Here is a 213,359-nt window from a genome sequence, read left to right as displayed (position 1 = left end):
GTGTGGATTCCCTGACCGACGGCCTGAGTGGCGCGATTGGCTCACTGACCGGCGGCGCCGGCAGCCTGACCAGCGGCTTGGGCTCCATCGTTGATGGCGTGGCCTCGATTGTGGACGGCGCAAGCAGCCTGACCGACGGCGTAGCCTCGGTGGTTGATGGCTTGGGCAGCGTGGTTGCAGGCGTAGGTTCCGTGTCCGATGTACTGGGCTCCTTGACCAGCGGTGGCGACAGCCTGACCGACGGCATTGGTTCTCTGGGCGATGGCCTGGACAGCCTGATTGCTGCGGGCACAGGCATCCTCGGCTCGCTGGGCGCAGGCCTGGTGGGCGGTGCAGACAGCCTGACCGATGGATTGGGTTCACTGACTTCCGGCCTGACATCAGTCACCGGCGCGGTCAGCGACGTGGTCGGTTCCCTGGCCGGTGGTGCAGGCAGCCTGACTGGCGGTGTTGATTCGCTGGTGGATGGCTTGTCCGGTGGCCTGGCCTCCTTGGGCGATGGTTTGAATTCGATTGGCTCGGGTGTGGTTGGCGGCGCAAGCAGCCTGACCGATGGCCTGGGCAGCGTAGTGGGTGGTGTTGGTTCCCTGACTGACCTGCTGGGCTCCTTGACCAGCGGTGGCGACAGCCTGACCGACGGCGTAGGCTCACTGGGCGATGGCTTGGACAGCCTGATTGCTGCGGGCACAGGCATTCTCGGTTCGCTGGGCGCAGGCTTGGTGGGCGGTGCAGACAGCCTGACCGACGGACTGGGTTCACTGCTCAGCGGCGCAGGTTCACTGACTGGCGCAATCGGCTCGATCGCCGGTGGTGTGGATTCCCTGACCGACGGCCTGAGTGGCGCGATTGGCTCACTGACCGGCGGCGCCGGCAGCCTGACCAGCGGCTTGGGCTCCATCGTTGATGGCGTGGCCTCGATTGTGGACGGCGCCAGCAGCCTGACCGACGGCGTAGCCTCGGTGGTTGATGGCTTGGGCAGCGTGGTTGCAGGCGTAGGTTCCGTGACTGATGTACTGGGCTCCTTGACCAGCGGTGGCGACAGCCTGACCGACGGCATTGGTTCTCTGGGCGATGGCCTGGACAGCCTGATTGCTGCAGGCACAGGCATCCTCGGCTCGCTGGGCGCAGGCCTGGTGGGTGGTGCAGACAGCCTGACCGATGGTTTGAGTTCGCTCATCAGCGGCGCCGGTTCGATTGGCGGTGTTGTCAGCTCCCTCACGGGTGGCGCTGGCAGCCTCACCGACGGCCTGGGCTCCTTGGCTGGCGGTGTCACCTCCATCACCGACGCAGTGGCGTCCTTGGTGGGCGGCGCAGGCAGCCTGAGCAACGGCTTTGATTCTCTGGTGGATGGTGTAGCGTCCGTTGTTGATGGCGCAAGCAGCCTGACCGACGGCGTGGCCTCCGTTGTTGACGGACTGGGCAGCGTAGTTGCAGGTGTAGGTTCTGTGACCGACGTTCTCGGATCGCTGACCAACGGTGGCGACGGCCTGACCGATGGCATTGGTTCTCTGGGCGATGGCCTTGAAGACCTGCTGGCCGCAGGCACAGGCATCCTGAATTCGATCGGCTCCGGTCTCGTGGGTGGCGCAGACAGCCTCACCGACGGACTGACCTCTCTGGTGGGTGGCGTGGGCTCGGTGACCGATGCCCTTGGCTCCCTGACTGGTGGTGCTGGCAGCTTGACCGACGGCTTGGGCTCCCTGGTGGGCGGCGTAGGCTCGATCACCGACGCAGTGACTTCGCTGGCTTCCGGTTCCGGCAGCCTGACCGACGCGCTGGGCTCTGTGGTTGACGGCGTGGCTTCCGTGGTGGATGGCGCCAGCAGCTTGACCGATGGCGTGGCCTCAGTGGTTGACGGCCTCGGTTCGGTAGTCGCTGGTGTTGGTTCAGTGGGTGATGTTCTGGGCTCCTTGACGGGTGGCGCAGACAGCCTGACCGATGGTTTGAATTCTCTGGGCGATGGTCTGGACGACCTGATTGCCGCAGGTACAGGCATCCTGAACTCGATTGGTGCCGGCCTTGTGGGTGGCGCAGAAAGCCTGACCGATGGCTTGGGTTCACTGCTGTCCGGTGGCGATTCCATCGGCAGCGGCCTTGCCTCTCTGGGCGCAGGCCTTGACAGCCTGACTGGCGGTCTGGGCTCCTTGCTCGGCGGCGCTGGCAGCCTCAGTGGCATCCCAGGTTCCATCGTGGCAGGCGCAGGTAGCCTGGCCGATGGCGTAGGCTCCCTGACCGACGGTGTTGGCAGCGTGGCGGACGGCATTGGTTCCCTGCTGGCTGGCGCTGGCAGCCTGAGCGATGGCTTGAGCAGCCTGTTTGACGGTGCTGGCAGCTTGCCAGGTGCGGTGGACAGCCTTGCCGACGCAATCGCCTCTGGCACTGGCATCCTGAACTCGATTGGCGCAGGCTTGGTGGGCGGTGTTGACAGCCTGACCGACGGCTTGAGCTCACTGATCAACGGCGGCGGTTCGCTGACCGATGCGCTGGCTTCCCTGACTTCCGGCTCCGGCTCACTGATCAATGGTTTGAATTCTGTGGGCGACGGCCTGGCCTCCATCACGGGTGGCTTGGGCAGCCTGACCGCAGTACCCGCATCCCTGGCCGATGGCTTGGGCAGCGTACTGGGTGGCACAGGTTCCCTGACCGACGCAGTAGGCTCCATTGCAGACGGCTTGGGCAGCGTGCTGGGTGGTACTGGCAGCTTGACCGACGGCTTGAACTCGCTGGTTGACGGCGCAGGCAGCCTGACCGACGGTCTGACCTCGGTCACCGATGGTCTGGACGACCTGATTGCCGCGGGCACGGGTATTCTCAATTCGATTGGCGCTGGCCTGATTGGCGGCGCAGACAGCCTCACCGACGGCCTGTCCTCGCTGGTTGACGGCGCTGGCAGCTTGACGGGTGGCTTGGCCTCTCTGGCCGATGGTGTGCAGTCCCTGACTTCCGGCCTCGGCTCAGTCGTGGATGGCGCAGCCTCCATCGTCGATGGCGCTGGCAGCTTGGCTGCGGGTGTCTCCTCCATCGTGGCCGGTGTGTCCGACGGCATTGGTTCCTTGGCCGATGGCCTGGATTCCTTGGCTGGCGGCCTCAACGGCGCAGCATCCAGCCTCACCAACGGCATTGGCTCCATCGCCGACGGCGCTGGCAGCCTGACCGATGGCTTGGGCAGCGTCACCGACGCACTCGGCTCACTGCTGGGCGGTGCCGACAGCCTGAACGACGGTCTGGGTTCTGTCACTGACGGTCTGGATGACCTGTTGGCTGCCGGAACCGGTGTACTGAACTCGATTGGTGCTGGCCTGATTGGCGGTGCCGACAGCCTGACTGATGGCCTGACATCTCTGCTGGACGGTGCAGGCAGCCTCGGTGGCGGTCTGGCCTCCCTGCAAGACGGCGTAGGCTCGATTGTTGGTGGCTTGGCTTCCCTGCCTGATGCCTTGGATTCCGTGTCCGCAGGCTTGGGTTCTCTGGTGGCTGGCGTGGTCGATGGCACAAGTTCACTGACCGCAGGCGTCGCCTCGGTGGTGGATGGTCTGGGCTCCTTGGCAGCGGGTGTGGATTCACTGGACGGTGGCCTGCAATCCCTCACTGATGGCTTGAGCGGCGTAGTCTCCTCACTGGTCGATGGCGCACCTTCACTGACTGACGGCATTGCGTCCCTGTCCGACGGCCTTGGTTCCGTCACCGACGGTCTGGACGACCTGCTGGCGGCTGGCACCGGTGTACTGAGTTCGATTGGTGCCGGGCTGGTTGGCGGCGCCGACAGCCTCACCGACGGCCTGGCCTCCTTGGTGGATGGCGTTGGCTCTGTGGTGGCGGGCGTGTCCACGCTGACCGATGCAATTTCTTCCCTGCCCGGCGCATTGACTGGCGGTGTCGATTCCCTGACCGATGGCTTGAACAGCCTGGTGAACGGCCTGCAAGGCGGTGCCGATTCCCTGTCCGGTGGACTGGATTCGCTGACAGGTGGCCTGGGCTCCATCACCGATGCACTGGGTTCCATCCCGGCAGGCGCCCAATCGCTGGTTGACGGCATTGGCTCTGTCACCGATGGATTGGGTTCCCTGTTCGACGGCGTGAACTCCATCACCGATGGCATCGGCAGCGTCAGCGACGCAGTGGGCTCCTTGGTCGGTGGTGCAGACAGTCTGAGTGACGGTCTGGGCTCCCTGATCGATGGCCTGAGCTCCGTGTCCGACGGCATTACCGGTGGCGCAGACAGCCTGACCGACGGTCTGAACGACTTCTTCGCGATTGGTACCGGCATCCTGAGCAGCATCACCGATGGACTGGCTGGCGGCAGCGATTCGCTGACCGATGGTCTGGCCTCTTTGCTTGACGGTGTGTCCTCCATCCCCGCAGCCACTGGCTCGCTGACCGACGGTGTCAGCTCTGTGGTTGACGGCTTGGCCGGTGCCCTGTCCAGCCTCGAAAGCGGCTTGGGTTCACTGGTGGGTGCAACCGACAGCCTCGGCGGCGGTTTGACTTCCTTGACCGACGCGCTTGGCGGTGCCACCGGCTCCCTGACAGATGGCCTGGGCTCGCTGGTTAACGGCGGCAGCTCACTGGCCGATGGTCTGGCATCCCTGACCGACGGCTTGGGCTCTGTGGTCGCTGGTGTGGATTCCCTCACCGATGGTCTGCAGGACGGCGCAGGTTCACTGGCCGGCGGCATCAACAGCATCGCCGATGCAATTGATGACTTCTTCGCCATGGGTACCGGTGTAGGCGCAGGCCTGACCGACGCACTGAGCAACGCATTCGACTCCCTGGTGGGTGGCAACACCTCGCTGACAGAGGGCTTGGTGTCAGGCTTGAACAGCCTGGCTGACGGCCTGAACAGCTTGCCAGTGACCGCGATCGATGTTGAGAACCTGTTCAACTACCTGACCAACCTGCCCACACTGGGTGTGACGCCTGTTGGCACAATCGCTGAACTGGACCCACGTCTGCCTGACCCAGCCGCCACTGGCGAAGCCTTGATGAACATCGGCACAGGCCTTGTTGATTACCTGAGCAGCGGTGCAGTCACCGAAGCGCAGGTGTCCGACCTGTTCGACATCATCTCCAACAGCGGTCTGGGTTCAGACACTGGTCCGATCGGACTGGGCCTGAACCTCGGCGGCGGTGTTCTGGTTGCCCCGACAGGGCCTCTGAGTGGTTCGCCCATCTCCGAGTCCAACCTGACACAACTGTTCGACGCGATCGGCGGCCAGCTCAACGGCAGCGGCCTGATTGCAGGTGGCTTGTTGGGTGCAGACCTGCTGGTCGACGGTACCGGCTACGCTCACCAGAGCCTTGAAATCAGCACAGGCGCAATCCTGGGCATTCAAGACTTGGTGTCGGGCGATGTACAAGGCCTCATCCCGGGCTTGAACATCAAGGTCGAGAACCAACTCGAAACCCTGTTCACACCGACTGCGATTCAGGAAGGTGTATCGGGTCTGCTGGGCGCAATCACCGGTGGTGGTGGCGGTCTGCCCGACCCGATGGACAACCCGATTGCCGACGCAGTCGCTAACCTGATTGATGTGCCAGGCCTGGGCCAAGCCATCTCCGACGCGGTTGTGCCACAGGTTGATGCTGTCTTGGGTCTCTTGGGTCAAGAACCTCCAAGCGGCGGTCTGGTCGACTTGGCCGGTGTGATTGGCGACATCACCAATGTCGATGTCACACCGATTCAGGAGCAGTTGCAGCAGGTTGATGTGGCCGGTGCGCTGCAAGACGTACTCGTCCTGCAAACAGGCGGCTTGGCTGACGCCATCCGCAACACCGACTTCACACGTCCTGCTGACGAATACAACGAAAACATCGTTCCATTGCCTGCCAATGTGATCGATGCCCTGTCCGACGCGGTCTCGACCGACGGTGCCCTGGGCGGTGCCTTGGTGGGCAGCGGTGTGCTGGACTTGGGCCTCTTGACTGGCAACGACGGCTTGATCCAAAACCTGGCCGATCTGGACTTCATCCCGATCACCCAGAAGCTGGACCAACTCGACGTACCGGGCGCTTTGGGCGACGTACCACAACTGGTCAGCACCTTGCTCGACCTGGGCGTGGATCCAAGCAACCTGCCAAGCGCCGAAGTGCTGCAGAACATCGGCACGGCTCTGGGTGGTTCCCTGCAGGATGCGCTGTCTGGCATCACGCCTGAAGACCTGGCCCAAGCCAATCCGTTTGACCTGCAGCCCGAAGCCCTGACAGGCCTGATCAGCCTCGACCCGGCCAACCTGCAAAGCGCGGCCGACAAGCTGAACCTCGACGGTGTCGTGGGCTCGGTGGTCGATACCCTGACCGGTCTGCAGCCTCCAAGCCTGCCAGAACCTCCATCCGGTGGTGCACCAGGCTTGCCGTTGGACATCGACGCTCTGGCTGGTGGTTTGCAAGGCATTGTCAATGCCCTGCCAACCAACCCAGAAGCCTTCACCAACCTGGCGCAAGCCATTCAGGACACCCTGCTGGGCGGCCTGGGCAACGGCGGAACACCCACACCGCCGAACACCGATCCTGCCTTGTTCGCCAGCGAACTGCAGTCGATGTTGCCCGTCACCGACCTCAGCATTGCTCTGGGTGACTCCGGCGTGATTGGCCAAGGCTTTGAGTTGAACCTGACGGACATCTTCTCCGGCGGTGCGCTGGCTGGTGCAGCACCTCAAAATGCTGCAGCATCCCGCTCGGCCGAGGGCGATGCGCCTCTGGATATGGTGGATGCGGGCGTACCTGCTGCCATCGTATTCGACGACATCTCCAGCGCGCTGAGCGCGGTGGAATCCGGTGTTGGTTCGGCCTTGGGTTCACTGACAGGCGGTGCGCTGGATCTGGATCACCTCAGCGTCGTGGATCTGGGCAATGTCGGTACGAATATTGCTGACACGGTTGGTGCAGTCCTTGAATCCGAAGCTCTGGTCAACTTGGTACAAGACACTGAAAGCGCAAGCGCCAACAACGTCTTGGACTTGAAGGCTGAGAAGCTTCTGAAGGTCGTGGGGTTCTTGACTGGTAAGTAATTTACTGGTGGGCTCTGATGAAAAGGGAGCTTCGGCTCCCTTTTTACGTTTTATTTTCGAGTTATGACATCTGAACCAAACAGCGCTGAACAGCCTTCTGAGCCCGTCACCTTGCGTGAGCCGGTCGGAAGCATCAAGGACCTCATCAAGCAGTGTAAGGGGGCGTTTTGGTACGTGTTCGCGATCACGGTAGTCACCAAAGTGTTGGCGTTGACCCCGCTGCTGTTCATGATGAACATGTACGACCGGGTGTTGGCTTCGCGCAGTGGCATCACCTTGGTGTCGATTCTGGTCATCGTGCTCGGGATTCTGATGTTCTGGACCCTGCTGGAATGGCTCCAGATGGAAATGCTGCGGCGCGTGGCCTTGCGCTTGGATTGGGAACTCGCTCCTGATGCCTTCGACGCCTCATTTCGCAAATACCTCGGCAGGAAAAAAGTGCAGGTCAATGAGGTGTTGCGCGATTTGTCGGCCGTGCGAGACTTTTTAACCAGTCCATCACTGATTGCGCTGATGTCGGCCCCGTTTGCGATTGTATTCATCGCGATTGGTGGTCTCTTTCACCCCTACCTTGCTGTGTTCTCGGTTGTTGCCGTTGCGCTGATGGTGATCACCGCCATCATCAACAAACAAATCACCACGCCTATTCTGAAGTTGGAGCAAGAGACTCGGGCCGAAGCTGAAAAGTCCGCGACTCAGTTGCTTCGACATGCTGAGGCAGTTTATGCCTTGGGTATGCAGCGTACGGTGCGCAAGCGTTGGTACAACAAACACAAGCAGTATTTGCAGTACCAGGTCAGTGGCAGGGACGCTGCAGCCTTTATTGAGAACTTCGCCGAGTTTTTAGCCCGTGCCATTCCGATTACCAAAATGGGGTTGGCTGCATTCCTGGCCATCGAGGGCCTGATCACGCCAGGGATGATGATTGCCGCAACCTTGTTGATTGGTATGGCGATGGGCCCTTTACAGGCACTGATCTCCGCCTGGCCCAGGTTCGTCGCGGTCAACGGTGCCTACGAGCGTCTGGAAGAATTGCTGCAAGAAGAAGAGTTGTACCGCAGCCAAATGTCCTTGCCTGCGCCTGAGGGGCGTTTGGATGTGCGCGAAATGTTCGCAGTTCCACCGGGTAGCATGCAGCCCGTGCTGTCCAACATTAACTTTGCATTGCAGCCTGGGCAAGTTATGGCGATCGTAGGGCCATCGGGTGCAGGTAAAACCAGTTTGGTGCGCTTGCTGATTGGCGTTTGGGCACCTGCCCGTGGCCATGTGCGGCTGGATGGGGTTGACGTTGCTCAGTGGAACCACGATGAGTTGGGCCCCAACATGGGCTATGTTCCTCAGGAGGTCGGCTTTTTTGAGGGCACCGTGGCCGAGAACATTGCACGCCTTGGTGATGTGGATTCCGAGAAGGTCGTAGAAGCCTGCAAACTGGTGGATGTGCACGATGCCATTCTGGCGTTTCCGAAAGGCTATGACACTGAAATCGGTGAAACCGGACATGCCCTGTCCGGAGGTATGAAGCAGCGCTTGGCCATTGCTCGCGCGTTTTACCGCAAGCCCAAATTTCTTGTGCTGGACGAACCCAACGCCAACCTCGACGACCCCAGCGAACAATCATTGATGAAAGCCATTCGCACTTTGAAATCCGAAGGGTGCACCATCGTGTTCGTGTCACACCGCCCCAAATTGCTCAGTGTTGCCGACACCATGCTGGTGATCCGTGAAGGTCGTCAGATCGGTTACGGCGATACACGTGAAATGCTCTCCGGTGCAACTCAGCGAGTAGCCAACAATGCCAACCCTGCGCTGGGCGCAGCGTAACTTTGAGGGCTTATCGAAATGATTGACAAACTGATTCGCCAAGTGCAGAAAATGGATGAGTGGGTTGAGCGAAACTTCCAACCCATCAATCCCTACAACGTGAACAAGCTTAAGCGTATTGATCTCGAGCCACTGCCATTGCAAGAGTCCAGGGTTCGTCGCATCACCGTCAAAGCAGTCGTCATCAGTTTTGCAGTTTTTGTGGTCTGGGCTGCAATTGCTCCTCTCGATAACGGTGTGGGGCTAGACGGCACCTTGATGGTGCAGGGCGCCCGTAAGGCCGTACAGCACCCCAGTGGTGGCGTGGTCACCGCCATTTCTGTCAAGGAAGGTGAAGAAGTTAAAGCTGGGCAGGTGCTGATCAAGGTCAACCCGTTGACCAGCGAAGCCAGTTTGAACAGCCAGGAGCTGGATTACTACGTAGCCCTGGCCACTGAATCCCGCTTGATTGCAGAGCGCACGGACAAATCACGCATTGACTGGATTCCTGAATTGCAACAGGTGCAGTCTGCCGATTCCCGCGTGCAGGAGGTCAAGCGTGTTCAAGAGCAACTGTTCGCCTCTCGCCGTGAAGAGTTCCGCAGCAAGCTGAATATTCTGAATGAGCAGATCAGTGCCAACAACGCCACCTTGCGTGAAATGAAAGACATCATGCAGGTGCGCAAATCACAGTTGGAAACCATCACCCGCGAGTATCAGAGCAATCAGAACCTGGCCAAGGAAGGGTTTGTTACCCGTGCCAAGGTCAGTGAGATGGAAGTTCAGCGCAACAACGCCATTGCATCGGTGTCGCAATTGAACTCCGACATTGCCAAAACAGCGTCTCAAATTTCTTCGGCACGCATTCAACTGATTGAAGCGCAGGCTGGGTATCGCAAAGAAGTGGAAGCGGAGCTTTCCGAAGTGCAGAAGCGCCGCAAAGCCTTGAAATCTGTGGTTGATAGCCTTCGTTTTGACCGTGAATTGGCCGAAGTGAAAGCCCCTGTGAGTGGCACCGTCGTGGGCCTGAAAGTACACACCGAAGGCGGGGTGATCAAGTCTGGCGACATCCTGATGGAAATCGTGCCCGAAGGCGGGAAGTTGATCGTGCAGGCCAAGGTACCACCCAAAGCCATTGACAAAGTGTTCAAGGGCCTGCAGGCCGACATGCGTTTCTCCGCTTTTAACCGGGCCACCACGCCAATTGTGCAAGGCACTGTCACCTTGGTTGGCGCCGACTTGGTCACCGCCAACTTCAACGACCCCAACGCAGCAAACGCAGGTTTTTATCTGGCGCAGGTAGAAACCAATGCTACTGGTTTGCAAAAACTCGCTGACTTGCAATTGCAGCCGGGCATGCCGGTTGAAGTGATTGTGAAAACCGGCGAACGCACCTTCTTCAGCCTGATGGCCAAACCCCTTACTGACCGTTTTGCGAGAGCCTTCAATGAAGTCAATTAAACCCCTGGTATTAGGCATTGTTGTCGCATTGAATGCAGGCCCTTTGCGGGCTCAAAACGCGCAGATTTCCACCGACAACGTGCGGGCTCCGTCCATTCTGGAATCGACCCGTGCTGCCCGCAAAAAGCCGAAGGAAGAAACCCCTGCCGAGCAGAATGCCAAGGCCGTGCAGGCCATTTCTCCCGACTTGATCGAGCCCAAACCCATCAAGTCCGGTGAGGTTGAGCCTTCGTCGCCGACACCTGCGCCAGTTTTGCCGGTGGCTCAAATTCCGGCGGCGGGTATTTTGCAGACTCGCACGCCGGAATCGATTGCAGCCAGCCGCGAGCGCCTTGAAAAGCCGCGGTACGTGCAGTCGGGCGGGCAGGGCAGCGACAACGCCCAGCAGGCGCCACGCCAGTTCACCATTCCCAATATTCTGGGTAGTCGCCGCGCGGCCCCTCGGGCTGACCAAGGCGCGGCCGTGCAGCCAGTCCCGGTGGCTCCTGCAGCCCCGTCTGCCCCAGCGGCAGTTGTAGCACCCGTAGTGGTGCCTCCTGCGGCTTCCCAATCCGCTCCGCAGCCCGCAGCGCCTGTCGCGGCAGTCCCTGTTCAACCTGCAACCCCCGCTGAAACGGTGCCTGCTGTGGCCGTTCAAGAGGCTGCACCGGTTCAAACCGTTCAGGCGCCTGTTGCGCCCACAGTGCCGACGCCATCCATCCTGGAAGGCCAATCAGGCCGGGTGGTGCGCAAGGCAGCCCCTGTTGCACGTGCCGAAGAGCCGACAGTGCCGCTTCGTGAAGCGCAGGCGCTCAGCGTGCCAGACGTCAACATTCCCCTGATCGGTTTTCGTGAAAAGTATTCCGTCGTTGAAGAACAAGCGCCGGTGACTGAAACTCCAGCGGCACCCATCGCTGAACCGGGTGTGGCTCAACCGGCCCCGTTGGTTGAGCCAGTCATCGCGGCTCAGCCCGAGGCAGCCCCAGTGGTTGAAGCCCCGGTGGAGGCTGCCCCTCTACAGCCTGCACCCATACAGCCGCCACCCGTGACTTTTGTACCCGCCGGTAATTTGGTTGAAGTGTTCGCCCGGGCCAAAGGCAACAGCCCCACTTACCGTTCGGCTGAAGCGACTCGGGATGCCAACCTGACTGAATCGACCATTGCCAAGTTGGCTTTTTTGCCCACTGCTACCTTGGCCCTGACTCAGTCTGAATTGGAAAACAGCACTCGTAAAGTGGCCAGGGTTGGGGTGCCCTTGTTTAGCCTCGCAGCGCTCGCTTCTTACAAGGGAGCAGACCCTCTGGAGATTCAGGCGTATGCCAACTTCAGGGTGCAAGAAAACCTCTTGGCCACGGAAGTGTTTCGCGTGACGTCCAATTTGGTGCGTGCCAATGAGCAAGAGCGCCTGAACCAAGCCAATATTGACACCCTGCAACAGCAGGTTCGCTTTGCCGACCAAGCCTACAAGGAAGGGCAGGGCACCATCACCGACCTTCGCGACACCCAAGTGCGTTTGAATCAGGCTTTGGCGGCGCGCATTGCAGCGGTTAGCCAGCGTGTGAATGCCGAGCAGGAGTACCGCAACCTGGTTGGCGAGCCGCCCTCACGCAAAACCTTGCAGATGACTACCGGATTCAAAGACATTCAGGTGGACAGCTACGACAGTTATTTGCAGCGTGCCTTGGCCGGTAACCCCAATTACATTGCCAGTACCCAAGCCTTGAGATTGTCCGAGCTCAGTGTGTTGCGTTCAAGAGGGGCTATTTCTCCCACCGTTGGCCTGTCCTATGTGGCCTCCGAACGAAATGGGGTTCGCATTGACAACGCAGGTGTTGCCGTCACCATCCCTTTCGGCGTGCAAGACTATTTGGGTGTTTCAGTGGCCAAAGACAAACACCGTGCCCAAGTAGAAACCTACCGGGGCATTGAACAAAACCTGCGTCTGATGGTGCAACAATTGCAATCGCTGTCTGCATCCGGTCGTATTGAAGTGGCGGTGCGCACCGATGCGATCAATGCGGCCGAGTTGAGTGTTCAGGCCAACCAAAAAAGCTATTTGGGCGGCGTTCGCACTCAAATTGAAGTGTTGAACAGCATTCAAACCCTGTTCGATACCCAGTTGCAGCAGATCACTGCTCGCCTCACTTTGGCACAGAACGTGCTAAAACTTGAACTCGAGTCCGGGTCCGAGCCCGCCGACGCACTGATGAAGGTGCAGAATCTCCTCTTTTAAAGCTGGCCCCGCCTGAATGTCTGCCGCAACGCCTGTCACCGACACCAAAACCCTGGCCCAGGAAGCCCACAAGCACTTTGTGGCGCGTAACTGGGCTCAGGCGTTGAGCCTGTACCAGTTGTTGGGCAGGGTGCACAGCCACGCCTTGGTGGATCACGCTCAAGCCTTGTGCCTGATCGGCCTGGGCAAAATGGATGAGGCCCTTGGGTATCTGGACGAAGCGCTGAAGAAAGACCCAGCCCACTGGTCCTCCAGCCTCATGAAGGCCCGCTTGTTGACCCATCAAGGCAACTCCCAAGAAGCCCGTAACCTGTTCCTTGCACACATCGACCATGAACAGGCCGGCCTTGAGGCTCGGCTCGACTTGGGCTTGCTTGAGCTGAGCGACCTCGGCAACCCGCTGGCCGCACGCGACTACCTTGAGCCCTTGTTGAAGGAGCCCGCTGTGGCCGAGAAAGCGCAGGCGGCGTGGTGGGTCACCAACCTGTACGACCGCGACTGCACGGCCTTGCAACTGACGCAGCACCTGCACCGCTTTGCCACCGAGCACCTCATGCCGTTTGAGAAAGACTTGCAGGCCTTCATGGCCTTGAAGTCCCGGCTTCCTGCACGCACGTTCAACAAGCGCCGCCGCATTGGCCTTGTCAGCCCCTTGTTCACCGCTTCCCCGGTCTATTTCCTCACCATCTCCACCTTGCGTGTATTGGCCCAACAGGCCGAGTTGGTGTTTTACGACCGCAACGAAAAGAAAAGCGATTGGGCCACCGCGCAATTCAAGGGGCTGGCCACCGCATGGCGGCCCTGCCATCAGCATTCACCTGTTCAACTGGCCATGTTGATGGCGCAGGATCAATTGGACGCGGTTATCGACCTGGGCGGGTGGATGGACTGGGGCGGCCTGAAAGCACTGGCTTTTCGCCCAGCCCCGCGCCAGTTGAAGTGGGTGGGTGGGCAAAGTTCGTCCACGGGCATGAAATGTTTCGACGGCTTCGTGTGCGATGAGTGGCACGTACCGGCCAATCTGGAACATCTGTATTCCGAGCCGCTTATCCGCATTCCCGGCGGGTACGCGGATTACACGCCGCCGGTGTACATGCCCGCACCTCTGCCTTTGTCCAAACGCAATGGGGGGTATGGCGTCATTTCCAACCCCAATAAATTGTCCCGGGTGTTTTTTGAGCACTTGGCGCAGCAGGTGTTGCCCAAGGTGGCCGTTGGTTTTACACCCTTGGTGTTCATCGAACGGCGGTTCAGCAGACCGGAGCTTCGTGAGCGTGTTCTGAGCGCTTTGGAGCAGGCAGGTTACACTGAAGCAAGGCGCCTGAATGACAAAGGCCTGATCCGCTTTCTGGCCCCCAAGAATCACCCTGAGTTTCTGACCAGCCTGTCGCACTTGACGGCGCTGATCGACACGTTTCCCTATTCCAGCGGCCTCACTGCCGCAGAGGCGGACGCACTGGAAGTGCCCATCGCGGTGCGTGCTGGTGAATTGTTTTGTGAAAGGCACAGCCATGCCTTGCAGCAGAAAAAACTGTTTTGGGGCAAGGTGCACCGGGTTCGTGGCCCTGCAATTGCCCAACACTTGATGGATTACCTATGACCAAGAAAAAAACAACCCGAACCAAAAAGGCCGACCCCGCTGTTGCAGCAACAACAGCGGCGGCACCTGTGGCTGCCACCGCGGCAGCGGCCCCCGTGGCTGCGCTGGCGGAAACCAGCGCATTTGCCAACCACCCCGGTTTCAGCAAGGCTGTTCGGGTATTCCAGATTTACTTCCGGCCCGACCAGTTGCACCAACTCGAGCCCGAGTTCATTCCCTACGACAATGCACTGGGCGATTTCTCCATGCTGGAATACGCCGTATTCCGCAAACTGTACAACTCCGACCTCACCCGTGATTGTGATTACTGGGGTGCCGTGTCGTGGCGGTTCCGCGAAAAGGCGATGATCAATGCGGGCGATCTGTACGGCGTCATTGCGGCCAATCCAGGCTACGACCTGTACTTCATGAACCCCGAGCCCCAAATTGAAGGCTTGTACGAAAACCTGTGGGTGCAGGGCAGCACAGCCCACCCCAACTTTCTGCCCTTGGTTGAGCAACTGTTTGACGCCGTGGGCATGGACAAGCGCATTGTGTCGGCCTACCGGCACACCCGCATCATGGCTGCCGCCAACTACTTCGTCGGCAGCCGCAAGTTCTGGGACAGCTACATCACCTTCATTGAAGACTTCCTGGCCAAGGCAGAAAAGAACGCACCGCCCGCCTTGCTTGCTGCACTGAAGAACACCAACGCCGACCCCCGCAACTTGCATGCCGGTGCCAACTACTTCCCGTTCATCATCGAGCGTTTGCTGACTGAATTCATCATTCAACAGGCTGGAAAACTGTCCTGCTTTAAAATTGAGTTGACGAACAAAAAGGCCCGGTTGCCCGCCTACGCGCACGACTTGGAGTGGTTGAAAAACCAAGCCCTCGAGCGGAAAGACGAAAAACTGCTGCGCATCTGGGCAAACTACCGCAACCTGTATTTCAAAACCTTGTACGGCAACCAAGCCAAGGGTTGATGACGCATGGAAGCGATTGATTGGGACGTCTATGCCAAGTCTTACGAAGACACCCAACACCTGGTTGGGCGGCCCGACCTTGCCCAAAAGCATTACGACCTGATCGGCCGGGATCAAGGTCGCGACCACGGGTTTAATCCCCTGCTGGTGTTCTGCCTGTACGACGATGTTCAAACCCTGGACGACGCCCGAAAAGCCGTTCTGCGCGACCCTGCCCGCTACCCCATCCGTTCAAGGCTGGCGTTGAAGCAGGCTGTGGCCAGCTTTCCAACTTTGGTGGGCCTGCTGCCCAAATCCGCAGACTATCTGCTGGAACCCGCAGTTGATGCATTCCTGTTCCAAATTCAGTTGGAACAACGAAAAATCGGTGTCAATTCCGCGTTGGACGGCTTGGTTCAAGAGGTCACCAATGAATTGCTGGCCGACCTGTCCGTTGAACGGGAGCAAGTGCTCAAGGCCCTGCCCAAGGCAGAGTCACCCCTCGTCGCCGGTGCGGTGGTCAGCCGCAGAGACAGTGTGGTCAAGGTGGCCCAAAAAGCGCCTTATGTGGTGCGTGTCGAAGCCTTGATTCCTGTTCTACAAGGCGCGGCCTATTTGGTGTTGGGCTATGTGTTCGACCCGGAACAGCAATGGTCCGGGTTCGAGCTTCAAACCGACCAAAAAACCTACAATATTTTTCCCCTGCTCAAGCGGTTCGTCTGGCACAGCAAGGCCCAAGTGCTGCTGGACGGTGGCATCCCCGGCGATTATCTGGAACCCGATGTGGGTTTTGCTGCGCTCATCCATGCCGAGAAAGTTGAAGGTACGCCCATGCGGGTCACCTGCACCTTCAAGGACGCTGAGGTGCTGGCTGTACAGCCCCCCATGCCACTGTTGAACGAGATTGATCAGGCCATCATCCCGGTGTTGTGGACGCTGTTTCACGGCGATCTCTTTGAATGCTCTGAAGGGCGTCTTGAACTGCTGGACTCTGTTTTTCTCGACAAACGGGTCCCCCAACAGGCCCGAAAATCGCCATTCCGCCTTGGCTTGGACCATGTGTTCAAGCTACAGCGGAACCTGCTGATCAGCGGGCATTTGCTGGACACCCAACAGGCTCTAAAGGCCCTTTACCTGCGCCTTTCTTCGGGCCGATGCATGCGCCTGGATGAAACACTGGTGCGTACACCTCGCCCCGACCTCAGTGATGAAGCACAGGCCTTTGGTGTACCCGAGGAAACCACCGGCTTCTGTGCATTCACCAAAGACGTGTTTGTCGATGATCAAGGTGAAGTGGAGTTGATTGCGCTCCTGGACAGTGGCGAATGGATTTGCGACAACACCTCCGCCGAAGTGGCCAACCCAGCTACCACACGCAGCTTGTTGCTGGATCAATGGAACCTGCAGATGAGCGAGCATTCTCGCGGCATGTTGGTCCGTGTCATCGAGCCGGTATTTCCCTTGTTGGCCGAAGCCCGGCGCGCGCAGATCAAACGCGTCGCCCCCACGGTCAGCCAGTTTGGGTCCAAGGTGGCGCGCCCCGAAGTCAGCATCGTTGTATATTGTTCCGGCAATGGCGACGAGTTGAAGTACCTGCTCAGCAGTGTGAAACTTGAGGCCAGCAAGCTGGCACTTGAGGTTGTGGTGGTGGCGGATGTACACGCCACCCAAAAACTCGAACGCCTGTTGAAAGTTCAGGCCGACATGCTGGGTTTGAGTATTCAGCTCATCGGCCACCAAGGGCACCTGGAGTACGGCAGCGCCATCAATTTCGCTGCAGAACATTGCGCCGGGCGTTTCTTGTGTTTGCTGGATTCGTCCGTCATGCCCACCCAAGGTGCCTGGCTCAGTACCTTGTTGCAAGTGTTCAAGTCCAAACCCAACATCGGTCTGTTGGCGCCGCGCCTGCTTAACCTCGATGGCATGGTTCAGTCGGCCGGTGTCCGTTTTGTACCGGAAACCCACCCGGTTGCCTTGTGGGCCGGCGACTCACCGTGTCGTGGTCTGCCCGTCAATTCGGTGAGCCTGCCCGACACTTATGAGATGCCCGCCGTCACCCTGGAATGTGCCTTGCTGGAACGCAAGTTGTTCCTCGGCTTGTCCGGGTTTGACATCACTTTCTCCGAGGGGCGCCTTGAAGCCGCGGACTTGTGCCTGCGCATCTGGCAGGCTGATCGAACGGTGGTGGTGAGCAGCAACATCGACATGACACAGATCGGTTTCAATCACCTTTCAGACATCGACAACCCGGACTACGTGCACAAAGAAATGCTCGCCAACCGACGCCTTCAGCACAACCGCTGGGCCACGTTCATCGACCAACGTTTCCAGAACTGGCAGGCCGGCACCAGCAGCAGTGCCACGTTCCGCGAGTTGGACGACACCATGAAAAACGTGTTGGGGGGCTTTGTCTGACATGACTCAACGCACCCTGATCATTGACCATGTGGGTCACCCCTCTGAGTTGAACAGCAGCCGAAGCACTTCGGGCCTGCGTCGCTTTGATGCACTCAACAACGCCGCCGGTGAGGTCTGGTTTCTGGGCGGAATGGACAGCCTGGCCTCCAGCAGCGACCCCAGTGCTGGCCTGTTGGCCGGTACCCGGGACCGTGAACTCCTGTTTGCTTCCCAGGTGAAGAATGCCAGCGCCAGCCAGTCCAACTTCGATTTTCTGGTGCAGGCCCTGCCACGTTTCCTGCAGCAGCTTCAGCCTTCAGTCATTGAGCTCTATTCCCTGAACCTCCTGGGTGTTGAATTGCTGCGCGTGTTGCGCACGCAATGTCCTTCGGCAACCATCAGTGTGCAGTTCGACGACGCACAACTGGCCTGCCCACTGAACGGCGTGTTCATCAACATCGATGGGGTGCGCTGCCACGCGCCCAGCCCCAAGGCCTGTGCGTATTGCATGCCCGCTTTAAGTCCAGCCGATGTGTTTTACCGGGGCCAGTACATTCGGAACCACTTGGGGCTGATCGACACTGTACAACTGGACGAGTCGGCTCAATCGGAACAACTGATCACTTGGCTTAAACCTGATTTCGCAGGGCGCATTAACCGGCGATCAGCCCCAAAAACAGGGGCTCCAGCACGCATGCAAGGGCAGGGTATCGCTTGCTTCAGCGCGTCGAATGACAGCGCAGGCCTTCGGGTACTGAAGCGTGCTGTTCAAATGGCCCGCGAACACCATGGAGTCCGCTTCAGCAGCGTGGATGTGTTTCCCACCGATGCGTCCTCCAACTGGAGTGACGAGCTGGTTGACGGGCTTGAAGCCCACGGCATTCAGGTTCAACTGAAGTGGGCCCCCCATTATTTCGACAGCTATATGGGAAATTATGGTTGGTCGCTGATTGCAGGCACTCCCACCGCAGACTCAGCGCGTTGGCTGGAGCAAGCCCGGCAGCTGGGTTTGCAAGTCATCGCCGATGAAAGTTACCCCGGGGCTGATGTGCGTTACGCACCGCATTCGGCGGCTTCTTTGGCCAAAGCCCTGGCTGGCGTGGGCCAGCCAGAAGCCATTAACGCCGGGAAGGCTTGACCATGCCGCTTTCTCATGGTGTGAAAGTGTCTCTGGCCGGTGCTTTGCCATTCGGTGCACAGGCTGCACTGTATGGTGAAGTCAACTGCATGGCCATTGATCTGCAAACTTTGGGGCATGTCAAAAATGCGCTGATGCCGGAGTTTGTGAGCCTTGCCCAGTGCGCCAACACCCGGCAGTTTGTGGTTGAGCCCAGCGAGGGCGGAACAACCCTGCGCTGGGTTGCCTTGGTTAACGCGCGTGCGTTCCAGAAGGGGCGGATGCAGGCGGGTTTTCAGTTCACGGACCGAAGCAAGGTGATGTTCCCGGTTGAACTTGCTGCAACTGATTCAGCACCACAATCCCCACTGTTCACTGATCCTGTGTTGCGCAGCTTGCTCGCCCGGCTGGCTGAAAACGCCGACAACGCTGAGTTGCAGGCCGCAATCAACCCCGCAGCCCCTGTGGCCCCAGTAACGTCTACACCCGCCCTGGCAGTGGCACCCGCAGCGCCGGTTGTACCCGCAGCTGCTGCACTGGCTGCTGCACCGGCTGTTGCGCCTGTGCCTGTGCCTCCAAAGCCCGTGGTTCGGGAGTTGTTCGAAGGGCGTTTTGACACGGTCATCGAAGGCCGCGCGGAAGGTTGGTTGTACAACCACCGACGCCCTGACACACGCTATGACATCGATCTCCTCGTCAATGATCGCCTCGTGGCCTGGGGCACTGCCGACCTGTACCGCGAAGACCTGCAACAAGCCAAAAAAGGCGACGGGCGGGTCAAGTTTTCAATTCCCTTGCCGCGCCGAGTGCTGGGTGGTCAGCCCAAGCGCATCGTGGCCCGGGTTCATGGTACTCAAGTGCTGCTTGGCTTTCATGACCTGGTACCCACCGGTTTTGAAGTGCCCTCTGTCGAAGGCCTGCTGATCACACCCGACAACTACGCCCTCGCCGCAGAGCGATTAGGCCTTAATGACACGGCTGATCGCACTCTGCTGGACCGTCTGTACCTCTGCTTTGAAAACGGGGACACCGTTCAGGCCACCCGCATGCACACGCAGGCAGCCGATCGGCTGCGCGAAGTCGCCCCTGAATTTGAGGTGTTGTTCCGCGCCCAACTGGCGTTGATGCAGCAACGCACTGCCGAGGCCATCGATCTGGTTGCCCAAGCGGTGGATGCCAATCCCAATTCATGGTTGTTGTGGGAAGCCAAGTCGGCCATGGATTTGCATGTTCATCAGGCCGCCTCAAAAGGCCTTATTGACGAAGCCGCGCGTCAGCGTTTTCTGGTCATGAATGCGGCATCGGACACCTTCCGGGACATCCTGCAATTGTTCCGGTCGGTGCAAGAAGACCTCACACTCTTGGCAGGTAAGCGTCATGGCTGATTACTCCGAAGATTCTTCAGCGCCACAGACTGTGTACGACCTCTCCGCTGGTGCCATTGATCATGCTGCGGTTCTGCAGGAAATGACCGAGCGCTATCACGCTTTGCTCGCCCAACTTGAAATCATCGCCACCTCCGGGGTGGCTGATCGGCCGAACTCCGCTGGCGCAACAACCTCTACAGACCATTCCGCCAAAAGCCGCCCAAACCAAATCAAAGGGGCTTTGGCCGAGCTGGATGCACTGCATGTCGAGAACCAGCGTTTGAAACTTGAATTGGTGCGCACCAAGTCCCTGCTGACCGACGTGGTGCAGCGCGTTGCAGACCTGGCTCACCCCGCCAAAGGCCAAGCCCATGGATCGCATTGAACAATCAAACGCCCTGTTTGCACAGGGCGCTCACGCCGAAGCCTTGAACGGATACCTCAGTCATCTGGACCGCGAAGGCCCTCTGTCTGCCCACGCCTGTTTCAATGCACGCCTGTCGCTGATGGCCCTGCGTGAAAAAGCCTTGCGCCAAGCCCAAAGCCCTCATGCGTTTCCCAGGCCCCATTTTTTTTCCGTCACCGCCTTGGCCGATGTTCCCTTGCAACTGCAAAAGCCTGCAGGCAATGAGGCCAATGACGGTGGCACCTGGGTTCGTATCGACTTCATCATTCTTCCGGCGGTGGGCATTGCACTCGACAAAACCCGTTTCAGCCTGAATCTGCTCAGATCACCAAAAATTGGTTACAGCATTCAAACCCGCGTCAAAGCAGGTGAGCACTCCACGCTGCTGGTGTTTGTGCCCTGGGGCGTTGAATTGTCCGAGGCAGGCGAGCCTTTTGCCGACGCGTATGACGATTACTGTGTGTCCGGCCATGTCAACAAGGTCGGCAACGTCAGCGCACAACTGGTTTTTGAGGCCAGCGCCCATCTGGAGTATCGGCATCAACTTCTGGTGCAGGAATTGAGCAGTGGTCACGCCATGGGCATGGGGCTAACGTCCGCGGCGCAAGCCATGGTGGCCGATTACTTTGGCCGCCTGTTCGTGGAACCTGCTGTCCAATCCAAATCGGCCAAAGCGTATTTGAAGGCAGCAACCCAGTCGGCCAACAATGTGCTTCAGGCCCGTTATGCGCAGGACGAGGTGCTTGAATGGAAAGGCCGAGAGGAATGCGAGTTCCTGCCCATCGAGCGGCGCACGGAACTTGCGCCCGGCTTTGATTTCAACCTAGAAACCCTGGTTCACCTTGACCACACGCTGGTGTTGTCCGGTTGGGTGCGTGACCCTGGGCAGCACCTGAAAGCCGTGCGTTTGGCACTGCCCGGCGATGACAGCGCACTGGACATCACCGGTCGACTCTACCGCTTTGCCCGCAGCGACCTGAAAGCGGCTTTTGGTTCAGCGGAAGGTCACTTTGGCTTTGTAGCCTGCGTGCCCGCAGATGGCCTGGTCAAGCCGGGTTCCGCGGTAGAGGTCCAGTTCCTTGGGCCAGAGAACAAGGCCGTGCAACTGTTGCGTGAACCGGTTGTGGACTCGGCCGATTACGAGAAACTCGCGCAATGGTCTGGTTTGGTGCCCGGTGGCGATGTGGACGATGAATCCTGCGACAAATTTTTTGTGCCCTTGTTCTCTACAGTGCTCAAGCGCCAACTGGCCCAGCCCGAGGCCGATGTCAGCCACTTTGGCCCCCAGCAGGCTGGGCGTCCCAGTGTGTCCGTCATCATTCCGCTCTACGGCCCTGTAAGGTTCGAGATCAACCAAATTCCCGTGCTGGCTGCTTTGCGTTTTCCCGGCATGGAAGTCATCTTCGCGATTGATGACCCCCAAATCGTCGAGTCTGCCAGTGCCAACATTCAACGCCTGTCTGCGCTCTACGGTTTGAATACCGTGTTGGTGGTGGCCCGTCGCAACTATGGCTTTGCCACCATCAACAACCTGGCTGCCAAATACGCCCAATCTGAAAACCTCTTGTTCCTGAACAGCGATTGTTTCCTCACTCGTCCGCAAAGCCTGTTCAGGGCGCTCAGCCGCCTGGAAGGCAAAAAGACCGGTGCCGTGGGCTTTCGTTTGCTGTACCCCGACAACACCATTCAACACAATGGCATGTCCTCTGGCTTGTGGCGCAATCAGGAAGCCTTCAACATCAACCTTCATCCGGGCATGGGCGATTCCCTCAATCAATCCGGCGACCAAAAACCCGATGCCTCGGCCACCATGCTCACCGCAGCATGTCTGTTGATGAAAAGCCAACTGTTCCATGAAATCGGCGGTTTCAACCCCAGCTACCTGCGGGGCGATTTTGAAGACTCTGACCTCTGCCTTCAATTGCTGATCCGTGGCTACCGACTGGCGATTGTCCAGTCCTCCGACATCTATCACCTTGAGCGTCAGTCCATTGGCTCTCAGGAAGCCAGCCTGCGCCAGAAGATCACCCTGGTCAACAGCTACCTGTACACCCGCAAATGGCGGCGTGTGCTCGCTGGTGGCCTTCCGTCGCTGGAGGTACTGGCATGAAAGTGATGCTGATTGCGCACGGCCACCCCAGCCTTCACAAAGGCGGTGGAGAGGTGGCGGCTTGGGCGCTGCACCAAATGAACAAAGAGGCTGGCCACGACAGCGTATTCGTGGGGTGGGGTGGTTATGCGCGTGACCACACCGAGCCCGTCAAAGCACTGGGTGATGATGACTACCTGCTCTACACCGACGGTGAGTTCTACAACTTCACCTCAGCGTCGGCCAACCTGGAAGCCGGTTTGGTGCCCCTGCTGCTCAAGCATCGGCCTGAGGTGGTGCACCTGCACCACTATGTGCACATCGGTATCGACATTGCAGCGCTGATCAAACAGCACCTGCCCCGCACCAAGGTAGTGCTCACCTTGCATGAATACTTGGCCTTGTGCATGAACAACGGCCAATTGCTGACCAAAGACGGGCAACTGTGCCCAGGCCCCCAGCCCAAGCGCTGCGCCACCTGCTTTCCACACCTCAGTGAAGAGCAGCACTTCATGCGCACGCTGTCCATCAAAGCCAGCTTCAGTTGGGTGGATGCCTTTATTTCCCCCTCCGACTTTTTGCGGCAAAAGTATGCAGAGTGGGGGCTGCCGATGTCGGCGGTCAAGGTCGTCGAGAACCCGCTGCCCCACATCCGGTCAGCCCAGCTTGGGCCAAAACCAGCCCCCAAAGCCGGCGAGCCTTGGGTGTTGGGCTATTTCGGGCAAATCAATTACTACAAAGGCTTGGACATCATTCTCGACGGGCTGGCGCTCGCCAGGAAAGCGGGCGTGCCGGTCAAACTGCACGTACACGGCAAGCTGTCCGATGTCACCCACGACAACTACATGGGCCGTCTTGAGGCCAAGCTGGCCGAGTTTGGAGAATTTGTTCAGTTTTTTGGGCCCTACCAGCAAGCAAACATTCAGGAATTAATGGAACAATGTCACTTCTTGGTGATGGGGTCCCGCTGGTACGAGAATTCGCCGGTCGTGATTCAGGAAGCCATCGCAGCAGACCGCCCGGTGATTGCGCCGGGCATCGGTGGCATGCGCGAAAAGGTTGAGGGCCTTGGCCTGCTTTTTGCTCATCAATCCCCGGAATCCTTGGCCAACGCCTTGCAGGGGCTCACCGAATCGCAGTATGAAGCCTTGTGTGCCCCGGTTGTGGAACGCTCCCGCGCCATGGCCGATCAGGTCCACGAGAATTACAAGGCAGTGCTGAACGTCTACACGTCGCTGCGTTCCGAGGGAACTGCGCCACGAACGACGATTTATTGAGTGAACCAATAACATGATTTTTCACGAAGACTGTGCATTGAACATTGAACACGTGCTGTTCAAAGGCAGTGACGCAATCGTCATCGGATGGGTCAAAGGCGATGCCGGCCTGTCCCTGGTTTCTGGTAACACCACCTTCTCCGGTCAACTGATTCGGTCCGAGCGTCCGGATGTGGCCGAGTACTTTGGCATCAAAAACACCGAATGTTTCGGCTTTGCCCTGTACAGCAGCGATGTCAAGGCCGCCTCTCGCGCCAGCCTTTCAATTCGGCTGCTGGACAAGCGTTCCTCCACCTGGACCGATGTGCTGCTTACCGAGAGCGCCGACTATGCCGATGGCCTGAATGTCGTCAGCAGCCTGAAAACGAAAGGGCTGCCCGAAGACTTTTTTCAGGAAGGCATCTTTCTGGATGGTGTGAAATTCAAGTTGGGCGGGCAAGCTGACAGGCGCACCGCTGTTGGGTATGTGGAAGTGGCCAAGGCCGCCAAGGAAGGCAAGGGCCTGTTGTTGATCGGTTGGGCTGTCAGCAAGTCGCCCAACAACTTTGTCATCAAGGTCGGAGATGCCTTCTACCCCTATGACACCTTTTTTGCCTATCCACGTCCGGACATTGAAGAAGCCTTCTCAAAAACCTTTGGCCAGAACGCGCGTAAAAGTGGTTTCATCACTTTCGTTCCTGAGCCTGATCTTAAGTCTGGCCAAATACAGCTCTACTACTGCAAACGGAGCACCCGCACGTTGCTGTTGGTGGCCAGTACCGACAAAATCGAAAAAGACATTGCATTCGAAGACTTGCAGGGGTACCTGCAAGGCATCCACACGCCCGAGCTGAGCCTGACCGACCGTGTCCGACAGGTGGACGGGCCTTTGGCCGTCACCGCTTTGCGGCACACCGAGGAAAGTGCTTACTACATTCGCCCTGAAATCCTCATTCGTCCGCTCAACACCGATCCCGAGTTGGTGCTCAACATCGTCGTACCCAAGGGGCTTTCCGGCGATGTGCTTCAAGGCGTCATGGCATTGGTCACCCTTCGCATTCCCGGTCAATCCATGGCGGTGAATTACTATTTCAGCGATGTGGTCACCGATGGTGGACTGTTGCTGGAAATTGCCAAGCGCACGCACTCCCTCTTTGGCTGTCAGGTGGCCGTTCACCATGGTTGTACCAACCTTGTGCTGGGCCACCTGGGCTATGGCATGGGCAAACACCCCGCCGCACGCTGCATCATTGTGGATGCACGCTCCGGTTTTGAGTTTGCAAAGATTTCCGGTACCCAGCCATTCGAGGCTTTTGATGCCAAAGAAGTGCGCGTGTTTTACGCGCGTGATGTCAATGGTGTCTCCGGTGCCACCTTTTCGGTCGATGAGCTCAGTCGCTTCATTCCCGATGACGACGGCAAAGCCCCCATTGAGCGCATGCCTTATTCACGCAACAAGGTGTTTGGCATGGCCTTATTGGGCAAAACGTTGAGCGCCATGTGCACCGACATGGGTTTCGTTCCCTTGCGGGAATTGACTGATCTGGAGTTTCTCATTTGGCGCACCGAGAACCTTTCTGAGCGTTTCCGGGTGGTACGTGAACAGAATGGATTGCCTTTCGCCCGCACCCAGGCGCCCAATCAACAGTTTCAGGCCTCTTTGGGCCGACAGATCGAGCTGTACACCATGGCTCAGGTAGGAGCATAACGCCATGGCCAAACGCATACTGGTTATTTCCCATGCCCACCCCGACTTTTCCAAAGGCGGTGGCGAAGTAGCGGCCTACAACGCCTACCTGGGGTTCAAACGCCTGTTTCCCGAATCAGATGTTCGGTTCCTCGCCGCCGTCAATTACGGGGTGTTGCCGGGCAAAGTGGTGAAGTACAAGGAATCGGAATACCTGCTGGGTGCTTGCGTCGAAGACAACCGTTTCTTCCGCAACCTCAGCAGCAAGCTGCTGTTGCAATCCCTGACTGAGTTGGTTGACGAGTTTCAGCCCGATTACGTCAACTTCCACCATTACTACAACATCGGTCTGGATGCGATCGTCATGCTGCGCAGGCTGTTGCCCAACGCCCGCTTTGTCATGACGCTGCACGAGTTCCTGGCCATTTGCCTGAACGACGGTCAGATGATCAAGCGCAACAGCCGCTCCCTGTGCGCTGATTCCAATGAATTCCTGTGTGGCAAGTGTTTTCCGGAATACGACTTGAGCTTTTTCGCCAAACGCAAAAATGCCCTGTTGTCTGTGTTCTCGATGTTCGACAAATTCATCAGCCCATCGAAGTTTCTGCTTGACCGTTACGTACAGTGGGGCATTCCTGCCGACAAGATTGTGGTGATTGAAAACGGCCAATACGACGAAACCGAGGCCCAGCACATCACCGGCGAAACCGCCCCCCAGCAAGACATCTTCAAGAAGTTCGAAACCCGTGCCAAGCCACCCAAGGCGGACAGGCAGCCCAATGTGTTTGGTTATTTCGGACAGATCAACCCGTACAAAGGCCTGGATGTCATCCTGATGGCGCTGCGTCAATTGATCCGCAAGGATGAAATTCCTGACTTGGTGGTGGAAATCAACGGTGCCAACCTTGAAACCCAACGGGGCGAGTTCAAGGACAAAATCCAGTCTTTGGCAGACCCTTTGCTGGAAGCTGGCGTGTTGCGCTGGAACGGCCCGTATGAGCGCTCCGAACTGGCCACCCGCATGCAGCGCATCGACTGGGTGCTTATGCCCTCCGTGTGGTGGGAAAATTCACCCATGATTATTCAGGAATCGTATCTGCACAAAAAGCCGGTGATCTGCTCCAACATTGGTGGCATGCAGGAAAAGGTAGTTCACGGCCAGTCCGGTATCCACGTCAGTGCAGGTTCAGTCACCGAATGGGCTGAAGTGTTGCTCAAAGCCTCTCAGGCACGCCAACTGCGCGATCACCTGGTGGCCAGTCTTCCGCTGCCGCCGAGTTGCCTCGACATGGCCAAAGCCTATTACGAAAACAGTTAACCGACATGAAAACGACGATTGAAGTATTGACGAAATGGGTGGCAGGCGGCGTGCCGATGCTGCACTTCCGGGTTCCGGAGGGGCTTGAGCATTTGCGCGGTCTGACCATCGAAGTCAATGGTCATTCGCCACTGGAATTCAAGGCCGACCATTTGCACGACACCAGTGTCAATGTGCCTCAACTGCTGGATTTGCAGATTCGTCGAATCCAGATCACCCCCATCTTGGCTGAAGGGGCAGAATGCCAACTCAAAGGCGACCTTGTTCGCGCTCTGGGTGTGAATGATCCAGGTACCTTTGCGCGGGTGCTGCAAGTGCCCACCTCCCGGATCAAGGAAAGACTGGCACTGTTTCTGGGTGCCTTGGTGAACCTTGATCGCAGCCCGGGCGAGGAAATGGAGTTCGCTTGCCGCACCATCATCATTCACCGACTGCTTGAGGAGCCCGCACTGGTAGATCAGTTCATGGCCAAAGGCCAGCTCGACGGCTTTTTGGCGGGTGGCAAACAACTTCTGTCAGGTTTTCCTGCGAATGTCCTCGAAAAGGCGGTGTGGTCCACTGTCCGTTGGTGTTGTTCCCTGTCCATGGTCATCGCCTATGTGCAACTGGCCCAGCAGGACTACGAGGGCGCCTTTGACAGTTTTGTGTACTCCGCCGCATGTTTGCCCTGGGTGAATCGCTCCAAAGTAAGTGCGCTCAATGTGATTCAGGCCAGCTTTTTCGCAGGCCTGATCGGGGCCTACATTGGCCGTCGTGACGAAGCCGACCGCCTGCTCAAACAGGCTGTCATGGGTCTGCAGCCGGTGGTGGCTTGTCAAAGCCTCATGGACAATGTATGGGTCGTGGGCGACCTCATCAACGTGGCCCAAGTGTCACGACAGGCCTACATCGCGTTGGGCCTGCTCGGCTTGGTGCAAAATACGCCCGAAGTCACCCGCATCGACATTCGTGCGAAGGTGGCAGTCGGCATTGTTGAAGGGCCAATGGCCAGCTTGATTCGTGCTGGGCGTATGCCGGCCTTCGCAAACTACATCAAAGAACTCAATGGGGAACTCCCGAATGCAAATCGCTAAGTACGCCACCATCGTGTTTGATTGTGACGGCGTGTTGATTGACGCCAACCAGCCCAAGGTGGATGCGTTTGTAAAAGCCATGCCTGAAGGGGTTAGCGACGAACAGCGTACCCTGTTTGCACAAACCATGGCCCGTAATTTCGGCAAGTCCCGCCAATGGCTGCTGGACACATTTGCAGAAATTTGCCCTGCCCACGCCAGCGAAGACAACATTGCAGGTTTGCTCAGCCGCTACTCCGCCTTGGTGTCCTCTGGCTACTTGCAGTGGGCGGCTACTGAGGGGTCCGAGGCGTTCATTGCCAATGCTGCGTCCACCAAAACCCTGTATGTGGCGTCTGGCTCGAATCAGGAAGAGCTGCGTCAGGTGTTCGACAAGCGGGGCCTGCGCCAATACTTTGCCGATGTACTGGGCGGGCCTGTGTCCAAACATGAAAACCTGCGCAGTATCATCGACAAGGCCGAGCAACCCGCCTTGTTCGTTGGCGACTCCATCATCGACTATGAATCTGCCCAGAAGTGCGGTGGCTACGACTTCGCCTTCTACACCCCTTATTCCATCGACCGTGAGAATGTGATCCGTTTTGCGCAACAGAACAACATTCCCATGGTTCATTCGTTCAGCGAGTTCCAGTCATGATCACAGCCTTTCTGCCCTGCCGCGCCGGTAGCAAACGCGTGCCCAACAAGAACACCAAGCCCTTCGGCGCCTATGAGGGCGGCCTGCTCGAACTGAAACTGCGACACTTGGTGGACACCCCTTCCATCGATCGAATTTTCGTCTCCAGCAACGACCAAAAAGTGCTCGACTACGCCACCGCATTTTCTGCGACTGTGGCCAAACCCTTCGAGATTGTTCGTCGCCCGGAAGAGCTTTCGGTGGATGATTGTCTCGATGCACTCATAGGCTACGTGGGGCAGCAAATTCCCGAGGGTGAAGTGCTGTGGACGCACGTCACCTCCCCACTGTTCGACGCGGCGTGTTATCAGGAATTCATCGAAAGCTACCTCGCCGCCAAGAAGAACGATCAATGCGACAGCGCACTGACTGTTGATGAGCATCAAACCTTTGTGTACCGGCGGGGCCAGGTTGATTCGCACGATCCAAGCGTCAAAAAGTGGCCACGCACCCAAGACTTGGAACCCTACTTTCTGGTCAACAGTGCAGCCTTCATCATTCCCGGTGAACTGATGCGCAGCATGAATGACCGTGTTGGCCATAAACCCTACCTGTACGTCACGCCCCAATTGAAAGGCTACGACGTAGATATCCAGGCCCAGTTTGATGTGGCTCAAACCCTTGTTGCGGCTGGGTTCTAACCATGAATATTCAGCACGATTACGACAAGTACTGCCTCTTCGTACAGCTTGACCAAGAGGCTGGTGCACCTACACGCCTTCAGTTGGAAGTCGGCATCAAAACCTTCGAGTTCGATGTGCCTCACATCAACACGGCTGGGCCGTTCTCTTTGCCCCTGGACCGTCTGCTCGAGGTGAACGACTTCACCGGTGCCCGCCTGGTCGGCTTGCTTGAAAGTGGTGACGAGTGGTCTGTATTGGCTTCCGACGCCGGTATTGAACTCGATGAACTGCTGATCAAAGGCCTGGACGACTTTTGGAAACGCGTCAACAGCCCAGCCCGAATCATCAAGAACCAGTTTGTACTGCGCCATTGTTGCAAACGCGCGGTGGCTCAGTTTCCAACCGATTTCAACGTTTTGGGTTCCACACTGTGCGCCTTGGGCTACCGCATTCTGGACTTGGAAGACCCGAACGACCCCGACATTCCCTGGTTCGATGAAAACACTGTGAAGCTCTTTCAGTGGATGGATCCGATCGATGCAGGCGATGAAGCCCGCTGGGTCACCTCGGTGGGCATTCTGAATGCCTATAAAGAACTGAATGCAGGTCGTCGGGAAGGCGCCCGCGTGTTTCTGGAGAAATGCCTGCACTACCGTAACATGGTCAAGTACCGGCCCATGATCCAGATCAATATTGCCCGCTCATTCTTCCTGCTGGTCGACCTCAAAGTCAAGGCGGGCCAGTTTGCGGCCGCCATCGAACTGTTCAAGCAGGTTGACCGGGTGGCCATTGAAGGCGTGGTCTTTTCCGACCTCAGTTCGCCCGTGGCTGGCCGACACAAATTCAGCGAATTCATCGCCTGCATGCGCGCAGTGAAAGAATCCCGCATTGCCATCCGCGAGCTTCAAAAGCTCATCAAAACCAACGAAACGGCGTCCAGCCTCTACAACACGGGTGCCCTTTCGGGTTATGTGAACACCCTTTACAAACGGGGACGAATCTGATGGCTCAGGCGACAGTCACCTCGCTGGTTTTTGATGGCCAGCACTATCACCTCACAGGCTGGTGTTTTGACAAGAAGAAGCAGCAGTTGGCGTCCGGCTTTGCCCTCAGCTATGGGGAAAAGGCCGATCCGCTGAACTTCGAGCGCACCGAGCGTCATGATTTGACCGAAAAACTGGGCGAAGAGGCACGAATGTCGGGCTTCCGCATCAAGCTTTCAACGGTTCAGGCGGCCTCAGTATTGCTTGGGCAGTCGGTCAAACTCATCAACTTCATTGGTGGTGAAACTCACCCGGCCCGTTACGCCATCCCAGGCTTGAAGCTGGAAGACCCCAAAGCCGAGCTGGCCGCCATTGTTCGGGACGCTGAAGGCTTGTTGAACAAACCGACACTAAGGGATATCCTGTACTCATTGTGCAATCTCATGTTGGTGAATTACAACCCGGAACTGAAAAAGACAGCCGTCGACCTCATGGTTGCCGCCGCACTTCTTCAGGGGCTCGCCTACGAAGGCCTTACCGAGGAAACACCGCTGTACGGCTTCTTCATTGAAAACCTGCCCGCATTCATCCGTGAAAAGCCCACCGTCATTGGTCGTCGTGAGCACACCCTGCTACTCAATTCGGCATTGGCCTTGGGCCTTGAAGGTGCGCCGGAGGCCTACAAGAAAACCGTTAACGGTTTGAAGCAGGTGAGTACGGTTGCCGACTATTGGGTGTTGGCCTCGCTGTTTTTGCAGGCCAATGTGCTGGTTTTCACTGGCAAGTTGTCTCAGGATGTGTCTGCCCAGTTCCAGACATTTCTGACACGTCTTAAAACAGTGGTGCATGGGCTGTACGATTTCACCGACGACGAGGTGGACGTGTACAGCGATTGTTGCCAAATGGCTTACGCCACCTACTTGATTTTTCACGTCAATTCTGGCGAACTCGAGTTGAGCGTATTGCAGAATGACTTTACCGGCCTGGAAAGACGGATTTACTTTGCATCCAAAGGGTGCGTGAATCTGGGTCTCGTCAGGTCACGATTTTGATATTTCCAGTTGGGAGTTAGAAAATGGCTTTGGTTCTTGATTGTACGTTTCGCGATGGTGGTTACTACACCAACTGGGATTTTGAAGAATCTCTCGTAACCCAGTATTTTCAGGCAATTTCCCGCGCGGCGGTGGATACCCTGGAGATTGGCTATGTGGGCAACGCCACAGGTGAATACCTCGGTAAGTTCTACTACCTCACCCCTGAGGATTGCACCTTCTACAAATCGCAGGTGCGCGCAGATCAAAAAATCTGCGTCATGATCAACCTGAAAGAGTTCAAACCTTCGGAAATTGCCGAGCGTTTCACGCCCTACGTGGGCAAAGTGGACATCGTTCGCATGGCCGTACCCCCTTCCCAAGTGAAGGAAGCCAACGAGATTGCCACTGAATTGCGCAAATTCGGTTTCCTGGTTGGTCTGAACCTGATGTACCTGTCCACTTACTTCGACAAGGCTGCCTCCGTGCTGGGCGATGTTGATCAGTCCCTGTACTATTGCGTCAGCCTCGTGGACAGCTATGGCGGTTGTTTCCCCAACCAGGTCAAAACAGCCGTGGCCCAAGCCAAGTCGCTGTTGTCCATCCCTGTGGGTTTCCACGGCCACAACAACGTTGAGCTGGCCTTCGCCAACGCACTGGCGTCCATTGAAGCTGGCGTTGACTACCTGGACAGCACCATCACCGGCATGGGCCGTGGTGCGGGTAACCTCAAGACAGAAATGATCGTCAGCTACCTGGAAGCCGCTGGCAAAGGTCAGTCTTCTGACCTGTCGTCTCTGGGGGCCTTGGTTGAGCGTTTTGAAGCCATGCAGAAAGTGTTTGGCTGGGGTTCCAACCTGCCTTACATCATCTCCGGCCTGAACAGCCTGCCTCAGAAAGATGTGATGGACTGGCTGGGCAAGGCCCGTTATTCCACGTCGGCCATTGTTGCAGCACTCCGCAGCGCCTCGTCTGAACAGTTCATTGACCAGACTGAGTACCCCTCGTTGCCGTCGGACCGTGCTGACAAGCCCGTGCTCATCGTCGGCGGTGGCCAAAGCGTGCAAGCCCACGCCCAAGCCATCCAGCGCATGGCTGCCAAAACGGGGGCCACTGTGGTGCATTCCAGCTTGAAAAACCTGGCTGCTCTGGGCCAAGTACAAGGCATGTGCCTGGCCTGCCTGCCCGGCCATGAAGTGGAGAAGGCGCCTGAAGTGGTGGGTGACAACACCGCTTTCATTGTGCAGGCTGCGCCTCGTTTCAAAGGCACACTGCCCAGCGAACTGAGTGGCCGCGTGTACCAAACCACCCTGTTCAATCAAGGCCAAGACAAGAAGTTGGGCCCAGTGTCGGACGCTGGCCCCTTGGCTTTGGCCTTGTCGGCCGCGCGCGATTTGGGTTCCAAGTCCATCTACTTGGTGGGCTTTGACGGTTACGCCAACGCCACCCGTTCACAACAGGAACTGGCCAACGAAACCCAGCGTCTGCTGGACGAGTATGTCGGCAAGTTGGGCACCACCAAGTTGGTGTCTCTCACACCGACAGCGTATAACCTGCCGACCGACTCCGTGTACCGCTACATTTAATACACAGTCTTTCAGGTTGTATGAATGATCCGAAGGCGGCCGTGATTAAGCGGCTGCCTTTTTTGCTGAAAGTGATCGAGTCATGAATTTGCCCGTTTCCGACTTTTTGAATTTTGTCCCTTACGAGGGCAGCGATGAGTTATTGATCATTTGTTCTCAGGTTGCTGTGCCGCGAGGTAAGTTTGGTCTTAGCAAGTTTTTTGGCGAGTGGCCAATCAATAAGCTGTACATCAACACCCTGAAGGACGATTGGTATATCAATGGTCTCGCTGATGTTGGAAATGTCGAAAGGACGATGGCCCGCGTCCGTAAGTGGCTGGATACAATGAGCTTCAAGAAGGTTTCAACCTTCGGGGTTAGTATGGGCGGGTTTGGTGCGATTTTCTTTGGTGCGCACCTGAAGGTTGATCAGGTTTATGCCTTTGGCGCTGAACATGAATTGTTCATTCCGTTTAGTAAGTCCAAAGGACATAACAAGCATCAGAGTCCCACTGCAAAGAGTGATTTCAGGGCGTTGATTTCGAACTCTGCAAGAAACACCCGATTTACAATGTTTGCCGGTTCTTTGGACTTGGTCGATATGTATTCGATGGCCAGATTGGCTGACATTCCCGGGGTTGATTTGTTTTACGCCGAGAATGTTAATCACTCTGTGACTACGTGGTTGAATGAGCAGGGCAAGCTAGTTGACTTCCTCCAAGTATTGTTTGCTCATCAAGTTTCTGATGAGCAACTTGCAGATTTCCAATTTGTCAGAATGTCGCCAGACAATGTGGCTTTGTATTCCAATGTTTATGCATTATTGGTTGCCCAAGAATTTTTGTCTCGAAGGCGTTTGAATGCAGAGGCGGAGGCAATTGGAAACAGCTTGATTGCACTGTTGCCGGGCCACCCACTGGTCATACGATTGAAGGCAAAACAATTGTCCAAGGTGCGCGATTATCAGGGCGCATTGTCTACGATGGAGATGGCGCTGGCACTGACCCCGGATGAAGCAAAGCTCTACAAAGAAGCGGCCGTTTATGCGTCTAAAGGTGGGAAAACTGAACGCGCTTTGGAGTTGATCGAAAAATGTTTGTCCCTCAATGCAAACAAGCTGGGGTTTATTCAGACCAAGCTGGAAATTCTCCTGGATGCTGGCATGACAGAGCAGGCTTTAGCCTTTTCAACTCGTGTAGAACACCTGTTTGCGACCAAAGAAGCCAAGATAACCTTTGAGCGGCTTACTTCACGCTTGGGTTCACTTCCCAACTCAGCCTAAGTTGTTGGGTGGCTCAAAGGTTTAGAAGGCTTGACATCAAATCTGTGGCAACCTTCCACCGCCGCGTCACCTGATCCCGCTTGTCCTCCGGGTCAAACTCCCCAAACACCTCCACATAGCTGTGCCCGCATGAGGAATACACCTTCCCGTGCTGGCGTATGCAATGGGTGAAGCTCTCCAGTTCAATGATTTGCGCGCCCGTCTCCGCAAATATGGTGTTCAGCAGGCCGCTGCCCGAAGGGCCAGCAATCACTCGTGCGCCCTTCATCACCGAAATCTGGTCAATCAGGCTGAGGTTTTCCATTTCCACCTCAACAAAGCCGTGGGCTTTGGCCAGTTCAACCAGCTCGGCTTCGTTGGTCAGCGGCCTGTAATTCGGGGCCTGTTTGGCCCTGAACCGCCGCGACACCCACACCTTCTTGTGTGGCCCTGCGGGCACATCAGCAATCAGCGTACGCAGGTCGGCCAGAGTGGCCCTGGCCAAAAAACCTTCGTTGTAGCTCGAAGTCACCAGCAGGCCACGGTCCATCGTGATCTTCACCGCTTTTCGGGGCAGGTTCACCACTTTGGCACGAATGCCCAAGAGGCTCATGAACTGGCCCACCCAAGGGTATTCGGTGCTCAGCACCAGGTTGTCTTCGGGTTTGATGAGGTGCCGAATGTGCAGCAACTTGGGCAGGGTGCGCAGCAGGAACGACCCATAGTTGGAGGGTTCCAAACTGCCCACAAAATAACTGTTGCCCGTCAGGTGCAGGGTTTCCTTCGCGTCCAGCACGTACAGTGCATGGCCTTGAATGGGGTTGCCGTAGGGCTCCAGCATAAACCCTTCGAAATAGCCGCTGGTGCCTTCTTGCACCACCCGTTTCATGGCCTCACTGCCGCTGAATTCGTCGTTGTACACCATGGTGTCGGTGGCCAAGGTGCGCCAACCCACCACACGGCAAGGGCCAATATCCACCACTTGGTGTATGAAGTCGTTCTGGGCTGTTCGGGGTGGGTAACGAAACCGCGTGGCATCGCCCAGCACTTGCACCGGCTGTTCAAAGTAATGGCCAGATGGCTCGGTGGCTCGCCGGAAGGCGGGTTCGGTACCCAGCGCAACGGTGATGCGCACATAGCCTGCGTCACCCGTCCTTTGCCCGAATTGTTCAATGTCTTTCCAGTCAAACACTAAAGCCAACCTTGTCGTAAAAGCCGATCACTAAAAGCCAATAAAGTGCCGCAAGGGCCTTATTTGAATTTGATACCCCGTTCCTGAAGCAATCGCCGAACAAGCTGGCGGCCAGGGTCACCAATAAAAGTAGTGTCAATAATCATGTCATGGTCGCTGACCCATTCACGTTTGAGCCGTGCGGGCTCCAGCATGATGGCCAACTTGAATACTTCATGATAATTCGCAATCAGGTTTTTGCGGTCCAGTGACTGAAAAAAGTTGACTGGGGTCTTCCACAACGCATCCTGGCGCAGCATCACATTCATGGCGTCCAACAGCAGCGTCACTTGGCCGGGTTCGTTTTTCAACAGGGCAAAAGTACCCAGCACAAGCCCCATTTTGAAAAAATTCGGCACCGATTCCATGGAAAACGCTTCGGAAATCTGTTTGTGTTGCTCCAGCATGAATGCTTCGGCAGCGTCGGGGCCTTGGTGGGCCAGCAGCCAGTAGAAATAGGCAATCCGAAGCGAATAGCCCCAACGGCTGTCCACATTGCAATGGGGGCCCGTGCTGTTGGCCAAATGCCAGTTGATTTCCGTTTCCAGCCAGGTGTTCTGTTCGGGGGTTTGCAGTTCGGGTTGGTCCAGCAGGCGGTACACCATCACAATGAGGGCCGACATGCGGTCACCCCGATCGTTGGGCAACCAGCCATAGGCTTCTTCGGCGAGAAACAAGGTGGTGGGAACATCGAATTTCCGTGAACCCGGGCTGCGCACTTGGTGCACAAAAAAGTTCAGGTCGCGGCGGTTGGTTCGCAACAGGCTGTTCGAAGGAATGGCCACCGACAACCATTGGCCGTTCGCCAACAAGGAAAGGTTTGAATCCGCTTTTGACAATGCTTGCGTGGCCGACCAAGGCAAGGCCACCATCCATTCGGCCGCGCTATTGGCGCGCATCCGCACAGTCAGGTCGGGCAGGGGCCCCGCTTCGCCTGCAATGCGGGCTTGCGTGTCGAAATCCTGCCCAACGGGTAGGCTGATAGCTACCTGTGGTGCTAGTTTGAAGACAAGTAATTGTCTGCTGAAAGTAGTGGATGAAAGCAGAATGTCCACTAGTACTCCTGGGGCGGTGTTATTCTGTAATTATTGGAATCGTCTCCCACATGGTCATTATTACTGCGGTTTCCGCTTTTCGATCTACATGAGTGCAAATATTAAATTTTGTTTCGCTTTCGCTCGAATCTGGTGCAGTTGATCGTGAATAAACTCACTCGAATCTGGTTCAATACACTGTGATTCCTCTGCTCAGCATCGTGATTCCGCTGCACGGAAAATTGCAGGAAACGCGTGAAATGCACGACAGCCTGCTGGCCACCTTGCCCGACAACCTGGCGGTGGAAATTGTGTACGTCGATGACGCATCACCCGACGACACAGCCCATTGGCTGCGCTCTCTTCACGATCCTCGCATTCGCTGCGTTTTTCTCAGTCACAACTCGGGGTTTGCCCACGCCTCCAACACCGGCGCTCACGCTGCGCAAGGGGCTTTGCTGCTGATGGCCAACAATGATTTGGTGTATCGGCCGGGGTGGCTCGAGCCCATGCTGGATGCCTTCAACCTTCATGGCCAGTCGTTGGGCGTGTTGGGCAATGTTCAATACAGGGTGGCCGATGGCACGGTTGACCATGCGGGTATCCGCTTAAAAGCGGACGGTGCACTTGAACACATCCATCAGATTGAAGCGGGGGGCAGCCGTTTGCCGAACAGGTGGGCGGTTACCGGTGCGTGCATGATGATTCGGCGCAAGCTATTTCTGCGGCTGGATGGTTTTGATGAAACCTACCTGAATGGCTGTGAAGATGTGGACCTGTGTTTGAAGGCTCGCGCCATGGGTTTTGATGTGCGTGTTGCCCTTGACAGTGTGGTGCTGCACCACGTCAGCCTGACTCGCAAAGCCGCATCGGCCCAAAGCGAAGCCAACAGTCGTTTGCTGCAAACCCGCTGGCACGACGAGTTTCGCCAAGAATTGACCGAACTTTGGGCTGCCAAAATTCGCACCGGTGCGCCCGGTTTGCTCAATGGTGACCTGGAAGGGGAGTTGACCCCCTATGCCCGTGAACTGCCTGTGTTGACCGCCATGCGGATTGCCGATATTCAATTGACTATCAAGCGGGACCATTGGCGACATGTGCTGGATGAAGGGCAAGTCGGGTCCATGCAGGGCATTTCACACAAGGTGCATGGCAGCCGCAGCGACCCTTCGACGGGCACTCAGATATTGGACCAACCCAATTTCGATATTGAAATCTCCGGGGCCCGTTTCATACGCCGCCTCTACCTGCTTGGGCAAAGCCGGGGCTTGCCACCAGCCTCGCAATTAACCATGCACGTCAACGGCATGCAGGTCAAAACGTTTGACTTGCCAGAGCAAGGCAATTTCCGCCTGTCGCTGCGTGGGCTGATTACCGTACCGACCACCGCCAACCACATTGCCTGCCGCTTGAATGTTCCGCCTTCTGAGCTGCACAAATTGCGCATGACAGGTGTGGCTTTCAAGGCGATTTCCTCCAGCATCGAACTTTGAATTCGGGAGGTCCATATGACCCCATACCTAGCAATTAGGGGGTATTTGTCATTTTTTAAGCATAGATTTCCAGGAGGTTTAGCTGGACTGTCTCTAGATTTTCTAATATGAAAACTATATAGAATCCTGTTGCAGTGCGCAAAGTCTTCCATTAACGTAGCGAAGTGTAAATTGTCACGCCTACAGTTGCTCAACAATCCATGCCTCAGAACAAATTGAACGTACTCGTGGTCGGCGGTGCTGGCTATATCGGCTCTCACATGGTTAAGCTGTTGGGGCAGCAGGGTGTGAATGTGTTCACACTGGATAACCTCAGTGCAGGTCACCGTGATGCCGTGTTGTGCGGTGAGTTCATCGAGGGCGACTTGGGCGATGCAGCTTTGCTGGACGAGTTGTTTGCTCGCGTGAAGTTTGATGCCGTCATGCACTTCGCGTCCTGGATTCAGGTGGGCGAATCAGTGCGCGAACCAGCAAAGTATTACCACAACAATGTGGCCAATACCCTGGTACTTCTGGACGCCATGCGCCGGGCCGGTATTCAGCGTTTCGTGTTCTCCTCCACGGCAGCCACCTTTGGCGAGCCGCAATACACCCCGATAGACGAACGTCACCCCCAATCACCCATCAACCCCTATGGGCGCACCAAGCTCATGGTGGAACAGGTGTTGGCCGATTATGAACATGCCTATGGCCTCAAAAGTGTGGTGTTTCGCTACTTCAACGCGGCAGGCGCTGACCCTGACGGAGAATTGGGTGAACGCCACGAACCCGAGACCCACCTGGTTCCCCTGGTGATTCAGGCCGCCAGTGGCCGCAGGCCCAACATCAGCGTATTTGGGCGGGACTACGACACCCCTGATGGCACCTGCATTCGCGACTACGTCCACGTGAACGACCTGTGCGATGCGCATTGGTTGGCGGTGAAACACTTGGTGCAAGGTGGGGCCAGCCAGTCCTTCAACCTGGGCAACGGCAACGGGTTCTCCGTGCAGGAAGTGATTGACGCTGTGGCCGCAGTCACAGGCCGCACTATCACTGTGGTGGACGGGCCCCGGCGGGCTGGCGACCCTGCGCGTTTGGTGGCCGACTCAAGCGCAGCCCGCGAAGTGCTGGGTTGGGCCCCGCGCTATGCCGATCTGAAAGTTATTATTGAGCATGTCTGGAATTGGGAGCAAAAAGCAGTCGCTCACACCGAAGTGGTCTGAGTTACTGGCCCCAGTCCAGCTCGGGTGTAAAAGCTTTGATGGTGCCGATCAGGCCCTCTAGTTCGATGCTGTAATTGATGCAGTCAAACCGAGGTGCTTTGTCCGCGTCCACTTCTGTAACTAGGCTCGCCGGCAGCAACAAGGCATGCGGGTTGGCCTGGTGTTCAACAGCGATGTCTCGTAGCGGGTTGCTGATGTGCAAAATGCCTTTCTTTTGAAAGGCTCGTGACACCCACACCGAGCCTGTCAGTGCAGAGGTGAAGTAAAAGTTGGCGTATTGGGCCACCGCAATTTTTTTCGACATGGTTTGGCCAATCAGGTCCACGTGCGCAGGCCGCACGGGCAGGCGGTTCAGCACCTCAATCATCACCAACCTGTCTCGTTGAATTTCTGCAAGGTCAGTCTGCAGAGGACGCGCAGGCGCCGTCCATCCGTCGAAGGCCACCAGCAAATTTGGAAATTGCCGCTGAAACAGGGCGATCACTTTGGCCAGCCCTTCCGACTGGTTCAACCACACCCGTTTTTGTGCGCTGATGCCCAACCACAGGACAAAATAAGCCTGCGATTGAATCTGCTGGCGCACCGTCCAGTCCGCTTCTTTTCGTTCAGCCATGCCGACCAATCGACTGAACAGCGCCTGATAGAAGCTTGGCGGCAATTGGCCCGGCGGGTTGTAGGTCATGGGCGCACCCATCAAGCTGAGGTAAGCCCCAGGCTCTAGAGGAAGGCTCACTGTTTTTGATGGGGCCAAGGCCGGAAAGCACTGCGAGGGCTCGAGGTAATCGCCACCCGCCAACAGGCTGATCGGGATATTGCTGTTCAGGCGCTGCTGTTCATCCAGCACAGCCAAGCCCGGCAGCACATCCTGCAGCAGGTGGGCTGGGCGCGGGTGGCTCACATTGAAGCCCACGAAGTGGCTGCCGTAACCCTTGCGCACCTGCAGGTCCAATTCATTCAGGATGTTTGCAATTAGAAGGCTGGCGTCCAGCGAATCCAAATGCTGAAACTTCAGAAGCAGGTTTTGTGAGGGGATGAATACACCATCTATCGCAGACACTTTCTGAATGATGTAAAAACTTTCTTCCCCGTCGCTGAACCGCAGCCAAAAGGTGTGCCAGTGAAAATACCCCCCGTGGGTGGCGGTCGCTGGTTTGTCACTCACCGGGTGTTTCAGTGTGGGTGCTGCTGGTGTGCTCACCATATCAACCAGATTTTGGTGCGTTCGTACATACAGCCGGTACTTGTTCACCAGTGCTGCCAACCTCTCGGGCAGGCTGACTGCCTTCGTTAACCATTCATGCTCGGTCAGTATGTTCAACCGGCTGGCATAGGCTGCAATGTGGCTGCCCAGTGTGCGCCCGTCAGTGGGGGCCAACAGTGGGCTGACCCGCGTGCAACCGTCGCTTAATTGGTCCTGAAGGTGCTGGGCGTAAACGCTCTTGCAGCCTTCCGGGCTGAGTGCGATCAGGAACAGTTGAATCAGTTGATCGTTCAAACGCACCGCAATCCGTATTGTGTGCTGGGCTGTTAGCGCTTGTTTGAAGCTCCAGGCTTTTGGTTGATCTGCGATAAGGCCTTGCTGACTGTCCAGGGGTTGCCAGGTTTGCCCATCAATACGGCTCAACAATTCGGGTTTTATGTCAGGAGGGGCCAATAAAGCCACCCAGCCGGCGACGGTCAAAGCGTCATTCCCTTGCGGGGTGGGGCCGCCCAAGGTGGGTGTTTGTAGTTCACAGCGCAGGCGTTTTGCGCTCACGGTCGCATCTCTGTGCCTTAAGGTCAGCAATGTGTTCACGGCGTCGGGCGGTCAGGTGAGGTCCACATAAGGCCCGAAGTCGGCTTTGTGACCAATCACGCTGAAATGGTCCTGGCAGAGCCAATAGCGGGGTGGGTTATACAGGGCCTGCACATCGCCCGCGTCAGGGAACAGGTCAGCCACCAAATCCTCACGCACGAAAAATGCGTTGATGCCGACTACATTGCTGCCCACCAAGGTGTAGCCATTGCCACGTGCCGTGTTGCTCAACGCCAGCAGGCTGCTACCCATGTAATCGGTGCCCCGCCAGCCCCCTGTGGGGTTGTACACCGGTTGTTTGCTCACATGCGCAGGAAACTTGCTGTTGAATTCAATACAAATGACTTTCGGGCGGTGGGTGAGTGCCTGCAACAGGTAGATGTCCATGCCATCGATGTCGATCGACAAAAAGTCCAACTCGGCGTCACTGGGTTTAAGGTTGCTTAAAAGTTCATTGATGTTTTCGGCGGTGACAAAACCGGTGTGCAGTTTCAAACGCCCATTGCGCAGAATGTCACCAAAGCGGCTTTCAATCACTGCCTTTTGCTGCGGGTTGCCATCAATCCAGGCGCCACGCCAACCTTTGTGTATCAAAAACAGCGAATTGCACTCCAGCCCGTTTTCAACACCAATTTCGATGAAGCGGCCTTGTTCTATGCCCAGCCTGCGGAAAATTTCTTCCAGAACACCATCCTCATCATTCTGACTGTAAACCTTGTAGCCAAAGTGCTCCAGCCGTTGCGGTTTGTCCGCCAGCGACGCCCTGATTGCGTCTATCTCCCGCCGCGCCTCGTAGCTGGCCAAGCGCCGGGTTTGCGCAATATTCATATACAGAAGCTGTTCAAGTTTTCGCGTATCCATAGGGCGTACAAGGTTCGCTGAGAGAGTTTGTTTAGGCACAAATTGCGACAAGCGTAGCATGTTGTTAAATTCGAGGTGGGGCTCCTAAAAATTTAGCCGCTGACGCTTGTTTCAATATTGTTGCTGATTTAACCTTGGTGTGTACAAGATGTTGAACCAACGCACCACAGGAATCCGATTGTTGTGACGCCAGCACTACACGCCGGTCCGGGGCCAGCACTCAAGTTTGCGGTCATTCTGGTGCGAACCCACGCATCCCAGACACTGCTTCCCACCTTGAAAGACTTGCTGAACCACTCAGGTTCCATGGGTGATTTGTTCGTGCTGCATGTGCCGCAGGCAGGCCCCAGCGATGAAGAATCGGTGGTGATGGCCAGGTTGGGAGTCCGCACCCACGTGCGTGAAATTGAACTGGCCCGTATCACCGAGGCCATCAATATTGTGTCCATGGCCGCGCCTCAAGACCTCTTGCTGTTCTTGCGTGCGGGCGATACGCTGGGCCCAGCCTACATGGCCCGCATGGCCAATGCCTTTGACCTTTACCCCAAAGGTGCCGTGTTTTACGCGCCTGCCCACGAGAACCGCGACGGCACCCCCACAGGCAATGTTGTTGGTCAGTTGGCCCCTCAGGACGTCAAGCCCGATTGGAACCTGGCCGACCCCTGTGCATTCACGGGTTTGGTGGTGCGCAAATCCCATTTTCAATTGATGGGCGGTTTCCACACGGGTTGCCAGATGGTGGTTCATGTCGACTTTTGGTTGCGCACCCACATCACCATGACCCACGCTTTGGTGCATTTGCCGGGTTTGTCGGTCCAGGTGCAAGCCCATGACATGCAATGGGTCGTGAAGTTTGGTGCCCGCGAGTTATTGGAGTGGTACACGCTGAACAAGCGCTATTCCCAATGGTGTGGCGCAGGGCGTTTGTTGGCCTACATCGATGAGGTCAAACGGATTGGTGAATTGCGGCCTGACCTGAAAGCAGGCCTGCACGAACACCTGTGCGACATGTCCAACCGATTGCTGTTCATGATTGCACCCGCTGAGCGCCACGTGTTGCAGCCTTGGCTACAAAACTCGGTGGCTGTCCGCAGCGTTCGGCCTGAGTTTGCCGCCATTGACCGCTGTTTGAAACTGGAGTTTGATCCGAATCCTGAAGAGCTGCCCAACTTGTACGACGGGGGCTACAGCATCCACTCCATCGGCAGTTTTTGCCACGCAGCCCACATGTTCAGGGACAGGTTCCGCACGTTTTTGGACCCTCGTTATTTCCGCGAGGTGCCCGAGTCGGAAAAGCAGGACAAGTTCTCGAACACCTGCGATCACCTGTATTATCGCGATCACTTTGGCATACGGTATGTGTTCAACCACCACAAGCCGTATGAAAAAAAGGATGCCGAGTTTTTTCGGGATGCGGTGCATGCGCTTCAAACCGACTTGGACAGCCGCCAGCCCTGCATACTGCTGCACGTGGCCAAGCAGGATGAACCCGCTGAGGACATGCAGCCTTTGTGGGACAGCATGATTCCCTACGCTGCGCCCAAAAGCATCATGGTGGTTCGCTTTGAGGTGGTGGATGAGGCGCGTTACCTGACCGAGCCTGTCGAAGTGGTGCGCCATACGGAGCCCGGCATTGTTGAATTCCATTTGCCGGTGCTGTCGCAATCGAACGGTGTTCATTTCACCGATGAACGGGACAACCGCCGTCTGCGCCGCTTGGTGTACAGCTACACACAAATCGCGCTGTCCCGCATGAAGCTCATCACCGCCTGACTTGCCGGTACAATCAGGGCATTCGACGATTCAACGAGTGACCCCTGTCATGAGCAGACAATATTTCGGCACCGACGGCATACGCGGCACTGTGGGGCAAAGCCCCATGACCCCCGATTTCATCCTTCGCCTCGGCCAGGCTGCTGGTACTGTGCTGGCCCGCCACGAGGCCAGTGGCCGCCGCCCCAGCGTGCTGATCGGCAAGGACACCCGCGTCAGCGGCTACCTGCTGGAATCCTGCCTTGAGGCAGGTTTTACCTCGGTGGGGGTGGATGTTGTGCTGGTGGGGCCGATGCCCACCGCAGCCATTGCCTACCTCACCCGCACCTTGAACATGTCTGCGGGCGTGGTCATCAGCGCCTCCCACAACCCTTACCCTGACAACGGCATCAAGTTCTTTTCAGCCCAGGGCACCAAATTGCCCGATGAATGGGAAGAGGAGATTGAAGCCCAGTTGGCGCAGGATGCGCCCTGCAAGTCGTCCATGGAGTTGGGCAAGGCCCGCCGCCTGTCCGACGCGGCTGGCCGTTACATTGAATTCTGCAAAAGCACCTTCCCACGCCACCTCAAACTGCGTGGTTTGAAGCTGGTGGTGGATTGCGCCAATGGCGCGGCGTACCACATTGCCCCTTCGGTGTTTCGCGAGCTTGGCGCACAGGTGGTGGTGTTGGCCGACAAGCCTGATGGCCTGAACATCAACGAGGGTGTGGGCGCTACTCACCCCGAGACCGTTGCCAAAGCGGTGGTGGAACACAACGCCGACTATGGTTTTGCCTTGGATGGTGATGCGGACCGGTTGATCTGCGTCGACCGTTCAGGCCGAATCTACAACGGCGATGAATTGCTGTTTGCGTTGGTGCAGGCCCGCCTGAATGCTGGCCTGACCGTGCCCGGCGTTGTGGGCACCCTGATGACCAACATGGGGCTGGAACTGGCACTGGGCAAATTGGATATTGCCTTTGAGCGCGCCAAGGTGGGCGACCGCTATGTGTTCGAAAAGCTCAACGAACGCGGCTGGCAGTTGGGTGGCGAAAGTTCTGGCCATCTGTTGGTGCTGGACTGCCACTCCACCGGCGACGGCATTGTCAGCGCCCTGCAGGTGCTCAGCGCCATTCAGGGGTGTGGGCAAACCCTCGCAGATATCCTCAAGCCCGTGGGCATGATGCCCCAGGTTCTGAAAAATGCCCGCTTGCCCGCGGGTTACGATTGGTCCTCTGACAATGCCGTGCAGGCCATGTGCGAGGAGGTTCAAGCAAGCTTGAAGGGTCGCGGGCGCCTTCTGGTACGCCCCTCGGGCACCGAGCCTGTGTTGCGGGTGATGGTGGAGGCGGTGGACGCCGACCTGGCCAATGCCATGGTGGACCGCATACTGGCCAAGCTGCCAGTGCCACAGTGAAGCGCAAGGCCTTCCGAACCGGGGGGCAATTGACAAAACCCGGTTTTTTCCGGTATAGTCCCGCTTCTTCGCCTGTCGGGGCATAGCGCAGTCTGGTAGCGCATCTGGTTTGGGACCAGAGGGTCGTGGGTTCGAATCCTACTGCCCCGACCATCTCCTCCCCCTGCACAACTAGCCAAACACATCAGTGTTTAGTGGCGCTAATTCTATCCAAAAACCTCATTTGCGCAGGCAGGCACTGCTTCTTCAGGTCGTACTGGTCCACCACTGTTTTTCGGGCATTGGCCCTTAAACCAAGTTGTGCCTTGGGGTTGGCCAGCACGCCGGCCACTTGGCTGGCCAGGGCGTCTGGGTCGAAGAAATCCACCAAGTGCCCGTTGTAGCCATGCTGGATGAACTCCCGAACGGGTTGTGTATCGCTGGCCACCATGGCACAACCGGCTGCCATGGCTTCAACACAGCTCCACGACAGCACAAACGGGTAGGTCAGGTACACATGGCAGCTTGAGATTTGGTACAGGCGCAGCAAGTCAGTGTGGCTGACGCGCCCCACGTAGTGCAGGCGTGTGTGGTCGATGGCGTCTTTCACTTCATCCAGAAAAATCTGCTTCCATGTTTGGCCATCAGGCGGTGCTGCACCGTAGGACACTTCATCGCCACCCACAATCACGACTTGTGCCTTGGGGCGTTCACGCATCAGCTTGGGCAGCGCGCGCATGAATTGGTGGTAGCCCCGATACGGTTCCATGTTGCGGTTGATGAAAGTCACCACCTCGCAGGATTTGTCCAGCTTCAGGCCCAATGCGGCGTTCTCGTACACGGCCCCGTCGTCGGGTTTAATCCAGTCCGTGTCCACGCCATCGAAGATCACCTTGATGCGGGGCTTGTACAAATCGGGTACTGTGCTTTTCTGCCACTCCGTGGGCGACAGGCCCCAGTCCATGTTGTCCAGCGCCAGCAGGTTATTGGCATTCTTGGCGCGCACTTTGGCACTGGCGCCCAAGTCTGGGTTTTGAAACTCCGGATCGAAATTCGAATCGGCCCCGTAAGCGTTGTAGTAGAACTCGATGAAATTCAGCAGTGGGGTGTCGGGAAACACATCCTTGCAGAACATGGATTCGCCCCAGCCCGGGTGGGAGACAATCAGGTCGGGTTTCAGGCCTTTCTCCTTGAGGGCTTTCATGGCATGCATGCACGCTTCACCGCGAATCACCTTGGTTTCCATGTCCATGACCCAAGGGTGAATCTTCGGCGTGTTGCCCCGCTTGGGTTTGTACTGAAACATTTTCACGCCCGGCACCTGTGCGCCAGTGATTGCCAAGGCAGCCACCAAATGCCCCTGTTCGGCCAGCGCTTGGCTGACATGTTTGAATTGGCCCGGAAAATTCTGATGGATGAACAGGATGGAGCGTTTGGACATATTGTTCTGTGAATAGGGTAAGGTGTATTGCTGAGAGATTAGCATGCGCATCGACACTGGAAGAGTGGTGATATGAACCCGACAGAACCCAAGGCAATACAAGCCCTGTGCGAGATTGCCCGACAAGCCGGCGACGCCATCATGCAGGTTTATGAACACAGCAGCGCCGTGCAATACAAAGACGACAATTCCCCCCTCACCGAGGCGGATTTGCAGTCGGATGCGCTGATTCGTCAGGGCTTGGAATCCCTGTTTCCCGGTGTGTTTGTGTGGTCTGAAGAGTCCCGTTCGGCGCAGGCGGACGCAGCCTGTTTTTTTCTGGTTGACCCCTTGGATGGCACCCGTGAGTTTGTGAATCGCAATGGCGAGTTCACGGTGAACATTGCGTGGGTTGAGCAGGGCAGGGCTGTGCTTGGGCTGATTCATGTGCCGGTCACCGGTGAAATGTTCTGGGCCGTAAAGGGTTCAGGCACTTGGTATCAGCCCAACGCTCAGGCTCACCCCTTGCGCCTGAATTCTGCAGAAGGTGTGCCTTTGAGCCCCCTGCGTGTGCTGTCCAGCCGATCACACGCCACTACTGGCCGAACGCTGGATTGGTTCAGAGCTGTCAAAGTGCCTTACACCACGGTTGAAGCAGGCAGTGCCTTGAAGTTTTGCCGACTGGCACAAGGGCAGGCTGATGTGTACCCGCGCTTGGGGCCTACATGCCAATGGGACACCGCAGCCGGACAGGTGATTGTCGAGGAAGCGGGCGGGCTGCTGCTGGGGCCAGATGGGTTGCCCTTGCGTTATGGGCTGGACCGACCAGTGCTGAACCCTGATTTTTTGGTGTTGGCCCAACCGGGCTTGCTTAAGCAGTTGCCGTGGCCGGTGTAAGGCTGTCGGTGTACCGCGCTACCTTTCTGACATGCGGGTTCGAGTCCCAGTCTTTGCGAGTCAACCCGAGAACCCAGACATCATGAAACTGCCCCGGGGGCAGGTAATAGTGATCACGAAGCAGCCCTTCCTCAATGAAGCCCAAGCGTTGCAGCAGTCCCCGGGGTAGGGGGTTGTCGGTGTAAACCTGCGCATACAGCTTGTTCAGATTCACCGCCTCAAAGGCAAACCGCAAGGCGTGTGTAAAGGCACTGAGGGTGACACGCCCACTCACGCCTTTGACCATGCCGATTGAAATTTCCGCCTTGCGGTTGCCCCAGTCCAGGCTGGACAGCGACAGCAGCCCGAGGCGTTGACCCAACGGCGTTTCGACAATCCATTGAATATCGCCTGTTTCCAGTGGCGGCTTTTTGCCCGCATTGTCCAGCGCACGAGCGAGATTGCCACTCCAGGGTTGTTGGCGGTTAAAGCGCCGTGCCCAATCATCATCAGCGTACAACTGGGCGAAAAAGGCGGCGTCCTCAGCCTTGGTTCGCCGCAGGCGAACCCGGTGGTCACCCAACTCATTCCACCACACCGGGTGAATGGTGTTGGTCAAACGCCGCAGTGCACGCATCGGGTCGCTGAGGTGGCTGGTGTCCTGCCCTTGCAGGGCCAGCAGGGTATTGCGCAACAGCGCAAAAGCCTGTTCACGTTGGCCGTCGTTAATTAGCTGACGGGCTTGTTGAAGGCGATTTTGAAGGTCCAAAGGGGTCAATTCGACGGGTTGTTCGTGCATGGTCTCTCTGGTGGGCTGCCAGTCATGGCTTTATTGTGAGGCAAACCACAGGCCATCAACACGGCATCACCTTCCCTTGCGGGTTTGGGCTGCTGGATAATCCGGGTAAAATCACTGCGAACGGCGCAAGCCGACCTTTTACCCCATTGCGGAGATGCGCCCTTGAGTCAGGTCATTCCAGTCATTCTTTGCGGCGGCTCGGGCTCGCGCCTGTGGCCCCTGAGCCGGGATCAACACCCCAAGCAGTTTTTGCGGCTGGTTGACCAGTATTCCCTGCTGCAGTCCACCATACGCCGGGCGCAGGTGGCCATGGGGGGTGATCCCATTTTTGTGGCCAACGATGCCCACCGCTTCTTGGTGGCCGAACAGGTGCGGCAACTGGAGTCCCCCTTGGGCGACATCATTCTCGAGCCTGTGGCCCGCAACACAGCACCAGCCATTGCCGCAGCGGCCTTTCGTGCCTTGGACCGCGATGCGCAGTCCACCCTGCTGGTGATGCCCTCCGACCAACTGATTCCCGATGCCCAAGCCTTTTCCAAAGCCGTAGCGGTGGCGGTGGCCGCCGCCGAACAGGGCGCCCTGGTCACCTTCGGAGTCAAGCCCACCTTCCCATCCACAGGTTATGGCTACATCAAAGCCGCTGCCCAACCCGCAGCCGCACAGGCCACCCCAGTTGAATGCTTCGTCGAAAAGCCCAATGAAACCCGGGCCCAGGAATTCATCGACAGCGGAGCCTACCTGTGGAACAGCGGCATGTTCGTGTTCAAGGCGGCCACCTACCTGGCCGAGCTTCAGGCACTGGCCCCAGCCATGTACAGCACGGTCAAGGCCTCGGTCGACAACGGTAAAGCCGACCTCGACTTCTTCCGCCTGGACAAAACCGAATTTGAACAAAGCCCCTCGGACAGCATTGACTACGCCGTGATGGAAAAAACCGCCAAGGCTGCAGTGGTACCGCTGGATTTGTCCTGGAGCGACGTGGGCGCTTGGGACGCCGTGTGGGAAGTGTCCCCCAAAGACAGCGACGGCAACGTGCTGATGGGCGACGTGTTGGCCACCTCCACCCACAACACATTGGTTAAAACCACAGGCCGCATGGTGGCCACCGTGGGCGTGGACAACATCGTGGTGGTGGAAACTGCCGACGCCGTGTTGGTGGCCAGCAAGGACAAGGCCCAGGATGTGAAGAAAGTGGTGGAGCAGCTTAAGAGCCTCAAACGCTCGGAATACCTGCACCACCGCGAAGTGGCGCGCCCCTGGGGCAGCTACGACTCCATCGGCATGGGCACACGTTTTCAGGTGAAGCGAATTACCGTCAAACCCGGTGCAAAGCTGTCGCTACAAATGCACCACCACCGTGCTGAACACTGGATTGTGGTGTCCGGCACGGCCCGGGTTCGGATTGATGAGAAAGAGTTCCTGATGACCGAGAACGAGTCCTGCTACATTCCGGTGGGGCAAAAGCACTTCCTCGAAAACCCAGGCGTGATTCCGCTGGAGTTGATTGAGGTGCAGTCGGGTTCATACCTGGGTGAGGATGACATTGTGCGGTTTGAAGACCGTTACGGGCGGGTTTAACGCGCATGAAGCCTGAAGCAGGCCGCATGCAAAGCACTGGCCCCATGGCATGGTCGCCTTTGGGTGCGCAGGTGTTGACCTTGCCCTGTGGTGGACATGAGTTGTTTTATCTGTCGCCACTGAGCCGCACTACCTTGAATACCGCGCCCGCACGCGGTGGTGTGCCCGTGCTGTTTCCGCAGTTTGCAGACCGTGGGCCGCTGAAGAAACACGGCTGGGCGCGTGACATGGTTTGGACGGTGGTGCAGGAGCGGTCTACAGATTCGTCGGCAGGCCGTTGGGTTCAGCAGTTGAACCTGAGCCAAACGGAGCGGCCCGAATGGCCACATGCGGCGCGGTTGACGCTCAGTGCCCATGTACAGCCACATTGTTTTGAGATGAGCCTGACTGTTGAAAACACGGGTGGTTCTGCGTTTGCCTGGACAGGTGGCTTACACCCCTATTGGGCCACCGATGATTTGCTGGCCACCGAGTTACATGGCTTGAGTGGCGCCAAGGTGCAAGACCGGTACCAGCCTGAAAGGGCTGTCGAAGGCAACCGCCCGGTGCGATGGACTGGGGCCGAGTGTGAACGCCTGTACGACACCGCCGCCCCCGTGCTGCTGAAAACGCCCAGCCATACCATTGAACTGAGCATGACAGGGTTTGACCAGTGGATGGTTTGGAACCCGGGTCAACAGGGCGCTGTGGCCCTGGCCGACTTGCCAGACGGGGATTGGCAGCGGTTTGTGTGCATTGAACCTGTTCTGGTGTGCAGGCCCAGCAGGCTTGAGCCCGGCCAAACCTTCGAGGGCAGCTTTCGGGTTCAGGTGACGGCTTGACTAAACCCGTTTTATACGGTTAGAATCTTGGTCTTTGCTGGAACGCGCATTGGGCTTGCACCAAGCGCTGGCCGCAAACAGATGTTCTAGCCGCAAGCAGGCTGCGTCAACCGGCTTAGCCCCTTGATGTTGCGAGTTACACCGCATTCTGCCCGTAGCTCAGTTGGATAGAGCATCGGCCTTCTAAGCCGAGGGTCGGGGGTTCGAACCCCTCCGGGCAGGCCAAAGAATTTAGACAAGTTTCCCCAGTGGCGGGGTTAGCTCAGTTGGTAGAGCAACGGATTGTGATTCCGTGGGTCGTGGGTTCGAGCCCCATACCTCGCCCCAAAAATACAAGGACTTAGCGCTGTGAAGCGCTAGGTCCTTTTTGTTTTTTTAGAATTCTCTTAACTTAATCCAATTTTATCCAAACCTTAGGTAAGCAATCTAGTTCAACAAATCTTGCTCAGGTTGATCGTGGTTCTGTGCCCAGTCTGTGCCCATCTTGTGCCCAAAATTGTGGGCACGGCAGGCACAAGAGTATTGGTTGTAAACTGGGCACACGTGTGCCCAAGGATTTATCTACCTCATGGGTAGCTAATCAACCGAAGCGGTCTTGCGATCTGTGTGCTTATAAAGCTTTACAGCGCGGCAATAGGTCGATATAGGGTTGTACCGATTTTTCGGGCGGGTTTAAGTTGTAGTTTATGCACTGCTTTTGCGAAGCAAATTTCTAAACTGCGGCTTAAAAACTATCCGGCAAATGAGGCGTGCCGTGCTGAGTCGACTTAATGGCACATTTACGTATAAACACTCGCGAAGGTTTTTGATGCGAACAACACAAGGACTCATCAGTACGTCGTCAGTTTTTCGCAAAATGAGGCGCTCCTGAGATTTTTTGATTTTTGATTTAGATGAGAGGATAATGAAATAGAGCCTGTTTTGGCAGATGGGTAGTGTGTGTGGTTCGATTCCGCAAATATCAATGTCAGTAGACGTTGCTGTGACTTCTGAGATTTATCTTTCTGGTTCATCTGTATTTCAACAATCTGCAAAGGAGAGAAAAATGAAGCCACATCCGTCAATAAAAACTGTAAAGACAAAAGATTTTAAACAATCCGTTTTAAAGCAATTTTTTATCAAAATTGTTGCGGCAATGTCTTTTGCATTGTGTATTGGTCAAGGTGACCCCTCTGCCAAAACAGGCTTTTCCTTCTGAGCAAAAAAAATTTAAGATCCTAGTGAACGACTTTTTAGTACCTAAATTTTTCGAAGGCAAAGTTTACTGGGTAACCACAGACTATTGGCACTTTTTGAATCGATGAACGCCTCAAATGCCCAAGTTGTTTGGATTTGGCTCAACAATTTCAATTATCCGAAGTAGGATTGAAGATTGGGTGCAAAGAGTTTTTCAGATCGCATAGCCGAAATGAATGCGATGTATCGGTTGCCATCTCACAACAAACCAGCACTGCCTAACGATATCGCCGATCAACTCAAAAAATTCAAAGAAATATTGTTCGAAGAAGTCAGTGAAATTGACGAGATTGTCACCGCAGCGGAGTCTGGCGCTACAACTCTAGATATAGCAGTGGCCATCGCTGATTTATTAGGAGATATTATAGTTTATTGTCGTTCTGAGGCTCTTAAATACGGTCTCCCCCTCGAGGAAGTGCTCGGTATCATTATGGATAGCAACGAGAGTAAGCTTAGTGCCGACGGTACCCCCATGTATGATGCGAACGGAAAATTTCTCAAAGGTCCCAACTACTGGAAACCCGAGTCGCGTATCAAAGAGCTTCTCGAGTCTCTAAGCAAATAGTTCCATTAGCTGGTCATATCGACAGTAAGCCCCCAGCCAACCCGTCTTGACCTGGATTTGGAAATTCCGTCTCGCATTGCTTAAACTGCCGGCATGTTTGTTCTGGCTCAGGCCCACCATCCGATGCTTTATTTGAAATGCACCGCCGAGATTCAGAAGGTTTTGAAACTGTCCAAGGGATCGCTGGCCCAGGCTCAACCTTCAACCGCGCCGCTGGGCAATTGGTACATCAATCGATTCAAGGTTGGGCGGCACAACTGTTTTGTGTTCATGAGTGAGAATACGTACCTCTCTTTCATCATGTATCAGGGTAAGAAGCCAGTGACAGCCAAGACTTTGCCCAACATGATGCTGGCCGGCATCGCCCAACTGTTGGAGATGAGGGGCTATTCTGATGCGGCCATCGACACGGTACTGACTCCTTATCATTCGGGCTTATTTGCCAAGACGGACAGTCGAAGTGTGCTGGGCGTACTCAATGATTTGGTTGTTTGTTACCGAGCAATAATCGAGGTGGGTGGCGGCCTGCACTCCTGCAACCTGACCGACATCATCTTGAAGATGAATTCGATGCCTCAACGAACTTTGCAGTGGGCTCATGCTTGGGATGCGGTGCAGGCCAAGCTGGGCAATCCAGAGACCAAACACTAACTCTCGGTTGATGCCGGTGCTGATTTCCAGTTGTGCGGCAGTAGTTCGTTGATCCTGCTGTACGGCTGTGTAGGCAGTCGATCCATCACATCCTTCAGATACTCCAGAGGATTCAGCCCATTGAGTTTGGCCGATTGCACCAAGCTCATAATGGCTGCATTGCGCTGGCCCGAGCGCAGGCTTCCGGCAAACAGCCAATTCTTGCGCCCCACCGCGACAGGACGGATCTGGTTCTCCACCCAGTTGTTGTCGATCGGCGTGTGTGGATCATTTAGGAATATGCACAGAGCATCCCAGCGTTTCAAGCTGTAATCAATGGTCTTCATCGTGCCCGACCCGTCGGGCACCTTGATCTTGTGGTCGAGCAACCATTGTCGAAGTTTGTCCATCAACGATTTTATTTCGGTTTGCCGTTGATGGTGTCGTTCATCGGGTGGCATGTCTTGCAACTGCGCCTCAATGGCGTAAATGGCATTGAACTGTTTCAGGGCCGCTTGGGCAATGTGGCTCTTGTTGGCAGCAAACAGCTCAAAGAACTTGCGCCGTGCATGGGCCATACAGGCAGCTTCGGTAATCTGGTTGTCTTTAATCAAGGCTTTGTAGCCTTGGTAATCATCACAGATCAGCGTAGCGTTCCAGCCATCCAGAAAGGCCTTGGCATGTTGCCCACTTCGGCCTTCAGCGAAGTCAAACACCACGGCTTTGATGTCGGCGTGTTGCGTGGTGGAGTAGGCCCACAGGTAAGCTTTCTTGCTGGCCGAGCCGGTCTTAAGCGCCTGTTTGGCACACAACATGGTGATCGGCGTTTCGTCCGCATGCAGCACGCCTTGCTGCAGGATTTGTGTGCGAAGCGCATCGATCAAAGGCTGCAAGGCTGCGCCACACTGACCCACCCACGAGCCCATGGTGCTGGCCGATAGTTTGTAGCCCGTGCGGTCAAACATCTGCTCTTGCCGGTACAGCGGCAGGTGATCAGCAAATTTATTCACCAGCACTTGAGCCAACAAATTGGTGGTGGCCATGCCTTTGTCGATCACATGTGCAGGCACTGGAGCTTGAATCAAGATCTCACAGGTGTCACACACCCACTTGCCACGAATGTGGCGCTCTACGCTGAAGGTGCCAGGCTGGTAGTCCAGTTTCTCGGCCACATCTTCTCCAATGCGCTTTAATTGACAGCCACATTTGCACAGGGTTGAATCGGGTTCATGACGAATCTCGGTGCGGGGCAGTTCAGGCGGCAGAGGTTTGCGTTTGGGCTTGAGGTTTCTAACAACGACTTCTCTGTCCTGCTCGGGCAGCTTGTCCAGTTCTTCCTGCTCGATCTGGGCTGTGTGGCCATCCAGTGTTTCATCAAACAGGTGGCATTGTTCAACTGTCAGCGCTTCGGCTTTTTTGCTGAACCGGAACCGCTTGTGAAGGGCTAGTTCGAGCGTGATCTTGGAGATGACCGCATCCTTGTACTTCACCACCACCTGGAGTTCAGCGTTCACAGTCTGCAATGCTGAATTCACTTCGATTTGATTCAATAGCATGGCGCGCAGTTGGTCCGCGTCCATCGTTGTAATCTGTTCTGGTGTAGGCGCTGTCATCATGAGCAACATGTTGCCACAAGCCGCCAATGCTCACTATTGGCAATCTTGCCAATTGAAATTCACATGCATTTGATGCTGGAATATTCGCCGAGACGCTGCCAGGGTAGCCCCACGATCAGGGCGTTGAATTGCTCAGTGGACAGTGTGACCGACGCATCTGATTCGATCGATTTGCCCCAATTGAAACTGCCTTTGTGAAGCCTACGGCTGCACAACCACACACCAAAGCCGTCATGAACAATTACCTTCATTCGGTTGGCGCCGCGGTTTGCAAACAAATAGGCATTGTTGGCTTGGGCTGCACCAAACACGGCAATGATCTGGTTCATCAAAGTGTCCATGCCGCTTCTCATGTCGCATGGTGCGGTGCTCATCCAAATGGCATCCACACGAATCAACGCAACACCTCGCGCAGTACTTGGCCAAGCTCAACCATTTGCGATGGATCGACTTTGAATGCGATACGCACATCACCGCGATCGATGTTGACTTCGATCCGATCGGAAGCTGACGCTGCAATTTGCGGTGAAGAGCGAGGCAAACTCTCAAGCACCACTGGCACAAACTGGGCGGGCACGGATAACGACCCTGATTCACGAAGCCATCGTCGCAGTAAATTCGGATTCACTCCATGTGCGACAGCAACGCCAGCCATAGAGGCGCCTGGTGCACAGGCTAGTTTGACTAGCCGAGATTTGAATTCGGCCGTACGGTGCACTCGTACCCGTCTGGGTTTAGATTGATCCAGGTCCATAAAGTGTCCACTAAGTTCTTGGTGGACACTATGATCTATCGACGCATTATCCGCATTCAAGATGGGTTTGCTGGGGGCTTACTATCGACAAACGAATTCGCAGAATAAAAGAATTTCCCTTTATCTATGGTCTGAAGTGGAAAAAAGCGCTTACTTTATAAATGTGGGTGCACTTCTTAATATTATTTCCGACTCATCTTGTAATTCTGATTTTATATCGATGCCAAACTAGCGCACCATCGCTCCGCTTAGGACTTCTTCTTGGATGGTCAAAGAGTATTCCTACCTGCGTTGGATATGCGCTGGCAAATATTGCTGCCGCAATTCCACAAGGCTTAGGACCGATCGGTGCGACAAACATTCTCTTGCCCACACTAAGCGAGGCGCGAGTGCGCTCCAGACTGTCAAAAGCGGCTTCCGGATCATTTGCAGAACAGTAATCAACCTCCAGCTCTCCCTGTTGTAAGCGCGGAAGATGAGGGATTATGGAATCGAGCTCCCAGCCGGGATGATATGCAGGAATCCCGAAGACAACTTTGATCTCTTTTCCCGCAATCATCTGATGTTCCTCCAAAGCACGATCTAATCTCTCAGGTTCAAATCCAAGAAAAAAAACACCAGCTTCCAAATCATCACTACTCAGATCAACTACTGACCTTGGTATGGGCTTGTAGCCCTGAGTAGTCTCCGATAAGGCAAATTGGTCGCCACCAGGACGCGTACGTGTATAGTTCTCTGGCTCAACATATACGATATCAATCTGATCTGCATTGATTTCTATCAAACCACTAACCAGAGCAAAAAGTTCAGCAAATCCAAGAGTTGTAGCTTCCAGCACTATTTTCGACGGTTCATAATCAGCTATCAACCTAATGATGTCATCCACATCAGAAACCGCGCCGCCAATAGAGATAGACATCTCGTCAACGTAATACTCAGCAAGTACTCTGGTGCAATTTTGCCCCCACGCTTCAATAGCGAGCTGCCCTCGCTCATCCACAGCAGACCCATGCAAAAGCGTTATTTGCTCACCAATACCAAGTGCCTCAGCAGTAGCGCCAGTAAATGTCTGAAATTGGATTAACATGGGTCAGAGTAATTCAAGTTGTGATGATCCAGAATCCAATTGACCTCCTGATAGAGCTTCGTAGCGTGCAAATTCTCGTGCGAGTTCTCTATATTCCCCTTCTGTGCCCATTGCCAAGACATGAAACTGCTCTATCGAGAGCTCAATTTTTCGTTTCCTTCGATAGCTAATTTGAAAATATGGAGCGTAAATGGGATTAAGTTGATAATCTACAATGTCCTTCCCAACGCTTCCTTTAGTTTTTGTTTCAAACTGTTCGATAAGAATCGCGTATTTGAGTAGCTCACTAATGAACAGGCGTTCGTTATCCACCAACGAACGATTACCCGAATTAATTGTAATTTGATTCTGCTCAGGCTCGCTCATGGCAGGACTTGCTTGAAGCATCCTGAAGATACTTCCAAGGCGCAGTGTGAATACACGCAGCTGCTCACCAAAAGGACCGAATGTTTTGATCTCCCTAATCAACTGGTCAGCGGCGTCATACGCAGCCCTGCATTGAACCTCGATAGGATGCGGAATAGTTAAAAGATCACGTAACTCCGCAACTTCGAGAGTTTTATAGCAAAGAATGAGAAAGTTGCGCAAATTATTATTCGCCATGGTGCACAACGTATCAAATCCGCTATACAAAGGGCATTCTCTTCCGTACGGTCGATATAGCTCTAGCAACGAGCCAAATAAGTTGTTGTGAATCCAGCTCGTTTCAAATGAGCCTGTCCGATCGTTATTGTATTTCATTAACTCTTCAAGGACTTGCTCTGGAGTAACTGTTTTCCTATTTAACAGCGCTGGAATTACAACAACAGCTTCGGGCACTGCGCTCACGTTAAGGAAATCATTGAGAGTTAGCGAAGTAGTTCGTTGATGAAGAGCTCTCTCGATACGTTCATTCAATTTTGATTTGATCCGATCATCATAAACAGCCTCGGCTGCAAATTCTTTTTCCGTCTTTGTAGGGAAACGAGTTCTCATGTCCTGAAGAACTTTTTCCTGATAGCTCTTTTCCATACGTTCTTTCAACCTGAGCGGAGATCGTACGGTTTCGAGCAAATCACTCTCAAAATTCATCTCCGCAATATTTAGATTACCTAAATATACTTCTGCAAAAAATACGGGGCGTGCGGCTGTTCCTAACAACTTATCGAGATCAATCAAGCGGTAATCGTGAGTGGCATTGATAGATTCTGGGCCTGAGGTCTGATTTTCTGTTGGATGTTCTTTAGAAGTGAAATTCACTATAACTGGATTTTGGCTATGTTTAAGTAGCGAATTTAGAACCCGTCGCTGATATGAAACTAAGTTCTCCACTTCATCTACATAGACGTATAAGCAAAATTTTTCTAATCCAGATGTTGCTCGTAGGTCTTGAACTAACGCAGCAATGAAATCTCTTCCAGGAGGTAAGACAGGGCGAGTGATGGATTGAACGTTGGAAACCCATGTGCTGTAACTGCGCCGAACTTTCTCCAGATGTCCCATAAGAGCTTTTGCATTAATCGGAAAATCTGAAATGAAATCAGCAGCACTTGGTAGAACCAATTGATTAAATTTAGCAATATCAAAATTGGGAAAAGCGCTAATCGCGATCGCGTGAACAGCTCGGATTAGCTCAACTGCAATAACTAGCCCGAAGTAACCTTCAAAGGCGACACCCCACTCAGCTTCATCAAATCCTCGGTTTCTCATAGAACTACAAAACTGAGTGTCAACCCTCCAATAAATTCCTACGTGTTTGATTTCTTCAGCAGGGATCTCTGTTCTTTTCGGAGAGAATGCAGTGTGATAATCAAAGTACTTCAAAAGCATAGTTTTTCCACAACCACGCTTTCCAGTTATGTATGTTGATTTGGTCGATTCCTTAAGTTGCAGTTGATCAAAATAAGGAGGTATAAAAAATTCCCCCCACACATCGGCATCGTGTTCTTCGGCACGGGTTTTTGCAAGCTTAGCAGTGTCCTTGATACTCATCGTTTCACTCATCTCTCAAGAAGGGGGGTCCAGCTAGCTGACTTATCCCATAAGAGTTGTAGGGAGTCGTCGGGAATACCGTGCTCAAAGGCAACCATCAGTCCAAGGGAGCCAAAACCGTCCGGCGCATAGGTGGTAAACGCCCCTTTCCTCGAGTAAATAGAATGATAAACACTCAGAGGGGTAGATTCACTGTACGGCCACTGCTTGTCCTGTATCCACCGGTCACTGATGTGGCTTAATCCATTTTTCTCTGTTAGGATTTCTCCTGCGAATAAAGGCACTTCTGGATATCGATGCTTTAAAGCTTCAACTGCTTTTTGATGCGCAAGTCCCACGACAATCGCTACCTTGCCATCTAGATAGCTATCCCTCCAGCCCTCAAGAAATCGGATCAATTGCTCTCCAGTGTATGCACCGTCATCTACAATTAAATACCGTTCATCATCTTGTAGAGTTCGAGCATCCTGTGGGTACCACTTGTTAACACCGTAGGCTCTATTAACAGCTCTCGTAATTACCTCTCCGCTCTTGCCTGGCGGTGTGTATTCACCCACTGGAGGGCCACAAAAGACTTTGAGCGCAGAAATTTTCCCAGCTAACAAATCTTTCCAGTTTGCCTCAGAAAAATTTGGTGACGTCATTAAGAAATGTGTAGCAGCATTTTTCAGTGCCTGTCGAAGACTAGACTCTAGTTGAGGCCCTGTTCTGTAGACAAGGTGGCGAAGAATTAGCCAAGCAAGAGATTTTTCCTCTTCAAGCTCAAATTGATTGACCCACGCCCTTACCCTCTCAAGTGTAAGGGGCGAACGGCGCACTCCGGTTTTATTGAGTGAACGCACCGCTTTCTCTAATGCAAGCTGATCGAACTGGCTATCATTAGGAAGTTCAAAGCTCATGCGGATACCCCGATATCCGAAAGATAATTGCTAGATAAATATCTCGCACCAGCTTCATGAGATGATGCTGCTAGCGACCGGCAGCCAGTAGCGTTCAATAAAGACCTAAGCAGCCTTGGTCCTTCCTCTAAAGGGATACATAAAATAAATATGGGTTGATGGAGTAAATTATGTGTTCTTAGTTTGATCCTTTCTCTTCCTAGATTGGTTCGCAGATCTAAAGCGTTCGTACAACTCTTTTGCTGGAGGAGATATATTCGCATCTTTAGAAGTTTGGAATAATTTATATAACTTATCGAAGTTAGATCGATCATTTTTATAAGTCCATTTCCAATCAATCTTATACTCATTCTTTTCGGAGACACTTCGTTCGAGCAAAGTACGAAACATAAAGTTATTTATAGTTTTTGCAAAAGACATCAGCCATGAGGCGATATCACTTAACTTTTTTTTGTCCAGTGAAAGTGGTTTTTCTAATGCAGCACTGTGCTTCTCAAGGCCTAAAACAATACCATTTTGACTCCCAAGTTTGCCGAAGCGATGAACGCAGCAATGCCGGAGTTGGCATATCTTTTCATACTCCGCTAGTATTCCTTTGATGTCGTCAGGTAGATTAGAAACGTCTAGAAATTTATTTAATGCATTTTTAATTTCTTTCTCGCTGGCGAAAGATATGCCTTCAAGTAGCGCGTCTGCGACAATACTTTTAGTGTGGTATAGAACAGCTCCATACGGTACAACATAACTGTGAGCATCTGATTGCGCTTTTGCATCCGTATTGATAATGGATCGAATCACTGTTCTGAAGAAGCTCTCTACTGCTGAAACGTATCCGAGCAGAAGTAATCTTCCAAACTCTGGAGAGATGGAAGCTGAATTACCCCAAATCAAATTAATTGCCTTGCAATTTGCAATGAAAACGTCGATGGCAGAGACAGAGTCCTCGACATAAGAGCAATTAAAAAGATCAACCGTGTTTGAGCACGGGATGCTATGAGCACCAATAGTTGTAATGGCGGAGTAGTCTGCGGAAACTGTGTTGTACGTCATAGTTTAAGACAAGAAGTCATCGACAAATCCATGTAGAACATCGGCGATACGGGCGCTGCGTCTGAGCCCGATTCCATAGACAGTACGTAATTCTGCGGCAGGGTCCTGCATGGCCAAATAGTCCCGGATCGTCCGCAACTTAGGCAATTCTTTTTTGATAGTAGAAATCTGCCAAGGTGTCAGTCCTGGAACTTCCTCAATCGGCACGCTTAGACAATTATCGAAGGTCGAAACCGCAACAAGTTGCGAGCCGCAGTTTGTACAAAACCTTTGTTCGTCGCTTACACGAGGTGCTGCGCAGGAAGTGCAGGGAGGTAACGCGAAGTCAAGCTTCTGAATGAGACTCGGGTCATCAACGTATTTTTCAAGTTTCCGTCTAACTGGATGTTTGGCTCTCTTCCGATGCAATGCCTCGCATGTATTTTTTAACGTACCACCCGCGTCTTTGTTTGTCATCGCACGACTCTGAAGAAGCGCTGCACCGTGGGGAATGTAACGCTGATAAATTCGCTCAGGCGTCCCATGTTTTACTTCATTAGCATCAAAGACAAGACCAGCTTCAATTAGCAATTGAAACATGCGCTTAACAATGGCTGTTAAATCTTCCTTTGGAACCCCGACCAATAGTTGCACCACGGTCGAGTCACCATTAGACGACTTAATTGCTCGTACCATACCGTTCAGTACGCTTTCTCCGACCGAGATGAGCTCTTGAAGCTTTGGAACCTTCTTTGCAATAGAGCGGAACTCGGCAAGACGTGCGTTAAGATGAGCCTCAACAACTTGGTTTAGAGTCTGTTGAGAGGTTTTGCCTGGACGTTCTTTATATTCGTGTAACATCGTTAGATATGCGCGAGGGATACCGAACGCCGCAAAACGAATAAGCTCAACCACATCCTGGGAGATTTGATCAAAATCGGCGAATCTACAGCGAGCAATTTGATCCATATCTGACTGATACTCATCCGCCTCTACAGATAGCCAAACAAATACCGCGGTGCTGTCTTGACCTGCATGGAACCGGGGACTGTACTCAGTTGTTCCTGGATACACAGAGGCTTTCGGCGCAATAGTTGTTGACTTAAGCGCCCTGACAATATCTAAAAACTCGATAAGGTACGTGGGCGTTAGTGTGAGTGCCGCGTCATCAAGTAAGAGAACGGTTCTTTTCCTTTCTGTTAACTTGCAGGCTAAATCAAGCAACTGCTGTACTCGGCTCACTGAAATTTCGCGCGATAACTTCGCCTGTTCTTCCGAAAGAGGTTGATTTTTCTCAAGAGCTGATACTAGCGTTTCGAGACTTGCTCTCGGTAATCCTAGTTTCAGTTCTAAGTCTAAAACCTTGGCTGCATGCTCTGGCTTGTATGAAATACTTCCATACGTCGCTAATACTATCAATCCCAAGGCCCATGCATGGAATTCGTCTGGTGGAGATGCACGCGATACTAGAAGAGGCTCAAGACGATAATACTTGTTGAACGATGCATAGACGGCAAATGGTTTAGACGTATCGTTTTGACAAGTAAGCCAAGCGTATCGCATCATGTGGGTTTTGCCGCAACCACGAGGACCGACAAGGGTTTTTAGCCCAGAGTTAAGTAGTGCTTTATGAACGTTCTCAAATAGCGAGCTATGTGTGGCGGTTTCCTGCATTAGCTTATCAGGCGGAATGTAGTCAGCACGTGGCTCGAGTGCCGACTCTAGCTCATCCTCGTATTGAATTGATTTCTGCGTCAATTTCACCTCTATCATTTTTAACTAGGCAGCGTAAGCCCTAGCACGTCGGATTGTGATAGATATTGTGCACCTACTCCATGTGATGCTGCTTTGAGCGCTTCTTTGCCGTCATTACTAAGTAGGTACGCCAGTACTGCATCACGGTGTTGCGTTGGAGTGCGAATCGCAAAGATGCAATCACTGATGACACATGATCCACGCGTTAATAAACAAACTTTTTCATGAAGATTTCGACCAATCCGGGCTATTAATATGTCACCTGCTTTCGCGATTCTGTATCTTCCCCCCAGCGTTATGGTCTTGCTAGCTGATTGAATAAACTTGGTTGGTACTTTTGGAACGGGCGAGGATCCTGGTCTTTTTGGAAAATCACCTAGATGAAAAACTGGGAGAGGACATGCCTCGATCTGACTAGAACTTGTAGATCCACGAAATATGTCACTAACGAAGTCGTAGAGCTTCTTCTCAACAAGTATCGTTTTGCCTGGGGCAGTTTTCGCAGTGTTTAAAATATGGTATGAAAAGTCCAGCCTAAGTTTCGCCACATCGGCCTTAACTGATATGGGAATTGACATTTCACCACTATCGGTCATGTGACTAAGCAGAACCTGCTGGGTTTCACCAGCACGTTTCGACAATATCATTAAGTATGTTTGGGCTTCAGTATTCGCAAAAACACGCCTCGGGAGCTGAACTACAAGTTCAACTCGATGTTCGCGCAAAAGCACTTCTCTAACACCTTTATATTTCTGTCCGGTGATCAATCCATCGGGGATGATGAGGCCCAGTTTCCCTTGATGTCGAAGGAGACGCAAATTTTGTGCAATAAAGAGAAGATCTGCACCAGCATCATGAACCGATTGTAAGGCTCCTGATAAACCCGCATCTTCTAAAATGTGACCAAAACTCGACTTCCAGCGGGGGCGTATATAAGGAGGGTTGCAAAGTCCTACATCCACGCTACCGAGCGGAATGCCAATTCGGTCGGCTAATTCATCATCTAGTGCATCGTGAGAATGATGAATGTGTGATGGTCTAGAAGTAATCCCGCCCAGAACAGTTTTTACTGCCGAGTCCATGTCAACCGTTACGAAATTTGCATTTTTCCATTTCCGGTAAGCTGCGCTAGCAAGCGAGCCCTGACCAGCGCCTAACTCAAGTACAAGTTTTGGGCGCAACCCCATCATTGCATCAATAAGCGTCTGGCTAACCTCTGGCGGCGTGTAGTAACGTCCCAAAACGTCGGCGCTTCCGCTCGGCCTTTTTAAATCCATTGGGCTAGTTAGTAGCATTGTCTCTTTAAAGCAGTCTTTTTTATAGCTATGGCGGCGCATCTAATACCCTGAATGATTACATCGTAGTCTAGCCGTAGATAGCCAAACTGACCAGCTTCAGAATCTCACAGTTTGTAGAATGTCCTACAGAAATTACGATCACCACCGATTCGTAAGAGTAGATGCAGCGTTAGACCAAAGAAAAAGTCGGTGCAAATATTGTGAACTTGTCCCCTGAATGACAGTGCCGGAGGTGTTCCTTAAACTTGAAACTAGGAATACATCTATGTTTACGACTATGAGTTCAGAACACAACCAGCTCGCGCTCTCTATCACTGGTACTCGTGTTGTTGGCACAATGTTGTAGCTATTCTTGAATAGGCTAGCGTACATCCAAATATGTCGTTAACCGGGAAACTGGTCCTTCAAGAACATACCGACCGCACATAGCGCTAGTCCTGCTCGTCTACCAATTCAAACAAGTCGCCAACCTGGCAATCGAACAGCTTGCATAGGGCCTCTATCGCTGCCAAATCAACCCTCGTTGCGGTCTCATTGTAGAGCAACGTAATCATATTTCTGTGCAGTCCCGTGGCTCTAGCCACATCTATAACCTTCAGTTTTTGCTCACCCATGAGCCTTGATAAATGGCATTTAATCATTGTGGATGTCCAAATGTCATTCAAGATGACAAAAATGCTTGACAGATGTACTTTTGGATGGCAATATGTCATCTAGGATGAATAAAAATCATCTTGAGTGAATAAAGTTTAACGTACTGAGGGCAATATGTCACAAACTTTTTTAACCACCGAAGAGCTATCGACACGAATCAAATATGACGTGCGCACCATCCGAGACCGTCTTAAAGATTCTGTTTTGCTGGAAGGTCGCCATTATTTTCGTCCTTTTGGCGGTCGCAAGATTTTGTATGTTTGGGAAGCGATTGAAGCTGATATGCAGAAGGCAGCATCCACCAAATTGATGGCCTCGGGCTTCTAAGGGGACATCATGGGAAGCGTACGCGCAAGAAAAGACAATGGTCAGCTTTTCCTGGATTTTAGGTATCTTGGAGAGCGATGTAGAGAACGATCCGTTTTGCCAGATTCCAAACATAATCGCTACAAGCTCGAACATCTGATGAACCAGATTGAGTCTGAGATCAAAGCAGGGCAGTTTCGCTACAGAAATTACTTTCCAGGTAGTAGTTTGCTGAAAAAAATTGAAGCTCTTGAAACCTTGCAATATCAACCAACTTCGCCAATGGTTCCCGTTCCAATGACCAACCAGTCGGTGCGGCAATCAGTGGAAAATATTTCCACTGCAGGTCATCCCACCTTCACTGAATTCGCTCAGAAATTCATTGAAGAAAATGAGTCGCTTTGGAAGCGCTCGAACATTCGCACCAAGCAGGACATCTTGGAAAAGTGGTTGATCCCAAAGTTTGGAAAGAGGGTGATCAGCAGTATCACCAAACAGGACCTCTTGGAATTTCGCTCAGTTCTCGCCAAAGCCCCGGGCAAAAAACCAGGAACAACAATGTCAGCTTCACGGATCAATCATGTGATGACGTCTGTGAAACAGGTCTTAGATGAAGCCGCTGATCGATTCAACTTTACCACTCCGTACCAGAATATCAAACGGATGCGGATCAAAAAGACTGATGTCACACCCTTCACCATTGAAGAGGTGGAGATGATCATCAAGTACTGCCGCCAGGATTTTCGAAACTACTTCACAGTGAAGTTTTTCACGGGCATGCGCCCAGGCGAAATTCATGGGCTGAAGTGGAAGTACATCGATTTCGAAAAGCGACTGATCACCATTCGCGAGACCATTGTGGACGACTACGAGGAAACGCCAAAAACGGCCGATTCCAACCGAGATATCCAGATGGCACCACAGGTGTATGACGCCTTCAAAACCCAATGGGAAGTCACTGGCAAAAAGTCGCCCTATGTATTTGCTAACGGCAACGGTGGGCCACTGACCAACCGCAACATGAGTAACCGAGTGTGGTATCCCATGCTGCGATCACTGGGATTAAAACTTCGTACGCCGTACCAAACCCGGCACACCTTCGCCACGTTGATGCTAGCAGCAGGTGAGTCACCTGAGTGGATTGCGTTTCAGATGGGGCATTCATCCACAGAAATGCTGTTTAAGGTGTACTCGCGCTATGTCCCCAATTTGACCCGTCGTGATGGTTCAGCCTTTGAGCGCATGTTGGCTGCCAACTTGGGGCCAAGTGCAGCAATGGCGGTAGTTGAACCTGTCGCCCATTCGCCAACGGCGGTAGCGCCGAAGAAACCCGTGTCAGCGCAATCGAAGAAGGACAAGGCTTCAAAAGTGCTGTCCCCAGTTGTTACACATTTGATCGATGTCAATCCAGCGTCCAAATCTGCCATTCAAAGCCCATGGCTGCAAATGTTTGAAAGCTACCAAAGCAATAACCCACAAGGAGAATAACAATGAAAATCCATAAACTTGTACCCAGTTTTGATAGCCGCAGCACTCAGGCACGAATCTACAAGGCACATGCAAGCCTTGGCTCTCAGATGCATGATGTGGCCATGCCCGAAACCACCTTCGTCGTTCGCAACCAGAGTTTGCGATTCAAAGGGGCATTGGAAGGGTTGAATCAGCTACAGTTTGCCAGGGGTGGGGCCGACATCAGCGTGTCCAAGCGCGGTCTTGTCACCGAGAAAACATATGAAGATGGGGTGACCTACGCCAAGGTGGTCTGGCCTGTGTATTGCGCTTTGCGCAAAAGCTACAAAGGCATGTTGTTTGTCAATTTGGCGCATCGGGGCTTAGATGCGCTCAGCAAATACAGCTGGCTGGATACAGACAAACATGTGTTGGAGTGCTCAATCAAAGTCGGTGATTACTATTGGGTCAGCACAATCAACCCATCTCATGGCGACTTGGATTCCAATCCATTTGACTACGCCCAGGCAATTCTTCCATCTTCGTTGCAGCAAGCTGGTGGTGATGAGGTAATCGACACTGCAAGCCTTTGTGGATTTCTCAGTGAGGTCTTCCGATTCCTTAACCCCGAAGACCGCGCTCTGTATCTGGAAATCATGGGGCAGGGCAAGCGCTTTGACAAATTTCTGAATTATGCAGCGTCCACCCGCAGCCACCACAACAAAGAGCACGGGCTGTTGTTGCACACGGCAGAGACAGTGGCGTATGTCTTGCTTGAGGCTTTGGCCACAACGCCAGAGGAGCGCGCATCTGATAAGCCACCATTCGATTTGAGCCTTACCCTTCTGGCCGCACTCTTACATGATGCAGCCAAAGTCGAGGAGTACCACCGCCTGGCACCAGATGTGTATGTAACGAACCTGAATTGCGAACTGATGGGTCACGAACAAACCGTGTTGAAGTGGATTGCAGTGGCCTGTGCAGCTTCAGGGGCCTATTGTGCAGACCGCGAGCTTCAACTGGAACACTCGATATGCGCCGTAAAAAAGCAGCACTACCAATCAGGGGTAAGAAAACGTAAAACACCTGAAAGCTTTGCGCTTCATCAAGCCGATTGCGCCAGCGCTCGAGCATTCGACAAAAACGAGATCAGCGTCCTACTGACACACCAATTTGTTCAAGGAGACTCTAAATGAGCAGAAGGCGCTTTAGTGATGATTCAGATAAGGGCGGTCGCTTCTTCAGCGATGCGATTAGTTCACGTGGGTTCAGTGATACTGATCAAGATTCAATCAGCAGCGAGTATGGATATTTGGGGGCTGCGAATATTCTTGTCCCTCGCAAACGGAAGGATGAAACATTAAAAAAGCTGCGTGGGTTGGAACGTGATCGGTTTGTAAAGCAACTTACAAGCCCTGATTTTCAGCAGGATCTTTGGGACTTCGTAGCTTCTGAAGAATTTGAGTATCTAAAAAAGAAATGGCGCAAGAATTCAGAGGGCAACGCCTGTAGTGCTTATCCAGACCAAAACGACAATGCAGAAGAGGATCAAGTTCTGAAGGATCTGCACAATGCTGAGGAACTGACAGCTCCAAAGGATTCCGAGACCTTTGTTTCACACGTCAAAGCCTGCATGAGCGACTTGGAGCAACACTGTGTGCGATACGAAGGAATGATTCGATCGTTTACTGCGCAATCAGCGCTGACTTTTGCGGAAGAAATCGGCGAGGACAGCGATCGAATAGCACGGGCATGGCGCACGTTCGTACCCATGACCAGGTTCAACGGGTTTAGAAAAATCCTTAGGCAAAGTACAGCGCTTGAACAAAGACTGAAACGACTTCGTATGCATTATCCAAATTTCTCGGAGGTGGTGGATCATATCATTGAACAGTTACGCGTTTGGCCCTTGAAACATAAGGATGAACAGCGGCTCAAGCCAATTAATCTGAATGGTCCCAAGGGCACTGGTAAAAGTGCTTTTGCCAAGGCGTTGGCTGAGGCACTAGAAACCCGCTATGAGTATGTGAACATTGCCGCCACGTCGATGGCAGGGGTGTTAACAGGCCTAAGTAACAAATGGGGCAACGGCCAGGCAGGCTTGATCTTCTCATCAATGGCCAGAAGTGACACAGCTTCGCCTGTCATCTTGTTGGATGAAATCGAAAAGGCAGAGAGGGGCTCTCAATACCCTGTTGAGGGTGCATTGCTAGCCTTGCTTGAGCCGCAGACATCAAGAGAGTTTCGCGATGAATTTGGCAACCTTCAGTTTGATGCATCTCGGATCATTTATGTGGCCACCAGCAATGACGCAAACCTGATTTCCGATCCGCTGAAATCTCGGTTTGACAGTTTCGAGATTAGCTATCCCAATCGCAGTCAGAGGGAAGTGATTATCTGCAACATGCTGAGGAAGTCATATCTGAATACTAGATTCACTCAAGCGGCGATCAGTTTGATGGCCAGCCAGGATGTTGATCTTCGCAACTTGCAGAGTCTATTGGACAAAGTGGTACGACGTCATGTGAGCAATGTCTTGAATCAAATGGGATCAGTTAGTGGCAATGCGTCAGACGACACAAAGGAGGATCATGCAGCTAAGAATGTCAATGAGGGTGGGTCATCTTCATTGTTAGGTGAGCAGGTCATCGATGAAGCGACTGTACGGCTCTGTTTGCACGACATGGGTCGCAAGGCAAAAGCCCATTTTGGATTTGTGGGGGTGTAGGCCATGACACTTTCAACGGACCGTGACGATGGTATTCGATATGTCGACCACTGGTCGGTGCTTAAGGTTAGCAAAGATCATGTGGTAACTTATCGCCTGTTATCGTCCACCGATGACGACTTCTTTGATCGGTGGCGGTTGAATTCCGGGATTGTGAGCTTCACCCAGGAGCAGGAGGTGGTGGATTTTCATGGGTACTCAGGATCAGTGTACCGTTGCAGTCTTGCGGATCAGGTGCTAAATCCAATCATGGCCAGTATCTTGGCCCAGTGGCAAGACAGGTTTGAGAACCCAAACTATTCAATTAGAGCCATCGGGTTTGATCAGTTTATCAGCGAATGGGAAACCAAAAAATCAAATTGGAATTGAAGGGATGGATACACAAGAAGAGGTCACAGCGATCCCCAAAGCCAATGTTCTAGTCATCGATCTCGAAGCCACCTGTTCAAATGACGAAAGTATCAGAGGCTCGACTATGGAAATCATTTAGATTGGTGCGTGTTGGGTCAACTCCGAAGGGGAAATTCTCGACACGTTTCAAAGTTTCGTACGGCCAGTGGTCAATAGGATTCTTACTCCTTTTTGTACGGAGCTCACCACCATCACGCAGGACAAAGTAGATGGGGCGCCAACGTTTGATCAGGTTTCTCCTTTACTTCAAGAATTTGCAATCAAGTATCTAGAGGAACAATCAATTTGGGCCAGCTGGGGCAATTATGATCGTAGCCAGTTTGAGCACGATTCGGCTCGCCACAGAGTGGAAAACCCCGCGGCTCATCTTCCGCATGCGAACCTAAAAAAGATCTTTGCCAAGAGACGGACGACCAAACGGATGGGAATGATGGGAGCTCTTCAAATCGCTGGGATTGAGCACATAGGTCTGCATCATAGGGCACTGGATGATGCAATCAACATTGCGCAGCTACTCCATGTAATGAGGTGAGAAGCAACGGGTCTTTCTCCAGAAGTGCAGCGTGTTAGTGAGAGATTTGATCTTACACAATACTGAAAGTGAACTGATTCAGACATTTGTTCAGCGCGTCAACGTCTCCCCACAGTCACTTTGCATGAATTAGTGGGCAGACAAATCGGGCCACAAGAGCGAAAACCCCCGCTTGGGCGCCTGAGTGAGCAACCGCATAGTCGTAAATCGTCAACTGGTTCAAAAGAACAAGCCGAATTCCGCAAAAAGACTAATATAATGTGCGACCATTATATTGTTCAATTTTATTTGCTCAGCTCCCGGTTTCTCACGTTCAAGGCCGGTATCTATTGGCAAAACAGGGGTTTTTCGATGCATAAATGTCGGCTTTGCTCAAGAGAGAGCTCGTTTTCATGGAATGTCAGGGATGCAAAAAGTGCTGAAACGCTGACCATGCTGATGTGTGGTACATGTGCGTTGGTTCAACAGGTAGACCTTCCGGCGGACGAAGAGCTGCGAATCTACTATTCACACAACTACCGGGAAGACTATAAGGCCACGCACAAACCAAAGCCCAAGTACGTACATAGGGCAGGATTGGCGGCGGCTGATAGATTGGCTCGCATGAAGAAAGCTGGGCTTGAATCGGGGCGTACTCTGTTGGATATCGGAGCAGGCGGGGGGGAGTTTGTTTACATGGCCCAGCAAGCTGGCTTTCTTTCTCAAGGGGTAGAGCCACATCAGGGGTATTCAGAGTTTGCCCGCGATGAGTATGGAATAAGGATTGACACCTGCCAAATCTCGGACCTGGGCAACCAGAAATTTGAGGTGGTGACTCTCTTTCACGTGCTGGAACATCTCGCCAACCCGCTGCAGGTTATGGCGAAAATCCATGCATTGTTGGAGCATGGTGGGTATCTGGTTGTCGAGGTTCCCAACATCACCCAGAACGATGCCAGTCCGCACAACATTTACTTCAAGGCGCATCTCTTTTACTACAGCGGGCCAAGTTTGATCGCCGCCGCCAGTCAATACTTCGACCCAATTCATGTGGAAGATGTGGGAAATCTCTTCATGGTATTCAAGCGAAAAGACAATGCTGCGGTAGTTTTGTCCATGCCCTCGGATGCAGATGTGCAACAGGTTGCACGGCGCCTTGATGAAAAGGGTTGGGGAGAATATCTGCTGGAAGGTGGGGGGTTGATGAAAGTCTTCAAGCGTATACCAAAGGCTTTGAGAGAGCGAACGGTCAAGGCAATGGAACCGAGGGCGATCTTGGACCAGATACATGCTCAGTGCAAAAACTAAAGTTCAAGCTTGCTTCTGCGGGGCTGGGTCCTTCGTGAGCCGGTCAACGCGGTTTGCAGGGCGTTGAACAACTCCTCTGCTTCATTGAAGAGATCGGTGGCCTTGATCCCCAGCGCGTCACAGATGCTGTAGATAGATTCGACGGACGCGCTGACCTTACCGCGCTCGACCAGACCGATCAGGTTACGGTGCAAGCCAGCCAATTCCGCCAGCTTTTCTTGAGAAAGTGAGTTGGCCTGCCGGAATTTCCTCACAGCCTGTCCAAAGCAATGTACCCGGTCCATCGATGTTCCACTGAAAACCGAAGTGTCGGGTCCATGAATGTATTTATCTACACAATATAGTGGTCAATCATTATCGGAATCCCTGGATTGAGGGGCTAGGGCGCGGGCATTAGGGTGTTGTAGGATTTGCTAGGTGGTCGCTTACAAAAATTCATTACTTTGACTTGATTGGTGTTTTGGGAGGGGTAGTGGCATATGAAAAGCGGAAAACGATCTGTCACCAGTACTACACGTGTACAACTTTGGGATAAGTGGGGGTTTTCCAAAGAGGAGCGGGATCGTTTGCATTCTGTTTTCCAGAACCAAAACATGACTATTAGGGGCTTGGACGAGATTTTTGAGTCAGTGGACCGTCTGCTCATTAGCCTTTCCGCTAAAAACGAAGCAACTGAAAACTGGATGACATCAACTTGTGTAGCTTTTCAGAACAAGACGCCATATCAGATTTTGGACTGTCACGCAGAAAACGGGCTGTTGATGATAGAAGCTTACCTTTTACATCGCTCGTTACCTCGAGCCCGTAGGGGTGAACTGTCTTCAAATACCCCAGCACTTAGAGTTTAACTTTCTGCTCTCGGTTGAAAAATCGTTTCGCAAAACTGCCACGAATTCATTCGAGGTCAGGTAATTCAAAACTGGAGTGTGGCCGGGCCGCATTGTAATGCTGCCCTCAGTCATCAAGATTATTCGTGCTTCAAGCCCGTTTCAAAACCACTCGATCGACAGCCATTCATCCCTAAGCTTATCGTTGAAACTCTCGCTAGTGCCGTTTTGCGATTGCGTTGACCTAGCATCTTTTCCTCGGTATAGCGCTGGCAATGGCTCTGCGCCTGTTTTGGCAGGTGCCTGCAAGCCCGCATGGTCCCACAGCCTTGAAAAGCCTTCCTTATGCAAGTGCAGACCTTCCCGGGCCAGTACTATTCGAATCCGTCTGCATCCAAATCTCGGATATTGACTTGACAAAAACTTCATCACGCCAATCACCGGCAGCTCATGGTTGTATTTTCTCGTTTTATTGGTTTTAAGGCACTTATCTCCCAAGGGCATGATGAAACCTCGATTTGGTTGATCAAGGAGGGTAGACAAATTGGAATGGCAAGATATAGACTCAGTTGATAGCTAAATAGAATCAGATTGCTGTTCTGCACGGGAAATTTCAATGCCGATCGTTTTTGTTCATGGCGTAAACAACCGCGACGGCGAGGCCTACCGCGAGAACGAACAGGCCCGCAGTGGTTTTCTTAAAGAGATCGTAGCACCCGCGCTAGGCATGAAGCCCAACAAGCTGCAGGTTTTAAACCCCTACTGGGGCAAGTACGGCGCTCAGTTCGCGTGGGGGATGGCCGTCCTGCCCAACCCATCGGCCGAGTTTGAAGCCTTTGGCAAGGACGCCGAGACCGAGGCTCGAGGCCGAGTTGCTGGCCTGCTCGCGGAATCTCACACGAGTGGCAATATTGTCGACATGGCAAAGAATGATTTGCTTGCGGCGATCGATCTCCTCTACGCGTCTGCGATGGCTGGCGCCGAGACCGAGGAACAGGCGCGCGACCTGGCGAAGTCGTACGAATTGGCCTTCGCCTATGCCGAGGCGAATCCGCAGCCGGCATGGCTCGAAGACGCCGAGTCCACCAACTTTGCCGACCGGCTGAATCACGTAGCCCGAGCAAGCGACGTTGAGAGCTTCGGCGCGGGCGGCATCCTCGATTCGCTCAAGGAGGGCGTCTCTCGGCTGTTCAATGCGGTGCCCGACGCGACTACGGAGGCTGCCGGTCGGTTGCTGAGGAAAAAGCTCAATACGACCATCACGCGGTTCGCCGGAGACGCATTCGTCTACCTGAGCGACCGCGGTACCGTCGACAGCCCGAGTTTGATGGTAAGCGCGGTTCTCGCAGACCTCAGAAAGGCCAGCTCGATCAGCACCGCCGAAGGTGAGCCGCTGGTCGTGATCGCCCACAGCTTCGGTGGCGAGATCATGTACGACATCCTCACGTACTTCGATCCCAGTATTGCGATTGACTGCTTGATCACCGTCGGATCGCAGGTCGGCCTCTTCGAGGAGATGAAGCTCTACAAGGCCAGCAGCCACACGCTGCCCACTAACCCGCCTGTGGGCCGCGTGGTACGACCTGCGAGCCTGAAGCGTTGGCTCAACGTGTTCGATACCAACGATGTCCTCAGCTATCAGGTGGAGCCCGTGGTCGACGGTGTGTCCGACTTCCACTACGACACTGGATACAGTTCGTTCGGCGCACACGGCGGCTACTTCATGCGCCCCAGCTTCTACAAGCGCTTGGCCTGGCGCCTGACACAAGGCTGATCGCTGCATGACCCTCCTTCTCAACACAGCCGTCACTGGCCAGTCAGGCACGCATGTGCTGGCAATCGGCGTTGGCAAATACCCGCACCTCCTGGACGGAGGCAAGAAGCTGGCCACAGATCCGATTGGCCTTGGCCAGTTGGACTCGCCACCGGTCTCGCTGAAGGCCTTTCTTGACTGGACTCTCGCGCCTTTTGGGAATGGAATTGGCTTCTCGAATCACGCTGCGCCGCTGGCATCGGTGGAAGCTGTGTGTTCGTCTAAGTCCCCGGTCACCATCGACACCCCGACGCTCGGTCAGCTTGAATTGGAGCCAGCGACTCGAGACAACATTCAGCTCGCGTTTGAGGCATGGCTGGATCGGATGAAGTCCCACCCCGACAACATTGGAGTGTTCTATTTCTGTGGTCATGGTGTGATGGTGGCCGACCAGTATCTGCTGGCTGAAGACTTCGGGCGGACCGCGCAGCCATGGGCGCATGCCTTCAACGTTTCTCTGACGATCCGTGCTATTGAACGCGAAGTGTTCGGTGCGGTGTTCTTCTTCATCGACTCGTGCCGGAATGTGCCCCGTGGCTTAGCAGTGACCCTGGGGGCTGTTCCCCAAGCCCTGATCGTCGCCGACCTCGGGAAGAAAGTGTCCTGCAAGCATGTGACGGTGGTGTATGCCACCGGCGAGGGACAATTGGCATTTGCCCCGCTTGGCGGGCAGGTTTCCCGATTCACCTCGGCCCTCCTTTCCGCACTATCCGGCTATTGCGGCATCAAGAGCCCTGGTGAACAGACTTGGAACGTCGATGGCGACAACGTGGCGGCGGCAATCCGCATACTTCTTCAGCACGACGAGACTGGCAAGTACAGGCAAGTCTGCGACCAGTCTATCCAAGGCCCCTTGGTCCCGCTGTTGCGCATCGGTGCGCCTCCGAAGGTCATGGTCCGACTTGACCTCTCACCGAAGGAGCGCCGCTCCCTTTATGAGCTTTACTTGGCCAAGGGCGATAACCGGGTTGCTCAGACGCTAGTCGACCAGGTGTTCAAGGTGGACCTACCACGCGGTGTGTATGAAGTCGGGGCGCTGGATCCTCAGGGGGCACTTCCTCTGATCCGTCACGAGGACGAAGATCTCGTGCCGCCGATGTACATGCTGACCTTGAAGTCCCATCCATGAAACGTCTGCGCGTCGGCCTCTTCTATCGTTCTTCGGATTTGATTGGATCCAACGATCCAGACGCGAACGTGACCCTTCCGGTCAAGGTGCTGGACGCCGACGGCACGGTGCTTGACGAAGAATCAGCAAGTTCCTCGCAACCCGCCGAGATGTATGTACCGGACGATACCGTTACAGTGTACGTGCGCCTCACTTGGCCATCCGGCCGCACGGAAACGAAGCGTGCAGATCTGAGCGACACGAACGACGCCTGGCTCGCCTTCTCGGACGCCGCCATCGCGCGTAACGAGTGGGCCGCCTGGGCTGTGCCCAAGCTGAACCCGCAGACGCCCCTCTCTCGCCCGGAAGCGCCCGCCGATCTCGGCATGGATGAATTCAACAACGTCTGGCTGCGCCTGTGGCGGTTCCAAGGCGGCGTTTGGCAGCGAGAGAAGTTGCACCCCAACGATGAGCGCCGCAGCAACTTGGCGACGCAGATGGATCTGGAACTTGGGAAATCTCCTTGGCTCTTGCAAGTGGGCGGATCCAATGTCACTTGGCGCTTTGTCGCCTTGCCGGGCGGTGGGCGCGCCCGAGTCCTGATCACCCCGCGGGACTCCAAGGATCCGAGAGCCGACAAGCTAAAGGTGGTCGTCACCAGTTTTCGGGAACGTGCAGAAACCCTGCTGGAGTTCCTGTCCCGCGATGACATGCGCTCGGTCAAAGCGCTAACAGAGTCAGCATCGTTCGCAAAGCATCTGCTATCCGAGAAATTCGAAGATCCCGTTGCTGCAGTCGCAGGGGCCTATTATCTGCTGAGATTCAACCGATGGGATTCCGTGCCGCTCCGGTGGTTCGAGAATCTGTCGGCGAATTTTAATTGGATCCCTGACACTGCCATCGTTCACTGCGCGCGGCTGCTGCGGAGTGGAAGCGAAACCCATTCGAAGCGTTTCAGTCCGGATGCACTTTTTAAGCAGGTACTATCCCGTGGCTGGCCTGTCTACGCTGAAGGTATTTCGCTGTTGCAGGAAGCAGCCTCGCTTCTGAAGCCATATTCCAATGCTGAACAGCATTCCTTCATTGGCCAAATCGAGGCGCTTGGGGCCGCCAGAGCTTGGGCAGGGGCTGCAACCAGCTTCTATGGTCGAGTCCCCCATACACCGGAGGCGTTACAGTGGGTTGGAAAGCCAAGGGCACCGCGTCGGCACAAAATCATCCCTCAACTCATCAAATCAAGATCAGTCGACCAAGCCGGTTTAAGCCTCGTTGAGAATATACGAGTTTCCCGTTCCTTCAGCACTGACAGTCAAACTTTGATAGATGGCCTCAGCCAGCCCTATCACGCAGAAGATTTCAGACCCTTCAAGAGGATTGTCAGAGACGATGAGGAGTTCTTGATTGGCAACATTGCACGCCCAAATTCATTTTGAGCGAGGTCGGCAGAAAATTAACTACAGGGATAGTTAGCGTCAGTCTGTCGCAGTGCTACCGGACGGTGTACACAAAAGTTTTCTTTTGACCCCGGGGGGTCACCACTTCTATACCTTGGATTCCTCCTGAAGGAGAATAAATAACTACCCAATCTGGCTGATTTGAATAGGGGTTGGGATAAATTTTTCGAAGGTGTCTTTTTACGAAAAGAAATCTGGAATCTAGTGTTAGTTCGTCGAGGCTAGGTGGGAACGATTTAACTGATCCTGGGCTACTTTGATAGTAGCTTGCAATTGCGTTAATGAAAGCTTGTCCTATGAATTCAAGTTCTCGGTCTTTAGCTTTACGTGCTTCAGTGCTCCATATCACGCCAGTCACAGATAGACCAAATCCGAGTATTGCTAAGGCGAAAAGTAGGGAAAGGTAAGTATAGCCATTTCCGTTTTGGTTGATACTTCTACCAATTGCCATATGGATCTCCTTTCGTGGATGTCCCAGTAGCTCCACTTTTTATGTCATAAATTTCTTTTGAATCGGTGTCGGCTCCTGCTGGTCTGATGAGAATCCAGCTGTCTGTCGTGCGAGTGAAAGGGTCTTCGGGTATAAAGCGTATGTATCTTTTATCGACCAATACAGCGAGCTCCTCTGGGTATTCACCATTGTCACTGTGAAACTTGTCGATGGCATCTCTCAGAACAAACAAGTTCTGTCTTAGTGCAGATTCTTTTGCCCGGTCAACGCTTGAAAAGTATCGGGGTGCTGCAATTGTTAGTAGAGTCGCCAGGATCGCTAGAACAATCAACAGTTCAATCATGGTAAAGCCGGCGACTTTTTTCATCATGGTTCCTACCAACGGGCGTATGGAATTCCGTTCAGTCCAATCTCTTCAGATTTCGAAAAAATATCATAGACATCTTTTCCAGCTCTTGGTGCATCTGGCGGGCTTTCATAGCTGCGTATCCCCCAGGATTCTGATGCAGACAGGTTGTTTGGGGCGAATGGGTCTCTGGGTATCCTACGAAGAAAATATATAGGAGGGCGATTCGGTAGGTTGATAGCAGGAACGCCTATCACCAGATCATCCAATTTTTTCGGATAACCAGATGCATCCGCTTCTTTCTCTATTCGATTCTGTTCAGCGGCTTTTCTGTATTCGTCTAAAGCGGTTCTAACCTGACGCAGAGCGTTTCGGAGCTCCTCCTCTTTAGCGCGTCTTGATGCCAGCTCGGTCAATGGGACTGCGACGGATGCCAAAACTCCCACTATTGCCACCACTACAAGCATCTCAATTAGTGTGAAACCCATGGAACGCTTCAAGGCGACACTCCTGGCATAGGGGGTATGAAGACGTTTGGCATATTGGGCAATGTTGTTTGAGGAATGGGTTGGCTTGGAGTACTCAGCAAATTGCCGTTTGGTGAGTTTGCTCCGGGTGTAGTGATAACTGAGCCTGTCGAAGGGGCCGGTTCGCCTGCGATGGTGTTCTTTGGTGCTTTATTCTGTCCAGTCAAGCTGCGAAGCTGAATTGGGTCTGCGCCTACTGACGTCTGCGTTCCAGAAAAGATTTCACTGCGACCATTTGCTGGAAGGGGAATATTTCTTATGATTCTTGGGGTAATTAACAGCACGATTTCTGTCTTAACACCGTTTTCTGAAGTGCTCGCAAATAGTCGTCCGAGGATCGGGAAGTCGCCTAAGAATGGAACCCGTTGCGCTGAATTCCTTTCATCCTGCTGAATCAAGCCAGCCAGGATTTGAGTTTCGCCATCTTTGACCCGTAGCATTGTTGAAGCGTTGCGAGTTCCCAATCGGTAAGTCTGCAATCCCGAGGTTCTCGTGATTGTTTCCAGAATGTTGGATACCTCAAGACTAATGCCCATGGATACTTGTTGATCTAGCGATATCGCTGGTTCAACATTCAGCTTCAGGCCTACATCCAAGTAATTCACTGACTCACTGGTTCCCACGTTTGGGGTGATTGTGGTTGTAACTACTGGTACTCGTTCACCGATAAGAATATTGGCCTTTGAGCGGTTCTTGATACGGATTCTTGGGTTGGCAAGGAGGCTAGCTTCCCCGTCTAATTGTCGTAATCTAGCGGTGATCAGTGGGTTGTTGACTTGGATTGTCACCAAGCCTTTTGTCGGATTTCTGAATTCGTCATAGCTTAATTCCCCACGCGTTCCCGCTGCCCCTGTGACGGACCCTGATATCTGATCTGGCCAACGGATTCCAAGATCTCGCATTTTATTTGTTGCAATCTCAAGTACTTCCAATTCCAGCATCACCTCCGGTTCAGGAAGATCCTGAGACGCGATGAGCTTCTCTGCCAAGTTGATAGTTTCCCGAGTGTCTTTCATGACGATCAGGTTCAAACGTTCGTCGACAAAGATGTCTTTGGCTTTCAGCATTGATTTAAGCAGGCCGGCCGTTTGTTGTACATTGGAATGACTTAAGTAAAAGTTGCGAATAATGAGTTCTTGGTACTCATCAATTTTGCCAGCGGTGTTCGGGTAAATCAGAATAGTAGAATCATCCAACACTCTGCTATTGAGTTGATTCATAGAAAGAATCACCCTTAAGACATCATTCACAGGTTTGTTTTTGATGCTCATTGATGTACGTGTATCTGTACGCACATCTTTATCAAAGATGAAATTGATGCCTGTTGCATGAACCAATGCATCAAATACGGCACCCAGAGATGCGTCTCTGAAACTAAAGGAAACAGCCTTCTTGAACTGAGTTCCAAGCTCCGTTACCGGATTAGTCGGTTTGGTACCCATGGCTGAATCGAGTTCGTCCTTTAGGGTCTTCAAGCTCTCATTGCTTGGCTGAAGAGCGAGCGCCTGGCGAATGGACGTTTCACTTTCAGCCAGTCGGCCCTCTCGCATGAGTTCGAGCGCCTCAGCTGTTAGGCCGTTAACCTTTGATAAAACATCCAGCTGCTCAATCCCTCGCTGTGCACGCGCGTTGCCAGCATCTAGCGTAAGGACCCGCCTGAAATCTGTTCGAGCTTCATCAAGAGCTCCATCGGCTAACTTGCCCTCTGCGAGGGTTAGCGTCTTGTTGATCAAACGCTCTTTCTGCCGAAAATAGACAGCCCTATACTCGGTGTTGCGAGGGTCTTTGATCATCGCCTCTTCGAGCTTGCTGAGACCGCTGTATGAGTCTCCTGTTTCCAGCAATCTATTTCCCTCCCGATACGCGCGTGAGGCAGCGCATCCAGTCAAGAAAAATGCGATCAATATCAATGACAGGTACTTGCTAGTATTCACTCTAGATCACTCATGTTGAGTTCGTACAAATGGTTGGTAGGTAGATGCTTAATTGATACCTTTGATTCACTGATCAGCTCTACCTTGTAGGCTCCCTGACCCAAAGCAGTACCTTGAGATATCGGTATAGATCGTCCTCCCTCTTGCAAATACAGAAGGTTGCCGCTTTCACCTTTGAATAATCCAAGTACTGAAAATGGCAGAGGTGGAGGAATAACCTCTGCAGTTAGTAAAGGGGGAGGGGGCGGTTTGCTTTTGGTTGTCATTCGCTCAGGTGGCACTTCGGTTTTTGGAATCGGTACGTTGAACAAATCCAGTCCACTTGGCTCCCATTTGGATCTACCTAGAGTTGCCCCCAATGGTAGGGAACTCGTGGAAACCTGATGTCCACTAGCCTCTACTTTCTCGGCACCCTTGTCCGGCCAAACTGATTCAAGTATCTGATGGACGTTCAGGATGACTAGTGTCATGCCGATGCAGCCTAAAAGCATAAGCCTTAGATGAGTTGGCTTGTTGGTTTTGTTCATTCGTAATAAAAATTCATTTCAAGTGAAACACTGGGGCTACTGATCATTGGATCCTGTCGGCGAAACGTCAAACTCTTAACAGTTAGCGCTGGGTTTTCATTCAATGCCTGTGCAACGAATTGAAGCACTTGGGGATAGCTTCCTTGAACTGAATACTGGATGGTTGAATGAGCGAGCTTGGTTTTTGTGGCTGGCTGATAAATCTGATTCCCATCGTTCAGCGTCACGCCTTGCAAACCTGCTGTTTTTTCCAAGAACAGTAGCAAGCCGTTCAGTCTATCTCTCGTAGCAAGTTGAGATCGAATGGCCTGTTCTAGCTCTACGCCATCCAATTTGATCAACTTTAATCTGTTCTCATTTTGTATTCGTTCTTCTAGTTTGGCTGCCAGTTTGACATTGACATCAGCCAGCTCTTTGCTGCTGGTGATCCATATCGTACCGACAGCCAACTCCACCAGAAGAAATAATCCTAGGGTGATCAGACGAGTCCTGGAGTGCTCAAGTGCTGAGAGCCACTGAGCAGTCGTGTTTCCTGTAAAACTACGCTCATTCACTTTCCCATACCCCAGTTGCATGAAACTCCAATCCATTGGGGCTAATAGTTGTACGGCGATAGCGTTGTAATTCAACCTGACCGATAACTGTAGATGATTCCAGTTTCCCGAGATATCGATCTACGGTTTCATGGTCCCTCGCTAGGCCTGATATGGTTACCTTGCGATCACTGAATTTGGGTTCAATTTGAAGTAGTGTGATGTCGTTGCTACCAGCTTGTTCTAATGCGGAAAACAGTGCTGACCAATTCGCTTTTTGTTCTGACCAAAAGTCTAACAATCTACGATCTGTTGTCTGATGAGATTGAGTAAGCGTCGATGGTGCTTCGATGTGTGAATTCGTTAGTTGGGCTCTGGCTTGAATCAGCTGATCCCGCGTGACCAGCATTCCGACAAGCGTCGCACAGCATGTCGCGATCAAAAAGCACAATACGATGCCGTTGCGTTTGTATCTCCGCTGATTTGTCGAAAAATTAACTACTTTAAGACTCATGGCGTTGAATATCCCCGCAAGAAGATTCAATAATTAACATGGCAGCGTTGCTATCCATTTCAGGTTCTAGCTTCTTGTGAATGGAAACTATCTGTGATCTTTCACAAGCATACTCAGCAGGCCAAGACCTTATGGATTTGATAACACCATTAGTCACCACAGCACTTTGAACAATGTACTGATCTCTACTGATTAAAAAGCCGGAATCTTTGCGTTTTAGACTAGTGAACAAATACATGAGCTCTGGGGCCACGTTTTCAAATACTCTAGTTTCGGAGAAATCTACATTGCAAGCACAAATTACAACAGGGGCTTGCGGATTTTGTTGAAATGCCTTCCATATCCATGGGCTGCTCTGGTCGAGACCGAGTGTATTGCCCCAATGTTTTGCGAGTCCATCTAGCTCGAATGCGCTAAGCTTGCGGCTTGCAGAGGGACCAAGAATACATTTTGAGACGCTTGGTGCCAGGCGCAAGGTGGATCGATATGCGGTCCAAGGTTTCGGAATTTTATGCTCTGTCTTGATTGTGTTCATTAAATCGTTGACAGCGCTTGTAGATATCTCCGGTTGCCCTGAAGTTGGAGACAATTGAGGAACGTACCAACCGCGGTGTCGTTCACCGTCAGAGTAAATGCTGAGCCTATTGCTCCGTTGAGAAAGCCACACGACTTACCTCCTCGGCTGAGGTGATGCCTTGATTAAAAAGACAAGTGGCTTTTTGTGCGATAGGAATAAACCCATGGCTTGCCGCGTACAGTTTGATTGACTGTATGGATTCTTTACTAACAATTTTGTCTCGAAGTGTATCGTTCATCACGAGAACCTCTGCAATCGCTCGACGCCCTTTGTAACCAGTTCCCCTACAGTGCGGGCAGCCGACTGCTTTGAAATGACTTGATGCCTCAGACCCTTGATCATGCATGCTTCTGAATTCTTGATCGCTGTTGGTAGCGGTGGATCGGGTTGGTACCTTGCAGTTGTTACACAGCACTCTAATCAAGCGTTGAGCAACGACGCCATTGATCGCAGAAACAAATGTATATGGGTCTAGGCCCATGTGAAGAAATCGCCCCAACACGTCAAAAACGTTATTGGCATGAACTGATGTAAAAACTAGATGTCCAGTTAATGCCGATTGCACAGCCACTTGGGCAGTATCAGGATCTCTAATTTCGCCCACCATTATTTTGTCTGGATCATGGCGCAGTATTGATCTTAGACCCTTAGAGAAGGTCAATCCTTTTCTTTCATTAACTGGGATCTGCAGAACGCCTTCTAATTTGTATTCGACAGGGTCCTCAATTGTGATCACTTTTTCTTCTGGTGATCGAGATTCACTCAGTGCAGCATACAGCGTGGTGGTCTTCCCCGAACCTGTTGGACCAGTGACCAATACCATGCCATATGGGGCGCTGATAAGTTTTCTGAGTTCATTTAGGGTTTTCGCATCAAACCCAAGGGTGTCAAGCTTAAGTTGTTGTGACGAGTCTGCCAATGTGCTTCTGTCCAGCAGTCGAAGTACCGAATCCTCACCATGGATCGAAGGCATTATCGACACTCGTACATCGATTGACCTGCCCAAGCAATTTACTTTAAATCGACCATCCTGAGGGACTCGTCTTTCGCCAATATCAAGCTCCGCCAGAACCTTAACTCGAGAAATCATTTGCTCAGCAATTAGCTTGGATTCGACCTCCAGCACAGTGCAAAGGGCACCGTCTATGCGATATTTGATCGCCAGTCCACTGGTTCCTGTTTCTAGGTGAACGTCCGAAGCGCTTGCTTGAAGGGCATCGAATAGGGTCGAATCCACTAAGCGAACAACTGAATTTTCAGTTTGTGAGATCTCAGCAATCGATAGGTTCAACCCGGTCTGTTGGTTCAAATGCAGTTCCAGATTCTCCTGCGAAGTGGGCAAGGCAGAAAGACTTGCCTCATGATCGTTCAACCAGGAGTCAAAGTGTTCCTGTATTGCGAGAACAGGCCTGAGCATTACTTCACGGGGGATCTGTATGATTGCCCAATCGTAGAGAAGAGGTTTTCGTGGCGCTGACACTACCCAGAAGGCCTCGTTTCCTCCCTCTGGAAACGCAACGGCGCAGCTCCACTGGCGTGTTTGATGCAGTGATATCCTAGAAAAATCAGGTGTGTATCCTTTGAGATCTTCCGCTGTGATCACTTTCCAATCGAAGGGGTTGTTAGGCATCGGATTCATAGTGCTATTGCAGGCTATTGGCCAACTCAAAAATTGGTAGGTACATTAGTACCACCACCATGCCTATGATGATGCCAATCAAGGCCATGAGAAGGGGTTCAAAGATTCTTGAGAAGGCCTCTACAGCTTTGCCTGTATCGGCCTCCAAAAGCAGCGCAGATTTGTTGAACATCTCACCTATCGACCCTGTTCGTTCCCCAACATTAAGCAATCTTGAAGTTACTTCTGTCGTGAGTTTTGCCTGCGTCAGGGCCGCTGTTACCGACTTGCCCTGTGTCAGCATCTCACCTGCAAGGCGCAGTTTTTTTGTGTCTTCGTGACCGGCTAAATCTTCGACCTGGACAAAAGCTGTGTTGACTGGGATTCCGCCTGTAATGAGCAACCCCAGGGCTCGATAAAGACGACTCAAACGATAACCAATCCAAAGTCGATTAACAGTGTGATGTTGTAGAAGGAGCGAAAGGGCTGCATCTTTGAATGCAGGATGCACCGCAATTTTGTATGCTAATCCTAAACCGAATGCGAAAATCACAAAGACGTAGATCCCATTATCCCTGAGATTCCTACCCCACCAGAGCAGCATTTCCGAAAGCCACGGCAAATCTCCTTCTAGTCCTTCGTAAATTCCCGCGAATCGTGGGATAACATAAGTCAGCAGAAACAATAAAACGCCACCCCCGACAACAAGTAGAAGCGATGGATAGAGAGCCGCATTCTTCATCTTTCTTTTGACTACGTCGACTTGGTCAGCATAGTCAATATATCGTTCTAAGGCTTCAGGCAGGTTGGAGGTTTGTTCCGCCGTCTTGATCATTGCGACAAGGAGCTTTGGAAAGGATTCTGGATACAAAGACATCGCATCAGCGAGACTCTTTCCTTCTTCGATGCTAGCTAAAAGTCCTTGCAGGGTCTGCGCGTGTGCGTTTGTCGCTTTACTGAGTAAGGCACTCAAGCTCTCCGGTACTGACAGGCCTGCTCGATGCAACACCATCAGTTCTTGAACCAATGGTATTGGATCAAAAGGGCGTTCAGTGTATGTGAACAAGGCTGGTCGCCAAGATTCCCTGACTGTCACCACAGTGTATCCAAGCCGTTGCCAGATAAGCTCTGCTGCACTAGCTGAGGGTGCGCTTTGTACCTTGGTGTCTATCTGTCCAGACTGGTTAATGCAGGTAACTAAGTAGCGACGCATGTTGAACTCACTTCATTGATTGAGACGTCACCCAGCTAGTGATATCGGCGTTTTCTGCAGAGCCGCCTGGAATCCCATCTTTTCCCAAACTAAACAAGTCGTAATCTCCATGCTGCCCTGGTGATCGATACTCATACGCTTTTCCCCAAGGATCGAGCGGAGGTGGCTTATCCAAGTATGGGCCAAACCACGATGAAAGCTGCTCTGGTTTTTGGTACAGCGCGAGCAGGCCTTCAGATGAAGATGGGTAACGACCCACATCTAAGCGAAAAGCATCAAGGGCCTTGCCAAATGCGACAACCTGGGTTTGTGCTGTCTTGGATTCTGCCTTCCCAAGTTGCCCAAAGTAACGAGGTCCAACGTAGGCGGCCAATAGGCCAAGAATCACCAGCACCACGAGTAATTCAAGCAGAGTAAAGCCTGTAGGGCGAATGCGTGCATCGTGCATGGTGCGTTGGGGGTGTACCCGAAAACATTTGTTGATTGGAATACAAACTACTCTCGATAGTAAACCATATAATTCAGTCAGTCTGCGGTTGATATTGATTGGCTACTGTCGATTTTACGAGTTGATTTTTATGAACCCCAATTTTATGAAAGATCAAAGTTAAAAGAGAGATCGAAGTGCAGCGCATCTATCGATTGTCATGATAGAAATTCTGTAGGTACTTTCTGACTTGTGGTATATGAAAACCAATCCCACAATAGATAAGAAGCTAAGGATTGTTAAGAGTATGTGTGAGATTTGTTACTGAGTTATCTGTCCAGCTAGGCGCCCAAGGTGAGTCGCACTGGTGCAATCGTCTCTAGGTCTATTACGTAACCATGAAAAAAATAAGTCACGCAGTACCTATGATCCTTTTCGGGATGCTGGTTTCTATTGCTCAGCCCTTTGCAATGATGAACACGCCTACCAAGTGGGACGTGGGTGCGACAGGTGAACTTAATTATGACGTGGCTGTGCGAGTTCCACCAGGCGTTGCGGGTGTGCAACCCAGTGTTAAATTGAGTTACAACAGTCAATTCGGTAACGGCATTCTTGGCGTTGGCTGGTCTTTAGACGGCCTCAGCGCAATCACGCGGTGCCCTAGTATTCCTGCGGCAGACGGTGTTCGCGGAGCGATAACCATGAGCTCCAGCGATCGTCTTTGCATGGATGGTCAGCGGTTAATTCTACAAACAGGCACCTATGGTGCCGACGGTGCAACATATGCAACTGAGGTGTATAACGGTGCTCGCATCGTTGGGACTTCATGGACAGGCAGCCTGCAAACCAGGACTTTCAAGGTGTATACAAAGGCTGGCGAGTTGATGGAGTTTGTGCCTTTCAGTACACCTGCTGGCGATATTGCGATTCAGTTCGTACTGAGCCGTGTGACTGACGCCAAAGGCAATTATTGGCAGGCTTACTACCATACAAATACTGCTAAAGGTGAAATTTACCCTAAGGCAATTTGCTACACGGGTAATTCAAATCTAAACCAACTGCCAAAAAACTGCGTTGAATTTGGCTATGGTTCAGAGTCGAATCGCTTCGGACCTGCGGTTGAGCGCACGGATTTAATGACTTCTTTCACCGCGGGCTATTCCATGCGCATAGCCAAGAAGATCAGCGGTGTACGAACCTTACTGAATGCAGCCATCAGCCCCGTTGTATCCGGAGGGGATTCCACTTGGAGCGTTTCTGGCACCACAGTGACAGAGTATCGCCTGTTTTCCAGAGCCAGTACTTTGACTGGGCGTAGTCTGATTACAAAGTTGGTTGAATGTGATGGGGCCAACAAGTGTTTGCCCGAGTTAGGGTTTAATTGGCTGGATTCGACAGAAACCAAAGGGTGGATAGCAACACCAACAATACATCCTCCATTTGCAGCTGATAATTCCAGTCAAGGCAACCTCAAGGCTGTCGTCATGGACATCAATGGCGATGGTTTAACTGACTTTATTTATCACAGGGTATACAGATCAACATCCACGAGTCCGACTGTCTACAAAGGTGCGTACATCAGCAATGGTAGTGGTTGGACAAACGTGCCTGGGTATATTCCTCCATTGCCAGTTGCAATTGACGCTCGAGGTGATGTTGGTGCTAGGTTTGCAGACGTGAATGGTGATGGATTGGTGGATTTTCTCTATCACAGACACGCTGATTCCAACAACATTACCGCATATCTCAATACAGGCTCGGGGTGGGCAGCTACCCCTACCCCAGCACTGGCGCCACCATTTCACGTTGTTACAGATACTTTGTTTGATTTAGGGGCGCGCTTTCTCGATGTCAATGGTGACGGGCGTGTTGACGAAATTTACCATCGTGCTCATGGGGGTGGCGTTCAAGCGGGGGCCTACCTAAGCACTGGAACTGGGTGGACAATGACTGCTGGTTACGCACCCCCTTATCATATCTCCGCAGATGGGTTAGGTGATCTAGGAGTTCGTTTTGTTGACCTGAACGGTGATGGCTTACCCGATTTCGTTTACCACCGAGTTGTCAGTGACGGATCAATTCAAAAAGGGGCATATCTCAACTCCGGTACTGGTTGGGTATTTGACGATCGGTTTACCCCGCCATATCACATTCATGTTGATTCCATTGGTGATGTGGGTGTCCGGTTCGTTGATCTCAATGGCGATGGACTGCAAGACATGATTTACAGCAGATCCTACAGTGGCCTAACTCAGGACGGTGCCTATTTCAACACGGGCACCGGATGGCTGTCTGCCCCAGGTTTTAAACCACCAGTTCACTTTTCTCAAGATGGGTTAGGGGATTTGGGCACCAAATTGGTCGATATTAATGCAGACGGTCTTGTGGACATTCTTTACTCCCGAAAAACATCCGGTGTAGTGACAGCTAAGGCCTACGTTAACACGGGCACAGGATGGAAGGAGATGACGGCCTATAACCTTCCTTACCCTATGTTTATTGACGGTGAAGGGCTTACTGAGACCTACATTACTGACACCGACGGCGATGATAAACCCAATTACAGCCATGCTCATCTTCAAAAAGGCTCAGCCAGTTTCGATTTAGGAGCCTTCAGGCTTGATCTTTCCAGAGATCTGATTGGTTCGGTTACCGTGGATGGTCGCTCTGACATCTCCGGCGCAATGGAAGCCGAATATCTGCACTACAGCGCGCTCAGGATGAAAAATCAGATCCCCGTTGGCAGCCGGGATTATCCAATACTGCCTATCTCGCCCCCTGTGATGATGGTCAGTGCCACCAGATCACACTCGGGCTATGGTACTCAAGCCCCAGTTGCTGCTCAGGCTGACTACGCAATAGCACTTGCGAGTTCAGGGGGTAAAAACACTGTGAACTACACCTACGGTGCTCCGAAAGTGGACATTGTGAGTGGGCGTGGTTTCCTTGGGTTTGAGTGGATGGAAGGCAGACCCGTTGGAGCGGATGGCTACTCCCATGTATATGGTTCTCAAAGCTTCATGCAAAAGTGGCCTTGTCAGGGCATGTCCACGGCCAACAGAACAAAAATTCCTATCGGCGGGTTTACATCGGAGTCCGTTTCAACCTTGGCAGTTAAGGTGTTGGGTCAGAACACAGTGTTGGAATGTGGAGCAAGCGGTTTAAATGGCAAATCGGTGATCCCTTACGCATCGGAAACCGTGGTCAAGCAATGGGAGTTGACGCCCGAGTGGTCACAGGGAGTCGCATTGCCTGGCAAGAAGGTCACAACCAGCGTGGATGTGTACGGGAATCCGTTGCAGATTACCGAGCAGACATTGAACGCAGATGGAACTCAGTCAGGCTACAGCACGACGACGGTCAATACCTATGACGCGGATGCGACCAGAGCGCGTCAAGGTCGACTAATTAAAAGCACTGTGACGCATGTCAAGCCCTAGATCAGACATACAGGGTTGTTGAACATCATTTGTATTTTTTCCTATTGATTGTGTAGTTTGCACTGTGTATTGGGGATTTCTGATGGATTTGCGTTATCAGCGTTTGGCCTTGCTGTGTCTGTCGTTGTCCTTGATCAGTGGTGGTGCGTTAGCTGAGACCATCACGCGGACCAGTGCCTTTGTGTACGACACCGATGGTTTGCTGGTGCGCGAGATCATCGAGCCTGGTAGCTCATCACTGTGCCTGGTTTCTGCGTACACCTTGGATGCGTATGGAAACCGCACTGCGACTGAAACTCGCAATTGCAACGGCAGTGCCATTCCGGGCATAGGCAGCGAAGCGGCAGCCCCTGCAGTTGCCCCCACCACAGCCTCAGTGACTGGCGAGTATGCCCAGTTTGAAAGCCGTACAGTACAGAGCTCGTACGTCGCCACTACCGCTAACCCAGTTGCGGGTCAGTTTCCGTCGAGCAACACCAATACCCTTGGTCACTCAGAAAAACAGGAATTTGACAACCGCTTTGGCACCCTCGTAAAGCAAACAGGGCCCAACAACCTGACTACGACCTGGGCGTATGACACCTTTGGGCGTAAAGTGCGAGAGACTCGTGCTGATGGCACCAAGACCTATTGGGAGTACGTTTTATGTTCTGCAGCGGTGGCTGGGGTCTGCCCAAGTAATGTCCAGGGGGCCGTACCCTATTACTACGTGCGCACCGGAGACCTGAGCTCCAGCGACCAACCGATTGGACCAGTTAAACGCACCTTCTTTGACACCTTTAACCGTTCAATCCGCGCCCAAACACAGATCATCACAGGCACGAACGCTTGGGCTTGGGAAACACAAGACACCGCTTACGACGTGTGGGGTCGAGTTGCTAAAAAGAGTAACACTTACTTGTCCGACACCACAGGCCATACCGCACAACAGACTGTGCAATGGGTGTTCACCAAGTATGACCTTGCTGACCGAGTGCGATGGGATCAGGTTGAAGACCCCGTGGCCTCTAATGCTAACAGCAGCGGAACTTATTACCGATTTGTAACATACGAGGGTCTGAACACCCGGACGACCAATACTAAAGGGGATATCACCTACACTCGCACCAATGTGGTAGGCCAGCTTGAAAGCGTCACCGACCCATATGGCAAGGTTGTGACATACAGCTATGACGCCACCGGCAATCAAATCAGCGTCAACGCCAACGGGGTCGTCTCGACCATGACCTACGATCGTCGCGGCCGAAAGCTGTCCATGACCGAGCCACACCTAGGCACATGGCAGTACCGCTACAACGCCTTGGGAGAGTTAAGGCTACAACAAAACGCCAAAGGTCAGCTGACCACCGTAGCCTACGACAAAGCAGGGCGACAGACCGAGAAAAAAGAACCCGACCTGACCAGCACCTGGGGCTACGACACCCACAACAGCCAATGTGCCTCAGCCCCTGCTACGGCCAAAGGCAAGCTGACACAAGCCACGACTAGCACAGGGTATGACCGTGTTCACTGCTACGATGCACTGGGTCGCGAGGTCAGCCAGCGTGTGGCCATGGACGGCAACGTATTCTGGAGTGGCACCGTCTATGAAAACGGGACAGGCCGCGTGCTCAGGACAGTGTACCCAGGGCGAGTACAGCCCAACCCGGCGCCGACCACGAACGCAGCGCCAAGCTCAGGCTACATCGTCAGAAACGATTACGGTACGTTGGGGGTGATCCGACAAAAAGACCACAGCACAGACGCCTTGCTTTGGGAAGTCAAGAGCATCACCGCCAGTGGACGGGACACCGTATCGCGAATACTGCTGGGCAACGGACTGATCGATACCATCCAATCCGATGGATGGGATCGCACCAATATGAAATCAGTGGGCACCAGCGACAGCGCAGCAGACCGATTGGCAGAAGGGTACAGCTTTGATAGCGAGAACAACCTCACTGCGCGAAGCTGGAACGACTTTGGAAACCCCGGCTCCTCGGCCAGCCCAGTGGCCCGGGCAGAGAACTTCATCTACGACAAACTGAATCGGGTCACCGGGGCGTACGGCACCACCGGCATCCCCAACAAATCAGTGGTCTACGACAGCAACGGCAACATCACCTCCAAAGATGGCCGCACCTATGTTTATGGGACGACCAGCAAGCCGCACCAGATCACCCAAATCACCGGGAGCGTCCACGGCACCAGCAACCCAACGTACACCTATGACGCCAACGGCAATATGCTCACAGGAGGAGGAGCAACAGTCACCTGGATGAGCTTCGACATGGTCGATACCATCACCCAGGGCAGCCAGAGCAGCAAATTCCTGTATGGCCCGGAACACCAACGGGTTAAACAAGTGGCCGCCTACAACGGCCAGAACATCACGACCTGGTACACCGAGAACTTTGAGTTGGAAGTCAACAGCACCGCCAAGACCACCCAAGGCAAGTACTACATTGGCGGGCGCATCCTGTTTCTGGACACGTATGCGGTGGGTGAGCCCCCGTTGTTGGGGGGACTGCTGGGCCAGCCAGGCCCAGTGACCGAAACCAAGGTCACCCGGTTCATGCACCGGGACCATCTGGGCAGCGTGGTGCTGATCACGGGCATAGATGGGCAAGCGGTGGAGCGCTACAGCTACGATGTCTGGGGCAAGCGCCGAAACCTCAACGGCACGGATTACACCGCCAACGGTGGGCACTTGCTGGGAGCGACAGATGAAGGCTATACGGGCCACGAGCATCTGGACCACTTGGGCTTGGTGCACATGAACGGGCGAATTTACGATGCCAGCTTGGGCCGGTTCATGAGTGCTGACCCGTTTGTGGCGCAACCGAACAATCTGCAGAACTACAACCGCTACGCCTATGTGAACAACAACCCGCTGAGCTACACGGACCCAAGCGGATACTTCCTGAAAAAGTTGTTCTCTGGATTCTCAAGGGCAATCTTCAAGGCTTTAGGTCCCAAAGTCAGTTCATTTGTGATTGCCGTTGCGTCAGCAAAATGCGGGCTGCTTGCCCCAGCTTGTGCTGCTGCTGGTGAGTACAACAATGCGAGGGCTCAAGGGGTTTCTTCGAAAGGGGCACTCAAGGCAGGTGCATCAGCTGGAGTCGCCTTGTTAGGCGCCGACTTGATTGCTGGTCAATACAAGGTGCCAGCAGGAACATTGCCGCCACCTGAGGCAGTCTTTGCGCATGCAGCCGTTAGCTGCGTATCCGCAACGATTGGTGGTAATGATTGTGGCAGTGCCGCAATCACGGGGGGATTCACAAAAGTGGTATCGCCGTTCATTGAACTCTATGCAGGTTCAGATTCGATAGGGCAGAGAATTACTGGTGGAATTGCAGCAGCGATAGTAGGGGGAACGGTATCGGAGCTGACCGGCGGTAAGTTCGCCAACGGTGCACGCAGTGCAACCTACATCTACCTCTACAATCAGGTATCTTCATCGCAAGATCAAGATAGAAGGTCATCTCTTTTGGAGAAGGCTAAAGATAGAGCCAAAGCGTTGTTTTCTGAGCTAGGTGTTGGAGCTGGGGTGACGGCTGACGGGATGGTGGGAGTCTTTGGGGCTGGTTTTGATGAAGGTCTTGCGTTGGATGTAAATGGAGAGTCCATTCATACATGCTCACGGTGTTTGTTAGTCGGGTTGGGTTTAGGTGCTTCGGCTGGTGGTATGGGGCAGGTTAGTTCAGCTAGAGCTGAGATAAATGCCACAAATTTTAGTTTTGCATTATTTTCTGAAAATACCTTTCTAGGTGGAAGTAGGCTATCGATTGCAGTGAAAAGGGCTGCCACTTCTATCTCTTTTGATACTCCATATGGAGTAAGCGTTTCTGCTGGTGGGCCACGGCTTGGTAATTTCAAAGGGGCAGGGTTAAGGGTTTGTATGGTACAGACCGGGGATCTGTGTAAATGGTGACTAGGGGTGATTGTGGATAAGATCGGTTCAGTTCTCATTTTTTTTTCATTCTTTGTGATGCTTTTTGAGTGGCATTTGAAAAATCCTTTTTTATATTCCATTTTTATTTTAACAGGGGTTTATGTGATTTTTTCTGCGTTGTTTTCTATGCCGAAAAATATTCTTGCCTTTATGAATGAAGAGAGGTTGATTGATAGTGTTGTAAAAAAGGCCGTACTTAAATTTCAAGTTGTCGCACTTTCGATTGCTGTTTTCATTTATTTTGTTTTAAGGTATCTTGATAGCGATTTGTTTGAGTTCCTCTGGTGGATTATCTTTATTTTGATTTTAACTAGCGGGGTTACTATTGTAGCTCTGAGGTTTTTTAGAAAGTAAATTAAATTTATATTTTTTGATTTTTAATCTGATTTCAATGGTGTTATGTTGGGGTTCGGTTCTTTGGGGGATTTAAATATCTAATTAAAACTTTTTGGAAATGTAGTACTGTTTTTTATTGTTTAATTAAATAAAATAATAATTGTGTTCTACGGCGTACCTTATTAAGTGTTTTTGACTCGACTCATTAAAAGCGCTGTGACGCATGTCAAGCCCTAGATCAGACATACAGGGTTGTTGAACATCATTTGTATTTTTTCCTATTGATTGTGTAGTTTGCACTGTGTATTGGGGATTTCTGATGGATTTGCGTTATCAGCGTTTGGCCTTGCTGTGTCTGTCGTTGTCCTTGATCAGTGGTGGTGCGTTAGCTGAGACCATCACGCGGACCAGTGCCTTTGTGTACGACACCGATGGTTTGCTGGTGCGCGAGATCATCGAGCCTGGTAGCTCATCACTGTGCCTGGTTTCTGCGTACACCTTGGATGCGTATGGAAACCGCACTGCGACTGAAACTCGCAATTGCAACGGCAGTGCCATTCCGGGCATAGGCAGCGAAGCGGCAGCCCCTGCAGTTGCCCCCACCACAGCCTCAGTGACTGGCGAGTATGCCCAGTTTGAAAGCCGTACAGTACAGAGCTCGTACGTCGCCACTACCGCTAACCCAGTTGCGGGTCAGTTTCCGTCGAGCAACACCAATACCCTTGGTCACTCAGAAAAACAGGAATTTGACAACCGCTTTGGCACCCTCGTAAAGCAAACAGGGCCCAACAACCTGACTACGACCTGGGCGTATGACACCTTTGGGCGTAAAGTGCGAGAGACTCGTGCTGATGGCACCAAGACCTATTGGGAGTACGTTTTATGTTCTGCAGCGGTGGCTGGGGTCTGCCCAAGTAATGTCCAGGGGGCCGTACCCTATTACTACGTGCGCACCGGAGACCTGAGCTCCAGCGACCAACCGATTGGACCAGTTAAACGCACCTTCTTTGACACCTTTAACCGTTCAATCCGCGCCCAAACACAGATCATCACAGGCACGAACGCTTGGGCTTGGGAAACACAAGACACCGCTTACGACGTGTGGGGTCGAGTTGCTAAAAAGAGTAACACTTACTTGTCCGACACCACAGGCCATACCGCACAACAGACTGTGCAATGGGTGTTCACCAAGTATGACCTTGCTGACCGAGTGCGATGGGATCAGGTTGAAGACCCCGTGGCCTCTAATGCTAACAGCAGCGGAACTTATTACCGATTTGTAACATACGAGGGTCTGAACACCCGGACGACCAATACTAAAGGGGATATCACCTACACTCGCACCAATGTGGTAGGCCAGCTTGAAAGCGTCACCGACCCATATGGCAAGGTTGTGACATACAGCTATGACGCCACCGGCAATCAAATCAGCGTCAACGCCAACGGGGTCGTCTCGACCATGACCTACGATCGTCGCGGCCGAAAGCTGTCCATGACCGAGCCACACCTAGGCACATGGCAGTACCGCTACAACGCCTTGGGAGAGTTAAGGCTACAACAAAACGCCAAAGGTCAGCTGACCACCGTAGCCTACGACAAAGCAGGGCGACAGACCGAGAAAAAAGAACCCGACCTGACCAGCACCTGGGGCTACGACACCCACAACAGCCAATGTGCCTCAGCCCCTGCTACGGCCAAAGGCAAGCTGACACAAGCCACGACTAGCACAGGGTATGACCGTGTTCACTGCTACGATGCACTGGGTCGCGAGGTCAGCCAGCGTGTGGCCATGGACGGCAACGTATTCTGGAGTGGCACCGTCTATGAAAACGGGACAGGCCGCGTGCTCAGGACAGTGTACCCAGGGCGAGTACAGCCCAACCCGGCGCCGACCACGAACGCAGCGCCAAGCTCAGGCTACATCGTCAGAAACGATTACGGTACGTTGGGGGTGATCCGACAAAAAGACCACAGCACAGACGCCTTGCTTTGGGAAGTCAAGAGCATCACCGCCAGTGGACGGGACACCGTATCGCGAATACTGCTGGGCAACGGACTGATCGATACCATCCAATCCGATGGATGGGATCGCACCAATATGAAATCAGTGGGCACCAGCGACAGCGCAGCAGACCGATTGGCAGAAGGGTACAGCTTTGATAGCGAGAACAACCTCACTGCGCGAAGCTGGAACGACTTTGGAAACCCCGGCTCCTCGGCCAGCCCAGTGGCCCGGGCAGAGAACTTCATCTACGACAAACTGAATCGGGTCACCGGGGCGTACGGCACCACCGGCATCCCCAACAAATCAGTGGTCTACGACAGCAACGGCAACATCACCTCCAAAGATGGCCGCACCTATGTTTATGGGACGACCAGCAAGCCGCACCAGATCACCCAAATCACCGGGAGCGTCCACGGCACCAGCAACCCAACGTACACCTATGACGCCAACGGCAATATGCTCACAGGAGGAGGAGCAACAGTCACCTGGATGAGCTTCGACATGGTCGATACCATCACCCAGGGCAGCCAGAGCAGCAAATTCCTGTATGGCCCGGAACACCAACGGGTTAAACAAGTGGCCGCCTACAACGGCCAGAACATCACGACCTGGTACACCGAGAACTTTGAGTTGGAAGTCAACAGCACCGCCAAGACCACCCAAGGCAAGTACTACATTGGCGGGCGCATCCTGTTTCTGGACACGTATGCGGTGGGTGAGCCCCCGTTGTTGGGGGGACTGCTGGGCCAGCCAGGCCCAGTGACCGAAACCAAGGTCACCCGGTTCATGCACCGGGACCATCTGGGCAGCGTGGTGCTGATCACGGGCATAGATGGGCAAGCGGTGGAGCGCTACAGCTACGATGTCTGGGGCAAGCGCCGAAACCTCAACGGCACGGATTACACCGCCAACGGTGGGCACTTGCTGGGAGCGACAGATGAAGGCTATACGGGCCACGAGCATCTGGACCACTTGGGCTTGGTGCACATGAACGGGCGAATTTACGATGCCAGCTTGGGCCGGTTCATGAGTGCTGACCCGTTTGTGGCGCAACCGAACAATCTGCAGAACTACAACCGCTACGCCTATGTGAACAACAACCCGCTGAGCTACACGGACCCAAGCGGATACTTCCTGAAGAAGCTGTTCAGAAACAAAGTGTTCAGGCTGGCAGCCACTGTTGCGATTGCTTATTACACAGGCAATGTACTTAACGAGTGGTTTGTCAATGCCGGTTGGTTTGCTGCGAACTCGACCGGTCTTGCCATAGCGACGGGGGCAGGGAGTGGGTTTGCCGCAGGATTTGCTGGTTCAGGTGGTAACTTGAAAGCCGGGTTGCACGGTGGATTGACCGGTGCGGCATTTGGCTGGGCGGGTGGAGTAGGGGGACCCACAGGAAGTGAATCGTTCGGTCGCTATCTTGCACACGCGGCTGTAGGATGCGCCTCCTCGTCAACTCTTGACGGTGGAGATTGCAGTCAGGGTGCAGCATCTGCTCTGGCAGGTAAATACATCACGAATCAAACGCAGCATTTGGATGGTGTGAGTGGCTTGATAGCCGCCACTGTTGCGGGTGGTACGGGCTCGGTGCTCAGTGGGGGAAAGTTCGTTAATGGTGCAATGACCGGCGCGTTTGGGTATCTCTTTAATGCCCTCGGTCGTCCGCAGGAGCAAAAGACCAACTACAAGCTTGAGCCGGTCCCCGACACCCCGGAGACCCGTGCTGCCTATGACCGTCTCCAGTCTCTTGCCGATACTGCGGCCGCGAACGTCGATGCCACTTGCGGCTGGCGTTGCAATCTGCCTTGGATTCGAGGCACGCTGATACACAGCGAGTTCGAAGCTCTCGTCACTTCGTTGGGTCCAGCGTCGAGGTTCACGGCCGAGGTCAGCTACAAGGATGGCGTTGTCGTTTCTTATGGCACGGCGGGCTCATCGAGGGCCGATGTGGTCTTTGGGTCGTTGGCGGCTCCTACCGCTGTATATGACTTGAAGACCGGCTGGGCATACATGAGCATCGGGCAGGCCAAAGCCTATGGTGCTAATTTGCCCCCCGGGACGCCTTTCACAATAATTCGACCAAAGGGGCGTTGAGTCCGATGAACAAACGCTTGCTGTCGCGGCTGATGCATGAGCGAGTGAGTGCGCTCCAAAGCTCGGCAGGATATTTCTTCCGTGGCGACTTCGAGTACGTACTAAAGGGCGTGGCCTTCGAGTACGTACCGAGGGGGCTCTACATCTGGGAATTCCGCTTCCCTCTGTTTGATTTCTTCGGTCCCAATCTCTTGTACAGCACTCGATTGTCTGAGCGCGCGGGGTTCATCGGGAAGGGCGAGATGTCGGAGGAGGCCATTGTCGACTTCGTCATGTCCTCTCCGGAGGCACGAAGCGCCTTTGGCTCGGACAAGTCCGAGGAAGTGCCGGAGTTCGTTCACTTCCTCGAGTCCGCGCCAGACCTCTTGAGAAACGCACATGCGAGGCTCATTCACGCCGCAGCGTTGTTGCTGGTTGGCCAGGAGTCGCGGGCTACGAGCATGCTGGATGAACTCGCTCCTGTATTGAACGAGAAAGACGCTGCAAATTGCAATCTGCTGCGGACGAGCCTTCGGCAGGGGCTTGCCGCGGCGCGCACCTTGCTGGACCAAGTCCGGCGAGAAAATCTGCGGACGCTGGGTTTGGCTGTGTGACGAGGGAGCGGCGTCCGACGGCTGTTCGGCGAAGCCGCCGCCTCCGGACGGCGGGCAGCACAGGCTGGCGCCTGTGCTGACGCGAAGGCGCACCCGCCCCAGGCGGGTTGCCGCAGCGCTGCGACTATCGGATGGGTCTCCTTGGATCGTGTCGCTATAGAGGCGACCGACAAATTTGATGTACCGGACTAACCGAGCTCCTGACCTCATTTTGTATAAAGCTTGGATTGACAGTTGATATCACACAAGTACGATTGGAGGAGCTTATAGAGTGGGTTGTGACCCGCGTCGGCTACACTAAATGACTGCATATCTAAGTATGAACCAATACACATGCGAGCTATGAAAACGCACTTGGGCATGGTGCACCGATAGGACTGCTCAGGCTGGGGTGCACCCTCAGTTCGATATAGGACTCTGGCTTTTCTGCTTCAATTCACCACCTATACAGCGAGCGCCTAAAGGCTGATGCGCCAAAGTAATCACTCGACCAATCCCTTGCCGTGGGAGCTCAAAAGCGTCGCCTGCAGTGGCAGTGACCTAATTACCCGCGTGTTCATGGGCAATAGATTGGCCGACACCATACAAGCTGATGCCTGGGACCGCACGAAGATGAAGTCTGTCGGTACCAGCGACACCTCAGCCGACAGGCTTTCAGGGGGCAACACCTTTGACAGTGAAAACAACCGGACCGCCAGAAGCTGGATTGACTTCGCTAACCCCAGCACCACAAGCAAACCAGTCGTTAGGGCCGAAAACTTTACCTATGACAAACTTAACTTAACCGGCTTCTAGCCACCTCAGGTACAACAGGCGTACCCGCCAAAACAGTGGTTTACGACAGCAATGGTGACCTGCCCCGGGAGTTTCCTCCTATTGATAACTTAACTTTCTGGTCTCGCTTGGTAAACCGTTTCGCAATCCTTCCACGAATTCATTCGGGGTCAAGGAGTTCAAACTGGAATGCGGTCGGACTGCGTTGTAATGCTGCCTCCAGTGTTCAATGATCACTCGTGCTTCTAGACTGTTTCGAAACTACTCCATTGACAGGCATTCATCTCTGAATTTTCCGTTGAAGCTTTCGTAGGTGCCGTTTTGCCATGGCTTTCTAGGATCAGTCAGCACATTTTCAAGTTTCTGTTGCACCGCCCATTCCAGGAGCTTGGTAGCCACGAATTTCGGACCGTTATCGCTTCGCAGGTATCTCGGTGCTCCTTGCACACTGATCAGTTCGCTGAGCACATCAATGACTCGTTAGGAACGAATGCTGCCAGCCACATCGATTGCCAAACATTCCAGGGTGTATTCATCCACAACGGTCAAATATTTGATGGTTTGACCATTGGCACACGCGTCATACACAAAATCGTAGCACCAGGACGGTGTTGCGTTGATCGGACATCTTGGGCCGTGGCGTAGCGCTGGTAATCGCTCTACGCCGCTTCTTCTTTGCTGATACCTGCAAACCTGTTTGGCTCCATAGCCTTGAACAACGCTCTTTGCCAATCTGCAAGCCTTCTCTGGCCAAGAACACGCGAATACGCCGTGATCCAAATCTTGGTTATTGCCCTGACAAACGTTTTATCACATCAATCACGCGCAAGTCCCGACCAGGCATCTTGCGTTCCTAATACAGACCCGATCTAGCCATTTGCATCAGCGTACAGGCACATAATAGATTGAGTAGCCCACGACTAATCGCGTAATGGACCTGCTCAAGACGCGCCTGCACGCTCACCACTTTTTTCTGTTGATTTCATTCATTACCTCGATTTCAAGGTCACGATCCACCAGCAGTTCGCTCAGTCCGGCGTTCTCAGCCTCCAGGGTCTTTAGACGTCGAACTTTATCGATTTCCAGATCACCAAATTCCTTGAGCCGCGCATAAATTGTCGGTTCGCTCACGCCGTAGCGTTTGGCAACGTCCACAACCTTGTCTTTATCTGTTTCTCTCAGGATTCGAACAATCCGCTGATCGTTGAATCGGGCTCGTTTCATGTCGTCTCTCACCGCGTTGAGAGACCAATGTAGTTAAGTCACGTTGAATCGAAAAATCGGGGGCAGATCAAAAGAAGGTAGGTTAATAGACCTGAACAGTAGTACATAATTGAACCATCCACGCCATTTGTGTAACTGAATAGGTCTGTACGGGTTCACAGGGTTTGTTTCGCCATGCGCATGGGTTCGTACATCAACACACGCGGCTTCACGTTGTTGGAGCTGTTGGTGGTTCTGGTCATCTCGGCTTACTGGCCGCCTATGTCGGCCCTCGTTACTTTGGGCAGTTGGTCAAGGCCTAGTCCAAGGCCGCCCAGTCTCAATTGGTGGTGTGTAATGCCCCAGCCATTTCCGCACAGTGTTGGCCGCGATCTGCGTACCCACATGGCACACTCGGTATTAGTACCTGAATTTAGTGTACTTTCGCGCATACCCTACTTAAACGCTCAGCACTCGGAATTCCCCCAAATCCTTAAGGTATCAGTCGCACTTGGCTTTGCTCTTTGATCGTAGCCAAGACTTCTCTTGCCAAATTATTGACAAAGTCGAAGTACTCATCGAATGGTAGTATTTCAGAGTCAACCCTGACCGTGTTTATCAAGGAAGTCTGGTTTTGTGCATGAAGTTGGCGGTAGCTGTTCAAACTACCCAGTATTTCAAGCGCAACTTGCTTGACCGCAAACATGTGCTTGATGATATCGAGCCCCAATGGGGAGATTACATCGACATTTAACTTCTTGACCAAGTAATAGATATCGTAAAAGTCTCGTGGTCGAGATTTCTTGGTTTGTCGGCCCACCACTTGACCATACTCATCGGTTTGTTGGCAAATTGCACGTAGCTTCTCGCAAACAATCATTAGCGGTGTATAAACATAAACTGTGTAGTTCTCAACTAATACAGCTTGCTTAGGTGTAGTGTATTCAAATGGGCTGAAATCAATTTCAAAAATTTGTTTGCCTTCCGCGCGAATGGCCTGTCGGCGAAGTTGATCGAAATCCCTTTTCAAGCCTTCAAATTTATCTTGTTCTATTAGCTTGTAACTGAGTGTGTAGCCTCCCCAAAAACTCTTCAAAGGGTCTGGCAACTGTGCTGGCTTTTTAATCAACTCTAAATCAAATACTTGAAGCCCGATTTGCGCGAAGTGGCGAGCTAGCAATTGCTCTAACATTCCCGCAATCGACGCAATTCGACCATCAAAGTAATCTTGTTCCATGGAAAAATCCAGATCCATGGAGTTTCTGGTGCTTAGCTTGTGCACCAAGTGAAGTGCATTGCCGCCTTTCAGGACTAACATGTCCATCAACTCGTCATTGGATACCATGGCGATAAGCGCAACCGTCTTGATGCGATCCAGCAAAGGTTCATGCGCTTTGATTTCGGTGGCTTTGGCTTTTTTCACAGGTATTGATTGGTCCGGGTGTTTAGCAGTCAAAGATAGGCTGGATAGAAGATTCGCCAGTTTTTATCAAATGCGACGTCTTGCATCGCTTTAGTGAGATAGAAATCGAAGTTCTGCGGGAAGATCCTTAATAGGTCCAACTGTTTAGGGCCATATCCGGCTCGTTCCAGATAAAAGCCGATCGCTTGATGATAGGGGTACTGGAACTTATATTGACGAAGCTGAGCACAAAGGCTATTGATTGAGACGCGGTTTCTCGCACGCTCAAACGCATTCAGAACCTCCCAAACCCCGCCACAGTAATTGGGCCGAACAACAGCGTCAATCAGGGTTCTTTCCAGATCTGTTACCTTGATTAGAGGGGGGGGGGCATGCACTCCACCATTCAGTACCAATTGATCAATTCCCCGCATTTGGGTCGCCCTTCCGCTAACCAAGATGATTGCTCGATCATTGATCGTGGCTTGCTTGTGCGTAGTCACCTCAGGTTTTGTAAACGCCTGGTCAATTAGTTCCTGACTCAGGGGGAGACTGCGTTCTGAATTGTAGGTGCGTTCAAAAGTCAGATAGTACGTTGTTGGCGTTTGCTCGGTAAGTGAATGGAAAGACAGGGCTGAATAGTGGCTGAAATAGCATTTCGGTTTTAGCTCCTGCAGAATCTCCTCAAAGGCCACTGTCCCCCAAGTGTGCAGTGTTTCGGGCCGATCAGGGAATTGGAAGGTGTAGGTCTTCAGCGACCCTTTTTGTGTCAAGAAATCGACCAGGTCTGAGACACGCGTATTCTGTGCAAGCCTCCAAAATTCTCGCTTTGCACGCATGAGTGCTGCGATGTCGCGTGTGCGTAACACCTTCGGACCAGTATCCATAGCGCTAAAAATGTCTTTCTTAGCAATGCTTAAGCGGGTGGGTGGTGCCATCAATAAAAATGTCTATGCAGCGTTAACGCTGCATAGACTAACATATGAATTTGTGTTTTTCAAGTCCGAAATGGCTTTCCTGATAATTTTTAAGGGAGGGTGACAAAAGAATTTATTTCTGCTATGCTCAGTGCTATGCATCTTTAAAGATGCATAGCACTAAAAATGAATATAGAAGTTAAGTAGTGGCCTGCTCGGAAATTTCCTACCACTGAGAACTTAACTTTCTGGTCTCGGTTGGGCAATTGTTTTGCAATACTGGCACGAACTCATTTTGGGTCAAGTAGTTGAGACTGGAGTGCGGTCGGACCGTATTTTAATGCGGACTCCAGTCTTCAATGATCACTCGTGCTTCCAGCCGGTTTCGAAGCCACTCCATCGACAGGCATTCATCTCTAAATTCGGCGTTGAAGCTACCGTTGGTGCCTTTTTGCCATGGCTTTCCCGGATCAATTAGCACGCTTTCAAGTTTCTCTTGCTCCGCCCCCATTCCAGAAACTTGGTGGCCAGGAGTTCTTGGCAGCTGTCACTCCTTGAGGTGCTTGGGTGCTCCTCGAACACTGATCAGCTAGCTGAGTACATCAATGACTCGTTTCCAACGAATACTGCCAGCCACATCGATTGCCAGGCATTCATGCGTGCGCTCATCCACAACGGTCAAACAGTTAATGGTTTGGCCATTCGCACAGGCGTCGTACATAAATCATAGCTCCACAGGGTGTTGCGTTGATCAGGCATCTTGGGCCATGGCATAACGCTGGCAATGGCTCTGCGCCGCTTCTTCTTGGCAGGCACCTGCAAGCCTGCCTGGCTCCAAAGCTTTGAATAACGCTCTTTGCTGATCTGCAGACCTTCTCTACCGCAGGAATATTCGATACGTCTTGAGTCAAATCTCTGGTATTGCCCCTATAGGCCGCTTCATCTCAAGGTCTAGATCCACCAGTAACTTGCGCAGTTGAGCGTTCTCAGTTTCAGGCGTTACTAGACGTAGAATTTCATCGATTTCCAGATCCCCTCGCTTCTGGTGCCATGCGTAAATTGTCGGTTCGCTTATGCCACGGCGTTTGGATACTTCCACGACTGTGTCTTTGTCTGTTTCTCTCACAATACGAACAATGGGCTCATTGCTGAATCGTGCTCGTTTAATTTCGTCGCTCACTTGGCTCAGAGACCATTGAAATCAGGTCACGTTAGATCGAGAAACCCAGGGCTGGCGATGGTTGTCCATTCCAGAGGGTCTATAGGCCTTGCATAGCAAAGCAAAATCAATTGCCGCGTAATCTCGGCTTATTCAATTACTACCGTTGGTTATTGAATGGTCTGAGCATTTGCGCAGGGTGGATACCTAAAACTGCGATCCACGATGGATTGCGGCGAGCTGCCACAAGGTGTGCGCAATACAAGGCAGATCAAGGTACTTGCGTCGGCATGAATTTTCTACGTGTTTGAAATAATTTGGGATGCCGATGGAGTGATCGTAGGTTGGATTGACGCTTCAACACTCAAATGCCGAAATGGTTTTTGATACGACAGTCTCCGCTAAACGGTGCTAATTCAAGAGCTGAGTTTTGTCTAACTCACAGATTAGGCTCTCAAAAAAGTCTCAGATATTAAAAAAACCAGTGGACACAAACAATAAATCATTGGTAGTTTACTGCACATGGTGTGTTCAAGAAGAGCCTTGGATCTAAGTTATCAAGGCCTTGTTCAGAGTGATCTTGAAATTTTGTCAAATTTGCAATTGTTGCCTTGAGCCATTATTCATCTTTGATTTCCGATTTTATCTCTTTTGTAAAGAGTGATTCCCAAAGAGTTGTAACGGTTTTAACGTGCTAGCCTGAAGTAATTATTTACACTTACCGGGGGATTTATGCCGAGCAAACATACATTCTTGATTTGCACACGTGATATTGACGAAAATGGGGTGTTTCTTGACGAACCCGGTAATACAACGTATCTTAAAGTCCCTGCTGAAAAAAGGGAGTACAGCAGCCGTGATGCAATATCAAAGGAGCGCTGGACTAGGGCGGTTGTTGCAGCGGCAGACGGTGAAGAAGACGAAATTACTGGGTCGACGGGAGATATCCTATTTTTCGTTCATGGTTACAACAACGATATAAAAACGGTTTTGTGGAGAACCAGAGTCCTGCAGGATTCACTTGCTGCGCAGGGGTGGAATGGGCTTGTAGTAGGTTTTGATTGGCCCAGTGCAAACTCGACATTGAATTATCTTGAAGATCGCTATGATGCATCAAGAGTTTCTCATCGTCTTGTTGAAGAGGGGCTGCAAATCGTTGTTGACGCCCAGTTTCCAGTAGATCCGAAGGTCAGTTCCTGCACAATAAATTTGCATTTGCTGGGACACTCGACCGGGGCATATGTGATTATGGAAGCCTTTGCCAATGCTTCAAAAAAGGGAGAATTGTTTAGAAAGCCGTGGCGTATTGCACAAGTTGCGTTCATTGGAGCTGATGTTTCAAGCGAAGCACTGAATTTCAACTCTGATTGGGCGGCGCCAATGTATGAGCGAATTTTTAGGCTAACCAACTATTCGAATAAATTCGATAAGGTTTTGGGTGTGTCAAATATGAAACGTCTTGGCACTTCGCCTCGTGCCGGGCGCATTGGTCTTCCGTTGGAAATCCCAGCAAAAGCGGTAAATGTAGATTGTTCAGAGTACTTCAAAACGAAGGACCCAGCACAATCAAAATTCACAGGGACATTTAATCATTCGTGGCATATAGGAGATCCAGTGTTTGCTCTTGATTTGGCTTTGACGTTAGAAGGTGACATTGATCGCGAGGCAATTCCGACTCGGCGGCATGATCAAGGTAATCTTCACCTTTTGGCTGGACAAAGTCGTCCAGAATATCAAGTCGGTTGGAATGAAGATCGTTCTGTTACTGATTAATCCAGTTTACATTTATTTGATTTGATTTTTAAAAAAAGTTTAATCGGTTTGGTAGGCATTCTTGGTTTGATTGTTCCCAATTGTTCTTCGAAATTGTTCATTCGGGAAGGGTTGTAACCCCCCGTCTAGGGCTTTGGCGACGTATTCATGAGTGACTTTGATTGTTTTTGAGTAATTCGCTTTAAGATCGTCTCTAGGTTTCTTGCGCGTGACCTCTTTGCTACTGGTGAATGATCAGTACTTGACTGGTAATTGAGTTGTATGAGCAAAGCTGCGTTGTTGGTTTTTAGGTGTGATCAAAAGTCAATCCGTTATCTATGATGCTGAACCGACTCCAAGATCAATAAAGAAGATATTCAAATGAGGCAAAGGAAACGAATGAGCACAAGCCAGGCATGTGGATCAGTGCAACCAAAGTTACCCATAGTGTTGAAAAGGTGCACTTGGATAGGGCTTGTTGTTTCGACAGCCCTCACTTTGCCAGCATATTCAATAATGACCAGTCCTACTAAGTGGGAGGTCAGTCCCGCTGGGGCATTTACCTACGAGATTCCATTTCGCCTACCCCCTGGGGTATCGGATGTTCAACCCAAGCTTAGTTTGAGTTACAACAGCCAATCAGGCAATGGATTGGCAGGTATGGGTTGGAGCTTAAGCGGCTTAAGCGTGATTACCCGTTGCCCGCGCACAATGGCTACTGATGGAGTGCGAGGTGTGGTGAACATGGACAGCAACGACAGGTTGTGCATGGACGGACAAAGGTTGATGCTACAAAGCGGCACCTATGGAGCTGAAGGCGCAATCTACGCCACCGAGATATACAACGGTGCCCGAATCGTTGGCACAACCCTGACAGGCACTAACAACACCCGTACCTTCAAGGTGTACACCAAAGCTGGTGAGTTGATGGAGTACAGTCCATTTAACACCCCAGCGAATAACGTAGCGCTGCAGTTTGTGCTCAGCCGGGTGACTGATGCCAAGGGCAACTTCTGGCAGGTGCACTACCAGATGGACATCGCCCAAGGTGAGGTCTACCCTAAAGCCGTGTGTTACACGGGCAACAGTCGGTTAAATCAGGCACCTAGGACGTGTGTGGAGTTTGGCTACGGTAGTGAGGCCGCGCGGTATGGCGCACCGGTGCAACGCACCGACAAGAGTCTGGCTTACATGGCTGGCTTTGCAATGCGAAGTAACCAACGCTTAAGTGGAGTACGCACCTTGATTAACGCCACGGCTACGGCGAGTGGCAGTACGTGGGCCATCAGTGGCACTGTTGTTACTGACTATAGATTCAATCATGTTGATATTTTTAATCCAAGAAACATGAGTATGTTAGTTGGAGTTCAAGAATGTTCAATGCTTGGTTCTTGCCTACCAAATTTGTCTTTTGTTCATAATTCTGTGGCCGTGGATGCGCTTTGGCTGAATAGAAGAGCGACATCTTGGGGTACATATAATTTATCGCCCGGATTTCCCATCCCTAAACCGGCAGATTTCAACGGGGATGGATTAACTGATTTCTTTAATAATAGCGTCAGTAACCCTTCAGGTGGGTTGGATATTTTCTTGAATAAAGATGGGGATGGGGCTTTTGATATAAAAACAATAAATTATCAGCAGTTTGGAGACGGGGCCCCTTATTCTCCATATAGTGGTCCACCTGCTGATCAGGTAGGTGATTTTAATGGTGATGGTCGTTCTGATCTGATTCGATTTTATTTTCCTGCAAATTGTTCAGAAGGTGATAATTCTGCAGGTTTTGAAGTTTGGCTTTCTAATGGTGATGGTAGTTTTAATGTGCTGCCTAAGAATTATTTTTCTGGGTATTCAGCTAACTGTTCGCCGGTGACTAATATAGAGATTCGTGATTTCGATTCTGATGGTCGTTCTGAGTTGTTTGTAAATGGTCATATTGTTTTTTTTACTGCTGATGGTGCAGTAGCCAGTAACAATGGAGTGCCAATACAAGCCGACTGGGTGTTAAACGAAAGCACGCTCAAGGTCAGAAATTTTTCAGATTTTAATGGGGATGGGAAAACTGACATACTAAAGATTTACAGTAATGAAAGCGCTGTGGTTTCAATATCGAATGATGCAGGTGGGTTTGTGAATTTACCCCCATTTTCGACGGCTAATCAAGGTCTATCAGATTCGAATTATCGTTTTGTTTATGGTGATTTTAATGGGGATGGGAAGACCGACCTAGTTCATTTTGGAGGGGCGACTGCTGTAAAAACCTGGCTGAGTAAGGGTGACGGTGGCTTTGATGTGAAGGAAGCGGCGCCGGGGCAAACTTTCAATGCTTCAACAAATGGCTACAAGTTTCATGTCGGTGATTTCACTGGAGATGGTTTGGTTGACATGGCGCAGTTTCTATCTCCGACCCAGATTCAGTATTGGGTTTCCATGGGAGATGGAACATTTATGGTGAATGAAAAGTTGATATACACCCGGGATGATATTGACTATTCTCTAAACAATTACACCCTTCAAGTAGTGGACTTCAATGGTGATGGTAAAAGTGATTTCTCTCAACACGGATATCCGCCATATTTTTCGATTTTGATAACTAGGCCAATCGACAAGGCGAGTTTAAAGATCAATAAAATCACGATGGGCCCGAATATCACTGCCGTGGAATACGGTTATCTCTCTGGTCATGCGAACTACACCACCAGTGGTTCGCCCTTGGCCGGCGAGGTGTTTGCTCGTGGCGCAGTGCCTGTGGTCACTCAGGTTAAGGTTCCTGACGGTATTAGTAGCACCGGCAGCACGATTACCTATCGTTATGCCAATGGGAAAGTCCAGGCGGGTAGTGGTCGAGGCTTTCTAGGCTTTGACTGGATGGAGAGCCAAATGACGGGCTCAGACGGGGTAATGATGCCTGCGTTGCGAACCACCTATTCACAGCAGTGGCCGTGTTTGGGGATGGCGGTGCAAAGGCAGGTGAAATTGCCCTCAGGTGGGTTACGCGAGCAAAGTGACAGCATCATTCGGGTGCGAACACCGGCCAGCGCCACGTCACAAACCTGTGGCACAGCAGCACTGAACGGTCAGGTTGTGATCCCGTATCTAGCAGACAGTGTCACACGGCAGTGGGAGATGACCTCGACAGCGCAACAAGGGGTGGAGCTGCCGCGCAAGCGCACTCTCACCACAATGGATGGTTATGGCAACGCCACGCAGGTGCAGGAACAAACACTGAACGCCGATGGCACGGCCAGCGGCTACAGCCGTACGACTGCCAACACCTATGACAGCAATGCAGAGCTGGCCAGACAGGGGCGACTCATTCGAAGTACCGTTACCCATGTCAAACCATGAATGTGGTGCCTTCAGAGTAAGCGTGCGGTGAGCAGCAGTCGGTGTGTGTAAAACCGACTGTTCCATGCTCAGTTTGTACAGAAGCTAGCGAACACGAGTATTACGAAGCAAGATGAAATCGAGCCAGGTCCATCCGGCCTCTCATGTTGGTGTGTAACGCAAATCAAGGGAATTGGCGCACATCCATGAGGTCCAGCCTGTGAGCCCAAGCGAACAAAATCAATAAATAAACTACAGCAAAGAAGGTGCGTATGGACATGAGACCACTAATTCGGCCCCTCGGCCTTGCACTTCACTTATTATTTGCAGTAACAGTTGTTCAAGCAGAGACTATTACCCGAACCAGCGCCTTTGTGTATGATGCCGATGGGATGCTGGTCCGAGAAGTGGTTGAACCCACCAATGCCACCTTGTGTGTGGCCACCCAATACACGCTCGATGCCTATGGCAACCGCACGGCCACCCAAACCAGAAACTGCAACGGCTCGGCCATTACCGGCGTGGGCAACGAGGCCGCCGCGCCTCCGGCGCCCCCGGCTACAGCCAGTGTCAGTGGCAACTACACCCAGTTTACCGCGCGCACCCTGAGCACTAGTTACAGCGCCAGTGCTGTGAACCCCGTGGCAGGTCAGTTCCCTACAAGCAACACCAATGCTCTGGGTCACAGCGAAAGCCAGGAGTTTGATCCGCGCTTTGGTACGGTGAGCAAACAGACTGGCCCCAATAGGCTTACCACCGTCTGGACGTATGATGCCTTTGGACGAAAGACTGGTGAGGTGCGTCCCGATGGAAGCAAGACGTACTGGGAATACGTGTTCTGTTCAGCGGCTGCTGTTGACGTCTGCCCCACCAGCATTGAGGGTGTGGCCCCGTACTACTACATTCGCACCGGCAATCTCAACAGCAGTAACTCACAGATCGGCCCAGTCTCAAGAACTTTTTACGACAACCAGAACCGTGCAATTCGCAGCCAAAGCCAAGTGCTTACCGGTCCCGCCTCCTGGACTTGGAGCACGCAAGACACGGTGTATGACGCCTGGGGACGTGTGGCAAAAAAGAGCAATACTTATCTTGCACACAGCACTGGGCACACAGCAACGCAAACCATTCAGTGGGTCTACAGCACCTATGACATTCTGAACCGGGTGGTGCAAGAAGAAACAGAAGATGCTGGTGCCAGTAACATCACAAACAAAGTCAATGATCGTTACGTACGCAAGGTGGCTTACAACGGTTTGAGCACCAGCAGCACTAACACTAAAGGGCAAACCACAAGCAGCATCTACAACGTGCTGGGCCAGTTGATCAGCGTGACTGATGCGCAGAACAACACTATCACCTACACCTATGATGCGCTGGGTAATAAGACCCAGACCAACGCCAGTGGAGTGATCACAACAATTGCATACGATCTTCGTAGCAGAAAGACCGCCATGACGGATCCTCACATGGGCACTTGGCAGTATCGGTACAACGCCCTTGATGAGCTTCGGCTTCAGCAAAATGGCAAAGGTCAACTCACCACGATTGCCTACGATGCGGCAGGGCGCCAAACCGAAAGGCGAGAAGCTGACCTGATCAGCACCTGGAGCTATGACACCCACAACGGTTTGTGCGCCGCTGCGCCCGATACCGCTAGGGGTAAGATGACCCGGGCCACTACCAGCACCGGCTATGACCGGGTGCATTGTTATGACAGCATTGGTCGGGAAGTCAGTGAACGTGTTGCAATGGATGGCAATGTTTTCTGGAGCGGAACGGTGTATGAGACCGGCACTGGTCGAGTGGCTCGCCACATATACCCGGCACGCGTGCAGGCTAACGCAGCGCCCACAACCAATGCAGCGCCCACAGCAGGCTTTATTGTGCGCAACGAATACAGTGAAGTTGGCCTGATTCGCCAACTGAACCACAGTATGAACACGAATCTGTGGGAAATGCACAGCCTTGAGGCCAGTGGTATGGACCAAATTGCCCGAATCACCATGGGCAATGGTTTGATCGAAGTGGCGCAATCGGATGCCTGGGGACGCTTGAAGACCAATGCGGTGGGCACCAGCGCGACGGCCGCCGACCGGCTCTCGGAGGGCTACAGCTTTGACAGCGAGAACAACTTAAGTGCGCGAAGCTGGATGGACTTCGGCGCACCCGGCAGCACAGGTACTCCGGTTGCCCGGGCAGAGAACTTCGGCTACGACAGTTTGAATCGCCTGACCAGCACCACGGGCACCACTGGCGTTCCCGGCAAAACGGTGACTTACAACAAGTACGGCAACATCCTCACCAAGGATGCACGCACGTACACCTATGGCACCACAGCCAAGCCACATCAACTGACCCAGATCACGGGCAGTGTGCACGGTGCAAGCAACCCGAGCTACACGTACGACGCCAATGGCAACATGCTCACAGGAGGTGGCGCCACGATCACCTGGATGAGCTTTAACATGGTCAACGCCATCACGCAAGGCACTCAGACCAGCAGCTTCAGGTATGGGCCCGAACACCAGCGCGTCAAACAAACAGCAGCGTACAACGGACAGAGCATCACCACCTGGTATGTGGAGAGCTTTGAGCTGGAGCAAAACAGCAGCACCAGCACCACGCAGGCGAAGTACTACATTGCAGGCAAAGTGCTGCACATCGAGACAGGCACCAGCGCCACTCCCGCCACGGTACAAACGAAATACCTGCACAAGGATCACTTGGGTAGTGTGGCACTAATCACCAGCCAAACTGGTACGGTGCTGGAGCGCTACAGCTTTGATGCCTGGGGCAAGCGACGAAACCACAACGGGACGGATTACACGGCCAATGGCGGCCACTTGTTGGGCGAGACCGACCGAGGGTTCACAGGGCATGAGCACCTGGATCACCTGGGGCTGGTGCACATGAACGGGCGCATCTATGACGCGAGTCTGGGGCGGTTCATGAGTGCGGATCCGTTTATTGCACAGCCTGTGAATCTGCAGAACTACAACCGCTATGCGTATGTGAACAACAACCCGCTCAGTTACACGGATCCAGACGGCTTCTTTTTTAAATCTCTAAAAAAACTTGCAAAAGTTGTAGCCGTAATCGCTATTGTCGCCACTGTCGGAGCTTGGGCTGCACAAGCAAGCGCAGGTTTATTGGGGTTTGAGGGAGCAGGCGCAGTTGGCGCTGCAGTTTTTGGTCCAAAGGCTACACTTTACTCAGCAGCAGTCGTCAGCGCCTCTGCCGCTTCCGCGGGCAGTTTTTCTGGCGTATTAATAGCTACTGGCAATGTTAAAGAAGCAACAAAGGCCGGTCTTAAAGGCGCTGTAATCGGAGGTTTATCGGGTGGAATCAATTTCGGGATATCCTATTCAAATTGGATGAATCCTAATCATTTGAATTTCGATCATAGGGGATATCCAATTCCGACAATATCTGACCGTGTGATAAATGTAGTTGGGCAATCTATTGCATCAGGTTTCGGAAATTATTCTGCTGAGGGAGGTTTCACCGAGGCATTTAAATCTTCCTTGCTATCTAGTACTTTAAGTGGTTTCTCGGAATGGACAAGATCTGAAATGATTATGCAGTCCTTAGAAAATCCAAACAATGCAAGTGGTAAAAGTCGTGGTGTTTTTGGGGATATGTTTAAACTAGGAGGATCAAGAGCTGGGCCTGACGGATCTTACAATTTAGTTGCTAAGGGACTCACCGGCGGATATCAGGGTAAAGCCGGATTTATTGGGTCTCTTCCTTATGCATCCGGCAGCCTGTCAGATGTAACCGTAGAGTTATATGCAGGTCCTCACGATTGGTTGGGTTCGTTTGGATATGACGGAAGTGGAAATCAAAAATGGCCAGGACACTGGGCGGTCGAGTCTGCCGCAGCGTTTAATATATTGACTGCAACTCCTATAGTTGCTGGGCAAGTTCTCACAACATATGGGAGTGGAATTGAAAGATGAAATCTATGTCTTTTCATGGGTTAAGTTTTTTTTTATTGTTGTTTTTGATGGCATCTTGTGCGATTAATATGGATCATCATCCTGATGCAATGCTTAGAGTTTGGAGGGATAGTCCAGAGGATGCTGAAAGTATGAGGTTGGAGTTAACGAGCAATGGGTTTAAACTAGAAAAAGTTTCAAATCGAATGCAGGTTTTATACAACGATAGAGGTTGTAAGTTTAATCTATTCTTTAATGAAGAAAAAAGACTGACTTCCTATCAGCGTTTAAGTGATAAAGAGGTTTGTGTTTACTCTGTTGGGGTTAAATTAAGTCCGCAATAATGTTTTGGTAAAAAATTTGTAATTATTATTTTTGGATATCAAGATCATATTCGCAGACTAAACAAAGTCTCGCGAATCGTTGCTAGCTGAAGGGGGCAGGAGGGTGAGCTGCCCCGGATTTCTTCGAAGTAATACCCAAACTCTAACCCCTTTTGATCGAAAACAGGTGTGGGCTTGCAAGACCGACTCATTTGACCCATAAGTTTTTCCTGAAAGATATTCATTCGGGGCTCACGTAGTAGCAGTGAGTTCAAGTCGGGTTATCTGGTGACTGGAGTTCATTGTCTGATAACATCTGTTGTATTGCAGGAATATCAACTTGTAAGTTTTTCACCTGAGGTTTCTGGTATTGAACAGAATTTTCAATAACCCTTATTGGATCTATCTCGAGGGTGAGAAGTTCCTTTTTGCTCTCTACACACCGGAAGGCAATTTCAATTACATGATTGAACGCTGGATTCGATGCATGATAGTACGACTCATGTTCATGACTAACGAACGAATGCTGATTAAAATTAATTTCGTGTCGCTCGCCATTTTGATCCATAAATTCAAGTTTGAATGAGGCTCGATTGAAATCCGTCACTATCCCTTTAGCTGCAATTAGTCCTTGTGTAGGTTCATGACTCTGATCATCAAGTATTTTTCTAACTAATACCGTGCAGGGGGCAAGGTCGTTTAAATCTCGTACACCAGAAAATTTCTTTGATTTGATCTTTTCACCGAAGTGAATGTCCAGGAACTCTTTAGTGACATGACTTATTATCGGCTGAACCTCGATTGGTGCCGTGTTCGCAAAAGAGTTAGATTTACATCTATATTTATTCTCAATATCAAGGTAGAAGACGCTGAAATTCATCAATTGCTCGATGAGTAGCCGAACATTTTTCTTTTGGTCCTCATTTGGTCCGATTATTTCTAGGTTCACTACGATATGCTCTGTGTCAGCGACTGGTTGCGAGCTCAGTTCAAGATTTATTGTGTCACCATACTTCTCATGATCTAGCTTCGAGGCAGTGTAGACAAGACTTCTTAGTAGCCTAATTTGATCGCTGTTAAGCGCCTCAGCGACTTTTTGTGTGGTGTGTGCAGAAAGTTCGACGTCTCCTATTGAGAATTTCTGAAGTGTATTTATGCGATATAGATTTATCTTGTTGGAGTTCATGTTGCTTCCTAGATGATCAATGTATTGCAAAAGGAGGTGAGAATTGCGAGTACGCAGGCTTCGGCAAACAGAACTGAATTTGTTAATGTAAATGGGCGTTGATCTGATGCAGATTCTGTGCTTTGTCTTGCCCTTATGCAGACGAATTCTTCCCGCGGACTTCGCCCATCATTCCGCTGAGTGAAAAGATGTCGGATTGGAGCTTCTGTTAATTGCATTCCCTTTGTGATGCATTTCTCATGAAGTAGTGCGGATCGATCGTGAGGTGATGTGAAGAAGCTTAGGTTTGACATCTGAAGCCCTAGGTTGGACACAATTAGCGAAAGCATTGAAAGGTCCTGATCAATTGTTTCAGGCAGACTTACGACCATCTGGGATCGAGTCCACATCCCGAGGAAGTCATGGGTTTGGAATTTGGTAATTGACTTGAATCGGACGATAGTGGGGGAGGGGCGCGATGCAACTTCATCAAGATACTTTAGGTGGATGATTGCGCCATTCGGTCTTTTTGACTTACCTTTTATACCGAGCTGAAGCTCCGCAGGCAAAGAAGCCAAGTAGTCCCGTGTTTTAGATACTTCGATATGACCCGCCAGAAGGTTGAATTGGTCAGACGTAACCTTGCCTCCAGCGATACTAGTCATGACTTGAGCGCAAATCCTGAAAGCGTTTTCTTGAAAAACTCCTGGGTTACCTGATTTTGGAAGAATTGCAAGTTGTGCTTCATCTCCGATCATTGGGGGGAAGAAAACGGTGGCATCACTTATTTTGGTTTGTAGTCCTCGATTTTTTGCATAGTATTCATCAATAAGTTCGAACCCTCGATGGTAGTAGTGTGTGAGGGATGTCTTGGGAGAAGTATGGCCAAGTAAGCGACCAGCAAAATATAAGGTGTAGGAGTCTTGCGGGCCGCCATTCAGTTTATTCAGGCGCAATTCAACTTCAGGGGCCTCAAGACCCAGTGATTGTCGCAGTATCGGCGTAAATAGTTGGTCTGCAAAAAAATGCCTCAAGCTATAAACTTGGCCCCTACCTATATATTTACTTATTGCCTGTTTTAAGGTGACCAAGGCCTCGTTGAAAGATGAGTCAATTACTAATGAACCCGGATCTAAGCTTTGCTTCGCCTCTACGTGTTCAATCAGTGATCGAGTCAGGAAGTCACCACAAACTTCTAAAGGCAGAATTATTCGATTACTTCTTGTCGTTTTCAATCGATGACTCGAGTTGCCTCTGAGATAAATTCGAATTTCTTTCTTATCTTTGATGTGTACTTTGGAGCATTTTATAAGACTTGTCTCGAAAGTACGAATTCCGAAATCGGCAATGAAATTGAGCAAGTGTAGAGCTTGAAGATGTGAGCCATTTAAGAGTTTTCTTGCAACAAGATTTATTTCTTCAGGAGTGTAAACTGTGACTCGTGGTTTAAAAATTTTTTGCAGGTAAGGAACGTAAACTTTTTCTGAAATAAAGGCGAGTGCTCGTGTGTCAAAGTAGGCGTATATGTGACGTGCATATTCTGCTCCTTCGCTATTCTTGCGACCTAGTTTTTCTAGAAACTCTAATATTTCCTCGTTAACTCCGTCAGGGTCGTTAATCGCTATAAAATAGATTACCTCAGTAGATTCAAGAAAATGGCGGATTTTTGAGATGTATTTTGCTTTGGTACTTGTGGCCAGAGGTCGCCCTAAGTGACTTCTAGTGAATAGATCAACCAAGTATTCTTTCAAAGCCAGAGCTGCCGATTCAAGAGGCTTTATATGGCTGACCTTGTATAAAAACTCTTGAGACTGATTCGTCAGTGTTGCTGCCAGTTCTAAAAGTTGATGGATAGTGACATCAAGCTTTTTTCTTGATTGTTGTGATGGAATAATCGGTGTGAAACTTTCAGCAAGATTGAAAATTCTGATGCCTCTTTTGTGGGCAGCAAGGCTAGCTCGGCACATCGAACGATGCGGAATTTCCCCACTTGCTATTTGTGCGATTGGCGTGGGTAGATGATAAATTTGAAATGCTTTCTCAAGTATGATCAATTGTTCAACTATCGACAATGAATCTGCTCCTCCTAAATTAATTTGATTTATTCGATATCTTAAATCATCACTAATTTTCTGGTTTACAGGACTTATTTTTTTACTTCGCCCCCTTCCGTTTTTGAGCCGCTGCAAAATATTCACCGATTGCTGCGATAGCTGGTGACGTCTTGTTGCTGCAAAGTTAGGATCACCTTCTTCAAAGGAGAATTCGATGTATACTTCATCAAATAGGCTAAAGCATTTATATTCTTCTTTGAGAACACTCCGATGAACTTCCCAATCGGTGACTCCATTGTAAATTATTAAGGAAAAAGAGAAGAGAAGATTTAGATCGCTCACCGATTTAAATAATTGATGGTCGCAAATCAAATTTTCTAGTTTCGATTCAATAATTTTTCTCTTGTGGAGTTGTTGCATCCACTTCACATCAATCGGATTTTTCTCTTGAACGCGTTCCCAAGTTTTGTGGTTCAGTAGGTCCGGATCAACGCCATCGATGCATTTGCAAAAATGGGATGCTAAAGCTCTGCATGAATCTTGATACTTCTCTGTTGATTTAATAAGTATGAGCGTTTCGTTGGCTGCCTTAACGCGTTGTTGGTACGGCAGTTTGTTGACATCATCCGCAAGAGATTCGATTTGTGTCCTTAGCCTCCCAAACTTAGATGATCGTTCCCTGCGACGCTTTTCTTCACCAAAAGATTTCGGATGTTGATGTCCCTTAAATCTTCCGTCAGAAGGGAATTCAACCAATGGAAGATGAGCTGTAAGAAGTCTTTTGAGATGCTCTGAGGTACCTGTGCGTATCGCATCAATGTCTTTGTCCCTTACGCGTGCACTACAAGTTCCGTGTAGCGGGAGCCCAAGGTGTTGGTGGCCTAGAAGTAGATCGTTCAGTTCTCTGTCCGAGAGATCCAGGTAGGTGGAACTTAGGTGTCTGGCTAAATTGCTGACTATACCTTTATGATTGAAATATTTGTAGATCCAGTTTTCGCCAATGTGCTCTACGCCCCGTGGACTGATATGAAAAAACAATGGAATTTTTTGTTGTACAGGTGATTCTGAATCACTCAGTGCCTCAATCATCGCCGCAAGCCTTTTGTTTTCTGTACGGTGTGACAATTCTCTGAGAAGGGGGAAATAAACGTCTTTAAGCCAACTGCTGATCTCCCTTACAAGGGGAACCACTCTGGTTGAATTTCGACTATCAAGATCTTTATCTTTTAGAATGAGAAGATGATTGTTAAAATCAAAATTTACGAGTTCGGCGAACGGATCGAGCAACGGCCTTGATGCGGTTGTAATACTTAGATATAGGATAATGAGATCAGTTAATGAATTCCAGAACTCGTATAAATCCTTGCCTTTGATTTTAGATTCGATTGAGTGAAGAATCAAATCGAGGTGTTCTTTTGCTTTCGAAATGTTTGGACAATATACTGAACCTGCAATATTGATTCCTTCGTTCGTATTCTTTCGGTAATAAGCGGTGCTAGCGTCACGCTGTTCATTCGGGCGTATGTATAGTAATTGACCTTCTGTAAGATTTCTTGTTTTACGGTTGTGTATTATTCGTAAACAATGGCAAGGCCAATTAAAATGATCGATTTGCAATGCTTTACTTAGCTTGTTTTGGCAATGCAACAGCCGTTCTATAACCTGAGATGGAGTTTTCTCCCCGCTTTCTTTCGATGAGCTGCTACCATTATGGTCTTTTGGTCGTTCAAGGCCTTCAGTTGGTTGCTTCAGTAGTTCTAGCAACGGTATTTTGAATATGCGATATTTCGACAGAACGTTTACAACCTTTGAAGGTAAGTCTAGGTATTGAACAGTGAGCACATCATTTGGTAAATGATCGCATTCAACGTTGGATTGTGGATCGAATTGAGGCCTGATTCTATGAAGCTTGGTTAACTCAGGATTGAATCGCCATTCTTCCTGAGCGTTGAATGCATTCTCCGTAAGAGCAAGATTCCTGAGTGGTTGACTCGTTTTCATTTGGAGCCAGACTACAGTGGCGAGAATTTCTATGTCTTTCTCTGTTACTTCTAGATCATCTTGAAGAACTTTTCGAATGTTCTCAGGAATATCTGCGTTTGGCTCGAACTTTGAAACGAAATCTTCAACTCTGTCGTTTACATATGGATTAGCTGCACTCCATATGGATTCTTCAATTGAGCGCTGCCAGCTTCTGTTTTCATCGTCAATCGTTTTCGGCCTTTTCAGTACTGTTTGCTGACGTGTTGATTTCTTTTTCCGTTCACTCGGTATGTCTTTTTTATTTGACTCCTGGTCGTTTGATGTTTGTTTTTTATTGCCTGTGGCTGGCATATCCTCTTCGCCTGTCATATCAATCTGTGCTAGGATATACTCCGCATTCACTGAGTTGTCAGTTAAAACCACAGGTTGCTCAACCGAACTAAGGAAAATAATTGGTTGCGCTCTCATTTCATCAAGCTTTTGAGCGAGATATCGAATTCTCTGAGATACCTGAAATTTATCTGATTCTAATTCCAAGTTGCCATGGAATATCTGTTGAATGATTGTTTGTCTGAACTTAAAATAATTATAGTTCCATTTTTGAGTTCTTATTCGTTCTGACAGGAAATCCCATGTTTCGCCATTATTAATGTTGCGAAGAATGTTTATTAACTCAAAGGCTTGTCGAGTAAGCAGGGTTGTCCTGTTGCTGTGCAGGTAGGCCTGATAGTTTCTCTCTATTATCCATAAAATAACCTGTGGATATAAACCTCTGCAATTTGACATCCCTGTATTATTCAATAGTTCTGCGAGGGGTGCAGAGCCTCGGGGTACAGATTCTCGATTCCCAAATTTTAATTTGGTATCTGAGCGCAGGTTTTGGTAAACATTGGAGTTCTTAAAAGCCTCTAGTTGATATAGAGCGTTGGTAAGCTTAGATAGTTTGCTAAAAAATGGGTCGCTTTCACCCCACTTTTCGATCGTAATTCGATAACAGTCGACAGTCAGCCATCCAAGAACGTACCGAAGTTGTCCTTCAACATCAACTGGAAAGTCTAAGGTTGGCCCTTTTGTTAAATTTTGAAGGTGTGAGTTCAGCCAAAAAGGTTCGTTTAGCTGCAGTGAAACTAGAAGGTCGTCCAAAAAGCTCGTTGGAACGCCGACGCTTTTGGAAATTTGTGCCAGATCCCAGGCAAATCCTGGGGCTCTAATGATGAATTCGGGTACCCATTCGCTCGTTTCTGTGTAGATCATGATGGCATTTAAAAGTTGATACCATCATCTATTATTTATAACTGAATCCGATTGGCAAGCAAACGCCACCTCCTTAAAGCAGTGCTCCCCAAGTCGTATTGCGCCGCAGGTAGAAGCCGCGAAAACGGGAAGCGGCTACATTTAGATTAAATCGTTTGTAGTGTGTTATCTGGCTTGTCTGATCGCGGCTCGTGCTTTTCCTACGCTTAATGTATTGTCTTTGTTGTACCTGAGGAGGACTCTTGCACCACAGGTGTAAGTGAGCCGATCCTCTCATTGGGGGGTTGGCGCGAAGCGATTTAAAGTTTTTGTTCTTGTCTTGTTGATGTAAAACGACACTATTGGTGCAACTTCCTTCCTTGACCATATCGCAGAGAGCACCTATTTACGCCACTTGGTAACTAACTGTGTAGTTTTCTACACGTTTGGGTGCACCAAACTTCTAAGCCGAGGGTCGGGGGTTCGAACCCCTCCGGGCAGGCCAAAGAATTTTGACAAGTTTCCCCAGTGGCGGGGTTAGCTCAGTTGGTAGAGCAACGGATTGTGATTCCGTGGGTCGTGGGTTCGAGCCCCATACCTCGCCCCAAAAATACAAGGACTTAGCGCTGTGAAGCGCTAGGTCCTTTTTGTTTGTCAGCCTACTTCAAGGTGTCTCAAAGTTGACATACACGCCGCGTCAGTTCGGCTAGCCTCACGTGTCATCGACTGTTGAACACACTGGAACTGTATGCTCAATCCGCCTTGGTATTTGCTGCTCCGATCCTTCGTGGCTTCAATTCTCGTTGCAACGTTGGTCAGTTGTACGGGTGATGGTTCGGTGGGCACAGTCGGAACCAATGCCGCAACTCGACCAACTGTCGCCGAGGCTGGAACCAACCCGGACGGTTGGATTGGCGCATGGTCTGCTGCACCCTACGGACCCTTTCCAAATGGGCCCATCAGCGGAGTGTCGCCCTACGATTTTTTGTCCAACACCAGTGTTCTGCCCAACAACGAGGCGCAGGAACAGAGCTTCAGGATGATCGTGCACCCGACTATGGGCGGCGATGTGCTTCGGGTCCGCTTTTCAAACCTCAAAGGGGACCGGCCTGTTCGTATTGAACCGGTGACGATTGCAAAAACGCTGGTGGCTGCTTCTGTGCAGTCGGCCAGTGCGAAGCCGCTGACTTTCTCAGGCAGTTCAGCGGCCATTATTCCCGCAGGGCAGGAAATCATCAGTGACCCGGTGGCCTTTTCTTACCGTGCGGGAGAAAGCCTGTCCGTGTCGTTTCATGTTGTCGGCAACAGTGGGCCGATCACTTGGCACGCCGTCTCGTTCGGGTTGAACTACCTGACCCAACCGGGTGCCGGTAACCAGACTGGCGATGACCTTGGGCTGGCCTTCACACAAGTGAATACCGGGTGGTTTTTTCTGTCCGGCGTGGATGTTTATGCACCTGATTACCTGGGGGCGGTTGTGACTGTCGGTGATTCCATCACTGATGGTGCTTACATTGTGCCAACCACCAACACCCGCTGGCCCGATTTTCTGGCCAATCGATTGCAGGCGGCAGGCATCAAGATGTCTGTCTTGAATCAAGGAATCAACAGCAACACCGTGACCGATGCAGCCATTCAGCCGGGGCAATTGTTCAAAGGGCCATCCGCAGAAAGCCGGTTTGATCGGGATGTGTTGGGGCGCTCCAAGGTCAAAACTCTGATTCTCTTCGAGGGCACGAACGACTTGGGGGCTGGCGTGCCCGCACCCGTGATTTATGCTGGATTGAGCCGTATTGTGAAACGTGCCAAGGACGCCGGCCTGTGCGTGTTGCTCGGTACGGTAACGCCTCGTTTGGATGTCGCCTTGGGATGGGACCGTGGGGCGTTCGAGCCGCAGCGGAAGGCGTTGAATGACCTGATTCGTGGCAACACCGAGGCCGATCACATCATCGACTTTGAACGGGCGATGTCGGTGCCATTTGATTCAAGTATTCCAAATGCGGCCTTGTTTTTTCCGGACTTGCTGCACCCTAATTCAGTGGGGTTTGACGTGATGGCTCAACAGGTTCCATTGGACCGGCTGATCCCCGGCGCCGATGGGCACTGTCGAAAGTGATTGCTGAGATGAGAACCCACAGGACTTCTGTTTTCATGGAGCGACCGTTACTGGATCGCAAGCTTAAATCAATGGTCCAACTGCCGCCTGTCATATTGCGGGTTGAGGAGAACTCGAGCTTGTTCAATTTGCCGGACAGAGTCACACGGGGTTTGGACGCGGTGAATGCACCTGCGGTTTTCAGCTCATCTTCAAAGGCACGCTGGATGTACTGAGTGTGGGTGAGGCCATCGGCGACACGCAGGGTTCCGACCGCTCGGCAGCTCGCATCGAAGCTTGGCGGAGCCTTAATGGTGGACAGATACCAGATTTGAATCAGGGTGGGTTACAGTTGCCGCGCTGGCCTAGAGCCCATGTTTCATGGCTGTTTCAGGGCCTTGGATGGCGGATTGCTGTACAGCGTTTCCGCAACAATTCTCAGCGTATGCTCCAGACGCTCATCCGACAGGTTTCCTCCCAATGAAAGGCGCACAGCGTTGGGGGGCGTGCCTTCAAGGCAGAACATGTCCGCGCTGGCAATGGCGATACCGCGATTGAGCAGGCGCCCGCAAAAAGCGGATTGATCCCAAGCCGAGGGCAGGTTCAGCCAAAGGTGAAAGCCCTCCGGATTCGTCTCGACTCTGAAGTCCCCGAGCACGCGCCTGGCCATCAATTGTCGGCGCTGGCTCATTGTTCGGATGCTGTCCAGGCACATCTGTGCGGTGCCATCAAGAATCCACTGCGTGGCCAACGCAGTGCTGACAGGGCTGGCCATGATCTGCGTTGCACGAAGCAGCGATGCAATGCGTTTGGATTCAAACTCGCTCGGGCAGATCAGAAAAGCAATTCGAAGCCCGGCGCTGCATGTCTTTGACAAACCATTGATGTAATAGGTGAGCTCAGGGGCCAGGCTGGCAAACGAAGTAGGGGGCTTGCCCATCAGTTTGCTGTAGGGGTCGTCTTCAATGATTGTCAGATTAAACCGCCGAGCCACTTCCACAATTTCATGTCGGCGGCGCTCAGTGATGGTACGGGTCGTGGGGTTTTGTATGGTCGGGTTCAGGTAAAGCGCCTTGGCTTTGTTGACCCTGCAATGTGCTTCAAGTGCGTCGGGCAGAATGCCCTCGCTGTCGCAGCGGACACCCAAGGCTTTGATGCCCAGCAAACCTGCGATGGCTTTAACGCCCGGGTAGGTGATCGACTCGGCGCACAAGGGGTTGCCCGAGCCGACCAGGGCTGTCATCAGGCTGGCCAGGGTGGGTTGAATGCCCGGGGTGATCAAGATTCTTCGACCCGGTTCGGGTGCGCTGACACCCGCCAGCCATTTTGCCGCCGCTGCTTGATCGTCATCGTTGCCACCAAAGTCTTGATAGCGGGTCAGACGGTGGAAGTTGCCTTGCTCGGTGACGTGCCGGACTCCATGACGCATCCGTGCCAGGAGCTCCGCCTCATTGGGTTCCGGGGCCATGTTCATCGTCATTTCGATGAGCGAAGGTTCAGTCTCCAACTGACTGGAATTCCGTATCCTGACGTAACTCCCAACGCCCGCCTTGGAGGTAATCAGGCCACGGTGCTGGGCTTCCTGATAGGCGCGTGCCACAGTGGTGTAGTCCAGACTTAACCCTTTGGCCAACTCCCGGATCGGTGGAAGCCGGTCGTCCAGTTTAAGAACGCCTTGCCGAATCTCCAGTTCAATCGCATCTGCTATCGCCAGATAGGCGGGTTTGTCGCATTGGGACACAACCCGATTCCAGTCTTCCAACAATGTTGATCGGCTACGCATGGCGGCTACCTTACTGCTTGCTTCATCTCAGGGAACAAAAGCAACTTGTGCGCCCGGTGCATTGCACCTTTGGGGTGCGCGGTGGCGGGCTATCGGGAGGGATGACGGTTCGGGCCAGCCGCTGCGCATGGACTGGAAAGTCCCATGAACCGGGTTTGATTGCACGTTGATTGGATCGCCTCGTCTTGAACTGGTACACGCATTGCACCTTCACCAGAGTGCGCCGGCACAGTGCAAACACACCTTTCCGGTGCCGATTCCTTGTGACTCTGGAGATATGGACATGCCCAAAGTGAATCATCCCGCCCATGTTGATGGCGATTATTTTGTGGACTACGAAGAGAAAGTATTTGAGGACGTGAAAGCGGAACCGGGTCAGAAGGCGCTGGTGACGTTTCACACCGTTGCGTTTGAGGGCTCCATTGGTTTTGTAAACCTGTTGCAAGCCACCCGTTTGAAGCGCAAGGGGTTTGACACTTCTGTGCTGTTGTATGGGCCCGGTGTGACCCTGGGCGTGCAGCGCGGATTCCCCACGCTGGGCAATGAAGCATTTCCGGGGCACCTCAACTTCAACAACCAGATCAAGAAGTTCATGGGTGAAGGTGGCAAGGTGTACGCCTGCCGGTTTGCGTTGCAGGCCCTTTACGGCCACGGGGAGCCTTCATTGATCGAAGGCATTCGCCCCATCAACCCTCTGGATGTCATGGACTTGGTGTTGCTGCACAAGCGCGACAACGCGGTGATCATCGACACCTGGACACTGTAAGTGGCTCGGCGGTGGCCACCACTGGGTGACCCCGCCAATTGGCATTTTTGGGGGTAAAAAACCATGACTCAGCCCAGAACAGTTCGGGCCGCGGCGGTGCAGATTGCACCTGATCTACAGAACCCGGGGCAGACCATACAGCGTGTTTGCCAAGCGATGGAGGAGGCCGCAGCACAGGGCGTGCAGATTATTGTGTTCCCGGAAACTTTTGTACCGTATTACCCCTACTTCTCGTTTGTATCGCCCCCTGTGCAGCAGGGCAAAGAGCATTTGCGTCTCTATGAACACGCAGTGTGCGTTCCGGGTGAGGAGACCGCTGCAGTGTCTGCTCTGGCAGCCCGGTACAACATGGTGGTGGTGCTGGGTGTGAATGAGCGCGATCACGGGACTTTGTACAACGCACAGATTGTGTTTGATGGCACCGGCGAAATACTGTTGAAGCGCAGAAAGATCACACCCACTTACCACGAGCGAATGGTGTGGGGGCAGGGCGACGCCTCTGGCCTGAAGGTGGTGAAATCCGCAGTGGGGCGAATTGGTGCCTTGGCCTGTTGGGAGCATTACAACCCCTTGGCCCGGTATTGCTTGATGGCACAGCACGAGGAAATTCATTGTGCACAGTTTCCAGGCTCATTGGTGGGGCAGATATTCGCTGACCAAATGGAGGTGACCATACGTCATCACGCGCTTGAGTCAGGCTGTTTTGTCATCAACAGCACGGCGTGGCTGACTGAGGAACAGGTGCAAAGCATTTCTCAGGACCCCGCTTTGCAAAATGGATTAAGGGGAGGCTGTTTCACTGCGATTGTCAGCCCGGAGGGCCGACTGTTGGGTGAGCCAATTCGATCGGGCGAGGGGATGGTGATTGCCGACTTGGACATGGCCTTGGTGACCAAGCGCAAGCGAATGATGGACTCCGTGGGGCATTACGCCCGACCGGAGTTGCTGAGTTTGTTGGTGAGGGACGGGGCCTCAACCCCGATGAGAACAATCTCGGAGAGTCATCATGCTGAGTACTGAGCTTCAAACACTGGGTTTAAGGCTGGAGGACCCCTCTGTCGGTGCCCAGAGCCGACGCGGTGGTGCCGGTCCGTCTGATCACAAAGCGGTGGTGATTGACGGTGAAACGGTGATGGTTCCTGTCCACACCCACACAGCCTGGGAGTCCCCATTTGTGGCAGGGCGGCCGGATGCCAACGGGAAAAGTGAACTGCGTAAACATGGCATTCCAATCGCCGTGATCGACTTTCCGCGGCAGCCCAGGTTCTATGGCTTGACAACGGCCGAAGGTGTTCCGTACGAAAAGATTGCAACGCTGCACAGCAGTGATGTGTTGGCCACCACTGTTTTGCAAACCTGTATTCGATATGAAAGCAGGAACAAGACCTGCAAGTTTTGCTCCATTGGCCAGTCATTGGCTGCGGGCAGAACCGTTGAGAGAAAAACGCCCCAGCAACTGGCCGAAGTGGCCAAGGCGGCCGTTGAGCTGGATGGTGTGAAACAGATGGTGATGACCACAGGCACCCCTGCAACACCCGATCGCGGGGCGGCCATCATGGCCGAGAGCGTTCGGGCTGTGAAGGCTGTGGTCGACCTTCCAATTCAGGTTCAGATTGAGCCACCCGACCGGTTTGAATGGTTTGATGTACTCAAACGCAGCGGCGCCGATACCCTCGGTATGCACCTTGAAGTCATTTCCGACGAGGTTCGCAAGTTGATGATGCCGGGCAAGGCAACGGTGCCAGTGAGCTATTACATGGACGCTTTTGACGCCGCTGTTGAGGTGTTTGGCCGTGGCCAGGTCAGCACCTACATGATTGCGGGCTTGGGCGACACACAGTCAGACATCGTTGACATGTGTCGTGTGTTGATTCAGCGGGGCGTGTATCCCTTTGTGGTTCCCTTTGTGCCAATTGCAGGAACACCCATGGAGAGCCACCCGGTACCCACTGCCCAGTTTATGCAAGAGGTGTTGAAACCCGTTGGCGCGATGTTGCGTGAGGCCGACCTGCTGTCCAAGGATATGAAAGCCGGTTGTGGCAAATGTGGTGCATGTTCCACCCTGAAGACTTTTGAAGCGTAAGCCTTGGAGCGAGGTGCTGTGATGTTTATTGCGGAGATGGGCGGCGAAGAGTTTTCGTACAGCGAGTGCCACATCAAATTGGCACAGGACGATTGGTCTTTCAAGCAAGCACTGAGTCTGCGAAACCAGGTGTTTGTGGTGGAGCAGGGTATTTTTCAGACCAGTGACAGCGACGTCTTTGACAGCACTGCACACACCTTGGTGGCCACCATTGGGCTGTTGGGGATTCCGGACGCAGTGATTGGTACGGTGAGAATTCATGAGCAGGCTCGAGGCGTCTGGATGGGCTCGCGCCTTGCGGTGGACCGCGAGTATCGATCGGTGAAGGGCCTTGGCAAGGCCTTGATCAAGATGGCTGTGTGCACCGCTCAGGTTCAGGGTTGCCAGTCGTTCTACGCCAATGTTCAACTCCAGAATGTGGAGCTGTTTGAGAAGCTGGGCTGGAATGCACTCGGTACGGCCAATGTCCATGGTGTCGATCACATGTTCATGCAGGCGGACCTGTCCAGATATCCCCTCGACTTCGACCCTCTTGATGGCGCGGTCCATGTGTTCAGGCGTTCTGGTGAGTTCAGCACCGGTGGGTTGCAGCGATGAGCCCGTTACAGAGCCTTGTGCGGACCGTTCAGCAGAGCAAAGGCGTCGCGCACAAGCAGGACATTGCGATTGGCATGGATGAGTTGGCAAAAGCCGAGCCCTGCCAAGCCACATGTGAGGTGGGCGACGATTGCGCTGCAATCAAATCCCGCGATGGCTCTTACACCCTGTTGGCCATTGAAGGGTTCATGAATGAGTTTGTTCAGGATGACCCTTGGTTTGCGGGGTACTGCGGGGTCATGGTCAATGTCAGTGACATTGCAGCCATGGGGGGAAGGCCAACCGCTGTGGTGGACGCGGTGTGGACTGCCGATTCGCAGCAGTTAAAGCTGATTCTTCAAGGCATGTCGGTGGCTTCTCGCCGTTACCAAGTGCCCATTGTTGGTGGGCATACCAATGCCAGGAATAGCCATGCCCAACTGGCTGTGTCGATCCTGGGCCATGCCGATGTTCTGTTAAGCAGTTTCAAGGCCGAGCCCGACGATGTGTTGATGGCTGTCATCGACCTGCGGGGCAACTACCGTGGTGCGGGGAACAATTGGAATACGAGTACGGAGGCGCCCGCTGAGCGCCTGAGGGCTGACCTTGACTTGATGCCCTGGGTGGCTCAGCAGGGCATTGCCCAGGCCTGCAAGGACATCAGCATGGCTGGGCCCTTGGGCACGGCGTTGATGATGCTGGAATGTTCAGGTTGCGGGGGTGAGTTGTGGCCGGATGCGTTTCCGCGTCCAACCGGAGTGGCCTTGGAACGCTGGATGCAGACATTTCCCAGCTTCGGTTTCATCTTCAGTGTCAAGCCTGCCAACGTGGATTCGATGAAGAGGCTGTTTGCCCAGCAGGAATTGCCGTGTGCCGAGGTGGGGCGTGTCGCCACGGGCACTGAGGTCTGGGTCAGTCAAGCCAATCAGAGAGAACTGCTCTGGGATTTTTCAGCAAGGCCGTTGCTGGCGTGTCAGCAGGTGAACAAGTTGCCGGAACAGAAAGGGGATGTGTATGCCAGTGGTTCGATTTGATGTGATGTGGCCCGACGCGACGGTGATGCGATGCCAATCGCCATCCACCATCATTCGCAGTTTTTTCTCTGACGGAGAGGCCTTGCCCCTGGCGCAGTTCATGGCCAGCGCTGAGCGCGGGCTTAATGCTGCCAGCGAAAGGGTAAGGGAAAAATATGGATTCGCTTGCTCGGCAGCGTCGGATCAATTGGAGATCATTCAGCGCAAAGCGGAGGAATTCAAGCAGTCCTCAGACGCCGTGGTGCAAGTGATCAAAGTCTATTGATGGAGAGTGATGTGAATAGAGAACAAGGCAGTCTGAGAGATCATTATTCAGTCGCGGTCATCGGCGGTGGGCAAGCTGGCCTGTCGATGAGCTATCTGCTGAAAAGCCGGGGCATTGATCATGTGGTGTTGGAGCGCAACCAGATTGGGCACAGTTGGCGAAATCAGCGGTGGGACAGTTTCTGTTTGGTGACGCCCAATTGGCAATGTCAACTGCCTGGCTTTCCGTACTCAGGGCCTGAGCCCTACGGGTTCATGAAAAAGCAGGAGATTGTGGCTTACCTGGAAGCGTATGCGGCATTGTTTCAGCCCCCTGTGCATGAGGGAGTCTCTGTGCGACTGCTTCGCAAGTTAAGCGATGGGCTGTTTGAGATTCAAAGCACACAGGGAACCTTCACCGCCAATCAGGTGGTGGTGGCCGTGGGTGGCTATCACCGACCGAGAGTGCCGCGGGTGTCGGAGAAACTGCCGTCACACATACTTCAGATTCACTCGTCGGAGTATCGGAACCCGGGGCAGTTTCCTCCGGGCAAAGTCTTGGTCATTGGTTCGGGCCAAAGTGGGTGCCAGATTGCTGAAGACCTTCATCTGGCGGGCCGTACGGTGCATCTTTCGGTCGGCAGTGCTCCTCGCGTGGCAAGGCGTTATCGGGGTCGGGATGTGGTGGAATGGCTGGCCGACATGGGGCATTACGACATGCCTGTCGAGTTGCATCCGCAGAAGGAGGAGGTACGCGGCAAGGCCAACCACTATGTCACCGGTCGTGATGGGGGTAGAGACATAGATCTGCGCCTGAGGGCCAAAGAGGGAATGACCCTGCATGGGCGACTGTTGGATTGCACCGAGGGCCTGATGCGGTTCTCTGACGACCTGGGCAAGAACCTCGACAATGCCGACCAAAGCAGTGAAAACATCAAAAACATGATTGATGCCTTCATCGCCGACAAGGCGCTGTCTGCACCCGTTGAGCCCCGCTACACGCCAGTATGGCGACCGGAAGGCGGACCAAGCGCTGTTGACCTGACTGGGGACAACATCGTTGGCATTGTCTGGTCGGTGGGTTTTGAGAGCACTTTTGACTGGATCGACCTGCCCATTTTCAATGGAAAGGGCTACCCAACTCATTATCGCGGGGTCAGTCGAGAGCCCGGTGTGTTTTTCCTGGGCTTGCCCTGGTTACATACATGGGGCTCTGGCCGGTTTTCCGGGGTTGCGCGTGATGCGGCGTATTTGCTTGCGGAAATTGAAAAGCAGCTGGCAAAGGTTCAAGAAGCCGTTGTCTAGCAGCGCGCGGCATTGGGTGGAACGACTGATTGAAGGTGAAGTCGTCAAGAATGGGGGGATATAAATAAATTCTTAAACTTGCATCTGCCCGGGTTCCTCAGGTGTTGTACAAAGAATGCCTTTCAAAGGTGTTGCCAAGGTATCTTTGTTGTAAAAAAACCGAGTAGTGAGGGGAAACATGAAATCATTCATGGAAAGTGGGCAATTCAATTTCAAGAGACAACACATCAGCCTGTTATTGGGGGGTATTCTGGCCGCAGTCAGTCTGACTGCACTGGCGTCCAGCCACCGTGAGGCGCCGTCGATCACGACAGCGCCCAAGGTCGACGGTACTGACTTTTACATGTTCAGGAGCTATGAGGCCAACCGTTCCGACTACATCACATTGATCGCGAACTACCAACCGCTTCAGGATGGATACGGCGGTCCCAACTATTTTTCCATGGATCCGAATGCGCTGTACGAGATCCACATCGACAACAACGGCGATGCGCGTGAAGACATTACTTTTCAGTTTAATTTCCGCAACAATTTGCGCAACCTGACCCAAACCATTGGTGGGCAGGCGGTCAGCATTCCCTTGATTCAGCAAGGCCCAGTCAGCGGCCTGGGCAGTACCAACCTGAATTTGAATGAAACCTACGGCGTGACTGTGGTGCGGGATGGACGTCGCAGCAGCAACCGTTCATCGGTGGTCAAAACCACTGGTGGCAGTGCAACATTGGAAAAGCCCGTGGATTACATTGGCGAGAAGACGCTTGGGAATGCTTCTGCATATCAAAGCTACGCCGATGCACACGTCCACACCGTCACAATTCCCGGCTGTTCATCGTCAACCAACCAGGCACGGGTGTTTGTAGGGCAGCGTCAGGAAGGTTTTGCCGTGAATCTGGGCACGATTTTTGATTTGGTCAACGCACCGTTTGCCGTCATTTCCAACCGAGCCAATGCCAATGCGGCCGCAGCCAATTCCATTCAAGACAAAAATGTGACCAGTATTGCGCTGGAAGTACACAAGGATTGTCTAACCCCTGGTTCAGAAAATGTCATCGGCGGATGGACGACTGCCAGCCTGCGTCAATTGCAAGTGGGTGATGGAGTGCCTGCCCAAGGCCACCAAACTGCCGTGAAGGGCGGTGGGGCCTGGGTTCAGGTGTCCCGTTTGGGTATGCCCTTGGTCAATGAGGTGGTGATTGGTTTGAAAGACAAAGACCGCTTCAATGCCTCCAAACCCACAGGTGATGCCCAGTTCTTGAGTTATGTGTCCAACCCCACCTTGCCTCAGTTGATCAGCCTGGTGCTTACCGGAAACGCGGGTGCTGCGCCCACCAATTTTCCGCGTACAGACCTGCTGAATGTATTTCTGGCCGGGATCCAGGGCGTCAACCGCCCCGCCAATCTGGTGTTGTCGGAAATGTTGCGCTTGAATACCGAAACACCAGTCACTCCGATCGGAAGTCAAAATACCTTGGGCTTGGCTTTTGGTGATGCAGCGGGTTTCCCGAACGGTCGTCGACCGATTGATGACGTGGTTGATATCTCTTTGGTGGCGGTGATGGGGGGCTTGTGTGTTGCCAACGGCAACAACAACGATTTGAAGCTGAATACTGTGCCGGGCACAACGCTGGCCTCAAGTTGCAACCCATCCAGCGTACCGCTGGGAAATACCTCGCTGAGTATTCATGATGCCGTGGATCAATCCAGGGTACCGTTCATGAATCGCTTCCCCTACTTGAGCACGCCTACACCAGGCTCAGGCACACCAGCGCCAACACAAACTACTTTGGTCAACTAAAGGGGGCGATGATGGCTAAAAAAAGTAGGCTAATCATGGCAGCCAGTCTGGTGGCTCTGGGCGTCATTGCAGCCTGTGGCGGCAATGACAATCCCTTGTTCAACTTGGGCACCGCATCCAGCGATGGGGTGGTAAGCCCTGCCGAAGCCACGCGTCTGCTGGGTACCAGCAGTGAAACCGGGGAGCCAGAGAATGTCAGCACTTTGGCTTTGACCACTTCGGACGAGGCTGAGCCCTTTGACCTGCCCGATTAAGGCGGGTCTGTAGGTTGATGGTTGATTAAGATCATGTCGGGGCCTTGGGGCCCTGACATGTTTCTAGCGGTCAATCAGTACTGACACAAACTGACTTGAAAAACTGTCTCCCTTGTCTTCCGTGATTAACGCCCTGAGCAACGCAAGCCCTTGCGGTTTCAGCAATAGTTTGACTTTGCCGTTGGTGTCGGTTTTTGACCAAAGTGTGATGGGTATTTGTGGGTGTTCAAGACCTACTGACACCCCAGCCAAAGGTGATCCATTTTTGAACAAGTAGATGTCATCACCGGAATTGGGTTTGCTCACGAACTGAGCGATGTCCGGTTGGTAAAGCGGACTGTTGATCTGAATCACTTTCAGCTGTGCTGATTTGAAGTAGTTTTCAATGAACTGTTCGTTGCGTTTGGCTTTGTTCACCAGCGCAGGGTCAACTTTGTTTTCGGACAGATGTTGAACACCTTGCTTGGTCGTCAATGTGATCTGTGTGGCTTTCAATTGCGCCAGGCAGTTCTCAGGAGGGGAGGGCAGTGAGAAATGCGCAGAGTCCGATGGGGTGGCGAGTGCTTTAACGCCCAGTGGTTCGAACTGACACTGAATTCTGTCAATGTATTGGCCGACGACTTCAAGTTCTTGAGTGGGGAAGTGATGGCCCGTGGACAACTTCAGGTAGCCCGCCTCGGGCGAGACCCAAGTCAAGTGAGCCATTGCACTGATCGGAATAACCAGCAATACACCTAACGTGGTTGACTTAAACATGCAGCACCTTCAGATCAGCAAATATCGATTCAACAGGCTTTATCCTAATGCGATTCATGGCCTTGGTTTTGTCGCGACCCTCTCCTTGAGTCTTCCGGCGCATTCACACGGGGTTCATTTCGATGCCCAGGAGTTGAATGAGGTGTCCGTCAGTGACGACATTGAAGCCATCCATGCGTTGGGCGGTGTCACCAGTTCACAAGGGGTGTTGGGGCCTCAGCGGCTGGCCGGCCAGTCGTTTGCTCGGTCCTCGGATGTGTTGGAAACTGTGCCGGGCTTGAATGTTACGCAGCACTCGGGCGGGGGCAAGGCCAATCAATACTTTCTTCGGGGTTTCAGCCTCGACCACGGCACCGACCTGTCCATCAAGTTTTTGGGTGCTCCACTGAACCTGCCTGGGCATGCCCACGGCCAGGGCTACACCGACTCCAACATGGTCATTCCTGAACTGTTGTCCAGAGTCGAGTATCGAAAGGGACCGTATTTTGCGCAAGATGGCGATTTCAGTTCAGCAGGTGCCCTGAACCTTGACTATGTGTCTGAAGTGAAAAGAGGGCTGGCTTCATTGACGGTCGGCGAATACGGCTACTTTCGGACCCTGTTGGTTGATTCAGGCCGTTTCAATGACGATCAGACCACCGTTCTGTATGCCTTGGAGTTGAGCCGCAACAATGGGCCTTGGGAGGTGGCTGAGAACAACAGAAAGTCGAATGTCGTCCTGAAGGTGAACCATCGGCTTGGTGGCCAAGATCGCCTTGAAATCCAGTACTCCGGATATGAGTCGCAGTGGGTGGCCACAGACCACATTCCAGAAGAGGCTGTGAAACAGGGCGTGGTTGGCCGTTTTGGCAGTTTGGACCCCTCTGCCGGAGGGATGACCAAACGCCATGCCCTCTCGGCAGGGCTCAATTTCGTTGGTGATCAATCGATCACAGAATTCAACGCGTATGTCGCGGATTATTCCCTGAACCTCTTTAGCGACTTCACTTACGGTTTACGTGACAACACGCCATTTGGTTTGCCCGGCGTGTTGTCTGACCAGTTCAATCAAGCAGACAGCAGGACCACTTTTGGGGGCGGTGTGAATCACACCCTGTTTGAGAATCTGTCCTTCGTGCGGTCACAGTTGGTCGTGGGCGCAGACTACCGCTTAGACTCAGTGGATCGTGTGGACCTGTATGACACGGTGGCGCGGGCACGAGTGGCTACACGCAGCGAAGACAAGTTTCAGCAAAGTAATTGGGGTGTGTTTGTATCCCAGCAGATACAACCTGTGCAATGGATGAAGTTGACAGGCGGAGTTCGATATGACCTGTTCCGTGTTGACTTGAACGGCCAATTCGACGATGACAATGATCTGATGACCCCGAACGTGTCGCGCAGTGGCGTTCGAGACGCTGGTTTGGTGAGCCCCAAACTCAGCGCAAGTTTCAAACCCTTCGGTGAAGCCACCGAGTTGTTTGTTGCGTACGGTCGGGGTTTTCACAGCAACGACCCTCGCGGGTTATTCACATCAAGCCCCGTCAATTATCTTGCGCGTACGCGAGGCGGTGAATTTGGCGTGAAGTTCATCAACCCTGCCAAAACATTCAACGCATCGGCCACAGTATTTCAGCTTGAAAGTGAGTCTGAGTTGGTGTTTGTCGGGGATGCCGGAACGACAGAGCCCAAAGGTGCGAGTCGACGAAATGGGCTAGAGCTGGTGGCTAGTTACCTGGACCGTAAGGGGTTTCAACTGGATGGATTTTTCGCTGTCGTAGACGCAAGGTTTATCGGCGTTCAAGACCAGGGCATTCCGAATGCAATCAGGCAATCGGGTGCCTTATCACTCAGCCAAGCCATTGGAGACTTCAAGCTCGGTTACAAACTGAGGTATTTGGGCAGCGCACCCTTGGTCGAGGATCGCAGCTTGCAATCGGACTCCGTGATCAATTCCGATGCCTTTCTGAATTACCGGGTCAACAAAGATCTCAACGTTACCTTGTCCGTGTTTAACCTGTTCGACCGTGAGAACAGCGATATTCAGTACGCGCAAGATTACGCCATTGCAGGTACGCCAGGTTTTGGACGAACCTTTCATCCAGCGGTGCCGCGCCAAGCCCGCTTGACGGTCAACCTCCAGTTCTGATTAGTCGCTTGCTGAGCTGTCCATGGCACGCACAAGTAGTCGGGCTGTCAAGGTGTGGCAGGTTTGGGCCGATAACCCAGTCGTCGATAACGGCATAACCCAAGGTGACGAATGCAACCACCACGCCGATGGCCTACACTGACTTATGCTTTGGTCAAAGTAGGTGGTTCAAATTGAAGCAGGTGGTGATCTTTGATGGGGTCTGTCATTTGTGCAATGGCTCGGTTCAGTTCATTCTGAAGCATGAATCTGGCCCTGCCTTGATGTTCGCCCCTTTGCAATCAAGTACAGGGGCCCGTTTGTTGCGCGAACTGGGCTTCGACCCTAAAGATGTGACGACTTTTGTGTTGATTGATCGGGATGAGGTGTTCGTCCGTTCTTCAGCGGCCATTCGGCTGGCCACTTACCTTCGTTGGCCTTGGTGCTTGTTGCGTTATTGCGTGGTCGTCCCCCGGCCAATTCGAGATTGGGTGTACAACACCATTGCACGCAACCGCTATCGCTGGTTCGGCCGAAGCACCGCGTGCATGGTGCCCAGCGCCGGGTTGAAACATCGCTTTATTGTGGACTAGGCATTCATGACCGGTGTATGTCAGCCGCTGCAATCACAGTTTCCAGTTTCTCGTCCAGGGCGATGCCCGTGCTGTTGAGCACCCCAGCCAGCATTTCATAGTGGCCAATCAGCATGACCACTTCCAGCAATCGCCGTGTGTCGTAAAAAGTTTCCAGTGCAGCCCATGTCGCACTGCTGATCATTCTGTCGCTGTGGAATTCGTCACAGGCCTGCATCAGGGTCTGGATGCGTGGCTCGAAGGTGGTGGATTGGGCGCCCAGCGGTACGTTGCGCACATCTTCTTCGCTCAGCGACGTTCGCAGGCCAATGTCCACATGCTGGCCCCATTCATAACGGCATCGGCAGTTCCAGCCCACACGCAGGATGATGAGCTCGGTGTCACGCCGGGCAATTTCTCCGTAGGGCATCAGCCGTGCAGCAAAACCCAGCCATGCCCTGAATAGCCGGAAGTTACGCAGCATCATCATGAACAGGTTGGAGGCTTCCAGTTTGCCGATGCGGTTTACCAGCCGAATACCAAAGCGGGCGGGCAGGCTCAATTCATGAGCTTGCAGAGGGGGTACACGAACCTTGCCCGGGTTTCTCCAGCCACCTGGAGGGGCAATTTGTGCATCAACACTGACAGGAACTTGTGGGGTATTGGCCATGGTGTGTGAGGTTCAGAAGTGCGTTGGCCTTACTTTGCCTGACTTTTTGGCGGCTGGGCAACGTGGTAGCATGAAGCTGTTGTATCGCAGTACCGAAGGCGCCTATGCATACCCCCCAGCCCCCTGAAACCTTGACCGTGCTTTATGACGGGGCCTGCCCCTTGTGTCGCCGTGAAATCGCCCACATGCGTCGCTTGGCTGACGGCGAGGCTGAGTCAGGTTTGTGTTTTTTGGATGTGAGTGCGGACACGTCCGCTTGCAGTGAGGCTGAGCGGTCAGCGCTTCTAGCCCGGTTTCATGTGCAGCAGGCTGATGGCACCCGCCTCAGTGGTGCGCAGGCTTTTGTGGCGATGTGGGCCCGCCTGCCCGGTTGGCGATGGCTGGCCAGGCTGGCCCGTTTACCGGGCGTAACGCCGGTACTTGAGTTGGCGTACCGTGGTTTCCTGCGGGTTAGGCCAGCGCTTCAAAAACTGGCTCACCGGATGGATGGCAACCCGCCCTGAAATCGGTTTGTGCCCACGGGCACTGTGAGTGTTTTTCGCATCCCCTCGTTTTCCACACCGATGAGGGCTTCGTCGGTGACGCTCTGGGCATACTTCCAGGTCACAGTCAGCGCCGTTCTGCTCATCTCGAGCAAGGCAAACCCCTTGGTTTTCAGTTCGCTGTATTTGATGTGGGGGTTCAGCACGGGCAGTGCTGCGGACACCAGGTCGGCCACTTCATCCGGAAAACCAGAGGAGGTCACCGAGGGCGTGACCACTTCGACACCAAGGCTGCGCTGTAGCGCTGTGCCGCCAATCACCGACATGGGGTTTTCAAACAGTTCAATGGCCCAACTGGTGTGAATGTCGCCTGTCAGCACCAGCAGGTTGTCGATGCCAATGTCTTTGATCATGTTGAATACGCGGTTGCGCTCGGCCACGTAGCCGTCCCACTGGTCCATGTTCACCGCTGCGATATTGCCCAGCAAACTTTGGTCAAGCACTTTCAGTTGAGGCAACTCCAGCAGGTTGAGTTGGCCAAACATCACTTGTTGTCCCAAGGTGGTCCAAATGCTGTTGGTTTGTTTGGCTGCATACAGGCGGTCGCTGAGCCAGCGGCGTTGTTCAAGCCCAAGCAGGTTGCGGTCGGGGTTGAAGCGGTCAGGGTCCACTGCGGCGATCGACGCTTGTTGGTCGCGCCCGATGATTCGGGTGTCCAGCATGATCAAGCTGCACAAATCACCGATCTGAAAATCGCGGTAAATGACTTCGCGGGGGTCGGGCTCAAACGTGTTTGCGTTCCGGCTGAAACGCTCACGCAGTGGCATCCAGTTGAAGTAGGTGCGGATGGCAATCGTCCGCCGGACAGCATAGTCACCTTCATCGGCTTGGTGGTTTTCCGCGCCGTCCTTGTAGGCGTCGTTGGTAATTTCATGGTCATCCCACACCGCGATCATGGGGTGTGTGGCGTGCAGGGCCTGCAACTCGGGGTCGCGCTTGTATTGTTGGTGGCGCTGCACATAGTCGGTGAGGTTGACCATTTCACGTGGTGGCTGCGGCGTACGCGCTACACCGTTGCGGCTTAGTGTGTCGCCACCCGTGCCGTATTCATACAGGTAGTCGCCCAGATGCACCACGAAGTCCAAGGCTTCCCGGCGCACCATGTCGTACACCGAGAAGAAGCCAGCCGGCAGGTTGGAGCAGCTCATGGTGGCGAAGCGCACCTGTTGCACCTGCCCGTCTGGCAGGGTTTTGGCGCGGCCGATTCGCGAGCGTTGTGAGCCTGCCTTGAAACGATACAGCAGTGTTTGGTTGGCCGGCAGTGGTGTCATTTCGCCCACAGCGAATGGTGTGCCGGCATACAGTGCTTGGTTACCCAAGTCCACTTTCACCGTGAAGTCGCGTGCCTTGACCGCCAGAAATTCGCCCAGTTGTTGAACGTTTCCCTGTTCAAACAGGGCCGCCCAGGTGCTGCTGTCCTCGGGGGCAGCGTTCACGCGCACCACTTCCAGGACGACAGGGATCTGAGTCACAGTGTCGTTGGCCGGGGCCACCGCAGTCCACAGGATGACTTCATGCGCAGTGGGGTCGCCGCTGGCCACGCCCCAGGGGAAGGCAGCGGTGCTGTTGATCAAAGGGTCTGCCACTTCGGCTGGGGTCACGTTGTTTCCCGATGAGGTGCCTGAGGCGATTGTGGTGTTGTCGCTGTTGCACGCCACCAGGGTGGGCAGGGAAAGGCCAGTGATTCCGGCTTTGAGAAAGAAACGGCGGTCCATGGTTCGGTGCGTGGCAGTGCAAACAACCAAAGAACGTATCAGGCCTGTGTTGCAGGCGTTTTACGGGCCGGGTTACGTGGTGGGTGGCTTGGATTGTTGCAGTTTGATGCCTTGTCATTTGGTGGTTTTGTTCGACTACGGCGCGCAGGCCCGCCAGTAGCAGGCAAGCCTGAAGGAAGTCTGCAATCGGGCTTTTCTGGAGAACCAAGGCCATGTTCCACCGTCAATCCCCCCTCAAGCCAGTGGTGCTGTGCGCTGCGCTGTGCCTGCTTCTGTCGGCGTGTATATTTGGCAGCGGGGACAATGGCAGCCAAGCTGTGGATTCACCATCGCCTACATCGCCCAGTGAGGTGGATGGGTTCGCTGTGGATGCCGGTGAAGATGTGGTGGCGGATGAAGGCTCAACCATTCAATTGTCAGTCAGCATCCGCAGAACGGCCGAGCGCAGTGTGCGCAGCATTCAGTGGACACAGGCGGATACCGAGCCCGTGCGTGCAACTTTCCCGGATGGTGCAGAGCAAGCCAGTGTTCGTGTTGAACTGCCCCAAGTGGAGCAAACAACCCGATTGAGCTTCAAGGTCACGGTGGTGAATGACTTGGGCCAGACCTTGCAGGATGGGGTGTCGGTCACCGTCAATAACACCTTGCCCAACCGTTTGCCGGTGGCGCGCCTGACTGCGCCGCAAAGGGTGTCCGCCGCTGATCGCCAAGTGCGGCTGGATGGCTGTGCTTCCACCGACCCTGATGGGCAAGTGACTGCTTACACCTGGCGCCGCTTGGCCCCAGGCTCAACACGTGAGCTTGAGCCCCGCACCTGTGCGATTGACGCGCCATTGGACCCTGCGAATGTAACCCCCACCGACTACACCTTTGAGTTGGTGGTGACCGACAATGCCGGTGCGCGAAGTGCAGCCACCACTGCGGTGGTTCAGCAGGAGGCGACGCCCCGCAATGGCGCCCCGGTGATTCAGTCTGTGTCTGTCGACCCACAACCCACGTACACCGGCGATGTGGTGGTGATGACCGCCACAGCCACTGACCCTGATGGCAACCCCATTCAGTATCTATGGACGCAGGACAGTGGCGATGCCGTGCAACTGAGCGACAAAACCAGTGCGACTGTCCGTTTTGTGGCCCCGGCCCGTGCGCAGCCTTTGAGGTTTCGTGTGCAGGTGCGCGATGCCTCAACCACAGTGGCTGATGCCGACTCGCGATTGGTGGACGTGAGCGTGGGCGATCGCCCCAAATATGCCCCAGTAAGCCCTCAGCAATGCTTGCGTAACCCTGCACTGGAGGGCTGTGGTGCAGCACTGAAGCATTTCATTCCCGCCAACCCCTTGACCCCCGGCCTTGGCCTTACCCCCGTGGTGGACAGCGCAGGGGTTTGCACACCCGACAGCCAGGAGAGTTGGCCGCATTTCTGGGGGGCTTTGCATGAACACACCGCCTATTCCGATGGCACTGCGTTGACGAAACCTGCCGATGTGTATGCCCGAGTGGCCTCGAAAGGGTTTGACTTCGCCATCAGCACAGACCATTCGGACAACCTGGGGTTGCCGATTCCTGTGACTGTGGGTAAAGATCCGCAGTTCTGCCTCACCAGCCCCTTGGCCTGCGCCTTGTCTGACCCAGAAGACTTGGCCTCCAACTTCATGAAATGGGACAGCACAGCCAAGCAGGCCCAAGCCGCCACTCATGCAACGTTCACGGCGATGCGCGGCTTTGAATGGACTTCGGACCGGTTTGGACATGCCAATGTGCTGTTTTCGACGCATTACATCAACCCTAAAACAGGCCCGGGTTACCTGCTCAGCATGGACGCGTTTTGGGCCTGGTTCTTGACCCCTGCAGCGCTGGGCGGTGGCCAGGACGGCGTGATGCTGTTCAACCACCCGGGGCGTGAAGATGCACTTCACAGTGTGCTGACCCAAACCCCGCTGGGCGGGGACCCAGCGTATGTGTTCAACGACCTGGCCTACATTCCGGCAGCCGATTACCGGGTGGTGGGCATTGAGGTGTTTGGCAAAGGCGATGAGTACGACACGGGCGGCAAGAAGGGCAGTTGGCTGGCCTATGGTTTGGACAAGGGTTGGTACTTGGGTGCTGCGGGCAGTGAAGACCACCACGGCACGGAATGGGGCGAAGCCAATTTGCCCAAGACAGTGTTGATTGCACGGACGCGCCAGCAGGCCGACCTGCGTGAGGCTTTGCTGGCCCGCCGTTTCTACGCTGTGGCCCAGAATTTCAACGACCTGAAACTGGACATGATGGTGACGGACTCGCGCCGCGCTTACCCCATGGGTTCACGGATATCAACCCGAGACGCATCGGTGAATTTGCAACTGAAGTTGTCGGGGCGGCCCGGTCGAGATAATCCGATTGACCCTGCCAAAGTGGTGTTTGAAGTCCTCAGTTCCCACGCTGACAACAGCGAGGCTTACCGGGTGTTCAAAAGCGCGCAAGGCCCAGTGGCGCAATTGTCCATTCCGGTGCGCAGCCGGCAGGATTGGTTGTTCGTCCGGGTGCGGGATTCCGCCACCAAAGCCATTTTGGCGGTGAGTTCGCCCGTGTGGGTCAAGCCGGGCAGTGTGCCCTTGCCCGCGTGCAATCCATCGCGTTGAAGGGGGTAAACCATGAAAGCAGCCGCAAGCCTTTGGGCCTGGTGCATGTTGGTCGGGCTGTTTGCTTGCACCACCGATTCACCTGTGTTGCCTGCAACGGTGGCGACAACCGGGGTGTTTCAGGCTGCGCAGGCCTTGCCGCAAGAAAACACCGACACGCCTGAAGAGGGTGTCTCGGAATTCATCATCAATGGTCAGGCCATCAACGAGTCCAGTGGCTTGGCCCGTTCCATTCGGAAGCCCGGCATGTACTGGACTCACAACGACAGCGGAGGCAACACGGCGGTGTATGCCTTGAGCAGTCAAGGCGGGCATGTGGCCACCTTTCACCTGCAGGGTTTGGGCGTCACCAACCTGGATTGGGAAGACATGACCAGCGCTGTGCTGGACGGCCAGCCGGTGCTTCTGGTGGCCGATGTGGGTGACAACAATGCGTTGCGGCCGTTTGTGACGGTGTACCAAATGCCCGAGCCAGAGTTTGAAGTGGCCCGATACGGCATCGTGTCGGATGTGGTCAATGTGACTGCGGTGTACCAGTTGGTGTTTCCGGATGCACGGCCACGGGATGTGGAGTCGATTGCAGTCGATTCGGCCACACGAACTGCTTACCTCATCAGCAAGCGCGAAGCGCAGCCGCGCCTGTTTTCTTTTGAATTGAACGCCAAGCCATTGAACAGCACTGTGCCAGTGCCCGGGGTTCTCAAAGACTTGGGGCCGATCAACATTCCCCGCGCGCCAGCAGGCTTTGAAGGCAACCCGAACAGCTTCAATTGGGTCACCACGATGGACATCAGCGCCGATGGCCGCAGTGTGTACGTGGGCACCTTGATGAACGGTTACGTATATGCGCGGCAGGCCAGTGAGACCATACAGCAAGCCTTGAGCCGAAGCCCGAAAGCCCTTCGACTTCCGGACTATTCACAGATTGAGGCTGGGGCGTTTACTTCGGATGCCCGCGCGGTGGTCATCACCAGCGAGAATGTGCCTGCGCGCATGGCCCGAATACCTGTGCCGCGCCCATAAAACCTCACGGGTGGGTATAGTGGTCGGCTGATGTGCCAAAGCCACCAAGAACCCGATGAGAAAGCGCCCGCTGACCCTTCATGAGTTGACCGACCTGGCCAATACGGACAGGCAGGCCCGAGTGTCCGTAGCAGACTCAGGCCGGCAATATTTTGCCTCGGGCCGATTGCTCAACCTGGCGGTGGGCCCTTGGCTTTTGCTGAGCACCGGCTCATTGCGCGGACTTGCCGCCATGAAAGCCTCAGTGCAATCGAGCCCTGCAGTGACCATTGAATTGCGGCTCGCAGGTCAATCGGCCTCCGAGGAGTCCCAAGGCCTGCGCAGGGCCTTTCGGCTCAAAGCCGGACACATGCTGGTACTGGGCAGCAATCGAGACAATGAGTGGCGTGTGGCCGCACCGCCTCAAGCAGACTTTGACACCGTGTCTTTCGCTTTTCTGCCCGAGATGGAGGCGCATTTGCAGGTGTTTGCGCCAGCGCTGGCCAAGGGCTTGACGCGGTTGCGTCAGCAGGAGCACCAGATTCAAATGCCGATGCCCCCGGACATCGCCTTGTTGGCACAGCGATGCCTGACCTTGAAGGCTGACCGTGAGGACAGCCGTGTGCTTGCATGGGCTTGGGCCTTGGAATTGTTGCAGGCCCTGTCCCGGCTTGCCCCCTTGCGTGATTGGATGGGTGAACAAGCGACCACCAGTGGGCCATCAGACCGTTTGCAGCAGGCCCTTGAATTCATCCGGCAGAACCCCACAATCAGCCTGAAGCCCGGCGATGTGGCGCGCCATTGCCTGATGGCCACCAGCTCGCTGCACCGGCTGTTTGCGGACGGGCATCACAGCACGGTTGCGAATGCCATACGACATCAGGCCTTGTTGCAAGCCCATGCCTTGATTCGGGGCGGGGTACCAGTCAATCAGGTGGCCAAGGCGGTGGGCTATGCCACGCCAGAGGCCTTTGCCCGCGCGTTTCGAGCCCGGTTCGGCGTCAATCCCAGTGCAGTGTTGATACTGAATAACTGATTGTTGATAGGGAAAGACGGTTCTTTGGCTTCCCTTTGGCACGCCGCAGAGATACAGTGAGCGTCTTTCGTAATAGAAATGATTCTCATATGTGTTACAGTAAATTCGCGTTCATACCCGGGCAAGTCAAACCGCTGGTGCTGGCGCTGGCGTTTTTAGGGGCTCAGCCGGTTTTGGCCAAAGACATCCCGGATCAGGAGTCTGCCGACCTTCCGCCGGTGGTTGTATCGGGTGAGCGCGCAGGCCGTGCCCTGAGTGACATTGCCCAAGGGGTCAGTGTGGTGGACGGAGCTGCAGCCGATGTGCTCACTGCCGGGTCCGAGCTGAACCCTGTGATTGCGCGTACCCCCAACGCATTTGTTCAAGGGCCCAGCGAGTTACCCACTTTGCGCGGTGTCCAGGGGGGAGGGCCCGGTGGTTTGAACTCGGCAGCCATCACCGGTTCACTGTCCCGATTGCCTTTGGTGGTTGACGGTGTGACGCGCATTCCCAGTCTGGTCAACAACAGTTTTTCTTCGCTGTGGGACGTCCGGCAGGTCGAGGTACTTCGCGGACCACAGTCGATCAACCGTGGGCGCACTGGCATTGCCGGGGCCATGGTGGTGGACACTTATGAACCCACTCGCCAATTCGAGGCCGCCACTCAGTTGGGTATCCGAATCAATGAGATCAGCGACCCCACGCAGCATTTCAATGCCATGGTGTCCGGGCCGATGGGTGACACGCTGGCCGGCCGCATCACGCTGGAGTCCACGAAGGGGAACGACCCTCGTCAAGTGGTCGGCGGCAATGCCCCGTTTCTGAGTGAGTATGACCAACTGCGATTGCGAGCCAAGCTCAATGGCGGCAGCGCGGCATCAACTGCATGGCAATGGTTGGCTGAGCATGAACAGGGACAGGCACCGCAGACCCGAAACTTTGTGGAGTTGCCCAGCCTCACTGGCCGCCCTTACGATGAACGTGCCGTGCGCAGCAATGCCGCCATTCGCGCCTTTGACACCCGAAGCAGCCTGCTGGCTTTCAAAACATGGACAGCCTTGGGCGACAACACCTTGGAGACGGTCAGCAGTTGGGGCACCAACCGATTCAGCCCCTTGCCGCAGCAGACGTTTATCAGTCGCTTGGGAGGCTTTGAAAGTCAGGTTGCAACGGATGCCCTGATTCGTTTCAATGCAGGGCAGACAGTGAAAGCAGCAGGCACCTGGACTGGGCTGGTGGGTTTGGGTTATGAGGGACGTGATCAGGAGTTCGACGCCACTGGGGCTCCGTTGCTGGCCAGCATCGATGTCAAGTCCAACACCTTCGCTATGTATTCCGACTTTACTTACGCGCTGCGCAATGATTGGCGATTGCAATTGGGTGGGCGCTTGCAGCAGTTCTCGGACACCCGAACCATTGCCACCACGGTCCTGTTTCCTCCGCCTACCGCTCCAGTCAGTGGCCGCACCGAGCGTGACACCGATGAGCTGTTGCTCTTGCCCTCCATTGGTTTGATTCACGACCTGGATGAGGTCAACACCTTGGGGGCAAGCCTCAGGCGCGGATTCACCCCGGGCGGCGTGTCAGTGAACGCTTTCACAGGGCAGGCTTACCAGTATGACCGCGAGACGGTGTGGACCAGCGAATTCACATGGCGCAACCGGGCCAGAAAGAACCTTGATTTGGGCCTCACCGTTTTTTACAACCAGTTCGACAACCCACAGTTCTATGGTGAGGTGGTGCCGGGCAATCGATTGAGCCTGCAAGTATTCAACCAGACTGAGGCCCGCTCCTTCGGCGCCGAGTTGGATGCCAAATGGCAAGCTACACGCGACATTCGGATTGACGCTGCCTTGGGGCTTCTGAACACGGAGATTACCCGGGCTGCCAGCGCCACGCCCAATGCCCAGGGCAAGGGCTTTGGACAAGACCCGTCATGGACAGCCTCAGTGGGGGCTTTGTGGAACTTGCCGGGGCGTTGGTCCGTGGATGGACGCGTGAATCACATTGCGCGGGCCTACAACGATTTCAACAACACTCCGGGTACTGAAGTGGGCGACTACACCATCGTGAATGCGGGGGTCAGCTACCGCATGAAGTCCTCTCAGCTGAGGGTGTTTGTGAACAATGCGCTGGATGAAACCGCGTTCACCCGGTTGGTCAGTGGCGCAGGGGCTGATGTGATTGCACCGCGTGAATTGGGCGTGTCATGGACCGTCTTTTTTGACTGAGGAAAATGATGTCAGCGTCTGTATCAGCAAAGCACCACGCGACGATGCTTGCACCCTGGTTGGCAATGCTGGCAATGTCCAGTTCCTTGATCGGGCAGTTCATCGTCTTCGGCGTGCCCCTATTCATGCGTGAGGCCGGGGCCAGTTCCAAGGACATCGGTCTGGTGTTTTTGGCCGCCATTCCCTTTGTAGCGCGTTTTCTGTGGGCGCCATTGTTGGACCGCCGGGGGCTGGCAAGGCAGGGCCATTACCGTTCCTGGGTGTTGGGTACCCAGTGCCTGATTGTGCCCGTGCTGATTGGCCTGGCTTTGCTGAGCCCCGCGACCGACACTGTTCAGATTGTCGGGTGCCTGATGGCCTTGGCTGTGTTGGTGGGCACACAAGTCATGGCCGTGGATGCCATCACGGTGCAACATGTGTCGACATCAGACACCCCGAGAGTGTTGGCCTGGCAAAAAGCGGGCAGTGCATTGGCTGGCTTCACACTGGGGGGTGTGTTGATCTATGCCTTGGGCCATTTGGGCTGGTTCGCGGTGGTACTCAGCCTGGCTGCCGTGCACAGTGCAGTGTTGCTTGTGTTGTTGGCCAAGGCATCGCTGGACCGTGGGCTTCATGCCAGCCCGACGCCTTCAAGTTGGTCCCTTCAACGCTATGTGTCGGTGTTTCGTCGGCCAGGTGTTGTGCTCGTTTTTGCAGTCACGTTGTTGGTGACCATGGGTGCTGACATTCCCTACGCCATGAAATCCATCCTGCTCAAAGACGCTGGCTTTACCGTGTCACAGTCGGGTTTGGTGGGCATTTGTCTCGGAAACCTGAGCGGTTTGCTGGCGGTGTTGTGTATTCGCCCATTGATCGAGAAGCAGGGTGGCCTGACCATGCTTGTTTGGATTGGGCTTGTGTCTGTCGGCTTGGCGGTGGCGTACTTGCTGCTTGCACCGGTGTGGCCTGTACAGTGGTTGACCGCGGTGTTTGTGGTCTCTGCAGGCGCTTTGGTGTATGGCGCCAGTGTGTGCGAGAGTGCTTTGCTTTATCCGCGTGTCGACAAAGCGAACCCAGCCAGTGAAGTATCTGCATTCAACGCGGGGCAGGGTGTGTTGCTATTGACCATCAACAGCCTGGCCACCCAGCAACTGGATACCTTGGGGTTATCGGGAATTCTGGTGTTGGCCTGTGGGGTCAGTGTGGCCGGTGTGGTTCTGGGCGCTGCACGCCGACAACAGGTGGCGGTATGAAACACATCACCGCAGTGGCCGCATTGCCCGACGCAGCCCGGGCATTCGCTGCGTTGAAAGCGCATTTGCTGGCTGACCACCGCAACCCTGCGATCAACACGGATACCCAGGTGCGTGTGGTGTTGGAAGGCAATGCCCTGGACATGCGGTGTGAAGGGGAACAACTGATGTTTTCCATAGAGGCCCGCAACGACAACATGCTGTACTTCATTCGTGAAGCGGTGGTGGAGCATCTCGCCGAGTTGAACGCTGAACAAGCCGAGGCCTTGTTGTGGTCGGATGGGTCGGCACAGGCCAGCCACCCGCCCAATTTTCAGGTGCTGACCCTGTTGCGCAAGTTTTGGGTTGCACCCGGTCTGTTGCGAATGACGTTGCTCAGCCCTGATGCTGCCCGCCTGTTGCATGACGGCCTGCACGTGAAATTGATGGTGCCCTTGCAGGCTGACGTGGTGGCCCGCTGGCCTGAGGTTGCGCCCAATGGGAAGACGAACTGGCCCAAGGGGGAGTACAGGCTGGTGGTTCGCTATTTCACCTTGAGGGATGTGCGGCCCGACGCTCAGGAAGTGGACATTGATGTGATGGAACACGTCGGCGGCCATGTTTTCGAGTGGGGCCTTCAAGCCCGGGCTGGAGATGAGTTGGGCATCATGGGGCCCGGCGGTGGGCTGCCACCAGAGCCCGGTCGCACGGTCCTTTTTGTGGCAGACCGCACTGCACTGCCCACGGTGGCGCGCATCGCCAATCTTCAAACGGACCTGAACGCACAGGTGTTGGCCTTGGTGCCGGACGGCTGGCCAGTGCTGGAATACTTGGGCACCTCACCTTGGCCTGTGACACCGGTGAACGAACACCTGTCACCTGAAGACCTGCAAGCACTGATTCATGCCGAGGTATCTGCCCGGCAAACGGACCTGTTGTGGTTTGGTGGCGAACATGGCCATTACCGCCTGCTGAAGCAAACCACATGGCCCGTGCACGTGAAGGACACCGAAGTGGTTTGTTTCTGGAAACGGGGCGGCTCTCGGGATGCGGTGGGCCACGACTGATTCACTTGAGCACGCTCCACGTTGGGAATTGGACAGTCTGTGATTGATGGGTTATTATAAATAATAACAACTATCATTCGCAGTAAATCCAATCCGAATTCTGGAGTTTTTCCCATGCAGTTTCCCCAAAAGCCGCTTGTGCTGGCCCTGTCCATTGCATTGTCCCCAGTTTTGCACGCCCAAACCGAACAGTTGCCTGACGTGAAAGTGTCAGCCAGTGCAGACGCCTCTGCCGAAGGCCTTGCGCCAGCCTATGCTGGTGGGCAGGTGGCCAAAGGCAACCGTGTGGGGGTGCTGGGCAACCAGTCCAACATGGACACGCCTTTCACAGTGACCGGCTATACCAGCGAGTTGATTGAAAACCAGCAGGCCGCCAGCGTGGGCGATGTGTTGCTGAACGACCCAGCCGTGCGCGTGGCTCGTGGTTTCGGCAACTTTCAGCAGCTTTACCTGATTCGTGGCTACCCGGTGTATTCCGATGACATGTCGTACAACGGGCTGTATGGCCTGTTGCCCCGCCAGTACTTCGCCGCAGAATTGGTCGAGCGCATTGAGGTACTGCGTGGTGCCAACACCTTTCTGAATGGCGCTGCGCCCGGCGGTAGCGGTTTGGGTGGCGCCATCAACGTGTTGCCCAAAAGGGCCCCCAACACCGATTTGAACCGCCTGACCTTGGGCGTTCAAAACGGTGGGGAAGTGCTTGCAGCGGGCGATTTCGCCCGCCGTTCTGACGATGGCAGCAAAGGCATCCGCGCCAATGTGGTCAAGCGCGATGGCGCAAGCCCCGTGGACGGCGAGAAGCGCAGCCTTGACCTGGCGTCGCTGGGTATGGATTTCCGCAGTGCCGACCTGCGCTTGTCTGCCGACGTGGGCTACCAGAACCACAAGCTCAAGGGCACCCAGCCCAACATCACCTTTGGCGCTGGGGTGCCCGTACTGCCCGCACCCGATGCGAGCCGCTCTGTGGCACAGCCATGGACCTACTCCAACGCCGAAGACGTGTTTGCCACCGTGCGTGCTGAATACGACTTTAACGACACCGCCACAGGCTGGGTGGCGGCGGGTTTCCGTCAGGCGCAGGAAACTACTCGCACGGCCAACCCCACGGTCAATGACACCGCAGGCAACACCAGCGCATTCCGTTTTGACACCGCCCGCGAGGACGATGTGCGCACTGGTGAGGCTGGGGTGCGTTTCAAATTCAAGACCGGTGGTGTGTTGCACAACCTGAGCACCTCGGTCAGCGCGTTTTCTTTGGACATCAAGAGTGCGTTTGCCTTTTACCTGGACCCAATCAACAGCAACCTGTACCGCCCTGTGAACAGCCCTTTGGTGGGCAGCATTCTGTTCCCGGGTGGGGGCAACCTGTCGTCCCCGTTGCCGACGACCAAAACAGAAACCCGCAGCTTGGCCGTGGCCGATACCTTGGGCTTCATGGATGAGCGCTTGCTGCTCACGCTGGGCCTGCGTCATCAGGACATTCGCCAGGAAGCATTCAGTTCGGCCAATGGCGCACAAACCAGTGCCTACAATTCCAGCCGCGTCACGCCCGTCGGCGGCGTGGTGTTCAAGTTGAACCCCACCACCTCGCTGTTTGCCAATTACATCGAAGGTTTGGTGCCGGGCGAAACCGCGCCGACTACGGCTGCGGGCGGTGGTGTGGTCACCAATGGTGGACAGGTGTTCAAGCCTTATGTGACCGAGCAGGTTGAGGCCGGTGTGAAATGGGACCTGGGGCAGGTGGGTGCATCGGCCAGCGTGTTTCAAAGCACACGCCCCGTCTATGGTTTGAATGGCTTGACTTACGGTGAAGTGGGCGAGCAAGAGAACCAGGGCTTGGAACTGTCGGCTTATGGTGTGGTGTTGCAGCGCTTGAAGCTGTTGGGGGGCGCCAGTTTTCTGTCGACTGACCTGAATGGCAAAAAGGGCATTGGTTCTCCGCCAGCCCAATTCAATGTCAATGCTGAATGGGACCTGGAACAGGTGCGCGGCATGGCACTGGAAGGCCGTGTCATTCATACGGCGGGCCAGTATGCAAATGCCGCCAACACTCAAGTGCTGCCCTCGTGGAACCGGCTTGATGTGGGTGTGCGTTATGCCATGCCAGTTGGGCAATCACGCATGCTGACGCTGCGTGCCCGCTTGGACAATGTGGCGGACAAAAGTTACTGGGCATCCGCCGGTGGCTTTCCCGGTGCGGGTTACCTGACAGTGGGCCAGCCACGCACGCTGACCATGTCTGCTACGGTGGATTTCTGACAGGGGTAGCTTGTGGCTGTGGGTTCGATGAAAGCCTGGGTGTGGATACACCGCTGGACCAGCCTCATCTGCACCGTGTTCATGATTGTGTTGAGCCTGACTGGCTTTCCGTTGATCTTCGAACACGAGCTGGATGAATGGCTGGGCGAAACCATTCATGTGCCCGACTTGCCGGGTGTGACGCAGCGGGCCAATCTGGACAATGTGCTGGCCACCGCAGTGTCCCACTACCCCGACAAAGGCGGCATGTTCATGTCGCAAGACCAGGACGATGACCGCGTGTGGTACGTCACCTTGGCCCCTGCACCGGACAGCGAAAGTGGAATCAAGCAAGTGGCTGTGGATGCCCGCAGCGGAGACGCTTTGGGCCAACTGCGCCTGGAAGGCGGCGTGATGAATGTGATTGAGTCCATTCACGTTGACCTGCTGATGGGGCTGCCGGGCATGCTGTTTCTTGGAGGCATGGGCGTTCTGCTGGTGTTGTCTCTGGTGTCGGGCGTGGTGGTGTATGCACCGTTTGCCCGCAAACCCGGTTTCGCGGCGGTGCGCCCTTCGCGGGGCAGCCGTGTGCGGTGGCTGGATGCCCACAATGCCTTGGGCATTGTCACGCTGGTGTGGTTCTTCGTGGTTGGGGGTACCGGGGTTATCAACGCGGTGGCGGATTTGCTGGTGAAGCAATGGCAGCGCACGGCGTTGGCCGAGTTGGTTCAACCCTATGCCGGCCACCCGATCAGCCCCGTGGAGGGCACCTTGAACCGGGCCGTGGAAGCAGCGCGCAAAGCGCAGCCCGACAAGCGGGTGCTGTTCATCGCCTTCCCGGGCACCAGCTTTGCCAGCCCCCATCACTATGGGGTGTACATGCGTGGCACAACCCCGTTGACAGCGCGATTGTCGACGCCTGTGCTGGTGGATGTGCGCAGTGGCGCGGTGGCCGCGGTGATGGAGATGCCGTGGACCCTGAAGCTGTTGCAGATTTCCCGCCCCCTGCATTTCGGTGATTACGGGGGAATGCCTTTGAAATGGATCTGGGCAGTCCTGAACCTGATGAGCCTTGTGGTGTTGTGCACTGGGCTGGTGTTGTGGTTCAAGCGGGGTGCGCGACATGCGCAATGACACGATGCAGGTATGGCTTGGCCCCGTGGTGACTGCGGTGGTCAGCAGCGCCGCCTTGGGGGCCGGTCTGCTGGGCGATGATTGGCAGGATTGGCTGTCGTGGTGCGGGCTTGGTGGCGTTGGCCTGCTGTGCACCTTGGTGCTTTGGCGTTGGCGGCAGGCTCGCCTGTCTGCGGAGCAAAGCGCTACGCCCCACCGTAGCTGAATTCAAGCAGGGTGACTTGATTCCCGACTTCAAATAAATGATAATGATTATCATTAACAAGAGAGGTTGGAAATCACCATGCCCACCCGTGAATCGAATCCGTTCATCTCCGAGGTCTATCTGGGCCAAGCCGCAGAGTCACTTTTTCTGGCCCGCACTGTGTTGCAAGGGGAGCCCGAACCCTGCGGGTCCCGACGCCGCCGTTTGTGGGAACTGGCACCCACTGCGCAGTGCCCCGTGGTCGGCATTTGTTTGCCGATGGCTTGGGTTCGCAAATTTGTCACGCGCCAAATGGGGCCGGGCAGCCCATCAACCGACTATGAATTGCACTGCGCGCTGGTGGTGGCTTGCAAAAGCCGCACGGCCTTGAGCAAGCAGGTTCAAGACGAATTAGACCGCCGCTATGCCGTGGCCCTGCGAACTGTGGCCAGTATCAAGACGCGTGAGGCCTTGGTGCAGCACTGGCGCAGCCATGAGAACCAGTCGGGCTACGCAGGGTTGTTCTGGTCGGTGCTGACGCACCCGCGTTGCGATGCTGACCTTGAGTTTCTGGTGCTGGGCCATGCACACATGCTGCAGCACCAAGCGGGTTGCGAACGCCATGACCGTGAAGAGACCTTAAAAGCCAGCCAGAAAACCCAGGACGAACTTAGCCAGCGGTTGCGTGTGTTGACTGAACGTTACCAAGCGGTGCAAGCCGAGCTGGCCGCAGCACATGCCGCACATCAGAAGGTGGTGGCCAGCCTTCAGGCGGAGTTGGCTGCAGTGCAGCCCGGCCCTTCGGTGCTGCCCAGTGTTGATGCGCAGGCGTGGGTGAATGAACGGCAGGCCATGGCACGCGACATGGAGCGTCTGCAGCGCCGCCTGTCGGCGATGCGCGGTGAATGTGATCAGAAGCTTCATGAGCGCGACCGCATCATTCTGTCTTTGCAGGCGCGTTTGGATGCAGCGTCGGACATGGCGTGCGCGGCTGAATCCCGCATGGTGCCGTGCCCCCTCGAGCTGGCCAACCGCTGCATCTTGTGCGTGGGCGGGCGGCCTTCAGCCGTGCCGCAGTACCGGGCGGTGGTTGAGCAGCAGGGCGGGCGCTTTCTGCATCACGATGGTGGACAGGAAGAGGGGTTGGCTGTGCTGGATGCGCGATTATCCAGTGCCGATGTGGTGATATGCCAGGCAGGCTGCGTCAGCCATGAGGCTTACTTTCGGGTGAAAGACCACTGCAAACGCCGCGGTGTACCCTGTCTGTACCTGAGCAAGTCCAGCACCACAGCACTGGTGCGGGCGCTTCAACAGGTCACCCCGTCGTCACAGTGATTCCACAAACTTGATCAGTGCAGCTCGGTCGGCCTTGCTCAGGCTTCGAAACTGCGACTGACTGGCTTCAGCTTCGCCGCCGTGCCACAGGATGGCTTCTTCAACGCCATTGGCCCGTCCGTCGTGCAACAGCCGTGTGTGTCCATTCACGCTTTTGATCAAACCGATGCCCCACAGCGGTGGGGTTTTCCATTCGCGACCGTTGGCCAGAAAGTCATCGCGGCCATCGGCAAGGCCATCACCCATGTCATGGAGCAACAGGTCGGTGTATGGCCAAATCAACTGGTTCTCCAGTTTGTGGCTGCTCAAGGTGGGGAAGGGCACCGGGCCTGTGGTGTACGAAGGCCGGTGGCAGGCAGCGCACTGGGCTTCATGGAACAGTGCACGGCCACGCACCACCTCGGGGTTCTTCACTGCCCTTGCGGCCGGGGGGGCGAGTGTGGCTTGATAAAACACCACCTCAGCCAGCCCGCGCTCGTCGATTTCAGGTTGCCCCGGTTTGCCGCCGCGTGGTGCGGACAGACAGTCGGCTTGCACCGATGTACATGGCTCTTTTGGAAACAGGCTGGAGGTGATGCCGATGTCCCCGGCAAATGCGCCAGCCGTTTGGTGCATCAGCGTGGCCACATTGGCTTTCCAGCCAAAGCGCCCCAAGCGTTCCTGGCCCGTGTAGGCGTCGTGCACCCGGTTGAGTCGACCACTGATGCCGTCCGTGCGCTTGGCCTGGCTGTTGACGTTGTCCAGCAGAGACGAATCAGGGATTGCCTCCAACAGGCCCACACCAATCAATTGTGGCGCGATGCGCGGGCTGATGCGGGTGTCCGGGTGCATGGGGCCGTAATTGAGTTGGCTGAAGGAATACACCGGGCGCATCAGCGTGAAACGGGTACCGTCCTTGTATTGCCCATGCACCGGTTCGTAGCGGATGGCCACTTGCCCTTCGGGTTTAACTCCGTCCACCGCGGCGTTGTTGAATTGGTCACCGTAGGTGGGTTCGGGCACCACACCCAGAGTCGGGTCGCTGCCGGGTATGGACAGGCGGATCAGCAAGTCCACCGGTTGTTCACTGCTCAGGCGGTTTTTGATGGACGGCGGTTCCCCGCGACCATCAAAGGCATGACAGGCGCCGCATGACCGCGCGATGAAGTGTGGCCCAAGCCCGTCACGTGCGGTGGTGGAAGCGGGTGCTTGAACCCAGTTGCGTTTGAAAAAGGAATTGCCTATGGCAAAGCGTGTGCGCTCTGCATTGTCTAGGTTGGCCGCTGGAAATGAAAATGCATTTTTGCCATCGGCGAATACGGTGGCATCGCCCGCTGTCCGCTCGGCGTCCCCGGCGGACGTGTCCGGCCCCGAGGTTGCCGCTGCACAACAGGCCAGCAGGGCGAGGGCAAGCAGTCGTTTCATGGTTCAGGGTTGCGACAGGTTGAGTTGTTCAATGCCCAAGGCACGGGCTGCATCCACCACCAAGTCGCTTTGGCGGGTCAGGTTGTTGATCAGCCGTTTGATGGACTGGGGCCCGGGGCCTTCGGGGTCACCGATGATCTGTTGGTCAAAGGGCGCTTGTATCGCACTGGCCAAGGCGACGGATTCTTCCATGGTGCTGCGCACCTGAGCTTCAAGCGCAGGGTTGACTGCCGCCAGCAGGGAAGACACTGCGGGCACCGTCACAGCCTGCCCGCTTCGGGTGCGGTAGTGCCCCGTCCACACATTGAGCATGCCCAAGGCGTCGCTGACTGCGTCACGGTGGGTGTTGTCTGAGAAGCAGGACTGTTCGTCTTCTTGATCCTGACTGAACATCGCCACTTCCAACCGTTCACCGGCCAGTTCCCCGCGTGACAGGGCGCCCAGCCCGATCAGGATTTTTCGAAGTGACTCGCGCCCGCCACGCACAAAACTTTGGCGATAGTTGTTGCGCCGTTCAGGCTGCCAGGCTTGGTGCAAGGCGGTCAGGTCAGCCACCAAGAGGGCAGTGACCTCTTTCAGGTAACGCGCCCGGCGTTCCGCATTGTTGCCCTGGCCTTTGATGTAATCCGTGTGTGGTCGGTCCCCGGCACCATCGGCGCGAAGGTCCTGGCCCCACAGCAGAAATTCAATGGCATGCCAGCCGGTGGCCACGTTTTCTTCGCCGCCGCGTTCGTTGCTGCGCACCAGAGCAGCCCGGTTGATGGTGAAGCGTGGGTTGTTGATCAGGCCCGCATTGGGTTTGCCTTGCACGTAGTCCACATACGACTCATCCATCGGCCAAGCATTCATGCGGCCTTCAGGGCCGTTTTCACCGTCGATCGGCCCGCCATAAAAGCGGAATGCTTCAGTTTGTCCGTAGTATTCCCGGGCCTGTTTCCACGCCACTCGGGCGGCCTCCAGCCCCTCGGCGCTGGGGGTTTTCAGAAATTCATTGATGCGGTTTTGCAAGGCCACAGCGGCGTCCAGCGTGTCTTTGTAGCCCAATTGAACCAGGTCGCTGTAGCCATTGAGCACTTGAGGCAAGTCGAGCGGTCGCGTGTCGGCCCAAGTGGGGCTGGTCCATCCCAACAGCAGGCTGAGGGCCAGCCCGTTCAGTGCCCTCACGAGTCGGCCCGACGGTGCGAGTGCCTGTTGTGATAACCGGAAAAAGCCCATGGCGTGTTACTCCTTCAAACCATTTCTCACCTATTATAATGATAATAAGTCTCATTATTGGTGGTTGCTGTGGTGAAAAGTCGGGCAGTGTTGTTTGCGGGTTTGTCGTTGTTGATCGGGTTCAGTGGCCTACCGGCCTTGGCCCAGCAGGGCCCCGCCCCTTACATGGAGCCCAGCCTCCTGTTGGAGTTGAGTCAGCAACGGCAAGGTGTTGCTGGCGATCAGTTGAAGCAGGCCTTGCTGCAATTCACCGAGGTGTTGGGCGAGCGTTGCGAGGCTGCGCCAGACACTGTGTTGGTCCGGTTTCGCAGCGCCTTGTCGGCGTGGGGTGCGTTGAATGCCATGCAGACGGGTTTTGTATTGGATGGTGAGTTGTCCAAGCGACTGGGTTTCCTGCCGGTACGCCCCGCCCAGATTGAACGTGCTGTTGCTGCCGGTACACCACTGGTGAATGTGGGTGTCACAGCCAAGGGTTTTGGTGCGCTGGAGTGGTTGGTGGTCAGGGGTAAGCTGGGCTCTGCGCCAGCAGAGTGCCTGTATGCCCGCCAGGTGCTTGATGAAATGTTGGCACAACTGGACAAGGCCCGCAGCCTTCAAAAGCCCGCGCAGTTTACTCAAGCCGACCTGGACCTGTACGCCAACCAATTGATGGGCAGCGTGCAGACACTGGCCTGGGCTTACCTTGAAAAACCGTTGGAGCAGGCGCGCGATGGCGTGCGCAACCCGGGGGTGTATGGTGCTTCAGGCTCGCAGTGGGTGTGGCTGAAGGCCACGTGGGCGGGGGTCAGCCCTCAAGTGGATGACCTCACCAGTTTTCTGGCCGGGCAGGGCAAGCTACAGATTGCTGATCAATTGGCAGCCCAACGTGACAAAGTGAATCAGGCACTGTTGAGCAGTGCGCCACCCAACGAAGCGGGCCTGCGTTTGCTGGCCAATCACCTTAAGTTGCTGCATCAACAACTGCAGAACATCGTGGTGAACGACTTGAAGGTGTCGATCCGGTTTTCTTCATCCGATGGTGATTGATCATGAACCGCCGCTTGTTCTGCGCATCGCTCGCGGTGTTGGGTTTGCCGCTATGCCCTTTGTGGGCTGGGCAAAGCACTGTGCCGGTGTGGGGCACATGGCGCAACACCATCGATGGCCGTTATATGGCCGGGCTGCTGCAGGTGAACCCAGGCAGCGGTGCCGTATTGGTGGACGAAGGCCACCAGTTGCCTTTGCCGGGCCGTGCCCACGGTTTGGCCAAAGGGTCGGATGGCAGCCTGTGGATAGCCGCCCGCAGGCCCGGTGACTGGCTGATTCGCTGGCAGCCTGCCAGTGGTGCAACCCAGCGTTTGTGGTTTGAACCGGATGTGGCCTTGAATGGCCATGTGTGCTGTGCCCCCCAGCGGCACGCCATCGCGTTGACAGCCACCAACCATGAAACAGGCGAGGGCAGCATCAAGTGGTATGACGAACACACCTTGGACAGCCAACCCGCATGGCCAACCCATGGCATTGAGCCCCATGCCATGTTGCTGTTGCCCAGCTTGCCCGCGGTAAGCACTCGGCCTGTTTTGGTGGTGGCCAATGGGGGCTTGCTGCAAAAGCCGGAAACTGGCCGGGCCAGAGTGCCGGGCAGCGTGGTGGATTCGTCCCTGTGTGCTTTTGATTTGGAGACAGGCAGTTTGCTGCGCCGCTGGGCTTTGCAAGATCGGCACCTCAGCCTTCGTCACCTCGCTTTCAATACGACAACCTGTGAATTGGGCGTGGCGTTGCAGGCGCATTCAGACGACATGGCCGTTAACCACTATTCACCCCTGCTGGCTGTAGTGGCCCAAGGAAAGCTGAGTCTGGTTCAAGGCACTGCCGGTTTTCAGGGCTATGCCGGCGACATCACTGCATGCGCCAGCGGGTTTGCTGTGGCGGCCACTCAGGCCTCGCGCTTGTTGGTGGTGAACGGGGGGCAATTGACTCGGGTTGTGGACGCGCCGCAGGTGTGTGCACTGGCGCAACCTGCCGGGCAACTGCTGGCAGGTGTGCAGCAGGCGGACAGCCTTTCGCTTGAATTGGACAATCACTGGGTGTCGGTTCAGGGTTGAATCAAGGCCATTGGTTTGACACGAAAACAGTTGTACTCTAAAGTGATGACACTTGTCATCAAATAAGGAAATGCCATGTCTGTTCGCCCAGTCACCGACGCTGAACACGCCCCGATTCCCCTGGGGGCGGATGGGCAGGTGCCCACCTTGCCGAATCGGGTGTTCATCACGGGCGCCAACGGTTTTATTGGCCGTGCGCTGATGAACCGCTACCAGTCCCTGGGGGTTCAGGTGTGCGGCATGGACTTGCACGCCGATGAAGCCCGCGAGGTGGTTGCAGGGGACATTGCCACACCGGGTGAATGGATGGCCCACGCCAAGGGCTGTGATTTGTTTATTCACACCGCTGCCGTGGTGTCCTTGTCAGCCGGGTGGGACGATTACCGCCGCATCTCGGTGCGTGGTGTGCGCAATGCGCTGGATGCTGCCGTGGCCGGTGGTGCGCAGCGCTTTGTTCATTTTTCCTCCATCGCAGCCTTGGGCCATGACTACGCAGACGGTGCCAACGAGCAAACGCCGGTGGTGATTGGTGAAGCCTACCGATACGGCGTGGCCAAGGGGGCCAGCGAGCATGTGGTGTTGGCTGCGCATGCCGCAGGGGAAGTGGCGTGTACCATCATTCGCCCGGGCGATGTGTACGGGCCAGGTTCACGCGCATGGGTGCTGGAGCCCTATACGATGGCCAAGAAGCGGCGGCTGATGCTGCCCGCGTGGGGAGAGGGTATTTTCACGCCGGTGTACATCGACGACTTGCTCGATGGCATGGTGCTGGCTGCCGGTCTTGAAGCGGGTTCAGGCCAGGTGTTCATTCTTTGGGGCAACGAGCCCGTGCGCTGCAAAGATTTTTTCGCCAACCACTGGCAGTGGGCTGGCCGCAAAGGCGCTCCCCCATCCATGCCCACAGGGCTTGCGCTGTGGCTGACCGGCATTGTGTGGCGCGTCAACCGCGCATTGGGCATTCAGGATGAGGCAGCACCCGACACCATGTTGATGTTCAGCCGAAAAGGTGGCTACTCGCCGGACAAGGCGCGGCGCTTGTTGGGGTATCAGCCCAGGGTCAAACTCGATGAGGGATTGCGCCGTTCCCACCAGTGGCTAAAAACGATTGGGGTGTGCTAAGGGTCTGACGCCGCGCTTGGAACATGGACGAAGCGAGAGTCTTGGGTTTACACTACTGTACATAGTGTAAATAAAAAGGTCGATTCTGCCCCATGCCCAAGCGCCCACAGCGAGCAGTGCCCACCGATCGAGAACCCAGCGCAGCCCAACAGGCCGCCCTTGAGGCTATGCCCCAAGACCGCCCTGTGTTGATGCAGGTGTTTTGGGCTTGGGCCGAAGGTGCCGCCATTCCACCCGGGTTGACCAGTTGCCTGAACCGGGCCAAACCCGCCGGTTGTGCCGTGTTGACGGTGGCCCGTTGCGACACTCATTTCATTGGGCAAGCTGAGCAGCAGTGGCACACTGTGGTGGTGGTGTCGGCGCGGTCGGCGAAAGCCTTGCTGGCATGGGTGGGCAGTAGCGAGTTCAGCAAAGTCTCTGCCCAAGCCGTGGCGGTGCAGGCCTTGGTGGCTTCACAACCGCGCCAGTTGATGCAACGGGTCATGGGCCTGACGCGTTGGGTGATGTCCAAGTTGCCAGCGCCCTCGGCCAACCGCCCAATTCCGTCTGAAGCCATTTCAGGCGGTGTGAACCCAACACCTGAACAGTTAGAGGCTTTCAAGGCGTGCCCGCAAAACACGCGCATTCACATGTTCAATCTCTTGAAGTTTGCAGCACAGGTGAACAACCCCCTCACTGGAAAGCCCACCACTGGCAAACGCCTGTATGGGGAACGTTATGCGCCCGTGGCGGCGCAATGTATTTTCAGGCTGGGTGGCCGCATTGTGGCCATGGGGCGTTATCGCCTGACCTTGATCGGCGCGCAGGGAGAGCCTCAGCCACACGCTTGGGATGAACTGGTGGTGGCCGAGTACCCCGGCCGTTCCGCCTTTCTGCGCATGCTGTCCAACTCGGTTTACCAGCGGGCGGTGTTGCACCGTGAGGTGGGCCTCCAAAAAACCCAACTCCATGCGTCTACCCCCCTTCAAACCCCCTAATTGAGGGATTCTTCGCCCTCTGACCCGCCCATCGGTTCTTGAGCCAATCGCTACAGTGAGTCAATCAGGCCGCCTTCGTCCGCGGCGCTGCTTTCATTGTCATTTGGTTTTTGAATCGGGGGCAACCCATGAAGAATTCACCGACGGGGCCATGGCCCTTTGTTCACCTGCTGGCTGCGCTTGTGCTGGTGCTGGCTGCACCACTGGGCCGTGCGGCCACCACCACTGGAACCTTGAATGTGTCGGCGGTGGTGTCTGACTACTGCGAGTTGGGCACCAGTTCGGTCAGCCTGAACCTGGGCAGTTACACCCCGGCAGCAGACAGTTCGCAAAGCACGGTGATTCAGGTGCGTTGCACCCTGGGAACCAGCTACAACGTGGGTTTGGGGCTGGGCACCTATGTCAGCGGCAGCACCCGGCGTTTGCGCCATGCCACCGACAACACGGTGTACATGAACTATGAGCTGTACCAAAGTGATGGCACCACCGTGTGGCAGGCCCCGGGCCAAGCCGGTGTGGTGTCGGGAACCGGCACGGGCTTAAGCCAAAACCTGACTGTGGTTGGAAAAATTCCCTCTGCGCAGTGGAGTGTCAAGCAAGGCAACTACAGCGATTCCGTGGTCATCACGGTCACCTTTCCTTAAGCGTTGGGCGGCAACATGCGCACGCAACGTTCGATGGGCCTGGAGCTGGTTTGGGCGCTGGTGTTCGGCCTGATTGGCCCCGGTGCTGCCCATGCATTTGGCATCTCCGTGGCCCCCACAGCCATTTTGCTCAATCCCAAAACAGGGTTTGCCCATCTGGAGTTGAGCAACCAAAGCAACCTCACACGCCGCTTCACGGTTGAGGCGGCTGACCCGCAGCAAACCGCCTGCTACCGGGTGTCGCCCCGGCAAATCAGTCTGCCGCCTGATGGCTCGCAAGTCGTTCGGCTTCAATACACCTGCAAGATGGAGGACATTCAGGAGAACAGCCTGTTGTACTTCACCGAGTTGCCTGCTGACCCTCAGGCGGGTGCCACGCCAGTGCAACTGCAATTCCGTTTGCGGCTAGGGCTGAAGGTGAAAACCCAGCAGTCCACCTTGGGCACGTTGTTCTAACCGTGTTCAACACACACCACCATGCGTGCACGCCCCGCCCGTTTGACCAACAGCCTGCTGATGGGGCTGCTGATGTGCCATGGGGCTGTGCGCGCCTCGCCGCTCAGTGAAGGCGACATCATTCAGATTCGTTATCTGGATGGTGCAGTGAACACGCTGGAGGCAAGGCAAGTCACGCAAGCCCAGGCGGGTGAATGCGGTGTGCTGCCGCACAAGCTGGATGCGGTGGATGGCCGAAGTTGGTGTGGGCAATTCCATGCAGACCGTTTGGAGTTTGAAATCAAGGAGCAGGCCAGGCGAGTCAGCCAAAGCTATGGCAACGCCAGCCTGGAAGGCTTTGACCTGCCCAGCCCCAGAACAGCCGTGTTGAATTACGAGTGGCTGGCTGGTGGCCCCAACGGCCGCTTGAATGCCGACCTCACCGCCAATCAACGCCCAGGGCTGCAATACACCGTCAGCCAGAATGGCAGCATCAGCCAGGCGTACGTCAACCTCTACAGGCTGGATGCCGAGCAGTTCGGTTACAGCAATTCTGTGGCCATTCGTCAATGGCGGGTCGGTCAACTGGTGACTGATTCAGGCCCCTTGGCATCGGCCGTGGGGCAGGGGGTGGAATGGCGCAAGTCATCGCGCTTGGCCCAAAACAATGTGCAGGTGTTCAGTGGCCGCTTGGTGTCGGACACTGAACTGACCGTGCTGGTGAACAACCAGCCCCGCGTTACTTTGCCGGTGCAGGCGGGCGATGTCAGCATCTACAACGTGCCTTTGGTGGAAGGGAACAACCAAGTGGTTGTGATTTACCGAAATGAGAAAGGCGAGTTGGTGCAGGTGAACCGCAATGTGTTCTTCAGCCAAGCCTTGCAGCCCAAAGGGCGCTGGGAAGGCGCAGCCGGTGTTTACCGTGACGCCCGGTTGGACTATTGGGCTGCCCAAGCCCATGCCGAGCGTGGCGTCACTGAGCGGTTGACTGTTCAGGTGGGGGCGCGGGTGAATTTGGGGCAGGCGCAGGTGATGGCCCCGGTGGGTGCCAGCCTGCCCATGAAACAGATCAACCCGGTGGAGTTGGCCATGTCGGCAAGAAGCTTGGTGGGCGGTGGTTTTCTGAGCGCGGGTTTCCAAACCGAGACGGCTTACGGCCCCGGTATTCAGCGGGTGGCTTATGCGCATGGCAGCCAACTGGCCTACCTTGAAAAGGCCTTGGGGCCTGCCAAAGCAGGCGTGTCTTTTGACCCTTCCTGGTTGTTCTCCGGCCACGCGCCCACGGGGCCAGATTCTGCCTACAGTGGCTGGCGTGTGGGCTTCATGAAGGCTTTGGATGGGCCCGAGCAGGAAACCAGCGTTTCGCGCTTTTTTCGCACGGACCTGTATCGTGGTGGTTACCTGAGCCTGTTTTGCAAAGCAGGCCGCGACAGCCAGAGTGTCAGCCTTCAGTTCTGCGGGGTGAACGCCAACATGGCGCTGGATTCTCGAGGCTTCAGCGCATCCAACCCGCTGTTGGGAGGGTTGTCGTATTCCAAGGCCAGCGCAGGCAGCGGCACGGGTGCGCCTGCAGGTCAGGAATCCTTGAATGGCTTTCTTCAAACCCGGGACAGCTTTGCGCTGGTGTCTGGGCCATTGAGTTACGCACGCACGCGGCATGATTTTGAACATGTCACTTTGGGTGGGCAGGTGGACAGCACCGGTCAACTGTTGGGTTCCATGTCGGGTGTGGTTGGGCTGGATTATGGTGACCAGCCGAAGGTGCTGGGTTTCTTGCCCAGAACCTTGTCGCGACCTGCTGAAGTGTTGGTTGCACTGGACGGTTTGAAGCCTGCAACCGAACTGGGTTTCGATGCGGTTCAAACCCGAATCAACGGTGTAGTCAGCCGCAACAACCTGAACCCCGGTGCCCTGATCGGCCAACACAACCAGATTCTGGTGAACCCAGAGTCTGTGGACATGGACAATGAGATGGGGCCCGTGCGCCTGAAGGCATCCCCTGCCTTGGGCGGCATTTACAAGGTGGATGGCCGTGCGCATTAGTCGATTCAGCCTGATGTTGGCCCTGTGCACCGCCTGTTGGTGGGCAACGCCCTCGCAGGCTGTCACGCTGGTTGGGGGCTGTTCCTTCACGCTCACGTCCTACCCCACGGTGTTGTACAGCGTGCCCTTGGCTTCAGCGGCCCAGGCCAGCCGGGTGGTGATTGATTGCAGTGGAGTGTTGACGCTGCTGTCGTCCAAATCCTGGAGCATTCAATACGGCACCGGTGGTTCTGGCAACCAGACTGCCCGCAGCATGGTGCATGCCACAGACACCAGCAGTCGTTTGGGTTACAGCTTGCGCACCAGCAGCAGCCCATCGTCCAGCATGCTTGGCAATGGCAGTGGGGGTACAGTCACACAAAGCGGCACCCTGCAGTGCGTGGTGTCCATATTGTCCAGCTGTGCATCCACCACGCAGGATGCGTTCATTCACATTCCTGCATCGCAGTTTGTCAGGGCGGGCAATTACTCGGATTCGGTGGTGGTCACCGTTACGGTGAATTGATTTGACAAGACAAAGGCGGGCAGACTACGTTAATTGTGAAACCGTTGAATGGATGGCGATCACCATGCAAGTGTTGGACTGGTTTGATTTTGAAGCGGCGTCAAAGTCATTCACTTTTGACCGCAAAACTTATCTGAAGTTTTTGTTCGCCATGGTGCATCAGGGCCGCGGTCTCTGTGACCAAGCGGTCACGGAATTCAACAGCGGCCGCCATCTGGTTGCTGCGCGCCACCTGCACACGTTGATTGGCAGCGCATCCAGCCTGGCATTGCCCCTTATCCACGATGTGGGCCGGGAAGCTGAAGCAGCTTGCGAATCGGCGCAGGCGCAGGCCTTCACCGAGGCGTTGGACCGCCTGAGAAGTCTGTTGAATGAGCTGGAGCTTGCATTGACCCGGATTGCTCCGTCTGCATAAGCCGGTTCAGCAATTTGATGGCATCCGTCTGAAACAGGGGTTTCTCCAGAAAATCAGTCATGCCTGCTTCCAGCCCCCTGCATTGACAACTCTGCAGGGGCTCGGAGGTCAGCGCGATGATGGGCGTGGGCAACAGCCCCGTGTTCTTCTCGATCGCCCTGATCAACCCCGTGGCCGCGAAGCCATCCATGACCGGCATCTGACAATCCATCAACACCATGCGGTATCGCTTCTGAAGAAACTTGTGCACGGCTGAAAGACCGTTCTCGGCCGTGTCCACCTCGCACCCGAAGAAGGCGAGGTGACTGCAGGCCACAGAACGCGCAATTTCATTGTCTTCAACGATCAGCACCGTGATCGGCTCTTCCTGGGTGTTGGGTGGATTGTCTTCGCACATGGTCGTCAGGTCACTCTTTCATGCTGAGTTCTACCGCTTGTTTGCCGTACACCCGTTCCGCCAGTCGCCTGGCTTCCTGAAACTTGGTGCTGGCTTCTCTTCCATTGTGGGCGTCTAGCCTCACGAAGGCCTCGCGGACATGGGCCTTGATGGTTTCCGGGCTCAGGCTCACAATTCGAGCCGCCTCTTTGACGGAATTGCCTTTGGACAGCAAATCGATGATGGCAGCCTGTTTCGAGGTGAGCGGTTTGCGCCCAGGCAATTGGATCAGGCTTTGGCAGGGGCGGCGGTCCCGTTCGGAAATCAGCCCGCAGCTGCCCTGCATCAGGCAGCCGTGCACTTTTTCCAGCACCTGCCTGAAGGTGGTGTTCTTGCACAGGTACACGGCGCCGGCTGCTTCAACCCGTTCAACGATGGCGGGCGAGTTCAGTGCGGTGAAGACGAACCGCCTTGCATGCGCAAACATGCTGTTGACGACATCGAGCACATACTCGGGGGTGACGCCGGGCATCATCAGGTCGGTCAGCACGATGTCGTATTCAAGCCGGTCAATGTTGACCAGGTCGGCGGGGGAGTCGATGTACCGGATCTCTGTCAAATCCAGCATTGATGTGAAGATTTCTTCCGCAATCATTGCGGTCAAGGGATGGTCTTCGATGATGAGAAGCTTGGCCATGGCATTTCCTGTTGTCAGAATATTGGACTTGGTTCGCGAGTGTGTTCAAGCGTGTTGTTCTTCTGGAAAATTCGTGCCAGTTTGTCTGCGGTTAAGGGTTTGGAAAGCACATGATCGAAATCGGTGATGTCGATGTTGGCCAGTTGGGAGTCTGTCAGCGCGGTTACGCCAATGCAGACAGGTTGTGGGTTCAAGTCCATGGTGCGCACATGCACCATGAATTCATTGCCACTCATTTCCGGCATACACAGGTCACAGATGATCATGTCCACTTGCAGGCTGCCGGAATCCAGTGTGCTCAGCGCCATCACAGGGCGCTCAAACACCTCAACTTCGGCACCCAATGCGTTCAGGGTCTCCTTCGTAATCATGAGGTTCAAGGGGTTGTCATCCACATACACAATTTTTTTGCCTTGCAATTCTTCATGCACGCCCAGTAAACCTTGGTTTTCTTGCCCGTGGCTCAGGCTGTCTGCCAGGCATTCTGAGGTGTGCAGCTGAAAATCGACAGCAAACGAGAAACGTGTGCCTTTGTCAGGGGCACTGCGTATGGTCAGGCGGCTGCCCATCAAATCAAGAATGCGATGCACCACATGCAGCCCCAAACCGGTTCCTCCGTAGCGGCGTGCCACACTGCGGTCGCCTTGCACATAGGGCAGGGTGACCTGTTGGATCAGGTCTTTGTCGATGCCCGCACCGGTGTCTTGCACTGCAAAGTGTACGGAGACGCGCGAGCTGCTGACCTTGCCAACAAACACTTGTAGCGAGACCGAGCCATATTCGGGTGTGAACTTGAGAGCATTGGACAGCAGGTTGATCAGAATCTGTTGCAGGCGAAGCGGGTCGCCAAGCACCAGGCCACAATGGCCACCGAGTATGCTCGCTTCCAGATAGATGTGTTTCTGTTCAGCCTTCACCCGGAACATCTCCTTCGTGTCCCGAACAATCTGGTCCAGGTCCATGGGAATGCATTCCAGTTCAAGTGCAGCGAAATCGGCTTTCTTTAAATCCAGCGTGTTGTTCAAGGTCAGCAGGGCTGTTTCAAGTGCCATGGTTTGCATGTTCATCAAGGCCTGTGCACGTTCACCCAGCTCAATTTTCGAAAACTCATCGGCCAGGGCCTGCATCACATACAGAGGGTTGCGAACTTCATGGCTCAAAATGCCGACCAATTCTTCCGCATTGTTTTTTTGCGCATTCACCGTGGACAGGTAAATTCGCTGAAATACAAAGGCCACCACCAGCCAAGCCACCAGGCCAATACTCAGGCTTAATGCCAAAGTGAGTGCAAGCCCTTTCCATGAGAACAGATGCTGGTTGAGGCTTTCCACGCTGGGTTCCACAGTAACCGTGAAGCGCCCATTCTGGTAATTGAATTGATGCATAACCCCCAGAGCCTGGGCCAGCGTGCTGCCTTGTCCATCCGGGGTGTGAGTGCCTTGGTACAACTTGGACAGGCCTTGCCAGTCGGTGTACAGAATCTTCACATCAGTGCCTGATTCCACTCGGTACAGGTCGATGGCTTCAATGAACAACGCTGGGTCGATGTTGACTTTCAAGATGCCCGCCACAGACCCTGCTTGGGTGCCTGTTGTGCCGGGCGCCTGTACGAGGGACAACACAGACAGCACACCCTGCGCAAGCTCTGTTTGGCCCACGGTCAGGTGTGTACGGCTGACAGAGTGGGTGTTGGTGTCCATCAAGCCGTGAACGGTGTAGGGGTCGCCGGTTGATTCATTGTTGCCTTGTGCATTCAGGGCCACCAAGTAATTGGCCAGTTCCTTGGACAAATCCCCGGTCAGCGTGGGCGCTTGGTTTTTTCCCTGTTGAATGGCCAGCAGTTGCCCCGGCACATCATTCCAGAGGTTGTCCAACGTGGATTCCACATAGAAATACTGGTCGTCCGGCAGTGGGTGAATTGCCCTCAAGGTTTGTCCGAGGGCTTCTGTTTTCTTCACCGCTCCATCCATCAACGCTCGGATTCTTGACTCCATCAGTACGGCCATGGAGGTGTGTCGTTGGTCCAGTTCATCCACGGCTTTCAGGTAACGAACTGCACCCAAAATCAAGCACAAGGTGGTGACCAGCAGGCCGATGGTTTTGGCCCATGCGGCTACGGTGAGTGTGGCGTTCGGTCGAAGTGATACTCCACTCAGATACGCTTCGATTCTCCGAAACACGGTTTGAAACACGTTCATCCTCCCCCGCTGCCACTCGCTTATCAATTTAGATTAATGAATCTAAATGTTCCATTACCCATATGTGTAATCCTTACGTAAAAGGCTGTGTTTTACCAGTGGTAGATACCCCTTAGTTTGAAAAATAATTGCCGTAAGTATTTGAAATAAAATGAACAGTATGTAGCAGGGTGTGTTGTGTGAACAAATGTGTTCTTTTCTAGTCTGGGCAAGGGCTTAAAGAAATCTACTGACAAATTTAGATTGTTAAATGAGTTTAAAAATCATCAGGGCTGTCTCCTGAATCATTGACTTTGCTCTGTGTGAGTACCGGCATTCATCGGTTTGTCAATTGCGTCATTCGAATTCAAACCTTCAGATTTACCCCTCTTTTCTTTCGTTTCCTGATCACTGGATTTTTTAATCTAGGTCAAATTGTTAATGAGAAATCGATCTTCTAATTAACAAAAAGACTGACATCCCCGTGCAGGAGAATCCGCAATGCCCTTGGTGAAAAAATCAAACCCCGTTCGCGACAGTGTGTCTCACGATGTTGTGTCTCCCAACATTCAACGCGAGGCAGAAGCGCAGCGGCGCAAGGCGCGCACCTTGGCCAAGAAGCAGCAAGCGGCTGAGCGTATTGCCAGTGCCACCAGCCAATTGTCTAGTGGCATCAATGAAGCGTCATCCGCTTCGGAAGAGTTGAAGCGCGCATCCGACCAGATCGCCGCCAGTGCCGAGGAAGCGTCCGGGGCTGCGCAGCAGTCGCTACAGGCCATTCATGTGCTGTCCGGGAACATTCAAAAACAGCTCGAGAATGCGCAGGACGCGCAAGTTCGTGGCCAGAACCTTCAAACCCTGTCCGGCAAAATCACTGTGGACGTGCTCAATACTGTCACCAGTATTGAAGTTGCTTCACATCGCCAAGCCGCGAGTGTGGACATGGTGGCTGAACTGGAACGCCAGGCCTCCAACATCGGTGAAATTGTGAAAGCGGTGGCCCGCATTGCCGACCAGACGAACCTGTTGGCTTTGAATGCCGCGATTGAAGCAGCCCGTGCCGGCAAACATGGCAAGGGCTTTGCGGTGGTGGCCGATGAGGTAAGAACCCTGGCCGAAACGTCGGAGAAAAGTGCGCGTGACATTCAAAGTCTGGTGACGCAGATTCAGGGCGAGGTGCAGGTGATTGCCAATGGCATCAACCAGTCGGCACAAACCATTTTGGAAGAAGCCGGGCGGGGTAAAGTGGTTGTTGATCAGTTGAAAATCATTCAACAGGACAGCCAATTGATTGTGGACGGGGCTTCAGAAATTCTGGTGGCTGCTGAGCAATCATCGCGTTCGTCCCAGCAGGCTTTGGCCGCAGCAGAGGCCATTGCTGCCGCGGCTGAAGAGCAGAGCAGTGCCACTGAAGAATCAGCCAAGACAGTCAATGAGCAGACCATTGCCCTGTCTCAGGCCGAACAGACTGCGGCTAGCCTTTCGGAAATCGCCGATGACCTGCGCACCAGCAGTGACATTGCCAAGAGTGCTGAGGATGTGGCCTCGGCGGCCGAAGAGCTCAGTTCAGCCGTGCAGGAAATCACGCGGGCATCGGCGCAGATCATGGTGGCCATCGAACAGATTCGCAAAGGGGCACAAAGCCAGGCCGCCGCCAGTGCTGAAAGTGCGGCAGCTTTGGGACAGATTGAAAAAGGCATTGAGCTGTCGGCGAGTCGTGCCAAGTTGGCGCTGGACAAATCGACCGTCATGAAAGATTTGTTGTCCGAGAACAAACGCGGGATAGCGGGCTTGATCAGCGGCATTGAACTGTCCTTGAAAACAACCCGTGAAAGCATCGCCCAAATCAAAGCGCTGGAAATGGTGTCACGCCGCATTGACAAGATTGTGGACAGTATCACCACCGTGTCCATTCAGACCAATATGTTGGCCGTCAATGGTGCTGTGGAAGCGGCGCGCGCAGGGGAGTTTGGCAAAGGGTTCGTGGTGGTGGCCACTGACATCCGGAACCTGGCCCATGACTCCGCAGAAAACGCTGACCGTATCAAGGACATGGTGCGGTCCATTCAGGAGCAGATCGGCACTGTGGCCCGCGACCTTCAGGACATCTCGGCCTCAGCGTCCGGCGAAATCGACAAGACCAAGGCCATCAGCAGCAATCTGGAGTTGATTGAAGGCGACGTTCTGGTGCTGCAGCGTGGCAATCAGGAGGTGTTGACACTGGCCGACCAGATGGTGGCCGCAGTGTCCGAAGTCAAAGTGGGTGTGGATCAAGTGGCTTCTGCCGCATCCGAGGCCGAGAAATCCGCCACGGAATCTGCCGCAGCCGCGCGGCAGCAATCCCAGGGCGCCGATGAATTGTCGGCCGCCATTGAGGAAATTGCATCGCTGGCTGATGAACTGCAGAGCTCTTGATTCCAAACCCACTGTGGAGTGTTGCCATGAATTCCAATGACGACATCGTTGCGGAGCAGGACCCCGTGCAACAGGACGGTCACCAGATCGTGACGTTTTACCTCAATGAACAACGATTTGCTGTACCGATGAGTGCTGTTCAGGAAATTGTGCGCCTGCCCGCCACGGTGAAGGTGCCCTTGTCCAGCAGCCACCTGTGCGGCTTGGCCAACTTGCGTGGCCGGGTGCTGCCCGTGTTCCAATGCCGCACCATGATGGGCATGTTGCCCCGAGAGGCGGATGAGTCCTCGCGGGTGCTGGTACTCAGCCTTCAAAGCCCGGTGGGTATTGTGGTGGACAGGGTGCATGCGGTGATGAGTGTCAACGAATCCGAGCTGGAAGCACTGGACCAGCAGGAGCACATTGAGTACTCCGAGTGGTTGAGCGCAGTGGTTCGCCACCAAGATGGCCTGATTCTCATTCTGGACACTGTGAAGCTGATGCAGGCCCATGCAAGCGCTGCCAACACCGCACAGCATGCCCATGCTGCCAGTGTCAACCTCGGCAGTCAGCATGCAGAGGCCGAGGCTGACGATGTGGACACCGATGAATTGCAGTTGGTGAGCTTTGAGGTTCAGGGCCAGGAATATGCCGCCCCGATCGCCAGGGTGCAGGAGATTCTCCAAGTGCCCACTGTGGTCACCAGTATTCCCAATGCGCCGCAGGGTGTGTTGGGGGTGATGGAACTGAGGTCACGCCTGTTGCCCTTGGTCAGCCTGCGTTCAATTTTCTCTTTACCTGAGCAGGCGCTGGAAGAAAGTCACCGGGTGGTGGTGTTGCAGACTTCACCCCGCCATTCGGTGGGCGTGGTGATGGACCGCGTCAACGAAGTCATTCGTGTGCCCCGTCAAGTGGTGGAAGAGGTGCCCTCCCTGTTTTCAACCGGTGGGCAGGTTCGACACCTCAGTGGCATCTGCCGTCTGGACCAGGGCAAACGGTTGGTGTCGGTGCTGGACGTGGACTCCCTGTTGGGCCACGCCGAAGTGTGCCTCAGCGACAGTGCGGCGAATGTGGCTGACACCAATCAGAGCGACGAAGGAAACCTGGACATGAGTGACGACAGCAACCCCGATGACAACCAGGTGGTGGTGTTTATTCTGGGTGATGAAGAATTTGGGGTGAACATTCACAGCGTGCAGGAAATTGTGCGTGTGCCCGAACGTTTGACCACCATACCCCAAGCCCCCGAATCGCTGGAAGGTATCATCAACCTGCGGGGCACTGTGCTGCCGGTGATTGATCAACGCCGCCGCATGGGCATTGCCAGTGGTGAGCGCACCGACCGCCAACGCATCATGGTGTATCTGGTGGACGGTGTACGCACCGGCTTCATTGTGGATGCCGTAACTGAAGTGTTGCGTCTGGAATCCCGCTTCATTGCGGACACCCCAGCTGACGGTTTGCATTCCGCCGAATTGCTGCCCAAAGTGGCCAACTTGCTGGACAGCAAACGCATGATTCTCTTGATTGATCCTCAAGCCCTGATGAATGGCCCTGAACGCCAGTGGCTGAAATCACAGTCTGGCTTTGCAGGGGTGCAGCCCAGTGTACAGGCCACGGACAGCACTCCGGCCGAATCATTCACACCTGTTGATGATGGTGGTCAGGCGTGGACTGAGCCTGCACGGGAAATGGTGTGAGGTGACCGATGGCGATTGGAGGGTTGGCCCGCAGTGTCGGTCATGGCCATGCACCTGTGCGTGTGCTGGTGGTCGATGACTCCGCATTAATGCGCAAGCTGCTGGTCGAAATGTTGAACAGTGAAGGCGGCTTTGAAGTGCAGACGGCACCCAATGGCTTGGAGGCTTTGAAAAAAGCGGATCAGTTCAACCCGGATGTGATTACGCTGGACATCAACATGCCCGAGATGGACGGCTTGACTGCATTGTCCATGTTGATGGCCAAACGCCCAACGCCTGTGGTCATGGTGTCGTCGTTGACCGAGAAGGGGGCCATGGCCACTTTCGAGGCTTTGGCCTTGGGGGCGGTCGACTTCATCGCAAAACCCAACGGCACCATTTCATTGTCCATCGACAAGGTTCGTGACCAGCTCATCCAGAAAGTCAGGTCTGTCGCGTGCAGCCGACTGGCTTTCAAGCAAACCCGCCCGCCCAAAGTGGTGTGCGCGCCAAACCCCGCACCTGTTAAAAGCGAACCGGTGAATCATGAACCGGTTAGCCGCGGTTTACCGTACCGGGCCCACGGTGTGGTGCTTGTTGGGGTGTCCACTGGCGGTCCGCGGGCACTGGAAGACATTCTGCCTTTGTTACCCGCCAGCTTTCCTTGGCCGGTGGTGGTGGCCCAACACATGCCCGCCACCTTCACGGAAGCCTTTGCGCGGCGCTTGGATGGCCTGTGTGCCCTGAAGGTGTGTGAGGTGAATGCCCCCATGCCCTTGCGTGCTGGTCATGTTTACATCGGTAAAGGCGGCAGTGATGTGGTGATCCGGGAACGCGCTGGCCAGGTCATGGTGTTACCCATCCCCGAGTCCAGCAGTTTTCTGTGGCACCCCAGTGTCGAGGCGCTGTTGTTGAGTGCCAGTAAAACCTTCAAGCCCAACCAGTGCATCGGGGTCATGTTGACAGGCATGGGCTATGACGGAGCACAAGCCATGACGGCGCTGAAACAGCAGGGGGCGAGAACCATTGCTGAAAGCGAGGAAACCGCCACGGTGTTTGGCATGCCCGGTGAATTGGTGAGGCGACAAGGTGCCAGCACCGTATTGCCGGTTCAAAAAATTGCGCAACAAATCATCAACTGGGTTGAAAAAAGGGAGAACTGAACATGGGTTTGATCAAAGCGGCTACCCAGAATCCGCAAACCCCCGTGGCCAATGAACCCGAGGATGTCTGGATGTTGATTCACAGCTTGAGCGACACCGACAGTGAGCTGCGCCGCATGGCCGCGCGCGACCTCGGTGGCGTCGAACTAGCAGTTCCGGCCTTGGCTGAACAACTTGGGCAGGAGCGCCAGCGTGATGTGGCCGAGGCCATGTTGGCCGCGCTGGGCAAGACCGGTTCCGAAGATGCCGTGGCTGCGCTGATTGAACTGTTGCGCAGCAATGACGCATGGTTGCGCAATGAAACCATTGAGGTGCTCAAAGGCATGCCCCAGGCGATTGGTACTCACATGGCCCGTTTGTTGAAGGACCCTGACCCGGACGTGCGCATCTTCGCCGTCAACGTGCTGGAAAGCCTGCGACACCCGCAGGTGGTGCCTTGGCTGGTTCAGGTGATTGAGCAGGATGCGCATGTGAATGTCTGCGCCACTGCGCTGGATTTGCTGGCAGAAACAGGTGATGAGTCATGCCTGTCTGCCTTGGACAGCGTGCAGCAACGGTTCTCCGATGAGCCCTATCTGCAGTTTGTCGCCAAGATAGCCCGTGACCGGATTCTGGAATCGAAGGGCGGGAAGTCATGAGCACACTGAGCAAAGCCGTGATCACTGACGACGACTTCCAGAAATTTCGGGAGTACTTCTACCGAAAGACCGGCATTCATTTCGACGACACCAAGCGCTATTTTGTAGACAAGCGTCTGCAAGAACGCATTGAGCAAACTGATTCTGCCGACTTTCGAGACTACTTCGTCATGTTGCGTTTTCAGGCGCAGGGCGATGAGCTTCAAAAACTCATCAACATCATGACGGTCAACGAAACCTATTTTTTTCGCGAGGAATACCACTTCGCCTGCATGGTCAAGGCCATGCTGCCGGAGTTGGTCAAACGCAAGGCCCCGGGCGAACCCATTCGCATTTGGTCTGTGCCTTGCTCATCCGGGGAAGAGCCCTATTCGATAGCGATTTACCTTCAGGAATACTGGCCTGACATTGCCCAATACGATGTTGAAATTTTTGCCTCAGACATCGACACCACCATACTCGACCAAGCCAGACGAGGGCAGTTCAGCCGCCGATCGGTTCAGAATTTGCCCCCTCCATTGCTGGAGAAGTATTTCACCCCTGCCCAAGGTGGCCAGCACTTCGACCTGAAAGACGACTTGCGTGGGTGTATCGACTTCGCGCGCGTGAATGTGACTGAAGCCTCAGACACACGCCGATTTCGCAAAGTGGACCTGATTTTCTGCAGAAACCTGCTGATCTATTTTGACGACCATTCCCGGCGCCTGGCAGCCGAGGCGTTTTACGACGCCATGTCCCCAGGTGGATTCATCTGCCTCGGGCACTCTGAGTCCATGAGCCGCATCAGCGGGCTGTTCAAGGTGCGCAAATTCACCGATGCCATCGTGTATCAAAAACCCTTGACCGGGGAGAAGGTTCAATCATGAAACGCGTATTGATAGTTGACGACGCCGCCACTGTTCGGATGTATCACAAGGGTGTGCTCAACGCTGCCGGGTATGAGACCGATGAAGCGATCAATGGCCTCGAAGCGCTGGAGAAAGCCTCAGGACAGGCCTTTGACCTGTATGTGGTTGATGTGAACATGCCCAAGATGGATGGCTACAGCTTCATTCGAACGTTGCGTCAATCGCCCCACATTCGACAGGCCCCAGCCATGATGGTCAGCACCGAGGCTGGCGAGCAGGACGAGGTACAGGCGTACAAAGCCGGTGCCAACTTGTACGTGGTCAAGCCCGTGAAGCCTGAGCAATTGGTGCAATGTGCCGAGCTGCTGATGGGCGCGGAGCACTGACATGAATGCCTTACAAAGCCAGTTTGTGCAGGAGGCCCGGGAACTGCTGGAGGGCATTGGCAGCGCCCTGTTGCAGTTTGAACGTAACCCGGCCGACACCGAGAACCTCAATAATCTGTTCAGATTGGTGCACACCCTCAAGGGAAACACTGGCCTGTTTGAGGAACTGCGGCCATTGACCCGAGTGCTTCACGCTGCCGAAGATGCGATGGACGAACTTCGGGAAGGCCGTCGACAATTCACTCTGTCGGATTCTGACCTGTTGTTGGATTGTCTGGATTTGGTATCCGGTGCCTTGGACCATTGGGAACAGGGCCAATACACCGAAGACAGCATTGCCAAACGCAGCGACGCCTTGGCTGCCGGTATTCGTGCCTCGGGCCATGCATTGGCCACACCCGCTGATTCGAATGGCTCAGCCCCCACGCCCCCGAACAACGACTCGACAGGCGAGGCACAGCCCGCTTGGGTGAAGGCCGTATTGATGCAGGTGGGCGAGGTGTTGCAGCCGCTGGTGCTGGCGAAATACACCCCGGAGCCAGAATGCTTCTTCAAGGGGGAAGACCCGGTTCAACTGGCCAGCACGGTGCCGGGGCTTCAGTACTTCAGGATTAAAGCCACCGGTTCACCACATGATGATGTGTATCAGTGTCATCTTGAAATCGTTCTGAGTTCGACTGCGCCATTGCACGAGGTGAAGCGCGTGTTTGAATGTGTGCCCGAGCAATTGGACACGCGGGTACTTGAGCCTGCTGAACAACCTGCACTGGACAGCACACGCCGAATGATGGCGCAGCGAATCTGGACGGCACAGGCCACCATGCTGGCCTTGGGGGGACTTGAGGCAGGTTGGCAGGCCAGGGCACAAGCGGCTGCGCAGTCGGTCAGCGGCCTGGCTTCTTCCTTGGGCCGACCGGCCTGGCACACCCAAGTGCAAGAGGCCCTCAGGCTGAGCATGGCGGAAGATGATTTGCAGCCCATGCTCAATTGCCTTGGTACCTTGCCTGCCGAATTGAATGACGGGCAGGACATACCGTTGGTGAACGGTCCTGCGTTGGCCCTCAACCCAACAACCACAACCGCCGCTACAACCGCAGCAACCACGAATGCGGCTGACTCAAATGCTGCGGAGCCTGATCGCCACAACAACACCATGCTGAAGGTGTCCCGAGAAAAGGTGGACCGCCTGATGGAGTTGATCGGTGAAATGGTGGTGGCGAAAAATGCCTTGCCCTACCTCGCCGACAAGGCGGAACAGCAGTTTGGCGTCAGGGAGTTGGCCCGAGAGTTGAAGGCGCACTACGGGGTGATCAACCGCATTGCTGAGGACATGCAGGACGCGATCATGCAAGTGCGCATGTTGCCGGTGGGCAGTGTGTTTCAGCGCTTTCCCCGGCTGGTTCGTGACCTGTCCAGAAAACTGGGCAAGAAGGTGCGCCTGGATATCAGCGGTGAGGACACTGAGGCCGACAAGAACATGATTGAAGCGCTCAGCGAGCCCTTGATTCATGTGTTGCGCAACAGCCTGGACCATGGTGTAGAACCGCCGGAGGACCGACTGGCGGCAGGCAAGTCGGAGGAAGGGCTGATCAGCATCAGTGCATGGCAGGAAGGTGACCGTGTTCATATCCGCGTGGCAGATGACGGCGCTGGCATTGACCCCCACCGCGTGAAGCTCAAAGCCCTTGAGCGTGGGTTGTTGCCTGCCGAGCGGCTTGAAGCCATGACGGAAGCTGAACTTCAGCAACTGGTGTTCATGCCCGGGTTTTCTACAGCACGCACCGTGTCGGATGTGTCAGGCCGTGGGGTGGGTATGGACGTGGTGCGCAGCGCGATCGCACGGGTCAATGGCCAAATGACCCTTCGGTCCGATTACGGATTGGGCACCGAATTGGTGTTGAGCTTGCCACTGACCATGGCGGTGAGCAATGTGATGATGGTGCGCGCAGACCAACAGATTTTCGGCGTGCCCATGGATGTGGTGGTCGAAACCGTGAGGGTGCCCAAAGCCTCGGTTCACGCCATACAAAGCCAGCGCGCCACGGTGTTGCGCGGCAAGGTGATTCCCCTGTTTGACTTGCATGCATTGCTGGGGCTGGACAGTGAGCCTGTGTTGAATGAAGAAGGCGAACTGGCCGTGTTGGTGGTGCGTGCGGGGGACAGCACCGTGGGCGTGGTGGTGGACGATTTTGAGTCCACGGTGGACATTCTGCTTCGGCCCTTGGAAGGGGTGCTGGCGGACTTGAACCAATACAGCGGTTCAGCCTTGCTGGGTGACGGCACCGTGTTGTTGATTTTGAATTTTGCGGAGGTGCTGGCATGCCAGTCACATTGAATGAAAGTGCATTGCGCATCGAATTGAACGGTGCGTGCAGTGTGGAAGAAGCGGAAACCTTGAAGGAATTGCTGGACCAACACCCGGACTACCCGGTTGACGCCGGCGCCTGCGAATACATGCACACCGCAGTGGTGCAGGTGTTGGTGGTCAATAAGCCCCGCTGGCATGCCTGGCCCAAACCGCCGCACTTGCGCCAAGCCTTGCAGCATATTTTCAGTGGTGAATCTGCCCTTTGAACAGGGGTGGTCACCATGAAGCCCAATCAGTAGTTCATTAAGCAACGGAACAACGATCATGAAATCAATCATGCTGATCGACGACTCAGCCACCATGCTGATGAGTTTGAGACAAACGCTGGAAATGTCCGGCTTCAAGGTAGAGACCGCCTCCGACGGTGCCCAGGCCTTGGACAAGCTCAAAACAATCCCCAAGCCCGACCTCATCATCACCGACATCAACATGCCGAACATGAATGGCATTGAGTTCATTCGCCACGCCCGGCAACTGTTGCGCTTCACACCCATACTCACCTTGACGACTGAATCCCAACAAAGCCGGCGTGAAGAGGCCAAAAAGCTGGGGGCCACAGGTTGGTTGGTCAAACCCGTGGGTGGTCAGGATCTGATCCGCATTATTCGGCAAGTACTGCCCAATGTTTGAACAGGAATGACACCATGGGAACACTGCAATGGTGGTGGACAGTTGGCGTGACGGCAGCTGTGTGCAGCGCTGCGAGTTGGTGGGTGGTTCATCGCATGGGCCGCAGGCAGCAACAGTGGTCCATAGAACAGGCTCGGCAACACCATTTGGGTTGGGGCGAAACCCTCGCGCGCCACGCGGCAGATGTCAAGCGATTCAACGATGTGCTGCGTGGCCATCTGGGCTCAGTCAAACGCGAAAGTGAGGAAAGTGCCCTGCGTATCATGGGGCATCTGGGGCAGGCCCATCAATGGACGATTCAATTGCTGGACAGCACCCAGGCGGCTTTGAAAAGCACCGCGTTGTGGATTGAAAAATCCTCCCAACGCATGGAAGAACAGGCCGTGATGATGCTGCAGCTTGAACGCGTGAATGACAACACAGAGGCCCGTAACGCGCTGGAACGCAGTTGGCTTAAAGACCTGACGACCATGGTGGGCGACTTGCTGCCCATGGTGGGCATGGTGGAGACGATTGCACGCCAAACCAATATGCTGGCCTTGAATGCCAGCATTGAAGCTGCGCGTGCCGGCGATGCGGGGCGTGGGTTTTCTGTGGTGGCTGACAACGTGTTTCACTTGTCAGGCAAAGCCTCGGAGGCGGCCAACACCATTCGCGGTGCCATCAACGCCGTGTCGGCCAACATTCAGCGACAGGCAGGCCAAGCGATGGTGAAATTGGACGAGGACCAAACGCACAGCCAGATGGCCGAGTTTTCCGAGAAGGTGCGTGCCTTGGGGCAACAGTTCTCGGAATTGTTGAACCAAACCCAGGGTGTCAGCAACGACCTTCAAGGCTTGCTGGACCAATTGCGTGGGTCCATTGCCGATGCCTTGGGCGATATGCAGACGCAGGACATTATTCGCCAGCAACTGGAGCATGTGGAATCTGCCCTGGACATGCTGGACAGCCATATTCTTCAATGGGATGAGCAACTGGGCCAAACCCCTGACCGTCCTGATTTGTTGCCCGATCTGGGCCAGAAAATGGATGATCTCTACGCGCGTTATGTGATGCATCAACAGCGCAATGCCCACCTGCTGGCCGTTGGGCAAGCCCCTGATGAAACAGGCCTGCCCCGGGTTGAACTGTTCTGAGTGCTCGGCGGCTCAGTGAGCCGCAGCTTGAGGTTCGGTTTTGTCGCTGGCTTGTTCCTCATGATGCATGGGCAGCCAGACCGTGAAGCTTGAACCCTGGCCCACCGTGCTCTGCACCTCGATGCGCCCACGGTGGCGTTTCACAATGCCGTAACTGAGCGACAGGCCCAAGCCTGTGCCCTTGCCCACTGGTTTGGTGGTGAAGAAGGGGTCGAAAATCCGTTTCTGGTTTTCCGGTGAGATGCCGCACCCATTGTCGCTGACACGCACAAACACCTCGCCGCCTTGTTGGCCGGTTTCCAGGGTGATTTCACCCCGCTCGGTGATGGCATGGGCCGCGTTTATCAGCAGATTCATGAACACTTGGTTCAACTGGGAACCAATGCAACTGATCTCGGGAATGCCACCATACTTCTTCACGATGGTGGCTTTGTACTTCACCTCATTGGTCACAATGTTCAATGTGCTGTCCAGTCCTTTTTCCAGATTGGCCACAATCCATTCGCCGTGGTCCACATGGGAAAAGTCCTTCAAGTCCTGCACAATGCGTTTGACACGGTCGATGCCTTCAATGCATTCAGACAACAGCGCATGGGTGTCGCCTTTCAAAAACGGCAGGTCCAGTTTGCTCGCCAAGGCTGCGGTGTTGCTTCCAGGCTTGGTTTGGCTCAGTTCAGTCAAGCCACTGTCGATCAACTGAAACAGGTCATCCAGATACGCACCCAGTGAGCGGATGTTAGAGGCCACGTAACCGATGGGGTTGTTGATCTCATGCGCCACCCCGGCTGCCAGTGAGCCGATGGACGCCATCTTTTCAGACTGAAGCAACTGGCTGTGGGCTTCTTCCAGTTTGCGAATCAAGCCACCCTGTTCTTCCTTTTCCTTTTTCAAGGCCTGCTCGGAATTGAGCCTTTCTTGAAGCAGCAGGGCAATCATGCTTTGGTCCTGGTCTTTTTCCTCGTACGTCACTTCGACGTCCTTGAGGAAAGACACCATCTTCGGGTCCTGCGTGATTTGCTCCACAGCGGTGGTGCCGAAGAATTGCTGAAGCTGATAGCTCAGGTTGGGGTGCATGGTGCCGCGCTCCTTAAACGTTAAATGTGTGCGTTTACGGATTTAACGGCAGCAGCGCCCGAAATCTGTAGGGTTACTGGTCTATGGCTTGACTGTTGATTGGTGGCCTTGTTGTTTATTGGAGTAGATCGTCAGCGTGTTGCACGGCACAATAACGTTGTCTTGATTTGCTTTGTGCCACGCCATGCCTTCCGCACTTCATTACCTGCGCGCTGCCCGGCAGTGCGAGATGCAGGATTTGTCGAACCTAGCCCGCACCTCCGACCTGATTCGTGTGGCCAGTGAGCTGATTCATCGCCTGCAGCACGAACGTGGGGTGTCCAACATCTATCTGGCCTCGGGCGGGCAGCAGCACGAGAAGGACCGGCAGGCCCGCATCAAAGCCACCAGTGAGGCGCTGGTCAAGTTTCGTGAACAACTCGACCTCTCCGCCGGGCAAGTGCAGTTCAGTGGCGGTGTGCGGCTGTACACCCGCATTGCCATGGCGATCCATGCGCTGGATGGGCTGGTGCGTTTGCGCGACACTGTAGATGCCCTGAAATGCACCCCCCAAGACAACACCGCCAGTTACCAGCAGTTGGTTGAAGCCTTGCTGGCCCTGATTTTTGAGGCGGCCGATGTGGCGGTGGACCCTGACGTGTCTCGTCTGCTGGTGGCTTTGTTCAACCTGATGCAGGGCAAGGAGTTTGCAGGCCGTGAGCGTGCAACCGGTGCTGCGGCGTTTACCGCCGGGCAAGTGACGGAGGAGCAGATTCAGTCCATGGAGTTCCTGATTGAAATGCAGGAACAGTGTTTTCAGCGCTTTGTGGGCTTTGCTGCGGAACTTCACCGGGAATGGACGGCTTTGCAGGCTAGCATGCCCTTGGCCGAACTGGGGCAAATGCGCCAACTGCTTCAAGGCCCATCGAGACACCTGTTGGACCAAGGTCTGTCTGACACCTGGTTCGATTGCTGTTCACGCCGCATGGATGATTTGCACGAGGTGGAGATGCACTTGGCGGGTGTGCTTCAGGCCCTGTGCAAATCAAAAATGAATGCCTTGGAGCATGAAGCGGACGATGAGCCCGACGCTTTGAGCAAGCCCTTGCCCAGTGATGATTTGTCACCTCTCTCTGTATTCAATACCACCGGGGCAAGCGCGCCTTTGCCCAAGGCTGTGGTGGAACAGTTGAATGAACAGGCCAGCCGGGTTCAAAAGCTGACTGAAGAGTTGGCTGCCGTTAAAACCTCTTTGGAAGAGCGCAAACTGATTGAACGGGCCAAGGGCATGTTGATGGCCCACCGCGGCTTGACAGAAGAGGGGGCTTATCGCTGGCTGCGCCGCAGCGCAATGGATCACAACCGCCGCCTTGCCGATGTGGCCAAGTCAGTATTGACCCTGGCAGACCTGCCACCCACGTAACGAAAAATCACCTTGTCTGAAGCATATGCCACGGCTTTTGTAAAAGCCGGTCGGCAGTCTTTTGTCCGTATTCTCTCGATTGATCGATTTTCGGTTTTAAGATTGAATGGAGACTCTAAAAACGACCGCGGTGAATAGTGCATGTTTACTGACAAAGGTGCGTACAGTTTCAATCAGTTTGGCGCTTCTTTTTTTGCGCGTATTCTGTTTGCTGCGGTGTTTACGCTCTCACTGCAGCCCGCTGTAGCCAATACAGGTCTTTCAGAGAATGCCATCGTGGAGTCGCGCATACTGGCCCATTACCACGACTGGTCAGGCACACGCCACAAGCTGGGTGGGCACAGCCACAGTGGTGTCGATTGTTCCTATTTCATTCGAAGCCTGTTTTCCGCGCACTTCAATTTGGAGTTGCCTAGAACGGCGAGTGCACAGCAAGGCGAGGGAACACCGGTGGCTTTGAGTGAACTACAGCCCGGTGATTTGTTGTTTTTTCGGTCTGGGCCCACGCGTCATCATGTGGGTGTCTACTTGAACGATCAGCAGTTCGTGCATGTGTCATCGCAGTTAGGCGTGACATCCAGCAACCTGAACGACCGCTACTGGAAATCGCGTTTTGTCACTGCGCGGCGTGTGAAACTGAAGACGCCTGAAGACCAGGCTGTGTTGGACACAGCGCCGGTCGTTCAGGCCAGTTTTTCATCCTTGGAATAAACCACGGCGGGGCAGTCATTGCCTCCGCCATGGCCCCATTTCATCGCTTTTCAGCGGTGTTCATGGGCTTGCTGCGCTCCCAGCTGGGAATTACCGTGCCGTCGCCAGCTGATGCACCGCTTTGGCTGCTCAGTGAGTAGCCACGGTTATCCCGGTTCTCAGTGGTTTGCTTTTTAGCAGGTTCTTGCATGCTGGTTCGGGGAATGTAAGTTCCGTCGCCATGTTCGTTGCTGGCCAGGGCCAGGCCAGGAGCGGACAGTGCCAAAGCGGACAACAGGGCAAGGCGTGTAGACAGTGATTTCATGGTGACCTCCAAACAGTCGTTGATTCAAGTTGGACCTGCAAACCGCCGATCCATGAACCCAGTGTAGTGACCGGTACCTGTCAGTCATCTTCCCCAAACATTACAAAATCGTAATCTCTCCCCACCCTTGCCTTGTCTATACTTGGCACACCGATTCCCTGTTGAGGTGCTGGTGTGAAGTTGCTGTTGGTTGAAGATGACCTGAGGTTGGCGGATTACCTCAAGAAAGGCCTGGAAGAGGAGGGGTTCGTGGTTGACCTCGCCCGAAATGGCATTGATGGCTTGCATTTGGCCACCCAAGGCCACCATGAGGTCATTATTCTGGACGGCATGTTGCCCGACATCGACGGGCTGGCCGTACTTGCAGCCTTGCGGCAATCGAAAACCACCCCGGTGATGATGTTGACCGCCCGAGGCATGACCGAAGACAAGGTCAATGGGTTCCGAAGCGGTGCCGATGATTACCTCGTCAAGCCCTTTGCATTTGCCGAGTTGGTGGCCCGTTTGCATGCTTTGGGCCGCCGTCGGGCAGGCGCAGCCAATGAGCCTGCGCAGACCTCCCTGTCGCTGCTGGACCTGGAGCTGGACGCCGTTCGTCGCACTGCGCGCCGTGATGGCCGAGAATTGCGCCTGACCGCCAAGGAGTTTGCCCTGCTGTGGCTGTTGCTTCGCCGCAAGGGCGAGGTGGTGGGGCGCACCGAAATTGCCGAGTCGGTGTGGGACATGAATTTCGACAGTGACACCAATGTGATTGATGTGGCGGTGCGCAGGTTGCGGGCAAAAATGGATGACCCCTTTGAGGTTCAACTGCTGCACACCGTGAGGGGGGTGGGTTACGTGCTGGATGTCCGCGCGCAGGCTGCGGGGGCGGCATGAGGTCGCTGTCGCGCACCACCATTGGCTTGATCTGCTCGGTCAGTATATTGGGCGTGATCACCACGGGTTTGGTTGCCGGGGTGTCCATCGCATCCTGGCAAAAAGACCGCCAACAGGACAGTGCGGACCGGGCATATGAGGCCGTGGACCGGCTTTTGGGCACGCCGGTGTTTCAATACTCCTTGAACGATGTCCGTAAGCGGCTGGACGAACTGGTGGAAATTCACGGGGTAACTGAGGTGCAAATTTTCAGTGCTTCCGGTGAGATGGTCTACGGTCCGGAACTGTTCTTCAACGGTGGTGGCCACCCTCGAACCTTCCTGTATGAGTTTCCGCAGGAGACTGGTCTGCTCAAAGCCCGAACGGTGATGGTGGCCGTCGACACTGAAGAGGACCATCATTTGCTGGAATTCATGACAGGGGTGTTTGCACTGGCGGTGCTGGTGTGGTCGGTGCTGTCACTGTTCATCAGCATGCGCTTGATGCAGGTGGTGCTTAGGCCGATTGATCGTTTGACGAACCGCATTCACCACTTGGGCGACCGTTCCATTGATGTGGTCATCGACCATCAACAAACGCCTGTGGAATTGCACCCGTTCATCGATGGCTTCAATGCTCTTTTTGCACGCCTGCGAGAGAACCGGGAGCGTTTGAGATCGTTCAACAGCAATGTGGCCCATGAGTTGAATACACCCTTGTCCAGTTTGAAAGTGAGCCATGAATTGCTGACCCGAAAGGACAAGCTGGTGGGCGAGGAGTTGCAGACCGTGGTGCTTGAGCATCTGGACGAAATTGAGCGCATGAGCCGCATTGTCAAAAGCATGCTGTTTTTAGCCAATGCTGAACGTGGGCGATTTTCTGGCAGCCGGAGCTGGGTCGACCTGCTGACCGTGGTGCAGTCGGTGGTGGACTATCTGGACCCCTTGTTGAACGAAAAACAGTTGAAAGTAGTCATCCACGGGCGCAAAAGGGCCAGTGTTGAGGTGGAGTTGATCAAGCGGGCCATGTCGAACCTGTTGGGCAATGCCATTCGACACGCCCGGGAACACAGCAGCATTGTGGTTGACCTTGGTCCACGCGAAGGCAATCTGTTGTGGATCACTGTGACCAACGAGGGGGCTGACATTCCGCCGCAGAGCCTCCCTTATCTGTTCGATGCATTCTTCCGCGCGGAAAATGCACGCAGCAGCCGGGGCGAAAACCATGGCTTGGGCTTGGCCATTGTGGCTGCAATAGCCCGTATTCACGGGGGTACTACCCTGGCGCGAAGCCAGGGCGGGCACACCACCATCGGGTTTTCTGTGGTGGTGGATTAAGTTTTCAAGCTTTTTTGCGCAGCAAACCGTCGTCAATCACCTGTTGAAGATGATCAACGAATGTGGCCTCCACCGGCCTGTACTGCAGCCCCAGGTTTTGGCGGCTGCGGGTGTTGTCAATGCGCAATGGCAAGCCCACATTTCGGCTGATGAACTTGCGGGTAACTGGCCCCAGCAAGGGGCCAACCAGCCACACCGCTGCTTTGGGTTGTTCCATCAAGGGGAAAGGAAACTTCCAGCCAAAGTTTTTGCGCAAAATTTTGCTGATCTGCAGCATCGTCAGTTCAGCTGCGCTCACGATATAACGGCCCTCAGCCTCAGGTTTGAATGCAGCCAGAATATGGGCTTGGGCCACATCCCGCACGTCCACCACACCGTACACCAGCTTGGGCACGCCCATGAAGTAGCGGCCTTTGGCCATTTGCACCATGGTGTCAATGCTGGCCGACTGGCTGTGGGGCGTCAGCGCTGGGCCATACACCATACTGGGGTTGATCGTTACCAAGTCCCATCGCTTCTGGGTGCGGTTAATGCGCCAGGCTTCTTGCTCGGCTGCCACCTTGGAATATTGATAGGGGTTGTGCTTCACACTGCTGGTGTTGTTCCAGAGTGTTTCATTCACCACTCGGAACGGGGCTTTGCGTGCATCGGCGTTGTCACCAATCACCGCTGCGATGCTGCTGGTCAATACCACACGTTTCACTGAGGCGGTGCGGTTCACCGATTCCAGCACGTGGCGGGTACCCTCAACAGCGGGGCGAACCAACGCTTCATTCGCATCCGTGTAGCCTTCCATGATGAAGGGCGAGGCCGTGTGCATCACCACTTCGCAGCCCTGCATGGCTTCATCAAAACTGCCTTCATCCAGCAAGTCGGCTTTGAACAGTTTCAAGGTGCCGGGTGTGCCTTCCGCAATCTTGTGCAGGTGGGCCACATTGCGCGCCTTGGAAGGGTCCCGAACCGTGCCGTGAACAGTGTAGCCCTTCTCCAGCAGGTACTTGATGATCCACCCTGCGATGTAGCCTGAAGCGCCGGTTACCAGTACTGGCGGGTTTGTGGTGTCTTTTTTAGCCATGTGTTGTGTGTTGTTGTGTTGAGCTTTAACGCTTGATTGTGCAGGACAGTGCGCCACACCGGCAAGGCCAGTGTGAAGCGGAATGTTGTTTTGCTGGCTTGAAAGTCGCCTGCTTTACGGTCATGATCGACACGGACTTTTGCCTGTTTACGTTCAAGACTATTTTTCTGCTGAATCATGAACCCAGCCATTCTGTATCACCCTGAAGCCTACACCACCACCGGCCCCAAACTCATGGGGCGCAATGCGGCGGGGGAATCCTTCCTGAAAGCATTGCTGTCTTACTCCAGTTATTCCGAGCTGTGGGTTCAGGTGTTTCAGAACAAGTATGTGGCCCCGTTTGCGGAATTGGCCCGCAGCATGGGCCGTCAAGAACCGGTGTATGGCGTCACCAATGCAAACTTGGGGCAACTGGCCAAAGCCGGTTTGTTGTTCACACCGGGGCCCGGGCTTAACGAGCATGCTTTTCACCGCACCGTGTTTGGCGATGCGGCCTGGAGCCTGTGTGGCATCACGCACACCACCAGCAGTTTGCGGGTCATGGATGCCCTGGCCCAGTTTCCTGTGGCACCGATTCAGGCTTGGGACGCCTTGATTTGTACCAGCAAGGCAGTGCAGGACAATGTACGCCGGGTGGTCGAGGCGCAATTGAACTTGTTGCATCACCGTTTCGACATTAAGAAATACACCTTGCCCCAGTTTCCCGTGATTCCCTTGGGCGTGCATGCCAACGATTTTAAGTTGACCCCGGAGGACCGTGCTGAAAGCCGTCGAAGTTTGGGTGTGTCCGAGGACACCACTGTGGTCACCTTCACAGGCCGCCTGTCGTTCAATGCCAAGGCACACCCTTTGGCGATGTATCAGGCCCTTGAAATTGCTGCCCAGAAAACCGGTAAACCAGTGGTGTTGATTGAATGCAGTTGGTTTGCCAATGAGCACATTCAACGTGCGTTTGAAGCCGCCTCAGCCTTGGCCTGTCCTTCTGTGCGGGTATTGCGGCTGGATGGTCGGGACCCGGTTCAGCGCAAGCATGGTTGGGCGGGTGCGGATGTGTTCTGTAGTTTGTCCGACAACATTCAGGAGGCTTTTGGGCTGACCCCGATTGAAGCCATGGCGGCTGGCCTGCCCTTGGTGGTCAGCGATTGGGATGGATACAAAGACACGGTGCGTGATGGCATCGACGGTTTCCGCGTACCAACCTGGATGCCTGCCCCGGGTACTGCGTTGGACTTGGCTTGGCGGCATGCGCACGAGATTGACAGCTACGACATGTACTGTGGCCACACCTGCAGCCTTGTGGCGGTTGATGTGCCTGCCACAGCCAACGCCTTCATCAAGTTGATTGAAGACCCGGCCCTGCGCAGGCGCATGGGGGAATCGGCCCGCCAACGCGCGCTGGAGGTGTATGACTGGTCGAAAATCATTCCGCAGTACATGAACCTGTGGGGCAAGCTCAACGACATCCGTCTGACTCAGGGTGGGCAGGCCAAGCGATTGGCCAACCCTTGGCCTGCGCGTATGGACCCGTTCACCGCGTTTGCCAGTTACCCCACCGGCAGTATTTCGGCGGAGACAGTGCTTGGTTTGGTGGATGAGTCAAGCGCAGCCGCTTTGAGCCGGGCCAATGCCTTGCTGGGCCTGGCCATGGTGAATTTCGCCAAAGTGGTGTTGCCCAGCGCTGCCCAAGTGGAGTGGGTGCTGAAGGCGTTTGAGCACGGTCCAAAATCGGTGGGCCAGGCTTTGCTGGGTTTGCCGGAAGCAGAGCGTGTTGCCGTGCTTCGCCAGTTGCATTGGTTTGTGAAAATGAACCTGTTGAAACTGTACTGAGTGTACATGCCGGTTTTGCGATGATTGTTGGAGTGTGTCTTTGCAGAAGAGATTGCCTTAACAAAGGTTGCGAGGCTGGTCAAACCCTGCGGATTCCCGTGAAGCCAAGCCTGGCCTAGGTGGCTAGGGTTTTCACCTAATGATTGGTGCATGGCACAAAACAATGCCTATACAAAGAATGACTATGCTTCAGCTTTGGTGAAACATTGTGAAATCCGCGCCAGTCAACGATTTAAGAATAATTTAAGACGAAATTGATCGTATGAAAGTGGTGAAAAAAATCACTTTTTCATCGTTTGCGGCTTGTTTGTTGTAGGTAAATTTGATAGTAATTAGAGTTAGCTCTCCAAGTGTCATTCGGAGAGGGTATTTTTCGTGGAATGGCCCCTGATCGTGGGGTGCCTTTCGACAGCAGTTAATGAGTTAGTTAGTCATACACCTAGAGGGTTACACACATGGCGATTCGTCCGCAAGACACAAGCAAGACCACCAAATCCACCGACAAAGCGCTGCAAAGCAAGCGCATCGAAACGACAGCGGCCAATATTCCGGCCGACCCCCTGACCGACAAGGTCAACAAAGCGGTGGCCGACGCGGCCAAGAAAGCCAAAGCGGCTGAGGTGTCTTCCTCATACGACGTGCCTGCGGACAGTGTTGCGCATCAAATTGCGGCTGAAGAAGCCCTGCAGCAAGTTGCTGCCTCTGAAGAGACGCTTGAGCTTGCACAGAATTCCAGTGGCGGTGGTGCCGCTGCTGCCACTACCACCACGGATGCCGCCGCCAGCGGTGGTGTTTTGAGTGGCACTAGCGCCAGCCAGGCGGGTGCTGGGTTCTTCTCGACGACGGCCGGTGTGGTCACCGGCGTTGCAGTGGGTGTGGGCGTTGCAGTCGCAGCCAGCGGTGGCAGCGATGATGCACCCATCCCCAACCAAAGCATCACCGGCACGGCTGGCAACGACACCCTGACCGGTGGCTTGGGCAGCGACACCATCAACGCATTGGCGGGTGCCGACTCCATCACTGGTGGCGGCGGTGCCGACAGCATCATTGCAGGTGCTGGCAACGACACCATCGTGGGCTTCGATGGCCCCGACACCGTGGATGGCGGTGCTGACACCGACACCCTGGTGTTGACCGCGACATCGACAGATCTGAACTCTGCCACTGACGCGCAACTGGTGAATGTGGAAGCCATTAGCCTGAGCACTGCAACTGCCGCGGTTTCCCTGAACCTGAGCAAGCAAACCGAGGCGGCTGGTTTTGTTGTGACTGGCTCCGCATTTGCCGACACGATTGTGGGCACCGTTGGTACCGACAGCATCACGGGTGGTTCCGGTGCTGACAGCATCAGCGCTGGCAGCGGTGCGGACACTATTGTGGGTGATCAGTCTGACGTTCTGCTGGACGGCGGCGCTGGAACTGATACCTTACAGGTGGGTGCCAACTTTACCAACCTCAGTGACGCACAGATCAACGCCATTGAGGTGGTTAGCCTCACAGCAACTGGTTTGAGCCTGGACCTGGGCAAGCAAACCGAAGGCTTCACGATCAACGGCTTCGCTGCTGGCGCATCGACGATTGTCGGCGGCTCCGGTGCTGACAGCATCACCGGTGGTTCCGGTGGCGATAGCATCACTGGTGGCTCTGGTGCGGACACTTTGCTGGGTGGCGCGGGCAATGACACTATCGCGGGTGCTCAAGACGACGCGTTGATTGACGGTGGTACTGGCACCAATACTCTGCAAATCGGTGCGAATTTTGCTGCTGCTTCAGACAATCAAATTCAGAACTTCCAGAACGTTGCACTGACTGCGACAGGGTTGACTGTCGGCCTTGGCAACCAGACTGAAGCTTTGAACATTACAGGTTTTGCAGCAGGCGCATCCACCATCACAGGTGGTTCGGGCAGCGACACCATCACTGGTGGTTCCGGCAACGACGTGCTGACTGGCGGTTCTGGTGCAGACACCATCAATGCCGGTGCAGGTGTTGACACAGTCAACATCAATGCCAACGGTGTTGGCCCTATTGATGCAGACCGTATCAACTTGGGTGGCGACAAAGGCGACAACATCGTCTTCTCCAATGTGGACAAAGCCAACGAAATCCTTGTCGGTTTCGTCAGTGCCAACGTCGGCAATGGTTCTTCCACTGGTGTGGTAGCCATCAATCAGACGATTAGCGCTGCAGATGCCAACAATGGGCTGGATTTGGATTCCGGCGTTTACGCCGGGATCAACAACACGAATGTGTCCCTCACTGGTGCATCATTCCACGTGGTTGGACTTGATAAAGACGGTGTGGCAGTCGCGGGACAAGACCGCGGTGTATTTGGTGCTGTACATCTTTTGTCCGGCGGCGACGATACATTCACGGCTGGAAATACTAACGAGTACGTCAACGCTGGTTCTGGTAACGACAGCGTGACAGGCGGCTCTGGCAATGACTTCCTGGTCGGCGGCGCGGGCAATGACTCGTTGACTGGCGGCGCTGGTTCCGACACCTTCATCGGTGGTGGTGGTGCTGACAGCATTCTGGGTGGTTCGGGTGATGATGTCGTAATCGCATCAGTGACCAATGCAGCAGGCACCTTGGTTGGCTTTGACAATGGCGACACCGCCAACCTGGGTACTGAATTGGGTGACGAGGTTGTTGTAACCAACGCGCCAGTCAATCATCAGGTTTTGGTGTCCTTCATCAGCGGTGAAGTGGGTAACGGTTCTGCCAACAGCAGCGTGAATACTTCGCAGTTGGCAGTAAACCTGCAATTACGTGATGTGACTGACCCGCTGAACCCAGTGGATGTGGGTGGCGTAGCGCGCATTGACGATGAAGGCGTAACCTTGACCGGCGCCAAGTTCAATGTGGTTGGATTGGATAAAACCACCGGCCTGTTGGACCCCGCTCAAGACCGCGGTGTGTTTGACGTGGTAGCCCTTGGTACACAAGGTGGTGACGCAATCAACCCCGGTATCCCCGGCGGCACGGAGAATTACTACATCAACGCAGGTCAGGGTAACGATACCATCACTGGTGGAGACTTGAATGACTTCATCGTCGGAGGTGCTGGTGAAGACTCCATCACTTCCGGCAAGGGTAATGACACCATCATTGGTGACAACGATGACGTGCTGCTCGATGGTGGTAAGGACTTTGACACCTTGCGTTTGGCGGGTAACTTCACTAACGCGTCTGACGCCCAAGTGGTCGAGATTGAGCAGGTCTCCCTGACCGCCACAGGCTTGACTTTGGATCTTGGCCTGCAGACTGAAGACCTGACCATCAACGGATTTGCCGCTGGCGCTTCCACGATCATTGGTGGATCTGGTAATGACTCCATCACTGGAGGTAGTGGTAACGACAGCATCACCGGCGGTTCTGGTGCGGATACTATCAATGCCGGCGCGGGAGTTGACACAATCAACGTAGATGCGAATGGTGTTGGTCCAATCGATGAAGACCGTATCAACCTGGGCGGCAACGCGGGCGACACAGTCAACTTCTCCAACCTGGCTGGTGGACAAGAGCTACTGGTCGGTTTCGTGAGTGCCAACGTCGGCAACGGTTCCAGCACCGGGGTTGTGGTCATCAACCAGGCGGCCAGCGCGGCCAATTCCAACAATGGCGCAGACTTGGATGCTGGTGTTTACACCGGGATCAACAACACCAACGTCAGCCTGACTGGTGGAACATTCCACGTCGTCGGAGTGGATGCAAACGGAGTGGCCCAGGCCGGCCAAGACCGTGGCGTCTTCAGCGCAGTGCATTTGTTGTCTGGTGGTGACGACACCTTCACCACAGGTGATACCAACGAGTATGTCAATGCAGGTTCTGGCAACGACAGCATCACCGGTGGCAGCGGCAACGACTTCCTGGTGGGTGGAGCCGGTGCAGACACCCTCAGCGGCGGCGCTGGCAATGACACCTTCATCGGTGGCGGCGGTGCTGACAGCATCACCGGTGGTACCGGTGTAGACCGGGCTATCCTTGACGTCAGCGCCAGCACCATCGATGCGGACCGCATTGATTTGGGTGGCAATGCTGGTGACACAGTCGCGTTCACCAATTTGGCGGGCGGTCGCGAGCTGTTGGTCGGTTTCGTGAGTGCAAATGTCGGCGACGGCTCATCCAGTGGCGTGGTTGTTATCAACCAACTCACTAGCGGTGCCAATGCCAATAACGGTGTGGATCTTGATGCCGGTGTTTATGCGGGCATCAACAACACCAACATCAGCTTGACGGGCTCGACCTTCCACGTGGTTGGTCTGGACAAGGACGGCCTTGCAGTTGCCGGCCAGGACCGCGGGGTGTTTGGTGCCGTTCACCTGCTGTCCAGTGGTGACGATACCTTCACAGCGGCTAACACCAACGAGTATGTGAACGCTGGTTCTGGCAATGACAGTGTCACTGGTGGCAACGGCAACGACTTCCTCGTGGGTGGTGCTGGCAATGACACACTGACTGGTGGGTCTGGTTCCGACACCATTTTGGCTGGCGCCGGTGACGACACTGTCGTCATCGATCTGTCCAAGGATGGTGCGGACACCATCACCTTGGGTGCAGGTCAGGACACCGTGAGTGCGACGGCTTCCGGCTCTGGCAGCGACCAGATCCGGGTCACTCTGGACCTGGACAATGCCGCCAACGGAACCGACAACACGGTCAACATTCAAGCGGAAGATGGCAAGGATGGATTGGTTGGATCAGTGAGCACTTTTGAGGACGAAACAGTCACGATTGTTGCGACAGGTGGCGACAAGCTGGATGTACGCAGCACTGCTGGCGGTGCGGTGGGTGTATTCGACACCTTCGTAATCGGTAGCGGCCTTGCCGACACCCTCACGGGCTCAACAGGCGATGACCTCTTCTATTCTGGTGCCGGAGACGACATCTTGAGTGGCGGAAGCGGCAATGACTTGTTCAACGGTGGTGCCGGTAACGACACCTACACCGGCGGTGCAGGCAACGACACATTCATTGTGTCCGCCGGTACAGACACGGTCACCGATTTGGACAAGTCCGACATTATTTCGATTGGCTTTGGTACAACGCTGAATGCAACAACGACTTCTCAGTTCGTTGCAACCAGCGCGTCCAGCAACTCCGGTACAGCGACCATCACCCTGCAAGGTGCGGCCTCTGTGGTGGACCTGTCGGCTGCGTCCGGCTCCAGGGGCTACACCTTGGTCAGTGAGACTGGTGCCGTCACCATGGTGGGTTCCCGCCGTGCTGACACAATCACCGGTGGTTCTGGCAGTGATTTAATCGATGGTGGCTCAGGCAATGACTCCATCACCGGCGGTTTGGGTGATGACGAGATCAATGGCGGAGCGGGTAACGACTTCATCATCGGCGGTCAAGGCGATGACACCATCGACGGCGGCAAGGGTACTGACACCATCATCGTGGACAGTGGCAGTGACACGGTCAACGGTCTGGAGTCTAGCGACATCCTGACCGTGGTGTCTGGCGCGTCGGCGACCATTCGTCTCGATGATTCTGCTCCCATGACCGCATTCGTGGCCAACTCGGACACCACCAACGACGGTACAGCGGCTATCGAGATCAGCAATGGCTCGAATGTCGTCTCGGTTGATCTTAGCCAGGCGGGTGGTTCAAGAGGCTTTGAGGTTTCCGCCGGTGGACTGACTACAGCGATCACGATCACTGGTTCTGCCCAGAGCGATTCGATCAATGGAGGGTCTGGTGCCGATGTATTGAATGGCGGTGAAGGCAATGACTCGCTGGATGGTGGTGATGGTGTGGATACCTACACCGGTGGAGATGGTGCAGACCAGTTCCAGTTCTTCTTGGCCGCAACTGATCTGGACACAGGCGCTGGTGTTGCCACAGTCACCGATGTAGTGCTGGACTTCAACAGCGTTCAGGGTGATCGCGTGCAGGGCCTCTACGGTGCCGCAACTGCCACCAATTACCAGGAAGCAGCGGCGTCCGTTGCTGATCTCGCCACGTTGCTTGCTGCAGCCGATACCGCACTGAACGGCACAGTCAGGTATTACCTGGGCGAAGTGACTGGTGGACCAAGCTATCTGGTGACCGATCAGGACGGCACAGGGGTGACCCAAGTGATCCAACTGGACAACGTGACCTTGGCCACATTCCAGCAAAGCGACATCGTCGCCTAATACCTTAACCCCGATCAAACACCCGTTTGATCGAATTGAATCAACCCCCGGTGCCCACAAGGTGCCGGGGGTTTTTTCTTGCATAATGAACCCAACAACTCATTTAAAAACAACAACACACAGGGCAAAAAGCAATGGACTGGATGCGCGGCTACTTGGCCGATGGTGGCTACACGTACGGGTTTTATGCGGAAACAACGCCAGCACGGATGCGCTTGGCTGGGCTGCTCCATGGGCAGGTGTTGCCCAAGCGGCAATTCAGGTATCTGGATGCAGGTTGCGGGCAGGGCGTGAACCTGATCATGGCTGCGGCATGCCACCCTGACAGTGAGTTTGTAGGCATTGATTTCATGCCTGAACACATTGCCCACGGGCGCAGGTTGGCCGCAGCAGCAGGATTGAAGAATGTCACCTTCATCGAAGGTGATTTCATTGAATTGTCGAAGAACACGGCTGCACTGGGTGAATTTGATTACGCCGTGTGCCATGGCATTAGCACCTGGATTGGCCCGGACGTCAAAGCAGGTTTGTTCAAGCTGATTGGCCAGGTGCTTAAACCGGGTGGCGTGTTCTACAACTCGTACAACACCTTGCCGGGTTGGGGCACCATGTCGGCGTTTCAGAAAATGGTGTTGATGAACAACAAAACCATGCCCGCCCGCAAGGCCATTGAGGCCACGCTGGCGCAGTTTGAGGCGCTTGAACAAGCCAAATCGCGCGTGTTTTCCACGCTGCCGACCTTGTCACAGCGTTTGAAAAACCTGCGCGGGAAAGACCCGAGTTACTTGGTTCAGGAATACAACAACGCGTACTGGAACCCAGTGTACGTGACTGACATGATCAGCGACATGGCTGCGGTGAAGTTGCAGTGGCTGGGCACAGCAACGCTGACCGAAATTCCCGAGGCCACTTTGCCCGAAGGTTTGCGCACTGCCATGCAAGCCGCACCCACTGTGGCCATGCGTGAACAACTGCGTGATATTGGGTTGGATCAATCCTTCCGGCGTGACTTGTACATCAAAGGGCAGGTGGCCCATTGGCGGGACGAGTTGGCCTCAGCTCGGCGTGAGTTGCGGGTGGCTGTCAATGAATTGGCCAAGCTGCCGGAGGGCGAGGCGGATTTTGTGTTTCAGGGGGGGGCGGTCAGTCCGCAAGGTAACCGCACCTATTACCTGTCCATTCTGGATCATGTGCGTGCTGCACCGTCTGGGCTGTCTTTGGGGGAATTGCAGGCGCATTATCCGAAGCTGTCCATGGACACGCTGCTCATGTCGCTGTCCATGTTGATCCATTCCGGGTTCCTGTACTACTGCCCGGTGGAGGATCAAGCGGTGACTTCAAGAACGCTGACACAAGCCATGGTGTCGGCTGTGCTCAAGGGCGCGCCCTACAAGGCTGTGCTGATGCCCAGAAACACCACGGTGATGGGCTTGAATGACACGGACTGGGCTTTGCTGGACGCTTGTCTGCGGGAACTGCCTCAGCCCAAATGGGCGGACCATCTGCTGGCCTGTTTGAAGGCCAGAGGTGTTTCCCTGGCCAAGAAGGGCGTGGCCGTTACCGACCCTGCTGAGGTGGACACCATGGTCAAGCGCTTGGTGACCGAATTTGCGGAGGGCAAACTGCGCCAGCTCAAGGCCTTTGGCGCAGTGTAGAACCGTCAGCCTTGGCCGTTGTCGCCTTTGGCGGCAATGGACACCGGCTGAGAGGCGCTGGGCCCAAAGGGTAGGGGGGTGTTGGTCAGTTTGCTCCACACCGCATCGCGTGGGCCGTCGATGACCACCTTGCCTTGAGTCACCACCATGATGCGATCCACCAGCGCCAGCGGTGCGGTTTTGTGGGTCACAATCACCAGCGTTTGCTGCGGCGTCAGGTAGTCTTTCAGGCGTTTAAGCAACTCATTTTCGCCTTGCGAGTCCAGCGATGCCGTGGGCTCATCCAGCAGCAACACCGAGGGCTTTTGCAACAGCACACGGGCCAGCGCCACCATCTGTTTTTGTCCGCCTGACAAACCACGCCCACCTTCTGAAATCAGCAGGTTAATGCCGCGCGGGTGTGTGGTGACCAAGGTGCTCAATCCCACCACTGCGCACACAGCCAACAGGTCGTCGTCCGATGGGGGTTTGATGCCAATGCACAGGTTTTCTTTCAGGGTGCCGTTGAACAGGCGTACATCCTGTGGCAGGTAGCCAATGTGGCTGCGGGCCAGGTCGGGGTTCAGCAATTGCAGGTCCACACCCGAGGCAAACACGCGGCCTTCGCTGGGTTTGTACAGGCCGGTGAGAATTTTCAGCAAGCTGGTTTTGCCCGACCCACTGGGGCCAAGAATGGCCACCCGCTCGCCTGCTGCAATGCTCAGGCTGGGCACTTCAACGCCAATCACACGGTCTTGTCCGTAAATGAGTCGAATGTTTTCAAGGCGGAAGCTGGGGCTGAAGTTGTCAAGTTTGACTTCCGGCAGGCCGGGTTCCGGGCCCACATTGGGGCGGCTCATCATGTCATTCAGGGCAGACAGGGCTTGCTTGGCCTGGTGCCAATTGATGGCTACCGAGGTGAGCTGGCTAAATGGTGAAACCACGCGGTTGATCAGCATGGCACTGGCAATCAGCGCACCCATCGTCATGTGGCCGGCTTGCACGGAATAAGCCCCAGCCACAATCAAGGCCGCGTAGCAAAGCTGGTTGATGGTGTTGGACAGGGTGGAGGCCAAGGAACTGAGCTCGCGCATTTTGAGGGCGTTCTCGCTGACTGAGGCGCTCAGGGCGTACCAGCGTTGGCTGAACCAGCCCTCACCGCCCGTGGCTTTGATGGATTCTGCGCCATCCACACTTTCAATCAGCATGCCGCTGCGCATATTGCCTTCGACGGCGCTGTCGTGGGCCAAGCGGTCCATGGGGCGCTGGCACAGGTAGCCAGCCAGTATCGCCACAGGCAGAGCGGCCAGGGGAATGAATGCGATAGGCCCACCCAGCATGAAAATCACGCCGATGAACAGGAAGGCGAAGGGCGCATCCGACATGGCGTACAGCGTGGTGGATGAAAAGAAGTTCTTCACAGAATCAAAGTCGCGAATCTGCGCGGCAAAGGTGCCTACCGTGTTGGGCCGTGCATCCATGCGGATGGACAGGGCTTTGTTGAAGAAGGCCTGCCCCAGTTCCAGTTCCATGCCCTTGGTGGTCATGCTCAGGACATTGGACCGAATGGTACGCAACACCGCTTCAATGCCAAAGGCCAGCACCGCACCAACAAACAGCACCCACAGGGTGTCATGCGCATTGTTGGGAATCACCCTGTCGTACACCTGCATGGAAAACAGGGAAGAGGCCAGGGCTGTCATGTTCACCACCACCGAGGCGATGGCCACCTCGCGCAGGCGGGGCATGCGGTCTTTCAGGGCTTGCCAGAAGAGGCGCCGGGCTGGGCCATCGGCCTTGCTGCGCAAGTCGTCCGGGTTGTCGTAACGCAGGGCGGAAGAGTCGTGTTTGTTGTTCATCATCATGCAGTGTGTGTAAGCCGTGCTGGTTCAGCGTTCGCCCAGCGATTCGTTCAAGGTCTTCACCATGGGTTTGATGAGGTACTTCAACACGGTGTTGTTGCCGGTTTTTACTTCGACAGTGGCGGTCATGCCCGGAATCAGGTCCAGTTGTTCATTGGGCCGGTTTTTGAAGGTGCGGCCATCGGTGCGCACATGCACGCGGTAGTACGTCTGTTGTTCAGCGTTGCGGTTGCCTTCTTCGGTCAGTGTGTCGGCTGAGATGTAAACCACCTCGCCGTCCAGCGTGCCGTAGATGGTGTAATCGTAGGCGTCGATTTTCACTTTGGCGGGCAGGCCGCGTTTGATGAAGGCAATCTCGGAGGGTTTGATTTTCGCTTCAACAATCAGTTCATTGTCCGCAGGCACAATGGTCAGCAGTTCATCACCGGCGCGCAGCACGGCACCCCGGGTGGTGAAGCGCACATTCTTGACCACGCCGCCCACGGGGGCGGTCAGCACGGTGTAGTCCAGCGAGGCCCGGCGTTGTGCCGAGGTTTGCTCAATGGCGGCCAGGTCTTCTTCAGCCTTGGCCAGTTCGGCCTGGGAGTCCTGAAAGTATTTGTTCTTGCGGTTGGTGATCTGCGCTTGAATTTCGGAAATCTGGCGTTCCAGACGAATCACTTCAGTCAAGCTGACGTCGCCGGTGGACAACAGGCTTTTGTTGAGGTCCAGTTCCTTGGTCGCCAAGGCCAGGGTGCGGTTCAGCGCACCCACTTCCTGGTTCACTGCGGTTTGGCGGCGCTGGAACAGCAAGCGCTGGGCCTGCACAATGTCAGGGTAGTCTTTCAACAAAGGGGGGAAAGCACCCAGCGGCAGGTTGAGCACCTCGGCTTTCAGGCGAACGACGGTCGCACTCAGGGCTGCGCGTTTTGCTTCGGCCTCTTTGAAGGCGGCTTCCACTTTGGAGGTGTCAAGCTTGGCCAGAATCTGATTGGGCTTGACCACATCGCCTTCCCGCACATTCAGTTCTTCAACCACGCCACCATCTGGTGCTTGAATGGTCTGCGTTTTGCTGCTGGCGATGATTTGCCCGCTGCCACGGGTCACCTGGTCAATTTCGGCGAAGGCGGCCCAAGTCACCAGAATCACCATGGCCCCCATGATCCACCACATCACGCGGCTTTTGCGTTCAATCACGCGGTCGTAGTGGTGGTCCGGGCGGTACTCGTACAGGCGGTTGCTGATGGGCTGAACTTCATTGCCTTGTGCAGGCCGGTGCGCTGGCAGTCCGGCCTTGTTGGGGTCGTTGGTGGTCATGGAATCTCAAAAACAGGGTGGGGCTTCAACGGCTTTGTACAAACTCGTCACTGGACTGCTGGGCCAGTACGGCAAAAAATGCTTCGACGGAGTCGGACTCAGACTGTACGGCCTGATCCGCCGACTCTTTCAGCGTTGAAAATATGGCTTCGTCGGTGGATTGAACCGGCGCTGGGTTGGATACGGTTTTTTCAATCACCACGGGTTGCGCAGCGGGGGCTTCGGGTACCACGGCTGCATCGCCGGGCGCACCGTCCACTTCCGAGGTTTTACGCTTGGGCTTAGCCTTGGGTTTTTCTTCCTGAACCGGCGCAGGAGGGGGTTCAACCGGTGTTTTTTCCAGTGGCTCTACAGTTTCAAACAAACGGGACTTTGTGGGCAGGTCGCCCACAAAAGGCACGCCGCCGATGGTGTCTGCACGGCCTGTGACCAAGCTCAGGCGGCGGATGGCCGATTGGTGAGAATAATAGGAATCGACATAGCCATATTCCGTTTGGGCCGATTCACGCTGGGCGTTCAGCACATCCAGCCAAGACCGCTTGCCCACCTGAAACTGGCGGTAGAAGCTGAGAATCAAGTCCCGGTTGGCTTGGCGCATCAATTCAAGCGTGCTCAGTTGTGAACCGGAGGTCTGCATGTCGTTGTAGAGCACGGTGACTTTGTCGCCCAGTTCCAGCAAGGCTGCATCCACGTCAGACTGGGCTGCAACCGCCCGCTGTTCGGCGGATTTGGCGCGGCTGAAGGCCGACAGGCCAGCGCCCGGCTGGTATTGAATGGCTGCAATTACGCGGGAATCACGAAACTGGGTGCCGTAGTTTTGTTCAATCTGCTCGCCGCGAATCACCACTTGTGGCATGGCCGCACCGTAGGCAGATTTTGCCTCCAATTGCTGGGCTTTGGCTTCATCGCGCAGTTTGCGGGTGGTGGGCGAGTAGGCAATGGCTTCGTCCTGCAGTTGGGGCAGGCTGGCCTCGAGGCTGTTCAGGCGGATGGCGTCTTGCGGCATCACATCGGCTTGGTTGATCAACTTGCGCAGGGCTGATTGGGCTTTGCGCAGGTTGGCCTGTGCAATCAGTTCTTCGTTTTGGGCACTGCTCAGGCGCGCGCCTGCCAAAGTCAGGTCGCTGGTGCTGGCCACGCCACCTTCAGCCCGGCGTTTCAGCATGGAGGCCAGCGACTGGTGGGCGGCCAGGTTGTCTTGCGCCACGCGCAGCCGGTCACGGGCTTTCAGGGTTTCAAAGTAGGCGGACACTGCCTTGTCCTGAAGGTCCAGCGCCACCTCGTTCACTGCATTGCGGTTTTGGTCCACGCGCTTTTCCGACGCGTCAATCGCATTGCTGATACGGCCAAAGGCATACACAGGCTGGGTGATGCTGATGGTGGAAATCTTGCCACCTGAGCTGGACGAGCCTGCGTCGACACCCAGCGTCGGGAAGGCCTGATATTGGGCACCCTCAAAGTCGGTGGCGGCGGCGTCGTAACGGCCACGGGCAGCCTGAATGCTGGGGTGGCTGCGCACCACGAGGTTGAGCGCGTCCGTCAGTGTCAGCCCTTTGCTGGCTGTGGCCGAGGCAGTGGCCGGTGAGTTGGCGTTGGATGTCTGGGCTTGAAGCGGCGCATGCCCCCATGCAAGCAGCAGTGACAGGGCCAGGGTGGTCTTCAAGGCAGGCTTCATGGGTGATTGCATCCGGGTTAACTCTTTGTGGTCAGTATAAGTGAATTACCGACACTGTGTGCCCGGTTGCACAGCCTGTAAGCAAGTCTTCACAAGGAACGGCTTTTGCTTTGTTAAGCGTCAAATGCCTCTGGGTTCACCATTCTGGTGAATCGGGCATCCCGACCGGATCTTTCGGACAGCCATGAGTGCCCCCCAACGCATTTTCAAGGTGCGCCGCCGATACAACAAATGGGTGGCGGACCAAACCCTGGAAGACTTTGCTTTGCGGTACACCGCCCGGCAGGGGCGGCACATGTCCATCGCCACAGTGGGCACCACAGCCTTGGGGGCTGCGTCCTTTCTGGCTTTGGAAAGTTTGGCGGCTGGTATCACGCTGAACTACGGCTTTTTGAATGCGGTGGCCGCCATGTTGGTGGTGTGTCTGCTGTTCTTCATCACGGGTTTGCCCATCAGCTATTACTCGGCCCGCCATGGTTTGGACATTGACCTGCTGACCCGTGGTGCCGGTTTTGGCTACATGGGCAGCACCATCACCTCGCTGATTTATGCCTCCTTTACCTTCATCTTTTTTGCCATTGAGGCGGCTATTCTGGCCTCGGCGCTGGAATTGATTTTCGGCATTCCCTTGGCCTTGGGCTACCTGTTTGCTTCCATTGCAGTCATCCCTGTCGTGACACATGGCATTACCGCCATCAGCAAGTTCCAGGTGGCTTCACACAAGGTGTGGCTGGTGCTTCAGGTATTGGCGCTGGGGGCAGTCATTGCCCAAGAGTTTCACAGCGTGAGCGATTGGGCCAGTTACACCCCGCCAGAACTTGGGGACCAAGGCGGCTTCAGTTGGCCGCTGTTCGGGGCGGCGGCCTCTGTGTTGTTCGCTTTGGTGGCCCAAATCGGCGAGCAGGTGGATTACCTGCGTTTCATGCCCGAGCGCACTGCCCAAAACAAAAGGCAGTGGTGGTTCTGGTTGATCGTGGCTGGGCCTGGCTGGGTCTTCACGGGCTTGATCAAGATGCTGCTGGGCTCCTTTCTGGCGTTTCTGGCGGTGCGTGCTGGCCTGGGCCTGCATGAAGCCGCTGACCCGGCACACCTTTACCAGCGGGCCTTTCTTTACTTGGTGAATGACCCCGATGCCGCATTGATTTTAGCCGGTGTCATGGTGGTGACCTGCCAAATGAAAATCAATTTGACCAATGCCTATGCGGGGTCGATTGCCTGGTCGAATTTTTTCTCCCGGGTCACCCACAGCCACCCGGGGCGTGTGGTGTGGTTGGTGTTCAACGTGGGCATCGCCTTGCTGCTCATGGAATTGGGCATCTATGAAGCGCTGGAATCGGTGTTGGGCATTTTTGCCATTGTGGCCGTGAGTTGGTTGGGCACTTTGGCCGCTGACCTGTCAGTGAACAAGCCGCTGGGCTTAAGCCCACCCGGTATCGAATTCAAACGGGCGCACCTGTATGACATCAACCCCGTGGGGGTTGGGGCCATGTTGGTGGCCAGCACCGTGGGTTTTCTCACTTACCTGGGCGTGTTTGGGCAAGGGGTGAGTGGCTTGAGCCATTTCTTTGCCTTGGGAACCTGCTACGTGGCAGCGCCAGGCTTGGCGGTATTGACCCGTGGGCGCTATTACATCGCGCGGCAATCAATTGAACTGATTCCGGTGGTGGCTGAGCCCGCAGGCACGTACTTGGGGCAGCGTTTGCGTTGTGTCATTTGCGAGAATCAATTCGAGCGCGAAGACATGAGCCACTGCACCGCCTATGCCGCGCCCATTTGTTCATTGTGCTGCTCGCTGGATGCCCGCTGCCTGGACAGTTGCAAACCCAAGGCCCGGCTGTCCAGCCAGATCATCGATTTTCTGTCTTTGTTTCTAAGCCCCCGCTGGGTGCGGCGCGTGAATTCACGGCTTGGCCGATTCATCGCCATGTGGGGCTTGTTGGCCTTGCTCAATGCGGTGGTGCTCTCATTGGTCCACCAACACCTGAAGCCTGGTGACCCAAGTCAACAGGATGTACTCGGTCAAGCCGTGTTCATGATGTACTTCATTCTTTTGATTGTCTCCGGCGTGGTGTCCTGGCTGTTCATCCTGGCCCATGAAAGCCGGCTGGTCGCGCAGTTGGAGTCGAACCGACAAACTAAAAAACTGATGTTCGAGATTGAGGCCCACAAGGAAACCGACCGCGCCTTGCAGGACGCCAAGGACTTGGCTGAACGCGCCAGTGATGCAAAAAGCCGCTACCTCAGCGGCATGAGTCACGAGCTTCGCACCCCTTTGCAGTCCATTCTTGGGTACGCCCACTTGCTGGCTGAGTCGCCCGAGCTGGGTGCACGGCAGAAGGAAGGGCTGCGGATTATTCAGCGCAGCGGCCAGTACCTGACGGATTTGATTGAGGGCCTGCTGGATGTGTCCAAAATTGAAGCGGGTCGGTTGGTGTTGAACCGCGATTTGGTGTGTCTGCCTGAGCTGATCGGGCAATTGCGCAACATATTTGCGATGCAGGCTCAGACTAAGGGCATCGGGTTTCACTGCCAGGTGGAAGGCCACCTGCCGGATTGGGTGCGTATTGATGAAAAGCGTTTGCGGCAGGTATTGATCAACTTGTTGTCCAATGCGGTCAAGTACACGCCCGCCGGCCAGGTCAGTTTGACCGTGCGCTACCGCAGCCAAGTTGCCGAGTTCGTGATTCAAGACACGGGTGTGGGCATCGCCAAGCAGGACCAGGAACGCATCTTCCAGCCTTTTGAGCGGGTCCGCAGCGAAGAGACGATGAACTTGCCGGGCACCGGGCTAGGCTTGACGATTGTGCGCTTGTTGACTGACATCATGGGGGGTGACCTCCAGATGCACAGCGCGCCCGGACAAGGCAGTCGCTTTGTTTTCAGCGTGATGTTGCCTTCGGTGTTGGTCACACCGCCGGTGCCGGAACGGGCGGGCCGAATCACCGGGTATGAAGGGCGCAGGCGCCGCATTCTGGTGGTCGATGATGACGCCCAGTTGCGCGGCTGGATGCACGACCTGCTCGAGCCTTTGGGGTTTGAATTGGCCGAGGCCCAGCACGGTGTGGAGGCACTGGCCTTGCTGGGGCAGCAGGATCAGGTTCAGGACCTTCCTGATTTGGCCCTGGTGGATGTGGCCATGCCTGTGATGGACGGCTTGACCTTGGCCAGTCGCCTTCAGACGCAGTACCCCGATGTGTTGGTGGTGATGTTGTCTGCCGAGGTACAACCGCCCGAATCCAATGCAGGTACCCGTGCGCCTTACAAAGAGTACTTGATCAAACCGGTGGACACCCAGCGCCTTCTGGATGTGATGGCACTGCACTTGGGCCTGACCTGGACCATGGCTTCATCGCCGTCCGTGGCCAGCCCGGCGCTGGGCGAGGCAAAGGCTTTGCCACGCACCGGGTTGATGGTTGACCCCGAAAGCCGAGCCACGCTGTTGGCCGCTTTGCGCAACAGTGTGGAATTGGGCCATGCCAAAGGTGTGATGGACGGACTGAACCAAGCGCTGGCCAGCCAGGTGTTCAGCGTGATGGAACACACTGAACTTGCGGCGCTGGCCAAACGTTTTCAATACGCTCGCATGCTGGACATGCTGGATGCGATGGAGTTGCAATGATCCGATCTCACGCTCGACGTGACGTGGTGCTGGTGGTGGATGACTCCCCCGACACCTTGACCTTGATCAACGACACGCTGGAAGCCGCAGGCATGGATGTGCTGGTGGCGCTGGAGGGCAAGCAGGCATTGACCATCACCCGCCGGATTCGGCCTGACATCATTCTCATGGATGCGGTGATGCCCAACATGGACGGGTTTGAAACCACCCGGACCCTGAAGCGGGAACCCGGTGTCGAGGACATTCCCGTGATTTTCATGACCGGCCTTGAGGGCGCTGAGGACATTGTGCGCGGGCTTGAAGCCGGTGGGGTGGATTATCTGGTCAAACCCGTGGAGCCTCGCGAATTGCTGGCGCGAATCAAGGTTCATCTGGCCAATGCCCGCGTGCGGCGTACTGCACAGACAGCACTGGATGGCGCCGGGCAACACTTGATGACCGTGAACCCCTTGGGACGAGTGACTTGGGCCACACCTCAATGCCATGAATTGCTGGGGCGCTTGAGTTTGGATGAAGGCCATGTGATGGAATCCTTTGAAGGCTGCTTGCGAACCTGGTTGTCGCAAGACCCTGATTTCAGTGCCCAGTTGCACATAGGCCATTTGGGCCTGCCCCTGAGTGTCCGACTGTTGGGGCATGAGCCGGGTGGCCTGTCCCTGTTGCGTTTGTTTGACGAGCAGAAACTGGACAGTGCAGAAGTGTTGAAGGACGAACTCAAACTGACGGAACGCGAATCCGAAGTGTTGTACTGGATTGCCCAAGGCAAAACCAACCGTGAGGTTGCGGAAATTCTGGGCATGAGCCCACGCACGGTGAACAAACACCTTGAACAGATTTTTCCGAAACTCGGCGTTGAAAACCGCACCGCAGCGGCCGCCATAGCGCTACGTATTCTGGAGCGCCGTCAATGACAAAGCCCCGCGTGAAGCGGGGCTTTGGGCGCTGAACAAATCGCCGGACAAGCGTGGGTCAGTAGATGTACTGCATGCTCAAAATTACGCTGTTTTGGTCCTTCAAACCGGTTCGCTCAAGGTTTGAGTAAGTCAGCCCAAGTCGTGCATTGAAACCATCAATCACGTAGTGAGAACCGATGTCGGACTGTTTGGTGACCAACACCGCCACACCTGGGTCAGCTTCGAACTTTTGGTAGCGTACAAAGGGTTGAATTTTGCCGATCCCGACTTTTTCGGGGAACAGGAAAGCAGCGCCAAGCAGGTAAGCATCGCCAGCCACAATGCCGGTGGCTGCTTTGGTCACATCCACATTGGCTGCAGCCTGGCTGAAGGCATAGCTGTAGGTGGCGCCTTCCAGCGTCAGCACACCCGCCTTCAGCCGCTTTTCCATTAATACGTCTGCAGACATGGCGGTGTAATCGTCTTTGATCAGGTTGGTACCCACGCCATTCTTCTGGGTTTGGTAGGACACAGCCACGGTCAAAATGTCGGCAGCGCCATAGTAGGTGCTGGCGGTGAGGTAGGCGGGTGCGGGTTCAACATCCCAGAAGTGATAAGCCACGCGGGTGGCATACAGCAAACTGTCAGACTGGTTGGAGGTGGTGGCAGCCAGGCCCGCGGGCAGGTTGGATGCCTTGTTGCGGCCATCGAATGCGCCGACCGCGTAGTTCAGGTGACCGTCCATGGCGCGTCCAAAAAAAGTGGCACCGTCGTCACGCCCTGCAAATTTCGCAGGGAAGTTGGACACCAAGCCTGGGTAGGTGGCCGTGTTCAGGTAGTACGGGCCATCCATGTTGGCGCGGTCGCCGGGTGACAGGTGACGGCCCACCCACAGGTTGTAGTAAGGGCTGGGCTCAAACTGGCCATAAGCGTCCAGCACCTTGATGGTGTCAGTGCTGTCGCGGTCAAAGTTCAAGGTGCCTTTCAGGGTTTTGCTCAGTTGGCCCGAGAAAAACAGCCGGGTGCTGTCAATGTTGAAGTCCTTGGAGCGGCTTGTTCCGTTGGGGGCGCCATCCTCGGTGCTGGTGAAGCTGGCGCGCAGGCCCAGGCCCACGGTGATGGATTTGTCTTCGCCGAATGACACAGTGGCCCCGGCGTGACTGGTCAACGGTGCGCCCAGCAACAAACCGGAGACCAGCAGGCTGGCCAACGGGGAGCGGTGCTTCTTGGGAAACATGGCGTGCTTCATGAAAGTCCTCTGTGGGTTGGTTAATCCACCTCGATGGTAGGAGCCTACCGCCACTGCGCCCATACGTTCCCAAGCGTATTGGACCTACGTCACACCGCGTATTTCAAGTATTTGACGCCTACGTCTACGTCATTTGACGCAGGTGGCTCAGTCATTCCGCCCATGGTTCACCCGCGCACTCTTGCCAACAATGGAGTGGTTGTTTTTCGTTTTCCACGTTCAAGGGGTTTACCAATGAAATTCAAGAAAGTTGCTTTGAGCCTGGCCTTCTCGGCCAGCGCTGCAATGACCACCGCTGGGGCTTGGGCCGCCGACACCATCAAGGTGGGCGTGTTGCACTCTCTGTCCGGCACCATGGCCATCTCCGAAACTACCCTGAAAGACACCGTGTTGATGATGGTGGATGAGCAGAACAAGAAGGGTGGCCTGCTGGGTAAGAAGCTGGAAGCTGTGGTGGTGGACCCTGCGTCCAACTGGCCCCTGTTTGCCGAGAAAACCCGCGAACTGCTGACCAAAAACAAAGTGGATGTTATTTTCGGTTGCTGGACTTCAGTGTCCCGCAAATCCGTGTTGCCCGTGATTGAAGAGCTCAATGGCCTGTTGTTCTACCCTGTGCAGTACGAAGGGGAAGAGTCATCCAAGAACGTGTTCTACACCGGTGCGGCGCCCAACCAGCAGGCCATTCCTGCGGTGGACTACCTGATGAAACAAGGTGTGAAGCGCTGGGTGCTGGCCGGTACTGACTATGTGTACCCCCGCACCACCAACAAGATTCTTGAGGCGTACCTGAAGGCCAAAGGTGTGGGCCCTGCCGACATCATGGTGAACTACACCCCGTTTGGTCACTCCGACTGGCAGTCGATTGTGGCGGACATCAAAAAATTCGGCAGCACCGGCAAGAAAACTGCCGTGGTGTCCACCATCAACGGTGACGCCAACGTGCCTTTCTACAAAGAGCTGGGTAACCAAGGCATCACTGCGAAAAACATCCCGGTGGTGGCTTTCTCTGTCGGTGAAGAAGAGCTGTCCGGTATCGACACCAAACCGCTGGTTGGTCACCTGGCCGCATGGAACTACTTCCAGAGTGTGAGCACACCTGAGAACAAGGCGTTCATCAAACAATGGCAGGCATTCACCAAGAACCCCAAGCGCGTGACCAATGACCCCATGGAAGCCACTTACATTGGTTTCAAGATGTGGACACAGGCTGTTGAAAAAGCCAAGACCACCGAAGTGGACAAAGTGGGCGCAGCCATGATTGGCCAGAAGGTCAAGAACCTGACAGGCGGCACTGCGGTGATGGGCAAGAACCACCACTTGAGCAAGCCCGTACTGATTGGTGAAATTCAGGCCAACGGTCAGTTTGAAGTGGTGTCCGAGTCCAAGGTCATTGAAGGGGACGCATGGTCCGACTTCCTGCCCGGCTCCAAAGACATCATTGCCGACTGGACAGCGCCCATCAACTGCGGCAACTACAACACTGTCACGAAGAAGTGCTCTGGCCAAAAGTATTGATGGCTTGATGCAATGCACCGGGGGCTGCTGGGCAGCCCCCTGATTCACCTCAGATTCAGGACGCTTATTGTGAAACCCGTCGCCACGGCCCGCAGCTACCCCACCGCACGGGCACGCCTCACCTTCCTGATGCTGTCATGCCTCACCGTGCTGCTGTTGTGGCATTGGTCGGCTGCACAGGCACAAACACCCTCCGAACAGACCACGCTGCCAAGTACACCAGCAGGCTCGCCCTTAGTGGCTTTGAGCCGAGCGGAGCTGGCTGACACACCCGATATCCTGTCCGCGCTTGAGAAAAGCGCAGACCCCTTGGCCCTGCCTGTGTTTGAGGCGCTGAACAACGGGGTGCTGTACGCCGACCCTCAAGCGGGCCTGCTGTACGTTCAGGGCGACACCGCCTACACGCCAATAGCACAAGGGCAGAACATTGCCCTGGATGCGGCGGACCACTTGAACAAAGTTCGGGTGAACAACGCCATTCGTTCCTTTCTTGAAGGCGCCATGGCCCGGGTACAAATTCGCGCCAGCGATTCCACGGTGCGGCTTAAGGCGGTGGTGTCCTTGCTGGAGAACCTGACCCCCGAAACTGTTGAGGCCATTCAAGCGGTGCGCCTGAATGAAAAGTCGCCCAAGGTTCAGGTGGTGATGGACACTGCAATTGCCATGGGGCGCGCACAGTACTCGGACAACCCGCTGCTGCGTGTCGAAGCCGTTCGCAAGCTGGGCTCGGCGCAGTACCCAGCCGTTCGCAACCTGCTGAACAACATGCTGGCCAATGAAACCGAACCCAAGCTGCGCGAGGCGCTGTTTCATTCCCTGGAACAAATGGCGTTTCGCGCCAAGCTGTACAGCCTGCTTGACCAACTGCTGTTTGGCTTAAGCCTGGGGTCGGTGCTTTTGTTGGCCGCCATTGGCCTGGCCATCACCTTCGGCGTGATGGGCGTGATCAACATGGCCCACGGCGAGATGATGATGCTGGGGGCATACACCACCTACGTGGTGCAATTGTGGATGCCCAATTCGATTGATCTTTCACTGTGGTTGGCCATTCCGCTGGCCTTTGTGGTGGCCGGTGCGGTGGGTGTACTAATTGAGCGTTTGGTGATTCGCCACCTGCATGGCCGCCCCTTGGAAACTTTGCTGGCCACCTTTGGCATCAGCCTGATTCTGCAACAGGCGGTGCGCACCATTTTCTCCCCCTTGAACAGGCAGGTGTCACAACCCGCGTGGATGAGTGGCTCGGTTGAAATCAACCCGGAGCTGTCCATCACCCTGAACCGCCTTTACATCTTTTTATTCGCCTTGTTGGTGTATTTCGTGTTGCAACTCATTCTGAAGAAAACCAACCTCGGCCTGAATGTTCGGGCTGTGTCGCAAAACCGGAACATGGCCAAGTCCATGGGCATACGCACCGCCCGGGTCGATGCGATGACCTTTGGGCTCGGGTCGGGCATTGCCGGTATCGCCGGCGTGGCCTTGAGCCAACTGACCAACGTCGGGCCTAACCTGGGCCAAAGCTACATCATCGATTCATTCATGGTGGTGGTGTTTGGTGGAGTGGGCAACCTGTTGGGTACCTTGGTTGCCGCGTTCTCGCTGGGAGTGGCCAACAAGTTCCTTGAGCCCGTCACTGGTGCGGTGCTGGCCAGCATACTGGTGTTGGTGTTCCTGATTCTTTTCATTCAGAAACGGCCCAAAGGCCTGTTTCCCCAGAAGGGGAGGGCTGCTGAATGAGCGCCATGACCTCCGCTTTGCGTCAACTGGTGGCGGGTCGAAACGCCACCACCAGTGGGGTTGTCGCAGCCTTGCTGATTGTCACGGTGCTGGCGTCCTTGTCCAATCTGCTGGTGCCCGAAGGCTCGGTGCTGCACGTCAGTACTTACACCATCACCCTGCTGGGCAAGTACCTGTGCTACGCCATGCTGGCCATGGCGGTGGATGTGGTGTGGGGTTATTGCGGCATTCTCAGCCTAGGCCATGGCGCGTTTTTCGCGCTCGGCGGCTACGGCATGGGCATGTACCTCATGCGCCAGATCGGTGAGCGTGGTGTGTATGGCAATGCGCTGCTGCCCGACTTCATGGTGTTTCTGGACTGGAAGGAATTGCCTTGGTACTGGTGGGGCATGGACCACTTTGCGTTTGCCATGCTGATGGCCCTGCTGGTGCCCGGCCTGCTGGCCTTTGTGTTCGGCTGGCTGGCATTCAGGTCGAGGGTCACAGGGGTGTACCTGTCCATCATGACGCAGGCCTTGACTTATGCACTGTTGCTCGCATTTTTTCGCAACGAAATGGGGTTTGGTGGCAACAACGGCCTGACCGACTTCAAAGAGTTGCTGGGTTTTGACTTGAAAGCGGACACCACTCGTGTGGCCTTGTTTGCCATTACTGCGCTGTTCCTGGTGCTGGTGTTCCTGTGCAGCCAGGCCATCATGAAAAGCCGTTACGGCAAAGTGGTGATGGCCATTCGTGATGGCGAGGCCAGGGTCCGCTTTCTTGGTTACCGGACAGACCATTACAAGCTTTGGCTGTTCGTTTACTCTGCCCTGATCGCCGCGTTGGCGGGTGCCCTCTATGTTCCGCAGGTCGGCATCATCAATCCCGGTGAGTTCTCTCCGCTCAACTCGATTGAAGTGGTGATTTGGGTGGCGGTGGGCGGGCGCGGCACCCTGTATGGGGCCGTCGCCGGCGCCTTGCTGGTCAATTACGCCAAAACGCGGTTCACCGCACTGATGCCCGAGGCTTGGCTGTTCGCCTTGGGTGCCCTGTTTGTGCTGGTCACCCTGTACCTGCCCAAAGGCTTGGTCGGTTTGCTGGGGCAGATTCGCGCCGCCCGGCAGGCCCGTGCATCGCAGGAGGCTTCCGCATGAAAAAAATCAACCTTAACCCACTGACGCTGTCACCGAAAACACCCATCCCCGATGTGTCCCATGAATTGATTCTCTACGTGGAAGGGCTCAGTGTCAGCTTCGATGGTTTCAAGGCCATCAACGATTTGAACCTGTACATCAAACAAGGCGAACTGCGCTGCTTGATCGGGGCCAATGGCGCGGGCAAAACCACACTGATGGACATCATCACCGGCAAAACCAAGCCTGATGTGGGCAACGTGTATTTTGGCCAGAACATCAACCTGCTGGAGCGGACCGAACCTGAAATCGCCCAGTTGGGCATTGGCCGAAAATTCCAGAAGCCCACCGTGTTTGAAGCACACACCGTGCTGGACAACCTGGAAATGAGCCTGAAGGCCAACAAGGGCATCTGGCATGGCCTGTTTGCACGGCTGACTTCCGAGCAACGCGACCGCATGGCCCATGTGCTTGCGCAGATTGGCTTGACCCAACAGGCCGACATGCTGGCGGGGGCGTTGTCCCATGGCCAAAAACAATGGCTGGAAATTGGCATGTTGCTGGTGTCCGATCCTCAATTGTTGTTGATCGATGAACCTGTCGCCGGCATGACCGCCCAGGAAACCGAGCACACCGCAGCGCTGCTGAACAGCCTGGCGGGCGAGCGCACCGTGATTGTGGTGGAGCACGACATGGAGTTTGTACGCAGCATTGCGCGCACCGTCACGGTGCTTCATCAAGGCACGGTCCTTGCTGAAGGAACCATGGACCAGATTCAAAAGAACAAGGACGTGATTGAGGTGTACTTGGGAGAACCGGCATGATTCGGGTCAGTCAACTCAGCCAGAAGTATGGCGGCACCCAGATTCTGTGGGACTTGGACCTCAGCATCGAGCCCGGCAGTTGCACCTGCATCATGGGGCGCAATGGCGTGGGTAAAACCACCTTGCTCAAATGCCTGATGGGTTTGCTGCCCGTTCATTCGGGCCGCATTGAACTGAACGGACAAGCCATTGAAGGCACCGCTGCCGAGCAGCGCCCCTATCAAGGCATCGGATACGTGCCCCAAGGTCGGGAAATTTTTCCGCTGTTGACGGTGGAAGAAAACCTGCGTTTGGGCCTGCCCGTGCGCAAGGACAAAACCCGCAGCATTCCCGACCGAATTTTTGAATTGTTTCCCGTGCTGGGCGACATGCTGCACAGGCGCGGCGGGGACTTGTCCGGCGGGCAACAGCAGCAGTTGGCCATCGGCCGTGCCTTGGTGATGGACCCCAAAGTGCTGATACTCGATGAGCCCAATGAGGGCATTCAACCCAACATCGTGAAACAGATTGGTGACGTGATTCTCAAGCTGAACGAGGAAGAGGGCATGACGGTGATTCTGGTTGAACAGAAACTCGGCTTTGCACGGCGAGTGGGCAAGGAATTCCGTTTGATGGAAAAGGGCCGGGTGGTGGCCAGTGGCCTGATGCCCGACCTGACGGATGCATTGATTGCCAAACACCTGGCGGTGTAAACACAGTTTCCCGACACATGAACGCACCACGGGACTTTCCCCTGCACACCCCCACCAGTTGGCCAGCCAGCCTGGACATTCAGGTGGACCGCAGCCCCCGTGGCAGCAGGCTGGCCCATTGGGCCCACACTGGGCCACTTTACCTTCAGAAGGCCTTTCATCCCGAAGGGCCAGACTGTGCCCACCTGTACTTGTTGCATCCGCCCGGTGGCCTGGTCAGTGGAGACCGCCTGCGCGTGAATGTGCAGGTGGACACCCAAGCCCATGCCTTGCTCACCACCCCGGGGGCGGGGCGTGTTTACAGGGCCCGGCCGGACCGAAGCCTTCAAGTGCAGGACAACCGCCTTGAGGTGGGGCCCGAGGCCACGCTGGAATGGTTGCCCCTGGAAACCATTGTGTATCCGGACGCCCACGCAGGCCTGAACACCTCGGTGAATCTGCAGGCCGGTTCACGCATCATGTTGTGGGACATTTTGTCTTTGGGCCTGCCGGCCAATGGCCGAGTGTTTGACCAAGGCGAGTTTCTGCAAACCCTCGATGTGCACCACCTTGGTGAATTGGCTTTTCGTGAGCGCCTGCGGATTGATGCCTCAACCCGCCATGTGCTTGAAAAGAAGTGTGGTTTTCAGGGCATGCCTGTGTCAGCCCTGATGCTGGCAGGGCCCTTTGAGCAGGGCATCCCCGCAGAAGTGGTGGAACACCTTCGCGGCCTGTGCGCAGCCGCTGCACCCACTGAGCGCGCAGCATTCACTGAACTGGGGCAATTCGCCAGTTTGCGGGTGCTGGGCACCTGCACCAACCGGGCAAGAAAATTGCTCACACAAGGATGGAAGGCATTGCGCCCTGTGTTGACTGGCAAGCCCCCCTGCGAACCCCGCATCTGGCGAACCTGATTTCAAGGGCCTTTGGCTTCACCAGCAAGTGACGAGAGAACCATGGACTTATTGCCCAGAGAGAAAGACAAACTGCTGATCTTCACCGCGGCCCTGCTGGCTGAACGCCGGTTGGCCCGTGGGCTGAAACTCAATTACCCCGAGGCTGTGGCCTACCTGTCCATGGGCATCATGGAAGGGGCCCGGGACGGAAAAACCGTGGCTGAACTGATGAGCCATGGCCGTACCCTGCTGGGGGTGGATGATGTGATGCCCGGTGTACCCGAGCTGATTGCCGAGGTGCAGGTGGAGGCCACCTTTCCCGATGGGACCAAACTCGTCACTGTTCATCATCCCATTGTTTGAGGAGCAGGCCATGATCCCCGGAGAAGTGAAAGTGCAGCAAGGGTACATTGAACTCAATGCAGGCTTGGAAACGCGCACCGTGCGTGTTGAAAACGTGGGCGATCGACCGATTCAGGTGGGCTCGCATTACCACTTTTACGAGGTCAATCCATCGCTGCGGTTTGACCGGGCATTGGCACGCGGTTTTCGTTTGAACATTCCTTCCGGCACCGCGGTGCGTTTCGAACCGGGGCAGGGTCGCGAAGTTGAACTGGTGCCCTATCGCGGAAGCCGCACGGTCTATGGTTTTCGCGGACAGGTGATGGGCCCGTTGCATGAGCCTGACAATCCTTTGAATCTTCCCTTGCCGGTACACGGCTGACCCAGGTGCCCCGCACATGACCCAGATAGACCGCAGCAGCTATGCCCAGATGTTTGGCCCCACGACCGGGGACCGCATTCGACTGGCCGACACCGACTTGTGGATTGAGGTGGAGAAAGACTTCACAGTCTACGGCGATGAAGTGAAGTTCGGTGGTGGCAAGGTGATACGGGATGGCATGGGCCAAAGCCAGGCCAGTTGCGCAGAAGCGCTGGACCTGGTGATCACCAATGCGGTGGTGCTGGACCACTGGGGCATTGTGAAAGGCGATGTGGGTGTCAAAGACGGCCGCATCGTGGGTGTGGGTAAAGCAGGCAACCCGGACATTCAGTCCGAGGTGACCTTGGTGATTGGCCCGGGCACGGAAGTGATTGCGGGCGAGGGCAGTATTTTGACTGCGGGTGGTATTGACGCGCACATTCACTTCATCTGCCCGCAGCAAATTGATGAAGCCTTGATGAGCGGCGTCACCACCATGATTGGCGGCGGCACCGGGCCAGCCACCGGCACCAACGCCACCACCTGCACCTCGGGGCCGTGGTACCTGATGCGCATGATGCAGGCCACCGATGGCCTGCCCATGAATTTCGGTTTTCTGGGCAAGGGCAATGCAAGCCAGCCCCAAGCCTTGGTGGAGCAGATTCGCGCAGGCGCATTTGGCTTGAAACTGCATGAGGACTGGGGAACCACCCCTGCGTCCATTGATTGCTGCCTGTCGGTGGCCGACGAATACGACATTCAGGTGGCCATACACACCGACACCTTGAATGAAAGCGGTTTTGTCGATGACACCATTGCTGCGTTCAAAGGCCGTGTCATCCACACCTACCACACCGAGGGTGCAGGGGGTGGGCACGCGCCCGACATCATCAAGGCCTGTTCGCAGCCCAATGTATTGCCCTCGTCCACCAACCCCACGCGGCCCTACACCGTGAACACCGTTGATGAGCACCTGGACATGTTGATGGTGTGCCACCACCTTGACACCAACATTCCCGAAGATGTGGCGTTTGCGGATTCGCGCATCCGCAAGGAAACCATTGCAGCCGAGGACATATTTCATGACCGAGGTGCCTTCTCAATGATCTCCTCGGATTCCCAGGCCATGGGCCGGGTGGGCGAGGTGATTACCCGCACCTGGCAAACTGCACACAAAATGAAAACCCAGTTTGGCTTGCTCAAGGAAGACGAGGCCCTGGGTGCCGACAATTTCCGCGCACGCCGCTACATCGCCAAGTACACCATCAACCCGGCCATTGCGCATGGCGTGTCCGAGCAAGTCGGGTCGATTGAACCCGGCAAACTGGCCGACCTGGTGTTGTGGAAGCCTGCATTCTTCGGCGTGAAGCCTTCCATGATCATCAAGGGCGGCATGATTGCGGCGGCCCCCATGGGCGACCCTAACGCCTCTATTCCCACACCGCAACCCGTGCACTTCAGGCCCATGTTTGGCGCCTTGGGCACAGCGGCGGCGCATTGTTCGATCACCTTCACCTCGCAAGCCGCGCTGGATGACGGGCTAGCCGAACGGCTCAAGCTGGTTCGGCCTTTGGTGGCCTGCAAGAACACCCGAAACATCAGCAAGCACGACATGGTGCACAACAACTGGCTGCCCAATGTGACCGTTGACCCACAAACCTATGAGGTGCGGGCCGATGGTGAATTGTTGACTTGCGAGCCTGCACGCGTGTTGCCGATGGCCCAACTGTATTCCCTGTTTTGAAGGATGACCATGCTCGACATTTACCATCGCCTGGGCACCCATTGCCATGAACCCGTGACCGCCGTGGTCACCTTGACCCACGAGCAGCGCGAACGGGGCCGCATGCGGCTGTTCAGCCAGACTGGCGAAGAGGTTCGACTGTTTCTGGACCGTGGCCGCCCTTTGGAGGTTGGCGAGTACCTGAAATCCGAATGCGGACGTGTTGTGAAAGTGGAGGGCGCCATTGAGGATGTGGTGCAGGCCACCTGCGCCGACTGGACGGTGTTTTCCAAAGCCTGTTACCACCTCGGCAACCGCCACGTGAAAGTGGAAGTGGGTGAGCGCTGGCTGCGCATCAAGCCGGACCATGTGCTGGAAGACATGCTGAGCCAGTTGGGGCTGCAACTGAGGCCGATGCAAACGGTGTTTGTGCCTGAAAGCGGAGCCTATGCGCGGGGTGGCCACGCCCATACGCATGACCATCACCATGAGCATTGAGGGCGTACAAGTCAGCCCACTGAACCTGGTGAAGTTGATGCACCTGTGCAGTGTAAGCCTGCCAGTGGGTGCGTACTCCTTCTCTCAGGGGCTGGAATACGCCATTGAGGAAGGCTGGTTGACCGATGCGGTGCAGATACGCGAGTGGATTGAAACGCAACTGCAATTGGGCTTGGTGCATGTTGAGTTGCCAGTGTTGAGCCTGGCCATGGCTGCGGTGCAAGCCAATGATGTTGAAGCCCTGCGACGGGCCAACCGCTTGCTGCTGGCCTGCCGGGAGTCGCGTGAACTTCGCCTGGCCGATTGCGCCATGGGCGAGGCGCTGGCCCGCATGATGCCTACCTTGGGCCTGAGCAGCCTGCTGGTTCGGCGCGATGAACCCACGTTCATTGCGCTGTTTGGCCAGGCTTGTGCCCAATGGGGCATGACGGCCAGTACCGCATGCCTGGGCTACGCCTGGAGCTGGCTGGAAGGGCAGGCGTCGGCAGCCACCAAGCTGTTGCCCATGGGGCAAACCCAGTCACAGCAAATGATTGCGGCCCTGCAACCCCTGTTGCCAGGCGCTGTGGACAAGGCGCTTCAGGTGGAGGCTGGCGACATCGGTTGCTGCCTGCCGGGCATGGCCCTGTCCAGCGCCTTGCATGAAACCCAATATTCACGATTGTTCCGCTCGTGACTGATCAAACCCAGGAGGACTCATGACCAACAAACCCAAACAAACCCTGAGAGTGGGCATCGGTGGCCCGGTGGGCTCCGGCAAAACCGCACTGGTGAAGTCCCTGTGTTATGCCATGCGTGACCATTACGACATCGCCGTAGTCACCAATGACATCTACACCAAAGAAGACGCCAATTTTCTGACCCGCCACAATGCCCTGAGCGCAGACCGAATCATTGGTGTTGAAACCGGCGGGTGCCCACACACGGCCATTCGAGAAGATGCCTCCATGAACCTGGCCGCCGTGGACGAACTGATTGAGCGATTTGGTGCGCTGGATGTAGTGTTCGTTGAAAGTGGTGGCGACAACCTCAGCGCCACCTTCAGCCCCGAACTAAGCGATTTGACCTTGTATGTGATCGACGTGTCCGCAGGCGACAAAATTCCCCGCAAAGGCGGCCCCGGTATCACGAAATCGGATTTGCTGGTGATCAACAAGATTGACCTGGCCCCCATGGTGGGCGCGTCTCTGGACGTGATGGACCAAGACGCCC

The 213,359-nt window shown here is 54.6% G+C and carries 163 protein-coding genes, 4 tRNA genes and 3 pseudogenes (1 of these 170 cut by a window edge); 119 read left to right on the top strand and 51 right to left on the bottom strand.

Features of this window, described 5'->3' with window-relative positions; translation table 11 throughout:
- The 21 genes from ACK4FF_RS10765 to ACK4FF_RS10665 form a co-directional block, all read left to right on the top strand.
- Positions 1–7,007 (top strand): beta strand repeat-containing protein (locus ACK4FF_RS10765; RefSeq protein WP_409708721.1); only part of this gene is annotated, 7,007 nt, incomplete at its 5' end.
- 63 nt (positions 7,008–7,070) lie between these two features.
- Positions 7,071–8,828 carry a type I secretion system permease/ATPase gene (locus ACK4FF_RS10760; protein WP_409708718.1) on the top strand — a complete coding sequence of 586 codons (1,758 nt, stop codon included), beginning with the start codon at positions 7,071–7,073 and terminating at the stop codon, positions 8,826–8,828.
- 18 nt (positions 8,829–8,846) lie between these two features.
- Entirely contained in the window at positions 8,847–10,268 is a 1,422-nt protein-coding gene (locus ACK4FF_RS10755; protein WP_409708715.1) for an HlyD family type I secretion periplasmic adaptor subunit, read from the top strand.
- The gene (locus ACK4FF_RS10750; protein WP_409708712.1) at positions 10,255–12,480 is read left to right on the top strand and encodes a TolC family protein; all 2,226 of its coding nucleotides are present in this window, start codon (positions 10,255–10,257) and stop codon (positions 12,478–12,480) included. The genes ACK4FF_RS10755 and ACK4FF_RS10750 overlap by 14 nt, the downstream gene beginning before the upstream one ends.
- Before the next feature lie 16 nt (positions 12,481–12,496).
- Positions 12,497–14,080, top strand: coding sequence for a tetratricopeptide repeat protein (locus tag ACK4FF_RS10745; protein ID WP_409708709.1), 1,584 nt, complete (start codon positions 12,497–12,499; stop codon positions 14,078–14,080).
- A complete protein-coding gene (locus ACK4FF_RS10740; RefSeq protein WP_409708706.1) occupies positions 14,077–15,045 on the top strand; it encodes a hypothetical protein in 969 nt (322 codons plus the stop codon). The genes ACK4FF_RS10745 and ACK4FF_RS10740 overlap by 4 nt, the downstream gene beginning before the upstream one ends.
- Before the next feature lie 6 nt (positions 15,046–15,051).
- On the top strand, positions 15,052–17,439 hold the full coding sequence (locus ACK4FF_RS10735) for a glycosyltransferase family 2 protein (protein WP_409708703.1): 2,388 nt from the start codon (positions 15,052–15,054) through the stop codon (positions 17,437–17,439).
- A 1-nt stretch (position 17,440) separates the two neighbouring features.
- On the top strand, positions 17,441–18,559 hold the full coding sequence (locus ACK4FF_RS10730; protein ID WP_409708700.1) for a hypothetical protein: 1,119 nt from the start codon (positions 17,441–17,443) through the stop codon (positions 18,557–18,559).
- 2 nt (positions 18,560–18,561) lie between these two features.
- Positions 18,562–19,923, top strand: coding sequence for a hypothetical protein (locus ACK4FF_RS10725; RefSeq protein ID WP_409708697.1), 1,362 nt, complete (start codon positions 18,562–18,564; stop codon positions 19,921–19,923).
- Positions 19,916–20,290, top strand: a complete 375-nt coding sequence (locus ACK4FF_RS10720) for a hypothetical protein (RefSeq protein WP_409708694.1) — start codon at positions 19,916–19,918, stop codon at positions 20,288–20,290. Before ACK4FF_RS10725 ends, ACK4FF_RS10720 begins: the two co-directional genes overlap by 8 nt.
- On the top strand, positions 20,277–22,421 hold the full coding sequence (locus ACK4FF_RS10715; protein WP_409708691.1) for a glycosyltransferase family 2 protein: 2,145 nt from the start codon (positions 20,277–20,279) through the stop codon (positions 22,419–22,421). The genes ACK4FF_RS10720 and ACK4FF_RS10715 overlap by 14 nt, the downstream gene beginning before the upstream one ends.
- Positions 22,418–23,677 carry a glycosyltransferase gene (locus tag ACK4FF_RS10710; RefSeq protein ID WP_409708688.1) on the top strand — a complete coding sequence of 420 codons (1,260 nt, stop codon included), beginning with the start codon at positions 22,418–22,420 and terminating at the stop codon, positions 23,675–23,677. The genes ACK4FF_RS10715 and ACK4FF_RS10710 overlap by 4 nt, the downstream gene beginning before the upstream one ends.
- A 13-nt stretch (positions 23,678–23,690) precedes the next feature.
- Positions 23,691–25,364, top strand: a complete 1,674-nt coding sequence (locus ACK4FF_RS10705; RefSeq protein ID WP_409708685.1) for a hypothetical protein — start codon at positions 23,691–23,693, stop codon at positions 25,362–25,364.
- A gap of 4 nt (positions 25,365–25,368) precedes the next feature.
- Positions 25,369–26,661: a glycosyltransferase gene (locus tag ACK4FF_RS10700; RefSeq protein ID WP_409708682.1), complete on the top strand. Its 1,293-nt coding sequence runs from the start codon at positions 25,369–25,371 to the stop codon at positions 26,659–26,661.
- Positions 26,662–26,666: 5 nt separating this feature from the next.
- Positions 26,667–27,734 (top strand): hypothetical protein, encoded by a 1,068-nt coding sequence (locus ACK4FF_RS10695; protein ID WP_409708679.1) that lies wholly within the window; start codon positions 26,667–26,669, stop codon positions 27,732–27,734.
- Positions 27,721–28,371 carry an HAD family hydrolase gene (locus tag ACK4FF_RS10690; RefSeq protein WP_409708676.1) on the top strand — a complete coding sequence of 217 codons (651 nt, stop codon included), beginning with the start codon at positions 27,721–27,723 and terminating at the stop codon, positions 28,369–28,371. Before ACK4FF_RS10695 ends, ACK4FF_RS10690 begins: the two co-directional genes overlap by 14 nt.
- The gene (locus ACK4FF_RS10685; RefSeq protein WP_409708673.1) at positions 28,368–29,051 is read left to right on the top strand and encodes a cytidylyltransferase domain-containing protein; all 684 of its coding nucleotides are present in this window, start codon (positions 28,368–28,370) and stop codon (positions 29,049–29,051) included. The genes ACK4FF_RS10690 and ACK4FF_RS10685 overlap by 4 nt, the downstream gene beginning before the upstream one ends.
- 2 nt (positions 29,052–29,053) lie before the next feature.
- Positions 29,054–30,037 (top strand): hypothetical protein, encoded by a 984-nt coding sequence (locus ACK4FF_RS10680; RefSeq protein WP_409708670.1) that lies wholly within the window; start codon positions 29,054–29,056, stop codon positions 30,035–30,037.
- A complete protein-coding gene (locus tag ACK4FF_RS10675; protein WP_409708667.1) occupies positions 30,037–31,068 on the top strand; it encodes a hypothetical protein in 1,032 nt (343 codons plus the stop codon). The genes ACK4FF_RS10680 and ACK4FF_RS10675 overlap by 1 nt, the downstream gene beginning before the upstream one ends.
- A gap of 23 nt (positions 31,069–31,091) precedes the next feature.
- Positions 31,092–32,633: a hypothetical protein gene (locus tag ACK4FF_RS10670; protein ID WP_409708664.1), complete on the top strand. Its 1,542-nt coding sequence runs from the start codon at positions 31,092–31,094 to the stop codon at positions 32,631–32,633.
- Between the two features lie 82 nt (positions 32,634–32,715).
- Positions 32,716–33,894 (top strand): hypothetical protein, encoded by a 1,179-nt coding sequence (locus tag ACK4FF_RS10665; protein WP_409708661.1) that lies wholly within the window; start codon positions 32,716–32,718, stop codon positions 33,892–33,894.
- Positions 33,895–33,907: 13 nt separating this feature from the next.
- Here the strand turns inward: ACK4FF_RS10665 and ACK4FF_RS10660 are convergent, their stop codons facing one another.
- Positions 33,908–35,065: a glycosyltransferase family 61 protein gene (locus ACK4FF_RS10660; protein ID WP_409708658.1), complete on the bottom strand. Its 1,158-nt coding sequence runs from the start codon at positions 35,063–35,065 to the stop codon at positions 33,908–33,910.
- 59 nt (positions 35,066–35,124) lie between these two features.
- Positions 35,125–36,159 carry a hypothetical protein gene (locus tag ACK4FF_RS10655; protein WP_409708655.1) on the bottom strand — a complete coding sequence of 345 codons (1,035 nt, stop codon included), beginning with the start codon at positions 36,157–36,159 and terminating at the stop codon, positions 35,125–35,127.
- A 179-nt stretch (positions 36,160–36,338) separates the two neighbouring features.
- Here ACK4FF_RS10655 and ACK4FF_RS10650 point away from each other — a divergent pair, with 179 nt between their 5' ends.
- Complete coding sequence (locus ACK4FF_RS10650; RefSeq protein ID WP_409708652.1) at positions 36,339–37,631, top strand: glycosyltransferase family 2 protein; 1,293 nt, start codon at positions 36,339–36,341, stop codon at positions 37,629–37,631.
- Positions 37,632–37,831: 200 nt separating this feature from the next.
- Complete coding sequence (gene galE / locus ACK4FF_RS10645; protein ID WP_409708649.1) at positions 37,832–38,836, top strand: UDP-glucose 4-epimerase GalE; 1,005 nt, start codon at positions 37,832–37,834, stop codon at positions 38,834–38,836.
- Between the two features lies 1 nt (position 38,837).
- Here the strand turns inward: galE and ACK4FF_RS10640 are convergent, their stop codons facing one another.
- Positions 38,838–40,592, bottom strand: a complete 1,755-nt coding sequence (locus ACK4FF_RS10640) for a hypothetical protein (protein ID WP_409708646.1) — start codon at positions 40,590–40,592, stop codon at positions 38,838–38,840.
- Between the two features lie 51 nt (positions 40,593–40,643).
- A complete protein-coding gene (locus ACK4FF_RS10635; protein WP_409708643.1) occupies positions 40,644–41,459 on the bottom strand; it encodes a hypothetical protein in 816 nt (271 codons plus the stop codon).
- Between the two features lie 216 nt (positions 41,460–41,675).
- On the opposite strand from ACK4FF_RS10635, the gene ACK4FF_RS10630 reads away from it, so the two are divergent.
- The 3 genes from ACK4FF_RS10630 (at position 41,676) to ACK4FF_RS10620 (ending at position 44,814) form a co-directional block, all read left to right on the top strand.
- Complete coding sequence (locus tag ACK4FF_RS10630; protein WP_409708640.1) at positions 41,676–43,265, top strand: hypothetical protein; 1,590 nt, start codon at positions 41,676–41,678, stop codon at positions 43,263–43,265.
- Positions 43,266–43,314: 49 nt separating this feature from the next.
- The gene (gene glmM / locus ACK4FF_RS10625; protein WP_409708637.1) at positions 43,315–44,661 is read left to right on the top strand and encodes a phosphoglucosamine mutase; all 1,347 of its coding nucleotides are present in this window, start codon (positions 43,315–43,317) and stop codon (positions 44,659–44,661) included.
- Positions 44,662–44,737: 76 nt separating this feature from the next.
- A tRNA-Pro gene (locus tag ACK4FF_RS10620) sits at positions 44,738–44,814 on the top strand.
- Positions 44,815–44,845: 31 nt separating this feature from the next.
- On the opposite strand, the gene ACK4FF_RS10615 is transcribed toward ACK4FF_RS10620, so the two are convergent.
- Positions 44,846–46,081: a glycosyltransferase family 4 protein gene (locus ACK4FF_RS10615; RefSeq protein WP_409708634.1), complete on the bottom strand. Its 1,236-nt coding sequence runs from the start codon at positions 46,079–46,081 to the stop codon at positions 44,846–44,848.
- Positions 46,082–46,153: 72 nt separating this feature from the next.
- Between ACK4FF_RS10615 and cysQ the strand changes: the two genes are divergently transcribed.
- Positions 46,154–46,957 carry a 3'(2'),5'-bisphosphate nucleotidase CysQ gene (gene cysQ, locus ACK4FF_RS10610; protein ID WP_409708631.1) on the top strand — a complete coding sequence of 268 codons (804 nt, stop codon included), beginning with the start codon at positions 46,154–46,156 and terminating at the stop codon, positions 46,955–46,957.
- Here cysQ and ACK4FF_RS10605 read toward each other — a convergent pair.
- Positions 46,932–47,735, bottom strand: a complete 804-nt coding sequence (locus ACK4FF_RS10605) for a GNAT family N-acetyltransferase (RefSeq protein ID WP_409708628.1) — start codon at positions 47,733–47,735, stop codon at positions 46,932–46,934. The genes cysQ and ACK4FF_RS10605 overlap by 26 nt on opposite strands.
- Positions 47,736–47,897: 162 nt before the next feature.
- Here ACK4FF_RS10605 and ACK4FF_RS10600 point away from each other — a divergent pair, with 162 nt between their 5' ends.
- The 7 genes from ACK4FF_RS10600 to ACK4FF_RS10570 all read left to right on the top strand — a co-directional run bounded on the left by ACK4FF_RS10600 (position 47,898) and on the right by ACK4FF_RS10570 (position 52,586).
- Entirely contained in the window at positions 47,898–49,313 is a 1,416-nt protein-coding gene (locus ACK4FF_RS10600) for a mannose-1-phosphate guanylyltransferase/mannose-6-phosphate isomerase (RefSeq protein WP_409708625.1), read from the top strand.
- Positions 49,314–49,318: 5 nt separating this feature from the next.
- Complete coding sequence (locus ACK4FF_RS10595) at positions 49,319–50,134, top strand: D-hexose-6-phosphate mutarotase (RefSeq protein ID WP_409708622.1); 816 nt, start codon at positions 49,319–49,321, stop codon at positions 50,132–50,134.
- 148 nt (positions 50,135–50,282) lie between these two features.
- A tRNA-Arg gene (locus ACK4FF_RS10590) sits at positions 50,283–50,359 on the top strand.
- Between the two features lie 26 nt (positions 50,360–50,385).
- Positions 50,386–50,461, top strand: a tRNA-His gene (locus tag ACK4FF_RS10585).
- 637 nt (positions 50,462–51,098) lie between these two features.
- The gene (locus tag ACK4FF_RS10580) at positions 51,099–51,332 is read left to right on the top strand and encodes a hypothetical protein (protein ID WP_409708619.1); all 234 of its coding nucleotides are present in this window, start codon (positions 51,099–51,101) and stop codon (positions 51,330–51,332) included.
- 174 nt (positions 51,333–51,506) lie between these two features.
- Positions 51,507–51,935: a pyrophosphatase gene (locus ACK4FF_RS10575; protein ID WP_409708616.1), complete on the top strand. Its 429-nt coding sequence runs from the start codon at positions 51,507–51,509 to the stop codon at positions 51,933–51,935.
- 93 nt (positions 51,936–52,028) lie between these two features.
- Complete coding sequence (locus ACK4FF_RS10570; protein ID WP_409708613.1) at positions 52,029–52,586, top strand: DUF6933 domain-containing protein; 558 nt, start codon at positions 52,029–52,031, stop codon at positions 52,584–52,586.
- Here the strand turns inward: ACK4FF_RS10570 and tnpC are convergent.
- The 10 genes from tnpC to ACK4FF_RS10520 form a co-directional block, all read right to left on the bottom strand.
- Positions 52,583–54,181, bottom strand: coding sequence for an IS66 family transposase (gene tnpC / locus ACK4FF_RS10565; RefSeq protein ID WP_409708739.1), 1,599 nt, complete (start codon positions 54,179–54,181; stop codon positions 52,583–52,585). The genes ACK4FF_RS10570 and tnpC overlap by 4 nt on opposite strands.
- 59 nt (positions 54,182–54,240) lie before the next feature.
- A complete protein-coding gene (tnpB, locus tag ACK4FF_RS10560) occupies positions 54,241–54,555 on the bottom strand; it encodes an IS66 family insertion sequence element accessory protein TnpB (RefSeq protein ID WP_409708610.1) in 315 nt (104 codons plus the stop codon).
- A 20-nt stretch (positions 54,556–54,575) separates the two neighbouring features.
- Positions 54,576–54,935, bottom strand: coding sequence for a transposase (locus ACK4FF_RS10555; protein WP_409708606.1), 360 nt, complete (start codon positions 54,933–54,935; stop codon positions 54,576–54,578).
- Positions 54,936–55,128: 193 nt separating this feature from the next.
- The gene (locus ACK4FF_RS10550) at positions 55,129–56,022 is read right to left on the bottom strand and encodes a hypothetical protein (RefSeq protein ID WP_409708603.1); all 894 of its coding nucleotides are present in this window, start codon (positions 56,020–56,022) and stop codon (positions 55,129–55,131) included.
- A gap of 3 nt (positions 56,023–56,025) precedes the next feature.
- On the bottom strand, positions 56,026–57,993 hold the full coding sequence (locus ACK4FF_RS10545; protein WP_409708600.1) for a hypothetical protein: 1,968 nt from the start codon (positions 57,991–57,993) through the stop codon (positions 56,026–56,028).
- Between the two features lie 8 nt (positions 57,994–58,001).
- Complete coding sequence (locus tag ACK4FF_RS10540; RefSeq protein ID WP_409708597.1) at positions 58,002–58,892, bottom strand: hypothetical protein; 891 nt, start codon at positions 58,890–58,892, stop codon at positions 58,002–58,004.
- Between the two features lie 168 nt (positions 58,893–59,060).
- Positions 59,061–59,942, bottom strand: a complete 882-nt coding sequence (locus ACK4FF_RS10535; RefSeq protein ID WP_409708594.1) for a hypothetical protein — start codon at positions 59,940–59,942, stop codon at positions 59,061–59,063.
- A 3-nt stretch (positions 59,943–59,945) separates the two neighbouring features.
- Entirely contained in the window at positions 59,946–61,685 is a 1,740-nt protein-coding gene (locus ACK4FF_RS10530) for a hypothetical protein (protein WP_409708591.1), read from the bottom strand.
- An 11-nt stretch (positions 61,686–61,696) separates the two neighbouring features.
- Positions 61,697–63,013, bottom strand: coding sequence for a class I SAM-dependent DNA methyltransferase (locus ACK4FF_RS10525; protein WP_409708588.1), 1,317 nt, complete (start codon positions 63,011–63,013; stop codon positions 61,697–61,699).
- 392 nt (positions 63,014–63,405) lie between these two features.
- Positions 63,406–63,615: a helix-turn-helix domain-containing protein gene (locus ACK4FF_RS10520; RefSeq protein WP_409708585.1), complete on the bottom strand. Its 210-nt coding sequence runs from the start codon at positions 63,613–63,615 to the stop codon at positions 63,406–63,408.
- 127 nt (positions 63,616–63,742) lie between these two features.
- Here ACK4FF_RS10520 and ACK4FF_RS10515 point away from each other — a divergent pair, with 127 nt between their 5' ends.
- The 7 genes from ACK4FF_RS10515 (at position 63,743) to ACK4FF_RS10485 (ending at position 70,341) form a co-directional block, all read left to right on the top strand.
- The gene (locus tag ACK4FF_RS10515; protein ID WP_409708582.1) at positions 63,743–63,955 is read left to right on the top strand and encodes a hypothetical protein; all 213 of its coding nucleotides are present in this window, start codon (positions 63,743–63,745) and stop codon (positions 63,953–63,955) included.
- 9 nt (positions 63,956–63,964) lie between these two features.
- On the top strand, positions 63,965–65,422 hold the full coding sequence (locus tag ACK4FF_RS10510; RefSeq protein ID WP_409708579.1) for an Arm DNA-binding domain-containing protein: 1,458 nt from the start codon (positions 63,965–63,967) through the stop codon (positions 65,420–65,422).
- 2 nt (positions 65,423–65,424) lie between these two features.
- Complete coding sequence (locus tag ACK4FF_RS10505) at positions 65,425–66,579, top strand: hypothetical protein (protein ID WP_409708576.1); 1,155 nt, start codon at positions 65,425–65,427, stop codon at positions 66,577–66,579.
- On the top strand, positions 66,576–68,111 hold the full coding sequence (locus ACK4FF_RS10500; RefSeq protein ID WP_409708573.1) for an AAA family ATPase: 1,536 nt from the start codon (positions 66,576–66,578) through the stop codon (positions 68,109–68,111). Before ACK4FF_RS10505 ends, ACK4FF_RS10500 begins: the two co-directional genes overlap by 4 nt.
- A gap of 3 nt (positions 68,112–68,114) precedes the next feature.
- Positions 68,115–68,480, top strand: coding sequence for a hypothetical protein (locus tag ACK4FF_RS10495; RefSeq protein ID WP_409708569.1), 366 nt, complete (start codon positions 68,115–68,117; stop codon positions 68,478–68,480).
- Positions 68,481–68,601: 121 nt separating this feature from the next.
- Positions 68,602–69,054, top strand: a complete 453-nt coding sequence (locus ACK4FF_RS10490) for an exonuclease domain-containing protein (protein WP_409708736.1) — start codon at positions 68,602–68,604, stop codon at positions 69,052–69,054.
- A 258-nt stretch (positions 69,055–69,312) separates the two neighbouring features.
- On the top strand, positions 69,313–70,341 hold the full coding sequence (locus ACK4FF_RS10485; protein ID WP_409708566.1) for a class I SAM-dependent methyltransferase: 1,029 nt from the start codon (positions 69,313–69,315) through the stop codon (positions 70,339–70,341).
- Here the strand turns inward: ACK4FF_RS10485 and ACK4FF_RS10480 are convergent.
- Together ACK4FF_RS10480 and ACK4FF_RS10475 are read right to left on the bottom strand one after the other, a co-directional pair.
- Entirely contained in the window at positions 70,338–70,625 is a 288-nt protein-coding gene (locus ACK4FF_RS10480) for a helix-turn-helix domain-containing protein (RefSeq protein WP_409708563.1), read from the bottom strand. The genes ACK4FF_RS10485 and ACK4FF_RS10480 overlap by 4 nt on opposite strands.
- A gap of 705 nt (positions 70,626–71,330) precedes the next feature.
- Positions 71,331–71,672 (bottom strand): hypothetical protein, encoded by a 342-nt coding sequence (locus ACK4FF_RS10475; RefSeq protein WP_409708560.1) that lies wholly within the window; start codon positions 71,670–71,672, stop codon positions 71,331–71,333.
- 112 nt (positions 71,673–71,784) lie between these two features.
- On the opposite strand from ACK4FF_RS10475, the gene ACK4FF_RS10470 reads away from it, so the two are divergent.
- Genes ACK4FF_RS10470 through ACK4FF_RS10460 form a run of 3 tightly spaced genes read left to right on the top strand, consistent with a single transcriptional unit; the run spans position 71,785 to position 75,522 of the window.
- Positions 71,785–72,942, top strand: a complete 1,158-nt coding sequence (locus ACK4FF_RS10470) for a hypothetical protein (RefSeq protein ID WP_409708557.1) — start codon at positions 71,785–71,787, stop codon at positions 72,940–72,942.
- 7 nt (positions 72,943–72,949) lie between these two features.
- The gene (locus ACK4FF_RS10465) at positions 72,950–74,110 is read left to right on the top strand and encodes a caspase family protein (protein ID WP_409708554.1); all 1,161 of its coding nucleotides are present in this window, start codon (positions 72,950–72,952) and stop codon (positions 74,108–74,110) included.
- On the top strand, positions 74,107–75,522 hold the full coding sequence (locus tag ACK4FF_RS10460; RefSeq protein ID WP_409708551.1) for a hypothetical protein: 1,416 nt from the start codon (positions 74,107–74,109) through the stop codon (positions 75,520–75,522). Before ACK4FF_RS10465 ends, ACK4FF_RS10460 begins: the two co-directional genes overlap by 4 nt.
- A 458-nt stretch (positions 75,523–75,980) precedes the next feature.
- On the opposite strand, the gene ACK4FF_RS10455 is transcribed toward ACK4FF_RS10460, so the two are convergent.
- The 10 genes from ACK4FF_RS10455 to gspG all read right to left on the bottom strand — a co-directional run bounded on the left by ACK4FF_RS10455 (position 75,981) and on the right by gspG (position 84,231).
- Positions 75,981–76,364: a type II secretion system protein gene (locus tag ACK4FF_RS10455; RefSeq protein WP_409708548.1), complete on the bottom strand. Its 384-nt coding sequence runs from the start codon at positions 76,362–76,364 to the stop codon at positions 75,981–75,983.
- 5 nt (positions 76,365–76,369) lie between these two features.
- Positions 76,370–76,840: a type II secretion system protein gene (locus tag ACK4FF_RS10450; RefSeq protein WP_409708546.1), complete on the bottom strand. Its 471-nt coding sequence runs from the start codon at positions 76,838–76,840 to the stop codon at positions 76,370–76,372.
- Positions 76,837–78,801, bottom strand: a complete 1,965-nt coding sequence (locus ACK4FF_RS10445) for a secretin and TonB N-terminal domain-containing protein (protein WP_409708543.1) — start codon at positions 78,799–78,801, stop codon at positions 76,837–76,839. Before ACK4FF_RS10445 ends, ACK4FF_RS10450 begins: the two co-directional genes overlap by 4 nt.
- Positions 78,798–79,328, bottom strand: a complete 531-nt coding sequence (locus ACK4FF_RS10440) for a hypothetical protein (RefSeq protein ID WP_409708540.1) — start codon at positions 79,326–79,328, stop codon at positions 78,798–78,800. The genes ACK4FF_RS10445 and ACK4FF_RS10440 overlap by 4 nt, the downstream gene beginning before the upstream one ends.
- Complete coding sequence (locus ACK4FF_RS10435; protein ID WP_409708537.1) at positions 79,325–79,903, bottom strand: hypothetical protein; 579 nt, start codon at positions 79,901–79,903, stop codon at positions 79,325–79,327. The genes ACK4FF_RS10440 and ACK4FF_RS10435 overlap by 4 nt, the downstream gene beginning before the upstream one ends.
- Complete coding sequence (locus ACK4FF_RS10430) at positions 79,875–80,375, bottom strand: PilN domain-containing protein (protein WP_409708534.1); 501 nt, start codon at positions 80,373–80,375, stop codon at positions 79,875–79,877. The genes ACK4FF_RS10435 and ACK4FF_RS10430 overlap by 29 nt, the downstream gene beginning before the upstream one ends.
- On the bottom strand, positions 80,365–80,910 hold the full coding sequence (locus ACK4FF_RS10425; RefSeq protein ID WP_409708531.1) for a hypothetical protein: 546 nt from the start codon (positions 80,908–80,910) through the stop codon (positions 80,365–80,367). Before ACK4FF_RS10425 ends, ACK4FF_RS10430 begins: the two co-directional genes overlap by 11 nt.
- A gap of 106 nt (positions 80,911–81,016) precedes the next feature.
- On the bottom strand, positions 81,017–82,582 hold the full coding sequence (locus tag ACK4FF_RS10420; protein WP_409708528.1) for a GspE/PulE family protein: 1,566 nt from the start codon (positions 82,580–82,582) through the stop codon (positions 81,017–81,019).
- A 13-nt stretch (positions 82,583–82,595) separates the two neighbouring features.
- Complete coding sequence (locus ACK4FF_RS10415) at positions 82,596–83,783, bottom strand: type II secretion system F family protein (RefSeq protein ID WP_409708525.1); 1,188 nt, start codon at positions 83,781–83,783, stop codon at positions 82,596–82,598.
- Between the two features lie 7 nt (positions 83,784–83,790).
- Complete coding sequence (gene gspG, locus ACK4FF_RS10410) at positions 83,791–84,231, bottom strand: type II secretion system major pseudopilin GspG (RefSeq protein ID WP_409708522.1); 441 nt, start codon at positions 84,229–84,231, stop codon at positions 83,791–83,793.
- A gap of 377 nt (positions 84,232–84,608) precedes the next feature.
- Here gspG and ACK4FF_RS10405 point away from each other — a divergent pair, with 377 nt between their 5' ends.
- From ACK4FF_RS10405 to ACK4FF_RS10385, 5 genes are all read left to right on the top strand, one after another.
- Positions 84,609–87,650, top strand: coding sequence for an FG-GAP-like repeat-containing protein (locus tag ACK4FF_RS10405; protein WP_409708519.1), 3,042 nt, complete (start codon positions 84,609–84,611; stop codon positions 87,648–87,650).
- A gap of 82 nt (positions 87,651–87,732) precedes the next feature.
- On the top strand, positions 87,733–91,563 hold the full coding sequence (locus tag ACK4FF_RS10400) for an RHS repeat domain-containing protein (RefSeq protein WP_409708516.1): 3,831 nt from the start codon (positions 87,733–87,735) through the stop codon (positions 91,561–91,563).
- Between the two features lie 12 nt (positions 91,564–91,575).
- A complete protein-coding gene (locus ACK4FF_RS10395) occupies positions 91,576–91,938 on the top strand; it encodes a hypothetical protein (protein ID WP_409708513.1) in 363 nt (120 codons plus the stop codon).
- Positions 91,939–92,239: 301 nt separating this feature from the next.
- Positions 92,240–96,019: an RHS repeat-associated core domain-containing protein gene (locus ACK4FF_RS10390; protein ID WP_409708510.1), complete on the top strand. Its 3,780-nt coding sequence runs from the start codon at positions 92,240–92,242 to the stop codon at positions 96,017–96,019.
- Positions 96,020–96,024: 5 nt separating this feature from the next.
- Positions 96,025–96,612 (top strand): hypothetical protein, encoded by a 588-nt coding sequence (locus tag ACK4FF_RS10385; protein WP_409708507.1) that lies wholly within the window; start codon positions 96,025–96,027, stop codon positions 96,610–96,612.
- Between the two features lie 873 nt (positions 96,613–97,485).
- Here the strand turns inward: ACK4FF_RS10385 and ACK4FF_RS10380 are convergent.
- Positions 97,486–98,610, bottom strand: a pseudogene (locus ACK4FF_RS10380) (IS3 family transposase).
- A gap of 174 nt (positions 98,611–98,784) precedes the next feature.
- Here ACK4FF_RS10380 and ACK4FF_RS10375 point away from each other — a divergent pair.
- Positions 98,785–99,117 carry a prepilin-type N-terminal cleavage/methylation domain-containing protein gene (locus ACK4FF_RS10375; RefSeq protein ID WP_409708504.1) on the top strand — a complete coding sequence of 111 codons (333 nt, stop codon included), beginning with the start codon at positions 98,785–98,787 and terminating at the stop codon, positions 99,115–99,117.
- Here the strand turns inward: ACK4FF_RS10375 and ACK4FF_RS10370 are convergent.
- The 3 genes and pseudogenes from ACK4FF_RS10370 to ACK4FF_RS10360 form a co-directional block, all read right to left on the bottom strand.
- A complete protein-coding gene (locus ACK4FF_RS10370) occupies positions 99,083–100,012 on the bottom strand; it encodes a nucleotidyl transferase AbiEii/AbiGii toxin family protein (RefSeq protein WP_409708501.1) in 930 nt (309 codons plus the stop codon). The two genes, ACK4FF_RS10375 and ACK4FF_RS10370, sit on opposite strands and share 35 nt — an antisense overlap.
- A gap of 29 nt (positions 100,013–100,041) precedes the next feature.
- Complete coding sequence (locus ACK4FF_RS10365; protein WP_409708498.1) at positions 100,042–100,929, bottom strand: hypothetical protein; 888 nt, start codon at positions 100,927–100,929, stop codon at positions 100,042–100,044.
- A 205-nt stretch (positions 100,930–101,134) separates the two neighbouring features.
- Positions 101,135–102,076 (bottom strand): annotated as a pseudogene (locus ACK4FF_RS10360) (integrase core domain-containing protein).
- Between the two features lie 723 nt (positions 102,077–102,799).
- Between ACK4FF_RS10360 and ACK4FF_RS10355 the strand changes: the two are divergent.
- From ACK4FF_RS10355 to ACK4FF_RS10335, 5 genes and pseudogenes are all read left to right on the top strand, one after another.
- Positions 102,800–103,840: an alpha/beta hydrolase gene (locus tag ACK4FF_RS10355; protein ID WP_409708495.1), complete on the top strand. Its 1,041-nt coding sequence runs from the start codon at positions 102,800–102,802 to the stop codon at positions 103,838–103,840.
- Between the two features lie 360 nt (positions 103,841–104,200).
- Positions 104,201–104,506 (top strand): annotated as a pseudogene (locus ACK4FF_RS10350) (SpvB/TcaC N-terminal domain-containing protein); the annotation flags it as partial.
- A gap of 57 nt (positions 104,507–104,563) precedes the next feature.
- Positions 104,564–107,167: an FG-GAP-like repeat-containing protein gene (locus ACK4FF_RS10345; protein WP_409708733.1), complete on the top strand. Its 2,604-nt coding sequence runs from the start codon at positions 104,564–104,566 to the stop codon at positions 107,165–107,167.
- Between the two features lie 251 nt (positions 107,168–107,418).
- The gene (locus ACK4FF_RS10340) at positions 107,419–111,108 is read left to right on the top strand and encodes an RHS repeat domain-containing protein (RefSeq protein ID WP_409708492.1); all 3,690 of its coding nucleotides are present in this window, start codon (positions 107,419–107,421) and stop codon (positions 111,106–111,108) included.
- Complete coding sequence (locus tag ACK4FF_RS10335; RefSeq protein ID WP_409708489.1) at positions 111,105–111,431, top strand: hypothetical protein; 327 nt, start codon at positions 111,105–111,107, stop codon at positions 111,429–111,431. Before ACK4FF_RS10340 ends, ACK4FF_RS10335 begins: the two co-directional genes overlap by 4 nt.
- A 250-nt stretch (positions 111,432–111,681) precedes the next feature.
- Here ACK4FF_RS10335 and ACK4FF_RS10330 read toward each other — a convergent pair whose 3' ends face one another.
- Complete coding sequence (locus tag ACK4FF_RS10330) at positions 111,682–112,596, bottom strand: hypothetical protein (protein WP_409708487.1); 915 nt, start codon at positions 112,594–112,596, stop codon at positions 111,682–111,684.
- Positions 112,597–112,604: 8 nt separating this feature from the next.
- Positions 112,605–117,866 (bottom strand): hypothetical protein, encoded by a 5,262-nt coding sequence (locus tag ACK4FF_RS10325; protein WP_409708484.1) that lies wholly within the window; start codon positions 117,864–117,866, stop codon positions 112,605–112,607.
- A gap of 510 nt (positions 117,867–118,376) precedes the next feature.
- Between ACK4FF_RS10325 and ACK4FF_RS10320 the strand changes: the two genes are divergently transcribed.
- Together ACK4FF_RS10320 and ACK4FF_RS10315 are read left to right on the top strand one after the other, a co-directional pair.
- Positions 118,377–118,452, top strand: a tRNA-His gene (locus tag ACK4FF_RS10320).
- Positions 118,453–118,632: 180 nt separating this feature from the next.
- Positions 118,633–119,961 (top strand): GDSL-type esterase/lipase family protein, encoded by a 1,329-nt coding sequence (locus ACK4FF_RS10315; protein WP_409708481.1) that lies wholly within the window; start codon positions 118,633–118,635, stop codon positions 119,959–119,961.
- Positions 119,962–120,319: 358 nt separating this feature from the next.
- On the opposite strand, the gene ACK4FF_RS10310 is transcribed toward ACK4FF_RS10315, so the two are convergent.
- Complete coding sequence (locus ACK4FF_RS10310) at positions 120,320–121,723, bottom strand: PLP-dependent aminotransferase family protein (RefSeq protein WP_409708478.1); 1,404 nt, start codon at positions 121,721–121,723, stop codon at positions 120,320–120,322.
- Between the two features lie 283 nt (positions 121,724–122,006).
- Between ACK4FF_RS10310 and ACK4FF_RS10305 the strand changes: the two genes are divergently transcribed.
- The 9 genes from ACK4FF_RS10305 to ACK4FF_RS10265 all read left to right on the top strand — a co-directional run bounded on the left by ACK4FF_RS10305 (position 122,007) and on the right by ACK4FF_RS10265 (position 129,779).
- On the top strand, positions 122,007–122,489 hold the full coding sequence (locus ACK4FF_RS10305) for an MSMEG_0572/Sll0783 family nitrogen starvation response protein (protein WP_409708475.1): 483 nt from the start codon (positions 122,007–122,009) through the stop codon (positions 122,487–122,489).
- Positions 122,490–122,552: 63 nt separating this feature from the next.
- Positions 122,553–123,509 (top strand): Nit6803 family nitrilase, encoded by a 957-nt coding sequence (locus ACK4FF_RS10300; protein ID WP_409708472.1) that lies wholly within the window; start codon positions 122,553–122,555, stop codon positions 123,507–123,509.
- A complete protein-coding gene (locus tag ACK4FF_RS10295; RefSeq protein ID WP_409708469.1) occupies positions 123,496–124,572 on the top strand; it encodes an MSMEG_0568 family radical SAM protein in 1,077 nt (358 codons plus the stop codon). The genes ACK4FF_RS10300 and ACK4FF_RS10295 overlap by 14 nt, the downstream gene beginning before the upstream one ends.
- A 21-nt stretch (positions 124,573–124,593) precedes the next feature.
- Positions 124,594–125,169, top strand: a complete 576-nt coding sequence (locus tag ACK4FF_RS10290) for an MSMEG_0567/Sll0786 family nitrogen starvation N-acetyltransferase (RefSeq protein ID WP_409708466.1) — start codon at positions 124,594–124,596, stop codon at positions 125,167–125,169.
- Positions 125,166–126,182, top strand: coding sequence for a sll0787 family AIR synthase-like protein (locus tag ACK4FF_RS10285; RefSeq protein ID WP_409708462.1), 1,017 nt, complete (start codon positions 125,166–125,168; stop codon positions 126,180–126,182). Before ACK4FF_RS10290 ends, ACK4FF_RS10285 begins: the two co-directional genes overlap by 4 nt.
- Positions 126,163–126,447, top strand: coding sequence for an MSMEG_0570 family nitrogen starvation response protein (locus ACK4FF_RS10280; RefSeq protein ID WP_409708459.1), 285 nt, complete (start codon positions 126,163–126,165; stop codon positions 126,445–126,447). The genes ACK4FF_RS10285 and ACK4FF_RS10280 overlap by 20 nt, the downstream gene beginning before the upstream one ends.
- Entirely contained in the window at positions 126,447–127,730 is a 1,284-nt protein-coding gene (locus ACK4FF_RS10275) for an MSMEG_0569 family flavin-dependent oxidoreductase (RefSeq protein WP_409708456.1), read from the top strand. The genes ACK4FF_RS10280 and ACK4FF_RS10275 overlap by 1 nt, the downstream gene beginning before the upstream one ends.
- Positions 127,731–127,908: 178 nt before the next feature.
- Positions 127,909–129,525, top strand: a complete 1,617-nt coding sequence (locus ACK4FF_RS10270) for a DUF4331 domain-containing protein (protein WP_409708453.1) — start codon at positions 127,909–127,911, stop codon at positions 129,523–129,525.
- 35 nt (positions 129,526–129,560) lie between these two features.
- A complete protein-coding gene (locus tag ACK4FF_RS10265; protein WP_409708450.1) occupies positions 129,561–129,779 on the top strand; it encodes a hypothetical protein in 219 nt (72 codons plus the stop codon).
- A 63-nt stretch (positions 129,780–129,842) separates the two neighbouring features.
- Here ACK4FF_RS10265 and ACK4FF_RS10260 read toward each other — a convergent pair whose 3' ends face one another.
- Complete coding sequence (locus ACK4FF_RS10260) at positions 129,843–130,535, bottom strand: hypothetical protein (RefSeq protein ID WP_409708447.1); 693 nt, start codon at positions 130,533–130,535, stop codon at positions 129,843–129,845.
- A gap of 85 nt (positions 130,536–130,620) precedes the next feature.
- On the opposite strand from ACK4FF_RS10260, the gene ACK4FF_RS10255 reads away from it, so the two are divergent.
- Positions 130,621–132,663 (top strand): TonB-dependent receptor, encoded by a 2,043-nt coding sequence (locus ACK4FF_RS10255; protein WP_409708444.1) that lies wholly within the window; start codon positions 130,621–130,623, stop codon positions 132,661–132,663.
- 128 nt (positions 132,664–132,791) lie between these two features.
- Entirely contained in the window at positions 132,792–133,235 is a 444-nt protein-coding gene (locus ACK4FF_RS10250; protein ID WP_409708730.1) for a thiol-disulfide oxidoreductase DCC family protein, read from the top strand.
- Positions 133,236–133,239: 4 nt separating this feature from the next.
- Here the strand turns inward: ACK4FF_RS10250 and ACK4FF_RS10245 are convergent, their stop codons facing one another.
- On the bottom strand, positions 133,240–133,884 hold the full coding sequence (locus ACK4FF_RS10245) for a carboxymuconolactone decarboxylase family protein (protein ID WP_409708441.1): 645 nt from the start codon (positions 133,882–133,884) through the stop codon (positions 133,240–133,242).
- Positions 133,885–133,988: 104 nt separating this feature from the next.
- Between ACK4FF_RS10245 and ACK4FF_RS10240 the strand changes: the two genes are divergently transcribed.
- Positions 133,989–134,387, top strand: coding sequence for a thiol-disulfide oxidoreductase DCC family protein (locus tag ACK4FF_RS10240; RefSeq protein ID WP_409708438.1), 399 nt, complete (start codon positions 133,989–133,991; stop codon positions 134,385–134,387).
- On the opposite strand, the gene ACK4FF_RS10235 is transcribed toward ACK4FF_RS10240, so the two are convergent.
- Positions 134,360–136,141: an alkaline phosphatase D family protein gene (locus ACK4FF_RS10235; RefSeq protein ID WP_409708435.1), complete on the bottom strand. Its 1,782-nt coding sequence runs from the start codon at positions 136,139–136,141 to the stop codon at positions 134,360–134,362. The genes ACK4FF_RS10240 and ACK4FF_RS10235 overlap by 28 nt on opposite strands.
- A gap of 212 nt (positions 136,142–136,353) precedes the next feature.
- Between ACK4FF_RS10235 and ACK4FF_RS10230 the strand changes: the two genes are divergently transcribed.
- The 10 genes from ACK4FF_RS10230 (at position 136,354) to ACK4FF_RS10185 (ending at position 150,179) form a co-directional block, all read left to right on the top strand.
- Positions 136,354–138,762 (top strand): PKD domain-containing protein, encoded by a 2,409-nt coding sequence (locus ACK4FF_RS10230; protein ID WP_409708432.1) that lies wholly within the window; start codon positions 136,354–136,356, stop codon positions 138,760–138,762.
- A 12-nt stretch (positions 138,763–138,774) separates the two neighbouring features.
- Complete coding sequence (locus ACK4FF_RS10225) at positions 138,775–139,785, top strand: hypothetical protein (RefSeq protein ID WP_409708428.1); 1,011 nt, start codon at positions 138,775–138,777, stop codon at positions 139,783–139,785.
- A 55-nt stretch (positions 139,786–139,840) separates the two neighbouring features.
- The gene (locus ACK4FF_RS10220) at positions 139,841–140,800 is read left to right on the top strand and encodes a helix-turn-helix domain-containing protein (RefSeq protein WP_409708425.1); all 960 of its coding nucleotides are present in this window, start codon (positions 139,841–139,843) and stop codon (positions 140,798–140,800) included.
- 89 nt (positions 140,801–140,889) lie between these two features.
- Positions 140,890–143,010, top strand: coding sequence for a TonB-dependent receptor (locus ACK4FF_RS10215; RefSeq protein ID WP_409708422.1), 2,121 nt, complete (start codon positions 140,890–140,892; stop codon positions 143,008–143,010).
- Positions 143,011–143,084: 74 nt separating this feature from the next.
- Complete coding sequence (locus ACK4FF_RS10210; RefSeq protein ID WP_409708419.1) at positions 143,085–144,242, top strand: MFS transporter; 1,158 nt, start codon at positions 143,085–143,087, stop codon at positions 144,240–144,242.
- Positions 144,239–145,288 carry a DUF2218 domain-containing protein gene (locus ACK4FF_RS10205; protein WP_409708416.1) on the top strand — a complete coding sequence of 350 codons (1,050 nt, stop codon included), beginning with the start codon at positions 144,239–144,241 and terminating at the stop codon, positions 145,286–145,288. Before ACK4FF_RS10210 ends, ACK4FF_RS10205 begins: the two co-directional genes overlap by 4 nt.
- 114 nt (positions 145,289–145,402) lie before the next feature.
- Complete coding sequence (locus ACK4FF_RS10200) at positions 145,403–147,547, top strand: TonB-dependent receptor (protein WP_409708413.1); 2,145 nt, start codon at positions 145,403–145,405, stop codon at positions 147,545–147,547.
- A 27-nt stretch (positions 147,548–147,574) separates the two neighbouring features.
- Positions 147,575–148,660, top strand: a complete 1,086-nt coding sequence (locus ACK4FF_RS10195) for a PepSY-associated TM helix domain-containing protein (protein ID WP_409708410.1) — start codon at positions 147,575–147,577, stop codon at positions 148,658–148,660.
- A complete protein-coding gene (locus ACK4FF_RS10190; RefSeq protein ID WP_409708407.1) occupies positions 148,650–148,865 on the top strand; it encodes a hypothetical protein in 216 nt (71 codons plus the stop codon). The genes ACK4FF_RS10195 and ACK4FF_RS10190 overlap by 11 nt, the downstream gene beginning before the upstream one ends.
- Before the next feature lie 78 nt (positions 148,866–148,943).
- The gene (locus tag ACK4FF_RS10185) at positions 148,944–150,179 is read left to right on the top strand and encodes a DUF2325 domain-containing protein (RefSeq protein WP_409708404.1); all 1,236 of its coding nucleotides are present in this window, start codon (positions 148,944–148,946) and stop codon (positions 150,177–150,179) included.
- On the opposite strand, the gene ACK4FF_RS10180 is transcribed toward ACK4FF_RS10185, so the two are convergent.
- Positions 150,171–151,583, bottom strand: coding sequence for a di-heme oxidoredictase family protein (locus tag ACK4FF_RS10180; RefSeq protein WP_409708401.1), 1,413 nt, complete (start codon positions 151,581–151,583; stop codon positions 150,171–150,173). The genes ACK4FF_RS10185 and ACK4FF_RS10180 overlap by 9 nt on opposite strands.
- Before the next feature lie 3 nt (positions 151,584–151,586).
- Positions 151,587–152,747 carry an imelysin family protein gene (locus tag ACK4FF_RS10175; protein WP_409708397.1) on the bottom strand — a complete coding sequence of 387 codons (1,161 nt, stop codon included), beginning with the start codon at positions 152,745–152,747 and terminating at the stop codon, positions 151,587–151,589.
- A 123-nt stretch (positions 152,748–152,870) separates the two neighbouring features.
- On the opposite strand from ACK4FF_RS10175, the gene ACK4FF_RS10170 reads away from it, so the two are divergent.
- The 9 genes from ACK4FF_RS10170 to ACK4FF_RS10130 all read left to right on the top strand — a co-directional run bounded on the left by ACK4FF_RS10170 (position 152,871) and on the right by ACK4FF_RS10130 (position 161,020).
- A complete protein-coding gene (locus ACK4FF_RS10170; RefSeq protein WP_409708394.1) occupies positions 152,871–153,824 on the top strand; it encodes a hypothetical protein in 954 nt (317 codons plus the stop codon).
- 2 nt (positions 153,825–153,826) lie between these two features.
- On the top strand, positions 153,827–154,882 hold the full coding sequence (locus ACK4FF_RS10165; RefSeq protein WP_409708391.1) for a DUF1513 domain-containing protein: 1,056 nt from the start codon (positions 153,827–153,829) through the stop codon (positions 154,880–154,882).
- 75 nt (positions 154,883–154,957) lie between these two features.
- Positions 154,958–156,001, top strand: a complete 1,044-nt coding sequence (locus ACK4FF_RS10160; RefSeq protein WP_409708388.1) for an NAD-dependent epimerase/dehydratase family protein — start codon at positions 154,958–154,960, stop codon at positions 155,999–156,001.
- A 92-nt stretch (positions 156,002–156,093) separates the two neighbouring features.
- Positions 156,094–156,978: a hypothetical protein gene (locus ACK4FF_RS10155; protein WP_409708385.1), complete on the top strand. Its 885-nt coding sequence runs from the start codon at positions 156,094–156,096 to the stop codon at positions 156,976–156,978.
- Between the two features lie 128 nt (positions 156,979–157,106).
- The gene (locus ACK4FF_RS10150; protein ID WP_409708383.1) at positions 157,107–157,622 is read left to right on the top strand and encodes a spore coat U domain-containing protein; all 516 of its coding nucleotides are present in this window, start codon (positions 157,107–157,109) and stop codon (positions 157,620–157,622) included.
- A gap of 15 nt (positions 157,623–157,637) precedes the next feature.
- The gene (locus tag ACK4FF_RS10145; RefSeq protein ID WP_409708380.1) at positions 157,638–158,078 is read left to right on the top strand and encodes a hypothetical protein; all 441 of its coding nucleotides are present in this window, start codon (positions 157,638–157,640) and stop codon (positions 158,076–158,078) included.
- Between the two features lie 21 nt (positions 158,079–158,099).
- Positions 158,100–160,100: a hypothetical protein gene (locus ACK4FF_RS10140; RefSeq protein ID WP_409708377.1), complete on the top strand. Its 2,001-nt coding sequence runs from the start codon at positions 158,100–158,102 to the stop codon at positions 160,098–160,100.
- Complete coding sequence (locus tag ACK4FF_RS10135; RefSeq protein WP_409708374.1) at positions 160,090–160,605, top strand: spore coat protein U domain-containing protein; 516 nt, start codon at positions 160,090–160,092, stop codon at positions 160,603–160,605. Before ACK4FF_RS10140 ends, ACK4FF_RS10135 begins: the two co-directional genes overlap by 11 nt.
- 64 nt (positions 160,606–160,669) lie before the next feature.
- Positions 160,670–161,020, top strand: a complete 351-nt coding sequence (locus ACK4FF_RS10130) for an Hpt domain-containing protein (RefSeq protein ID WP_409708371.1) — start codon at positions 160,670–160,672, stop codon at positions 161,018–161,020.
- Here ACK4FF_RS10130 and ACK4FF_RS10125 read toward each other — a convergent pair.
- From ACK4FF_RS10125 to ACK4FF_RS10115, 3 genes are read right to left on the bottom strand one after another with little or no spacing between them, the layout of a single operon-like run.
- Complete coding sequence (locus ACK4FF_RS10125) at positions 160,941–161,417, bottom strand: response regulator (protein WP_409708368.1); 477 nt, start codon at positions 161,415–161,417, stop codon at positions 160,941–160,943. The genes ACK4FF_RS10130 and ACK4FF_RS10125 overlap by 80 nt on opposite strands.
- A 10-nt stretch (positions 161,418–161,427) precedes the next feature.
- Entirely contained in the window at positions 161,428–162,093 is a 666-nt protein-coding gene (locus tag ACK4FF_RS10120) for a response regulator transcription factor (RefSeq protein WP_409708365.1), read from the bottom strand.
- 14 nt (positions 162,094–162,107) lie between these two features.
- Positions 162,108–164,291: a hybrid sensor histidine kinase/response regulator gene (locus ACK4FF_RS10115; protein ID WP_409708362.1), complete on the bottom strand. Its 2,184-nt coding sequence runs from the start codon at positions 164,289–164,291 to the stop codon at positions 162,108–162,110.
- 480 nt (positions 164,292–164,771) lie between these two features.
- Between ACK4FF_RS10115 and ACK4FF_RS10110 the strand changes: the two genes are divergently transcribed.
- The 10 genes from ACK4FF_RS10110 to ACK4FF_RS10065 are packed head-to-tail and all read left to right on the top strand — an operon-like array spanning position 164,772 to position 175,512.
- Complete coding sequence (locus ACK4FF_RS10110; protein ID WP_409708359.1) at positions 164,772–166,685, top strand: methyl-accepting chemotaxis protein; 1,914 nt, start codon at positions 164,772–164,774, stop codon at positions 166,683–166,685.
- A gap of 26 nt (positions 166,686–166,711) precedes the next feature.
- Positions 166,712–168,364 carry a chemotaxis protein CheW gene (locus ACK4FF_RS10105; RefSeq protein ID WP_409708356.1) on the top strand — a complete coding sequence of 551 codons (1,653 nt, stop codon included), beginning with the start codon at positions 166,712–166,714 and terminating at the stop codon, positions 168,362–168,364.
- An 8-nt stretch (positions 168,365–168,372) separates the two neighbouring features.
- The gene (locus tag ACK4FF_RS10100) at positions 168,373–169,506 is read left to right on the top strand and encodes a chemotaxis response regulator protein-glutamate methylesterase (RefSeq protein ID WP_409708353.1); all 1,134 of its coding nucleotides are present in this window, start codon (positions 168,373–168,375) and stop codon (positions 169,504–169,506) included.
- Positions 169,507–169,508: 2 nt separating this feature from the next.
- Entirely contained in the window at positions 169,509–170,144 is a 636-nt protein-coding gene (locus ACK4FF_RS10095) for a HEAT repeat domain-containing protein (protein ID WP_409708350.1), read from the top strand.
- Positions 170,141–171,010: a CheR family methyltransferase gene (locus tag ACK4FF_RS10090; RefSeq protein WP_409708347.1), complete on the top strand. Its 870-nt coding sequence runs from the start codon at positions 170,141–170,143 to the stop codon at positions 171,008–171,010. Before ACK4FF_RS10095 ends, ACK4FF_RS10090 begins: the two co-directional genes overlap by 4 nt.
- Positions 171,007–171,378: a response regulator gene (locus ACK4FF_RS10085; protein ID WP_409708344.1), complete on the top strand. Its 372-nt coding sequence runs from the start codon at positions 171,007–171,009 to the stop codon at positions 171,376–171,378. Before ACK4FF_RS10090 ends, ACK4FF_RS10085 begins: the two co-directional genes overlap by 4 nt.
- A 1-nt stretch (position 171,379) precedes the next feature.
- On the top strand, positions 171,380–173,713 hold the full coding sequence (locus ACK4FF_RS10080) for a chemotaxis protein CheW (RefSeq protein ID WP_409708341.1): 2,334 nt from the start codon (positions 171,380–171,382) through the stop codon (positions 173,711–173,713).
- Positions 173,698–173,952 carry a hypothetical protein gene (locus ACK4FF_RS10075; RefSeq protein ID WP_409708338.1) on the top strand — a complete coding sequence of 85 codons (255 nt, stop codon included), beginning with the start codon at positions 173,698–173,700 and terminating at the stop codon, positions 173,950–173,952. Before ACK4FF_RS10080 ends, ACK4FF_RS10075 begins: the two co-directional genes overlap by 16 nt.
- A 58-nt stretch (positions 173,953–174,010) precedes the next feature.
- Positions 174,011–174,376 (top strand): response regulator, encoded by a 366-nt coding sequence (locus ACK4FF_RS10070; RefSeq protein ID WP_409708335.1) that lies wholly within the window; start codon positions 174,011–174,013, stop codon positions 174,374–174,376.
- Positions 174,377–174,390: 14 nt separating this feature from the next.
- Positions 174,391–175,512, top strand: coding sequence for a methyl-accepting chemotaxis protein (locus ACK4FF_RS10065; protein WP_409708332.1), 1,122 nt, complete (start codon positions 174,391–174,393; stop codon positions 175,510–175,512).
- A 12-nt stretch (positions 175,513–175,524) separates the two neighbouring features.
- Here the strand turns inward: ACK4FF_RS10065 and ACK4FF_RS10060 are convergent, their stop codons facing one another.
- Positions 175,525–176,586, bottom strand: coding sequence for an ATP-binding protein (locus ACK4FF_RS10060; RefSeq protein WP_409708329.1), 1,062 nt, complete (start codon positions 176,584–176,586; stop codon positions 175,525–175,527).
- A gap of 184 nt (positions 176,587–176,770) precedes the next feature.
- Between ACK4FF_RS10060 and ACK4FF_RS10055 the strand changes: the two genes are divergently transcribed.
- Together ACK4FF_RS10055 and ACK4FF_RS10050 are read left to right on the top strand one after the other, a co-directional pair.
- Positions 176,771–177,988 (top strand): nitrate- and nitrite sensing domain-containing protein, encoded by a 1,218-nt coding sequence (locus ACK4FF_RS10055; RefSeq protein WP_409708326.1) that lies wholly within the window; start codon positions 176,771–176,773, stop codon positions 177,986–177,988.
- 141 nt (positions 177,989–178,129) lie between these two features.
- The gene (locus ACK4FF_RS10050; protein ID WP_409708323.1) at positions 178,130–178,699 is read left to right on the top strand and encodes an NlpC/P60 family protein; all 570 of its coding nucleotides are present in this window, start codon (positions 178,130–178,132) and stop codon (positions 178,697–178,699) included.
- A 40-nt stretch (positions 178,700–178,739) separates the two neighbouring features.
- Here ACK4FF_RS10050 and ACK4FF_RS10045 read toward each other — a convergent pair whose 3' ends face one another.
- Positions 178,740–179,003 carry a hypothetical protein gene (locus ACK4FF_RS10045; protein ID WP_409708320.1) on the bottom strand — a complete coding sequence of 88 codons (264 nt, stop codon included), beginning with the start codon at positions 179,001–179,003 and terminating at the stop codon, positions 178,740–178,742.
- Between the two features lie 174 nt (positions 179,004–179,177).
- On the opposite strand from ACK4FF_RS10045, the gene ACK4FF_RS10040 reads away from it, so the two are divergent.
- Entirely contained in the window at positions 179,178–179,879 is a 702-nt protein-coding gene (locus ACK4FF_RS10040) for a heavy metal response regulator transcription factor (protein ID WP_409708318.1), read from the top strand.
- The gene (locus tag ACK4FF_RS10035; RefSeq protein WP_409708315.1) at positions 179,876–181,195 is read left to right on the top strand and encodes an ATP-binding protein; all 1,320 of its coding nucleotides are present in this window, start codon (positions 179,876–179,878) and stop codon (positions 181,193–181,195) included. The genes ACK4FF_RS10040 and ACK4FF_RS10035 overlap by 4 nt, the downstream gene beginning before the upstream one ends.
- A 4-nt stretch (positions 181,196–181,199) precedes the next feature.
- Here ACK4FF_RS10035 and ACK4FF_RS10030 read toward each other — a convergent pair whose 3' ends face one another.
- Both ACK4FF_RS10030 and ACK4FF_RS10025 read right to left on the bottom strand, forming a co-directional pair.
- Complete coding sequence (locus ACK4FF_RS10030; RefSeq protein WP_409708312.1) at positions 181,200–182,270, bottom strand: SDR family oxidoreductase; 1,071 nt, start codon at positions 182,268–182,270, stop codon at positions 181,200–181,202.
- The gene (locus ACK4FF_RS10025) at positions 182,231–182,449 is read right to left on the bottom strand and encodes a hypothetical protein (protein ID WP_409708309.1); all 219 of its coding nucleotides are present in this window, start codon (positions 182,447–182,449) and stop codon (positions 182,231–182,233) included. The genes ACK4FF_RS10030 and ACK4FF_RS10025 overlap by 40 nt, the downstream gene beginning before the upstream one ends.
- On the opposite strand from ACK4FF_RS10025, the gene ACK4FF_RS10020 reads away from it, so the two are divergent.
- From ACK4FF_RS10020 to ACK4FF_RS10010, 3 genes are all read left to right on the top strand, one after another.
- Positions 182,448–184,097 (top strand): glycosyltransferase family 4 protein, encoded by a 1,650-nt coding sequence (locus ACK4FF_RS10020; RefSeq protein ID WP_409708306.1) that lies wholly within the window; start codon positions 182,448–182,450, stop codon positions 184,095–184,097. The two genes, ACK4FF_RS10025 and ACK4FF_RS10020, sit on opposite strands and share 2 nt — an antisense overlap.
- A gap of 455 nt (positions 184,098–184,552) precedes the next feature.
- The gene (locus ACK4FF_RS10015) at positions 184,553–190,243 is read left to right on the top strand and encodes a beta strand repeat-containing protein (RefSeq protein ID WP_409708303.1); all 5,691 of its coding nucleotides are present in this window, start codon (positions 184,553–184,555) and stop codon (positions 190,241–190,243) included.
- A gap of 134 nt (positions 190,244–190,377) precedes the next feature.
- Complete coding sequence (locus ACK4FF_RS10010) at positions 190,378–191,898, top strand: methyltransferase domain-containing protein (protein WP_409708300.1); 1,521 nt, start codon at positions 190,378–190,380, stop codon at positions 191,896–191,898.
- Positions 191,899–191,903: 5 nt separating this feature from the next.
- On the opposite strand, the gene ACK4FF_RS10005 is transcribed toward ACK4FF_RS10010, so the two are convergent.
- From ACK4FF_RS10005 to ACK4FF_RS09995, 3 genes are read right to left on the bottom strand one after another with little or no spacing between them, the layout of a single operon-like run.
- Entirely contained in the window at positions 191,904–193,742 is a 1,839-nt protein-coding gene (locus tag ACK4FF_RS10005) for an ATP-binding cassette domain-containing protein (protein ID WP_409708297.1), read from the bottom strand.
- A 24-nt stretch (positions 193,743–193,766) separates the two neighbouring features.
- Complete coding sequence (locus tag ACK4FF_RS10000; RefSeq protein WP_409708294.1) at positions 193,767–195,035, bottom strand: HlyD family type I secretion periplasmic adaptor subunit; 1,269 nt, start codon at positions 195,033–195,035, stop codon at positions 193,767–193,769.
- A 25-nt stretch (positions 195,036–195,060) separates the two neighbouring features.
- Positions 195,061–196,722: a TolC family protein gene (locus ACK4FF_RS09995; protein ID WP_409708291.1), complete on the bottom strand. Its 1,662-nt coding sequence runs from the start codon at positions 196,720–196,722 to the stop codon at positions 195,061–195,063.
- A 172-nt stretch (positions 196,723–196,894) separates the two neighbouring features.
- On the opposite strand from ACK4FF_RS09995, the gene ACK4FF_RS09990 reads away from it, so the two are divergent.
- Entirely contained in the window at positions 196,895–200,329 is a 3,435-nt protein-coding gene (locus ACK4FF_RS09990) for an ATP-binding protein (RefSeq protein ID WP_409708288.1), read from the top strand.
- The gene (locus tag ACK4FF_RS09985) at positions 200,326–201,240 is read left to right on the top strand and encodes a response regulator (protein WP_409708285.1); all 915 of its coding nucleotides are present in this window, start codon (positions 200,326–200,328) and stop codon (positions 201,238–201,240) included. Before ACK4FF_RS09990 ends, ACK4FF_RS09985 begins: the two co-directional genes overlap by 4 nt.
- Before the next feature lie 58 nt (positions 201,241–201,298).
- On the opposite strand, the gene ACK4FF_RS09980 is transcribed toward ACK4FF_RS09985, so the two are convergent.
- Positions 201,299–202,471: a porin gene (locus ACK4FF_RS09980; RefSeq protein ID WP_409708282.1), complete on the bottom strand. Its 1,173-nt coding sequence runs from the start codon at positions 202,469–202,471 to the stop codon at positions 201,299–201,301.
- 234 nt (positions 202,472–202,705) lie between these two features.
- On the opposite strand from ACK4FF_RS09980, the gene urtA reads away from it, so the two are divergent.
- The 12 genes from urtA to ureG form a co-directional block, all read left to right on the top strand.
- Positions 202,706–203,986 (top strand): urea ABC transporter substrate-binding protein, encoded by a 1,281-nt coding sequence (gene urtA / locus ACK4FF_RS09975; protein ID WP_409708279.1) that lies wholly within the window; start codon positions 202,706–202,708, stop codon positions 203,984–203,986.
- Between the two features lie 69 nt (positions 203,987–204,055).
- Complete coding sequence (gene urtB / locus ACK4FF_RS09970) at positions 204,056–205,720, top strand: urea ABC transporter permease subunit UrtB (RefSeq protein ID WP_409708276.1); 1,665 nt, start codon at positions 204,056–204,058, stop codon at positions 205,718–205,720.
- Positions 205,717–206,853 (top strand): urea ABC transporter permease subunit UrtC, encoded by a 1,137-nt coding sequence (urtC, locus tag ACK4FF_RS09965; RefSeq protein ID WP_409708273.1) that lies wholly within the window; start codon positions 205,717–205,719, stop codon positions 206,851–206,853. Before urtB ends, urtC begins: the two co-directional genes overlap by 4 nt.
- Positions 206,850–207,656 carry an urea ABC transporter ATP-binding protein UrtD gene (gene urtD, locus ACK4FF_RS09960; RefSeq protein ID WP_409708270.1) on the top strand — a complete coding sequence of 269 codons (807 nt, stop codon included), beginning with the start codon at positions 206,850–206,852 and terminating at the stop codon, positions 207,654–207,656. Before urtC ends, urtD begins: the two co-directional genes overlap by 4 nt.
- Positions 207,653–208,348 (top strand): urea ABC transporter ATP-binding subunit UrtE, encoded by a 696-nt coding sequence (urtE, locus tag ACK4FF_RS09955; protein WP_409708267.1) that lies wholly within the window; start codon positions 207,653–207,655, stop codon positions 208,346–208,348. Before urtD ends, urtE begins: the two co-directional genes overlap by 4 nt.
- Positions 208,349–208,365: 17 nt before the next feature.
- Positions 208,366–209,241, top strand: coding sequence for an urease accessory protein UreD (locus ACK4FF_RS09950; protein WP_409708263.1), 876 nt, complete (start codon positions 208,366–208,368; stop codon positions 209,239–209,241).
- A gap of 42 nt (positions 209,242–209,283) precedes the next feature.
- On the top strand, positions 209,284–209,586 hold the full coding sequence (locus tag ACK4FF_RS09945; protein WP_409708260.1) for an urease subunit gamma: 303 nt from the start codon (positions 209,284–209,286) through the stop codon (positions 209,584–209,586).
- Positions 209,587–209,596: 10 nt separating this feature from the next.
- The gene (locus ACK4FF_RS09940; protein WP_409708258.1) at positions 209,597–209,947 is read left to right on the top strand and encodes an urease subunit beta; all 351 of its coding nucleotides are present in this window, start codon (positions 209,597–209,599) and stop codon (positions 209,945–209,947) included.
- Positions 209,948–209,963: 16 nt separating this feature from the next.
- Positions 209,964–211,670 (top strand): urease subunit alpha, encoded by a 1,707-nt coding sequence (gene ureC, locus ACK4FF_RS09935; protein ID WP_409708255.1) that lies wholly within the window; start codon positions 209,964–209,966, stop codon positions 211,668–211,670.
- Positions 211,671–211,679: 9 nt separating this feature from the next.
- Positions 211,680–212,147 carry an urease accessory protein UreE gene (gene ureE / locus ACK4FF_RS09930; protein WP_409708252.1) on the top strand — a complete coding sequence of 156 codons (468 nt, stop codon included), beginning with the start codon at positions 211,680–211,682 and terminating at the stop codon, positions 212,145–212,147.
- Entirely contained in the window at positions 212,107–212,823 is a 717-nt protein-coding gene (locus tag ACK4FF_RS09925) for an urease accessory protein UreF (protein ID WP_409708249.1), read from the top strand. Before ureE ends, ACK4FF_RS09925 begins: the two co-directional genes overlap by 41 nt.
- 22 nt (positions 212,824–212,845) lie before the next feature.
- Positions 212,846–213,359, top strand: partial view of an urease accessory protein UreG gene (gene ureG / locus ACK4FF_RS09920; RefSeq protein ID WP_409708246.1) — the 5' portion only. 137 nt of this gene lie beyond the right edge of the window; only the first 514 of its 651 coding nucleotides appear in the window; the start codon lies at positions 212,846–212,848; the stop codon falls past the right edge of the window.

Source organism: Limnobacter sp. (genome assembly GCF_046297615.1).
Taxonomy (GTDB): Bacteria; Pseudomonadota; Gammaproteobacteria; order Burkholderiales; family Burkholderiaceae_B; genus Limnobacter.
This window is presented reverse-complemented; position numbering and strand designations above follow the sequence as displayed.

Bases quoted from the DNA above. Each gene is read 5' to 3' on its own strand.
- ACK4FF_RS10760 (WP_409708718.1), top strand. From the start codon at position 7,071: ATGACATCTGAACCAAACAGCGCTGAACAGCCTTCTGAGCCCGTCACC.
- ACK4FF_RS10755 (WP_409708715.1), top strand. From the start codon at position 8,847: ATGATTGACAAACTGATTCGCCAAGTGCAGAAAATGGATGAGTGGGTT.
- ACK4FF_RS10750 (WP_409708712.1), top strand. From the start codon at position 10,255: ATGAAGTCAATTAAACCCCTGGTATTAGGCATTGTTGTCGCATTGAAT.
- ACK4FF_RS10745 (WP_409708709.1), top strand. From the start codon at position 12,497: ATGTCTGCCGCAACGCCTGTCACCGACACCAAAACCCTGGCCCAGGAA.
- ACK4FF_RS10740 (WP_409708706.1), top strand. From the start codon at position 14,077: ATGACCAAGAAAAAAACAACCCGAACCAAAAAGGCCGACCCCGCTGTT.
- ACK4FF_RS10735 (WP_409708703.1), top strand. From the start codon at position 15,052: ATGGAAGCGATTGATTGGGACGTCTATGCCAAGTCTTACGAAGACACC.
- ACK4FF_RS10730 (WP_409708700.1), top strand. From the start codon at position 17,441: ATGACTCAACGCACCCTGATCATTGACCATGTGGGTCACCCCTCTGAG.
- ACK4FF_RS10725 (WP_409708697.1), top strand. From the start codon at position 18,562: ATGCCGCTTTCTCATGGTGTGAAAGTGTCTCTGGCCGGTGCTTTGCCA.
- ACK4FF_RS10720 (WP_409708694.1), top strand. From the start codon at position 19,916: ATGGCTGATTACTCCGAAGATTCTTCAGCGCCACAGACTGTGTACGAC.
- ACK4FF_RS10715 (WP_409708691.1), top strand. From the start codon at position 20,277: ATGGATCGCATTGAACAATCAAACGCCCTGTTTGCACAGGGCGCTCAC.
- ACK4FF_RS10710 (WP_409708688.1), top strand. From the start codon at position 22,418: ATGAAAGTGATGCTGATTGCGCACGGCCACCCCAGCCTTCACAAAGGC.
- ACK4FF_RS10705 (WP_409708685.1), top strand. From the start codon at position 23,691: ATGATTTTTCACGAAGACTGTGCATTGAACATTGAACACGTGCTGTTC.
- ACK4FF_RS10700 (WP_409708682.1), top strand. From the start codon at position 25,369: ATGGCCAAACGCATACTGGTTATTTCCCATGCCCACCCCGACTTTTCC.
- ACK4FF_RS10695 (WP_409708679.1), top strand. From the start codon at position 26,667: ATGAAAACGACGATTGAAGTATTGACGAAATGGGTGGCAGGCGGCGTG.
- ACK4FF_RS10690 (WP_409708676.1), top strand. From the start codon at position 27,721: ATGCAAATCGCTAAGTACGCCACCATCGTGTTTGATTGTGACGGCGTG.
- ACK4FF_RS10685 (WP_409708673.1), top strand. From the start codon at position 28,368: ATGATCACAGCCTTTCTGCCCTGCCGCGCCGGTAGCAAACGCGTGCCC.
- ACK4FF_RS10680 (WP_409708670.1), top strand. From the start codon at position 29,054: ATGAATATTCAGCACGATTACGACAAGTACTGCCTCTTCGTACAGCTT.
- ACK4FF_RS10675 (WP_409708667.1), top strand. From the start codon at position 30,037: ATGGCTCAGGCGACAGTCACCTCGCTGGTTTTTGATGGCCAGCACTAT.
- ACK4FF_RS10670 (WP_409708664.1), top strand. From the start codon at position 31,092: ATGGCTTTGGTTCTTGATTGTACGTTTCGCGATGGTGGTTACTACACC.
- ACK4FF_RS10665 (WP_409708661.1), top strand. From the start codon at position 32,716: ATGAATTTGCCCGTTTCCGACTTTTTGAATTTTGTCCCTTACGAGGGC.
- galE (WP_409708649.1), top strand. From the start codon at position 37,832: ATGCCTCAGAACAAATTGAACGTACTCGTGGTCGGCGGTGCTGGCTAT.
- ACK4FF_RS10635 (WP_409708643.1), bottom strand. From the start codon at position 41,459: ATGAATATTGCGCAAACCCGGCGCTTGGCCAGCTACGAGGCGCGGCGG.
- glmM (WP_409708637.1), top strand. From the start codon at position 43,315: ATGAGCAGACAATATTTCGGCACCGACGGCATACGCGGCACTGTGGGG.
- ACK4FF_RS10615 (WP_409708634.1), bottom strand. From the start codon at position 46,081: ATGTCCAAACGCTCCATCCTGTTCATCCATCAGAATTTTCCGGGCCAA.
- cysQ (WP_409708631.1), top strand. From the start codon at position 46,154: ATGAACCCGACAGAACCCAAGGCAATACAAGCCCTGTGCGAGATTGCC.
- ACK4FF_RS10605 (WP_409708628.1), bottom strand. From the start codon at position 47,735: ATGCACGAACAACCCGTCGAATTGACCCCTTTGGACCTTCAAAATCGC.
- ACK4FF_RS10595 (WP_409708622.1), top strand. From the start codon at position 49,319: ATGAAGCCTGAAGCAGGCCGCATGCAAAGCACTGGCCCCATGGCATGG.
- ACK4FF_RS10580 (WP_409708619.1), top strand. From the start codon at position 51,099: ATGTCAGTAGACGTTGCTGTGACTTCTGAGATTTATCTTTCTGGTTCA.
- ACK4FF_RS10570 (WP_409708613.1), top strand. From the start codon at position 52,029: ATGTTTGTTCTGGCTCAGGCCCACCATCCGATGCTTTATTTGAAATGC.
- tnpC (WP_409708739.1), bottom strand. From the start codon at position 54,181: ATGATGACAGCGCCTACACCAGAACAGATTACAACGATGGACGCGGAC.
- tnpB (WP_409708610.1), bottom strand. From the start codon at position 54,555: ATGAGCACCGCACCATGCGACATGAGAAGCGGCATGGACACTTTGATG.
- ACK4FF_RS10555 (WP_409708606.1), bottom strand. From the start codon at position 54,935: ATGGACCTGGATCAATCTAAACCCAGACGGGTACGAGTGCACCGTACG.
- ACK4FF_RS10550 (WP_409708603.1), bottom strand. From the start codon at position 56,022: ATGTTAATCCAATTTCAGACATTTACTGGCGCTACTGCTGAGGCACTT.
- ACK4FF_RS10545 (WP_409708600.1), bottom strand. From the start codon at position 57,993: ATGAGTATCAAGGACACTGCTAAGCTTGCAAAAACCCGTGCCGAAGAA.
- ACK4FF_RS10540 (WP_409708597.1), bottom strand. From the start codon at position 58,892: ATGAGCTTTGAACTTCCTAATGATAGCCAGTTCGATCAGCTTGCATTA.
- ACK4FF_RS10535 (WP_409708594.1), bottom strand. From the start codon at position 59,942: ATGACGTACAACACAGTTTCCGCAGACTACTCCGCCATTACAACTATT.
- ACK4FF_RS10525 (WP_409708588.1), bottom strand. From the start codon at position 63,013: ATGCGCCGCCATAGCTATAAAAAAGACTGCTTTAAAGAGACAATGCTA.
- ACK4FF_RS10520 (WP_409708585.1), bottom strand. From the start codon at position 63,615: ATGATTAAATGCCATTTATCAAGGCTCATGGGTGAGCAAAAACTGAAG.
- ACK4FF_RS10515 (WP_409708582.1), top strand. From the start codon at position 63,743: ATGTCACAAACTTTTTTAACCACCGAAGAGCTATCGACACGAATCAAA.
- ACK4FF_RS10510 (WP_409708579.1), top strand. From the start codon at position 63,965: ATGGGAAGCGTACGCGCAAGAAAAGACAATGGTCAGCTTTTCCTGGAT.
- ACK4FF_RS10505 (WP_409708576.1), top strand. From the start codon at position 65,425: ATGAAAATCCATAAACTTGTACCCAGTTTTGATAGCCGCAGCACTCAG.
- ACK4FF_RS10500 (WP_409708573.1), top strand. From the start codon at position 66,576: ATGAGCAGAAGGCGCTTTAGTGATGATTCAGATAAGGGCGGTCGCTTC.
- ACK4FF_RS10495 (WP_409708569.1), top strand. From the start codon at position 68,115: ATGACACTTTCAACGGACCGTGACGATGGTATTCGATATGTCGACCAC.
- ACK4FF_RS10485 (WP_409708566.1), top strand. From the start codon at position 69,313: ATGTGCGACCATTATATTGTTCAATTTTATTTGCTCAGCTCCCGGTTT.
- ACK4FF_RS10480 (WP_409708563.1), bottom strand. From the start codon at position 70,625: ATGGACCGGGTACATTGCTTTGGACAGGCTGTGAGGAAATTCCGGCAG.
- ACK4FF_RS10475 (WP_409708560.1), bottom strand. From the start codon at position 71,672: ATGCCCTTGGGAGATAAGTGCCTTAAAACCAATAAAACGAGAAAATAC.
- ACK4FF_RS10470 (WP_409708557.1), top strand. From the start codon at position 71,785: ATGCCGATCGTTTTTGTTCATGGCGTAAACAACCGCGACGGCGAGGCC.
- ACK4FF_RS10465 (WP_409708554.1), top strand. From the start codon at position 72,950: ATGACCCTCCTTCTCAACACAGCCGTCACTGGCCAGTCAGGCACGCAT.
- ACK4FF_RS10460 (WP_409708551.1), top strand. From the start codon at position 74,107: ATGAAACGTCTGCGCGTCGGCCTCTTCTATCGTTCTTCGGATTTGATT.
- ACK4FF_RS10455 (WP_409708548.1), bottom strand. From the start codon at position 76,364: ATGATGAAAAAAGTCGCCGGCTTTACCATGATTGAACTGTTGATTGTT.
- ACK4FF_RS10440 (WP_409708540.1), bottom strand. From the start codon at position 79,328: ATGAACAAAACCAACAAGCCAACTCATCTAAGGCTTATGCTTTTAGGC.
- ACK4FF_RS10435 (WP_409708537.1), bottom strand. From the start codon at position 79,903: ATGCAACTGGGGTATGGGAAAGTGAATGAGCGTAGTTTTACAGGAAAC.
- ACK4FF_RS10430 (WP_409708534.1), bottom strand. From the start codon at position 80,375: ATGAGTCTTAAAGTAGTTAATTTTTCGACAAATCAGCGGAGATACAAA.
- ACK4FF_RS10425 (WP_409708531.1), bottom strand. From the start codon at position 80,910: ATGAACACAATCAAGACAGAGCATAAAATTCCGAAACCTTGGACCGCA.
- ACK4FF_RS10420 (WP_409708528.1), bottom strand. From the start codon at position 82,582: ATGCCTAACAACCCCTTCGATTGGAAAGTGATCACAGCGGAAGATCTC.
- ACK4FF_RS10415 (WP_409708525.1), bottom strand. From the start codon at position 83,783: ATGCGTCGCTACTTAGTTACCTGCATTAACCAGTCTGGACAGATAGAC.
- gspG (WP_409708522.1), bottom strand. From the start codon at position 84,231: ATGCACGATGCACGCATTCGCCCTACAGGCTTTACTCTGCTTGAATTA.
- ACK4FF_RS10405 (WP_409708519.1), top strand. From the start codon at position 84,609: ATGAAAAAAATAAGTCACGCAGTACCTATGATCCTTTTCGGGATGCTG.
- ACK4FF_RS10400 (WP_409708516.1), top strand. From the start codon at position 87,733: ATGGATTTGCGTTATCAGCGTTTGGCCTTGCTGTGTCTGTCGTTGTCC.
- ACK4FF_RS10390 (WP_409708510.1), top strand. From the start codon at position 92,240: ATGGATTTGCGTTATCAGCGTTTGGCCTTGCTGTGTCTGTCGTTGTCC.
- ACK4FF_RS10385 (WP_409708507.1), top strand. From the start codon at position 96,025: ATGAACAAACGCTTGCTGTCGCGGCTGATGCATGAGCGAGTGAGTGCG.
- ACK4FF_RS10375 (WP_409708504.1), top strand. From the start codon at position 98,785: ATGCGCATGGGTTCGTACATCAACACACGCGGCTTCACGTTGTTGGAG.
- ACK4FF_RS10365 (WP_409708498.1), bottom strand. From the start codon at position 100,929: ATGGCACCACCCACCCGCTTAAGCATTGCTAAGAAAGACATTTTTAGC.
- ACK4FF_RS10355 (WP_409708495.1), top strand. From the start codon at position 102,800: ATGCCGAGCAAACATACATTCTTGATTTGCACACGTGATATTGACGAA.
- ACK4FF_RS10345 (WP_409708733.1), top strand. From the start codon at position 104,564: ATGGACAGCAACGACAGGTTGTGCATGGACGGACAAAGGTTGATGCTA.
- ACK4FF_RS10340 (WP_409708492.1), top strand. From the start codon at position 107,419: ATGGACATGAGACCACTAATTCGGCCCCTCGGCCTTGCACTTCACTTA.
- ACK4FF_RS10335 (WP_409708489.1), top strand. From the start codon at position 111,105: ATGAAATCTATGTCTTTTCATGGGTTAAGTTTTTTTTTATTGTTGTTT.
- ACK4FF_RS10330 (WP_409708487.1), bottom strand. From the start codon at position 112,596: ATGAACTCCAACAAGATAAATCTATATCGCATAAATACACTTCAGAAA.
- ACK4FF_RS10325 (WP_409708484.1), bottom strand. From the start codon at position 117,866: ATGATCTACACAGAAACGAGCGAATGGGTACCCGAATTCATCATTAGA.
- ACK4FF_RS10310 (WP_409708478.1), bottom strand. From the start codon at position 121,723: ATGCGTAGCCGATCAACATTGTTGGAAGACTGGAATCGGGTTGTGTCC.
- ACK4FF_RS10305 (WP_409708475.1), top strand. From the start codon at position 122,007: ATGCCCAAAGTGAATCATCCCGCCCATGTTGATGGCGATTATTTTGTG.
- ACK4FF_RS10300 (WP_409708472.1), top strand. From the start codon at position 122,553: ATGACTCAGCCCAGAACAGTTCGGGCCGCGGCGGTGCAGATTGCACCT.
- ACK4FF_RS10295 (WP_409708469.1), top strand. From the start codon at position 123,496: ATGCTGAGTACTGAGCTTCAAACACTGGGTTTAAGGCTGGAGGACCCC.
- ACK4FF_RS10290 (WP_409708466.1), top strand. From the start codon at position 124,594: ATGTTTATTGCGGAGATGGGCGGCGAAGAGTTTTCGTACAGCGAGTGC.
- ACK4FF_RS10285 (WP_409708462.1), top strand. From the start codon at position 125,166: ATGAGCCCGTTACAGAGCCTTGTGCGGACCGTTCAGCAGAGCAAAGGC.
- ACK4FF_RS10280 (WP_409708459.1), top strand. From the start codon at position 126,163: ATGCCAGTGGTTCGATTTGATGTGATGTGGCCCGACGCGACGGTGATG.
- ACK4FF_RS10275 (WP_409708456.1), top strand. From the start codon at position 126,447: ATGGAGAGTGATGTGAATAGAGAACAAGGCAGTCTGAGAGATCATTAT.
- ACK4FF_RS10270 (WP_409708453.1), top strand. From the start codon at position 127,909: ATGAAATCATTCATGGAAAGTGGGCAATTCAATTTCAAGAGACAACAC.
- ACK4FF_RS10265 (WP_409708450.1), top strand. From the start codon at position 129,561: ATGGCAGCCAGTCTGGTGGCTCTGGGCGTCATTGCAGCCTGTGGCGGC.
- ACK4FF_RS10260 (WP_409708447.1), bottom strand. From the start codon at position 130,535: ATGTTTAAGTCAACCACGTTAGGTGTATTGCTGGTTATTCCGATCAGT.
- ACK4FF_RS10250 (WP_409708730.1), top strand. From the start codon at position 132,792: ATGGCCTACACTGACTTATGCTTTGGTCAAAGTAGGTGGTTCAAATTG.
- ACK4FF_RS10245 (WP_409708441.1), bottom strand. From the start codon at position 133,884: ATGGCCAATACCCCACAAGTTCCTGTCAGTGTTGATGCACAAATTGCC.
- ACK4FF_RS10240 (WP_409708438.1), top strand. From the start codon at position 133,989: ATGCATACCCCCCAGCCCCCTGAAACCTTGACCGTGCTTTATGACGGG.
- ACK4FF_RS10235 (WP_409708435.1), bottom strand. From the start codon at position 136,141: ATGGACCGCCGTTTCTTTCTCAAAGCCGGAATCACTGGCCTTTCCCTG.
- ACK4FF_RS10230 (WP_409708432.1), top strand. From the start codon at position 136,354: ATGTTCCACCGTCAATCCCCCCTCAAGCCAGTGGTGCTGTGCGCTGCG.
- ACK4FF_RS10225 (WP_409708428.1), top strand. From the start codon at position 138,775: ATGAAAGCAGCCGCAAGCCTTTGGGCCTGGTGCATGTTGGTCGGGCTG.
- ACK4FF_RS10220 (WP_409708425.1), top strand. From the start codon at position 139,841: ATGAGAAAGCGCCCGCTGACCCTTCATGAGTTGACCGACCTGGCCAAT.
- ACK4FF_RS10215 (WP_409708422.1), top strand. From the start codon at position 140,890: ATGTGTTACAGTAAATTCGCGTTCATACCCGGGCAAGTCAAACCGCTG.
- ACK4FF_RS10210 (WP_409708419.1), top strand. From the start codon at position 143,085: ATGTCCAGTTCCTTGATCGGGCAGTTCATCGTCTTCGGCGTGCCCCTA.
- ACK4FF_RS10205 (WP_409708416.1), top strand. From the start codon at position 144,239: ATGAAACACATCACCGCAGTGGCCGCATTGCCCGACGCAGCCCGGGCA.
- ACK4FF_RS10200 (WP_409708413.1), top strand. From the start codon at position 145,403: ATGCAGTTTCCCCAAAAGCCGCTTGTGCTGGCCCTGTCCATTGCATTG.
- ACK4FF_RS10195 (WP_409708410.1), top strand. From the start codon at position 147,575: ATGAAAGCCTGGGTGTGGATACACCGCTGGACCAGCCTCATCTGCACC.
- ACK4FF_RS10190 (WP_409708407.1), top strand. From the start codon at position 148,650: ATGCGCAATGACACGATGCAGGTATGGCTTGGCCCCGTGGTGACTGCG.
- ACK4FF_RS10185 (WP_409708404.1), top strand. From the start codon at position 148,944: ATGCCCACCCGTGAATCGAATCCGTTCATCTCCGAGGTCTATCTGGGC.
- ACK4FF_RS10180 (WP_409708401.1), bottom strand. From the start codon at position 151,583: ATGAAACGACTGCTTGCCCTCGCCCTGCTGGCCTGTTGTGCAGCGGCA.
- ACK4FF_RS10165 (WP_409708391.1), top strand. From the start codon at position 153,827: ATGAACCGCCGCTTGTTCTGCGCATCGCTCGCGGTGTTGGGTTTGCCG.
- ACK4FF_RS10160 (WP_409708388.1), top strand. From the start codon at position 154,958: ATGTCTGTTCGCCCAGTCACCGACGCTGAACACGCCCCGATTCCCCTG.
- ACK4FF_RS10155 (WP_409708385.1), top strand. From the start codon at position 156,094: ATGCCCAAGCGCCCACAGCGAGCAGTGCCCACCGATCGAGAACCCAGC.
- ACK4FF_RS10150 (WP_409708383.1), top strand. From the start codon at position 157,107: ATGAAGAATTCACCGACGGGGCCATGGCCCTTTGTTCACCTGCTGGCT.
- ACK4FF_RS10145 (WP_409708380.1), top strand. From the start codon at position 157,638: ATGCGCACGCAACGTTCGATGGGCCTGGAGCTGGTTTGGGCGCTGGTG.
- ACK4FF_RS10140 (WP_409708377.1), top strand. From the start codon at position 158,100: ATGCGTGCACGCCCCGCCCGTTTGACCAACAGCCTGCTGATGGGGCTG.
- ACK4FF_RS10130 (WP_409708371.1), top strand. From the start codon at position 160,670: ATGCAAGTGTTGGACTGGTTTGATTTTGAAGCGGCGTCAAAGTCATTC.
- ACK4FF_RS10125 (WP_409708368.1), bottom strand. From the start codon at position 161,417: ATGTGCGAAGACAATCCACCCAACACCCAGGAAGAGCCGATCACGGTG.
- ACK4FF_RS10120 (WP_409708365.1), bottom strand. From the start codon at position 162,093: ATGGCCAAGCTTCTCATCATCGAAGACCATCCCTTGACCGCAATGATT.
- ACK4FF_RS10115 (WP_409708362.1), bottom strand. From the start codon at position 164,291: ATGAACGTGTTTCAAACCGTGTTTCGGAGAATCGAAGCGTATCTGAGT.
- ACK4FF_RS10110 (WP_409708359.1), top strand. From the start codon at position 164,772: ATGCCCTTGGTGAAAAAATCAAACCCCGTTCGCGACAGTGTGTCTCAC.
- ACK4FF_RS10105 (WP_409708356.1), top strand. From the start codon at position 166,712: ATGAATTCCAATGACGACATCGTTGCGGAGCAGGACCCCGTGCAACAG.
- ACK4FF_RS10100 (WP_409708353.1), top strand. From the start codon at position 168,373: ATGGCGATTGGAGGGTTGGCCCGCAGTGTCGGTCATGGCCATGCACCT.
- ACK4FF_RS10095 (WP_409708350.1), top strand. From the start codon at position 169,509: ATGGGTTTGATCAAAGCGGCTACCCAGAATCCGCAAACCCCCGTGGCC.
- ACK4FF_RS10090 (WP_409708347.1), top strand. From the start codon at position 170,141: ATGAGCACACTGAGCAAAGCCGTGATCACTGACGACGACTTCCAGAAA.
- ACK4FF_RS10085 (WP_409708344.1), top strand. From the start codon at position 171,007: ATGAAACGCGTATTGATAGTTGACGACGCCGCCACTGTTCGGATGTAT.
- ACK4FF_RS10080 (WP_409708341.1), top strand. From the start codon at position 171,380: ATGAATGCCTTACAAAGCCAGTTTGTGCAGGAGGCCCGGGAACTGCTG.
- ACK4FF_RS10075 (WP_409708338.1), top strand. From the start codon at position 173,698: ATGCCAGTCACATTGAATGAAAGTGCATTGCGCATCGAATTGAACGGT.
- ACK4FF_RS10070 (WP_409708335.1), top strand. From the start codon at position 174,011: ATGAAATCAATCATGCTGATCGACGACTCAGCCACCATGCTGATGAGT.
- ACK4FF_RS10065 (WP_409708332.1), top strand. From the start codon at position 174,391: ATGGGAACACTGCAATGGTGGTGGACAGTTGGCGTGACGGCAGCTGTG.
- ACK4FF_RS10060 (WP_409708329.1), bottom strand. From the start codon at position 176,586: ATGCACCCCAACCTGAGCTATCAGCTTCAGCAATTCTTCGGCACCACC.
- ACK4FF_RS10055 (WP_409708326.1), top strand. From the start codon at position 176,771: ATGCCTTCCGCACTTCATTACCTGCGCGCTGCCCGGCAGTGCGAGATG.
- ACK4FF_RS10050 (WP_409708323.1), top strand. From the start codon at position 178,130: ATGTTTACTGACAAAGGTGCGTACAGTTTCAATCAGTTTGGCGCTTCT.
- ACK4FF_RS10045 (WP_409708320.1), bottom strand. From the start codon at position 179,003: ATGAAATCACTGTCTACACGCCTTGCCCTGTTGTCCGCTTTGGCACTG.
- ACK4FF_RS10035 (WP_409708315.1), top strand. From the start codon at position 179,876: ATGAGGTCGCTGTCGCGCACCACCATTGGCTTGATCTGCTCGGTCAGT.
- ACK4FF_RS10030 (WP_409708312.1), bottom strand. From the start codon at position 182,270: ATGGCTAAAAAAGACACCACAAACCCGCCAGTACTGGTAACCGGCGCT.
- ACK4FF_RS10020 (WP_409708306.1), top strand. From the start codon at position 182,448: ATGAACCCAGCCATTCTGTATCACCCTGAAGCCTACACCACCACCGGC.
- ACK4FF_RS10025 (WP_409708309.1), bottom strand. From the start codon at position 182,449: ATGATTCAGCAGAAAAATAGTCTTGAACGTAAACAGGCAAAAGTCCGT.
- ACK4FF_RS10015 (WP_409708303.1), top strand. From the start codon at position 184,553: ATGGCGATTCGTCCGCAAGACACAAGCAAGACCACCAAATCCACCGAC.
- ACK4FF_RS10010 (WP_409708300.1), top strand. From the start codon at position 190,378: ATGGACTGGATGCGCGGCTACTTGGCCGATGGTGGCTACACGTACGGG.
- ACK4FF_RS10005 (WP_409708297.1), bottom strand. From the start codon at position 193,742: ATGATGATGAACAACAAACACGACTCTTCCGCCCTGCGTTACGACAAC.
- ACK4FF_RS10000 (WP_409708294.1), bottom strand. From the start codon at position 195,035: ATGACCACCAACGACCCCAACAAGGCCGGACTGCCAGCGCACCGGCCT.
- ACK4FF_RS09995 (WP_409708291.1), bottom strand. From the start codon at position 196,722: ATGCAATCACCCATGAAGCCTGCCTTGAAGACCACCCTGGCCCTGTCA.
- ACK4FF_RS09990 (WP_409708288.1), top strand. From the start codon at position 196,895: ATGAGTGCCCCCCAACGCATTTTCAAGGTGCGCCGCCGATACAACAAA.
- ACK4FF_RS09985 (WP_409708285.1), top strand. From the start codon at position 200,326: ATGATCCGATCTCACGCTCGACGTGACGTGGTGCTGGTGGTGGATGAC.
- ACK4FF_RS09980 (WP_409708282.1), bottom strand. From the start codon at position 202,471: ATGAAGCACGCCATGTTTCCCAAGAAGCACCGCTCCCCGTTGGCCAGC.
- urtA (WP_409708279.1), top strand. From the start codon at position 202,706: ATGAAATTCAAGAAAGTTGCTTTGAGCCTGGCCTTCTCGGCCAGCGCT.
- urtC (WP_409708273.1), top strand. From the start codon at position 205,717: ATGAGCGCCATGACCTCCGCTTTGCGTCAACTGGTGGCGGGTCGAAAC.
- urtD (WP_409708270.1), top strand. From the start codon at position 206,850: ATGAAAAAAATCAACCTTAACCCACTGACGCTGTCACCGAAAACACCC.
- urtE (WP_409708267.1), top strand. From the start codon at position 207,653: ATGATTCGGGTCAGTCAACTCAGCCAGAAGTATGGCGGCACCCAGATT.
- ACK4FF_RS09950 (WP_409708263.1), top strand. From the start codon at position 208,366: ATGAACGCACCACGGGACTTTCCCCTGCACACCCCCACCAGTTGGCCA.
- ACK4FF_RS09945 (WP_409708260.1), top strand. From the start codon at position 209,284: ATGGACTTATTGCCCAGAGAGAAAGACAAACTGCTGATCTTCACCGCG.
- ACK4FF_RS09940 (WP_409708258.1), top strand. From the start codon at position 209,597: ATGATCCCCGGAGAAGTGAAAGTGCAGCAAGGGTACATTGAACTCAAT.
- ureC (WP_409708255.1), top strand. From the start codon at position 209,964: ATGACCCAGATAGACCGCAGCAGCTATGCCCAGATGTTTGGCCCCACG.
- ureE (WP_409708252.1), top strand. From the start codon at position 211,680: ATGCTCGACATTTACCATCGCCTGGGCACCCATTGCCATGAACCCGTG.